This is a genomic window from Amycolatopsis sp. NPDC005232 (assembly GCF_040607795.1).
Lineage (GTDB): Bacteria > Actinomycetota > Actinomycetes > Mycobacteriales > Pseudonocardiaceae > Amycolatopsis.
The window spans coordinates 56,763-278,875 of record NZ_JBEXHL010000006.1; the positions used below are offsets into that span (position 1 = coordinate 56,763).

General features: G+C 70.0%; 226 protein-coding genes, 7 tRNA genes and 6 pseudogenes (2 of these 239 cut by a window edge). 127 read left to right on the plus strand and 112 right to left on the minus strand.

Features of this window, described 5'->3' with window-relative positions:
• A protein-coding gene (locus ABZU76_RS13520) for a zinc-dependent alcohol dehydrogenase family protein (RefSeq protein WP_354868569.1) crosses the window boundary here: on the minus strand, window positions 1-762 show its 5' portion. The gene continues 246 nt to the left of window position 1, outside the view; 762 of the gene's 1,008 nt are visible here — the first part of the coding sequence; its start codon is at window positions 760-762; its stop codon lies off the left edge, out of view.
• Between the two features lie 189 nt (window positions 763-951).
• Between ABZU76_RS13520 and ABZU76_RS13525 the strand changes: the two genes are divergently transcribed.
• From ABZU76_RS13525 to ABZU76_RS13580, 12 genes are all read left to right on the plus strand, one after another.
• Complete coding sequence (locus tag ABZU76_RS13525) at window positions 952-1,539, plus strand: TetR family transcriptional regulator (RefSeq protein ID WP_354868571.1); 588 nt, start codon at window positions 952-954, stop codon at window positions 1,537-1,539.
• Between the two features lie 266 nt (window positions 1,540-1,805).
• Window positions 1,806-2,573, plus strand: coding sequence for an SDR family oxidoreductase (locus tag ABZU76_RS13530; RefSeq protein WP_354868573.1), 768 nt, complete (start codon window positions 1,806-1,808; stop codon window positions 2,571-2,573).
• Between the two features lie 55 nt (window positions 2,574-2,628).
• On the plus strand, window positions 2,629-3,537 hold the full coding sequence (locus tag ABZU76_RS13535; RefSeq protein WP_354868575.1) for an MBL fold metallo-hydrolase: 909 nt from the start codon (window positions 2,629-2,631) through the stop codon (window positions 3,535-3,537).
• Between the two features lie 89 nt (window positions 3,538-3,626).
• Window positions 3,627-4,394: an SDR family oxidoreductase gene (locus ABZU76_RS13540; protein WP_354868578.1), complete on the plus strand. Its 768-nt coding sequence runs from the start codon at window positions 3,627-3,629 to the stop codon at window positions 4,392-4,394.
• Between the two features lie 191 nt (window positions 4,395-4,585).
• Window positions 4,586-5,491 carry an NmrA family NAD(P)-binding protein gene (locus ABZU76_RS13545; RefSeq protein ID WP_354868581.1) on the plus strand — a complete coding sequence of 302 codons (906 nt, stop codon included), beginning with the start codon at window positions 4,586-4,588 and terminating at the stop codon, window positions 5,489-5,491.
• A 27-nt stretch (window positions 5,492-5,518) separates the two neighbouring features.
• Window positions 5,519-6,484, plus strand: coding sequence for an alpha/beta hydrolase fold domain-containing protein (locus tag ABZU76_RS13550; protein WP_354868584.1), 966 nt, complete (start codon window positions 5,519-5,521; stop codon window positions 6,482-6,484).
• Window positions 6,481-7,071 (plus strand): CGNR zinc finger domain-containing protein, encoded by a 591-nt coding sequence (locus tag ABZU76_RS13555; RefSeq protein WP_354868587.1) that lies wholly within the window; start codon window positions 6,481-6,483, stop codon window positions 7,069-7,071. Before ABZU76_RS13550 ends, ABZU76_RS13555 begins: the two co-directional genes overlap by 4 nt.
• A gap of 205 nt (window positions 7,072-7,276) precedes the next feature.
• Window positions 7,277-8,134, plus strand: coding sequence for an alpha/beta hydrolase (locus tag ABZU76_RS13560; RefSeq protein ID WP_354868590.1), 858 nt, complete (start codon window positions 7,277-7,279; stop codon window positions 8,132-8,134).
• A gap of 130 nt (window positions 8,135-8,264) precedes the next feature.
• The gene (locus ABZU76_RS13565) at window positions 8,265-8,846 is read left to right on the plus strand and encodes a TetR/AcrR family transcriptional regulator (RefSeq protein ID WP_354868593.1); all 582 of its coding nucleotides are present in this window, start codon (window positions 8,265-8,267) and stop codon (window positions 8,844-8,846) included.
• Between the two features lie 98 nt (window positions 8,847-8,944).
• A complete protein-coding gene (locus tag ABZU76_RS13570) occupies window positions 8,945-10,378 on the plus strand; it encodes an MFS transporter (RefSeq protein ID WP_354869292.1) in 1,434 nt (477 codons plus the stop codon).
• A 279-nt stretch (window positions 10,379-10,657) separates the two neighbouring features.
• Window positions 10,658-12,931, plus strand: coding sequence for a M4 family metallopeptidase (locus tag ABZU76_RS13575; protein ID WP_354868595.1), 2,274 nt, complete (start codon window positions 10,658-10,660; stop codon window positions 12,929-12,931).
• Window positions 12,932-13,021: 90 nt separating this feature from the next.
• Window positions 13,022-13,531 (plus strand): OsmC family protein, encoded by a 510-nt coding sequence (locus ABZU76_RS13580; protein WP_354868598.1) that lies wholly within the window; start codon window positions 13,022-13,024, stop codon window positions 13,529-13,531.
• 34 nt (window positions 13,532-13,565) lie between these two features.
• Here ABZU76_RS13580 and ABZU76_RS13585 read toward each other — a convergent pair whose 3' ends face one another.
• The gene (locus tag ABZU76_RS13585) at window positions 13,566-14,594 is read right to left on the minus strand and encodes an LLM class F420-dependent oxidoreductase (protein WP_354868601.1); all 1,029 of its coding nucleotides are present in this window, start codon (window positions 14,592-14,594) and stop codon (window positions 13,566-13,568) included.
• Between the two features lie 273 nt (window positions 14,595-14,867).
• On the opposite strand from ABZU76_RS13585, the gene ABZU76_RS13590 reads away from it, so the two are divergent.
• From ABZU76_RS13590 to ABZU76_RS13660, 15 genes are all read left to right on the plus strand, one after another.
• Window positions 14,868-15,866 carry an LLM class flavin-dependent oxidoreductase gene (locus ABZU76_RS13590; RefSeq protein WP_220242679.1) on the plus strand — a complete coding sequence of 333 codons (999 nt, stop codon included), beginning with the start codon at window positions 14,868-14,870 and terminating at the stop codon, window positions 15,864-15,866.
• A gap of 30 nt (window positions 15,867-15,896) precedes the next feature.
• The gene (npdG, locus tag ABZU76_RS13595; RefSeq protein WP_354868604.1) at window positions 15,897-16,595 is read left to right on the plus strand and encodes an NADPH-dependent F420 reductase; all 699 of its coding nucleotides are present in this window, start codon (window positions 15,897-15,899) and stop codon (window positions 16,593-16,595) included.
• 94 nt (window positions 16,596-16,689) lie between these two features.
• Window positions 16,690-18,381, plus strand: coding sequence for a long-chain-fatty-acid--CoA ligase (locus ABZU76_RS13600; protein ID WP_354868606.1), 1,692 nt, complete (start codon window positions 16,690-16,692; stop codon window positions 18,379-18,381).
• Window positions 18,378-19,778 carry an MFS transporter gene (locus tag ABZU76_RS13605; protein WP_354868609.1) on the plus strand — a complete coding sequence of 467 codons (1,401 nt, stop codon included), beginning with the start codon at window positions 18,378-18,380 and terminating at the stop codon, window positions 19,776-19,778. Before ABZU76_RS13600 ends, ABZU76_RS13605 begins: the two co-directional genes overlap by 4 nt.
• 170 nt (window positions 19,779-19,948) lie before the next feature.
• Window positions 19,949-20,431: a helix-turn-helix domain-containing protein gene (locus ABZU76_RS13610; RefSeq protein ID WP_354868611.1), complete on the plus strand. Its 483-nt coding sequence runs from the start codon at window positions 19,949-19,951 to the stop codon at window positions 20,429-20,431.
• Between the two features lie 192 nt (window positions 20,432-20,623).
• Window positions 20,624-21,124 (plus strand): SRPBCC family protein, encoded by a 501-nt coding sequence (locus ABZU76_RS13615; RefSeq protein WP_354868614.1) that lies wholly within the window; start codon window positions 20,624-20,626, stop codon window positions 21,122-21,124.
• A complete protein-coding gene (locus ABZU76_RS13620; protein WP_354868617.1) occupies window positions 21,124-22,167 on the plus strand; it encodes an LLM class flavin-dependent oxidoreductase in 1,044 nt (347 codons plus the stop codon). The genes ABZU76_RS13615 and ABZU76_RS13620 overlap by 1 nt, the downstream gene beginning before the upstream one ends.
• Window positions 22,164-22,934: a hypothetical protein gene (locus ABZU76_RS13625; protein WP_354868620.1), complete on the plus strand. Its 771-nt coding sequence runs from the start codon at window positions 22,164-22,166 to the stop codon at window positions 22,932-22,934. Before ABZU76_RS13620 ends, ABZU76_RS13625 begins: the two co-directional genes overlap by 4 nt.
• Before the next feature lie 179 nt (window positions 22,935-23,113).
• Window positions 23,114-23,338: a hypothetical protein gene (locus ABZU76_RS13630; protein ID WP_354868623.1), complete on the plus strand. Its 225-nt coding sequence runs from the start codon at window positions 23,114-23,116 to the stop codon at window positions 23,336-23,338.
• Between the two features lie 202 nt (window positions 23,339-23,540).
• Window positions 23,541-23,867 (plus strand): 2Fe-2S iron-sulfur cluster-binding protein, encoded by a 327-nt coding sequence (locus ABZU76_RS13635; protein ID WP_354868626.1) that lies wholly within the window; start codon window positions 23,541-23,543, stop codon window positions 23,865-23,867.
• A gap of 95 nt (window positions 23,868-23,962) precedes the next feature.
• Window positions 23,963-25,246: a Rieske 2Fe-2S domain-containing protein gene (locus ABZU76_RS13640; protein ID WP_220242667.1), complete on the plus strand. Its 1,284-nt coding sequence runs from the start codon at window positions 23,963-23,965 to the stop codon at window positions 25,244-25,246.
• Between the two features lie 16 nt (window positions 25,247-25,262).
• Window positions 25,263-25,742 (plus strand): hypothetical protein, encoded by a 480-nt coding sequence (locus tag ABZU76_RS13645; protein ID WP_354868629.1) that lies wholly within the window; start codon window positions 25,263-25,265, stop codon window positions 25,740-25,742.
• Window positions 25,739-26,581 (plus strand): 3-methyl-2-oxobutanoate hydroxymethyltransferase, encoded by an 843-nt coding sequence (locus ABZU76_RS13650; protein WP_354868632.1) that lies wholly within the window; start codon window positions 25,739-25,741, stop codon window positions 26,579-26,581. The genes ABZU76_RS13645 and ABZU76_RS13650 overlap by 4 nt, the downstream gene beginning before the upstream one ends.
• A gap of 11 nt (window positions 26,582-26,592) precedes the next feature.
• Window positions 26,593-27,447: an alpha/beta hydrolase gene (locus ABZU76_RS13655; RefSeq protein ID WP_354868634.1), complete on the plus strand. Its 855-nt coding sequence runs from the start codon at window positions 26,593-26,595 to the stop codon at window positions 27,445-27,447.
• Window positions 27,444-28,025: a 2,3-bisphosphoglycerate-dependent phosphoglycerate mutase gene (locus tag ABZU76_RS13660; RefSeq protein WP_354868637.1), complete on the plus strand. Its 582-nt coding sequence runs from the start codon at window positions 27,444-27,446 to the stop codon at window positions 28,023-28,025. The genes ABZU76_RS13655 and ABZU76_RS13660 overlap by 4 nt, the downstream gene beginning before the upstream one ends.
• Here ABZU76_RS13660 and ABZU76_RS13665 read toward each other — a convergent pair.
• Window positions 28,006-28,446: an RpiB/LacA/LacB family sugar-phosphate isomerase gene (locus tag ABZU76_RS13665; protein WP_354868640.1), complete on the minus strand. Its 441-nt coding sequence runs from the start codon at window positions 28,444-28,446 to the stop codon at window positions 28,006-28,008. The genes ABZU76_RS13660 and ABZU76_RS13665 overlap by 20 nt on opposite strands.
• 3 nt (window positions 28,447-28,449) lie before the next feature.
• Complete coding sequence (locus ABZU76_RS13670; RefSeq protein ID WP_354868643.1) at window positions 28,450-29,391, minus strand: hypothetical protein; 942 nt, start codon at window positions 29,389-29,391, stop codon at window positions 28,450-28,452.
• A gap of 78 nt (window positions 29,392-29,469) precedes the next feature.
• Between ABZU76_RS13670 and ABZU76_RS13675 the strand changes: the two genes are divergently transcribed.
• From ABZU76_RS13675 to ABZU76_RS13690, 4 genes are read left to right on the plus strand one after another with little or no spacing between them, the layout of a single operon-like run.
• Window positions 29,470-30,615: an alcohol dehydrogenase catalytic domain-containing protein gene (locus ABZU76_RS13675; protein ID WP_354868646.1), complete on the plus strand. Its 1,146-nt coding sequence runs from the start codon at window positions 29,470-29,472 to the stop codon at window positions 30,613-30,615.
• Entirely contained in the window at window positions 30,612-31,322 is a 711-nt protein-coding gene (locus ABZU76_RS13680; RefSeq protein WP_354868649.1) for a 4-carboxy-4-hydroxy-2-oxoadipate aldolase/oxaloacetate decarboxylase, read from the plus strand. Before ABZU76_RS13675 ends, ABZU76_RS13680 begins: the two co-directional genes overlap by 4 nt.
• A complete protein-coding gene (locus ABZU76_RS13685) occupies window positions 31,319-32,317 on the plus strand; it encodes an amidohydrolase family protein (RefSeq protein WP_354868652.1) in 999 nt (332 codons plus the stop codon). Before ABZU76_RS13680 ends, ABZU76_RS13685 begins: the two co-directional genes overlap by 4 nt.
• A 4-nt stretch (window positions 32,318-32,321) precedes the next feature.
• Window positions 32,322-33,308: an ABC transporter substrate-binding protein gene (locus ABZU76_RS13690; RefSeq protein ID WP_354868654.1), complete on the plus strand. Its 987-nt coding sequence runs from the start codon at window positions 32,322-32,324 to the stop codon at window positions 33,306-33,308.
• 4 nt (window positions 33,309-33,312) lie between these two features.
• Here the strand turns inward: ABZU76_RS13690 and ABZU76_RS13695 are convergent, their stop codons facing one another.
• Window positions 33,313-34,557: an FAD-dependent oxidoreductase gene (locus tag ABZU76_RS13695; protein ID WP_354868657.1), complete on the minus strand. Its 1,245-nt coding sequence runs from the start codon at window positions 34,555-34,557 to the stop codon at window positions 33,313-33,315.
• A 91-nt stretch (window positions 34,558-34,648) separates the two neighbouring features.
• Window positions 34,649-35,383, minus strand: coding sequence for a FadR/GntR family transcriptional regulator (locus ABZU76_RS13700; RefSeq protein WP_354868659.1), 735 nt, complete (start codon window positions 35,381-35,383; stop codon window positions 34,649-34,651).
• A 178-nt stretch (window positions 35,384-35,561) separates the two neighbouring features.
• Here ABZU76_RS13700 and ABZU76_RS13705 point away from each other — a divergent pair, with 178 nt between their 5' ends.
• From ABZU76_RS13705 to ABZU76_RS13715, 3 genes are read left to right on the plus strand one after another with little or no spacing between them, the layout of a single operon-like run.
• The gene (locus tag ABZU76_RS13705; protein WP_354868662.1) at window positions 35,562-36,434 is read left to right on the plus strand and encodes an ABC transporter ATP-binding protein; all 873 of its coding nucleotides are present in this window, start codon (window positions 35,562-35,564) and stop codon (window positions 36,432-36,434) included.
• On the plus strand, window positions 36,431-37,291 hold the full coding sequence (locus ABZU76_RS13710; RefSeq protein ID WP_354868665.1) for an ABC transporter permease: 861 nt from the start codon (window positions 36,431-36,433) through the stop codon (window positions 37,289-37,291). Before ABZU76_RS13705 ends, ABZU76_RS13710 begins: the two co-directional genes overlap by 4 nt.
• 38 nt (window positions 37,292-37,329) lie before the next feature.
• Window positions 37,330-38,310 carry an ABC transporter substrate-binding protein gene (locus ABZU76_RS13715; RefSeq protein ID WP_354868668.1) on the plus strand — a complete coding sequence of 327 codons (981 nt, stop codon included), beginning with the start codon at window positions 37,330-37,332 and terminating at the stop codon, window positions 38,308-38,310.
• Between the two features lie 72 nt (window positions 38,311-38,382).
• Here the strand turns inward: ABZU76_RS13715 and ABZU76_RS13720 are convergent, their stop codons facing one another.
• Together ABZU76_RS13720 and ABZU76_RS13725 are read right to left on the minus strand one after the other, a co-directional pair.
• Window positions 38,383-39,261: an AAA family ATPase gene (locus ABZU76_RS13720; RefSeq protein WP_354868671.1), complete on the minus strand. Its 879-nt coding sequence runs from the start codon at window positions 39,259-39,261 to the stop codon at window positions 38,383-38,385.
• Window positions 39,258-40,328, minus strand: coding sequence for a cupin domain-containing protein (locus ABZU76_RS13725; protein WP_354868674.1), 1,071 nt, complete (start codon window positions 40,326-40,328; stop codon window positions 39,258-39,260). Before ABZU76_RS13725 ends, ABZU76_RS13720 begins: the two co-directional genes overlap by 4 nt.
• A 97-nt stretch (window positions 40,329-40,425) precedes the next feature.
• Between ABZU76_RS13725 and ABZU76_RS13730 the strand changes: the two genes are divergently transcribed.
• Window positions 40,426-41,670, plus strand: coding sequence for an MFS transporter (locus tag ABZU76_RS13730; RefSeq protein WP_354868677.1), 1,245 nt, complete (start codon window positions 40,426-40,428; stop codon window positions 41,668-41,670).
• Between the two features lie 99 nt (window positions 41,671-41,769).
• Complete coding sequence (locus tag ABZU76_RS13735; protein WP_354868680.1) at window positions 41,770-44,091, plus strand: protein kinase; 2,322 nt, start codon at window positions 41,770-41,772, stop codon at window positions 44,089-44,091.
• A 9-nt stretch (window positions 44,092-44,100) separates the two neighbouring features.
• On the opposite strand, the gene ABZU76_RS13740 is transcribed toward ABZU76_RS13735, so the two are convergent.
• The 7 genes from ABZU76_RS13740 to ABZU76_RS13770 form a co-directional block, all read right to left on the minus strand.
• A complete protein-coding gene (locus ABZU76_RS13740) occupies window positions 44,101-46,089 on the minus strand; it encodes a VWA domain-containing protein (RefSeq protein ID WP_354868683.1) in 1,989 nt (662 codons plus the stop codon).
• A complete protein-coding gene (locus ABZU76_RS13745; protein ID WP_354868686.1) occupies window positions 46,086-46,892 on the minus strand; it encodes a CbbQ/NirQ/NorQ/GpvN family protein in 807 nt (268 codons plus the stop codon). Before ABZU76_RS13745 ends, ABZU76_RS13740 begins: the two co-directional genes overlap by 4 nt.
• Window positions 46,889-48,358, minus strand: coding sequence for a hypothetical protein (locus tag ABZU76_RS13750; RefSeq protein ID WP_354868688.1), 1,470 nt, complete (start codon window positions 48,356-48,358; stop codon window positions 46,889-46,891). The genes ABZU76_RS13745 and ABZU76_RS13750 overlap by 4 nt, the downstream gene beginning before the upstream one ends.
• 22 nt (window positions 48,359-48,380) lie before the next feature.
• Window positions 48,381-49,472, minus strand: coding sequence for an ABC transporter ATP-binding protein (locus ABZU76_RS13755; protein ID WP_220242644.1), 1,092 nt, complete (start codon window positions 49,470-49,472; stop codon window positions 48,381-48,383).
• 42 nt (window positions 49,473-49,514) lie between these two features.
• Window positions 49,515-51,296 (minus strand): iron ABC transporter permease, encoded by a 1,782-nt coding sequence (locus ABZU76_RS13760; RefSeq protein WP_354868691.1) that lies wholly within the window; start codon window positions 51,294-51,296, stop codon window positions 49,515-49,517.
• 44 nt (window positions 51,297-51,340) lie between these two features.
• On the minus strand, window positions 51,341-52,432 hold the full coding sequence (locus ABZU76_RS13765) for an extracellular solute-binding protein (RefSeq protein WP_354868693.1): 1,092 nt from the start codon (window positions 52,430-52,432) through the stop codon (window positions 51,341-51,343).
• 349 nt (window positions 52,433-52,781) lie between these two features.
• Window positions 52,782-53,771, minus strand: coding sequence for a hypothetical protein (locus tag ABZU76_RS13770; RefSeq protein WP_220242641.1), 990 nt, complete (start codon window positions 53,769-53,771; stop codon window positions 52,782-52,784).
• A 139-nt stretch (window positions 53,772-53,910) separates the two neighbouring features.
• On the opposite strand from ABZU76_RS13770, the gene ABZU76_RS13775 reads away from it, so the two are divergent.
• Window positions 53,911-54,936: a cupin domain-containing protein gene (locus tag ABZU76_RS13775; RefSeq protein WP_220242640.1), complete on the plus strand. Its 1,026-nt coding sequence runs from the start codon at window positions 53,911-53,913 to the stop codon at window positions 54,934-54,936.
• A gap of 105 nt (window positions 54,937-55,041) precedes the next feature.
• Complete coding sequence (locus ABZU76_RS13780) at window positions 55,042-55,860, plus strand: NAD(P)-dependent oxidoreductase (RefSeq protein WP_354868696.1); 819 nt, start codon at window positions 55,042-55,044, stop codon at window positions 55,858-55,860.
• A gap of 97 nt (window positions 55,861-55,957) precedes the next feature.
• On the opposite strand, the gene ABZU76_RS13785 is transcribed toward ABZU76_RS13780, so the two are convergent.
• From ABZU76_RS13785 to ABZU76_RS13800, 4 genes are all read right to left on the minus strand, one after another.
• Window positions 55,958-56,995, minus strand: coding sequence for a HoxN/HupN/NixA family nickel/cobalt transporter (locus ABZU76_RS13785; protein WP_354869294.1), 1,038 nt, complete (start codon window positions 56,993-56,995; stop codon window positions 55,958-55,960).
• Between the two features lie 67 nt (window positions 56,996-57,062).
• A complete protein-coding gene (locus ABZU76_RS13790) occupies window positions 57,063-57,734 on the minus strand; it encodes a class I SAM-dependent methyltransferase (protein WP_354868698.1) in 672 nt (223 codons plus the stop codon).
• Window positions 57,735-57,815: 81 nt separating this feature from the next.
• Window positions 57,816-58,391 (minus strand): cupin domain-containing protein, encoded by a 576-nt coding sequence (locus tag ABZU76_RS13795; RefSeq protein WP_220242637.1) that lies wholly within the window; start codon window positions 58,389-58,391, stop codon window positions 57,816-57,818.
• 32 nt (window positions 58,392-58,423) lie between these two features.
• Window positions 58,424-59,131 carry a class II aldolase/adducin family protein gene (locus ABZU76_RS13800; protein ID WP_354868701.1) on the minus strand — a complete coding sequence of 236 codons (708 nt, stop codon included), beginning with the start codon at window positions 59,129-59,131 and terminating at the stop codon, window positions 58,424-58,426.
• Window positions 59,132-59,276: 145 nt separating this feature from the next.
• Here ABZU76_RS13800 and ABZU76_RS13805 point away from each other — a divergent pair, with 145 nt between their 5' ends.
• A complete protein-coding gene (locus ABZU76_RS13805) occupies window positions 59,277-60,056 on the plus strand; it encodes a FadR/GntR family transcriptional regulator (RefSeq protein WP_220242635.1) in 780 nt (259 codons plus the stop codon).
• 19 nt (window positions 60,057-60,075) lie between these two features.
• Here ABZU76_RS13805 and ABZU76_RS13810 read toward each other — a convergent pair whose 3' ends face one another.
• Window positions 60,076-60,552: a dihydrofolate reductase family protein gene (locus ABZU76_RS13810; protein WP_354868704.1), complete on the minus strand. Its 477-nt coding sequence runs from the start codon at window positions 60,550-60,552 to the stop codon at window positions 60,076-60,078.
• Between the two features lies 1 nt (window position 60,553).
• Between ABZU76_RS13810 and ABZU76_RS13815 the strand changes: the two genes are divergently transcribed.
• Entirely contained in the window at window positions 60,554-60,760 is a 207-nt protein-coding gene (locus ABZU76_RS13815; protein ID WP_354868706.1) for a hypothetical protein, read from the plus strand.
• 119 nt (window positions 60,761-60,879) lie between these two features.
• On the opposite strand, the gene ABZU76_RS13820 is transcribed toward ABZU76_RS13815, so the two are convergent.
• Window positions 60,880-61,317 (minus strand): VOC family protein, encoded by a 438-nt coding sequence (locus ABZU76_RS13820; RefSeq protein WP_354868708.1) that lies wholly within the window; start codon window positions 61,315-61,317, stop codon window positions 60,880-60,882.
• 236 nt (window positions 61,318-61,553) lie between these two features.
• Complete coding sequence (locus tag ABZU76_RS13825; protein ID WP_354868710.1) at window positions 61,554-62,774, minus strand: phosphodiester glycosidase family protein; 1,221 nt, start codon at window positions 62,772-62,774, stop codon at window positions 61,554-61,556.
• A 246-nt stretch (window positions 62,775-63,020) separates the two neighbouring features.
• Between ABZU76_RS13825 and ABZU76_RS13830 the strand changes: the two genes are divergently transcribed.
• Window positions 63,021-63,227 (plus strand): hypothetical protein, encoded by a 207-nt coding sequence (locus tag ABZU76_RS13830; RefSeq protein WP_354868713.1) that lies wholly within the window; start codon window positions 63,021-63,023, stop codon window positions 63,225-63,227.
• 360 nt (window positions 63,228-63,587) lie between these two features.
• On the opposite strand, the gene ABZU76_RS13835 is transcribed toward ABZU76_RS13830, so the two are convergent.
• The gene (locus ABZU76_RS13835) at window positions 63,588-65,240 is read right to left on the minus strand and encodes a CotH kinase family protein (protein WP_354868715.1); all 1,653 of its coding nucleotides are present in this window, start codon (window positions 65,238-65,240) and stop codon (window positions 63,588-63,590) included.
• A gap of 82 nt (window positions 65,241-65,322) precedes the next feature.
• Here ABZU76_RS13835 and ABZU76_RS13840 point away from each other — a divergent pair, with 82 nt between their 5' ends.
• From ABZU76_RS13840 to ABZU76_RS13850, 3 genes are all read left to right on the plus strand, one after another.
• On the plus strand, window positions 65,323-66,615 hold the full coding sequence (locus ABZU76_RS13840; RefSeq protein WP_354868717.1) for a hypothetical protein: 1,293 nt from the start codon (window positions 65,323-65,325) through the stop codon (window positions 66,613-66,615).
• 78 nt (window positions 66,616-66,693) lie between these two features.
• Entirely contained in the window at window positions 66,694-67,212 is a 519-nt protein-coding gene (locus ABZU76_RS13845; protein ID WP_354868720.1) for a DUF1269 domain-containing protein, read from the plus strand.
• 178 nt (window positions 67,213-67,390) lie between these two features.
• Complete coding sequence (locus tag ABZU76_RS13850; protein WP_354868722.1) at window positions 67,391-68,107, plus strand: SDR family NAD(P)-dependent oxidoreductase; 717 nt, start codon at window positions 67,391-67,393, stop codon at window positions 68,105-68,107.
• Window positions 68,108-68,301: 194 nt separating this feature from the next.
• Here the strand turns inward: ABZU76_RS13850 and ABZU76_RS13855 are convergent, their stop codons facing one another.
• Complete coding sequence (locus tag ABZU76_RS13855) at window positions 68,302-68,694, minus strand: SgcJ/EcaC family oxidoreductase (protein WP_354868724.1); 393 nt, start codon at window positions 68,692-68,694, stop codon at window positions 68,302-68,304.
• 158 nt (window positions 68,695-68,852) lie between these two features.
• Here ABZU76_RS13855 and ABZU76_RS13860 point away from each other — a divergent pair, with 158 nt between their 5' ends.
• Complete coding sequence (locus tag ABZU76_RS13860) at window positions 68,853-69,461, plus strand: TetR/AcrR family transcriptional regulator (protein ID WP_354868727.1); 609 nt, start codon at window positions 68,853-68,855, stop codon at window positions 69,459-69,461.
• A gap of 60 nt (window positions 69,462-69,521) precedes the next feature.
• Here ABZU76_RS13860 and ABZU76_RS13865 read toward each other — a convergent pair whose 3' ends face one another.
• Entirely contained in the window at window positions 69,522-69,740 is a 219-nt protein-coding gene (locus tag ABZU76_RS13865; RefSeq protein WP_354868729.1) for a hypothetical protein, read from the minus strand.
• Between the two features lie 141 nt (window positions 69,741-69,881).
• Window positions 69,882-70,151: pseudogene (locus ABZU76_RS13870) on the minus strand (cupin); the annotation flags it as partial.
• On the opposite strand from ABZU76_RS13870, the gene ABZU76_RS13875 reads away from it, so the two are divergent.
• Window positions 70,129-70,530: a hypothetical protein gene (locus ABZU76_RS13875; RefSeq protein WP_354868731.1), complete on the plus strand. Its 402-nt coding sequence runs from the start codon at window positions 70,129-70,131 to the stop codon at window positions 70,528-70,530. The pseudogene ABZU76_RS13870 and the gene ABZU76_RS13875 overlap by 23 nt on opposite strands.
• A 363-nt stretch (window positions 70,531-70,893) precedes the next feature.
• Window positions 70,894-71,289: a flavin reductase family protein gene (locus ABZU76_RS13880; RefSeq protein ID WP_354868734.1), complete on the plus strand. Its 396-nt coding sequence runs from the start codon at window positions 70,894-70,896 to the stop codon at window positions 71,287-71,289.
• Between the two features lie 38 nt (window positions 71,290-71,327).
• On the opposite strand, the gene ABZU76_RS13885 is transcribed toward ABZU76_RS13880, so the two are convergent.
• From ABZU76_RS13885 to ABZU76_RS13940, 12 genes are all read right to left on the minus strand, one after another.
• Window positions 71,328-72,098, minus strand: a complete 771-nt coding sequence (locus ABZU76_RS13885; RefSeq protein WP_220242617.1) for a GntR family transcriptional regulator — start codon at window positions 72,096-72,098, stop codon at window positions 71,328-71,330.
• A gap of 145 nt (window positions 72,099-72,243) precedes the next feature.
• Window positions 72,244-73,296 carry an amidohydrolase family protein gene (locus tag ABZU76_RS13890; RefSeq protein WP_354868738.1) on the minus strand — a complete coding sequence of 351 codons (1,053 nt, stop codon included), beginning with the start codon at window positions 73,294-73,296 and terminating at the stop codon, window positions 72,244-72,246.
• Window positions 73,293-74,114, minus strand: coding sequence for an ABC transporter ATP-binding protein (locus ABZU76_RS13895; protein WP_354868741.1), 822 nt, complete (start codon window positions 74,112-74,114; stop codon window positions 73,293-73,295). Before ABZU76_RS13895 ends, ABZU76_RS13890 begins: the two co-directional genes overlap by 4 nt.
• Before the next feature lie 14 nt (window positions 74,115-74,128).
• The gene (locus ABZU76_RS13900; protein ID WP_354868743.1) at window positions 74,129-75,109 is read right to left on the minus strand and encodes a PhnD/SsuA/transferrin family substrate-binding protein; all 981 of its coding nucleotides are present in this window, start codon (window positions 75,107-75,109) and stop codon (window positions 74,129-74,131) included.
• A gap of 38 nt (window positions 75,110-75,147) precedes the next feature.
• Window positions 75,148-75,993 carry an ABC transporter permease gene (locus ABZU76_RS13905; RefSeq protein ID WP_220242613.1) on the minus strand — a complete coding sequence of 282 codons (846 nt, stop codon included), beginning with the start codon at window positions 75,991-75,993 and terminating at the stop codon, window positions 75,148-75,150.
• Between the two features lie 213 nt (window positions 75,994-76,206).
• A complete protein-coding gene (locus ABZU76_RS13910) occupies window positions 76,207-76,374 on the minus strand; it encodes a hypothetical protein (protein WP_354868745.1) in 168 nt (55 codons plus the stop codon).
• 245 nt (window positions 76,375-76,619) lie between these two features.
• Window positions 76,620-76,687, minus strand: a tRNA-Ser gene (locus tag ABZU76_RS13915).
• A 212-nt stretch (window positions 76,688-76,899) separates the two neighbouring features.
• Window positions 76,900-76,973 (minus strand) — tRNA-Lys (locus tag ABZU76_RS13920).
• A 35-nt stretch (window positions 76,974-77,008) separates the two neighbouring features.
• Window positions 77,009-77,080, minus strand: a tRNA-Lys gene (locus tag ABZU76_RS13925).
• A gap of 63 nt (window positions 77,081-77,143) precedes the next feature.
• Window positions 77,144-77,215, minus strand: a tRNA-Thr gene (locus tag ABZU76_RS13930).
• A 14-nt stretch (window positions 77,216-77,229) separates the two neighbouring features.
• Window positions 77,230-77,302: transfer RNA gene (locus tag ABZU76_RS13935), tRNA-Gly, on the minus strand.
• A 100-nt stretch (window positions 77,303-77,402) separates the two neighbouring features.
• Window positions 77,403-77,475 (minus strand) — tRNA-Trp (locus tag ABZU76_RS13940).
• Window positions 77,476-77,886: 411 nt separating this feature from the next.
• On the opposite strand from ABZU76_RS13940, the gene ABZU76_RS13945 reads away from it, so the two are divergent.
• A complete protein-coding gene (locus tag ABZU76_RS13945; RefSeq protein WP_354868747.1) occupies window positions 77,887-78,138 on the plus strand; it encodes a hypothetical protein in 252 nt (83 codons plus the stop codon).
• A gap of 140 nt (window positions 78,139-78,278) precedes the next feature.
• On the opposite strand, the gene ABZU76_RS13950 is transcribed toward ABZU76_RS13945, so the two are convergent.
• The 3 genes from ABZU76_RS13950 to ABZU76_RS13960 form a co-directional block, all read right to left on the minus strand.
• Window positions 78,279-78,554: a LysR family transcriptional regulator gene (locus ABZU76_RS13950; protein ID WP_354868749.1), complete on the minus strand. Its 276-nt coding sequence runs from the start codon at window positions 78,552-78,554 to the stop codon at window positions 78,279-78,281.
• A 35-nt stretch (window positions 78,555-78,589) separates the two neighbouring features.
• Entirely contained in the window at window positions 78,590-79,996 is a 1,407-nt protein-coding gene (locus ABZU76_RS13955; protein ID WP_354868752.1) for an amidohydrolase family protein, read from the minus strand.
• A gap of 115 nt (window positions 79,997-80,111) precedes the next feature.
• Window positions 80,112-81,056 (minus strand): LysR substrate-binding domain-containing protein, encoded by a 945-nt coding sequence (locus tag ABZU76_RS13960; protein WP_354868755.1) that lies wholly within the window; start codon window positions 81,054-81,056, stop codon window positions 80,112-80,114.
• Window positions 81,057-81,172: 116 nt separating this feature from the next.
• Here ABZU76_RS13960 and ABZU76_RS13965 point away from each other — a divergent pair, with 116 nt between their 5' ends.
• The 3 genes from ABZU76_RS13965 to ABZU76_RS13975 all read left to right on the plus strand — a co-directional run bounded on the left by ABZU76_RS13965 (window position 81,173) and on the right by ABZU76_RS13975 (window position 84,579).
• Window positions 81,173-81,973 (plus strand): cyclase family protein, encoded by an 801-nt coding sequence (locus ABZU76_RS13965; protein WP_354868758.1) that lies wholly within the window; start codon window positions 81,173-81,175, stop codon window positions 81,971-81,973.
• A 2-nt stretch (window positions 81,974-81,975) separates the two neighbouring features.
• Window positions 81,976-83,619, plus strand: a complete 1,644-nt coding sequence (locus ABZU76_RS13970) for a thiamine pyrophosphate-binding protein (protein WP_354869296.1) — start codon at window positions 81,976-81,978, stop codon at window positions 83,617-83,619.
• A 126-nt stretch (window positions 83,620-83,745) separates the two neighbouring features.
• Window positions 83,746-84,579, plus strand: a complete 834-nt coding sequence (locus tag ABZU76_RS13975) for a LuxR C-terminal-related transcriptional regulator (protein WP_354868761.1) — start codon at window positions 83,746-83,748, stop codon at window positions 84,577-84,579.
• A 58-nt stretch (window positions 84,580-84,637) separates the two neighbouring features.
• Here ABZU76_RS13975 and ABZU76_RS13980 read toward each other — a convergent pair whose 3' ends face one another.
• The gene (locus ABZU76_RS13980; protein ID WP_354868764.1) at window positions 84,638-85,867 is read right to left on the minus strand and encodes an LLM class flavin-dependent oxidoreductase; all 1,230 of its coding nucleotides are present in this window, start codon (window positions 85,865-85,867) and stop codon (window positions 84,638-84,640) included.
• A gap of 162 nt (window positions 85,868-86,029) precedes the next feature.
• Between ABZU76_RS13980 and ABZU76_RS13985 the strand changes: the two genes are divergently transcribed.
• The 3 genes from ABZU76_RS13985 to ABZU76_RS13995 all read left to right on the plus strand — a co-directional run bounded on the left by ABZU76_RS13985 (window position 86,030) and on the right by ABZU76_RS13995 (window position 87,798).
• On the plus strand, window positions 86,030-86,548 hold the full coding sequence (locus tag ABZU76_RS13985) for an NAD(P)H-dependent oxidoreductase (RefSeq protein WP_354868767.1): 519 nt from the start codon (window positions 86,030-86,032) through the stop codon (window positions 86,546-86,548).
• Window positions 86,545-87,066 (plus strand): flavin reductase family protein, encoded by a 522-nt coding sequence (locus ABZU76_RS13990; RefSeq protein ID WP_354868769.1) that lies wholly within the window; start codon window positions 86,545-86,547, stop codon window positions 87,064-87,066. The genes ABZU76_RS13985 and ABZU76_RS13990 overlap by 4 nt, the downstream gene beginning before the upstream one ends.
• Before the next feature lie 66 nt (window positions 87,067-87,132).
• Window positions 87,133-87,798 (plus strand): 3,4-dihydroxy-2-butanone-4-phosphate synthase, encoded by a 666-nt coding sequence (locus tag ABZU76_RS13995; RefSeq protein ID WP_354868772.1) that lies wholly within the window; start codon window positions 87,133-87,135, stop codon window positions 87,796-87,798.
• A gap of 18 nt (window positions 87,799-87,816) precedes the next feature.
• Here the strand turns inward: ABZU76_RS13995 and ABZU76_RS14000 are convergent, their stop codons facing one another.
• The gene (locus tag ABZU76_RS14000; RefSeq protein WP_354868775.1) at window positions 87,817-88,071 is read right to left on the minus strand and encodes a hypothetical protein; all 255 of its coding nucleotides are present in this window, start codon (window positions 88,069-88,071) and stop codon (window positions 87,817-87,819) included.
• A gap of 12 nt (window positions 88,072-88,083) precedes the next feature.
• On the minus strand, window positions 88,084-88,491 hold the full coding sequence (locus ABZU76_RS14005; protein WP_354868778.1) for a hypothetical protein: 408 nt from the start codon (window positions 88,489-88,491) through the stop codon (window positions 88,084-88,086).
• Between the two features lie 230 nt (window positions 88,492-88,721).
• On the opposite strand from ABZU76_RS14005, the gene ABZU76_RS14010 reads away from it, so the two are divergent.
• Window positions 88,722-89,339 (plus strand): TetR/AcrR family transcriptional regulator, encoded by a 618-nt coding sequence (locus ABZU76_RS14010; RefSeq protein WP_354868781.1) that lies wholly within the window; start codon window positions 88,722-88,724, stop codon window positions 89,337-89,339.
• A gap of 129 nt (window positions 89,340-89,468) precedes the next feature.
• Complete coding sequence (sulP, locus tag ABZU76_RS14015) at window positions 89,469-91,205, plus strand: sulfate permease (RefSeq protein ID WP_354868784.1); 1,737 nt, start codon at window positions 89,469-89,471, stop codon at window positions 91,203-91,205.
• Here the strand turns inward: sulP and ABZU76_RS14020 are convergent.
• The 8 genes from ABZU76_RS14020 to ABZU76_RS14055 form a co-directional block, all read right to left on the minus strand.
• Window positions 91,162-91,662, minus strand: coding sequence for a hypothetical protein (locus tag ABZU76_RS14020; protein WP_354868786.1), 501 nt, complete (start codon window positions 91,660-91,662; stop codon window positions 91,162-91,164). The two genes, sulP and ABZU76_RS14020, sit on opposite strands and share 44 nt — an antisense overlap.
• Window positions 91,663-91,778: 116 nt before the next feature.
• Window positions 91,779-92,186 carry an SHOCT domain-containing protein gene (locus tag ABZU76_RS14025; protein WP_354868788.1) on the minus strand — a complete coding sequence of 136 codons (408 nt, stop codon included), beginning with the start codon at window positions 92,184-92,186 and terminating at the stop codon, window positions 91,779-91,781.
• Window positions 92,187-92,421: 235 nt separating this feature from the next.
• On the minus strand, window positions 92,422-92,868 hold the full coding sequence (locus tag ABZU76_RS14030; RefSeq protein WP_354868790.1) for a DUF6069 family protein: 447 nt from the start codon (window positions 92,866-92,868) through the stop codon (window positions 92,422-92,424).
• A 178-nt stretch (window positions 92,869-93,046) separates the two neighbouring features.
• Window positions 93,047-93,607 (minus strand): TetR family transcriptional regulator, encoded by a 561-nt coding sequence (locus ABZU76_RS14035; protein WP_354868792.1) that lies wholly within the window; start codon window positions 93,605-93,607, stop codon window positions 93,047-93,049.
• Between the two features lie 4 nt (window positions 93,608-93,611).
• Window positions 93,612-95,000, minus strand: a complete 1,389-nt coding sequence (locus tag ABZU76_RS14040; protein ID WP_354868795.1) for an alpha/beta hydrolase fold domain-containing protein — start codon at window positions 94,998-95,000, stop codon at window positions 93,612-93,614.
• Window positions 95,001-95,022: 22 nt separating this feature from the next.
• Window positions 95,023-95,442 (minus strand): hypothetical protein, encoded by a 420-nt coding sequence (locus tag ABZU76_RS14045; RefSeq protein ID WP_354868798.1) that lies wholly within the window; start codon window positions 95,440-95,442, stop codon window positions 95,023-95,025.
• A 24-nt stretch (window positions 95,443-95,466) separates the two neighbouring features.
• The gene (locus tag ABZU76_RS14050) at window positions 95,467-95,949 is read right to left on the minus strand and encodes an SDR family NAD(P)-dependent oxidoreductase (protein WP_354868801.1); all 483 of its coding nucleotides are present in this window, start codon (window positions 95,947-95,949) and stop codon (window positions 95,467-95,469) included.
• Between the two features lie 153 nt (window positions 95,950-96,102).
• Window positions 96,103-96,696: a TetR/AcrR family transcriptional regulator gene (locus ABZU76_RS14055; RefSeq protein ID WP_354868803.1), complete on the minus strand. Its 594-nt coding sequence runs from the start codon at window positions 96,694-96,696 to the stop codon at window positions 96,103-96,105.
• Window positions 96,697-96,841: 145 nt separating this feature from the next.
• Here ABZU76_RS14055 and ABZU76_RS14060 point away from each other — a divergent pair, with 145 nt between their 5' ends.
• Window positions 96,842-97,408, plus strand: coding sequence for a hypothetical protein (locus tag ABZU76_RS14060; protein ID WP_354868806.1), 567 nt, complete (start codon window positions 96,842-96,844; stop codon window positions 97,406-97,408).
• Between the two features lie 106 nt (window positions 97,409-97,514).
• Entirely contained in the window at window positions 97,515-100,619 is a 3,105-nt protein-coding gene (locus ABZU76_RS14065; protein ID WP_354868809.1) for a discoidin domain-containing protein, read from the plus strand.
• Window positions 100,620-100,720: 101 nt separating this feature from the next.
• Here ABZU76_RS14065 and ABZU76_RS14070 read toward each other — a convergent pair whose 3' ends face one another.
• On the minus strand, window positions 100,721-101,545 hold the full coding sequence (locus tag ABZU76_RS14070) for an alpha/beta hydrolase (RefSeq protein ID WP_354868811.1): 825 nt from the start codon (window positions 101,543-101,545) through the stop codon (window positions 100,721-100,723).
• Between the two features lie 210 nt (window positions 101,546-101,755).
• On the opposite strand from ABZU76_RS14070, the gene ABZU76_RS14075 reads away from it, so the two are divergent.
• On the plus strand, window positions 101,756-102,655 hold the full coding sequence (locus ABZU76_RS14075; RefSeq protein WP_354868813.1) for an AraC family transcriptional regulator: 900 nt from the start codon (window positions 101,756-101,758) through the stop codon (window positions 102,653-102,655).
• Window positions 102,656-102,712: 57 nt separating this feature from the next.
• Here the strand turns inward: ABZU76_RS14075 and ABZU76_RS14080 are convergent, their stop codons facing one another.
• Entirely contained in the window at window positions 102,713-103,468 is a 756-nt protein-coding gene (locus ABZU76_RS14080) for a GntR family transcriptional regulator (RefSeq protein WP_354868815.1), read from the minus strand.
• A 140-nt stretch (window positions 103,469-103,608) separates the two neighbouring features.
• Between ABZU76_RS14080 and ABZU76_RS14085 the strand changes: the two genes are divergently transcribed.
• Window positions 103,609-104,673, plus strand: coding sequence for a putative sulfate exporter family transporter (locus ABZU76_RS14085; protein ID WP_354868818.1), 1,065 nt, complete (start codon window positions 103,609-103,611; stop codon window positions 104,671-104,673).
• Between the two features lie 27 nt (window positions 104,674-104,700).
• Here the strand turns inward: ABZU76_RS14085 and ABZU76_RS14090 are convergent, their stop codons facing one another.
• The 4 genes from ABZU76_RS14090 to sigJ (ABZU76_RS14105) all read right to left on the minus strand — a co-directional run bounded on the left by ABZU76_RS14090 (window position 104,701) and on the right by sigJ (ABZU76_RS14105) (window position 107,656).
• Window positions 104,701-105,267, minus strand: coding sequence for a hypothetical protein (locus ABZU76_RS14090; RefSeq protein WP_354868820.1), 567 nt, complete (start codon window positions 105,265-105,267; stop codon window positions 104,701-104,703).
• 70 nt (window positions 105,268-105,337) lie between these two features.
• Window positions 105,338-105,952: an NAD(P)H-dependent oxidoreductase gene (locus ABZU76_RS14095; RefSeq protein WP_354868822.1), complete on the minus strand. Its 615-nt coding sequence runs from the start codon at window positions 105,950-105,952 to the stop codon at window positions 105,338-105,340.
• 257 nt (window positions 105,953-106,209) lie between these two features.
• On the minus strand, window positions 106,210-106,668 hold the full coding sequence (locus tag ABZU76_RS14100; protein WP_354868825.1) for a carboxymuconolactone decarboxylase family protein: 459 nt from the start codon (window positions 106,666-106,668) through the stop codon (window positions 106,210-106,212).
• Window positions 106,669-106,765: 97 nt separating this feature from the next.
• A complete protein-coding gene (sigJ, locus tag ABZU76_RS14105) occupies window positions 106,766-107,656 on the minus strand; it encodes an RNA polymerase sigma factor SigJ (RefSeq protein WP_354868827.1) in 891 nt (296 codons plus the stop codon).
• Window positions 107,657-107,811: 155 nt separating this feature from the next.
• Between sigJ (ABZU76_RS14105) and ABZU76_RS14110 the strand changes: the two genes are divergently transcribed.
• Window positions 107,812-108,435 (plus strand): maleylpyruvate isomerase family mycothiol-dependent enzyme, encoded by a 624-nt coding sequence (locus ABZU76_RS14110; RefSeq protein ID WP_354868830.1) that lies wholly within the window; start codon window positions 107,812-107,814, stop codon window positions 108,433-108,435.
• Window position 108,436: 1 nt separating this feature from the next.
• Here ABZU76_RS14110 and ABZU76_RS14115 read toward each other — a convergent pair whose 3' ends face one another.
• The 3 genes from ABZU76_RS14115 to ABZU76_RS14125 all read right to left on the minus strand — a co-directional run bounded on the left by ABZU76_RS14115 (window position 108,437) and on the right by ABZU76_RS14125 (window position 111,508).
• Window positions 108,437-108,682, minus strand: a complete 246-nt coding sequence (locus ABZU76_RS14115) for a hypothetical protein (protein WP_354868832.1) — start codon at window positions 108,680-108,682, stop codon at window positions 108,437-108,439.
• Window positions 108,683-108,740: 58 nt separating this feature from the next.
• Entirely contained in the window at window positions 108,741-110,519 is a 1,779-nt protein-coding gene (locus ABZU76_RS14120; RefSeq protein WP_354868835.1) for a serine/threonine-protein kinase, read from the minus strand.
• Between the two features lie 134 nt (window positions 110,520-110,653).
• On the minus strand, window positions 110,654-111,508 hold the full coding sequence (locus ABZU76_RS14125; RefSeq protein WP_354868838.1) for an alpha/beta hydrolase: 855 nt from the start codon (window positions 111,506-111,508) through the stop codon (window positions 110,654-110,656).
• A gap of 178 nt (window positions 111,509-111,686) precedes the next feature.
• Here ABZU76_RS14125 and ABZU76_RS14130 point away from each other — a divergent pair, with 178 nt between their 5' ends.
• A complete protein-coding gene (locus ABZU76_RS14130; RefSeq protein WP_354868841.1) occupies window positions 111,687-112,268 on the plus strand; it encodes a TetR/AcrR family transcriptional regulator in 582 nt (193 codons plus the stop codon).
• A gap of 42 nt (window positions 112,269-112,310) precedes the next feature.
• Here ABZU76_RS14130 and ABZU76_RS14135 read toward each other — a convergent pair whose 3' ends face one another.
• The 3 genes from ABZU76_RS14135 to ABZU76_RS14145 are packed head-to-tail and all read right to left on the minus strand — an operon-like array spanning window position 112,311 to window position 114,190.
• Window positions 112,311-113,228 (minus strand): alcohol dehydrogenase catalytic domain-containing protein, encoded by a 918-nt coding sequence (locus ABZU76_RS14135; RefSeq protein WP_354868844.1) that lies wholly within the window; start codon window positions 113,226-113,228, stop codon window positions 112,311-112,313.
• Window positions 113,228-113,692: a pyridoxamine 5'-phosphate oxidase family protein gene (locus ABZU76_RS14140; RefSeq protein ID WP_220242578.1), complete on the minus strand. Its 465-nt coding sequence runs from the start codon at window positions 113,690-113,692 to the stop codon at window positions 113,228-113,230. Before ABZU76_RS14140 ends, ABZU76_RS14135 begins: the two co-directional genes overlap by 1 nt.
• Window positions 113,693-113,695: 3 nt before the next feature.
• The gene (locus ABZU76_RS14145; protein WP_354868848.1) at window positions 113,696-114,190 is read right to left on the minus strand and encodes a hypothetical protein; all 495 of its coding nucleotides are present in this window, start codon (window positions 114,188-114,190) and stop codon (window positions 113,696-113,698) included.
• 127 nt (window positions 114,191-114,317) lie between these two features.
• Between ABZU76_RS14145 and ABZU76_RS14150 the strand changes: the two genes are divergently transcribed.
• Window positions 114,318-115,214 carry a LysR substrate-binding domain-containing protein gene (locus tag ABZU76_RS14150; protein ID WP_354868850.1) on the plus strand — a complete coding sequence of 299 codons (897 nt, stop codon included), beginning with the start codon at window positions 114,318-114,320 and terminating at the stop codon, window positions 115,212-115,214.
• Between the two features lie 2 nt (window positions 115,215-115,216).
• On the opposite strand, the gene ABZU76_RS14155 is transcribed toward ABZU76_RS14150, so the two are convergent.
• From ABZU76_RS14155 to ABZU76_RS14165, 3 genes are read right to left on the minus strand one after another with little or no spacing between them, the layout of a single operon-like run.
• Window positions 115,217-115,984 (minus strand): glucose 1-dehydrogenase, encoded by a 768-nt coding sequence (locus tag ABZU76_RS14155; protein ID WP_354868853.1) that lies wholly within the window; start codon window positions 115,982-115,984, stop codon window positions 115,217-115,219.
• Window positions 115,985-115,986: 2 nt separating this feature from the next.
• Window positions 115,987-117,015 carry a phosphotransferase family protein gene (locus tag ABZU76_RS14160; protein WP_354868856.1) on the minus strand — a complete coding sequence of 343 codons (1,029 nt, stop codon included), beginning with the start codon at window positions 117,013-117,015 and terminating at the stop codon, window positions 115,987-115,989.
• On the minus strand, window positions 117,012-118,202 hold the full coding sequence (locus tag ABZU76_RS14165; protein ID WP_354868859.1) for an acyl-CoA dehydrogenase family protein: 1,191 nt from the start codon (window positions 118,200-118,202) through the stop codon (window positions 117,012-117,014). Before ABZU76_RS14165 ends, ABZU76_RS14160 begins: the two co-directional genes overlap by 4 nt.
• A gap of 133 nt (window positions 118,203-118,335) precedes the next feature.
• Here ABZU76_RS14165 and ABZU76_RS14170 point away from each other — a divergent pair, with 133 nt between their 5' ends.
• Together ABZU76_RS14170 and ABZU76_RS14175 are read left to right on the plus strand one after the other, a co-directional pair.
• Entirely contained in the window at window positions 118,336-118,905 is a 570-nt protein-coding gene (locus ABZU76_RS14170; RefSeq protein WP_354868862.1) for a TetR/AcrR family transcriptional regulator, read from the plus strand.
• A 195-nt stretch (window positions 118,906-119,100) separates the two neighbouring features.
• A pseudogene (locus ABZU76_RS14175) lies at window positions 119,101-119,223 on the plus strand (acyl-CoA dehydrogenase family protein); the annotation flags it as partial.
• Window positions 119,224-119,287: 64 nt separating this feature from the next.
• On the opposite strand, the gene ABZU76_RS14180 reads toward ABZU76_RS14175, so the two are convergent.
• Window positions 119,288-119,680, minus strand: a complete 393-nt coding sequence (locus tag ABZU76_RS14180; RefSeq protein WP_255638244.1) for a DUF4345 family protein — start codon at window positions 119,678-119,680, stop codon at window positions 119,288-119,290.
• Between the two features lie 70 nt (window positions 119,681-119,750).
• Entirely contained in the window at window positions 119,751-120,203 is a 453-nt protein-coding gene (locus ABZU76_RS14185) for an Lrp/AsnC family transcriptional regulator (RefSeq protein WP_354868865.1), read from the minus strand.
• A 109-nt stretch (window positions 120,204-120,312) separates the two neighbouring features.
• Here ABZU76_RS14185 and ABZU76_RS14190 point away from each other — a divergent pair, with 109 nt between their 5' ends.
• Both ABZU76_RS14190 and ABZU76_RS14195 read left to right on the plus strand, forming a co-directional pair.
• Complete coding sequence (locus tag ABZU76_RS14190) at window positions 120,313-120,930, plus strand: LysE family transporter (RefSeq protein ID WP_354868868.1); 618 nt, start codon at window positions 120,313-120,315, stop codon at window positions 120,928-120,930.
• Window positions 120,931-121,047: 117 nt separating this feature from the next.
• A complete protein-coding gene (locus tag ABZU76_RS14195; protein WP_354868871.1) occupies window positions 121,048-121,884 on the plus strand; it encodes an amidohydrolase family protein in 837 nt (278 codons plus the stop codon).
• Between the two features lie 40 nt (window positions 121,885-121,924).
• On the opposite strand, the gene ABZU76_RS14200 is transcribed toward ABZU76_RS14195, so the two are convergent.
• Window positions 121,925-122,230 carry a hypothetical protein gene (locus ABZU76_RS14200; RefSeq protein ID WP_354868873.1) on the minus strand — a complete coding sequence of 102 codons (306 nt, stop codon included), beginning with the start codon at window positions 122,228-122,230 and terminating at the stop codon, window positions 121,925-121,927.
• A 42-nt stretch (window positions 122,231-122,272) separates the two neighbouring features.
• Window positions 122,273-122,707, minus strand: a complete 435-nt coding sequence (locus ABZU76_RS14205) for a hypothetical protein (protein ID WP_354868876.1) — start codon at window positions 122,705-122,707, stop codon at window positions 122,273-122,275.
• A gap of 237 nt (window positions 122,708-122,944) precedes the next feature.
• Between ABZU76_RS14205 and ABZU76_RS14210 the strand changes: the two genes are divergently transcribed.
• Both ABZU76_RS14210 and ABZU76_RS14215 read left to right on the plus strand, forming a co-directional pair.
• Window positions 122,945-123,325 carry a nuclear transport factor 2 family protein gene (locus ABZU76_RS14210; RefSeq protein ID WP_354868879.1) on the plus strand — a complete coding sequence of 127 codons (381 nt, stop codon included), beginning with the start codon at window positions 122,945-122,947 and terminating at the stop codon, window positions 123,323-123,325.
• A 117-nt stretch (window positions 123,326-123,442) separates the two neighbouring features.
• Window positions 123,443-124,282 carry an alpha/beta hydrolase gene (locus tag ABZU76_RS14215; RefSeq protein ID WP_354869298.1) on the plus strand — a complete coding sequence of 280 codons (840 nt, stop codon included), beginning with the start codon at window positions 123,443-123,445 and terminating at the stop codon, window positions 124,280-124,282.
• A gap of 46 nt (window positions 124,283-124,328) precedes the next feature.
• Here ABZU76_RS14215 and ABZU76_RS14220 read toward each other — a convergent pair whose 3' ends face one another.
• Window positions 124,329-124,778: a DUF6130 family protein gene (locus tag ABZU76_RS14220; protein WP_354868881.1), complete on the minus strand. Its 450-nt coding sequence runs from the start codon at window positions 124,776-124,778 to the stop codon at window positions 124,329-124,331.
• 162 nt (window positions 124,779-124,940) lie between these two features.
• Window positions 124,941-125,894 carry a helix-turn-helix domain-containing protein gene (locus ABZU76_RS14225; RefSeq protein WP_354868883.1) on the minus strand — a complete coding sequence of 318 codons (954 nt, stop codon included), beginning with the start codon at window positions 125,892-125,894 and terminating at the stop codon, window positions 124,941-124,943.
• 300 nt (window positions 125,895-126,194) lie between these two features.
• On the opposite strand from ABZU76_RS14225, the gene ABZU76_RS14230 reads away from it, so the two are divergent.
• Window positions 126,195-127,217 carry a methyltransferase gene (locus ABZU76_RS14230; protein WP_354868885.1) on the plus strand — a complete coding sequence of 341 codons (1,023 nt, stop codon included), beginning with the start codon at window positions 126,195-126,197 and terminating at the stop codon, window positions 127,215-127,217.
• A 159-nt stretch (window positions 127,218-127,376) separates the two neighbouring features.
• Window positions 127,377-128,579, plus strand: a complete 1,203-nt coding sequence (locus ABZU76_RS14235; protein ID WP_354868887.1) for a cytochrome P450 — start codon at window positions 127,377-127,379, stop codon at window positions 128,577-128,579.
• A 4-nt stretch (window positions 128,580-128,583) separates the two neighbouring features.
• Here the strand turns inward: ABZU76_RS14235 and ABZU76_RS14240 are convergent, their stop codons facing one another.
• Window positions 128,584-129,477, minus strand: coding sequence for an SMP-30/gluconolactonase/LRE family protein (locus ABZU76_RS14240; protein WP_354868889.1), 894 nt, complete (start codon window positions 129,475-129,477; stop codon window positions 128,584-128,586).
• Window positions 129,478-129,506: 29 nt separating this feature from the next.
• On the minus strand, window positions 129,507-130,496 hold the full coding sequence (locus ABZU76_RS14245) for an LLM class flavin-dependent oxidoreductase (RefSeq protein ID WP_354868892.1): 990 nt from the start codon (window positions 130,494-130,496) through the stop codon (window positions 129,507-129,509).
• A 163-nt stretch (window positions 130,497-130,659) separates the two neighbouring features.
• Here ABZU76_RS14245 and ABZU76_RS14250 point away from each other — a divergent pair, with 163 nt between their 5' ends.
• Window positions 130,660-131,310: a TetR/AcrR family transcriptional regulator gene (locus ABZU76_RS14250; protein ID WP_354868895.1), complete on the plus strand. Its 651-nt coding sequence runs from the start codon at window positions 130,660-130,662 to the stop codon at window positions 131,308-131,310.
• Between the two features lie 374 nt (window positions 131,311-131,684).
• The gene (locus ABZU76_RS14255; protein ID WP_354868898.1) at window positions 131,685-132,869 is read left to right on the plus strand and encodes a glycosyltransferase 87 family protein; all 1,185 of its coding nucleotides are present in this window, start codon (window positions 131,685-131,687) and stop codon (window positions 132,867-132,869) included.
• A gap of 3 nt (window positions 132,870-132,872) precedes the next feature.
• Here the strand turns inward: ABZU76_RS14255 and ABZU76_RS14260 are convergent, their stop codons facing one another.
• The gene (locus ABZU76_RS14260) at window positions 132,873-133,118 is read right to left on the minus strand and encodes a hypothetical protein (RefSeq protein WP_354869315.1); all 246 of its coding nucleotides are present in this window, start codon (window positions 133,116-133,118) and stop codon (window positions 132,873-132,875) included.
• A 61-nt stretch (window positions 133,119-133,179) separates the two neighbouring features.
• A pseudogene (locus ABZU76_RS14265) lies at window positions 133,180-133,701 on the minus strand (SDR family NAD(P)-dependent oxidoreductase); the annotation flags it as partial.
• Between the two features lie 100 nt (window positions 133,702-133,801).
• On the opposite strand from ABZU76_RS14265, the gene ABZU76_RS14270 reads away from it, so the two are divergent.
• Window positions 133,802-134,458: a TetR family transcriptional regulator gene (locus ABZU76_RS14270; RefSeq protein WP_354868901.1), complete on the plus strand. Its 657-nt coding sequence runs from the start codon at window positions 133,802-133,804 to the stop codon at window positions 134,456-134,458.
• A gap of 9 nt (window positions 134,459-134,467) precedes the next feature.
• Window positions 134,468-134,689, plus strand: a complete 222-nt coding sequence (locus ABZU76_RS14275) for a hypothetical protein (protein ID WP_354868903.1) — start codon at window positions 134,468-134,470, stop codon at window positions 134,687-134,689.
• On the opposite strand, the gene ABZU76_RS14280 is transcribed toward ABZU76_RS14275, so the two are convergent.
• On the minus strand, window positions 134,650-136,248 hold the full coding sequence (locus ABZU76_RS14280; RefSeq protein WP_354868905.1) for an FAD-dependent monooxygenase: 1,599 nt from the start codon (window positions 136,246-136,248) through the stop codon (window positions 134,650-134,652). The genes ABZU76_RS14275 and ABZU76_RS14280 overlap by 40 nt on opposite strands.
• A gap of 211 nt (window positions 136,249-136,459) precedes the next feature.
• On the opposite strand from ABZU76_RS14280, the gene ABZU76_RS14285 reads away from it, so the two are divergent.
• Both ABZU76_RS14285 and ABZU76_RS14290 read left to right on the plus strand, forming a co-directional pair.
• A complete protein-coding gene (locus ABZU76_RS14285) occupies window positions 136,460-136,885 on the plus strand; it encodes a pyridoxamine 5'-phosphate oxidase family protein (protein ID WP_354869301.1) in 426 nt (141 codons plus the stop codon).
• A gap of 597 nt (window positions 136,886-137,482) precedes the next feature.
• Window positions 137,483-137,872, plus strand: a complete 390-nt coding sequence (locus tag ABZU76_RS14290) for a hypothetical protein (RefSeq protein ID WP_354868908.1) — start codon at window positions 137,483-137,485, stop codon at window positions 137,870-137,872.
• On the opposite strand, the gene ABZU76_RS14295 is transcribed toward ABZU76_RS14290, so the two are convergent.
• Window positions 137,859-138,272, minus strand: coding sequence for a hypothetical protein (locus ABZU76_RS14295; RefSeq protein WP_354868910.1), 414 nt, complete (start codon window positions 138,270-138,272; stop codon window positions 137,859-137,861). The genes ABZU76_RS14290 and ABZU76_RS14295 overlap by 14 nt on opposite strands.
• Before the next feature lie 10 nt (window positions 138,273-138,282).
• A complete protein-coding gene (locus ABZU76_RS14300) occupies window positions 138,283-139,035 on the minus strand; it encodes an NAD(P)H-binding protein (protein WP_354868913.1) in 753 nt (250 codons plus the stop codon).
• A gap of 208 nt (window positions 139,036-139,243) precedes the next feature.
• Here ABZU76_RS14300 and ABZU76_RS14305 point away from each other — a divergent pair, with 208 nt between their 5' ends.
• On the plus strand, window positions 139,244-140,095 hold the full coding sequence (locus ABZU76_RS14305) for an NAD(P)-dependent oxidoreductase (protein ID WP_354868916.1): 852 nt from the start codon (window positions 139,244-139,246) through the stop codon (window positions 140,093-140,095).
• 499 nt (window positions 140,096-140,594) lie between these two features.
• On the opposite strand, the gene ABZU76_RS14310 is transcribed toward ABZU76_RS14305, so the two are convergent.
• Both ABZU76_RS14310 and sigJ (ABZU76_RS14315) read right to left on the minus strand, forming a co-directional pair.
• Window positions 140,595-141,980 (minus strand): PLP-dependent aminotransferase family protein, encoded by a 1,386-nt coding sequence (locus tag ABZU76_RS14310; RefSeq protein ID WP_354868918.1) that lies wholly within the window; start codon window positions 141,978-141,980, stop codon window positions 140,595-140,597.
• Entirely contained in the window at window positions 141,977-142,870 is an 894-nt protein-coding gene (sigJ, locus tag ABZU76_RS14315; protein ID WP_354868920.1) for an RNA polymerase sigma factor SigJ, read from the minus strand. The genes ABZU76_RS14310 and sigJ (ABZU76_RS14315) overlap by 4 nt, the downstream gene beginning before the upstream one ends.
• A gap of 114 nt (window positions 142,871-142,984) precedes the next feature.
• On the opposite strand from sigJ (ABZU76_RS14315), the gene ABZU76_RS14320 reads away from it, so the two are divergent.
• Window positions 142,985-143,461 (plus strand): Rrf2 family transcriptional regulator, encoded by a 477-nt coding sequence (locus ABZU76_RS14320; RefSeq protein WP_354869303.1) that lies wholly within the window; start codon window positions 142,985-142,987, stop codon window positions 143,459-143,461.
• Window positions 143,462-143,511: 50 nt separating this feature from the next.
• Here the strand turns inward: ABZU76_RS14320 and ABZU76_RS14325 are convergent, their stop codons facing one another.
• The 3 genes from ABZU76_RS14325 to ABZU76_RS14335 form a co-directional block, all read right to left on the minus strand.
• Entirely contained in the window at window positions 143,512-143,925 is a 414-nt protein-coding gene (locus tag ABZU76_RS14325) for a cupin domain-containing protein (protein ID WP_354868923.1), read from the minus strand.
• Window positions 143,926-144,066: 141 nt separating this feature from the next.
• Window positions 144,067-145,635, minus strand: a complete 1,569-nt coding sequence (locus ABZU76_RS14330) for a TROVE domain-containing protein (RefSeq protein ID WP_354868926.1) — start codon at window positions 145,633-145,635, stop codon at window positions 144,067-144,069.
• Between the two features lie 391 nt (window positions 145,636-146,026).
• Window positions 146,027-146,359, minus strand: coding sequence for a nuclear transport factor 2 family protein (locus ABZU76_RS14335; RefSeq protein WP_354868928.1), 333 nt, complete (start codon window positions 146,357-146,359; stop codon window positions 146,027-146,029).
• 113 nt (window positions 146,360-146,472) lie between these two features.
• Here ABZU76_RS14335 and ABZU76_RS14340 point away from each other — a divergent pair, with 113 nt between their 5' ends.
• Window positions 146,473-147,285, plus strand: coding sequence for a MerR family transcriptional regulator (locus tag ABZU76_RS14340; protein WP_354868930.1), 813 nt, complete (start codon window positions 146,473-146,475; stop codon window positions 147,283-147,285).
• A gap of 35 nt (window positions 147,286-147,320) precedes the next feature.
• Window positions 147,321-149,984: an AAA family ATPase gene (locus ABZU76_RS14345; RefSeq protein ID WP_354868932.1), complete on the plus strand. Its 2,664-nt coding sequence runs from the start codon at window positions 147,321-147,323 to the stop codon at window positions 149,982-149,984.
• A 51-nt stretch (window positions 149,985-150,035) separates the two neighbouring features.
• Here ABZU76_RS14345 and ABZU76_RS14350 read toward each other — a convergent pair whose 3' ends face one another.
• Window positions 150,036-151,613 (minus strand): tannase/feruloyl esterase family alpha/beta hydrolase, encoded by a 1,578-nt coding sequence (locus tag ABZU76_RS14350; RefSeq protein WP_354868935.1) that lies wholly within the window; start codon window positions 151,611-151,613, stop codon window positions 150,036-150,038.
• A 151-nt stretch (window positions 151,614-151,764) separates the two neighbouring features.
• Between ABZU76_RS14350 and ABZU76_RS14355 the strand changes: the two genes are divergently transcribed.
• From ABZU76_RS14355 to ABZU76_RS14365, 3 genes are all read left to right on the plus strand, one after another.
• A complete protein-coding gene (locus ABZU76_RS14355; protein ID WP_354868938.1) occupies window positions 151,765-152,187 on the plus strand; it encodes a hypothetical protein in 423 nt (140 codons plus the stop codon).
• A 118-nt stretch (window positions 152,188-152,305) separates the two neighbouring features.
• Window positions 152,306-152,809, plus strand: coding sequence for a carboxymuconolactone decarboxylase family protein (locus ABZU76_RS14360; RefSeq protein ID WP_354868941.1), 504 nt, complete (start codon window positions 152,306-152,308; stop codon window positions 152,807-152,809).
• Window positions 152,806-153,699 (plus strand): amidohydrolase family protein, encoded by an 894-nt coding sequence (locus tag ABZU76_RS14365; RefSeq protein WP_354868943.1) that lies wholly within the window; start codon window positions 152,806-152,808, stop codon window positions 153,697-153,699. The genes ABZU76_RS14360 and ABZU76_RS14365 overlap by 4 nt, the downstream gene beginning before the upstream one ends.
• On the opposite strand, the gene ABZU76_RS14370 is transcribed toward ABZU76_RS14365, so the two are convergent.
• The gene (locus ABZU76_RS14370) at window positions 153,696-154,466 is read right to left on the minus strand and encodes an IclR family transcriptional regulator C-terminal domain-containing protein (RefSeq protein WP_354868945.1); all 771 of its coding nucleotides are present in this window, start codon (window positions 154,464-154,466) and stop codon (window positions 153,696-153,698) included. The two genes, ABZU76_RS14365 and ABZU76_RS14370, sit on opposite strands and share 4 nt — an antisense overlap.
• A gap of 65 nt (window positions 154,467-154,531) precedes the next feature.
• Here ABZU76_RS14370 and ABZU76_RS14375 point away from each other — a divergent pair, with 65 nt between their 5' ends.
• The gene (locus ABZU76_RS14375; RefSeq protein ID WP_354868947.1) at window positions 154,532-155,149 is read left to right on the plus strand and encodes a hypothetical protein; all 618 of its coding nucleotides are present in this window, start codon (window positions 154,532-154,534) and stop codon (window positions 155,147-155,149) included.
• Between the two features lie 4 nt (window positions 155,150-155,153).
• Here ABZU76_RS14375 and ABZU76_RS14380 read toward each other — a convergent pair whose 3' ends face one another.
• Both ABZU76_RS14380 and ABZU76_RS14385 read right to left on the minus strand, forming a co-directional pair.
• Window positions 155,154-155,579 carry a nuclear transport factor 2 family protein gene (locus ABZU76_RS14380; RefSeq protein ID WP_354868950.1) on the minus strand — a complete coding sequence of 142 codons (426 nt, stop codon included), beginning with the start codon at window positions 155,577-155,579 and terminating at the stop codon, window positions 155,154-155,156.
• Window positions 155,576-156,865: an MFS transporter gene (locus ABZU76_RS14385; protein WP_354868953.1), complete on the minus strand. Its 1,290-nt coding sequence runs from the start codon at window positions 156,863-156,865 to the stop codon at window positions 155,576-155,578. Before ABZU76_RS14385 ends, ABZU76_RS14380 begins: the two co-directional genes overlap by 4 nt.
• 289 nt (window positions 156,866-157,154) lie before the next feature.
• Between ABZU76_RS14385 and ABZU76_RS14390 the strand changes: the two genes are divergently transcribed.
• From ABZU76_RS14390 to ABZU76_RS14415, 6 genes and pseudogenes are all read left to right on the plus strand, one after another.
• Window positions 157,155-158,762, plus strand: coding sequence for an MFS transporter (locus tag ABZU76_RS14390; protein ID WP_354868955.1), 1,608 nt, complete (start codon window positions 157,155-157,157; stop codon window positions 158,760-158,762).
• A 76-nt stretch (window positions 158,763-158,838) separates the two neighbouring features.
• The gene (locus ABZU76_RS14395) at window positions 158,839-159,627 is read left to right on the plus strand and encodes an IclR family transcriptional regulator (RefSeq protein ID WP_354868958.1); all 789 of its coding nucleotides are present in this window, start codon (window positions 158,839-158,841) and stop codon (window positions 159,625-159,627) included.
• Window positions 159,628-159,819: 192 nt separating this feature from the next.
• The gene (locus ABZU76_RS14400; RefSeq protein WP_220242534.1) at window positions 159,820-160,017 is read left to right on the plus strand and encodes a ferredoxin; all 198 of its coding nucleotides are present in this window, start codon (window positions 159,820-159,822) and stop codon (window positions 160,015-160,017) included.
• Window positions 160,014-160,850, plus strand: a pseudogene (locus tag ABZU76_RS14405) (NAD(P)/FAD-dependent oxidoreductase); the annotation flags it as partial. The gene ABZU76_RS14400 and the pseudogene ABZU76_RS14405, both read left to right, overlap by 4 nt.
• Window positions 160,851-161,229: 379 nt before the next feature.
• Window positions 161,230-161,616: a cupin domain-containing protein gene (locus tag ABZU76_RS14410; RefSeq protein WP_354868961.1), complete on the plus strand. Its 387-nt coding sequence runs from the start codon at window positions 161,230-161,232 to the stop codon at window positions 161,614-161,616.
• 82 nt (window positions 161,617-161,698) lie between these two features.
• On the plus strand, window positions 161,699-163,018 hold the full coding sequence (locus tag ABZU76_RS14415) for an MFS transporter (RefSeq protein WP_354868963.1): 1,320 nt from the start codon (window positions 161,699-161,701) through the stop codon (window positions 163,016-163,018).
• On the opposite strand, the gene ABZU76_RS14420 is transcribed toward ABZU76_RS14415, so the two are convergent.
• The 3 genes from ABZU76_RS14420 to ABZU76_RS14430 are packed head-to-tail and all read right to left on the minus strand — an operon-like array spanning window position 162,959 to window position 166,800.
• Window positions 162,959-164,002: a carbon-nitrogen hydrolase family protein gene (locus ABZU76_RS14420; protein ID WP_354868966.1), complete on the minus strand. Its 1,044-nt coding sequence runs from the start codon at window positions 164,000-164,002 to the stop codon at window positions 162,959-162,961. The genes ABZU76_RS14415 and ABZU76_RS14420 overlap by 60 nt on opposite strands.
• A 3-nt stretch (window positions 164,003-164,005) precedes the next feature.
• On the minus strand, window positions 164,006-166,369 hold the full coding sequence (locus ABZU76_RS14425) for an FAD-dependent monooxygenase (protein WP_354868969.1): 2,364 nt from the start codon (window positions 166,367-166,369) through the stop codon (window positions 164,006-164,008).
• Window positions 166,369-166,800: a thioesterase family protein gene (locus tag ABZU76_RS14430; protein WP_354868971.1), complete on the minus strand. Its 432-nt coding sequence runs from the start codon at window positions 166,798-166,800 to the stop codon at window positions 166,369-166,371. The genes ABZU76_RS14425 and ABZU76_RS14430 overlap by 1 nt, the downstream gene beginning before the upstream one ends.
• Window positions 166,801-166,890: 90 nt before the next feature.
• On the opposite strand from ABZU76_RS14430, the gene ABZU76_RS14435 reads away from it, so the two are divergent.
• From ABZU76_RS14435 to ABZU76_RS14450, 4 genes are read left to right on the plus strand one after another with little or no spacing between them, the layout of a single operon-like run.
• A complete protein-coding gene (locus ABZU76_RS14435; protein WP_354868974.1) occupies window positions 166,891-168,009 on the plus strand; it encodes a cupin domain-containing protein in 1,119 nt (372 codons plus the stop codon).
• Between the two features lie 31 nt (window positions 168,010-168,040).
• A complete protein-coding gene (locus ABZU76_RS14440) occupies window positions 168,041-168,916 on the plus strand; it encodes a fumarylacetoacetate hydrolase family protein (RefSeq protein ID WP_354868976.1) in 876 nt (291 codons plus the stop codon).
• Window positions 168,913-169,704 (plus strand): Asp/Glu racemase, encoded by a 792-nt coding sequence (locus ABZU76_RS14445; RefSeq protein ID WP_354868978.1) that lies wholly within the window; start codon window positions 168,913-168,915, stop codon window positions 169,702-169,704. Before ABZU76_RS14440 ends, ABZU76_RS14445 begins: the two co-directional genes overlap by 4 nt.
• A gap of 22 nt (window positions 169,705-169,726) precedes the next feature.
• A complete protein-coding gene (locus tag ABZU76_RS14450) occupies window positions 169,727-171,334 on the plus strand; it encodes an AMP-binding protein (protein ID WP_354868980.1) in 1,608 nt (535 codons plus the stop codon).
• A gap of 102 nt (window positions 171,335-171,436) precedes the next feature.
• On the opposite strand, the gene ABZU76_RS14455 is transcribed toward ABZU76_RS14450, so the two are convergent.
• A complete protein-coding gene (locus tag ABZU76_RS14455) occupies window positions 171,437-172,939 on the minus strand; it encodes a GMC family oxidoreductase N-terminal domain-containing protein (protein ID WP_354868982.1) in 1,503 nt (500 codons plus the stop codon).
• A gap of 219 nt (window positions 172,940-173,158) precedes the next feature.
• Here ABZU76_RS14455 and ABZU76_RS14460 point away from each other — a divergent pair, with 219 nt between their 5' ends.
• The 3 genes from ABZU76_RS14460 (at window position 173,159) to ABZU76_RS14470 (ending at window position 176,136) form a co-directional block, all read left to right on the plus strand.
• Window positions 173,159-173,992, plus strand: coding sequence for a helix-turn-helix transcriptional regulator (locus tag ABZU76_RS14460; protein WP_354868984.1), 834 nt, complete (start codon window positions 173,159-173,161; stop codon window positions 173,990-173,992).
• A gap of 122 nt (window positions 173,993-174,114) precedes the next feature.
• Window positions 174,115-174,597, plus strand: coding sequence for an ATP-binding protein (locus tag ABZU76_RS14465; protein ID WP_354868986.1), 483 nt, complete (start codon window positions 174,115-174,117; stop codon window positions 174,595-174,597).
• A gap of 309 nt (window positions 174,598-174,906) precedes the next feature.
• A complete protein-coding gene (locus ABZU76_RS14470) occupies window positions 174,907-176,136 on the plus strand; it encodes an AI-2E family transporter (RefSeq protein WP_354868989.1) in 1,230 nt (409 codons plus the stop codon).
• Between the two features lie 8 nt (window positions 176,137-176,144).
• On the opposite strand, the gene ABZU76_RS14475 is transcribed toward ABZU76_RS14470, so the two are convergent.
• From ABZU76_RS14475 to ABZU76_RS14485, 3 genes are all read right to left on the minus strand, one after another.
• Window positions 176,145-176,606, minus strand: a complete 462-nt coding sequence (locus tag ABZU76_RS14475) for a hypothetical protein (protein ID WP_354868991.1) — start codon at window positions 176,604-176,606, stop codon at window positions 176,145-176,147.
• Window positions 176,607-176,708: 102 nt separating this feature from the next.
• Entirely contained in the window at window positions 176,709-179,117 is a 2,409-nt protein-coding gene (locus ABZU76_RS14480; RefSeq protein WP_354868994.1) for a LuxR C-terminal-related transcriptional regulator, read from the minus strand.
• Between the two features lie 111 nt (window positions 179,118-179,228).
• Complete coding sequence (locus tag ABZU76_RS14485; protein ID WP_354868998.1) at window positions 179,229-181,790, minus strand: LuxR C-terminal-related transcriptional regulator; 2,562 nt, start codon at window positions 181,788-181,790, stop codon at window positions 179,229-179,231.
• 146 nt (window positions 181,791-181,936) lie between these two features.
• Here ABZU76_RS14485 and ABZU76_RS14490 point away from each other — a divergent pair, with 146 nt between their 5' ends.
• The 3 genes from ABZU76_RS14490 to ABZU76_RS14500 all read left to right on the plus strand — a co-directional run bounded on the left by ABZU76_RS14490 (window position 181,937) and on the right by ABZU76_RS14500 (window position 183,388).
• Window positions 181,937-182,149, plus strand: coding sequence for a hypothetical protein (locus ABZU76_RS14490; RefSeq protein ID WP_220242519.1), 213 nt, complete (start codon window positions 181,937-181,939; stop codon window positions 182,147-182,149).
• A 716-nt stretch (window positions 182,150-182,865) separates the two neighbouring features.
• Window positions 182,866-182,939, plus strand: a tRNA-Ile gene (locus ABZU76_RS14495).
• A 134-nt stretch (window positions 182,940-183,073) separates the two neighbouring features.
• Window positions 183,074-183,388 (plus strand): hypothetical protein, encoded by a 315-nt coding sequence (locus ABZU76_RS14500; protein ID WP_354869001.1) that lies wholly within the window; start codon window positions 183,074-183,076, stop codon window positions 183,386-183,388.
• Window positions 183,389-183,527: 139 nt separating this feature from the next.
• Here ABZU76_RS14500 and ABZU76_RS14505 read toward each other — a convergent pair whose 3' ends face one another.
• The 3 genes from ABZU76_RS14505 to ABZU76_RS14515 all read right to left on the minus strand — a co-directional run bounded on the left by ABZU76_RS14505 (window position 183,528) and on the right by ABZU76_RS14515 (window position 186,827).
• A complete protein-coding gene (locus ABZU76_RS14505) occupies window positions 183,528-184,181 on the minus strand; it encodes an isochorismatase family cysteine hydrolase (protein WP_354869003.1) in 654 nt (217 codons plus the stop codon).
• Window positions 184,182-184,959: 778 nt separating this feature from the next.
• Window positions 184,960-185,742: a maleylpyruvate isomerase family mycothiol-dependent enzyme gene (locus ABZU76_RS14510; RefSeq protein WP_354869006.1), complete on the minus strand. Its 783-nt coding sequence runs from the start codon at window positions 185,740-185,742 to the stop codon at window positions 184,960-184,962.
• Between the two features lie 146 nt (window positions 185,743-185,888).
• Window positions 185,889-186,827: a LysR family transcriptional regulator gene (locus tag ABZU76_RS14515; RefSeq protein WP_354869008.1), complete on the minus strand. Its 939-nt coding sequence runs from the start codon at window positions 186,825-186,827 to the stop codon at window positions 185,889-185,891.
• A gap of 386 nt (window positions 186,828-187,213) precedes the next feature.
• Here ABZU76_RS14515 and ABZU76_RS14520 point away from each other — a divergent pair.
• The 3 genes and pseudogenes from ABZU76_RS14520 to ABZU76_RS14530 form a co-directional block, all read left to right on the plus strand.
• Window positions 187,214-187,567, plus strand: a pseudogene (locus tag ABZU76_RS14520) (ATP-binding protein); the annotation flags it as partial.
• Window positions 187,568-189,620: 2,053 nt separating this feature from the next.
• Window positions 189,621-189,869, plus strand: coding sequence for a helix-turn-helix transcriptional regulator (locus tag ABZU76_RS14525; RefSeq protein ID WP_354869305.1), 249 nt, complete (start codon window positions 189,621-189,623; stop codon window positions 189,867-189,869).
• A complete protein-coding gene (locus tag ABZU76_RS14530; RefSeq protein WP_354869307.1) occupies window positions 189,806-190,735 on the plus strand; it encodes a TetR/AcrR family transcriptional regulator in 930 nt (309 codons plus the stop codon). Before ABZU76_RS14525 ends, ABZU76_RS14530 begins: the two co-directional genes overlap by 64 nt.
• A gap of 33 nt (window positions 190,736-190,768) precedes the next feature.
• Here the strand turns inward: ABZU76_RS14530 and ABZU76_RS14535 are convergent, their stop codons facing one another.
• Both ABZU76_RS14535 and ABZU76_RS14540 read right to left on the minus strand, forming a co-directional pair.
• The gene (locus ABZU76_RS14535) at window positions 190,769-192,172 is read right to left on the minus strand and encodes a UbiD family decarboxylase (RefSeq protein ID WP_354869011.1); all 1,404 of its coding nucleotides are present in this window, start codon (window positions 192,170-192,172) and stop codon (window positions 190,769-190,771) included.
• A gap of 5 nt (window positions 192,173-192,177) precedes the next feature.
• Complete coding sequence (locus ABZU76_RS14540; RefSeq protein ID WP_354869014.1) at window positions 192,178-192,345, minus strand: hypothetical protein; 168 nt, start codon at window positions 192,343-192,345, stop codon at window positions 192,178-192,180.
• A gap of 561 nt (window positions 192,346-192,906) precedes the next feature.
• On the opposite strand from ABZU76_RS14540, the gene ABZU76_RS14545 reads away from it, so the two are divergent.
• On the plus strand, window positions 192,907-193,464 hold the full coding sequence (locus ABZU76_RS14545; RefSeq protein WP_354869016.1) for a MarR family transcriptional regulator: 558 nt from the start codon (window positions 192,907-192,909) through the stop codon (window positions 193,462-193,464).
• Window positions 193,465-193,476: 12 nt separating this feature from the next.
• Here ABZU76_RS14545 and ABZU76_RS14550 read toward each other — a convergent pair whose 3' ends face one another.
• A complete protein-coding gene (locus ABZU76_RS14550; RefSeq protein WP_354869019.1) occupies window positions 193,477-194,400 on the minus strand; it encodes an ABC transporter substrate-binding protein in 924 nt (307 codons plus the stop codon).
• Window positions 194,401-194,939: 539 nt separating this feature from the next.
• Here ABZU76_RS14550 and ABZU76_RS14555 point away from each other — a divergent pair.
• The 4 genes from ABZU76_RS14555 (at window position 194,940) to ABZU76_RS14570 (ending at window position 198,068) form a co-directional block, all read left to right on the plus strand.
• Window positions 194,940-196,307: an MFS transporter gene (locus tag ABZU76_RS14555; protein WP_354869021.1), complete on the plus strand. Its 1,368-nt coding sequence runs from the start codon at window positions 194,940-194,942 to the stop codon at window positions 196,305-196,307.
• Between the two features lie 81 nt (window positions 196,308-196,388).
• On the plus strand, window positions 196,389-197,105 hold the full coding sequence (locus tag ABZU76_RS14560) for a hypothetical protein (protein WP_354869024.1): 717 nt from the start codon (window positions 196,389-196,391) through the stop codon (window positions 197,103-197,105).
• A gap of 383 nt (window positions 197,106-197,488) precedes the next feature.
• Window positions 197,489-197,788, plus strand: coding sequence for a hypothetical protein (locus ABZU76_RS14565; protein WP_354869027.1), 300 nt, complete (start codon window positions 197,489-197,491; stop codon window positions 197,786-197,788).
• A 1-nt stretch (window position 197,789) separates the two neighbouring features.
• On the plus strand, window positions 197,790-198,068 hold the full coding sequence (locus ABZU76_RS14570) for a hypothetical protein (protein WP_354869030.1): 279 nt from the start codon (window positions 197,790-197,792) through the stop codon (window positions 198,066-198,068).
• A 279-nt stretch (window positions 198,069-198,347) separates the two neighbouring features.
• Here ABZU76_RS14570 and ABZU76_RS14575 read toward each other — a convergent pair whose 3' ends face one another.
• Window positions 198,348-199,883 carry an AMP-binding protein gene (locus tag ABZU76_RS14575; RefSeq protein ID WP_354869032.1) on the minus strand — a complete coding sequence of 512 codons (1,536 nt, stop codon included), beginning with the start codon at window positions 199,881-199,883 and terminating at the stop codon, window positions 198,348-198,350.
• Between the two features lie 302 nt (window positions 199,884-200,185).
• Between ABZU76_RS14575 and ABZU76_RS14580 the strand changes: the two genes are divergently transcribed.
• From ABZU76_RS14580 to ABZU76_RS14595, 4 genes are all read left to right on the plus strand, one after another.
• Window positions 200,186-201,286: a cytochrome P450 gene (locus tag ABZU76_RS14580; RefSeq protein WP_354869035.1), complete on the plus strand. Its 1,101-nt coding sequence runs from the start codon at window positions 200,186-200,188 to the stop codon at window positions 201,284-201,286.
• Window positions 201,287-201,306: 20 nt separating this feature from the next.
• The gene (locus ABZU76_RS14585; RefSeq protein WP_354869037.1) at window positions 201,307-201,495 is read left to right on the plus strand and encodes a ferredoxin; all 189 of its coding nucleotides are present in this window, start codon (window positions 201,307-201,309) and stop codon (window positions 201,493-201,495) included.
• An 84-nt stretch (window positions 201,496-201,579) separates the two neighbouring features.
• On the plus strand, window positions 201,580-202,275 hold the full coding sequence (locus ABZU76_RS14590) for an alpha/beta fold hydrolase (RefSeq protein WP_354869308.1): 696 nt from the start codon (window positions 201,580-201,582) through the stop codon (window positions 202,273-202,275).
• 481 nt (window positions 202,276-202,756) lie between these two features.
• A complete protein-coding gene (locus tag ABZU76_RS14595; RefSeq protein ID WP_354869310.1) occupies window positions 202,757-202,960 on the plus strand; it encodes a winged helix-turn-helix transcriptional regulator in 204 nt (67 codons plus the stop codon).
• A gap of 49 nt (window positions 202,961-203,009) precedes the next feature.
• On the opposite strand, the gene ABZU76_RS14600 is transcribed toward ABZU76_RS14595, so the two are convergent.
• Both ABZU76_RS14600 and ABZU76_RS14605 read right to left on the minus strand, forming a co-directional pair.
• Complete coding sequence (locus ABZU76_RS14600) at window positions 203,010-203,441, minus strand: hypothetical protein (protein ID WP_354869040.1); 432 nt, start codon at window positions 203,439-203,441, stop codon at window positions 203,010-203,012.
• Window positions 203,424-203,550 (minus strand): annotated as a pseudogene (locus tag ABZU76_RS14605) (LysR family transcriptional regulator); the annotation flags it as partial. The gene ABZU76_RS14600 and the pseudogene ABZU76_RS14605, both read right to left, overlap by 18 nt.
• Before the next feature lie 63 nt (window positions 203,551-203,613).
• Between ABZU76_RS14605 and ABZU76_RS14610 the strand changes: the two are divergent.
• Both ABZU76_RS14610 and ABZU76_RS14615 read left to right on the plus strand, forming a co-directional pair.
• A complete protein-coding gene (locus tag ABZU76_RS14610; protein ID WP_354869042.1) occupies window positions 203,614-204,138 on the plus strand; it encodes a nuclear transport factor 2 family protein in 525 nt (174 codons plus the stop codon).
• Window positions 204,135-205,037, plus strand: a complete 903-nt coding sequence (locus ABZU76_RS14615; protein WP_354869044.1) for an NADP-dependent oxidoreductase — start codon at window positions 204,135-204,137, stop codon at window positions 205,035-205,037. The genes ABZU76_RS14610 and ABZU76_RS14615 overlap by 4 nt, the downstream gene beginning before the upstream one ends.
• 102 nt (window positions 205,038-205,139) lie before the next feature.
• Here ABZU76_RS14615 and ABZU76_RS14620 read toward each other — a convergent pair whose 3' ends face one another.
• The 5 genes from ABZU76_RS14620 to ABZU76_RS14640 form a co-directional block, all read right to left on the minus strand.
• Window positions 205,140-206,258: a maleylacetate reductase gene (locus ABZU76_RS14620; RefSeq protein ID WP_354869047.1), complete on the minus strand. Its 1,119-nt coding sequence runs from the start codon at window positions 206,256-206,258 to the stop codon at window positions 205,140-205,142.
• 72 nt (window positions 206,259-206,330) lie between these two features.
• A complete protein-coding gene (locus ABZU76_RS14625; protein ID WP_354869049.1) occupies window positions 206,331-207,089 on the minus strand; it encodes a dienelactone hydrolase family protein in 759 nt (252 codons plus the stop codon).
• Between the two features lie 12 nt (window positions 207,090-207,101).
• Window positions 207,102-207,875 (minus strand): dioxygenase, encoded by a 774-nt coding sequence (locus tag ABZU76_RS14630; RefSeq protein WP_354869052.1) that lies wholly within the window; start codon window positions 207,873-207,875, stop codon window positions 207,102-207,104.
• A gap of 180 nt (window positions 207,876-208,055) precedes the next feature.
• On the minus strand, window positions 208,056-208,946 hold the full coding sequence (locus tag ABZU76_RS14635; RefSeq protein WP_354869055.1) for a LysR family transcriptional regulator: 891 nt from the start codon (window positions 208,944-208,946) through the stop codon (window positions 208,056-208,058).
• A gap of 68 nt (window positions 208,947-209,014) precedes the next feature.
• Entirely contained in the window at window positions 209,015-209,419 is a 405-nt protein-coding gene (locus ABZU76_RS14640; protein ID WP_354869058.1) for a hypothetical protein, read from the minus strand.
• Between the two features lie 189 nt (window positions 209,420-209,608).
• Here ABZU76_RS14640 and ABZU76_RS14645 point away from each other — a divergent pair, with 189 nt between their 5' ends.
• The 5 genes from ABZU76_RS14645 to ABZU76_RS14665 are packed head-to-tail and all read left to right on the plus strand — an operon-like array spanning window position 209,609 to window position 214,476.
• Complete coding sequence (locus tag ABZU76_RS14645) at window positions 209,609-210,862, plus strand: Rieske 2Fe-2S domain-containing protein (protein WP_354869060.1); 1,254 nt, start codon at window positions 209,609-209,611, stop codon at window positions 210,860-210,862.
• Complete coding sequence (locus ABZU76_RS14650) at window positions 210,859-211,350, plus strand: nuclear transport factor 2 family protein (RefSeq protein WP_354869063.1); 492 nt, start codon at window positions 210,859-210,861, stop codon at window positions 211,348-211,350. The genes ABZU76_RS14645 and ABZU76_RS14650 overlap by 4 nt, the downstream gene beginning before the upstream one ends.
• Before the next feature lie 45 nt (window positions 211,351-211,395).
• Window positions 211,396-212,526, plus strand: coding sequence for a muconate cycloisomerase family protein (locus ABZU76_RS14655; protein ID WP_354869066.1), 1,131 nt, complete (start codon window positions 211,396-211,398; stop codon window positions 212,524-212,526).
• Between the two features lie 34 nt (window positions 212,527-212,560).
• Entirely contained in the window at window positions 212,561-213,511 is a 951-nt protein-coding gene (locus tag ABZU76_RS14660) for a PDR/VanB family oxidoreductase (protein ID WP_354869069.1), read from the plus strand.
• Between the two features lie 17 nt (window positions 213,512-213,528).
• Window positions 213,529-214,476, plus strand: coding sequence for a helix-turn-helix transcriptional regulator (locus tag ABZU76_RS14665; RefSeq protein ID WP_354869071.1), 948 nt, complete (start codon window positions 213,529-213,531; stop codon window positions 214,474-214,476).
• A gap of 7 nt (window positions 214,477-214,483) precedes the next feature.
• On the opposite strand, the gene ABZU76_RS14670 is transcribed toward ABZU76_RS14665, so the two are convergent.
• Both ABZU76_RS14670 and ABZU76_RS14675 read right to left on the minus strand, forming a co-directional pair.
• Window positions 214,484-215,959, minus strand: a complete 1,476-nt coding sequence (locus ABZU76_RS14670) for an aldehyde dehydrogenase family protein (protein WP_354869074.1) — start codon at window positions 215,957-215,959, stop codon at window positions 214,484-214,486.
• A 109-nt stretch (window positions 215,960-216,068) separates the two neighbouring features.
• Window positions 216,069-216,356: a muconolactone Delta-isomerase family protein gene (locus ABZU76_RS14675; protein ID WP_354869077.1), complete on the minus strand. Its 288-nt coding sequence runs from the start codon at window positions 216,354-216,356 to the stop codon at window positions 216,069-216,071.
• A 231-nt stretch (window positions 216,357-216,587) separates the two neighbouring features.
• On the opposite strand from ABZU76_RS14675, the gene ABZU76_RS14680 reads away from it, so the two are divergent.
• The 7 genes from ABZU76_RS14680 to ABZU76_RS14710 form a co-directional block, all read left to right on the plus strand.
• Window positions 216,588-218,246, plus strand: coding sequence for a thiamine pyrophosphate-binding protein (locus tag ABZU76_RS14680; protein ID WP_354869080.1), 1,659 nt, complete (start codon window positions 216,588-216,590; stop codon window positions 218,244-218,246).
• A 31-nt stretch (window positions 218,247-218,277) separates the two neighbouring features.
• Window positions 218,278-219,042, plus strand: a complete 765-nt coding sequence (locus tag ABZU76_RS14685) for an alpha/beta hydrolase (protein WP_354869083.1) — start codon at window positions 218,278-218,280, stop codon at window positions 219,040-219,042.
• A gap of 101 nt (window positions 219,043-219,143) precedes the next feature.
• The gene (locus ABZU76_RS14690; RefSeq protein WP_354869086.1) at window positions 219,144-219,491 is read left to right on the plus strand and encodes a DoxX family protein; all 348 of its coding nucleotides are present in this window, start codon (window positions 219,144-219,146) and stop codon (window positions 219,489-219,491) included.
• A gap of 52 nt (window positions 219,492-219,543) precedes the next feature.
• A complete protein-coding gene (locus ABZU76_RS14695) occupies window positions 219,544-220,143 on the plus strand; it encodes a VOC family protein (RefSeq protein WP_354869089.1) in 600 nt (199 codons plus the stop codon).
• Window positions 220,140-220,589: a nuclear transport factor 2 family protein gene (locus tag ABZU76_RS14700; protein WP_354869092.1), complete on the plus strand. Its 450-nt coding sequence runs from the start codon at window positions 220,140-220,142 to the stop codon at window positions 220,587-220,589. Before ABZU76_RS14695 ends, ABZU76_RS14700 begins: the two co-directional genes overlap by 4 nt.
• On the plus strand, window positions 220,576-221,451 hold the full coding sequence (locus tag ABZU76_RS14705) for a fumarylacetoacetate hydrolase family protein (protein WP_354869094.1): 876 nt from the start codon (window positions 220,576-220,578) through the stop codon (window positions 221,449-221,451). Before ABZU76_RS14700 ends, ABZU76_RS14705 begins: the two co-directional genes overlap by 14 nt.
• Before the next feature lie 143 nt (window positions 221,452-221,594).
• On the plus strand, window positions 221,595-222,113 hold the 5' portion of the coding sequence (locus ABZU76_RS14710) for a TetR/AcrR family transcriptional regulator (protein WP_354869096.1). It continues 114 nt past the right edge of the window; the window shows 519 of its 633 coding nt (coding positions 1-519); its start codon is at window positions 221,595-221,597; its stop codon lies beyond the right edge, outside the window.

Genomic DNA, 222,113 nt, shown 5'->3' on the forward strand with positions numbered 1-222,113 from the left:
GTTCACGGTTGCCGGGGCGAAGTCGAGCACGCCGTAGATGACGAGGACCGCATCCTGGGCGGCGGCCTCGATCAAGGTCGCGAGGGTGGCGCCGCCGACCGGGTCGAAGATGACCCTCGCGCCCCGCTCTTCGGTCAGCTCTCGAATTCGCGCGACGACGTCCTCCTCGGCGGTGGCGATCACCACGTCGGCTCCGGCGTCCAGCAGTTGTTGCCGCTTTGCGCCGGTACGGGTCAGCGCAACGGCTTTCGCGCCCGCCCGCCGGGCGATCTGAATCGCCGCGAGACCGACGCTGCTGGACGCGGCTGAGATCACCACGGTGTCCCCGGGCCGAGTGTTCGCGATCTCCACCAGGCCGCCGTAGGCGGTGATGTACTGCATCCACGTCGAGGCCGCCTGCTCGAAGGAGAGCTCTTCGGGGTGGGCCACGACGGCGTGGACGGGTGCGAGAACCGCTTCACCGTGCATCGGGTAGTCGAGCAGGTTGAAGCCGGGCAATACGCTGACGGCTTGGCCGACGTGAAACTCGCCGACCCCGTCGCCGACGGCCGCGATCAGCCCTGCGACCTCGAAACCGAGGCCGGCCGGGACGACCGGGGCAACACTGTAAAGTCCCTGGCGGAACAGCGAATCCGCTCGGTTGAGCCCCCAAGCGCGGGCGTGGATCAGGACCTCGCCGGCACCCGGCTTCGGCTCGGGCACGTCTTCGATCCGCAGTACTTCAGGACCGCCGATCTGGTGGAAGCGGACGGCACGGCTCATGGTGTGACTCCTCGTGAAACTGGGCTGATTCGGGTTTGACTGGCCGACGCGAGTGCAGTCCGGAGGATGGCGAGCGACGGCTCCGGAGGGGATCGCCTGTGGGCGGCGCCGGGTTATGTCGACCGGCATAACACTGAGAGCGACTATATATGTCGGGCGTCATACAGGCAACCGCGGTACACTCGCGGCATGGTCAGACGGTCAGACACCAAGCGGCGCATGATCGGGGCCGCCCGACAGCTCATCCGCGAACACGGCTACCACAACATGGCCCTGTCTGATGTGGTCGAGCGCAGCGCGTCCCCCCGCGGATCGGTCTACTACCACTTTCCCCAAGGCAAAGTTCAGATGGCCGCCGAAGCGGCCGAGGCGCACACCCGCGAGCAGGTCGACCTGATCAACCAGCTCGCCGGCGAGGCTTCGTCTGCCGAGGACTTGGTTCGGGCGTACGTCGAGCTGGCTCGTGAAGGCATGCTGACCAGCGGTTATGGGCGCGGTTGCACCATCGCACCACTGGTGCTCGAGGTCGGGGAGACCTCGGAAGAACTCGGCGCCGCCAGCCGGCGGGCCTTCGTCCTCATGACCGAGACCCTCGCGCTCCAGCTTGTGGTGCTCGGCGCTGAGGCTGCCGACGCCCGGGAGCTGTCGCACGCGACTGTGGCGGGTGTCGAGGGAGCGATGGTGACCTCGCGCGCACTGCGCAGCCCCGAGCCGTTCAACGCGATCCGCGACACCGTGGTCGCCCGAGCCCGCGCTCTCGCCGCAGTCCGCGACTGACACCGCGAGTTAAGTGAATCACCCGAACGAGGCGCTTCAATTATGTCGGTCGGTATATATACGTGCTAGCCTCGCTGGTGTTGGCGCACGCCGCCATCGGAGGACCGGAGGGGTGTCTCGCCGGTCCGGCCCAGTCCACGTCGGACCGGTGAGACGTAGCTGGCTGCCTGACGTGGATGGGTCCCGGTCGAACGGCGTACTCGCTGCGACGTGTCGTCCACCACCGCAAACCTCATCAGCCCTTCAGTGAACTGGAGATTCCAGACATGTCTTCGATCCTCATCACCGGCGCTTCGCAGGGAATCGGTCGCGCCATGACGCTGGAGCTCGCAAAGCGTGGTCACCGTGTCATCGGCACGGCCCGCAATCCGGACAGCCTGGCCGACCTGCCGACCGCCCAGCGCCTCCGGCTGGACGTGACCGATCAGTCCAGTGTGGACGCTGCGATCGCCGCTGCGGGCGAGATCGACGTCGTGATCAACAACGCCGGCGAGACCATGCGGGCCCCGTTGGAGAGCGTCCCGGTGGCCGAGGTCGCCCGGCTGTTCGACCTGAACACGCTGGGAGCGCTGCGCGTCGTCCAGGCCGCGCTGCCCGGCATGCGCGAACGTGGCTCCGGCCACCTGGTGTTCCTGTCCAGCATCCAGGGCCGGATGGTGCTGCCGATCATCGGCCCGTACGGGATGAGCAAGTGGGCGGTGGAGGCCATGGCCGAGGTGCTGGCCATCGAAACCGGGCACTTCGGAGTGAAGGTCAGCGTCGTCCAGCCAGGCGTGGTGGCGACGAATGGTGGCGCGAAGGCCAAGGTCTTCCGGGCCGATGACGACCCGTACGGCCCGCTGTTCGACGAGCTGGTCAAGACCCGCGGTGACGTTGTGACGCCTGAGGAAGTAGCCACGGTCGTGGCCGACACGATCGAGCAGGACAACCCGCCGCTGCGCGTGCCGGCCGGTGCGACCGCGACCAAGGTCCTGGCCGCCCGCAAGACCGCGCCCGAGGACGAGGTTTTCTTCCCCTACGACATCAACTGGTGAAGCGTCGGCTGGTCCGGCCCGCGTCCGTCCACCATCACAGCGGGAAGGAAATCTCATGACCGACGAGACCACCTCGGCCGCCTTCGGCGACGTCGAAGTCACCCGCGTCTCCGAGTGGAGCGATCACTTGTTCTCCCGGCCGGAGCTCCTGCCGGACTCCGGGCGCGAGGAGTGGGAGGCGGAGAAGGGCTGGCTCGAGCCGGTCTTCTGGTCCGCAGAGTCCGAGGACGCGTGGCTGTGCTCACAGAGCTTCCTCGTGCGCAGCGGCGGCCGGACCATTCTGGTCGACACCGGGATCGGCAACGGGAAGCCACGCCCGGGCGTACCGCCGTTCGACCGTCTCGACACCGGCTACCTCGCCAACCTCGCCGCGCTCGGCGTGCGGCCGGAGGACGTGGACGCGGTGGTGTGCACTCACCTGCACCCCGACCACATCGGGTGGAACACCACGCTGGAGAGCGGGGAGTGGCGCCCGACCTTTCCCAACGCGACGCACCTTCTGCCGAAAGCCGACTTCGACCTGTTGTCGGGCATGGCGAAGAGCGGGGACGCGCCGGACCCGCTCGGGTATGTGTCCGCGTTCCTCGACAGCGTCGCGCCCGTCGTGGAGCACGCCGAAACGCAGTTGTGGGACGGCGAAGAACACGTGATCGACGATGCCCTCCGGCTCGTCGCCGTTCCGGGGCACTCGCCGGGCGCGGCCGCCGTCACGATCTCTTCGGGCGGTGACCACGCGCTGCTCGCCGGCGATCTCGTGCACCATCCCATGCAGATCCTCGACCCGAAGCAGCGCAACGCGCTCGATGCCGATGCCGAGACTGCCGCGCAGTCGCGGATCCGGATGCTCGGCTGGGCGGTGGAGCACTCCGCACCCGTGTTCGGCGGTCATTTCCCCGGCGGCCGGGGCGCGCGGATCAGTGCCGCCGGCGGCGCGTTCCGGATCGACTCCTGGACGACCGTCTGAGGGCCGGTGCCGTTCCGGCCGCCTCACCCTCGCGTCCACTGTGGTCACACTCGCACGGCGAACAGCATTCAGGAACAAGGAGAATCACGATGTCGTCCGTCCTCATCACCGGTGCCTCCAGGGGCATCGGCCGTGCCATCGCGATCGAGCTGGCCGGTCGCGGCCACCGCGTGATCGCCACCGCGCGTCGTCCGGAGGCGCTCGCCGACCTGCCGGTGGACCAGCGGCTGCGCCTCGACGTCACCGATCAGGACAGCGTCGACGCGGCGATCCGCGACGCCGGTGAGGTCGACGTCCTGGTGAGCAATGCCGGCGCGACCGTTCGCGTGCCGCTGGAGAGCGTTCCGCTCGACGACGTGGAGCGGCTCTTCCAGCTCAACACCCTCGGGGCGCTGCGCGTGGCGCAGGGAGTTCTGCCGGCCATGCGAGCGCGGGGAGCGGGGCGGCTCGTGTTCGTCTCGAGCATCCAGGGGCGCATGGTGCTGCCGTTGGTCGGTCCGTACGGTGCGACGAAGTGGGCGCTGGAGGCGCTTGCCGAAACCCTGGCGATCGAGACCGGTCACTTCGGGATCAAGGTGAGCATCGTACAGCCCGGCGTGGTTTCCTCGGGCAGCGGCGAGCCGGCCAAGGTGTCCCTGCCGGACGGTGATCCGTACACGCCGCTGCTGGGGGCGCTGGCCGTTCTCCGCGGTGAGGCCGTCACCCTGGAGGCGGTGGCGGTCACTGTCGCCGACACGATCGAGCAAGCCGAACCCGCGCTTCGCGTGCCGGCCGGCGCGCCGGCCAAGCAAGTCCTTGAAGCGCGCAAGTCGGCGCCGGAGGACAAGCCCTTCCTGATGCGCGAGATCGACTGGTGACTGTCCGCCTGAGCGGCGCGCCCGCCCGGCGCTTGTCCCTGTCGGTGAGCACGTACTCGATTGTTTCGGAGTTCCTGTCGTCGTGGCTGAGCATGCCCTCGCGACTGAGGCGCCGCGTTCGCCGTGCCGGCGCAGGCTGAGTACCGCACTTCTCCCAGATCACGATTTTCGGCTCTACGAAAGGTGTTCACGTGTCCGACGACAGGCTGTTCCTGGTGACCGGGGCGACCGGCAGGACGGGAGGAGGGGCGATCAAGCTGCTCCTCGAGCGCGGCCATCGCGCCCGCGCGATGGTGCACCGGGAGGACGACCGCTCTCGTGCGCTGGCGGAGGCCGGTGCCGAGGTGGTCGTGGCCGACCTGCACGACCTCGACGGCATGACCACGGCGTTGCAGGGGGTGACCGGCGCGTACTTGTGTCACCCGATCCTGCCGGGCCTGGTGGAGTCGACGGTGATCTTCGCCCAAGCGGCGACCGAGGCCGGCGTCCGCTCGGTGGTCAACATGTCGCAGCTCCCCGCCCGGCGCGAGGCCGCCAGCAACGCGGCCCGCCAGCACTGGCTGTGCGAGCGCCTGCTGGACCGGACCGATCTGCTCACCACGCACATCCGGCCGACGTTCTTCGCCGAGTGGCTCACGGTGTCGTGGGAGATGCGCGACGGCGAGGGTTACCTGCGCCTGCCGTTCGGCGAGGGCCGGCACGCGCCGATCGCCTCGGCCGACCAGTCCCGGGTGATCGCGGCTCTCCTGGTCGAACCCGAGCAGCACGACCGCGCGATCTACTCGTTGCACGGCCCGGTCGAGATGAACCACCGCGACATCGCCGAGGCCATGGCCCGCGAGCTCGGCCACCCGGTGCACTACGAGCCCATCGGCGTCGAGGAGTTCTCCGCGTCGATGCTGGAGCGCGGTCACGACCCGCACCTCGTCCAGCACCTGCGCAGTGTCGCGCTCGACTACCTCAACGGCGTGTTCTCCGGGACGAACGACGTCATCGAGAAGATCGGCGGCCGGCCCCCACTTTCCGTCGAAGATTTCGTCCGTGCGAAGCGCGCCGACTTCCAGACCAGCGGACCGCGCTTCGTCCCCGCCGCCTGACGCGCGGGCCCAACCGAGGAGTTTTCCTTGTCCTACGCGGTGGATCCGGAGCTGGCGCCCTGGTTGTCGGGGATCCCGGAGATCGACCTCGGCGATCCCCGGAAGGCGCGTGAGACCGAGCGTTCCCTGTCGGCGCAGTGCCCGGAACCGGATCTGGCCGGGCTGACCGTCGAAGATCGCGAAGTCCCCGGCCGCCACGGCGCGCCGTCGGTGCCGGTCCGCGTGTACCGGCCGCGGCAGAAGAGCGGGCGCCTGCCGGCGGTTCTACTGATGCACTCCGGTGGCTTCGTCTTCGGTGGTCTGCACACCGAACACGCCGGCGCGGCGGCGATCGCCGAGTCGGTGGGCGCGGTGGTCGTCTCCGTCGGCTACCGGCTCGCGCCTGAGCATCCGCATCCCGCCGCGCTCGTCGACTGCTACGCGGCGCTGCTGTGGCTGGCGGAAACGGCCGAAGACCTGGGGGTGGACCCGGCGTGGATCGCCGTGTCCGGGCAGAACGCAGGCGGCGGGCTCGCGGCAGCCGTGGCGCTGCTGGCCCGCGACTGCGGCGGCCCGGCACTGGCGTTCCAGGCGCTCGGCACCCCGGAGCTCGACGACCGGCTCGCCACCGAGTCGATGTGGACCTTTGTGGACACTCCGGTCTGGCACCGCGGCAACGCCAAGCAGAGCTGGGCCGCCTACCTGGGCGACGAGGCCGGCGGTCCGCGCGTGTCGTCGTACGCCGCACCCGCGCGTGCCACCGACCTGACCCGGCTGCCGCCGGCGTACGTCACGGCGAGCCAGTTCGACCCGTTTCGGGACGAGGCGCTGGACTACGCGCGCCGGCTCGCGCAGGCGAACGTGCCGGTGGAACTGCACTTGTACCCGGGCACGTTCCACGGATCGACGTTCGTCGCCGGCGCCGCGGTGTCCCGCCGAACGACAGCCGATCTGGTCGACGCGCTGCGGCGAGCGTCGGCCGTGGCACTGCCGGCTTCTGGGCGGCTGCCATGACGTGGCGCGGGAACGAGCGCTACGGTCTTGCGCCGGCGCCGGGCGGGCTCGCCCTCGTCCAGGATCTGCTCAACACCCGTCGCAGCCCGCAGGGGACCTCCGGTGACCTCTTGTCGTCGGTCCGCTCGGCTCAGGAGTGGGCGAATGCGGCGATCGCGGAGTGGGCGAGCGCCGGTGGTGGCCGCAGCCGTGGCGTTCGGCTCAGGGCCGCCGACGTCGAGGAGCTCCGGGCGCTCCGTGACCAGCTCGTGGCTGTGGCCGGGGCCGGGGGCGAACCGTTGCCGGCCGAGCTGCGCGTCGTCGCCGGATGGGAAGCCGGCGGCCGGCTGGTGCTCGAGCCTGCGGGCACCGGGTGGCGGGTCGTCGCGGGTGCGGTGCTGCTGGAGGTCCACCGGGCGCAGCTGCTGGACGAGTGGCGGCGGGTGAAGACCTGTCGCAGCCCGATCTGCCTGGCCGTGTTCTACGACCGGTCGCGCAACAACAGCGCGGTCTGGCACGACGTCCGCGCCTGCGGCAACGCCATCAACCTGCGCGCCTCCCGGGCGCGCGCCGCCGCCCGGGCCGCCGTTGCGCGGCCACGCCGGTGACCGAGGTGCTCACGGCGGGGTTTCCGACCACAGTGGACACTGGCGTCGCCACGGGTTCACGACACCATTCAGAGCCATGCTGAAACCAGCGAAGAACTTTTTCGGACACGCCCTGACGTTTTCTTCGCCGCCCTCGAAAAACCATTCCACGGTGACAATTCCCACCCTTGTCATCGGTCGACCGTCTCCCGTAACGTCTAACCCCATGAGCCGGTTAGAATCTTCGATGGCCAAGGTCGGCGACCTGCGAATGCACTACCAGCGTGGCGGCGACGGTCCGCCCATTTTCCTGCTGCACGGCTGGCCGCAGACGTCTCACTGCTGGCACCGCGTGGCGGGGCCGCTCGCCGAAACCCACACCGTGATCGCGCCTGACCTGCGCGGATACGGGCGCACCGACAAACCCCGTGGCGGCTACGACAAGCGCACGATGGCCGCCGACCTCGCGCAGCTGGCCGAGCAGCTCGGCTTCGATCGGGTGGCCGTCGTCGGCCACGACCGCGGCGGCCGGGTCGGGCACCGCTGGGCTTTGGATCGCCCGGACCAGGTCGAGCGCCTGGCCGTGCTCGACATCGCGCCGACGCGGGAAATGTGGCGGCGGATGGATTCCGTCATCGCGAAGGAGGGCTACTGGCACTGGTTCTTCCATCTGCAGCCCGACCTGCCGGAACTGCTGGCGGGCAGTAACATCGCCGCGTATCTCGGCTACTTCTACGAACGCTGGACGTTCCAGCGCCAGGGTCTTGCTGCAGAAGACGTCGACGAGTACGTGCGCGCGTTCTCCGCCCCGGGGGCCCTGCGCGCAGGTTTCGACGACTGCCGCGCGGCCTTCCCGGACGACGCCGACCTCGACGACGCCGATTACGCGGCGGGCAAGCGCGTGACGCAGCCCGTACTTGCCCTGTGGGGCTTGGCCGGCCTCCTCGGCAAATTCCCGACGCTCGACATCTGGCGCGACTACGCGGACAACGTCACCGGCGCCGGCCTCGAGAACTGCGGCCACTTCCTGCCGGAGGAACAGCCTGAAGAGGTGGTGGCACACCTGCGCAAGTTCCTCGGTTGAGCCTTGATCAGCTCGAGGCCTCGGCTCGCACGAGGGAGGGGCCTGCCTTGACACTGTGGTTGCCGACGGGCACTCTGCGGAGAGAGATTATGTCGGTCAGCATACATGCCTGAGTTGGGGGAATGGCGTCGTGAGACAGGGGCCCGGCACCAGGCAGCGGATGATCGGCGCCGCTCGGGAGATCATCCGGGAGCGGGGCTACCGCGCCATGTCGCTCGCCGAGGTGGTGCAGCGCAGTGCCGCACCGCGGGGTTCGCTGTATTACCACTTTCCCCAGGGCAAGCAGCAGATCGTTGCCGAGACCGCCGGGGTGCACGCGGGCGAGCAGCTTGCGGAAATCCGTCGGCTGGCCGGCGCCGCGACCTCGGCCGCCGATCTGGTCGGCGGGTACGTGGATCGGGCGCGCGACGGCATGATCGCCGGCGGGTACGGGCGTGGTTGCGCCATCGCGCCGCTGGTGACCGAGGTCGGCGAGGCTTCCGAGGAGCTCGGTGAGGCGTGCCGTCTCGGGTTCACCGAGATCGTCGAGGCGATCGCGGTCCAGTTCGTGGTGTTCGGCCTGGGTGACACGGCTGCGGTGGGGCTCGCCCATGCCGTGATCGCGGCGGTGCAGGGTGCGCAGATCACCTCCGGGGCGCTGCGCAGCCCGGAGTCGTTCGACGCCGTCCGGAGTGTGCTCGTCGAGCGGGCCGTCGCCGCAGGCGCGCCCTAGCGTTCGCGGCCGTTGTGACGGCAGGCGTTCTCGGGGCGCGACAGGGGCGCCGAGCAAATCTGACGAGCGACATATTTCGGACCGAGGGCGGGAGAACAGTGGACGTCGAGAAGCACGCGGCGCCGCGGGTAGCGGCTGCGGCGCCCCGGAAACGGCCTCGGGCGGAGGGGCCGACGGTCGCGTTGGCGTGCGTTGCCACCGTGTTGGCGATGGTCATGTTCACGTTGCCCATGAGCACGTTGGTGACACTGGCGAACACCATGGGCGCGAGCGTGATGGGGCGCACGTGGATGCTCAGCGCCGCGAGCATCGGACTCGGTGCGGGCCTGCTCGTCGGCGGTGCGCTGGCCGACCGGCTGGGACGCCGGACCGTCTTCGTCATCGGAGCCGCGGTCCAAGCACTCTTCCTGTTCGCCGGGGCCGGTGTGCCCAGCCCGACCCTGTTCACCATCGCTCGCATCGGTCAGGGACTCGGCGCCGCGGCCCTGGTGGCGACGAGCCTGGGACTGATCGCCCAAGTCACTGCCCCCGGACACCGGCGCACGCGAGCCACCGGCCTCTGGGGAGCAAGCCTCGGTGTCGGCATCCTCATCGGGCCCCTGCTCGCAGCGTTCCTGGAACCGGCGGCCGGCTGGCGCAGCCCTTATCTCCTCGTCGGCCTGCTCAGCGCCGGCTTGATCGTCTTCTTCCGGGCCCTGCCGGCCAACCCCTCCGGCCCCGCCGCGGCCGGCGGACGAATCGACTGTGTCGGTGCGGCGGCCCTGATCGCCGGCCCGAGCGCTCTGCTGGCCGAACTGGTCCTCGGCCGAACCGGCTGGCTGCAACCGACGGTCCTCGCGTTCCTGGCCGCGGGGGTGCTCATCGTGGCCGCCTTCGTCTTTCACGAACGCCGCACGGAATTCCCCTTGGTGGACATCCGGCTGTTCACCAACTGGCAGTTCGTCACGGTCACCGTCGCCGCGTTCACCGCGGGAATCGGCGTGATCTCCCTGACCTCCTACACTCCGACCCTGGTCGAGCAAGGACTGCACGGCTCCTCGCTGGCCGGCTCCGTTCCGCTGGTGATCTGGTCCGGTCTGAGCGTGCTCGTCTCGCTGGTCGCGCGGCACCTTCGCGGGCGCGTCACGCCGGAAACCCAACTCGCCGCGGGGCTGATCATCATCGGCGCCGGCCTGGCGACTCTCGCACCTCTGCACGACCACGCCACGCTGCTGCGCCTGGCGCCCGGTTTCGCGATCGCCGGCATCGGAACCGGTCTGCTCAACGCCTCGCTCGGCGCCCAGGCGGTCGCCACCGTCCCCGCTCACCACGCGAGTATGGGCAGCGGCGTCAACAACACCGCCCGCTACCTCGGCTCCGGCCTCGGCGTCGCGGTCGTGACCTCGACAGTCGACCCGTCGTCACCACAAGCACTTCTGCACTCATGGGCGACCCCCGTCACCATCTGCGCCGCCATCTCCCTTGTCGTCGGCATCGCGATCCCGATCTACGCTCGGGTTTCCCGGAGAACCGGCACACGCTCGGCGACCTGATCGCCGGCTTCCGGAACGCGCCGGGGCTGGGGTCAACCGGCGAACGGGTGCCACTCGGATCGGGTGTCCTCGGTGGACTGAGCGAGCCCGAAATGTAATCTTAATTATTTGTGTCCGCTATGGGCAACAGGGTGAAGTATCAGTAAGACCGTACGTTAGTAGCTTGTTCGCGAGGCTAGGGCGCCGGATTCTGTTTTCCGTTGCGCAGCGCCACTTCCCGTTCCCCTGACCACGGCCCGGCCTCGAACCCGGGCCTGGTTCACCCTGCCCGGAGGAATTATGGAACTGAGACGTTATGCCGTCTTGGCCACGACCGGCGTACTTGTCGGCGCGTTGTGTATCCCCGGTACAGCGCAGGCGCAAACCACCCCGAACGCGGTACCCAACGCCCAAGCCATGGCGGTGAACGCCGCCGCCGGTCTCGTCGCGAGCCGTCCGGCCGCGTTGCACGCCAGCGCGGCCGATGTTTTCGTGCAGCAGAAGGCAATCTCCTCGACCAACGGACTGCAGTACATCCCGTACGAGCGCACCTACAAGGGCCTGCCGGTGGTGGGTGGTGACTTCGTCGTCGCGACCGATTCGACGGGCCAGGTGCTGGCCACCTCGGTCGCTCAGGACCAGACCATCGACGTCGCGACGTCCGTTCCGGCCGTCACCAAGACCGCGGCCGAGGCGACTGCCCGGCAGCAGCTGTCCTCCGTGGACAGTGTGAGCCCGGCCCAGCAAGTCGTGTACGCGCTCGGCTCGCCGAAGCTGGCGTGGAAGAGCACGGCCGTCGGACGCGACGCCGAGGGCCCGAGCCGGCTCGACGTCATCGTCGACGCGGCCACCGGGAAGGTGCTCCACACGCAGGAGCACGTCATGAACGGTGACGGCACCAGCGCGTGGAACGGCCCGAACCCGGTGCACCTCGACACCACGCACTCGGGCAGCACTTACACGATGAAGGACCCGGCCATCACCAACACGTCCTGCCAGGACGCGGCCTCCAACACCACCTTCAGCGGTCCGGACGACACCTGGGGCACCGGCACCGGCACCAGCCGCGAGACCGGCTGCGTCGACGCGCTGTTCGCCGCCCAGACCGAGAACAAGATGCTCTCGCAGTGGCTGGGCCGCAACGGCTTCGACGGCAACGGCGGCGGCTGGCCGATCCGCGTCGGCCTGAACGACGAGCAAGCCTACTACGACGGCACGCAGGTCCAGGTCGGCCACAACACGCAGAACCAGTGGATCGGCTCGATCGACGTCGTCGCGCACGAGCACGGCCACGGCATCGACGACCACACACCGGGCGGGATCTCGGGCGCGGGCACCCAGGAGTTCGTCGCGGACGTCTTCGGTGCTTCGACCGAGTGGTTCGCGAACGAGCCGGCGCCGTACGACAAACCGGACTTCCTCGTCGGCGAGCAGGTGAACCTGGTCGGCTCCGGCCCGATCCGCAACATGTACAACCCGTCGGCGCTGGGCGACAAGAACTGTTACGACAGCTCGGTTCCGGGCGGCGAGGTGCACGCGGCCGCCGGCCCGGGCAACCACTGGTTCTACCTGCTGGCCGAAGGCACCAACCCGACCAACGGGCAACCGACCAGCACGACGTGCAACAACTCGACGGTCACCGGTCTCGGTGTCCAGTCCGCGGTGAAGATCTTCTACAACGCGATGCTGCTCAAGACCTCGGGTAGCTCGTACTTGAAGTACCGCACCTGGACTCTGACCGCGGCGAAGAACCTGTTCCCGGGCAGCTGCGCGGAGTTCAACACCGTCAAGGCGGCGTGGGACGCGATCTCCGTGCCGGCGCAGTCGGCCGACCCGACGTGTTCGGCGACCGGCACCGTCACCGTGTCCAGCCCCGGCAACCAGTCGACCACAACCGGCTCCGCGGTGAACCTGCCGCTGTCGGCCTCGGGCGGCGCCGCTCCGTACACCTGGTCGGCCACCGGCCTGCCGGCCGGCCTGTCGATCAGCACCTCCACCGGCACGATCTCGGGCACCGCGACCACCGCGGGCACCTCGAACGTCACGGTGACGGCGAGGGATTCGGCCGGGAGGACCGGCACGGCGTCGTTCACCTGGACCGTCGGCGCCACCGGCGGCTGCTCCGGCCAGAAGCTCCTCAACGGCGGCTTCGAGTCGGGCAGCGCGAACTGGACCGGCACCACCGGCACCATCGGCCAGTGGGCGTCCTCGGGTGAGCCGGCGCACGGCGGCACCTACAGCGCCTACCTCGACGGCTACGGCTCGACGCACACCGAGTCCGTCGCGCAGTCGGTGAGCATCCCGGCCGGCTGCCACGCCACCCTCACGTTCTACCTGCACATCGACTCCGCGGAGACGACCACGACGACCGCCTACGACAAGCTGACCGTCACCAACGGCAGCGCGACGCTGGGCAGCTTCTCCAACCTGAACAAGGCCTCGGGGTACATCCTCCGGACGATCGACGTCTCGTCGGCCGCCGGCGGCACCCTGGCGCTGAAGTTCACCGGCACCGAGGACAGCTCGCTGCAGACGTCGTTCGTGATCGACGACGCCGCGGTGACGCTGAGCTGACGCACCTGAATCCGCACTGAGAAGGCGGGGAGACCGGAGTCCGGCTCCCCGCCTTTTCGCTTTCCGGCAAACGCAGGCACAATCGAGCGCATGGACTCCGAAGCGCTGCGCGCGACCCAGGCCCCGTTGAAGGACAAGTACCGCGACGAACCGGAGAGCGCGCTCGTCACTCTGCACGCCGACGCCGAGCTGGACGGCCTCGGCATCTCCTGCAAGGTCGAGACCGGCCGCGCGATCGTCGAGGCCGGGCTGCACCCGGCGACCGGCGGCGACGGCACCCTCGCCTGCTCCGGTGACATGCTGCTCGAAGCGCTCGTCGCCTGCGCCGGGGTGACACTGCGGGCGGTGGCGACGTCGCTGGGCCTCGAAGTGCGCGGCGGCCGCGTCCGGGCCGAGGGCGACCTCGACTTCCGCGGCACGCTGGCCGTCGCGAAGGACGCCCCGGTCGGCTTCCGCGCGATCCGGCTGTCGTTCGACCTCGACACCGACGCCGACCCCGACCAGCTCGCGACGCTGAAGAAGCTGACCGAACGCTACTGCGTCGTGTTCCAGTCGCTGCGCACACCGCCGGAGTTCGCCGTGACGCTCGCGGCGAACTGAACCGTCCTAATGCGACAGTTGTCCGGCTCCGGGATCAGGCCATCAGCTCGGCGAGAGTCCGCAGCGTCGCCGGGTCCGCCATGTTCGCGCTGATGACGTCGACGACGGTCGTCTCCCAGGCCTGGAGGTCGTGGCGGATCTTGTGCGGGGGGCCGATCAAGGCGACTTCCTCGACCATCCGGGTGCTGACCGCGGCGATCGCCTCAGCCCGGTGGCCGTCCAGGTACAGCTGGGTGATCTTCTCGCACTCGGCCTCGTAGCCCAGCCGCGTGAACATGTTGCGGTGGAAGTTCACCTCGGCCGCGCCCATGCCGCCGATGTAGAGCGCCAACAGCGGGCGCAGGCTGTCCGCCGCGCGCTCCACGTCGTCGTCGACGCGCACGTTGACGTTGGCGACGACGGTGAACGATTCGGCGGTGTGGCGCGCGCCCGGACGGCTGAAGCCCTCGCCGAGTGCCGCGCGGTAGTACGCGTCGAGCTTGGGGCCGAAGAACATCGAGAGCCAGCCGTCCGCGATCTCGGCGGCGAGGGTGACGTTCTTCGGGCCCTGGGCACCGAGGAAGATCGGGATCTCGGGCCGTCGGGGCCGGATGTTGGCCCGCAGCGGCTTCCCGAAACCGGTGCCGCCCGCCGCGGGAATCGTGAAGTGCTCCCCGTGGAACTCGACCGGGCCTTCCCGCGCGATCACCTTCCGCACGATCTCGACGTACTCTCTGGTCATCTGCAACGGCCTGCGGTACTGCTGCCCGTACCAGCCCTCGACCACCTGCGGCCCGCTTGACCCGAGCCCGAGAATGAAGCGGCCATCGGACAGGTGATCCATGGTCATCGCGGCCATCGCGGTCGCGGTGGGCGTACGCGCCGCCATTTGTGTGCACGCGGTACCCAGCGCCGGTCTGGTCGTTCGCGAACCCACCCACGCCAGTGGCGTCAGGCTGTCCGAGCCGTAGGACTCGGCGGCCCAGATCGAATGCAGGCCCAGCCGTTCGGCTTCCCGTGAGCTTTCGTCGAGGAACGGATGCGGTGCCGAACTCCAATAGCCCATGTCCCAACCCAGGCGCACGCCATCCTCCTCGACGGTAATTGATCATTTTCGGCCAATTGCGGCGAACCTTCACCAGCAAAGGCCTCAAAGCGTTGCTTGATGAAACCACAGAGCGTTCGATGACGGAACCCTGTGACCTGCAAGATCAAGTGAAAAATCCTCGCTCGGCGATGCTTGCTTCCGCGCGCTGGCTGAGGTTAAAGTTCTATGACGAAACGCACTCCATCCTCATGCGTGAGCCCATTCCCCTCGCGCCGGAGGGCACCGCCGCCCCCACCGGAAGGAACGTGAATGAAGCTCGGAACTTCACTTCGCTTCATCTTCGCCGCGTCCGATGAATCCCTGCGCAAGTACCACGAAATCGTCGTCGACCGCGGCGAGTTCAGCGACATCCCGCTGGGCGTCACCGACGTCAGGCTCCAGGCCCGGCAACTGCTCGAGATCGCGAAGACCGCCGCCGAGTGGAACTTCGGCTTCCTGATGGTCGGCGACAGCCACGCCTCGTCGTACGCGAACGCTTTCGCGCCCACCCCCACGCTCGCGCGCATGCTCGCTGTCACCGGCGACATGCCCGTCGGCCTGCTCTACCTCGCGCCCTTCCACCACCCCGTGCTGGCCGCGGAGCAGGTGGGCACGCTCGCGGCGTTCGCGCCGGAACCGCTGACGCTGATCGTCGGCAACGGCGACGTGAGCGAGCAGTTCGACGGGTTCAAGATCGCCAAGGGTTCCCGCGGCCGTCGCAGCGAAGAGTTCATCACTGTCGTCCGCCGGCTCCTGGCCGGGGAGCGGTTCAGCCACGACGGCGAGTTCTTCCAGTTCGACGACCTGCAGATCAACCCGATCCCCAGTACTCCGGCGGAAATCTGGGTGGCGGCCATGGCGGGCAAGGCCGTCGAACGGGCGGGACGGCTCGGCGACGCCTGGGAAACGGCCCCCGGAACGCCGCCGGAGGAACTGGAGAAACAGCTCGAGCTCTACAGCCGGCTCTGTTCGGAACACGGCCGCGTGCCCAAGGCGGTCCTGCGCCGGGACATCTTCGTCGCGGAAACGGACGAGAAGGCGTGGGAGGCGGTCGAACCGGTCGTGGCGGCCGGATATCGCGGATTCGGCCGCGAACGGGACACCTCGCTCGTCGGGTCGGCGGAAACCGTCGTGAAACGACTGGGGTTCTACCGCAAGATCGGATTCGAAACGGTACTGGTTCGCCACATCGTCGGTGACCACGGGCTGATTCTCGATTCCATGCGCCGGATCGGCGACAGCGTCATCCCCGCGATCGCAGATCTGTGATCGCCGGTTCAGAGCCAACAGGAGGAACGGGTGGAAGAAGAGCGCATCGCCATCATCGGTGGCACCGGGCCGCAGGGCAGAGGACTCGCCTACCGGCTGGCGCGGTCGGGTCGCCGGGTGGTGATCGGTTCGCGTGACGTGGCGCGCGCCGAGCAGGGCGCCCGGGCGGTCAACGAGCGGGTCTCGGGCACGGAACCCGTTACCTGGGCGGAAAACCGGGAAGCGGCGGCGGGTTCGCAGGTCGTCATCCTCGCCGTCCCGTACCGCGGTCACGGCGACCTGGTGCGGTCGCTCGCCGGTTCCCTGGCCGGCAAAGTCATCGTCAGCTGCTGCAACCCGCTCGGGTTCGATCGGCGCGGCCCGTTCGGGCTGGACGTACCGGACGGCAGCGCCGCGGAGGAGCTGCAGCTGCTTGTACCGGCGGCCCGGGTGGTGGGCGCGTTCCACCACCTGTCCGCGGTGACGCTGTGGAGCGCCAAGGAGGACCTCGCGGACGAGGACGTGCTGATGGTCGGCGACGACGAGCACGCGCTCGGCATCGCGGGCGAACTGTGCGCCGCCGTCACGGGCAAGCCCGGCGTCGTCGCCGGCCCGCTGCGGCTGGCCCGTCAGCTCGAACCCCTCACCGCCACGTTGATCAGCGTCAACAAGCGGTACCGCACCCAGGCGGGTGTACGGCTGGTCGGGGTCAACCTCCCCGAGATGGACCAGGACGTGGACATCGCCTGAGCCGGCCGCGCCGGCACGCCAGGACAACTCGGCTGCGGCGCCGGTGGCACAGCCGAACCCCAACCTCGCACAACGAAGTGGAGGTACTCGGGCCATGAGCGAGCTCATGAGCACGATGCAGGATTTCCCGCTGACCATGGCGGCCATGCTGCGTCACGGCAATGACGTACACCCCGACAGCCCGGTCGTCAGCGGCTCCGCGGGGCGGGTGGTCCGGAAAACGGACTTCAGCACCGTCGCCGCGAACGCGGCCCGGCTGGCAACCGCTCTGCGTGGCCTCGGCGTTCGGCCCGGCGACCGGGTCGGCACCTTCTGCTGCAACCACCAGCCCCATCTCGAAGCCTTCTACGGCGTACCGGCGATGGGCGCCGTCCTGCACCTGATCAACTCGCGCCTTTCGGACGAGCAGCTCGTCTACGTGATCGGCGACGCCGAGGACGGCGTGATCATCGTGGACGACGATCTGTTGCCCCGTCTCACCGCGTTGCTCCCGCAGATTCCGTCGGTGCACACGCTGGTCGTGGTCGGCGAGGATCGGGGAGAACACGTGGGCTACAGCGAACTGCTCGCGAGCGTCACGGCCCCCGACAGCTGGCCCGAGCTGGACGAGCGCGCGCCGGCCGCGGTCTGCTACACGACCGGGACGACGGGACTGCCGAAGGGCGTCGTCTACAGCCACCGCTCGATCTGGCTGCACGCGCTCGCCATCAGCTCCGGCGCCGCGTTCGCACTTTCCGACCGGGACCGGATCCTGCAGATCACCCCGATGTTCCACGTCAACGGCTGGGGCTTGCCTCACGCGGCCCTGCTCACCGGCGCGGGGATCGTGCTCCCGGGGCGGGACGTGAGCCCCGCGGCGATCACGGCGCTGACCGCCGCGGCGAAGCCGACACTGGCGGTTTCGATTCCGCTCATCTGGGCACAGGTCAAGGTCTACGCGGAAGCGCACCCGGTGGACCTGTCCTCTTTGGACTCCATCGTGTGCGCCGGCTCGTCGGTGGCTCCCGCTCTCATCGACTACTACGAGCGGGTGCACGGCACGCATCTCTTCCAGGGCTGGGGGATGACCGAGGTCAGCCCGTGGGGCGGGATTTCGCTCCCGGCGGCGCGTGACCTGGCCGATCCGGCGAAGCCTTGGCGCGGCTGGTCCGGCCGGTTGCTGCCCGGCGTCGAGATGCGCGCCGTGGACGAGTTCGGCAACGTCCTCCCTCGCGACGGCGAGTCCGTCGGCGAACTGGAGATGCGCGGGCCGTGGGTCACCGGTTCGTACGTCGGAGGCACGAGTGAGGACCGCTTCAGCGCCGACGGCTGGCTGCGCACCGGCGACCTCGGTGCGCTTGATCGCCGCGGGTATTTCCGGATCACCGACCGGTCGAAGGACGTCGTCAAGTCCGGAGGCGAGTGGATTTCCTCGGTGGCGCTGGAGAACCAGCTCGACGCGCATCCGGACGTGGTCGAGTCCGCGGTGATCGGCGTGCCCGACCCGCGCTGGGAGGAACGTCCGCTGGCGGTGGTCGTCCTGAACGACACGGCCACCGCGTCGATGGCCGATCTGTGGGGCCACCTGGCGGCGTCGGTGCCCCGTTGGTGGTTGCCCGAACGGTGGGTGCTGGCGGAAACGCTGCCCCGCACCAGCGTCGGCAAGATCGACAAGAAGCGACTTCGCGCAGTCGCGGCATCGGGGGAGTTGCGGATCGAGCACGTGCCGGGCCCCGCCCCGGCGCCGTTCCGGGGCACCGAACAGATCGCGACCGCGCGTCAACAAACAACCGGAGGCCTGTCATGAACTCGAACAACGCCCGCTTTCCCTCGGGCTCCCCGCCGGACGAACCGGCGATCAGTCCCGCCGAGCTGAGACGAGTGCGGATCGCGACTCTGCTCGGCCAATCGACCGAGTGGTACGACTTCTTCCTGTACACCACTGCGGCGGCGCTCGTCTTCCCGCGGGTCTTCTTCAGCGCGTCGTTCAGCCCGCTGGCGGCGACGCTGTCCTCGTTCGCGACGATCGCGGTGGGGTTCGTGGCGCGCCCGGTGGGCGGCGCACTGTTCGGCCACCTCGGCGACCGGCACGGCCGCAAGAAGGCGCTGGTCATCGCGCTGGCGCTGATGGCGGCGGCGACCTTAGCCATCGGCTTGCTCCCCGGGTTCGCCGCGATCGGCATCGCCGCGCCGGCGGCCCTGCTCGTCCTGCGGATCTGCCAGGGGCTGGCGCTCGGCGGCCAATGGGGTGGCGCGGTCCTGCTCGCCACCGAGTACGCACCACGCGGAAAGCGCGGCGCCTACGGAGCATGGGCCCAGCTCGGGCTGCCGCTCGGGCTGATCGTGTCCAGCGCCGCGTTCTTCGTGGCCGCGGGTGCCACCAGCGCGGACTCCTTTTTCGCCTGGGGCTGGCGGGTTCCCTTCCTCCTCGGCGGCGCGCTCGTCGTCGTGGCGCTGCTGGTGCAGATGAGGATCGACGACACGCCCGCCTTCCGCCGTGCGGCGAAGCGACGCGGTGAATCGCACCGGTCACCGGTGCTGCAGGTGATCAGGGAACATCCCCGGCGCATCGTCGTCACCATCGGCGTTTTCCTGGTCGTGGGCGGGTCGTTCTACGTCTACACGACCGGCACGCTGGCCTACGCCACGCAGGTTCTGAAGATCTCCCGGAACACGATGCTGGTGTCGATCATGATCGGCGCCGCCGCGATGGCCGTGTCGATCGTGATCGCGTCGAGGCTGAGCGACCGGGTGGGCCGGCGCCCGGTGTTCCTCGTCGGCGCGGTCGGGACGATCCTCTGGGCTTTCCCCTATTTCGCGCTGCTCGACTCCGCCTCGCCGCCGGTCGTGGGTGTCGCGATCGCTGTCGCGATGTTCATCAACGGCGTGATGTACGGACCGACCGCGGCGCTGTTCTCGGAACTGTTCCCGGTGGCGGTGCGTTACAGCGGCGCTTCGCTCGGGTACCAGTTGTCGAACGTCGTCGGCGGCGGGTTCGCACCACTCGTCATGACCTCGCTGCTGGCGTCCACCGGGACCTCGGCTTCGGTGGCCGGCTACGTGATCGTGATGGGCTTCATCACGATCGGGGCGTTGCTCGCCCTGCGGCCTTCGTGGTCGGGGCAGGGTGATGCTCGGACCACAAAAGCCGGTGACCCGGGCCGGGAGGTCTCGGCACCGTCGGCGGGCTACGGCACGGGCTGATCATGAATTCCCGCGAAAGCTCGGGAGCGACAGTTCTTTGATCGAATGCTCATCCGTGAGCACCTGTGGGCCACGGGCGGAGGAAGCGCTGACAGTGCACGCATTCACGCCCCAAGCACAGCGATTTTTACACCCTTCAGTACCGGTCTCGTCCGAGGTATAGTTGCATCATGCGCAGGAAGAGCTTTGCTGATTTCGACTGTTCGATCGCCCAGACGCTCGAGGTCGTCGGCGAGTGGTGGACCTTGCTCATCGTCCGCGACCTGTTCGGGTTCAAAGGGCACAACCGGTTCGAGGAGCTGCAGGAAGATCTGGGCATCTCCCGGAACATCCTCACCGAGCGCCTCGAAGGACTGATCCGCAACGGCGTGGTCGAGAAGCGGGCGTACCAGGAGAACCCGCCTCGGTACGAGTACCACCTCACCCGCAAGGGCAAGGACCTGTTCCCGATCATCATGGCGCTGCTGAACTGGGGCGATGCGTGGGCGTCCGGGCCCGACGGGCCCCCGGTGCTGCTGCACCACACCACGTGCGGCCACGACGCCCACGCGGTCGAGACGTGCTCGCACTGCGGCGAGCCGTTCACCGGGCGGACCGTCGAAGGGCGCGATGCCCCGTACGTCCAGCAGAAGGGGAGGCGATTCGCCTCCTGATCCGGGCTCACCACGAACCCCGGCCCGGGGCCCGCCATCGCGACGACGCGATGGCGGGCCCTTTTTGCGGAGCGGATTGGTACGAGCGATGGGAAGTCGCAGAAACTCGGCGGGTTTCACTGCATTGTGGACACAGCTCGTAAGTTCTATAATAGAACTCATTGACAATTCGATCAAGGAGCGGCTCCGATGATGTATGCCGATCTTCCGACCGCCCGGGCCACTGTCCAAATCAGCGCCACCCCCGAAGCGGTCTGGGCTCTTGTCAGCGACATCCACCTGATGGTGAAACTCAGCGAAGAGCTGCTGGAAGTGACCTGGCTCGACGGTGCGGGCGAACCCGACGTCGGCACGAGGTTCCGCGGGCGCAGCTTCCACGAAGCGCTGGGCGAGTGGGAATCGACTTCGACGGTGATCGAGTTCAAGCCGAACTCCGCGTTCACGTGGGAGGTCAACGCCGGCCAGGACGTGCGACCGTCGTCGGTCTGGGGCTTCTCCGTCGAACCGTGCGCGGTGGGCACCGAGCTGAGCCAGTGGGGGCAGATGGGCCCGGGCCGATCCGGCCTCAACCATGCGATCGATCGTCTGCCGCACAAGGAGGAGAAGATCGTCGCCAACCGGATCGGGGAATTCCAGGCCGGGCTGGAGTCGAACCTGCGCCTCATCAAGGAACTGGCGGAGGGGGCGCGCTGATGCGCACGGCGACGACGATCGAAGCGCTGGTCGGTTCGTGGCAGGACAACGTCACGCTGGCCGTGGAGGCGGAAAAGCTCGGCCTCGACGTCTGCTGGATCTCGGAGGCCTGGGGTTCGGACGCGCCCTCGCCGCTCGGGTACCTGGCGGCGCGGACCAACCGCATGACCCTCGGCAGCGGCACGATCCAGCTGGCGACGCGCACCCCGACGCTCATCGCGATGACGGCGATGACGCTCGCGGACCTGTCCGGCGGCCGGTTCGCGCTCGGCCTGGGAAGCTCGGGCCCGCAGGTCGTGGAGGGCATGCACGGGGTGCCGTTCGACCGGCCGCTGCGCCGGATGCGGGAAACGATCGACATCGTCCGGCAGGTGTTCGCCGGCGCCAAGATCAAGCACAGCGGAGAGGTCTTCTCCGTGCCGCGTGCCGGCGGCGAGGGCGTCCCGATGCGCACCTCGCTGCCGGCGAACCCGGACATCCCGATCTACATCGCGGCGTTGATGCCGAAGATGCTGGAGCTGGCCGGTGAGATCGCGGACGGCTGGCTGGGCAGCAGCTTCGTGCCCGAAGGTGCTTCCGCCTACCTCGACGCGCTGAGCGCCGGAGCCGCGCGCGGAGGGCGGACGCTCGCCGAAATCGATCTCTGCCAGGGAGCCGAGGTGCACTTCGTCGAGGACGAAGGACAGCTCGCCGCAGTCGCCGCGACGCGCAAGAAGGATCTCGCCTTCAGCCTCGGCGGCATGGGCTCGGCCACCACGAACTTCTACAACAGCGCCTACAGCCGTCAAGGCTGGTCGGAAATCGCAGCCGAGGTCCGGGAGCTCTGGCAGGCGGGGCGGCACGCGGATGCCACCGCCCTGATCACCGACGACATGATCTTCTCCACCACGCTGATCGGCACCGAGCACATGGTGCGGGAGCGGCTCACCGCCTGGCGGGACCGCGGCATCACGACTGTGCGGTTCTATCCGGCGGGCGCGACCATTGCGGAGAAGCTGGACAATCTCGGCCGGGCCATCGATCTCGCCCGCAACCTCTCGTGACCCCGAGCTCACCGGCCGGCCTCGTCGACCTGCTCGGCCGCGCGCGGATGACCGTCGGCACGACCACGTCCCTGACCGGTGACACGTTGAGCAGTTCCGGTGTGGCGGTGTGGTCGGGCGAGGCGAGCGTGACGATCGCGTCGGCGGACCGGGCCGATGCCGATGCGGCGTTCCTGTCGGAGTTCCGCGCGGCCGACGGCAGCGTGACGGGCACGTTCTTCGAAGCAGGCGGCCTCCTCGTCGACCTCCAGAACGCGGACGACGTCGTCGGCGAACTGGGCTCCCACCGCGGCTTCACCGCGTTCGGCGTGCTCTTCGGCGAGCCGGACGGTTCAGGGTACGGCCGGCTCTCCGAAACGCTCGACGGGTCGATCACGGCGTCGGGCAGCCACGTCGTCCTCATCGGACACGTGGTGCTCGCGCCGGCGTGGCGCGGTTCCGGCGGCGTCGGCAGGCTCCTCACGAGCCGGCTGCTGCAGTGGCTGTGTGCCGAGCCCTGCCTGATCGCCGTGGCGCCGTCCGTGAACATCCGCGGCCGGGTGCCCTGCCGCGCCCGCAGAATCTGGGCCTCCCTCGGCTTCCACCCCTACGACAACGACATCTGGATCCTCGACCCGGCGACGTCCGACCATGACGACGCCGTCTTCGACCTGGAGACCCGGTTGCCGGGCCGGGTCACCTCCGGCGGGCAGTGCGAATGTGCGGCCGGAATCACCGAGTGCGGAGGGGCTCAAGCAAACGGTGCGCCTCGGAGAGCGCTTCGCTGACGAAGTCGTCGGCGTGATCGTCGTAGCCGGGGCCGGGAAGGACGACGAGGTCGGCTGGGGCGGCCGCACGCCGTGCACGACCGGCGCCTACGCCCGGCAACGCCACTGGTGCACCATTCGCGCGGTGTCGTCGAAGAACACCACCTTCGACCAGAACAACACGCGGAACCCCGGACGGCGTGCAGATCCCGCTTCTGCACGTGTTCACCGAGGACGTGGACGGCATGCACCACCGGTGGACGAGCGAGCAGGTCTTCGCCCGCGGGGATTCCAGCGCCATGGACGCGCTCCGGCCGATCTTCGGTGCGCTCGACCTGACTCCGCAAGGCCGTGGGGACCTGGCCGTCTACCCTTCGCTGCCGTACTGGACTGGTCGCCCTTGGGGATCTAAAACCGGCTTCTAGTCCCATTGGCGGCTTCGGCAGGTCAGTGGTTCACAGCTCCTCCGAGATCAGCGCCGCCGCGGTGGCGCTGATCTCGACGTGTTCGGCCGCCGAGCGCTGATTCAGCCGTCGCCGAGTGCCACGATGCAGGCTCTTGGCGTCTTGCGCCCTCGCGATCAACCGGTATATTGGTAAGTCCATTAGTCAGCGGCTAGGAGTGGACATGCCGAAGGTCGTGTACGTCGACGACGCCGGCGAGGAGCGGGCGGTCGACGCCTCCGTGGGGGAGAGCGTCATGAGCGCGGCCGTGCGCGCGGGGGTGCCGGGGATCATCGGCGAGTGCGGGGGCTGCCTTTCGTGCGGCACCTGCCACGTGTGGGTGCGCGAGGAGTATCTGGATCAGGTCGGCGAAGTCGGTGACATGGAGGACGACCTCCTCGACCTCGCGATCGGCGACCGGCGGGCCGGGAGCCGCCTCTCGTGCCAGATCGAGGTGACGACGCGGCTCGACGGGCTCACCGTGGACGTGCCCGGAGAGCAGGTCGTCTGACCTCGGCGCGGAGAACTCGCCATTGCCAGTGGTTCAATGGTCTGATATTCAATCCTATAACGGCTTCGCGATCGCCGGTGCGAAAGGACTTCAGCGTGCTCCGAACAGAGATCAACGAACTGCTGACGCAGACCGGGCCGGGCACCAAGATGGGCGCCCTGTTCCGGCGCTTCTGGCAGCCCGTTCTGCTGGCCGAGGAGCTGCCCGCCGACGACTGCCCGCCGGTGCGGGTCAAGATCCTTTCGGAGCGGCTGATCGCCTTCCGTGACTCGGAGGGTCGCTACGGCCTGATGGACGAGTTCTGCGCGCACCGCGGCGTCTCGCTCTGGTTCGGCCGCAACGAGGCCGGCGGCCTGCGCTGCCCGTACCACGGCTGGAAGTACGACTACACCGGTCAGGCGATCGAGGTCCCGAGCGAGCCCGAGACCAGCAACTTCTGCGCCAACGTCAAGCTCAAGTCCTACCCGATGGTCAAGCGCGGCGACGTGCTGTGGGCCTACTTCGGTGACCCGGAGACGCAGCCGCCGCTGCCGGAGTGGGAGTTCGTGACCGTTCCCGAGGGGCAGGCCTTCACCTCGAAGCGCTTTCAGGAGTGCAACTGGCTGCAGGCGCTCGAAGGCGGCATCGACTCCAGCCACGTCACCTTCCTGCACTCGGGCAGCCTCGACAGCGACCCGCTCTTCAAGGGCTCTAAGGGAAACGCTTACAACCGCGCGGACCTGAAGCCGTTCTTCGAGGTCGTCGACTACGAGGGCGGCCTGCTCATCGCCGCTCGCCGCAGCGCGGAGGAGGGGCACTACTACTGGCGCGTGACGCCGTGGGTGCTGCCGAACTTCACCATGGTCCCGCCGCGCGCCGACCACCCGATGCACGGCCACTTCTGGGTGCCGATCGACGACGAGAACTGCTGGGCCTGGAGCTTCGACTACCACCCGACCCGCCAGCTCGACAGCGAAGAGGTGTCGGCCATGCGGGCCGGTCTGGGCGTGCACAGCGCGAACGACGAGAACTACCGGCCGCTCGCGAACAAGGACAACGACTACCTCATGGACCGCGACGCGCAGCGGCGCGGCGAGACCTACTCCGGCATCAAGGGCATCGCGCTGCAGGACTCGTCGCTTCAGGAGTCGATGGGGCCGATCGTCGACCGGACCAAGGAGCGGCTCGTCGCGACCGACGCGGGCATCATCAAGGCGCGCCAGAAGCTGCGCAAGGCCGCGCTCGCGCTGGCCGAGGACGGGGTCGAGCCGGCAGGCAACCGGGCCCAGGATCAGAAGGTGCGCTCGGTCGCGGTCGTGCTGCCCGCCGACCAGTCCTTTGTGGACGGCATCGGCGAGGCGATGGTCGCCAAGCCGGGCGTGCGGCAGACCACGGTCTGAGACGGCGAGGAACGCAGTGTTGCAACGTGGCTCGGTCAGCAGTTGTGCCCGCGCGGCGACCGCCGAGGAAGCGGCTTTCCGGATCGACTACCCGTTGTCCGCCGCCCGCAACACGCGGGTGGTGGCGCTGGACGAAGCGGCGAAGGACATCGTCGGGCGAGCGGCCGCCGAGGAGTGGGCGCAGGCGCGGTTCTACTCGGCTTCCGGCGCCGGTGACGAGCTGGTCACCATGACCGGCGACCGGGTGGCGCTCACCGATGAGCTGCGCGACAGCAACACCGTCGTGCTGGTTTCGACCACCGGCGCGAACGCGGAGGCGGCGGCCACCATCGGTGCGGCCTGCACGGTGCGCGGGATCATGACGGCCGGCCTGGTCGTGACCTCGGACGGGGTCGCGAACGAGGCACTGTTCTCGCTGCGTCCGCACGCCCGGATCCTCTTGGTGCCCGCCGAAGAGGACGATCTGTTGGAACTGCTGAAAGCGACGCGCGCATGAGCCCCCAGAGTGATCCGGCCGGCAAGGTCACCATCCCGGCTCTGCAGGCGATGAAGGCGCGTGGTGAGAAGAGCGTCTGTTTCGTCGCCTGGGATTACCAGATGGCGCGCATCGCCGACCGGGTCGGCGTGGACCTCGTGTCGGTCGGCGACACCGTCGGAGTCAACCTCTGGGGGCAGCCGCATCCGCTCGAGATCACCTTCGACGAGGTGCTCGTCGTCGCGAAGGCGGCTCGGCGTGGAGTCCGGCGAGCGCTGCTCAGCTGCGACTTCCCGTTCGGCCCGCTGCAGCAGGGCGCGGCCAGTGCGGTCGACGCGGCGATCAGGCTGGTCAAGGAGGCGGGCGTCGACCTGGTGAAGCTCGACGGTGCCGCCGACTTCCCGGAAGCGGTCGAGGCCGTGACCAGGGCGGGCATTCCGGTCTTCGCGCAGTTCGGGATCACGCCGCAGACGGCCCTGAAGTACGGCATCGAATACTCGGCGGCCAGCGTCGCCCAGGTGCCCGACGGGATGCTCGACGAGCTGGTCGCGGAGGCCAAGCGGCTCGAGTCGGCGGGAGCCGTCGCGCTCAACTTCACCAACTCCGGCCCGGTGGTGGGGCCGGCGGTGGTGGACGCGGTGTCGATCCCCGTGCTCGGTGGGTTCGGCGGCGGGCCGTGGCTCGACGGGCGCATCCGCATGGCCACCGCGGCCATCGGCTACAACGCCGCCAACGTCGACAAAGAGATCGACACCTACGCCAACGTCGCGCGGATCACGTTCGACGCGCTGACCGAATGCGCCGCGGACATCCGCGGCGGCCGGCAGATCCGCGGTGGCATCAAGGTGCCGCAGAGCTGAGGAGTACGAGCATGCCCGTGGCCGTGCTGGACGGGATCGCTACGCGTTACGAGACCGTCGGTGACGGCCCGCCGCTGCTGATGTTCAGTCCGGGCGGCTTCGATTCCAGTTTGGACAATTGGACCAGCTTCGGGCGCTACCGCGAACTCGGCTTCGTCGACGCCTTCGCTCCCGAATACACCTGCGTCGTCTTCGACCGACGTGAATCGGGGCGCTCGCGTGGCCGCATCGAGCGGCTGGAGTGGCCGGTCTACGTCCGCCAGGCGCTCGGGCTGCTCGACCACCTCGGGATCGACGCGGCGCACACCATGGGCGGCTGCGTCGGCTGCTCGACCGCCGCGGCGCTCGCCGTCGCGGCACCGGAACGTGTGCGCAGCATGGTCCTGTTCTCGCCGGCCGGTGGGCCTCGCTACCGGATGGCGCAGCACCGCCGGTTCGTGCGGCACCTCGCCTACGTCGCCGAGCACGGGCTGCCGGCGGTCGTCGACCTGGCCCGGTCGACGACCGCCGGGTTCAGCACCGACCCGCGGGTGGGTCCGTGGGCCGCGCCGCTGCGCAGCGACGAACCCTTCGCGAAGGCGTACGCGGCCTTCGACCCGTCTCGCTACGACCTGCTCGTGACCGGCTCTGTGCGGGGCCTGTTCGACCGCGACACCGTTCCGGGCGTGGAGCCGGAGGACCTGATGACCTGCGACGTGCCCTCGTTGATCGTGCCGGGGCAGGACAGCTCGCACGCCCCTTCGGCCGCGCGCTACCTCCAGGAGTGCCTGCCGGTGCGCGAATACTGGGACGTTCCGGTTTCCGAGCAGACGGCCGAGACCGCGCCCGCGCGAGTTCTGGAGTTCCTCCGCGGACACGACCGGTGACTCCGCTCGTCCTGCTGCGCCACGGTGAGAGCACCGCCAACGCCGGGGACCTGTTCGCCGGGCACCTCGACGTCCCGCTGACGCCGGCCGGCGTCCTCGAAGCGCGAGCCGCCGCGGAAGGACTGGCCGGCTGGGTCCCGGACATCGTCCACTGCTCACCGCTGGCCCGCGCCGCCGACACCGCCGCGATCGTCAGGAGCCGGCTCGCGCCGACCGTCGCTGCCGAGTACCACCCGGCCCTCATCGAGCGGCATTACGGTGTCCTGCAAGGGGTCGGGCGGGCTGACGCGCGGGCGCGGTTCGGCGCCGAAGCGGTCGCCTGCTGGCGGCGGTCGCCGGCCGGCGTGCCGCCCGGCGGCGAGAGCCTCGAGATGCTCCACGACCGGTTGCGGCCGTATTGGCTCGAAGAGTTGCTGCCGCTGCTGGAATCGGGCCGGTCAGTGCTCGTGGTCGCGCACGGCAACTCGCTGCGCATGCTGCTGGCCCACGTGAGCGGCCTGGCCGTGGCCGACGCGATCGGCGCCGAGATGCCGACCGCCGTCCCGCTCCGGCCGGAAATCAGGCTTCCAGCGCGGTGATCTGGTCGATCCGGTCCTGGTGCCGGCCGCCCTTGAACGGAGTCGACAGCCACAGCGCGAGCAGCCGTTCCGCTTCGTCGTCCGAGATGACCTTCGTGCCGATCACGAGCACGTTGGCGTTGTTGTTGCCGCGCGAGATCTCCACCATGAACGTGGTGTGCCCGAGTCCCGCGCGCACGCCGCGGATTTTGTTGCAGGCGATGACTTCGCCCTGTCCGCTGCCGCCGAGCACGAGGCCGGCTTCGGCGCGGCCGTCGGCGACCCGCCGGCTCACGTCGGCGCACAGCGGCGGGTAGTCGACGGTGTCCGTCGCGCTGTGCGAGCCGCGGTCGTCCACCTCGTGACCGTGGTCGGTGAGCCAGGTGGTGAGGCGTTGCTTGAGGTTCACGCCGTGGTGGTCGGCGGCGATCGCGATGCGCATGGCTCAGCCCACCAGTTCGCGCGTCGCGGGCGCGAACATCGACTCGACGTCCACGGGTTTCGTCAGGATGTGTTGTGCCGCCGCCTGTTCGGCCAGGAGTTCGAGGATCGCGCGGTTGGGTTCGATGCCGTAGGGGAGCGGGTCGGTGGTGCCGGTCTCGGCCATCACCCGTGCGTACATCCGGTCGTCGGCGGTTTCGACGATCCCGGCCCGCAGCCGCTCGACGTAGCGGCGCTTGGACTCGGCGAACGCGTCGAACACAGCCTCCGCGACCTCCGGGTGCGCCTCGAGGACCTCGTCCTTGACGACGACGAGGTGGTTGATGGGGTAGAAGCCGCGTTCGCGCAGCGCGGCGAACCCTGCCTCGACCGGCTCGGTGATCAGGGGTACGACCTCGGGCGAGTCCACTTTGGCATTGACGACGGCGTCCAGTTCCCCGGCCAGCAGCATGTCCCCGAGCTTCTTCCCGGGCCCGGCCGGCTCGACGTTCGCGGGCGGACGGTAGGACTCGACGTGCTCGTCACCGCTGAGGACCCAGGTCACCGAGTCGAGGTCGAGGCCGTGTTCGAGCGCCATGATCGCGCGCGCCCAGACGCCGGTGGTCACCGTGTAGCCGCGGCCGACGCCCACGCGTTTTCCGGCCAGCTGCCCAGGCTCGGTGATGCCGGAGTCTTTCCGTACGAGGATCGCGCCGTGGTGGAACCCGCGGACCAGGAAGACGGGGAGCGCGGTGAAGCGCACGCCGTGCTCACGCGCGGTGAGGTAGGTCGTCAGCGCCATCTCGCAGACGTCGTAAGCGAGCTCTCGGACCATCCGCCGAAACCCGTTGACGAGCACTGGTTCTTCCTTGAACGCCAAGGGAAACCCGGCAGGGGCGACCTCGCCGTCGGTCAGCGCGCGGTTGTTGCCCTGGGTACGCGTCACGGTCAGCAGGTGCTCGGCCATGCGGCTCCTCGCTTCGTCTGGTGGTCTACCCCGCTGATGGTATATTGGGCTGTCCATTCTGCCAACGAGGGAGATTCGATGGTCCAGACTGTGCAGGCGGCCGTCCGCGTCGCGGCGAGCACGACGGAGATGCAGGAGTTCCCGCTCCCGTCGATCGACGAGGACTCCGCCCTGCTGCAGGTGGAGGTCGCGGGGATCTGCGGGACGGACGTGAAGATGTACGCCAACCCGCCCGCGGTGATCCAGGGCCGGGTGATCATGGGCCACGAGAACGTCGGCGTCATCGCGCAGGCCGGGGCTCGGTTCAAGCGACGCCACGGCCTTTCCGAAGGCGACCGAGTTTTCGTCGAGCACTACGTCGGCTGCTTCAACTGCGACTGGTGCCGCCTCGGCGAGTACCGCCACTGCGAGGCGACGGACTGGCGCACCAACCCCGACGGCCGGCGGTTCGGCTACACCTCCGCGGAAAACCCCGGCACGCTGTGGGGCGGGTTCAGCGAATTCATGTACCTGCCGTGGAACTCCGTGCTGCACAAGGTCCCCGACACGGTCACGCCCGAGCTCGCCGGCATGGTCATGCCGCTGTCCAACGGCATCGAGTGGGCGCTGCTCACCGCCGGCGTCGGATACGCCGACACCGTGCTGATCCAGGGCCCGGGCCAGCAGGGCCTCGCGCAGCTGGTCGCGGCCAAGACCGCAGGTGCCGCCCAGATCTTGGTGTCGGGCACCACGCGCGACAAGCACCGCTTCGACCTGGCCAAGGAACTCGGCGCCGACGAGGTCATCGACGTGCTCACCGAGGACCCCCGCGAGAAGGTCATGGACCTCACCGGCGGCCGCGGCGTCGACATAGTGCTCGACTGCACTTCGCGCGCCGGCACCGCGCCGGTCCTGCTCGGCGTCGACGTCCTCAAGCGCCGCGAAGGCACGCTCCTCATCCAGGGCGAGCTGGCCGCGTTCCCGGACTTCCCGGTCAAGAAGGTCACCGAGAAGGCGATCACGATCAAGTCCGCGCGCGGGCACTCGTTCCGCGCTTGCGAGCTCGCCGTGGACCAGCTCGCCTCGCGCCGCTTCCCGCTGGAGAAGCTGGCGACCCACCGCTACGGCATCGACCAGGTCGACCACGCCATCCGCGTGCTGGCCGGCGAGACCGAAGAGGACGCGATCCACATCTCGCTGATGCCCTCGCTGGTCGGCCAGGCCGGTGGGGCGGTCGTCCGATGAGCGGGGTCGTCGTCACGAACCCGCCCCGAACCGGCGCGGAGACACGCGACGGCCTGGGCCGGTTCGGGGTCGCCACCATTCACGAAGCCCAGGGCCGCACCGGGCTGATGGCGTCCACGTTGAACCCGATCTACCCGGGTGCGCACGTGTCGGGCACGGCGGTGACGGTGAGCGTGGCGCCGTGCGACAACTGGATGATCCACGTGGCCGTGGAGCAGTGTCAGTCCGGCGACGTGCTGGTCGTCGCGCCGACCTCGCCGTCGGACGCGGGCTACTTCGGCGAGCTGCTGGCGACCTCGCTCAAGGCGCGCGGGGTGCGGGGCCTGGTCATCGACGCCGGCTGCCGCGACATCGCCGAGCTGCGTGAGCTGCCGTTCCCCGTCTGGTCCCGGGCCGTGTCCGCCGAGGGCACGGTCAAGGAAACCCTCGGCTCGGTGAACATCCCGGTCGTCTGCGGTGGCCGGCTGGTCGAGCCGGGTGACGTGATCGTCGCCGACGACGACGGTGTGGTGGTCGTGCGCCGCGCCGACGCGGACGAGATCCTCGCGGCCTCGGCCGCGCGGGAGGACAAGGAAGCGCGCCTGCGGGCCCGCTACGCCGCGGGAGAGCTGGGTCTCGACGTCAACTCGATGCGCGAGCGCCTCGCCCGCAAGGGCCTGCGGTACGTGGAGCACGACGCGTACCTCAAGGAGGTGCGCGACCGGTGATCATCGACATCCACGGTCACTACACGACAGCCCCGCCGGCGTTGAAACAGTTCCGCGACGCCCAGCTGGACGGTGAGCGGGCGGCACTGGCGCCGGTGACCGACGACGAGCTGCGCGAGAGCGTCGAGGGTAACCAGCTGCGTGTGCTGCGGGAGCGTGGCGGCGACCTGATGTTGTTCTCTCCCAAGGCGTCCGGTATGGAACACCACGTGCCCGACGCCGGCGTGGCGAACGCCTGGGCGCGCGCGTCCAACGACCTCGTCCACCGCGTCGCCGAGCTCTACCCCGCGCACTTCGCCCCGGTCGCGCAGCTTCCGCAGACGCCTGAAGGCAATCTCGGCGGCGTCACGGCCGAGATCCGCCGGACCGTCGGCGAACTCGGTTTCGTGGGCGTCAACCTGAACCCGGACCCGTCCGGCACCTGGGCGGGCAAGCCGATCACCGACGAGTCGTGGTTCGGCGTCTACGAGGTCCTGACCGAGCTGGACGTGCCCGCCATGGTGCACGTCTCGACGGCGTGCAACGCGAACCACCACACGCTCGGCGCGCACTACCTCAACGCCGACACCAGCGTCTTCACCCAGCTGCTCGAGTCGAAGCTCTTCGACCGGTTTCCCGGTCTGCGACTGGTGATCCCGCACGGCGGGGGAGCGGTGCCCTACCACTGGGGACGCTACCGGGGCCTGGCGATGCGCAACGGCTGGCGCGACCCGGCCGAGCTCCTGCCGAACGTCTTCTTCGACACGTGCGTCTACCACCAGCCCGGCATCGACCTGCTGCTCGATGTCCTGCCCGCGAAGAACGTGCTCTTCGCGTCCGAGATGCTCGGCGCGGTGCGCGGGGCGGACCCGGAAACCGGCATCGCCTGGGACGACACGTTGCAGTACGTCGGCCGCGCCGGGCTCGCCGGCGAGGACCTGGCGGCGGTGTACGAGGACAACGCTCGCCGGGTCTACCCCCGGCTCGACCGGCGGCTCGCCGCCGCAGGAAGGTGACCCGATGAGCCGACTGGACCTGACATTCGCGTGCGGCGACTACGACCGCACGCGCGCCCTCGAAGACGGGTCGATCCGGCCCGACGGCATCGACCTGACGTACCTGCGGCTCCCGGTCGAGGAGACGTTCTTCCGCATGCTGCGCCACGGCGAGTTCGACGCTTCGGAGATGTCGCTGTCGACCTACGTCGCCTCGCTCGACCGCGACCCGGCGCCGTTCGTCGCGCTGCCGGTGTTCACGTCGAGGATGTTCCGCCACGGCGGCGTCTTCATCAACACCGCGGCGGGCATCGAGAAACCGGCCGACCTCGTCGGCAAACGCATCGGCACGCCCGAGTTCCAGCTCACCGCGGGCGTCTGGGTCCGCGGCATCCTCGCCGACGCGTACGACGTGCCACTCGACTCGGTCACCTACCTCACCGGTGGCCAGGAAACGCCGGGACGGATCGAAAAGGGTGCCGTCTCGACCCGCTTCGACGTCCAGTCGATCCCGGCGGGCCGGACGCTTTCGGACATGCTGGCCACCGGCGAGATCGACGCGCTGCAGAGCCCGCGGATCCCGAGCTCGTACGTCGCCGGCGACGGTCGCGTCGCCCGGCTCTTCCCCGACACCGTCGCGGCGGAGAAGGAGTACTACGCGGAGACCGGGATTTTCCCGATCATGCACGTGGTCGCCCTGCGCCGCGAGGTCTACGAGCGGCACCCGTGGGTCGCGCAGTCCCTGACGAAAGCGTTCACAGCGGCCAAGAACGAGGCGTACGCGCGGATCTACGACGCCTCGGCACTGCGGTTCATGGAGCCGTGGCTCAACCAGCACCTGGAGGACGCGCGGAGCCTGCTCGGCCCCGACTACTGGTCCTACGGGCTGGACGCCAACCGGCACGTGCTCGACGTGTTCCTCCGCTACCACCACGAGCAGGGGCTCTCGGCTCGCCTGCGCACCGCGGAAGAACTGTTCGCGCCGGAGTCGACGGAGTCCTTCGTCATCTGACTCGTCAAGCCGCGCGCAGGAATTCCTTCAGCGCCACCTCGGTGTCGGCCGCGACGTGCTGCGGGACGGTGCGGCCGGCCTCGAGCAGTTTGCGCACGGCCATGTAGTCGCGGGGTGCGTTGACGGCGTCGATCGCGATGAGGCGGCCGCCGCGGTAGTAGAAGAGCGAGAACCGTTCACTGCCGGGGTCGCCCCGCAGCACGGTCTCGTCGTAGCCGCTGCTGATCCCGGCGATCTGCAGTTTCAGATCGGCCTGGTCGGACCAGAACCACGGGATCCCGGGCGCGGGAGCGGCCAGGCCGAGCAGGCTCGCGGCCGCCGTCTTCGCCTGCGCGATGGCGTTGGGTACGGACTCGAGGCGGAGGGCGCCGTGGTCGGGGTGCGCGACGATCGTGCAGTCGCCCGCGGCGACCACGCTGGGTGTGCTGGTCCGGGCGGACTCGTCGACCAGGATCCCGCCGGCGCAGGCGAGCCCGATCTGCTCCGCGAGCTCGGTGTGGGGCACCAGGCCGATCCCGACGACCACGACGTCGGCGGGAATGGTGCGGCCGTCGGAGAGCCCGACACCCGTCACCCGGTCGCGGCCGAGGAGTTCGGTCACCCCGGTCGACAGCACGACTTCGGTGCCGCGCCGCCGGTGCGCGGCGAGGTAGAAGCCCGACATCTGCGGCGCGACGGCGCGGGCGAGCAACCGGTCGGCCGCTTCGACCACGGTGACGTTCCGGCCGGCGGCGGTGGCGGCCGCGGCGGCTTCGAGCCCCACGAAGCCCCCACCGATGACCACGACGTCGCGGGCGGCCGCGAGGTCGTGCCGCAGCGCCATCGCGTCGTCGACATCGCGCAGGTAGTGGACGCCGGCGAGCTCACTCCCGGGGATCCGGAGGCGGCGTGGCGTGCCTCCGGTCGCCAGGGCGAGCCGATCGAACTCCACTGTCCGACCGGACCGCGTGACCGCGAAGCCGTCACCGAGCTCGGGATCGGTGAGGGTGATCTCGTCGATCCATTCACCTCGGACGAGCTCGATCCGCTGAGCCTCGTAGAAGTCCTGGCCACGCAGTGCCAGCCGCTCCTCGGGCAGTTCCCCCTTGAGGAACGCCTTGGAGAGCGGGGGCCGCTGGTAGGGCAGCCGGGTTTCCCCGCCGAGCAACGTAATCGGTCCCGAAGCACCGAGCTTGCGCAGCGAGGCGGCCAGCTCCACTCCCGCTTGGCTCGCGCCCACCACGAGGGTGCTGCTTCCCTTCACCGCCATTACTCCTCCATTGGCTAGTCCATTGGACCTTAGCGGAAGACGGCGTCCGGTGCGAGGGGTGTTTCCGAGGGTGGTGCGGGTTTTCCCGGTGCTACTCGGCCTCGTGCGACACGCGTTGCGCGGTCCGGGCGATGTGCTCGCTCATGACCCGCTGCGCGGCGGCGAGATCGCGGTCGCGGATGGCCTCGGCGAGCTCCCGGTGTTCGCCGGTCCCGCGCGCGCCCATGATGGGGGCCTGCTCGCGGGCCTCCCGCAAGGACATCAGGAGCGGGCCGTGGAAGCTCTGGATCAGCATCGTCAGCGCGGTGTTGTGGGCGCATTCGGCGAGCCGGATGTGGAACCGCGCCGAGATGTCCACCGCGTGCACGCCCTCGTCGACGGCGGTCTGCCCCTCCTCGACGAGCTTGAACAGCGCGTCGATGTCCTCGTCGGTCGCCCGCTCGACGATCAGGGGGAGGGCGCCGATCTCGACGATCTTGCGCGCCTCGGTCACCTCGCCGGCGGTGAGCACGGACATCGAAAGGAGATCGGCCAGGCCCTCGCCGACGCGGTCCGTGCTGGGTGCGGTCAGGAAGGCGCCGCCGTGGGCGCCGACCCGGATGGTGACGAGTCCGGTGGCTTCCAGCACGCGAAGTGCCTCACGCACGGTCACCCGGCTCACGCCGAAGCGCTGGCACAGATCGCGCTCACTCGGCAGCCGGTCGCCGGGGATGAGAGAACCGTCGCGGATCAGGACCTTGATCTGGTCCACGATGACCTGCGACACCCGCGAGGTGCTCACGCGGCTGAAGAGGTCGTCCTTCGCACCGCGCCCTGTTGCAGCCATGTCTCCACCTCGTCATGGTCGATGCCGGAAATGCACCGTAGTTTAACAGTCAATGGTCTGACCTTACGGCACTAGCCCTGGTCAGGGACGGCCGCGCCGCTCCGGCCGGTCACGACCTGGCCAGAAAACTCAGTTGGACCATTGCTTTGGACTGACAATTAGTCCTACGCTCCCCTCCATGCTGAGCCGAGACAAGCCGGCACTGTCCAGAACGGCAGGCCGTGATGCTGCGCACATCGATGTGGGGGCCACGGGCGGGATCGCACACCTCGAGGCCCGAGGTGTCGCCATCGACTACGCCAAGCCTGGGTCGAAAGAGGTGACGACGGCCGTCGAGCAGTGCGACCTGACCTTGGCGCGGGGGGATTTCGTCTGCCTCGTCGGGCCTTCCGGCTGCGGCAAGACCACATTGCTCAACGCGGTCGCCGGGTTCGTCCAGCTCGCCGAGGGCGATCTGGAGCTCGACGGGCGGCCGATCCCCGGTCCGGGGCCCGACCGGGCGATGGTGTTCCAGCACGCCAATTTGCTGCCGTGGCGGACCGTTCAGGCGAACGTCAGCTACGGCCTCGAGCTCACGAAGAAGGTCAAGAAGCCGGCGGCCAAGCAGCGCGCCGACGAGCTGCTGGAGCTGGTCGGACTCGCCGGCGTGGGGCAGCAGTACCCGGCGCAGCTCTCCGGTGGCATGCAGGCCAGGGTCAACCTCGCCCGCGCGCTCGCGGTCGAGCCGGAGATCCTCTTGCTCGACGAGCCGTTCGCCGCGATCGACGCTCAGACCCGCGAGGTGCTCCAGGTCGAACTGCTCCGGGTTTGCGCCGCACGCGACGTGACGGCGCTGTTCGTCACCCACGACATCACCGAGGCCGCGTTCCTCGCGGACCGGGTGTGCGTGTTCAGCCCGCGGCCCGGTCGCATCGTCAAGGAGATCACGGTGCCGTGGGCTCGCCCGCGGTCGCACGAGATCCGGCGGACGCGGGAGTTCGCGCAGCTGCGGGACGAGATCGCCGATGTGCTCTACGGCGCCAAAGGCGGCGCCGGGGAGGGAGCCCGATGAGCGTCACCTCTTCGCCAAGGCCGGCCTCGCGAATCGAGTCCCGCCCGGCGCGCCGGAGCCCCCGCGCGGGCCAGGCGGCCCGGCGCCGGCTGCCGTCGTGGCTCAGCGAGCAACGCCTGTTCGGCATCGGCGCCGTCGTCGTGGTGCTTCTCGCGTGGGAGGTCGTCGCGCTCCTGCGGATCCAGCCGCAGCTGATCCTGCCCGGACCGGTCGACGTCATCAACGCCTTCGGGGCGATGATCCAAGGCGGGCAGATCTGGATCGACCTGTGGACCAGCGCCCAGGAACTGCTCGCCGGCCTCGCACTCGCGGTGGTGATCGGCCTGCCGGTGGGGCTGTTGATCGGCTGGTACAAGCGCATCGCCTGGGCGCTCAACCCCTTCGTCAACTTCCTCTACGCCACACCGCGCATCGCGCTGACGCCCCTGCTGATCATCTGGCTCGGCATCGGCAGTTCCTCGAAGATCGCGATCGTTTTCCTGATGGCCCTGTTCCCGGTGCTCATCAACACCGCGCAGGGCGTCCAATCGCTCGAACAAGGAACCGTCCGCGTGGCGCGGTGTTTCGGGGCGAGCGACCTCCAGCTGTTCCGCACCGTGGCCCTGCCCGGCACCGTCCCCTTCATCGCCAGCGGGATGCGGCTCGCGGTGGGCCAGGCGCTGATCGGTGTCTTCGTGGCCGAGCTCAGCGGCGCGCAGCACGGTGTCGGCATGACGATGAACACCGCCGGCCAGCAGTTCCAGACCGCCACGGTCTTCGCCGGCCTGTTCATCTTCGCCGCGGCCGGGGTGATTCTCACTGCGCTGCTGCGCCGGGTCGAGAACCACTACGCGGCCTGGCGCCTGAGCAACGACTGACGTTTCCCGTCCCCGCCCATTCCCAGAAGGACAGAACAATGAAGTTCAAGTCTGGCGCCTTCGGCGTCGCCTTTTCCGTGGCGCTCGCGACGGCGACTCTGACCGCTTGTGGCGGTTCGTCGGACGCCGGAGCCGGCGGTGTCATCACCGTCAGCTACAGCGAAGAGGTCGCTGACCAGCTGCCCCTGTGGATCGCTTCGGAAGCCGGCTACTTCAAGGAGCAAGGGCTCGACGTCAAGCTCATCAAGCTCGACAGCAACCAGGGGTACCCGGCGCTCATCGCCGGCCAGACGCAGCTCGCTTCGATGGGGGGTTCCCAGATCGTGGCCGGCACCGCGGCGGGCGGTGACGTGAAGGTGCTGGCCGCGCTCACCCCGGTGCTCCCGTACCAGATCTACGCGAACGTGCCGACCGCTGCAGAGCTGAAGGGTAAGAAGATCGGCTACACCACGAAGAGCGGCTCGCAGTACATCGGCACCCTGCAGGCGCTGAAGAAGCTGGGCATCAACCCGACCGACGTGAACCTGGTGCCGCTGGGTTCGGTGACGAACGTCAACAACGCGCTGCTGGCCAAGACCATCGACGCCTCCGCCACGCACCCGCCGGCGAGCCTCAAGTTCGAGGACGCCGGGCTGCACATGGTGATCGACATGGCCAAGGAGAAGATCCCCAACATCAACGTGGGCATCTCCAGCACGTCCGAGTACCTCAAGGATCACCCGGACGTCGTCGGGAAGTTCATGGCCGGCCTCAAGAAGGGGTTCGATCGCGAGCGCTCCGACGAGGCGTATTCGACGAAGATCCTGGGCGCCCACCTCGGGGTCACCGACCAGCGCGCGCTCGACGCGACCTGGAAGTACTACGCCGGCGAGGTCCTCACCGACCCGCCGTTGGCAACGGTGGACCAGCTCAAGTCGTCCCAGCAGTCGCTGGAGGGCTCGGTGAACGGGGTCGACAAGGTCGACCTCGCGTCGCTGATCGACTCGTCCTTTGTGGACAAGGCGTTCGGGAGCAAGTAGACAGCGCACGGGAAACGCGCGGTGCCAGGTCGGTCGTCGACCCGGCACCGCGCGTTCGTCCGTCGCAGGACCTCAGCCGTCGAGCTGCGTCGCGTGGCGCAGGTCGTCGGCGGTGAGCAGGTTCGGGTCGAGCGCGACCTCGGTGCGCACCGTGAGCGCCGCGAGGATCGACTTGCGGACCCGCCGGCCGTCGAGACCCCGCAGGCCTTTGGCCAGCTCCGCGCGGAGATCGGCGTCCCGGGCGAGCGGCGTCAGCCCGGTCCACTGCTCGGCCAGCTCGGCCAGCGACGACGCCACGATCTGCTCGATGACCTCGTCGTCGGGCAGCGTGGTGTTCATGACCAGATCGGCCCGCGAGAGCACCGCCTCGTCGACCGCGTCGACGAAGTTGGTCGTGGCCACGAGAACCAGGTGCGGGCACTGGGCGCGAAGCTGGTCGAGACCGGACAGCACGGCGTCCGTCGCGCGGTGCACGTCGACCGGATTGGTCTCGAACGACGCCGAACTCCGGCGTACGGCCAGAGCTTCGACCTCGTCGATCAGCACCACGGTGTGGGGTCGCCGCGCGGCGATCTCGGGCAGGGTGTCGAGGAACAGCCGCGAGACGGCCCGCTGGCTTTCGCCGAGCATGTCGCTCGGGAACGCGTGCGGGTCGACCTCGACCAGCGTCGTGGCGCCACGCGGGGCCATTTTCCGTGCGGCGGCCTGCGCGAGCCCCTGCGCGAGAGTCGTCTTTCCCGTGCCCGGCGGGCCGGCCAGCACGATCAGGCCGTGCGGCGCGCCGGAGAGCCCGCTCAGCAACCGGCCCTGCCGCAGGACGAGCAGCGCGGTGCCGAGCAGCCTCTCCTTGGTGCCCGCCGGCACGATCATCGAGTCCCACGGCCCGTCGTGGTGGTCCGAGGGGAGCGCGTGCAGTCCGACGACTCCGGGCGGGAGCGTCCGCTCGCTCACGGCCAGGACGGCCGGTCGAGGGCAGGCCACACGACCGTGTTGACGTCGCCGGCCTGGGCATCGCGGATGTGGTCCGGCGGCTCTTCGAAGAGCACCGCGGGATCCATCAGCGCCCGCATCGTCTCGAGCAGGCTGTCGAACATGTGGATGCGCACGACCCGCGCGGTGTTCTCCGCGGAGTCGTTGAAGTGCTGGTGCCACAGGAAGTGGTCGACCACGATCAGGTCGCCCTTCTTCCACGGGTGGTTCTCCCCGCCCTCGGGTTCGGTGCCGAGGTAGGAGTGGCCCTCGCCTTCGAGCACGTACAGCCAGGCCTCGCCGGCGTGCCGGTGCATCGACTGCCGGCGGCCCTGGCCGATCTCGAACATCGCCATCGTGATGCCGGAAGCCTGGTACCCGATGGCGCGGTCGAGGAGGAAGGTCGTGCGGGTGCCGCGCGGGGTGTTGAGCATCTCGAGCTCGTCCCAGTCGGTGTGGAGCCGACCGCTGCGGCGCTTCTGCTGCTCCTTGCCGAGACGGCGCAGACGACGGGCGTACGCGTCGTCTCCCTGCACGTCGGGAGCACTGAACTCGGGCCGGCCCGGGAGGCTCTCGAACGGCTCGTGACCGCGGTCGTCGAGGACCGACATGCCCATCGTGGCGAGCAGCGGCTCGCTGGAGAACGTGAGGTAGCGGAACGTCTCGTCGCCGTCGTTGCCCGAGCGGTGCCACGCCCACGCCGGGATGTGGGCCGAGTCGCCGGGGGCGACGGTCACCCGCTCGCCGTCGACCTCGATCCAGCCCCGGCCGCCGACGCCGAGCACCATGGCGTCCCAGGAGTGCCGGTGGATCGTGGTGACGACGCCGTGGTCGACCTCGTGCACGAGGGCGTCGATGGAGCGGGTCGGATTGTCGCCGTCCTCACCCATGTAGACGCCGGTGCGCATGCCCCGCGCGGTCTGCTCGAGTTTGACGTCCTCACCGCGGATGACCGTGCGGTGGTTGTCGCGCCAGTCTTCGAGGAACTTCGCCCGCCGGGCTTTCTGCTGGTGATAGTGGGTGGTCTTCGTCGTGGTCTTCGTCGACACCGAGCCTCCAGATTGGCCGGACCATTTTACCTTTCGCATTGTGGTCCGCCGGGCGCCCTGCGGCAAGCGTGGACTTTTGGTCATACCATCAGGCATTATGGCGGGCATGAAGGTCGCCGAGGTCCTGCGCAACCGCGACTTCGATTTCTACTGGGGCGGCGTCGTCCTCTCGCAGATCGGCAGCCGGGGAACGATCGCGGCCAACCTTTACCAGGTCTACGAGCTCTCCGGTTCGGTGGCGCAAACCGGGCTGGTGGGAGCCGCGCAGGTCGTGGCGCTGGTGGTGCTCAGTCCCCTGGCCGGCGTCTACGCGGACCGGGTGGACCGGCGCAAGCTCCTCCAGTGGTCGCAGGCCGTGGCCATGGTCGTGGCGCTCGCGCTCGCGGCGACGAGCTTCGCCGGCCACGTCGACGTCGTGCAGGTCGTCGGCTCGGTCGTGCTCACCACCGCGGCGGCCAGTTTCGACCAGCCCGCCCGCCAAGCCCTGATCCCGGCCCTGGTCCCGCGGGCGCAGCTGCCGCAGGCCTTCGCGTTGCTCAACCCGTCCCGGGAGCTCGCCGTGCTCCTCGGCCCCGCGCTCTCCGGTGTGCTCATCGCCGTCAGCGGGCCAGGCCTGATGTACGCCGTCGACGCGGTGACCTACCTCCTCCTGATGGTCACCCTGGCGCTGCTCCGGATCCCGCACCTGCCGGGGTCGGGCGAGCACATCACGCTGCGCGAGCAGTTCGTGGAGGGCGTCCGGTTCGTCCTGCGGAGACGGATCGTGTGGCAAATGGTGCTGCTCGACCTGGTGGCGACGGTCTTCGCGGCCTACCGGGTCCTCCTGCCCACGCTGGCGATCGACCGGTTCCACCTGGGCGCCACGGCGTACGGGCTGCTCTCGGCAGCACCGTCGGCGGGAGCACTCATCGCGACGTACACGGTTTTCCGGGTGGTCGCCCGCAGCAAGCGGCTCGGCAAGGTCCTCCTCGCTTCGACGATCGCGTACGGCCTGAGTGCCGTCCTGCTCGCCTGGGCCGCCGGGCTCGTCGTCGCGCTGGTCGCCTGCCTGCTGCTCGGTGCGTTCGACGCGATGGCCACGACGATCCGGCAGGCGGCGGTGCAGCTCGAGACGCCGGATTCGTTGCGCGGGCGGGTTTCCGCGATCTACCAGATGGCCTCACGCGGCGGCCCCGCCCTGGGCGACACCGTGATCGGTGGCGTCGCCGCGGCGGCCGGTCCCGTGCTCGCGCTGATGATCGGAGGGCTCGCGACTGCGGCCTTCGCCATCGGTCACTTCGGCCGGGCCAACCCGGTTCGCAACTACGCCGCGGCACGGGCGGAGGAACCTGAGCCCGCGTGACCCGCGAGTGTGACGGTTTTGCACTGAATGCCACATTCCGGTAGTGCGGATCTCCCGGCCGTGGTCTGATGACCTCCGCGATTCGCGGAGGGGGCGGGGATGAGCGACACCTGGCGCGTGCCTGGGTTCACCGAGGTGGACGTGCTCGGCATCGGCGGCTTCGGGCGGGTCGTGCTGGCCAAGCACGAGGCCTCGGGCCGGATGGCGGCGATCAAGTACCTGCGCGCGGAGTACCTCGCCGACGCGGGGATCGCGGACGGGTTCCGGCGCGAGGCATGGCTGTTGTCGGGCGTGCGGAGCCCGCACGTGGTCCGGCTCTTCGACTTCGTGGAGACGCCGGACGGCGCCGCCCTGGTCATGGAGGCCGTGCCCGGTGTGTCGCTGCGCGCGCTGCTGGCGACGGAGAACGTGCTCGCCCCCGAGTCGGCGCTGGCCATTCTGAAGGGCTCGCTGCTCGGCCTCGCCGACGCCCACGCGGCCGGGGTGGTCCACCGGGACTACAAACCGGGAAACGTACTGGTGTCCCGGGAAGGCGAGTCGAAGCTGGTCGACTTCGGACTCGCCACTTTGGACGGCCACAACGGGCTGACGGCCGGTTCACCCTCGTACATGGCGCCGGAGCAGTGGTCCGGGCAGCCCGGGGTGCCCGCCACCGACGTGTACGCGGCGACCTGCGTGTTCTACCAGTGCGTCACCGGACAGGTGCCGTTCCGGGCGGACACGACCGAAGGGCTGCGCTCGCTGCACCAAGCGGCGCCGGTGCCCGTGGAGGCGGTGCCCGAGGCGCTGCGCCCCTTGGTCGCGCGAGGGATGGCGAAGGATCCGGCGTGGCGACCGGCCACAGCGGACGCCTTCGTGACCGAGCTGGAAATCGTCGCCCGCAAGGCCTACGGGAAGAACTGGGAGAAACGCGGCTGGAAGCGCCTGGCCGCGTCGGCCGCCGCGCTGACGGCGCTGACGCCCTTGGCGCTCCTGGCCACCGCCGGCACGGCCGCCGCACCGGTCGGTGCCGGTGCCGTGGCGGCCGGGGTTGGGGGTGGGGTCGGGGGCGGGGTTCCGGCCACGGGGACCGGGGTGGGCGCGACCGCGGTGATCGCCGGCAAGATCGCCGCCGCGGTGCTGATTGTCGGCGCGCTGGTCGCCGGGGGAGTGGCGATTTTCGGCAACCACGACGATCCGCCCGCGCAAGCGGTTGCGCTCACCGTCAGCCTGCAGACCACGTCGGGGCGGGATCAGGCCATGCCGGTCACCTACGACCTCCAGTTCCCGCAGGTGTCCGGCGGCCCCGATCCCGCGGTCCGGCAACGGATCAACGAGGCGTTGCGCGCCCCGGTCGACAAGCGGCTGAAGGCGATTCGTGACGGGGTGGCCGGCAATCGCGACCGGTTCCAGGAGGCCGGCGACACGGCCGCGGCGCACACGACGGCGCGGATCCTGCTGCAGACGCCGAGCCTGCTTTCCGTGCGGTACCAGCATGATCTCGACTCGGCCGTGCTGTCGCACCCGACCTGGCGGTTCCCCGAGACGACGACCGTCGACCTCGGCACGGGGCAGATCCTCGGCCCCCGGGAGGTATTCCGGCCCGAAGTGCTGACCGCGGCCGGGATGAAGACGCTCACCCAGCGGCTCGAACCGCACACCCAGTACGGGTTCCGCCGCGAGCCGGGGGTCGGCGAGGAGGGCCGGAAGGTGGACATCGACGCCGCGAACAGCACCGCGGGCGGCGACCACGTGCCGGGCGCCGACTTCGGGTTCACCGAGGCCGGGGTCCAGTTCGAGATCCTGTGGTACGAACTCGGCGCCAGCACGGCGGACGGGCAGGAGACCGTGACCTTGCCGTACGCCGAGGTCGGCGACCTGATGCAGCCGAAGTTCCTGACGATGCTCGGCAAGTCGGCGCCCGCCTCGCCGCCGCCTTCGACCTCGCTCTCCCCGACGCCGTCGACGTCCTCTGTGCCCTCTACGTCCTCTATGCCCTCGACGGGACAGTCCGCGGAGGGGCCCACGTACACGAACCCCCGGTTCGGTTTCACCGCGCTGATCTCCGAGAGTTACCTCGCGACCCCGTACGCCCCGCCGAACGGGGACGGGATGACGTTCACCAACTCCGATGTCGACGCGACGCTGACGGTGTGGGGCGCCAACTCGAACCAGTCCTCGACCCAGGCGCTCGCCGGCGCGGTCGCCGAGGTGGAAGCGGGCGGCGGACGAGTGACCTACCAGAAGGTCGAGGGCGACCGGTACTCGGTTTCCGGCTACCAGGGCGACGGCAAGATCTTCTACGAACGCGGGTTCACGGGATCCGCTTCGATGGCCGCGTTGCGCTGGGTCTACCCGCGTGAGGACAAGGACCAGTTCGACGGGCTCGTGAGCTCGACGCTGGAAGGTTTCCGGCCCGGCGACCTCTCCCGGCCGCACTGACTCCCGGCTCTACGTCACGGACCAGGCGCGCCGGGCGGTGACGTACAGCCGGGCGAGCGCGACCGGCAGGTCACGCGGATCGGCGATCACGTGGTACTCGTCGGGGTCGCACATCGTCCGCAGGTAGTCGCCGCCGGCCGGGTCGACGGTGATGAGGTACGGGCGGACGCCGGCGAGCCGGGCTTCGGCGAGCGCGCGCGTGGTGTCGGCGAGCGCGTAGTCGAGCACGGCGTCCTCGCCGTACCGCTGCCCGTAGTCGAGGTCGAACGGACGACCGTCGGAAACCAGCACGAGCAGCTTCGAGGGAGCGCCGTGCGTGGCGAGCCGGCGGGTGAGGTGGCGGATGGCCGGGCCCATCCGGGTGGTGTGCTGCGGCACGAGCCCGTCGAGCCGCCGCAGGGTTGCCGGCGTGCGCCGCTCGTCGAGGGACTTCACGACCGAAACCACGACGTCCTCGCGGCCGGTGCCGGAGAACCCGTAGATGCCGTAGCTGTCGCCGATCCGCTCCACCGCCTCGAGGAGCAACGCGACCGATTCCCGCTCCAGGTCGAGGATCCGGCGGATCCCGTCGTCGCGCTCGGGCAGGCGTTCGGCCGTCGACGAGCTCAGGTCCAGCGCGAACGCGACGGCCACCTCGCGGGCCACGGGTTCGAGCGCGCTGTACACGGCCTCGCCCGGCGTCCGTCCGGTCCGCAAGTCGGCCATGGCTTCGACGCAGGCGTCGAGGTCGAGGTCGTCGCCGTGGCGCAGCCGAGTGCGCCGGCGGCGCCCGAGCGGAGCCATGCGTTCCAGCTGCGCGGTCAGCGCGGGCAGCAGTGCGCGGTTGCGCTTGAGCGCGTCGCGGTGCGCGCGGCCGCCGCGCCCCGAACGGGGCCGCTTCTCGCGGACCAGGCACCAGTCGGCCAGGTACTCCCCGGCGCGGTGGTCCCACTCCGGGTAGGCGAACTCGTGCCGTCCGTTCGCGTGGACGGGCCCGGTTTCCCCGTGGTGGTGGTCTTCCAGGTCAGGCCCGTGGTCGTGCGGCAGCGGCTCCGGCGGGCGCTGGACCGTCGTGACGTCGACCTGTCCGCTCTCGGCTGCCAGCGAGCGTTCGGTGAACTCGTCGGCCGCCTGGCTTTCCTCGCCGGTCATCCGCAGGATCGCCTCGGTGAGCGGCATGCCGGAAGCCGACAAACCGAGATACCGGGGACCGGGCACGTCGCGGTAGTGCACGGGCGCGAACCGGACGTCGAACACCTCGTCGCCTTCGAGCCGGAACTCGTGACCCGGCAGCGTGAACCCGTCGTCCACATCGGACTCGGTGAACGCGACCTCTTCGTCCGGACCCGCCGCGGACGTAAGGTTGGGCAGCCGCGACAGCACGCCGTAGCACCGGATTGCCGCCTCGGCCGTCGATTCCACCGTGGACTCCCGGTCGGCCAGAACCTTGGCCACGGCGGCGATCCGGGTGACTGCCGGATGCAGTGGCGGCGGCAGCCGGATCGAGGTGGCGCCGAGACTCAGCCGGACGAGCGCCTCGGCCGCGGCGGAGCGGGCCGGCAGCTCGGCGAGGTCCGGCCTCGTCGCCAGCTCGTCGGCGCGCACCCGCTCGTAGGCCGGTGCCAGACCGGGGAACAGGCGCAGGGCCGCGGTGTCCACGCGCAGGTCTTCGAGCGCGGTGAACACCTCGACCGCGAGCGCCGTCCGGCCGAACAGGCCGGCGAAGCGGTCGAGCCCGCCACTCAGGCCGGCCGGGCGCAGCCGCCGGAAGAACGGCTCCGGCCGGTCGAGGGCGAGCTCGAAAGTGCCGAGTTCGTGGTGCAGCGCCCGGTGCGTCAGCGCCACCTGGTACCACGACGGTCCCGAGTGCACGTGCGACGGGAGCCGCACGGTCGTCGCGGTGTCGGGCCGCTGGCGCAGTTCGGCATCGTCGTCGTGGGGCACGAGTTCGCAGCCGCGCCCGCACAACGCCCGGTAGTACAGCGAGAGCGAGCCGGTCAGCGGCGCGAGCGCCGTCATGCCGCGAACACGGCGTGCGTCACCTGCCGGACGGCGTCCTGCACATCCCGGTCGTCGCTGGTGGCCAGCACCAGCGCGAGATCGCACGCGCGCCGCGGTGCGACCCCGCGACCGATGAGCGCGCCGGCGTGGACGAGCAGGCGGGTGCTCGGGCCGTCGACGAGATCGGCGGCGTCGAGGTTGCGGATCCGGGCGCCGAGCGCGGCCAGCGCCTCGGCCACGTCCGCGGGCACGCCCGCTTCGTGCGCGATGATCTCGGCCTCCAGATCGGCGTCCGGGTAGCCGAACTCGATGGCGAGGAACCGCTGCCGGGTACTCGGCTTGAGGTCCTTGCTCGTGACCTGGTAGCCCGGGTTGTACGACACCACGAGCAGGAAGTCCGGGTGCGCCGCCACGGTGGTGCCGAGCCGTTCCAGCGGCAGCGTCCGCCGGTGGTCGGTCAGCGAGTGCAGCACCACGGTCGTGTCCTTGCGGGCTTCGACCACCTCGTCGAGGTAGCAGATCGCACCCGTGCGCGCGGCCCGCGTCAACGGCCCGTCGAGCCACGTCGTGCCCTCGGCCGAGAGCAGGTACCGGCCGACGAGGTCGGCCGCGGTGAGGTCGTCGTGACAGGTGATCGTCACCAGCGGCTCGTCCGGCGGCGCCCCGGTGCGCTGTTTCGCGATCTCCCACGCCATGTATTCGACGAACCGGGTCTTGCCGCACCCGGTGGGTCCCTTGAGCAGCACGGGGATGCGTTGGTCGTAGGCCGCGCGGAAGAGGTCGACCTCGTCGCCGGCGGGCAGGTAGAACGGCGCGGTCACCGGGCGAACTCCCCGTTCTGCTCGCGGCGGATCCACGAGACCGGATCGGGTGCGTAGTCCCGGTGGTAGTCCCCGGGGTAGTTGATGCCCGGCACCGCGGGAATCCAGTCGTACTCCAGGTGGTGCGTGCCGCCGAGGCTGCTGGCGAGGCGTACCACGCGCTCGGAGTCGAGTGCCGTGATGCGGCCCTTGTCGATCAGCTTGACCCACTCGCCGGTGCTGCGCTGCCGGATCTCGTAGGTGGCGAACAGGTTGTGCACGTGGGGGAAGTGCATCGTCGGCAACTTGTTCTCCTTGGCGTAGGAGAGGAAGGTCTGGTCCCAGTGCTCGGCGCCGAAGCCGAAGTGGATCACGCCGGCCTGCGCGCGCTCGGGCAGGTTCGTCCAGGAGTCGTTGTAGTTCCACAGGGTTTCGATCTGGCGGTAGCTCTTCGGGTTGGTGCCGATCGACGCGTCGTTGAAGTACGCCCAGCCCGGATAGGGGAAGCCGGGGTAGCTCGTGTCCCGGTAGCGTTCCACGACCTCGCGCCACAGCTCGCCGTAGCGGCCGCCGCCCTCGATCTTCGTGATCATCCCCGACTCGATGGTCACCGACGCGTGCGGGAAGTACCCGGTGTGGTTGCTCGTCCCGCCGATCAAGCCGTTGAGCGTGGGCATCAACGTCTTCGCTTCGCGCAGGAAGGTCTCCGCCGGGTGGCCGAACCGGATGCCCTGGATCGTCGAGCCGAGGATGTGCCCCGAGATGTAGGCACCCTTGGGCCACAGCTCCGCCTGCTGCGGCGTCACCTGCCACCCGAGGTCCGTCCCTTCGGGACTCGTGATGCGGACCTCGGCGGCGTCGCGGAACGCGTCCACCACCATGAGGTCCACGGTCCGCCAGATCTCGTCGGGGATCCCGTTGGCGCGGGAGATGAAGTCCTCGTAGGTCGAGTACACCCAGTTGTTCCGGATCCGCTTGCCGGCGGCGCGTTTCCAGTGCGAGCGCCCGGCTTCACCCGCGTAGACGCCGGTGTAGCCGGGGCGATCGTCGAGGTAGCGCTTCAGCGCCGCCGCCGCGACGTTGAACTCGATGCCCTCTTCGATCATCGGCGGCAGCCGGTCGGTGATCTCCCGCCACCCCTCGGCCGCGCTGTAGGATTTCACTTCCATGCCTAGGTCGGTGACGTCGATCCGGTCGACCTTCGCGACGCCGATCTCCAGCAGCGCCTCGCGGATCGCCTGGAACACGAGCTCGTGCTGGTGCGGGAACGTGACGATTAGCAGCTCGTCGCCGGGCCGGACGTCGCCGAGCGCGGACCGGCCGTAGCGGCGCCGCACGTGCGCCCGCGCGAGCGGCATCAGCTCCTCGAGGTCGTCGGTGCGCTCCTGCAGGAGGTAACCCGGGAACCGCGGCGCCGGGTAGTCGAACCCGGGCAGCGGAGCGGGGACACCGGGAGCCTCTGCGGACAGGGGGTACGGGGCGGTCATCGGCGACCGTGCTCCTCTCGGGTCAGTGCGCGGGCAGGACGATCGCGTCCTCGGGCTCGGGCTGCAGGAAGATCGGGTCGCCGTGGGCGAGGCCGACCTTCTCCTTGTAAACGCGGACCTTCAGCACGTCGTCGCCGAGCCGGACGTAGTAGTCCCAGCAGTCGCCGTGGTAGATGCTGAACTCCACGGTGCCCTTCCAGGCTTCGGCGTCGTGCTGCTTACGGGAGAACCCGAAGCTCTCGGGCCGCATGAACACGCTGACGGCGTCGCCCGCGCTCAGCTCGGAACTGGTGCTGCAGACCAGCCGGCCGGGCCCGACCTGCACGCACACGCCGGTCTCCAGCACCTCGGTGACGACGCCGGTGAGCGTGTTGGAGACTCCGAGGAAGCGCGCGGTGAACTCCTGCTGTGGCCGGGCGTAGATCTCCTGCGGCCGGCCGCGTTCGACGATCGAGCCGCTGTTCATCACGACCACGTCGTCGGAGACCGCGAGGGCCTCGTCCTGGTCGTGGGTGACGAACACCGTGGTGATGCCGAGCCGCTGCTGCACGGCGCGGATCTCGTCGCGCATCCGGTCCCGCAGCCCGGCGTCGAGGTTGCTCAGCGGCTCGTCGAGCAGCAGCACCTTCGGCTCGCGCACCAGGGCGCGGGCCAGCGCGACCCGCTGCTGCTGGCCACCGGACAGCGCCGGGGCCGGGCGTTCGGCGAAGTCGGCCAGGCCCACGAGATCGAGCGCGTCGAGCGCCTTCTTGCGCGCGGCCGCGGCGCGGATCCGGGGTTTGTTGACCCGCAGAGGAAACATCACGTTCTGCACCACCGACATGTGCGGCCAGATCGCGTACGACTGGAACACGATCCCGATCGGCCGGCGGTGCGCGCCGGCGAACACCCCGTTGCGGGGATCGGAAACGACCTTGCCGTCGAGCTCGATCGAGCCGGCGTCGGCGCGTTCCAGCCCGGCGATGAGCCGCAGCGTGGTGGTTTTCCCGCAGCCGCTGGGGCCCAGCAGGGTCACCAGCTTGCCCTCGGCGATCTCCAGGTCGATCCCGTCGACCGCGTTGGCGGCCACGGTCCGGCCCGGGAATCGTTTCGTCAGTCCGGTCAGCCTGATCATCTTCGGATCCCACTCTCCCGCGGGGGTTGTTGTCGGGTGTGCTCAGCTCTGATTCGCGCCCTGGATTCCGAAGCGGCGCCCGAGCAGCCGGACACCGGCGACGAGGATCGTCAGGAACAGCACCATCACCACGCCGAGCGCGGCGACCACCGGGTACGAGCCGTTGGAATAGAGGTCGTAGATGCTCACGGACACGACCTCCGACCCGGAGGAGTACAGGAAGATCGCCGCGGAGATCTCGCGGAACGCGACGATCATCGTGTACAGGAACGCGGCCAGCAGTGAGGGCATGAGAAGCGGGATGAACACCCGCCGGAACGTCTGGGCCCAGGAAGCGCCGCTCGCGGTCGCCGCCTCTTCGAGCTCGTCCTTGATCTGCGACATGCCGGGCACGAGGTAGCGCATCGCGTACGGCAGGCTGATCGTCACGAACGCGACGACGAGGATGGTGAGCGTGCCGTAGAGGTGCACGGGCAGCGGCGCGGCGAGGTACCAGTAGAGGATGCCGACGCCCATCACGATGCTGGGCACGGCGATCGGCACCGTCGCGAGCCCGTCGAGCAGCCCGCGGCCGAACACCTTCGTCTTCACCGTGATGTAGGCGACCACGGCGCTGAGCGCGGTGACGATCACCGCCGAGCTCACCGCCGTGACGACGCTGTTGCGCACCGACTCGATCAGGGCCGGCTGCCGGAAGATCTGGGCGTAGTTGCCGAATCCCAGGTCTCCCAGCGCTTTCAGCGAAGGCGGTTCGTAGCCGGGCAGCAATGACGACCAGATCAGCATCGCCAGCGGCAGCACGACCGCGATGACGAAGAACAGGATGAACACGGCCAGTCCGGCCCAGCGCCACTTGCCCAGGTCCTGCACCGTCGAGCGGAACCCCTTGCCGGTGATCGTCTGCGTGGCCGAACGCCGGCTCAGCCGTTGCGACAGAATCAGCCCGATCGACGCGATCACCAGCACGAACACCCCGATCACCCCGACCGTGCCGTAGTCCGCAGGGAACGCCTGCAGCGCGCTGTAGATCCGGCTGACGAACACGTACGTGTGGCCCGGCACGCCGATCAGCTGCGGTACCTCGAACGTCGAGATGGTCTGGATGAACATCAGCAGTGCGGCCGACAGGATCGCCGGCCGGGCCATCCGCAGCGTGATCACGCGAAAGGTGCGCACGGGGGAGGCGCCCGAGGCTAGCGAGGCCTCCTCCAGCGACGAGTCCATCGAGCTGAACGCCGCCGTGCCCATGAGGAACGCGACCGGCGCGACGTGGATGGACTGCACGAACACCATGCCGGCGATCGAGTAGATGTTGAACGCCGGGAGTCCCACCGACCGCAGGACACCGTTGAGCGGCCCGCGTTCGGGGGAGAGCAGCAGCGCCCACGCGACCGTGTTGAGGATCCCCGGCACGATCAGCGGCACGAGCGCCGCCAGCTGCGCGAACGTCTTGCACGGGGTGTTGGTCCGGCTGACCAGCCACGCGAGCCCGAACCCGATCACCGTGCAGACGATCGCGGTGAGCCCGGCGTAGAGGAACGAGTTGAGCACCAGCGTGCCGAACCCGTCGGACGCGAAGGTCGTGGCGTAGTTGTGCAGTGTCCACATCGAACCGCCGGTGCCGAGGAACGACGTCTGCAGGCTGGCGTAGATCATCGTGCCGACCGGGACCAGCGCGAGGTAGGCCACCGCGATCGCCGCGATGGCGAGCGTGAGGTAGCGCGGCTGCAGCAGGGATCGCCAGGACCGGTGGCGCGAGGTCTTCGCGGACCGGCCGGTCTCGGTGGGTGCCGGGTCGCCGGGTCGGGTGTCCAGCAGGGTCATCGTGGGTCCTTTCGCCGGCGGGGTCCGCCACGGCCGTCAGGGGGTCACGGCGCTTTGAGTGCCGACTTCATTTCCGCGAGCTCGTTGTTGTAGTCCGCCTGCGAGAGGTTCGGGTGCCCCCACGCGGCCGGCCACTTCGTCTCGTCCCACACCTTCGCGTCGTTGGTGACGTCCGGGCGGACCGACGTGTGGTTGGTGACGTCGACGATCTCCTGCTGCCCGGCCTTGGAGACCATCCAGTCGTCGAAGAGGCGGGCGGCGTTGGGGTGCGGCGAGTTCTTCACGACGTCGATGAGGTTCAGCGACGCCGGCAGCGGTGTGCCGTTGACGAAGTCCAGGGTGTTCGGCGTCTTCTTCTTGAGGCTGGAGGCTTTGTAGCCGTACGCGGTCGCGGCGGCGAGCGGCTCGCCGGCTTGCACGTTGGTCAGCGACTGGGTGTGGCTCTCGACGAACACCGGCGCGTTGTCGCCGAGCCCCTTCAGCAACGCCAGTGCCTTGTCGTGGCCCATCGCCGCGATCAGGCTGTCGTACCAGTTGACCGCGCCGGGGTCGATCGAGAACTGCCCGCGCCACTGGGGCTTCGTGAGGTCCTCCCAGGATTTCGGTGCGGTCAGGCCTTTCTGCGTGAGCACCTGGGGGTTCCAGGAGAGTACGGTGGTGACGGCGTACACGACGCCCTGGTAGCCCTCGGGCAGGCTGAGCCCGGCGGGCAGCGGCGCGGCGTCGACCGGTTTGTAGGGCTGCAGCGCGCCCGCCTGCAGGAGCTGGGCGATCTGCGGCGAGTCACCGGAGACCACGTCGGCGTTGTACTTGCCGCCGCGCTGCTCGGTGATGACGCGGGGCGGGATCTTGTCGGCGCTCAGCCGCAGGGCGTTGACCTTGATCTTCGGGTAGACCTTGTTGAACGACGCGATGATCGGCGCGACGTCGGTGTCGGCGAACGTGGTGTACCAGACCACCTGGCCTTCCCTCGCCGCCACCTCGGCGAGCTGCTGGGGGTTGCGCTGGTCGGCCGTCGTCTGGGCCTCGTCGGTAGAGCTGGCCGCGCCGGAGCCGCACGCGGCGGCCATCGTCAACGCCAGGCCGCCGGCGAGGACGGCCGAGACGGTCCGTCGGGTGCTTCGCCTCTTGTGCATTGCGGTTCCCTTCGGTGAGCGGACCGCCGCCGGGAACAAGGCGGGCTCACCACGATGTGAGTGCGGAACTGTCGCGGAGCTTCGGGTGCCGAGGGTCCGGTGCCTGAGGCCATGGGCCGTTCGGTTCGAGCAGTATGGACCTATGGTATGACCATTTGTCAACCGTTGATGCCGATGCTGGTCCCGATCGAAATCCTCGGCCCACGGATCCACTTCGGACGGTGAGCGCAGCGCGGGACGGCCCGTGCGCGGTGAGTGCGGGCGGGCGCGTCCCTGCGTCGAAGTGGCAGCCATTCTGCCAAAGCCCGGCGGAAACCGTAGGGCCGAATGGCGGATTACCGCACCGGGTTCACACCACCACCTCGGTCATGATCCCGGCCGGGAAGATCTCGTCGGCGGTGGCGAGCCGGTGCGCGATGCCCTGCTGGGCTGCGTAGGTGAGCAGCTGTTCCCACGTGGCGCGGTTGGGTTCGATGCCGAACGGGAACGGGTCACCGGCGAACAGGTCGCGCATCTCGCGGCCGTAGGTGGCGAGCCAGGGGAGCGGGTAGCGCGAGACGGCGGGGTCGAGAAGCCGTTCGACGCTGCGCTGTTTCGACTCCAGGAAGGCGTTGTAAAGGTTGCGAGCGGCCCACGGGTGCTCGTCGAGGACCTGGCGGCGCATCGCGATCAGGTGCATGATCGGCCAGATGCCGGTGTCCCCGAAGTACTCCTGTTCCTTTTCCCGGTAGTCCGGGAAGAGCCGCACGACGTCGGGGTGGCCTTCGAGGAAGCACGTCGGCGGCCGGGCGATGATCGCGCAGTCGATGTCGCCCGCGGCGAGCAGGTCCGACAGCGACCGGTCGGCAACGCGGGTGAGCCGCACGCCGGGCGGCAGGTTCAGCTCCACCTTCTCGACGCGGCCCGGGGCGTTCGCGCCGGCCTGGTACCACTCGATCTCGTCGAGTTTGACGCCCATGTCGTTGTGCAGCCAGCCCCGCATGTACACCGCGGCCGAGTGAGCCCACTCGGGCGAGCCGACCTTCTTGCCGCGCAGGTCTTCGACGGAGCGGATGCCGCTGCGGCGGTTGACGTAGAACGAGCCGAACCGGAACAGCCGCGAGCAGACGACCGGCAGCCCCACGATGTCCGGCTCGTCGCGGGTGATCTGGGCGCTGAACTTGGCGAAGGACAACTCGGCCACGTCCCACTCACGGTTGGCGGTGAACCGCGCGAAGATCTCGTGGTGGCTCAGCATCGACCAGGTGTGGTCGATGCCCTGGGCGCGCACGGCGCCGGTGCGGAAGTCGCGGAAATGGTCGTAGTCGGTGGTCGCGATGCTCAGGTGGACGTCGCTCAAGGAAGCCTCCCGGAAGGTCGGGCTCTGGATTGGTAGGACAGTTAGGCCTATACTTCGGAGCGTACCCGGGCGGGGCGCCCGGGAGGAACATCTTCTGCCTCCGTCGAAAAGCGCCAAGGCGCGGGAAAGTGAGGAACGCATGGGCAAGAAGGGACGCGTGTTCGTACGTGGCTTGACTTCTGAGACCTACGGGCTCGGTCAGTTCCGTCAGGCCCAGCTGGCCGCCGAACGAGTCCGCGACGACTCGGTGGTGGTCGACGACGCGAAGGTCGGCCACTCCGGCGACTCGGAGAAGTCCCGCACGTGGTGGCGGATCGGGCCGGGGGACGAGGACTTCCTGACCCAGACGTTGCAGGTGCATTTCGTCGAACTGCCGCCGCACAGCTCCAACCGGGGACACGGACACCAGAACGAGGCGTCCTTCTACATCCTCGAAGGTGCCGGCTACGAGATCCACGACGACCAGCGTTACGACTGGAAGGCCGGGGAACTGGTCTTCGTGCACACCGACTCGGTGCACCGGCACTACAACCCCTACGACGAAAAAGCCGTCGCGCTGGTGATGAAGGCCAAGTGCACGTGGATGTTCCTGGGCCTGCTGCAGCAGGGCCGCGGCGGTCCGATCGAGCGGCCGGACGAGTTCGGTGAGCGCGAGGACTGGTCGCGGATCTGGACCGACGGTGTGCTGGAGCGCAAGAAGGTGGTGCGGCAGGAGGACACGGTCTGGGAAACGACCCCGATGGGCCGCGTCCGCGTGCTCAACAGTCCCGAGCGGACGGACCTGCGCCAGTTCTCCGTCGACGTCTTCGAGCTCGACATCCCGGCCGGCAGCCGCTCGGGCAAGCACTGGAAGATGGCCGACGAGGTCCTCTACGTGCTCGATGGCTCCGGCTATTCGCTGCACTGGGAGGTCCAGGAGGAAATCGCGGAGAAGTACTACGCGCGAGTCGCGAAGACGCCGACCCGGCACGAGATCACGAAGGGCGACACGCTCTACGTTCCGCAGAACACGATCGCCGTGCACTACGCCGCAGACGGCACTCCGCTGCGCTTGCTGTCCGCGCAGAACCGCATGTTCAAGCACATCGGCTACGACAAGGTGCACTACTTCGAAAACGCTCCGGAGTACACCGGCGAACTGGCCGAAGCCGCCAGCGCCGTCTGAGGCGTCCGTGAAGAAGGGGCCTGTCTCGTGGATTCACCGCGAGGCAGGCCCCTTTCGCTTCGACTGCCGCGGGGTACGGCCCCGTCGGCGGGGAGGAAGGTACTGATGTCGGATCACGGAAGCGTCGGCGTGGCCGGGTTGGGTGCGATGGGCGCGCCGATCGCGCGGCACCTAGCCGGCGCCGGCTGGGACACAGTTGTATTCGACCGCAATCGCTCCACAGTGGACGAAGTGGTCGGCGCGGGCACGAGGGCGGCCGGGTCCGCCGCAGAGCTCGGCGGGTGCGACGTGGTGCTCGTGATCGTTCCGTCCGATGAGGACGTGCTCGAGGTGTCGGCAGCCGTGCTGACCACGGCGAAGCGTGGCTCCGCGTTGCTGATCTGCAGTTCGGTGACGCCCGAGACCTCGCGCCGTGTCGAGGCCGAGGCCGAAGGCGCGGGAGTGGCCGTGCTGGACGCGGCCCTCACCGGTGGGGTCCGCGGGGCGGAGAACGGCGAGATCGTCCTGCTGGTCGGTGGCGAAGAAGCTGTGCTGGACCGGGTGCGCCCGGCGCTGCAGCCGTGGACGAAAGCGGTGCACCACCTCGGTCCGCTCGGCTCCGGCCAGGTCGGCAAGACGGTGAACAACCTGTGTCACTGGGGTCAGATCACGGCGATCGTCGAGGCGATGCGGCTCGGTCGCAGCCTCGGCGTCGAGCCGGCGAAGCTGCGCCGGGCCCTGCTCGACGGAGTGGCCGCGAGCGCCACGCTCGCGCAGCTCGAACTGATGCGCTTCACCTGGTACCGCAAGGATCTGGCCAACGCGTTCCGCATGGCCGACGGCGTGGGCCAGGATCTGCCGGTGGCGCACACCGCCCGCGAGGTGATGGAGGGCATCACCGTCGCGGGCGTGGCGGAGCTGTTCGAAGGGCCGGCCTCTTACTAATCCGGCCAAAAGTAGGCCGACTCCCGCGCGGCACGTAACCGTTGCTACGAAAGCCATTCGGCCGTGACTGTGGTCGGATTAGTAACGATCGGCACGCCTAACGGTCGGGGTCGACGGAGAGGTGGGCCGACCACTTCTCCTCGATCCGGCCGACCCGCCAGACGAGCACGGCGACGAGCCAGGTCGCGACGAACAACCCGGCGATCGCGAAGCCGACGTTGTTCAGGTCGAGGTCGGCGATCGCGGCCAGCGGGCCCGAGACGATCCCGAGCCGGTCGGCGAGGATCGACAGCAACTCGATCGTCCCGATGACGAGCGCGACAGCCACCGAAAGCGCGGTCACGGTGAGGTTGTAGAAGACCTTGCGCACTGGCTTCGCGAACGCCCACCCGTAGGCGAAGTTCATGAAGCAGCCGTCGGCGGTGTCGAACAGCGTCATCCCCGCCGCGAAGAGCACCGGCAGCACGAGGATCGCGTACCAGGGCAGGGCGAAAGTGGCCGCGCCCGCCGCCAGCACGAGCAGGCCCACCTCGGTGGCGGTGTCGAACCCGAGTCCGAAGAGGACACCCACCGGATAGATGTGCCAGGGCTTGCGGACCGCCTTCGTGAGGCCGGACAGCAGCCGGTTCATTACGCCGCGCCGCGCGAGGTGCTCCTCGAGCTCGGCTTCGCTGAACCGGCCGTGGCGCATCTCGCGAAACACTCGCAGGATGCCGAACAGCACGACCAGGTTGACGATCCCGATGATGTAGAGGAACACCCCCGATACCGACGTGCCGATCAGGCCCGTCACCCGGTGCAGCGCCGACGAGTCGTCCGTGACCGATCCGGCGAGCGCGCGCACACCGATCGAGAGCAGCAGGCACAGTCCGAACACGACGGTCGAATGACCGAGCGAGAACCAGAACCCGACCGACAGCGGCCGGCCCCCCTCGGCCATCAGCTTGCGGGTGGTGTTGTCGATGGCGGCGATGTGGTCGGCGTCGAACGCGTGGCGCAGGCCCAGCGTGAACGCCGTGACGCCGAGCCCGACGCCGAAGAACCCGCCGCCGGCCAGCGCGTGGTGCTCCGGGGCCACCACGAGGCCGAGCACCCCCCAGCCGACGAGGTTCAGCAGCAGGACGACCGTGGCCATGCCGCCCAGCGACGCCCACTCGCGGCCGCTGAGTGCGACGCGGACGCGGGCGAGCCGGTGGGATCCGTCAACCGTCACGACGAGCCGCCAGCAGGCAGGTGTACAGGCCGCGCCAGGGCATTTCGACGTCGGTGAACCCGGCCTTCGCGAGCCCTTCGAGGTGGTCGTTGACCGAGGGCAGGGCGTCGTTGTGCTTGTGGGCACCGGCCTTGTCGGAAGGTGGGATGAGCTGCTTGCGGGCCGCGCGCAGCCGCGCGTCCCACACCGGCCCGGGCCCGATGTGGTCGAGGTTCAGCAGCCAGCCGCCGGGCGCCAAGTGCTCGGCCGCCTCGGTGTAGAACCGCGCCAGCTGCGCCGGGTTCAGGTGGTGGCTGGCCCGCGAGGTCATCACCACGTCGAGGTCACCGGGCAGTTCCGCGAGATCCGTCATGTCGGTGAGCTGGTAGGAAACGCGGTCGGAGAAGCGGGCGAGCCGCGCGCGGGCGGCGTCTTCCATCACGGTGGAGACGTCGGTCCAGATGCCGTGCGCGCCGGGGAAGAGATCGAGCAGGACCTCCAGGAAGTCACCGGGGCCGCTGCCGATGTCGGCCACCAGTTTCGTCCGCGGCCGGTCGCCCGCCACCAGCGTGGCAGCGATTCGCCGGGGCAGCACGAGGAATCCGACGAGGCTGTCCTGTTCCAGCCACGACGTCGCGACGGTCGGGTCGAGCCATTCGGACACGGGTGTTCCTTCGGGCACGGGCACTCCTCACAGGTCGGATGGGTTCGTGGCTCGGCCGTGCTCCCGCCTCGGGTGCGGAAGCACGGCCGAGGGAATCGCTTACTTGCGGGCGCCGTGCGTGGTGCCGGCCTCGACGGCCGCGTCGAGGAGCTGCTTGCCCTCGTCGGGGGAGAGCTGCACGCCGTGGCGCTCGATGTTGTGCAGGCGCATCGTGCGCAGCAGTCCCGTGTCCTGGATCGCGAGGTAGCGCGCGGTGTCATTGCCGTCGAGGTTGAAGTGCTGGTGCCACGCCCACCGAGGCGGCGCGAACAACGTGCCCTCTTGCCATTCGACGACCTCGATCGGCTCGTCGTCGTAGTTGACGAGCGAGAAACCGTGTCCCTTGACCACGTAGAGGTAGGCCTCGGTGGTGTGGCGGTGGCGGACGGAGTTGTTGCCCGGCTTGAGTTCCGAGATGTGCGCGCTCAGCACCTCGTAGTCGGCGAGGTCGAAGTAGTGGCCTCGGTTGTTGCGCCACGGCCGGGCCGGCAGCTCCATCTTCCGCAGGTCGTCCTCCACGACCAGGCCCTTGTTCGGCGGGTGCTGCCGGTTGAACTCGTCGCGGGCCGCGATCTCCGAGGAATCGAGGTTCTTCTTCTCGCTGGCCAGGACGCCCTTCAGGTACTCGTCACGCACTGCTGCTCTCCTTGTCGTACTCGCGGGGGACTTCAGGGGTTTTCGGTGCGGCGCACCACGTGCCGCCACATGGTCGTGACGTTGAACGCCCCGCCCAGATCGGGCAGGAGCGCGAGGTCCTCGTCGGGGATCGGCACCGGCTTCCCCCCGGCGTGGGCGACGGCGAGGGTGTGCCGGGCGAGCGTGTCGACGGCGATGGCCTGCAACACGGCCTGGGCCACCGCGGTCTCGGGGTCGCCGCCGGCGACGCTGACGAGCCCGTGTCCACTGAGGACCAGGACCGGCCGGTCGCCGAGCGCGTCGGCCATCTGCCCGGCGAGGTCGTGGTCGTTCACCAGCACCGAGCGCGGCCACACGGGGATTCCGTCGGCGGCCAGCCGCGCTGCCGGGATGTCGTAGGCGCCGAACAGCGGCAGCCACGGCAGCCCGGCGAGCGCCATGGTGACCACGGCGGGCGGATGCGCGTGGACCACGGCCGTCGCCTCGGGGTGGCGCCGCAGAACCTCGGTGTGGATCGGGAGCTCGTTGGGCACGCTCCACTCGCCGGTCTCGGGCCTGCCGTGCAGCGGCACCGGCCGGATGTCCTCCGCCGTCGTGCAGCGGAGGCCGGCTTCCTCCGGGCCACGGCAGCGCACCAGCAGTTCGTCCGGCGACGTGCGGACGCTGATGTGGCCGAGCACGTGCTCGACGAGGCCGGTCGCGGCGAGCACCCGGCAGGCGAGCGCGACGGACTTCCTCACGGCGCCTCCTGTTTGTTCCGAAGGTCTGGTCTATTGGTTAGTCCGAACGACGATATGACCATAAGGCGCCCTCCATCGGCGGGTCAACCCTTGGGCGGGCGCCGCGAGAGCGGGGGTTTCGGTGTTCCTGTGAGAGGATCGGCGCATGGAACCAGCAGGGCGGGGTGGATCCGCGGCTGCTCCGCGGGCGGACAGCGGACTGTTCGACGTCGTGTCGTCGAGCCGGATGTCGGAAGTCATCGTCGAGCAGATCCGCTCGCTCATCCGCGCCGACAAACTGCGTCCCGGCGATCGCCTGCCGAGCGAGCGCGCCCTGTGCGAGCAGATGGGCGTCAGCCGGGTCACCGTCCGCGAGGCGCTACGCGTGCTGGAAGCCGCCGGCCTGGTCGCGATCCGGGTCGGCGCGCGCGGCGGGGCGTTCGTCACGACGCCCTCGTCGACGAAGCTCAGTGCGAACCTCGCCGACCTCGTGAACCTCTCGCCGATGACAGCGCCGGAAGTCATCGAGGCCCGGCAGGTGGTGGAGCTCGGCATCATCGACGCGGTGATCGAGCGGGCGACCGAAAAGGACGTCGAGGACCTACGCGAGTTGACCCGCGAGCACCAAGCCGCTCTGAAACGCGGCGAATACAGCATGGAGATGTCGGCCGCGTTTCACGTCCGCGTGGCGCAGTGCACCCACAACGCCGCCATCGAGATGCTGGTGCACTCGTTCCACGGTCCGCTGCTGATGTCCCTGCGCGAGGCCCAGGTGGCCGCGCCGCTGATGGGCCACCGGGGCACCAGCGAACACCGCGAGTTCGTGGAGGCCATCGCCGCGCGGGACGCGGAAAAGGCGCGCGAGATCATGGCCAAGCACCTCCGCCGGACTTCCCAGCGGATCGCGCGCGTGCAGGCTTCGCGGGAAAAGGGCAAGGAAGTGTAGGTTCGCCGAGACCCTCGCCTTACTTGTCGGCCGGCACGTAACACAGTTCGAGGACCCCGGACGGAAACGCCGTGCTTTTCACCAGGCACAGTTTCACGGCCTCGCCCAATTCCGGGAACAGCGCGGCGCCCTTGCCCGTGACGGCGGGGAGCACCCACAGGCGGTATTCGTCGACGACCCCGAGCTTGATCAGCGAGTGCAGGAACTCGGTGCCTCCGGCGGCGACGAGATCCTTGCCGGGCTCGGCCTTGAGCTTGGCGATCTCTTCCGCCGTGTCACCGTCGGCGATGCGGGTCTCGGGCCAGTCGTCGGCGGTCTTGAGGGTGCGGGAGAACACGACCTTGGGGATCTCGTTCATGGCCTCGGCGGACGGGTGGTCGGAAGTGGGCCAGTATCCGGCCATGGCCTCGTAGGTGTTGCGGCCCATGACGAACGCCCCGGCTTCCCACAGCCGGCTGACGAAGTATTCCTCCTGTTCGGTGTCGTCGATTCCCATCATGACGTCCCGGATTCCGTTGTCGGTGTCCGGCTCCGTGCCGCTGCGCGAGGGCCGGCCCTTCGGCGTCACGGTCCGGGCGGAGGAACGGCGGCTCGTGCTGGGGTACGAACCCGCCACCTTTCACGCCGATCGCACCGGTCACGTCGAGGTGCGGTTCAAGACCGCTGAGGCGCCGAGGATCGCGGCGCTGCTCGGTGCGCGCTGAGCCGCGCGAGGGAGAGGGATGCGTTCGCGCCCCATGGTTTCGGGCTGTGCAACGAATCCGGCAACACCCCCCGCAGCTTCAGCGGCAACACCGGCTTGCGCTCGCGGAATCGTGGTGCGTCAGCCGAGCTCCTCGACCAGCCCGATGATCACGCCCGCGGGACCGCGGACGTAGCAGTACCGGCAATAGTCCTCATACCGCGCGACCTCGCCCACGAGCTCGGCGCCGTGGGCGCGCAGGCGGTCGAGGGTGTCGTCGACGGAGTCGATGACGAAGGTGAGGCGAGGGATACCCGGGACGTTCACCGGCGCGCTCGGCGCGGGGGCGGTCGACACCGGTGAGCGGAACGCCGACAGCTCGATCCGGCCGTGGCCGTCCGGGGGCCGCAGGAAGGCGAGGTCCGCGCGGACGTCGTCCAGCCCGACGAGCTGGTTCACCCATTCGCCCTCGACCTTGGTCTCGCCCTCCAGCTCCATCCCCAGTTCGACGAAGAACGCGACCGCGGCCGCGAGGTCCTCGACCACGAAGCCGGTGTGGTCGAATCGGCGGATCGTCATGGTTGCCTCCCGTGTCGCGCGGCCCTCCTGGCCGCTCGTGTCCCTGGGACGGGGCCGGTGCCGCGATTCCGACATCGGTGGCTGTGCTCGTCGTCACAATCCTCGCCCCGTGTGACGCGCGCAGCTCGAGAACCCACAGATCGGCGAAGCGTGGGCAGCTCGTCGCCGTGGAAGGCGGAGGAGCCGGCTTCCACGGCGACGACGTCAGGACGGGACCGGCCACGTCCTGGCGGTCCTCAGCGGACGAAGACCCCGATCCCGTTGGCGACCGAGCGCTCGCCCGCGGCGTCGGTCGGGTGGTTGCGCACCGTGACGGTGTGAGCGCCGGGGTCGCGGGCCACGAGTGAGGTCGAGCCGCCGCCGTCGAGGTTCACGGCGTTGGCGGCGCCGGCCTGCTGCAGGAGCTGGGCGACCTCGGGGGTGGTCATGCCGCCGCTGGTGCCGGGTTTCGCCTGCACCGCGACGAGGTACAGGGTGTGGCCGTCGGCGCTGAAGCCCGCGCCGGTGCGGACCGCGGCGGTCTTGGCGTCCTGGCCGGGGACCACGGTGCCGTCGCGGAGGATCGGGAAGCCGCCGATCGCGAAGCGGAACGGGATGCCGCGCCCGGTCGACAGGGTGTAATGCACGTTGACGTGCTGGCCGACCTTGAGTGTCCGCAGCGCGTCCGCGCCGGCTTCGCGCCCGACCAGCACCGTCTCGTCCCCCGCGATGGCGCCGGCGCCTGCGGTGTCGCCGACCGAGACGACCCGGTCGTGATCGAGCGTCACCTCGGTGGTGTCCGTGCTGCACGCGGCGCCCCGGTTGGTGTCGGTGCCGCAGACCGAGCGGGCGCGGGACGTCGCGCCCCACGCGCTGGTGTAGGCGCCGATGCCGCCGACGGGGATCGCGTACTGGTTCAGCCCGCCGAGCGAGTACGTGGCCGACTTGATGCGGACGCTGCCCTCGAGGTGCGCCGAGCCCAGCCGCGCCACCCGGTCGACGCCGACGCCGAGCACGGCCTCCGTCGTGACTCCGGGCGGCATCCCGGGCCCGAACCGCTGCCCGTTCGGGACGGCGGCCTTGAGGACGCGCCGATCGGCGATCTCGGGGCCGTCGGAGGAGTCGGTGAAGGCGACGCCGGGGTGCTGGGCCTCGGTGTTGTTGAAGAAGTCGCCGTTGACGCCGGCCACCGCTCCCTGGGCGTTCGCCATCTGCGACACCGTCGCGGCCTGCGCCACCGACTGCGGGTGCAGCAGGTCCACCGAGACGCGCGGGTTGCGCAGGTCGACGGTCAGCAGCTCACCCTGGATGGTCGCGGCACTCGCCGAAGCGGTCGTGAAGGTCTCGAGGCGAACGCCGGGAGCGACCTGTTCGCTGCCGGTCACGTCGAGGGCCGTGTCCGCGAACGCCGACGTCGGCAGCGCCGTCGTGGCAGCGGCGGTCAGCGTCAGCGCCACCAGCGATCTGCGCAGTCTCATGGGCGGGTCCTTTCTTGCCGGAACAGAGCCCGCCCACTCTTGCGGCCGGTGGTGACCCCGTCCGGCCGTGGTCGTGAACCCGGCATGAACACCAGGAGGGCTCCTGGTTCGAGTCCGGCGGCAGGCAAGAAGCCCAGGCCGACGGGCCTGGGCTTCTTCGCTGACGCTGACCGCGAAACTCAGCCGGCCGGTGTCGCGGTCCGGTGACCGAGTGCCGCCAGGGTGTGCGGGTGGTCCGCCGGGACGATGCCCGAGTACAGGGCCGTCCAGCACGACGGGCAGCAGTACCGGCGGAACACCACGCGGGGCCTCGACGTAGTCGGCGGCGTCCGCGATGATCCGCGGCCCGGCGTCCGACGGTGGTCCTTCGTGGACGGCATCTGGCCGGAAGCGAGGAGCGACGCGACCGGGCACTGCCTCGCCACGAGGTCGAGGCCGCTGTTGCCGGGGTGACCGCAGGCGAGCCCGTTTTCCGGGTGACCGCCTTGCCCGCGGACGCCAAGACCAGCACGGGGTAGAGGAACTCGGTCATCTCGACGTCGGGGAGACCCGTCCCGTCGGGATGCGGAACAGCACGCCGGTGTCGATGCCGTCGGCGTCCGGGCGCACGCCGTAGCCGCTGGCCGTCGGTTCCATGCTGATGTTGAGGAACGGCGCGGGAGCCTCCGGCAGCTGGGCACGACCCCTGGCATGGAACGATCTCGCCGGAAAATGACTCAACAGCCGGCTTACGCGTCGTGGTGGATGCCGCCGGCGGGGGATGAACCACGCGCGCACCAAGTGTCTGAAGGCTGGTCAGTCGTGAAGCCCCGCTCAGGTGAAGTACAACCTCGACGGTGCCGGATCCTGGTACACCCTCGGACTCCCGCCCGGCGTCGGATCGGCGCCGAAGGTCACGCCCTGGCCGGTGCGGACGCCGGTGAGCGTGAAGAAGCCGCTGAAGCTGGTCGGGTTGGCGACCGGGTCGATCGGGGTGAGGGTGAACTCGTCGGCGTGGTTGGAGTTGTCGGCGGCGCACGTGTAGAGCAGCTGGTGGCCCAGAGGCGTGGTCGTGGCGCTCGCGTGGAGGAGGCGGCCGGTGGCTTTGGCGGCCAGCGAGGTGCCGGCGCCGAGGGGGCCGAAGGACCACAGGTCGGCGTCTTCGACGTCGGCCGGGCGGGGGCGGTGGACGACCTCGAAGTTCGGTGGCGCGCCGGGCGCGGCGGGGATGGGTTCGGTGCTCGCGTGGAGGCACTCGTTGGTCGTGTCTTCGCGGACGTAGGCGCCGTCGGGGCCGGGCAGGCCCGCGCAGAGGTAGCCGGCGGAGGTGGCGAGGCGCAGTTGCTTGCGGACGGTGATGAGCTGGGCCGGCATGTCGGGCACGCCCAGGCTCGTCAGGACGGCACCCATGCGTTCGAGGAGCGGGGTCAGCGCTTCCTGCTGGGTTTTGCGACCGAAGACCGTGTCGCGGTAGGTGCGGATCTGGTCCATCAGCTGGGCTCGGCGGCCGGCGTCGTTGTGGACGAGCTTGGCCAGCAGCCCGCTGGTGCGGACCGTGAAGTGCCGCGCGGGCTGGAAGGTCTGGTCGACGCCCCACGGGATGAGCTTGAACTTCACGTTGCCCAGACCGGGTGCGGCGACGGCCTCGACGTCGTTGTAGGCGTAGGTGTTGTTCGTGTTGCCCGTGTAGCCGTCCCAGTGCTTGAGGAAGAACTCCATCGCGTAGAGCTTGACGAACTGGTCGAGGTCGAACACCTCGGCGGCCCCGCTCAGCCCGTGGGCGGCGAGGTGGTCGATGGCCAGGCGCAGGTCGGCTTTGTTGTCGAACTCCGAAAGGTTCTCCACGCCGATGAAGTCGAACCGCGCGTCGGTGAAGTCGTCCTTGTGTTCCAGCTCGTAGAGATTCCCTTTCATGTTCCCGAAATTGCGCTCGATGTAGCGGGGCATGATCGGTTCGGCGTTCACGAAGACGCCGGGGCCGAGGGCGCCGGTTCCCTGGCCGACGAGGGTGCCGTTCACGCGGACGCGCGCGAAATTGCAGCGGGAATGCGGCAGCCCGGCGAGCTCGAACAGCTTGTAGTCGAGCGGCTGCCGCACGAAAGCGGAATCCTGAACGGAGTTGTTGAGCGTCAGGTACCGGGACCCGATGAGGGCGGTGATCAGGGGCTTGTTGGCGTCGCGGAACTTCCCGAAGTCGATGTGCAGACACGGTTTGTCGTTGCTGAACGAACCGCAGAACGACTTCTTCTTGACGCCGACGTCGGGAAATGACGTCCGGGCGGGGAATTTCGTGCCGGAAATTTCGACCGAGGTGGCCTTTCGCCAGGTGAATCGGCTGCCGCCGGTCCAGTCGAAGTTGCAGCGGCCGCCGGCCGGCTCTTCGGTGGGCACGGCGTCCCAGTCGGCTTGGGGCATCACGATGTCGATCGTGAGGACATTGTCGATCTCGTAGAGGGAATCCAGTGCCTGCTGTTCCTGTGCGCTCATCGTCCCACCTCCGCGATCGGTCCAGTGTACGGCTGGAAAAGCGCCTCTGTACTGCGCTGTTCGCCGCTCCTACGATTGGGGTATGGCAGCGGTCGACGATCTCGTGGAGCTGGTCCAGCGCGCGGCGGCGGCCGAGAAGAACGCGATGGCCGCGAAGTGGAAGGGCGAGGACGACGTGCGCCGCATGATCGGCAAGGCGTGCGCGGCCTCGGAAGAGCAGCGGCGGGAGATGCACCGCGACGTCGATCCCGCCCGGCTGTCGCCGGAATGGGCGCGGCTGCGGCAGACCCACGTCGACGCCGAGCCGCAGGAAGACCGCGCGGAGGCCGTGGCGTACCAGACCGTGACACACGAGACTGTGACACACGAAGACGCGGCGCAGGCCGAGCGCGACGGGGTGGCCGCGGTCGCGATCGCGCGGATGGCGTTGACCGACGCGGCGCGGGCCGTGCTGGAGGCGCGGCTGGCGCGCATCCGGGCGGGGGAGGACGAGCCGGGTGCGGTGGCCGTCGACGGGCACGTGCCGCTGCACGGCAGCAACGCCGTGAGCCGCCACGGCCCGGCGCTCGCGCACGGGCTCGCCGGGGAGATCCGGTACGTACTCACCCGCAAGCCGCGCAAATCCGTCAAGGCGCTGGGGGTCGCGTTCGGCCTGGGCCTGCTGTACCTGGGGTACCTGCGGCTGTTCCGGTGGGACCAGGACCAGAAATGGCTGCCGTACCTGGGGTTGTGGACGATCTCGTACGTGATGGGCGGTGCCGTCTGCGTCAACGCGATGAGCTTCGACGCCATGCGCGTGCGGGCGGCGCTGGACACCGGGTCGCGCCTGTGGCACTTGCTGGTGATCAAGAATCTGGCGCTCGTGTGCATCGTCGCGCCGGTCGGCTTCGCACTCAGCGCCCTGCTGGCCTGGCGCGCCGGGGAGTTCTCGGCGTTCGCGCGCGCGTGCGGGCTGGTGGTGTGTTTCATCCTGCTGTGGCTCGGCGTGGGCAATGTGCTCTCGATCGCGCTGCCGAACCGCGACGAACCTCTGTTGAAGCGGCGCAAAACGGGCACTCTCAAGCAGTTCCTGATCGCGCTCGGCGTGGCGTCCGCGGTCGGGTACCTCGTCAACTTCATGCTGCTCTGGCGCGTGCTCGCCGCGCGGGCGCTGACGGAGCGGCTGGGCGCGGTCGTGCTGCCGGCGATCGCGATCGTGCTGAGCTGCGTCGCGATCTGGGTGCTGCTGACCGTCTTCGCGATCGCGCTGGCGCAGCAGCCCGCGGTGCGCCGGCGGCTGCAACGCGAGACCGCCGACTACCGCGCGAACGCCGAAGCCGAGGCCTACGCCGCCGAAGAAGGGGAGGCGAAACCGGTTTCGCCGGCGCCCTCCTGACCCCACCCGGCGCGGGTGAGGTGCCGGGCCGCCGGGTGACGGCATGCTCGCGCCGAGACGCTCGGGAGGAGACCGGCCATGGCCTCGAACAAGGACGCGCCCGTCGACCTGTACATCGCCGCCTATTCGGACCCCGACGCGGCCCGCGGTGACTGGGCCGCGATCAAACAGCTGGCCCACGAGGACGTGATCAAGGTCAAGGGCCTGATCCTCGTCAGCCGCCGCGGCGACGGCAAGATCCACGTTGACGACGACTTCCACACCACCCGCAAGGGCGCCACGTGGGGCGCCGTCGGCGGCGCAGTCGTCGGCCTGATCTTCCCGCCGTCCCTGCTCGCCGGTGCGCTCGTGGGCGCCGGGCTCGGCGGTGGCGTCGGCGGGCTGCTGTCGCACGCGGAGAAGAAGGCGATCAAGGCCGAGGTGGAGGACACGCTGCCACCGGACAGCTCGGGCATCGTCGCGCTGTTCGAGGAACGCTGGGTCATCGAGGTCGACAAGGCCCTGCTGCACGCCGCGAAGGTCACGAAGGAGACGGTCGACGGCGACAGCGCCGAGCAGGTGACGGCGGCGGCCTCCGCGGCGAAGGGCAAGGAGTAACGACCGTCCACACGGGCCGGCCACCCGGACTGGGTCCGGGTCGCCGGCCGGCTGCTGCGCTCCTTCTGCGGTGGGAGTTTCCGTCTTGGTGGTGGGTGGTTTTGTCTTCTAGCAGCGCCTGCCCGGGCGGCGTAGTCCTGGTTGTAGACAACCGGTCTACTACGTGAGGACGGAAACGATGAGCAGCAACAGCGGGCAGAAGGTGGCCGTGGTCACCGGCGCTTCGCAGGGGTTCGGCGCGGGGATCGTGGAGGGGTACCGCAAGCTGGGTTATGCGGTGGTCGCCACGGCGCGCTCGGTCGAGGAGTCCGGTGACGCCGGCGTGGTGTCGGTGGCGGGTGACATCACCGACCCGGCGACGTCGGACCGGGTGGTGGCCGCGGCGATCGAACGGTTCGGCCGGATCGACACCCTGATCAACAACGCGGGCGTGTTCGCGGCGAAGCCGTTCACCGAGTTCACCGCCGAGGATTTCCAGTGGCTCGTGTCGGTGAACCTGGCCGGCTGGTTCAATATCACCAGCAAGGTGCTGCCGCACATGCTCGACCAGGGTAGCGGGCACATCGTGCAGATCACGACCAGTTTCGTGGATCACCCGGTGTCGGTGGTGCCGGCGTCGGTGTCGATGCTGACGAAGGGCGGCCTGCAGGCGGCGACGAAGTCGCTGGCCGTGGAATACGCCGGGCGCGGGATCCGCGTCAACGCGGTCGCCCCGGGGATCCACAAGACCGCGCTGAACCCGCCCGAGACCTACGCCGAGCGCGCCGGCCTGCACCCGCTGGGCCGCATGGGCGAGGTCAGCGACATCGTCGAAGGCGTGCTGTACCTGGAAAACGCCACGTTCGTCACCGGCGAGATCCTCAACGTCAACGGCGGCCAGAGCGCCGGCCACTGACTCACCCCGCCCCGGGGCCGCGGACACCCACCGTCCGCGGCCCCGGGGCGGCGCCGTCCACTTCGGACCGAATCCACAGGGGACTGATCCGAGGCACCGGCCTGCGGACCGCGGAACCAGACGTATTTCCGAGAAGCCACAGCGGCCCCGGTGTCTTTCGACGCCGGGGCCGCTGGATGTCAGACGGAGATCGCTCATTCCACGATCTTGGACACGTGATAGTGGCTGATCAACCAGTCGCCTTCGCCCTGCTGGAGCAGGATCACGGTCAAGTGAAATCGAAGCTCCGTGCCGTCCGGGCGGGTGAACACCGGATCGACGTAGGCGGAAAGCACGTCCTGGGCGAGGGGCCGGATTTCCCTGATCTCATAACGAACCGTCAATCCGACGGGCTGTTCCGCGTAGTACTCCTCGACACCTTTCCGGCCGAGGGAATAGCCAGGGTGCGCACCCTGGAACAGGGCGTCTTCGGTGAAGTAGCTCGCGACTCGATCGGGCCGGTGCGAGTCGACGCCGTCCTTCCAGGCGTCGAGAACCCGGGTGATGACCGCTTGGTAGTCCATCTTGACCTCGGCAGATTCGCTCAAGTAGTAGACCGGTTGTCCACCTTCAGGAATACCCCGACGGCGGCTTCATCGCCAGGAGGTAAAACCACTCACCACCTAGGCGCAGACTCCCACGGCGAATTCGTGGCCCACGGAACGGTTTCCTGGCTCCGGAAGTCTTGGCAGCGTAGGCTTTTCTCATGGGACGGACCAGTGATGCCAGGGAGAAGATCCTGGCTTCCGCTCAGGCGCTGCTCGAATCGCGCGGCTACGCGGGAATGGGCGTCGCCGACGTGTGCAAGGCCGCGGGTGTGGTGAAAGGCAGCTTCTACTACTTCTTCGGGTCCAAAGAGGCCCTCGCCCTCGCCGTTGTCGAGCAGCAGTGGGCCGGGCAGCTCGCGGTCTGGTCGGAGATCCTGGTGACCAAGGACGCTCCGCTCGACCGGCTGCACCGCCTCTTCGAGGCGACCGGGAACACCCTGCAGGCCGACCAGCGCAGCTGCGGCACAGTCTCGGGTTGTCTCTTCGGCAATCTCACGTTGGAGCTGAGCAACCAGACCGAAGCGATTCGCCTGCGGCTGCAGGAGATCTTCGAGGCGCAGGTGGATCTGGTCCACGAAGTCGTCGCCGAGGCGCAACAACGCGGTGACACGCACGTCGCAGACACCCGGGAGGCCGCGCGGTCGATCGTCGCGCAGCTCGAGGGGCAGATCATGTTCGTCAAGCTCTACAACGACCTCCGGCGCCTGGACGCGATGTGGGCCAACTGCCTGGCACTCCTCGGCGCGCGGGGGGAGCTGGCTGCTTGACCGGAAGCCGGTGAAACGTGGTGTGCCGCCGGCCTCTTGGTGGTGGTCAGTACCTCTTCGTCAGCGGCCCCTGAGCTGCGGCTTCACCAGGCCTGCCACCGCGAAGCTGATCAGCGCCGCCCCCACGACCGACACGATGATCTCCAGCACGGGGACCCGCGAGTCGTCCGTGGCGAGCGTGAGGATGCTGGAGCCGAGCAGAAGAACCCCGGCGACCATGGTGAGCCAGCAGAGCGCGGCGGTGCGCGGGATGACGTGCCAGTGGGTGTTCCCGGTCATCGGGCCTCCTCGGTCGATCGTGCCAGGACAATGCCCGGAAACCGCGCTGGTCAAACCGATTGAGGGGGCACCTCGGCACGCTGCGCCGTCGCCTCGAGTCGTGGCTCGAGGGCGCGGATGAACACTGAACTGTTCGCGCTGTCAGTGTGGTTCTCCGACGCGGACCTGTGACCAGTCGAGCTCGTCGAGGTTCACCACGATCGCCTCCTGGGTCGTCCGGGCGATCACCACGACGGCTTCGTTCTCGGGATCCGGGTTCTCCTCCCGATGCGGCACAAACGGCGGCACGAAGACGTAGTCACCCGGCCCGGTCTCGATGGGCCGTTCCACGGGCTCGTCCACGTCGACATCCAGGAACACGAACGTCGGATTTCCCGACACGAGGTAAATGGCGGTCTCCGACGCGCCGTGGGCCTGGCGCGAGCCGCGCACCCCGCGCATCGGGTTGTCGCGCCTGGTGTTCCCCGCGTCCGACCGGCGGACCGCGCTGGCGCAGATCGGCGACGACGTCCACCGCGCGGCCCTGCGGTTCGGCTCGCGCGGGGTTTTCCCGGCGGGCGTGGGACTCGAGGAGTCGTTGCGGCGGTTCCACGCGTTCTACGGCCATCCCGACGAGATCGTCGCGGCGTTCGAGCGGGAGCGGGTGCTGCCCGTGGCGACCGATCTGAGCACGCAGTTCAACCCCGCGATCCCGGACCACGACACGGCGGTCCGGGCGCTCGAGACCATCGCCACCGAGATCGCGCCCGCGCTCGGCTGGCAGCGCCAACTGGAAGGAGCCGGCCGGTGAGCCTGTATCGAGAATTCCCCGCCCGGGCGGAGCTGCGCACGAGGGGCACCGTGCTCGTCGTGCCCGGCCGCGGCGAAACGCGCGCCGCATACACGCGCTTCGGCACGCGGCTGGCCGCCGACGACTACCGCGTCCGGATCGTCGACGCTGTGGACTTCGACGCTGTGGACCTGGATCTGGCCCGCTTCGCCGACCAACTCACCGCTGCGACGGCCGACCTCACCGACCGTCCGCTGGTGCTGGCCGGCGCGGACTCCGGCGCCGTGGCCCTGGCCGCGCTGGCCGGGTCGGGAGCCGGTACGGAACCGTGGTGGCCCGACGCGCTCGTCCTCGCCGGGCTGCCCGGCCCAGCGGGGGCGACCGGTGGCTGGGACGACGAACTCGACTTCCGCACGAGCTGCCCGGCCCACCGCGGGGTGCTCTCGGCCCAGTCGATCGACGAGCGCGGCGCCTTGGCCACCCCCGTGCCCGAAGCGCGCGCCCCACCTGGGTGTCACCGTCCTCCCCGGCCACCACGGCACCGTCGCACGACAGCTCGCCGGCCCGGCCGACAGCCGCTTCACCGGCCTCCCCCTCACCACCACCGCCCACGGCGCCATCACCCTCGACGACGGCATCGCCTGGTTCGACACCACCATCGAACGCGCGCTCGAGGCCGGCGACCACACCCTCGTCCTGCTGCGCCTGCACTCGGCGGCTCACGCCGGGAACGCCGCACCGCTGGTGTTCCACCGCAGTTGTTTCCGGCAAGCGGTGTGACCGACGGTCCCGAGGCCTCCTTGCGTAAGCGCCGGGGCTCACTGGTCGAGATACGTCCGGATCACCGAAAACCGCAGGTAGTCGTCGTTGACGTGCACCACCGTGACCGCCACCGGGAGCTCGTCGGCCCGGATGTGGGTGTGGCGCAGGCGAAGGACGGGGCGGGTGCGGGGGAGGCCGAGGGCCGTGGCGATCGCGGTGGGCGGGAGGACGGGGCGGATCTCGGCGACGGAGTAGCAGACGGGCGTGCCGGTGTCGGTTTCGACGAACTCGAAGGTGGAGCGGCGCGGGTCGCTGTCTTCGGGGTGTTCGCCGAGCAAGGTGGCGGGGACGTGGTCGACGCTGTGGACCGCGGGTTTGCCGTCGGCGTCGAAGACACGTTCGATGCGCAGCGCGCGCTCGCCGGCGGGGAGTTCCAGGGAGGTGGCTAGCTCGTCGTCGAGAGCGATGAGGCGCTGGTCGAGCGTGCGGACGGCGGGGCGGTAGCCGGCCTGCGTGAGCAGGTCGACGAAGGGGCTGGCCTCGGCGAGATTGGCGGCGATGCCGATCGTGTGGCGGTTGATGAAGGTGCCGCTGCCGTGCAGGCGCCGGATGCGGCCTTCCTTCTGCAGCGACTGCAGCACCGAGCGCAGCGTCGCGCGGCTGACCCCGAGCGCGGTGCTGAGCTCTTCCTCCGACGGCAGGCGGTATCGGCCCTCGGCGGCGTAGCGCGTGATGGCCTCACGCATCCGCTCCTTGGCCTGCCGATACGAGTCCGCGGCGACCGTCTGGATGGAGACGGGTGTCAGCTCCGGCTCACGCATGACCATCGGTTGTCCTCCCCGGGGCGGCCTCACGGCCCGTCGTACGGCAACGCTGCCGACACGCACAGTCGATCGGCACCCTCCGAGCGTAATGACCTCGCGCCGGGTCCTGAACCCACCCTGGGCCAGGCAGACGGGTGATCACGAGCTGTCACGAGTCGCGCCACCGAGGTTCCCACGCCTCCAGCTGCTCCAGCGTCTCCTGCTCGCTCCAGTCGGTCAGCCCGGCGAAGCGCGCCCAGTTCCCGCCCACCATGTTCGCCACGTCCAGGCGCGAGATCGGTGCGCCGGGGTCGGCGACGTCGTTGACGAGCGTGAGCTTCGGCAGCAGGACGGCCGGTTTGCCGCCGCCGGGATAATCGGTGCCCCAGCAGATCCGCGACAGCGGGCAGCCCAGCTGCTGCGCGCGCAGGAGGAACTCATAGAGCTGGCGCTGAGTGGACTTGGTGGCGAACATGCTGATGTCGAGGTAGGTGTTGTCGTGGCGGGCCACCATGGCGAGGCACTCGTCGACCCAGGGGAACCCGGCGTGGCACACGAGCAGCGGCAGGTCGGGGAAGTGCCGGGCGACCTCGTCGAGCGCGCCGGGGCGGCCGTAGTCGAGCACGGTGTCCTTGGCCGAGGACGTTCCCATGTGGACCATCACGCCGATGCCGAGCTCGACCGCGCGTTCGTAGATCGGGAAGGCGAGGTCGCGATCGGCGGGGGCGTAGTGGTCGTACATGGGGTAGAGCTTCAGCCCTTGCAGGCCCAGCTCGCCGACGGCGCGGGTCAGCTCGTCGCGCGCCCACTCGACGCCGCGGAACTTCGGGTTCACGGCGCTCATGCCGATGAGCTCGGGGTGGCGCCGGGTGAGCGAGGCGATGTAGTCGTTGCTCTTGGCCACTTCCAGCGGACCGTCCACATCGGTCACGCGGCCGAGGTCGATGGTCCCGCGTTCGCCGTAGGTGGTGTACGTCGAGGGCGCGACGGCCAGCACGGTCGCGCGGTCCACGCCCGCGCTCACGTGGTCGTCGACGAGCGTGCCCGGGTCGATCGGGTCCAGGTCGCCTTCCAGGCCGACCCAGTCCTCGTCGGTGGCCGGCCGGTAGGCGGGCAGCCGGCCCGCCCGCCGGTGCCCGGGCGCCCGCATCTCGCGCACGAACCGGTCGTGGCCGGGTGGCAGTGCGGTGGCCAGCACGTGGTTGTGGCAGTCGATGATCACGCGTCGAACTCCTCGGCCAGGCTTCGCCAGATCGCCCGCTGCAGGCGCTGGAACTCGGGTTCGAACCGGACTTCCTGGAAGTGCCGCGGCCGGTCCAGGGAGATGCGGAACTCCTCCTTGATCGTGCCGGGACCGCGGCTCATCACGAGTACGCGGTCGGCCATCGCCACGGCCTCCTCGACGTCGTGGGTCACGAAGACCACGCTTTTGCCGAGGTTCTCCCAGATGGAGAGGAACTCGCCGCCGAGGCGGATCCGCATCTGCGCGTCCAGCGGCCCGAACGGTTCGTCCATGAGGTAGACGTCCGGGTCGTACGCCAGCGCGCGGGCGATGCCGACGCGCTTGCGCATGCCGCCGGAGAGCTGGTTGGGGTAGCTCTGCTCGAACGACGTGAGCCCGACCAGCTCGACCAGCCGGCGCACCTCGGCCCGTTGCTCTTCGGCGGGGACTCCCTTCAACGCCAAGGGGAAGCGGATGTTGTCCGCGACGGTCCGCCACGGGAACAGCGCGTCGGACTGGAAAACCAGGCCCACGCCTTCCGGCACGCCTTCGGGCACTGGTGCGCCGTCGAGCCGGATCTCGCCCGTCGTGGTGGGCAGCAGGCCCGCGATCAGCTTGAGCAGCGTGGATTTCCCGCAGCCGCTGGGCCCGACGAGCGCCACGAACTCACCGGGGGCGAGGTCGAGGGTCACGTCGTCGAGCGCGACGAACCGGCCCTTCGGGGTGCGGTAGCTGAGCCCGACCTCGCGCAGGCTGAGCTTCGGGGTCGACGTGGCGGACCCGGCCGAGGGCGCCAGGGCCTCGGGTTTCGCGGTCATCGTGGTCCTCCCGGCTACTTCGCGGGCAGCAGGCTGTAGTCGAAGATGTCCTGAGTGGACGGAACCGGGTCGGTGAGGAACCCGGTGCGCACCAACAGATCCGTCGAGGACTTGACGACCGCGTCCTCGGCCTTGAGACCGTCGGGCACGCTCTTGATGGCCTCGGTGACGATCGTCTTGAGGTCGGCGTCGCTGATCTTGTAGCCCTGCTTCTTCATCCAGGTCGTGGCCTGGTCCGGGTTGGCCTTGGCCTGCGCCGACGCCTCGTCCATCGCGGCGAGGAAAGTCTTCATGAGGTCCTGGTGCCCGGAAACCCAGTCCTGGTCGGCCATCGCCACGATGTCGACGTAGTGGTAGTCCGGCTCCTGCCACAGGACCTTGAACTTTCCGGTCCGCAGCAGCTGCAGCGTGTCGGGCTGGCTCGTCATCCCGGCCACGACCTGGCCGCCGTTGAGCTCGGCCTGCATCGTCGCGCCGGCCCCGCCGCTGACGACGGTCAGGTCCTTCTTCGGGTTCAGCCCGGCGTCCAGCGCCGCCTTCTGCATTTCCGTGTCCGACAGCGTGCCCGGCGCGGTCACGGCCACCTTCTTGCCGGCGAGGTCCTTGACCGAGGCGATGTCGTTGCGGGCGACCATGAGGTAGGAGAAGCGGTCGTTGGCCACGGCGTAGGCGCGCATCTTCACGCCCTTCTTCTGCGCCAGCACGACGTGCCCGATGTCGCCCATGAACACGTCGGCGCTGCCGCCGATGAGCGCGTTGGTGGCCGTGGAGCCGCTGGTGACGCACATGGGCTTGATGGTGATGCCGTTGCGCGCCGCGATCCCGCTGTTCTGCGCGAGCTCGGCGGCGATGGGCGCCAGACCGCTACAGAACAGCTCGACCCGGATCGTCTTGGAGTCGCCGCCGCTGCCGGCCGACGAGCTGCCGCACGCGGTGGCGGTCGCGGCCAGTGCGAGCGCGGCCACGGTGGCCGTGATGCGGGAGAGGGTGGTCATCGGTGGTGTCCTCATCTGTGACGTGGTCGGAGGGGACCTCAGCGGGTGGCGCGGTGACGCAGGACCCGTCGCTCGACGAGCGCGACGAGCTGTTCGGCGAGCATGGCGATCACGGTGATGATCACCAGGCCCGCGAAGACTCCGGTGGTGTCGAGCACGTTGGCGGCGTAACCCATGTAGTAGCCCAGCCCCTGGCTCGCGCCGACGAGCTCGGCGATCACCGCGCCGATCAGCGCCAGCGCGATCGACAGCCGCAGGCTGGTCAGGATCCAGGGCGCGATCGAGGGGAGGATCGCCCACCGCAGCCGGGCCGTCCACGGCGCGCGGAAGCTGCGCGTCATCTCGAGCAGGTCGGGCTCGATGCCGCGCATGCCCTGGTAGGTGTTGTAGAAGGCGACGAACACGACCATGGTCACGACCATGAAGATCTTCGACTCGAGGCCGATCCCGAACCACACGATGAACAGCGGCGCGAGCGCCACGCGCGGCAGGCTGTAGAGCGCCATGATGTACGGGTAGAACCAGCGTCCGACGGTTTTCGACGGCGCGATCAGCACGCCCAGCGCCACGCCGATCACCATGCCGATCGCCAGCCCGGCAAAGGTCTCCGCCAGCGTGGTCCCGAGGTCCGGCCACAGCGTGCCCCCGCTGACCAGCTCGACGATGCGCTGCACGATCAGCCACGGGCTGCTCACCGTGAACGCCCCGAACACCTCTCCGGCCAGCTGCCACAGCACGATGATCAGCACGCCGACGCCCCACTGCCCGCCGCGGACCACCCACCGGTGCCGCCGGTCCGCCCGCCGGTCGCGGTCGTCCTGGGAGTCCACCGGTCCGTCACGCTCGGTTCGTCCGGCCGGGCCGTCGACACGGTTCGCCACCATCCGCTGCCTCCTCAGACGTCAGACGTCTGACGGACCATAGGAGCCGGTCCGGGCGGGCACAAGGGTTCTCAGGGGATGGGACCAGGGCTTGCTTTTGTTCGGTTGTGTGCTGGTCAGGGCGGTTGTCTGATGTGGACATTCAGGGTCGCGGCCGGGAGGCGTCCTGGCCGGGTGCGTAACCCGAGGTCCTATCCCTTTGCTGCCGAGTGGCATTCACAGTGAGAGGGGTCTTGACTGCGCGACCACGGCGGTGCGAGCACCGCGGCCGTCGCGGAGGTGCCGGGCGACGAGGTAGTCGGCCGCGTTGAACGTGGTGGGTGTGACGGAGTCCGTCGGCATCGCGCCAGCCTTGGGTGAGGTGGACGTGGTCGAGTCGCTCACCTGGGTAGATTCTATGAGTATCCCGCCAATCGTCAAGTTTTTGTAGAACGTTGTGTCGGGACGGGTGCGGGTTCGACGCCGCAGGCACTGAACGTCGACAAAGCGGCAAAGCTGGTGTGGTTTGTGAAGTCCGCTGGTTGCCGGACTGCGCGCGGTGCCGTCGAGAAGGTCACGGGCGAGGTGGGCCGGCTGGACTCGCGCCCCGTCCTCCGGCGCCTCTAACCAAGGGCTCGTGTCCTTCGGTGTCGTTCCGCCGGGGGTCGAACCCGGACCCTTCTCGGGTCCGGCGGGCGCTCTTCCTCTGAGCTACACGCCCGGGCCGGGCGGATCGTGCTGAGTGGAAGACGTGGGTGTCGAACCCACCGCGGCGATCTTGCAAGGATCGTCTGCGCTCCGGCGCGTCTCCCATCGGGTCGTGCCCGGGTCCACAGGGAACCTCGGGCACGACCAGCTCCCCCGCCAGGACTCGAACCTGGTACCTCCCAACAGTCGGGTGCGCAGCCTGTTGCGCCTCAGGGGGAAGAGTGGGCCGCCAGGGAGTCGAACCCTGAACCCGCCGAGTAAAAGTCGGCTGCTCTGCGCGGTTGAGCTAGCGGCCCTCGCGCCGCGGGTCGTACGGGCCCGTGGCGCGAAGTGGATCGCCGGGGAGTCGAACCCCGAACCCGCCGAGTAAGAGTCGGCTGCTCTGCCGTTGAGCCAGCGATCCGGTAAAGGGAGGGAATCCCGCGAGGTTCATCCCCCTGCGCGGCAACGGGTGCCGCGCGACACGAGCCTCTTCCGGGACTCGAACCCGGTCCTTCCGTTTACGAGACGGGTGCTCTGCCTGGTGAGCTGAAGAGGCGTACTACTGCTGCGAGCGGCCGGAGGGCATCGAACCCTCTGCTTCGGTTTGGAAGACCGACGTGTCCGCCGAGTTCACCACGACCGCGCGACGCCGCGAGCCTGCGGCGTGAAAAGTGTTGCTCCGCTGTGTAATTGTCAAAGAGTGCACATTTCAAAGAACACGCCACCGGAAAGGCGGCGCGAAGCACCGGTGGAAGGAGCCGAACCTTCGGCGAACGGTTTTGGAGACCGCCGCGCTCTCTCCGGAAGCTCACCGGTAAATCGACTGCGCGAAACAGAGAAAGCCGCCCGGATCGGTTTCCCGATGGGCGGCTCCCTCGACCTGGCGACGTGCTGCGTCAGGGTGGGGAGCCGACAGTAATGCCGTTGACGGTCCAGGTAAAGGGTTTCCGGCCGGACGAGCGCACGGCGACGATCGCGGCGGCCGGATTCCGGCGTTGCGTCCCTCGCTTTCGCGTGTTCGTCATGACCTTGCCCCTTCGTTCGCTGGTGTGCACCCATCTTCTCCGGCGGGCCCGCGGACGTCAACCTTGTTTTTTCGCGCCGGCGGCCGCGGATATGCCCGGCGCGTATGCCGCGAGCGCGAACGGGTATCGGACAGGAAACCGTGCCGGGACGAGCATTGTGAGAAGGATGCTGTGGCCCAGAACCGTCGTGGAAAGAAATCTCGTGACCGATCTCGAGCCGAACCCGCCGCACGTGAAGGGCCTCACGCCGGAGGTCGTCGACTTCCCGGCCTGGCTGGAGGCGAACGAGGAGTCCCTGCGGCCGCCGGTGAACAAAAAGGTGTTCCTGCTGCCGCGCAACGTGCGGCACTCGCCGCAGCGACCGCCGGGCACCCTGGGTCTCGTCGTCGAGCACGTGCGCCCGGAAGGCCTGCGGAGAAGGGCGAGTGGTACTGCCGCAACTGCGACGACCTGATCCACGAGCGGAGTTCACGGTCACGCAGCTGGACCAGGATTTCGAGGCCGGCCTCAAGGCCTTCGCCGAATCTCGGGAAGCGCGGACCTGCACGCGCTGCGGTGAGGTCTACGAGCTGCCCTCCTGAACCGGGGGATCGGTCAGCGCACGCAGCTCGGCCGCCACCTCGTGCAGATGGAGCGGGCGTGTTCGGTGAACGACAGCCCGTAGACCGTGGGCGTGACCCCGCGTGGTCCTCGCTCGTACAGCTCGACGCCGACGATGGTCTCCGGCTCCCGCAGCGCCCGGGTGACCGACGGCTGGGCGACGTGCAGCCGCGCCGCCGCGGCCATCACGCTGCCCTCCGCCGTCAGCACGTCGACGAGGACGAGGTGCCGCATCTTCAACCGGCCGTCGAACATCCGTCGGCTGTCCATAGTGGAATGATGCGCCGACCCCCCGCCCGGAGACGTCAGCCGATCGGCCAGGCCGGCGCCTGGCGCCCGCCCAGCTTGTCGAGAGCCGGACCGGCGGCCTCGTCGACCGCCCGCGCCACCTCGGCGACGTCCACGGTCGTGAGCACCCGGTCGCGCATGACGACGACACCGTCGATCACCACGGTCGTCGCGTCGGCGCCGCTGCCCGCGTAGACGAGGTCGGCGACCGGGTTGCCGAACCGGAACGGCCGGTAAGCCAGGCCGGCCAAGGAAAACAGGGCGAGGTCCGCGGTTTTGCCGGCCTCGACCGACCCCAGCCGGTCCGCCGCGCGCAGGGCCTTCGCCGCGTTCACCGTCCCCATCTCGAACACCGACGTGACCGGCATGAGCGAGTGGTCGCGGTGCGCGTCCTTGTGGCACACCGCCGCCAGGTACATCACCCGCACCAGGTCGAGGAAACGGCTGATCGCGGCGGCGTCGGTGCCGAGCACCAGCTCGGTCCCCGCCGCCGCCAGGTCCGGGATCACGCCGTGGGCGACCCAGCCCTGCCCGCCCAGCAAACTGGTCGACGGGCAGTGGGCGACGAACGCCGGCGACGCCCCGAGCCGCTTCACGTCATCCTCCGGCAGCCACCCGACGTGCGCGAGCACCGGCGCCAGCTCCAGCACGCCGAACCGCTCGTAGCGTTCGAGCTGGGGGTTCCGCTCGGGCTGCGAAGTGCCCGCCGCGGGTGGCATCCCGATGAAGTGGCCGGACACGCCCGTGTCGCGGTCACCGGCGTGTTTGACGATGCCCCGGATCAGCTCGTCGCTGACCGACGTCGGGTCGTCGAGCCCGTACCAGACCTGGATGCGGCCGCCGGCCGAACCGTGGAAGCGGTCGTAGACCTCGTCCGCGTGGTCGAGTACCGAGTGGATGGTCTCGGGGTCCCGGCCGAGCATGCCGGGCAGGTCGCTCGTGCGGGGCACGATCACGCCGCGAATGCCGATCTCCTCGGCCGCCTTCACGGTTTCCGCCGACTGCGGGCTGCCCGCGTCGATGAAGGTGGTGGTTCCGTGGCGGATGAGCTCGGCGTACGTCGCGAGCGAGCCGGCGTAAGCCTCTTGCGGGGTCAGCATTTTCTCGTGCGGAGCCATGACACCCGCCAGCCTTCGCGCGGGCGGCAGCTCGTCGATGAAGCCGCCGCCGATGAGGAATCCGCTCGCCGGGTGCTGGTGGGCGTCGACGAGCCCGGGGGTCAGCAGGCTGTCGGGTTCGTCGATCAGCGTGTCCGGGCGGTAGCGCGCGAGGATGGTCTCCCGCTTGCCGACCGCGACGATCCGGGTACCGCGGATCGCGACAGCGCCGTCGAGCAGGATCTGCCGCCGCGCGTCCATCGTGGCGATCGCGCCCGCGGCGATCACGAGGTCGACGGGCTGCTGCGCGGTCTCGGCCCCGGTCACCGCGCCACCGCCAGAGAACGTGCCGTTTCGTTCGCTTGCACTGAGCTGTCCTCCCCGTCGGGTCTTTCGGGTGAGGATCGTCGGTTCGCGCCGCCGCGGCCATAACCCCTGGGTGTTATCCGAAGTCGAGCCGGGCGATCTCCGCGGAGATCCGCTGCGCCTCGGCGACGAGATGGCCGATCAGGAGCTGGGCGCTCTTCGACGGTGTGCGACCGGCCAGCGTGGTGATGCCGATGGCACGGGGCACGGTCTCCAGCCGGATCGGCAGGTAGCCAAGAGCGTCGTCGTCGGCGCCGATGAGCAGGGGCAGGGGCGTGATCGCGTCGGTGTGCAGCAGGATCGAGCGCATGGTCAGGATCGTCGAGCACTCGATGACGTTGCGGGGCAAGGGAACTTCGTGGCGCGCGAACAGCTCGTCGAGCTCGTCGCGCAGCGCGGTGGGCCGGCCCGGCAGGATCCAGGGGAACTCTTGCAACTCGGCCAGGGAACGCAGTCCTGATCGGATGGCCGGGTGGTCGCGGCGCGCGACGAGGCCCACGGGTTCCTCGTACAGCGGCGCGTGGTGAAACCGGGTCGCGACGGCAGGCGGGCGGCCGACCAGGAGGTCGACCTCGCCGTGGGCGAGCCGGACGTCGAGATCGGCTCCCAGGCCCTCGATCACGGTCGCCGTCAGGGTCGGGTGCTCGGCCTTGAGCCGGACGAGTGCCGAGGGGAGCAGCACGTAGGCACCGGCGAGGTTGGTGCCGACGCGCACGGGTTCCGCCCCGTCCCGCAACAGCCCGTCGATGCGGTCCTGCGCGGAGGTCATCGTGCTCACCACCGCCCGCGCGTGGTCGAGCAGGATGTCCCCGGACGCAGTCGGGCGCACCCCGCGCGGGCCACGCACGAACAGCTCCACCCCGACGATCGACTCCGTCTCGCGCAGCGCGCGGGTGACCGCCGGCTGCGTCACGTGCAGATCCTTGGCGGCGCCGAGCAGGGAGCCGTTTTCGGCGATCGCGATCACCAGCACGAGGTGCCGGATCTTGAGACGGCCGTCGAGGAAACGTTGCCGGTCCACTGGCCTCACCCTTTCCGTGGCGAGGTATAGCAGACCCGCTCCGGTATAACCATGAAGGCATAACCAGGCCTGGATAGGCATTGGTGCGCCGGCGCCGGCGCGCACACGATGCATTCATGTCTTCTTCGCCTGAGACCATCGGATCCGTCTCCGTGCTGGTCGGCGCCCTCGCCCGCGGTGACGTGTCGATCATCGAGCTCACGGCGCCGCTCTCGTCCGACACCCCCGTGCTCGACCTTCCGCCGGACATGGCGCCGATTCCCCGGTTCCGCTTGGAGGAGCTGGCGAAATACGACGAGCGCGGCCGCACGTCGTACCAGAACGGCATCCACACCGGCGAGCACGTCGGCACCCACTTCGACGCGCCGCGGCACTGGGTCACCGGCGCCGAGCTGGAGGATGTCGCGTCCGTGCCGCCTGCCCGCCTGGTCGCGCCGGCCGTCGTGATCGACAAGACGCGCGAGGCCGCCGCCGACCCGGACTACGTGCTGCGCCGCGACGACGTCGAGGAATGGCAGCGCGAACACGGCCCCCTGCCGCAGGGCTGGCTGCTGTTCCGCACCGGCTGGGCCGCGCGCTCGCACGACCAGAAGACCTTCCTCAACGCCGACGACGACGGGCCGCACACCCCCGGCGTCGATCCCGACTGCGCGCGCTGGCTGGCGCAAGAGACGCCGATCCTCGGGTTCGGCGTCGAGACGGTCGGTACCGACGCCGGGCAGGCGTTCCGCTTCGATCCCGAGTTCCCCGTCCACTCGTACCTGCTCGGCGCCGGCAAGTACGGCATCACCCAGCTGCAGAACCTGCACTTGCTGCCCACGACCGGCGCGCTGCTGATCGTGGCGCCGCTGCGGATCGTCGGCGGCTCCGGGAGCCCGACCCGCGTGCTGGCTCTCGTCGAGAACGGAGCGAAGTGACCATGCTCGTGCACGAGGCCATCGGCCGGTACCTGACCGAGCACGGTGTGCGTGCCGCGTTCGGGGTGGTCGGCAGCGGCAACTTCCACTTCACCCAGGCGCTGGTGGCCGGGGGAGCGCGGTTCGTGGCGGCGCGCCACGAAGGCGGCGCGGCGACGATGGCCGACGCGTACGCGCGCATGTCCGGCGAGGTCGCGGTGCTGTCGCTGCACCAGGGCTGCGGCTACACGAACGCGCTCACCGGGATCACCGAGGCGGCCAAGAGCCGAACCCCGCTGCTCGTGCTGACGGCCGAGGCCACCGACCCGGCGTCCAACTTCTTCATCGACCAGCCCGGCCTCGCCGCCGGTGTCGGTGCCGTGCCGCTGCGGGTGGGCTCGGCCCGGACGGCCCTGCGGGACGTGGCCCGTGCGCTGGCCATCTGCGCGCAGCAGCGGCGGACCGTGGTGCTCAACGTCCCGATCGACGTCCAGGAGCTGGAGCTGCCGGAGCAGGAGCCCGGCACGGTCCCGGCCGCGATCGCTGCGCCCCAGCCGGCGCCTGAGCCGCTGGCGGAGTTCGCCCGGTTGCTGAGCGAGGCGTCCCGGCCGGTGTTCATCGTCGGCCGCGGTGGCCGTTCGCCGGGCGCGGGCGAGGCGGTCCGGGAGCTCGGGAACCAGGCGGGCGCACTGCTGGCCACGTCGGCGGTGAGCCGCGGGCTGTTCCACGACGACCCGTGGAGCATCGACGTCTCGGGCGGGTTCGCCTCCCCGCTGACGGTCGAGCTGGTTTCGCAGGCCGACCTGGTCGTGGCGTTCGGGTGCGCACTGAACATGTGGACGACGCGGCACGGCGCGCTGATCGGGGCCGGCACCCGCGTGGTGCAGGTCGATCTGGACCCGGCGGCGATCGGCCGGCACCGCGGCGTCGACCTCGGACTGTGGGGCGGGGTCGCGGAAACTGCCCGCGCGGCCACCGCCCTGCTCCGCTCCGGTGGCGCGCCGCCGCGGACGGGCTACCGGCGTCCGGAGCTCGGCGAGCGCCTCCGCACGGGCCTGTGCTGGAACCAGCTCCCGTTCGACGACGCCTCCACCGAGGACCGCATCGACCCGCGCACGCTGTCGGCGAAGCTCAACGAGCTGCTGCCGGCCGAGCGGACCGTGTCGGTGGACTCCGGCAACTTCCTCGGCTACCCGAGCATGTACCTCGACGTGCCGGACGAGTACGGGTTCTGCTTCACCCAGGCGTTCCAGTCGGTCGGGCTGGGGCTGGCGAGCGCGATCGGCACCGCGCTGGCGCGGCCGGACCGCGTCCCCGTCGCGGCGCTGGGCGACGGCGGGTTCCTGATGGGGCTCTCGGAGCTGGAAACGGCCGTGCGCCTGGGGATTCCGCTGCTGGTCGTCGTGTACAACGACGCGATGTACGGCGCGGAAGTGCACCACTTCGGCGCCGGGACCGCGGGCCTGGACAACGTCACCTTCCCCGACGGCGACCTCGCCGCGCTGGCCAGGGGCCACGGCTGCGAGGGCCTGACCGTGCGCTCGGCCGACGACCTCGCCGCGGTCAAGGACTGGCTGTCGTCGGCGCCCCGGCGACCGCTGGTGCTCGATGCCAAGATCACCTCCGACGGCGGGGCCTGGTGGCTGCACGAGGCCTTCGGTCACTGAGCGCGGCGGCGGCCCTTTCGGCTGACACGATCGTGGTCGCGAAAGGGTCGCCGCCGCTGCCGAGTCCGTAATATCTCGAGGCGGGGCGGCGCCGAGGCAGCCGCCGGCCGGCGGGAGGAGCACACGATGACCGGTCTCGACTGGCAGGAGGTGGCCCGGTTCGGAGAGCTCGCCTGCGGTTCACTACGTCCGGTCACGGTGCAACAACGGACCCTGCCGGAACTGGTGCGCCTCCTGCAGTGCGATTCGGGCGCGATCCACCTGCTCGACCGCCGCTACCGGGGACAGGTGGCGTCCTTGACGGGCGCACCGGTGAAGATGCTCCTCGAGTTCGTGCCCATCGCCGGGCCGGCGAACCCGTACTTCAAGCGCTCGACCGCGTCGCGGTTCCCGGTCCACGACGCGGTGCTGCACGGCCGCCGCACTGACCACCTGCGCTCACCGGTGGGACAGCTCCTGGCCGACTACGGGTTCGAGCACTGCCTCTACGCGTTGCTCGTCGCCGAGGGCCGCCCCGTCGGCACGGCGACCTTCGCCCGCCGGACCGGCCGTCCGGCGTTCACCACCTGGGAGCAGGAGCTGGCGCACCGGCTGTCGAAGTTCCTCGCGATCGGCCTGGCCAACGCCGCGGCCTACGAGCGGCGCGCACCCGGGGCACCGCTCGAGGGACCCGCCGCGGCGAACCTCGACATCGACACGATCGACCTGTCCGAGCCTTCGGGGACACCCCAGGCCGGCACCTCGCCGTCCGCGGGAGCCGACGGAGGACTGACCGAGCGGGAGCGCGAGGTGCTCGCGCTGGCCACGAGCGGGCTGAGCAACGCGGAGATCGCCGCCGAGCTCGGGATCGCGCTCAACACCGTCAAGCAGCACATGAAGCACAGCTTCCACAAGCTCGGCGTGCGCTCCCGGCTCGAAGCCCTGCGGTACCTGCAGGAGAACAATCTCGCAATGTCCTGAAACCCCGGCGGAACACAAAACCGCCGGGATCGCTCGCAAGCGGTCCCGGCGGCGTTGATCACCCGGCGGTGGCGGGCCGGCGCAAACCGGCTTCTTCGAGCCGCGGCAGCACCTCGCCGGCGAGCTTCTCCAGCCCTTGTTCGTAGTCCAGCCAGATCAGCATCAGGCCGTCGACGCCGGCCTCGGAGAGCTCCTTCATGCGCTGCGCGATGTCGCTTGCCGTCCCCACCAACGGGTAGGCACCGTAGCCGGCTTTGAACTCGTACGACATTTCCGCCATCTTCTCCGGCGGCATCGTCTTGGCGTTCGGGATGTTCGCCTCGATCAGGTCCGCGACCGCGATGTCGTCGCCTCGCGTCACGATGTAGTCCTGGGCGTAGGCCTCGGCTTCGGCGGTAGTGTCCTTTTGCACGACGTACGCGGAAAGCCAGATCTGGATCTCCTTGCCGAACTTCTTGCGCGCTTCTTCGCGGTATTCCGCGACCCGCGCCTTCACGGCCTGGGGATCGGGATCGTCGGGAATGGTGAAGGCAACTTCGGCGTGCTGCGCGGCGAACTCGCGGCCACGCGGCGAGCCGCCGGCGTTGAGGAGAACGGGGCGCGACTGCAGCGGACGCGGCTGCGACATGGCGTTCTTGACGTCGAAGTATTCGTTCTTCAGATCGAAGCCCTCGTCCGAGGACCAGAGCTTGTCGAACACCTCCATCCACTTGTCGGCGTAACCGTAGCGGTCGTTGTGCTCCTGCATCGGAACGCCGAACAACTCGAACTCGGGCGGGAACCAGCCGCAGACCAGGTTCATCCCCGCACGGCCGCCGGAGATCAGATCGACCGTCGCCTCGGCTTTGGCGACGAACGCCGGGTTGATCAGTGACATGGGGAACGTGCTGATGATGCTGATCCGCTCGGTGATCGCGGCGATCGCGCCGGCCCAGGCGAAGGTTTCCATCACGTCGCCCGAGTAGTGCCCGTCGCCACCGAACGCGCGCCAGCGCGACGCGGAGACGAAGCCTTCGATGCCCAGCTGATCGGCCCGTTTGGCCAGCCGGCTGATCTCGTCCCAATCGCCGGAGAACCGGTCGGGGTGATGGGTGAAGGCAGCGCCTTTGCCGTTCACGCCGAAAATGCTCAGCTTGAGCTTGTTGGCCGAGTCTCGAATGGGATTCGGCTTGACCATGCTGTCGTCCACGGTGACCACATTTCTCGTCGAGAAGATTTGATCGACAGTTTCTGCTCGCGAACGCCGGCGTGGCCATAACCCCTGGGTGTTATTGTGCCGGCTCCGCACTCCGCGCTAACGTGATCGTCACTCCGCGCCAAGACGCGGCCCGTGACATGAGCTGTCGCGGGGCTGTACGGGCCACAAGATCTCGTACCAGCTGCAGGAAGTTCGTCAGCGTCCCACTGTCGTGACGAAGCCCGAGGCCTCGCGGGGCCGAACGGAGCAGCTATGAAAACCACCATTGTCGTCGGAAATCCGAAGCCCGCTTCGCGGACGAGGAAAGTCGCCGAAGCCTTGCTCGACCGGCTGGTGAAGGACGATGCGGATCGGCAGGTCATCGACCTCGCCGACCATTTCGCCGAGATCTTCGCGTGGCCGTCGGAGGTCATGTCGGCGTTGACCGAGCGCGTCGCCGGCAGTGATCTCGTGGTGATCGCTAGCCCGACCTACAAAGCCACCTACACCGGGTTGGTCAAGGCCTTCCTGGACCGCTACGCAGCGGGCGCGCTGGCCGGGGTGACGGCGATCCCCGTGATGACCGGGGGGAGCCCCGCCCACTCGATGGGCGTCGACAGCCACTTCGCCCCGCTGCTGACCGAGCTCGGCGCCGTGGTTCCGGGAGCCGGGTGGTACTTCGAGACCTCGTCGATGGACGCGCTGGACGCCCTCGCCGACGAGGCGGCCGCGCGCTACGCCCGCACGATCGGGCAGCTCGCCCGCCTGGCCGAGGGGGTGCGGATCCCGTGACGCGACAGTTGACGAGCGTCAGTGATTCCCGCGCGTACCGCGACGCCGTGGGGCGTTACGCCTCCGGTGTCGTGGTGGTCGGGGCGACCGCGGACGACGGGCAGCGTCTCGGGTTCACGTGCCAGTCGTTCCACAGCGTTTCCCTGGACCCGCCGCTGATCCTGATCGGCGTCGCCCGGACTTCGAGCACGTATCCGCTGATCCGGGATGTCGGCCGGTTCGCCGTGTCCGTGCTGGGCCACGGCCACCGGGAGGTCGCCTCCGCGTTCGCCCGCAAGGGCGTCGACCGGTGGAGCGGGGTCGCGCACACCGAAACCGCGACCGGGAACCCCGTCCTCGCCGGGAGTCTCGTGTGGCTCGACTGCGAGATCGACGCCGAGCACGACGCGGGCGACCACCACCTCGTCCTCGGCCGGGTGTTGGAGATGAGCTCGCCGGACGCGCAGGACGGCGCCGAGCCGCTGCTGTTCTACCGCGGTGGTTTCCACCGCATCGCCTCGAAGCCCGCCGCCGGCTGAGCGACCCGGGTCCGGCGGTGGAGGGGGCCGTCTCTCCACCGCCGGACCCCACGAAGGAAGACGACGATGACGCAGCAGCTTTCCTCCGCAGGCAGCCGGTTCGACACGGTGAGCGTCGAGCAGGCCGCGGCCGCGATCGCGGCCGGCCGGCCGGTGGTGGTGGCGGGCACGCACGGCGACCTCGTGTTCGCCGCGCAGGACGCCACGCCGCACCTGGTGTCGGTGTCCGTGCGCTACACCGACGGGTTCGTCTGCGTCGCCCTGCCGGACGAGGACTGCGACCGCCTCGGGCTCCCGCTGATGTACCCCGGGTCGCCGGCGTGCGGAGGAGAAGCCTTCGCCGTCACGGTCGACGCCCGCGCCGGCGGGACGACCGGCATCTCCGCGGCCGACCGCGCCCGCACCATCCGGCTGCTGGCCGATCCCGCCGCGACTCCGGCCGACTTCACCCGGCCCGGCCACGTCGTGCCCATCCGGACGGCCCGCGAACGCACCCCGCACCGCGCCGGGCGCGGCGAGGCCGCCCTCGCCCTGGTGCGGCTCGCAGGCAAGCGGGAAGCCGCGGTGCTCAGCAGCATCGTGTCGCAACGGGAGGCAGGTGACCTGGCCGGTCCGGAAGAACTGGCGTCGTTCGCCGCCGAGCACGGCCTGCTCGTCGTGTCGGCGGCCGACGTGCTGGCCCCCGGCTTGGCGGCTCAGCCGGCGTGCCCCCACTGCGGGCACGCGGTGTGAGTCAGTCGTGCGCGCCCGTCAAGCGGTTGCGGCGCCGACCATCCCGGCGTCGCGAGGTGCGGCAGCCAGGCGCCGGAGCGAGACGACGTGCAGCGCGATGGCCAGCGGCACGGCCGTCGTCGGGATCAGCGCCTGCGGCAGCAAGTCCGACGACCCGGCCGGCTCACCGAGGACGAACCCGCTCACCAGACGCAGGGCGAACGCGAAGGCGAGGTCGACGATGCCCAGCACGTTGAACCAGAACGCCCACCGACAGCCGGTGCCGCGGGCCATCGCGCGCGCCACCTACGGCGCGGCCAGGCCGATCGCCAGATCGCCGAGGCCCGGCGTCAGGGCGGCCAGCGGCGTCAGGTTGCCGGTGAACATGAGGATCCGGCGCGCCGGTGGTCGTCGCCGGGTGAATCGGCCCCGGCGGGTGGGCATCTGTCCGATGTGGACGGGAAACGTCGTCGACGTCGGAGGTGCGATCACATCCACTTCCAGCTGCCCCCGCGCGACGCCGTCGAGTGCGATCCTGGCGACCTCGGCCGTGTCCGCCTTCTCGACGTCGTCGAGGTCGGCGATCAGGTCGGTGTCCAGGTAGCCGACGTGCAGGCTGCTCACCTGGGTGCCCTGCCCGGCCGGCTCCACGCGCAGGGAGTTGGTGACCGGCCACTGGGCGGCCTTGGCTCTTCGTGACGGTGCGCGGGTCACGGGCCGCCGCGTACACCTTGCTCGCGCCGGCGTCGAGTAGTGCGCGGACGAACTGGGCGCCGAGGCCGCGGTTGCCGCCGGTCACGAAGGCGACGGATCCGTTGACAGTCATGGTCGGGCTTTTTCCTTGTCGGGCACGCGAAGATCAGAAACCGATTGGTTCCTCAGCGCAATGCCAACGTAAACCGGTCGGTTTCTCGCGTCCACCCTTGCGAGGTAACCTGGACGCCGTGAGCACCGAAACCGCCGCACTCGACGCGAAGGCCGGGTCCTCGGGCAACGCCGTCCGGGAGTCCCAGCGCGAGCGGCTCCTGCGTGCCGCCATCGAGCTCTTCTACCGCGACGGCGTCGCCGTCGGCGCCAATGCGCTGTGCCGGCAGGCGGGAATCTCCAAGAAGTCGATGTACGAGCTGTTCGACAGCAAGGACGCCCTGCTTGAAGCCGCGCTGCAACGCCGCATCGACGACGACGCGGCCTTCCTGTTGCCCCCGACCGGTTTCAGCTCCAGCCCCCGCGCGCGGCTGCTGCACGTCTTCGGGCAGCTGGAAGCCTTCGCGAAGTCACCCGACTACCGGGGTTGCGCTTACCTCGCGACGCAGCTCGAACTGAAAGACCCCGCCCACCCGGCGAGCGTCGCGGCCGCCCGTCTCAAGAAGGAGCACCTGGAAGCCTTCTTCCGGGCCGAAGCCGAGCGGGGCAACGCCACCGACGCCGACTTCCTCACCCGCCAGCTCGCCGTCCTCTACGACGGGGCCGGCAGCCGCGCCGGCGTCGGCGCCGACGACCTGCGCGGCCTGGCCGTCGCCACCGCGCGAACCCTGCTGGACGCAGCCGGCGTCACCGACTGACGGTCGTCGGCGGACGATCTCCACAGTGGACGGAATCCGTGCACTGGCTCCTCCTTCTGAGGCGAGGACCGGTACCCGTGGCTTGGTTACCATCGCAGGCACCGGCTGTCGGCAGAAGGGATCGGCGCCATGGTCCAGTGGATCCCCGGTCTGCGGGTGGTGCGGACCTACCGGCGCCAGTGGCTGGTCAAGGACGTAGTGGCGGGTGTCGTCCTCACGACGCTCCTGGTGCCGCAAGGCATGGCGTACGCGGAGCTCGCCGGGTTGCCAGCGATCACCGGTCTGTACACGTCGATCCTGTGCCTGCTGGGTTACGCGGTGTTCGGGCCGTCGCGGATCCTCGTGCTGGGACCCGACTCTTCGCTCGGGCCGATGATCGCCGCGACCGTTCTGCCGCTCGTGGCGGCGGACGGCGACCCGGCGCGGGCCGTCGCGCTGGCGTCGATGCTGGCGATCATGGTCGCGGTGATCATGATCGTCGCCTCGGTCGCGAAGCTCGGGTTCATCGCCGACCTCATCTCGAAGCCCACGATGATCGGGTATCTCAACGGGCTGGCTCTGACCATCGTGGTGGGCCAGCTGCCCAAGCTGTGCGGGTTCAGCGTCGACGCGGAGGGGCTGATCGCCGAAATCGGCGCGGTGGCCCGGGCGATCGCGGGCGGCGAGGTGGTCGCCGCGGCCGCGGCGGTGGGCCTCGGCGCGCTCGCGGTGATCTTGGTGCTCCAGCGCTGGGTGCGCAAAGTCCCTGCGGTCCTGGTCGTCGTCGTGCGCGCGCTCATCGTGGTCCCCGTGTTCGACCTGGCCGAGCACGGCGTGCCGGTGGTCGGCGTTCTTCCGGCCGGGTTTCCTCCCCTGACGCTCCCGCACGTGGGGTTCGCCGATCTCGCGCCGCTGTTCGCCGGCGCGGTGGGCATCGCCTTGGTGTCGCTGGCGGACACGATCTCCACGGCTTCGGCCTTCGCCGCCCGCACCGGGCAGGAGGTCCACGGCAACCAGGAGATGGCGGGCATTGGGGTGGCGAACCTGGCGGCAGGGCTCTTCCAAGGGTTTCCGGTCAGCACCAGTGGATCGCGGACCGCGGTCGCGCAGCAGGCGGGGGCGCGCACCCAGCTGACGGGGGTCGTCGGCGCCGTGCTGATCACGGTGATGATCGTGGCGGTGCCGGGGCTGTTCCGGAACCTGCCACAGCCGGTACTGGCCGCGATCGTCATCACCGCCGCGCTGTCGCTGTCCGACGTGCCCGGGACGGTGCGGCTGTGGCGGCAGCGCAAGACTGAGTTCCTCCTCTCGGCCGCCGCGCTGGCCGGCGTCGCCCTGCTCGGCGTGCTGCCCGGCATCGCGATCGCCGTGGGACTGTCGATCCTGAACGTGTTCCGGCACGCGTGGCTGCCCTACCACACGATTCTCGGGCAGGTCGAGGGTCTGCGCGGCTTCCACGACGTCCGGTCCTACCCGCACGCACTGCGGCTTCCGGGCTTGGTGATCTTCCGGTTCGACGCGCCGCTGATGTTCGCCAACGCCCGGACCTTCCGCACCGAGATCCGCCGGCTGGCTTCGGCGAGTCCCGCCCCCAGCTGGATTCTGGTGGCCGCCGAGCCGGTGACCGATGTGGACACGACCGCGGCCGACATGCTTCGCGAACTCGACGACGAGCTCAACGCCCGCGATATCCACCTGGTCATGGCCGAAGTCAAGGACCCGGTGCGGCGCAAGATCGACCGGTACGAGCTGACCCGCACCATGGACCCCACTCATTTCTACCCCACTGTCGGCGCCGCCGTGGCGGCGTTCCGTGAGGAGACGGGCGCCGACTGGGTGCCGTTCAATGCAGGTGGACGAGAATCAGGTTCTTCAACAGGATCATGACGACGCCGAGCAGCCCCGCCGCGCAGGTCGTCACGATCAGCGCCATGCCGCGCAGGTGGGCCACCCGCGCCGCGGACCACGCGTGGTAGGTCAGGACCACCACGGCCACCGCCAGTCCGGTGTTGGCCGCGGCGACGGGGGAGGCGCCGGCGAGCCGGGCCAGCAGCAGCGCGGCGATCGGGCCGAAAGAGGCCGTCACCATGGGCCATGTGGCCCGCAGCTCCGCGGCGACCTGCGCCCGGCTCGGCAGTTTGCCGTCTTCGACTTCTTCGCCCAGCAGCTCCGCGTATTCCTCGGCCGTCCAGTAGACCAGCAGCGTGACCACGACCGCGACGGCCAGCGACAGGGTGGAGAGCTGTCCGCCCACGGCGGTCAGGATGGCCGCGGTGACGATCACCCCGTAGATGCCCGCCGCCCGGCGCCGCCCGGCGCTTCGGTCAACCACCTGCTCGGCCACGCCCACCTCCGCCTGCGCCTTGTCGGAAACCGGCCCGCCCGGTCATCCGGTCGCGGCGGAGAGCAGGAGCGGCCCCGCCGGCCTCGGCCTGCCGGCGGGGCCTGGCCGGCCCGCGCTCACCGAGCGAGTGCCTTGGCCTTCAGGGATTCGTACTCCTCCGCGCTGATGGCGCCGGTGTCGAGAAGCTTCTTCGCTTCGGCGATCTGGCCGGCGGCGCCCTTGTCGCCGTTGCCGGCGACCGAGCGGACGTAGTCGTCGAACTGCTTCTGGTTGGACGCCGCCTCGGACTGGCGGCGTTCGCCCATGTGCTTGCCCTGCGCGATGAGGTAGATCAGCACGCCGACGAACGGCAGCACCAGGACGAGCACGGTCCAGCCCGCCTTGCCCCAGCCGGAGACGTCCGAGCGGTGGAAGAGGTCGCCGAAGATCACGATGAGCATCCAGAACCAGACCACCCAGCCGAAGAACACCAGCATGGTCCAGATCACGTCCAGGAACGGGTAGTCCGATTGAGCCAGTGCCATCACGCCTCCGATGCTCGAGACCCGCATGACCGGGAGGTCCGTCCACAACGGATCGGTTGCCAGGGTCGAGCGGCTTCCGGCCGTGTCCCCCGGCCTGCCCCGGACGCGGGTTCTGCCCGCGAGAACTGACGTACGCGGTCACCGGCAGCGTTCCCATCGACCGCCCCGCGCGACATCACCCGGCGGAGGTGAATTCCGGCGCCGGGATCGGTTCCCCGGTGCCCCGGGGCGGAGCTCACCGCACCGGCCGGCGCGCCCGGACCGCCGCGCCGGCGACGCCGGACAGCGTGCTCGTGATCACGAGTCCGATGAGGAGGTTCCCGGCGGCCGTCGCGATCCGGGCGCCGCGGTCCGCGTCGAGGCCCAGGGGGATGACGACGGCGATCGCGGTGACGAGCAGCATGATCGAGACGAAGAACGACTTCGCGCGTGGCGTGCTGATCAAGAGCAGGTGGAGCAGTCCCGTCGCCGCGAGGGCGACGACGGCGGCGCCGACCGCGTAGGCCACCGTGCCGACACCGCCCCAAGCACCCTTGCCTTCCGGGGCCAGCACGGGCACGTCGAACAGACCGCGCGCGATGAGCACCACCACGATGGCGGCCAGCGCCGCGACCAGTGCCGTCGCGCCGCCGCCGGCCCACAGCCTGCCCGCGACGACCCGGGGCTGCGTGTCTCCGGTCATGAGCCCTCCGCGGTCCCGCGCCCGCCCCCGGGCGATCGCCGTCACCGAATCACGTCCGGGGCCCGCGGTACTCCTCCGATTCGGGTGAAGCGGTGCCCGCGTGCCGTCACGGCCGTGTGCGGCGCGGATTCCGCTCCACAGTGGATGGACAGCGGGATGGACAGCGGACGGACCGCCGTCAGTGTGCCGGGTCCACCAGCCGCCGGACGGTGTCGGTGACGAGACGGCGGCGTTCGGGTTCGGGGACGAGGCCGCGGACGTCTTCGCCCTGGTTCTGCCACATGTTCGCGATGGTCAGTACGAGGGCGAGCAGCTCGCCGGGCGTCCGCCGATCGGTCACGGTGCCGCGGCGCTGCGCGTCCTCGATCGCCGCCGTTTTATCGGTCATGGACTTGGCGACGACGGGCCGGACGCCGCCGCGTTCGAGCTGGTACCAGGTGATGAAGCGCATCACGTCCGGGTACCGCAGTCCCGCGTCGTAGAGCTGTCCCGCGTATTCGGGCAGGTCGTCCGCGTCGATCGGGATCCCGGAGACGACCTGCTCGACGATGGCGTCGTAGACCGCCTCGTACAGCCCTTCTTTGCCGTCGTAGAAGGAATACACGAGCCCGGCGCTGACCCCGGCGCGGGTGGCGATGCGCTCCACGCGGGCGCCGCCGATGCCGTGCTCGGCGAACTCGGTGAGCGCGCCGTCCAGCAGCTGCCGCCGCTTGCTCTCGGGGTCTCGGGTCCGTGCCATGCCGTCATCCTAATGAATGTTCATTCTCGCTGAGCTGCCGCAGCAGGCCGAGCATGTCCTCGCCGAACCACGCCTCGGCGATCTTGCCCGCCCGCACGGTGTAGATGCCGATGCCGAACCAGCTCGCGTGACGGCCGGTGGCGGTGACACCGAGGAATGGCCCGGTGTGGGTGCCGCTGTTGGTGAACCGGAGTACGACCGTGTCGCCGTCGACGAGGGTGTCGTGCACGGTCAGGTGCATGCCGGTGAAGGCACCGCCGATCGCGGCGCGTAGGGACGCCTTGTAGGCCTCGAGGCCGTGGAGGTCGCCGGCGCTGCCGGCGTGCCACGCGAGGTCGTCGTGCCAGAGCTCGTCGACGACGTTGAGGTCGCCGCCGTTGACGACCTCGGTGACGAACCGGTGCACGAGGGCCGCGGGGTCGGGCGCCGTGCGCGGTGGCTCGAGGAGGTCGTTGATCCACGCGATGGCGCTGTCGAGGGCGACGTTTCCGAGCGGGGTGGCCATGTTGGTGAACGCGTGCGGGGCTTCGGGCCAGATCTCCAGCCGCGCGTCGCGGCCGGCGAGACGCAGGCGGGCGGCGAGCAGGATCGCGTCGTCGCGCAGTGGGTCGAGGTCGCCGACGGTCAGCAGGGTGGGCGGGAAACCGGTGAGGTCGGCCAGCGCCGGGGACAGCTGCGGGGCGCGGCGTTGCTCGGGCGTGTGGTGGGGGAGGGCGAGGTCGGGCAGGCCGTCGATCCAGGACCGGGTGAGCACGAGGCTGTCTTCGGTGGCCGCGGCGGCGCTGGGGGACAGGCCCAGGTCGTAGATGCCGCAGTCGAGGTACGCGCCCGCGAACGCGCCGAACGCGGGGTCACCGGCGTCGCGCAGGGCCAGCAGCGTCGCCGCGGCGAGGTGCGCGCCGGCGGAGATGCCGCCGATCAGCAGCCGGCCGGTGCCGAACTCCGCGGCCGCGTGCCGGGCGAGCCAGCGGGCGACGGCGACGGTCTCCTCGATCTGCTCGGGGACGGTGACCTCGGGCGCCAGCCGGTACTCCGGGCTGATGACGATCGCGCCGGTCGCGCGGGCGAGGCGGTCGTTGACGAGGTCGTCGTCCTCCGGTGCTCCGGCGGCCCAGCCACCGCCGTGGATGCGGTAGAGGACCGCGCGTGGCTCGGGCGGCGTGAACACGCGCAGCCGCAGCGGGCCGGCGGGGCCGTCGACGTGGCGTTCGGTGGGGCTCAGGTCCGTCACACCGGGGTTGTGGGCGGTGCCGGCGCGCAGGGCGGCGAGCCCTTCGGGGGTTCGGACGTCCGGGTGAGGCATCTTCGCGAGCACGGCGTTCACCTCGCGCTGGGCCTCGAGGAGCGCGGGGTCGACGTCCTGCCGGCGGAGGTCGAAGGTCGGGTCGGTCATGGGATCAGGTCCTTTCGGGAGGTCAGAGGGCGAAGGTGACGCCGGTGAGGCGTTCGCTTTCGGCCCAGAGGCGGGCGCCTTCGGCCGGGTCGTCCGCGCCGCGGGGGAGCTTGACCGGCTTCGGAGTGCCGGAGGTCTGGTCGCGGCCGGCCGGGCCGTAGAAGGCGCCGCTGATCACTTCGGGGCTGGTCGCGACGTACAGAGACGGCCAGGCCGCGCCCTCCGGGGAGCCCATGGCCACGTTGCGGAGCAACGCGATCATCGCCCGGGAGACCACGCCTTCGGAGTGGCGCTGCAGGTTGGTCACGGCCGAGCCGGGGTGCACGGACACCGCGCGCAGGGCGGTACCGGCCAGTCGCCGCGAAAGCTCCTGGGTGAAGACGACGTTGGCGCGCTTGGACTTCGCGTACGCGCTCATCCCGCCGTAGCGCTGCCTGCTCATCAGGTCGTCGAGCCGGCCGGAGCGTCAGGTCGCGGCGATCGCGCTGACGGTGACCACTCGGGCGGCCTCGGCGCGGCGCAGCGCGGGCAGCAGTCCGGCGGTGAGGGCGAAGTGCCCGAGGTGGTTGGTGCCGACGGTCAGCTCGAACCCGTCCGAGGTCGTGCGGCGCTGCGGCACGTTCATGACGCCGGCGTTGTTGAAGAGCAGGTCGATCGTCTCGGTGGCCGCCAGCCGCCCGGACGTCTCGGCGATCGAGCCCAGAGAGCCCAGGTCCAGCACGACGGTGTCCAGCCGCGCGGTGGGCTGGTCGTTGCGCAGGGTGGCGACGGCTTCGTCGAGCTTCTCCTGGCTGCGGCCGGCCAGGAGGACGCGAGCGCCGTGGCGGGTCAGCACGCGGGCGGTCTCGAGGCCGATGCCGCTGTTGCCGCCGGTCACGAGCGCGACACGGTCGCGCAGGTCGCCGATCCGGTCGGGGGTCCAGTGGGCCGGGGCGAGGGTGCTGGTCATGGCTACCTCCACTAATGAATGTTCATTTAATACGACGATGACACGGGTGCGTCCGGGCGTCAATGAATGTTCATTCAATAGTGGCGGCGCTCACCGCCGGCGCGCGCAGGCCGATCGAGGGTGGCGGCCCGCGCGTCGCGACGAGGCCCGGACTTACGAGGCCCGGCCGGTCTTCTTCGGGGCCACGACCGGAGTGTCCCGGTACTTCAGGATTCCCTCGACGCCGAGGCGGAAGGTTTCGCAGACCGGTGCCGGATCGGTGAGGCAGCCGGCCGCCATGGCGCCGTCCCGCAGCATGACGAAGTGCCTCGCGGCCGGCTCGGGCGGCGTCTCGCCGGCCTGCGCGAGCAGCTCGGTGATGACCTCCAGGAACCACTGCCGGTGGGCGAGAACGGTCCGGTGGACGGGGTGCGCGGGATCGGGGTACTCCGCGACGGCGTTGAGGAACGCGCAGCCGCGGAATCCCGGCGTGCGGATGCCATCGGCGATCGACTCGGCGACCGCGCGGACGGCGTCGGCCCCGGAGGGCTTGCCGGCGCGGGCGGTCTCGACGTCGGCACGGATCGCCTGGTCGGCCGCCGTCAGGTACGCGACCAGCAGGTCGTCCTTGCTCGGGAAGTGCCGGTAGAGCGTGGCGCGGGTGACGCCCGCGTCGGCGATGACCCGGTCGATGCCGACCGAGTGGAGACCCTCCGAATAGAACAGCCGCGTCGCCGAAGCGAGCAGCCGGGCTCGTGCTTCGGACACTTCGCCGTCCACCTCTCGTCGCTGGTTCCACGGTAGCAGATAGAACGGTCGGTCTTGACGACTCGGCTTCGCGGCTGCCATAGTCCTCATCACAAGATAGAACGATCTGTCTACCTCGCACGGCCCCACGACGAAGGAGCACTCCATGACCACCAGCACCGTTCCGGCCACTGCGAGTATCGCGAAACCCTTGCGGCGCCTGTACTTCATCCGCTTCGCGTTCGCCGTGGTCTGGGCCGCGCTCCTGTTCGTGACCGGGTCGAGCCTCGGTCCGGTCAGCACCACACTGCTCGTGCTCTACCCGCTGTTCGACGTGGCCGCGGCCGTCGTCGACGCCCGTTCAGCGAAGGGAAGCAAGCCGGTCGCGGGCCTGTACGTGAACGTGGTGATCAGCCTGCTCGCCGCCGTGGGCCTGGCCGTCGCGGCCTCGTCGGGCATCCCCGCCGTCCTCGGCGTGTGGGGCGCCTGGGCGATCGTGGCAGGCCTCGTGCAGCTCGCCGTCGGCCTCCTGCGCCGCACCCTGGGCGGCCAGTGGCCCGTGATTCTCAGCGGCGGCATCTCGGTCGTGGCCGGCGCTTCGTTCGTCCTGCAGGCCACAAAGGACAGTGCGTCCCTCACGACCCTCGCCGGCTACGCCACCCTGGGCGGCATCTTCTTCCTCGTTTCCGCTCTGCGGCTGGGACGCACCGCGAACGGGTCCGACGCCGGTTGAGTTGTCCTGAATCGGACGGGTTTCCCGTCCGGCGTTGCCCGCCGGCCGCCTCGGCAAGCAGAATCGGCGCCGACGCGATGACAAGGTTGTCAACGAGGGGGCGGACATGGCGCTGAGGCGGCGCGCGGTGCTTCAGGGACTCGGAGCGAGCGGGCTCGCGCTGGTGAGCGCGGGCCTGGTGACTCCGGCGGCGCGGGCCGACGCCCCGGCCCCGGCCCGCAGCGGGGGAGCGCCCGACGACGTCGCCGCGACGTACCTGCGCGTCCTGCTACGTCACACCCGGTGGGCCGAGCAGCAGTTCGACCCCGTGGCCGGTATCTATCCGGCGAAGGACTTCACGTTCGCCGTGGTTCTGGGCAACGCCGTCCTGCTCACGCGAGACGGGTACGACGCGGCGGTCACGGGCGTCGAGCGCGAGGTGCTGCACCGGCACACCGTCGACACCATCCGGCACTTCGCGGCAAGCAATCTCATCACCGGCGGCACCGAGTGGGGCCGCCGGCTGTTCTTCGACACCACGTTCCAGTCCTATTTCCAGCTGGCCGGTCGGTTGCTGTGGCCCGACCTCGACGCCGCCACGCGCGCGAACCTGGACGAGATCGCGACCGGGCAGGCCGCGTACACCGCCGGGCTCGGTACCGGCAACGACCCGCTGTCCGGCGACTGGACGCCGAACGGGCTGGCCGGCGGGCACGTCGGCGACACCAAGCTGGAGGAGATGGGCGTGTACGCCCAGGCCCTCGCCCCGGGGATGGCCTGGGCCGCAACGGATCCCCGCGCCGCGGTGTGGCGCGAGTGGTTCGGGCGGTGGAGCCGCAACGAGACCGCGCTGCCCGCCGCTGACCTGGCCAACCCGCGCGTGGTGGACGGTGTGCCCATCTCGGCCAACACGGCGGAGAACCTCTACGACACCTTCCTGGTGGAGAACCACGGTTCCTTCGGTCCGCACTACCAGGAGGAGCTCTGGCGGACCTCCGGCCGCAACGCGATGCACTTCCTGCTGGCCGGGCGGCCGCTGCCGGAGGTGCTCACCGCACAGCCCAACGGCGAGCTGCTGTGGCGCACGATGCTGCTGATGGCCAGCGACGCGGGCGAACCCCTGATGCCGATGGTCGCCGACCGCGAGCACCTGTACGGCCGCGACGTCATCCCGCTGGCGTTTCGCGCGCAGGTGCTCGGCGACCGCTACGCCGCGCGTGCCGAGGCGCAGCTGGCCGAACGGCTGGAGCCGTACCAGGCCTACGCGCCCGCTGATCGCGTCACGAAGTTCTCGGGCGAGCCCAAGTACGAGCCGGAGGCACGCGCGGAGATCGCGATCAGCTACCTGCTGCACGAATGGCGCGCGAACCACGGTGGCCCGGTGCGTCCGGTGAGCCAGGCGGAGTTCGACGCGCACGCCGCGGGCGTCGCGGATTTCGGTGACGGGCCCGGCCTGCTCGCGCACCGCAGCCCGGCCGCGTGGGCCGCGGCGGTGAGCAAACCGGGGTTCACGAAGTTCGCGTGGCAGCCGCACCACGACGACTGGCTGTTCAGCGTCAGCGGTGCCACGCCGATGCTGCTGCCCTCCACCGCGCTGGCCGTGCGGGAACGGCACGCGACGACGTGGGCGAAGGTCCGCGACGGATTCGACGCGAGTGCCGCGGTGTGGAAATTCGACAACGGCTACGCCGGTTTCGCGACCCTGCCGACGGGCGTGGCGGTCTACTCCAGCACTGGTCTGGGCGCCGGCGAGGGTGTGGTGTCGGTGTACAACCTCGCCATGCCAGGCGTACCGGGCCTGACCGGCGAGCGGACCTACCGCACCGCCGAAGGCGTGGTGACCGTCCCCGTCGCGCCGGCGCCGCCGTCCGGCGGTGGGCGCACCGACGACGTGACTTTCTCCGCGGTGACGGCCCGGTACGTGCGGATCCTTGGCGTGCAGCCGGATCCGGCGTACGGATATTCGGTGTGGTCGTTCGAAGTCCGCGACGGGGCGCCGAGCCCGGACCTCGCTCGCGCAGCCACGGCTTCGGCGTCTTCGGCTTCGCCGGGCAAGGAGGCGAAGTACGTGAACGACGGCGACGCGACCACGCGCTGGGCCGTCTCCACCGCCGACCGCCCGCGGGCTGACAGCTGGCTCGCCCTCGATTTCGGTGCGCCACAACGGTTCGACCGCGTTCGCGTGGCCTGGGAGGCCGCCGCCGGCCGTCGCTATCGCGTGGAAACCTCGGCCGACGGCACCACGTGGACCGCGGCCGGCACCTACCCGCTGCCCGCCGTCAGCACGACCGGCGGCTGGCTCGACGTCGACGGTCGCGCCGGGTTCGTCGTATCCGGCTCACCACACCCGGCCACCGTCACCGGCGACCGGATCATCCTGTCCGACGGCGATTCCGCGCCCCTGCACGTCGAATGCCATCCGGACCCGCGCGACCTGGCCGCCGCGGTGCGCGCGCCCCGCCCGACGGCGAGTTCCGCGGCACTGCGGGTTTCCGTGCTCGACGGGCACCTCGTGCTGTTCAACCTCTCCGCCGCGACGACGTCGGGAACCCTCACCCTGCCCGCCTTGGACGGAGCCGCGGCGCTGTACCAGGGCTCGCAGGTCGTCACCGCGACCGGCACTTCGTTGTCGGTGTCGGCGTCGCCCGCCGAAGCCCGCGTCGAACCGGCGCGGTTCACCGTGCGCGGCGCGGGCCACGCCCTGCCCGCCGGCGTGCGCGCAACCGTCGTCGACGCCGCCACCCTCCGGCTGACCGCCGACCGCACCGTGGTTCTTTCCGTGCAGCCGGCGGGCGAACCGTGGCGGCCCGTGGTCCTCCCCGCCCGGCACCCGGTGACGGTCACGGCCCACCGAACCCGCCCGTACCCCTTGCCGGACTTGGCTTTGGGCGCGGTCACCTTCCCCGCCGAACCCCTCCCGCCGGGCATGACCACCCCTGCCGCCGCCGTCGACGACGACCCGCGCACCTCGTGGCGCCCGGGCCCGAACGGCCGCCTCGTCCTCGACCTCGGCGCGGCCCACGACGTCACCACCGCCGAACTGACCTGGACCGGCGGCCGCCTACCCGCCTTCACGGTGGAGACGAGCGTCGACGGCCGCACCTACACCGCGGCGCGAACCCCGGCTGTGCGCCGCGCCGCCACGGTTCCCCTCACCGGCAAGGCGCGCTACGTCGCCGTTCACGTGACCGGGAACCCGACGGCAAGCCTCACGCGGCTCACTGTGCGCTGACCAGGCGAGCGGCCGACGGACTGTCCACACAGGAAACGACAATGCGGACGCCCTGCTCTACCTCGCCCACAACGGGGGCGAGGTAGAGCGGAGCGCGCCGGTCAGGAGCGGAAGAACTCCAGGAGATCCGCGTTGATCGTGTCGGCCTTGGTGGTCGGCATGCCGTGCGGGAAGCCCGGGTAAATTTTCAACGTGGCGTTCTGCAGGAGCTTCGACGACAGCAAGGCGGCGTCGGCGTAGGGGACGATCTGGTCGTCGTCACCGTGGCCGACGAAGACGGGGACGCTGATCTTCTTCAGGTCTTCGGTCTGGTCGGTCTGGGAGAACGCGACGATGCCGTCGTAGTGGGCTAGCGCGCCGCCCATCATGCCCTGGCGCCACCAGTTCTGGATGATCGCCTCGTCGGGTTCGGCGCCGGACCGGTTGAAGCCGTAGAACGGGCCCGAGGCCACCGCGCGGTAGAACGCCGAACGGTTGGCCAACAGTTGCGCCTGCAGGTCGTCGAAGGCGCTCTTGGGCAGGCCGCCCGGGTTCGCGTCGGTCTGCAGCATCAGCGGCGGGATGGCGGACAGGATCGCGGCCTTGGCGACGCGGGCCTCGCCGTGGCGGGCGAGATAGCGCACGACCTCGCCGCCGCCGGTGGAGTGTCCGACGTGGATCGCGTCGTGCAAGTCGAGGTGGGCGGTGACGGCGGCGAGGTCGTCGGCGTAGTGGTCGAGGTCGTGTCCGTCGGCGACCTGCGACGAGCGGCCGTGACCGCGACGGTCGTGGGCGATGACGCGATAGCCCTGCTGCAGGAAGAACAACATCTGGTTGTCCCAGTCGTCCGCCGACAGCGGCCAACCGTGGCTGAACACGATCGGCTGGCCGGTGCCCCAGTCCTTGAAGAAGATCTCGACACCGTCGTCGGTGGTGATCGTCGGCATGGCTTTGCCTCCGTTTCTCGCGACGTTCCCGAATACCTCGTGAATCTGTTGCGTGTGGACACTGGTCGAAGCGCGTCGAACCTGCGCTTCGCAGACTACGCTTGCGCGACGACTGGTCCGGTGGCGTTCACGCTCGAGGCCCTTGGATGATTGCCTGCACCGGAGGAGGGGACCACGCGTGAACGGCTCACGTTTCACCGGAATCGGCTCATGGACGCGCTGAGCCGGCTCATCCGGCTCGTGCACCCGGAGAGCAGCATCGACGTGCGGTGCCTGATGGCCGGCCGGTTCTCTGTGGACCACGAAGCGGCGGCGCCCGGGCAGGTGCCGTTCTACGTCGCGCTCGAGGGCAGGTGCACCGTGACCACGGCGGCGGCTGCCGTCGACCTCGCCCCCGGGGATCTACTCGTCCTCCCGCACGGCGACGCCCACCACGTGAGAGTGACCTCAGGGCGGAAGCTGCCGTTCGAAGACGAGCAGGGCGCCGCGTTCACCACTCGCCGCACCGTCGGCGCCGAGCCCGACCACGACCTGTTCTGCGGCCACTTCCACTTCGACACGGCCGCGGGAATGCTGCTGTTCCGCCTGCTGCCGCCGCTCCTGCACGTCACGCTCAACGCTTCGGCGCTCGCCCTGGCCGAGGTCCTGCGCGCGGAAGCCGCCTTCGACGGCCCGGGAACGAGCGCCATCGTCTCCTCGGTGTGCGGCGCGTTGCTCGCGATGGCGCTGCGCAGCCGCCCCGAGCAACGTCTCGGGACGCCCGCGCTGTGGACCGCGATGGGTGACGACGTGCTGGGTGAAGTGATCGCCGGGGTCGTCGAACGGCCCGGTGAACCGTGGACCATCGAGCGCATGGCCGCGGCGGCCTCGATGTCGCGTGCCACCTTCGTGCGGCGGTTCACCGCGCGCACCGGGGGCACCGTGGCGACGCTGCTCACCACCGTCCGCATGATGGTCGCCGCCGACCTGCTGGCGAACTCCGACCGGTCCGTGGTGCGCATCGCGGGGGAGGTCGGCTACCGATCCGAATCGGCGTTCGTGGAGGCGTTCCGCGCCGCGGTGGGCACGTCGCCCGCGCGGTTCCGGAAGAACTCGATGACCGGTGGGTGACGCCCGAGTGAGCGCGAGTGATCTCCGACTTGGTGCGGTTCGCGGCCGCGTGGCGCCTCAGGACTGGCTGACCAGCCGGTACCCGGCGGCGGAGAACTCGGCCGTCAATGCGTAGCGGTCGCCTCGGACGAGGGTGTGGCGCCACTCCATCGGGCGGCCCTGCGAGTGGCTCAGGCGGTTGATGGCGAAGGCCGCGACGTCGTGGGCGCAGGCGAGCTGGGTGCGTTCGGCGGCGGTGGGGATGACGGCGTGCACCTCTTCGCGGCCGTGGTCGAGGCGGATCCCGGTGCGGCGGGCGAGTTCGCCGTAGAGGCTGGTGTGCGTGAAGTCGGCCTGCAGCAACGGCTTCGCGATGTCGGCGGGCAGCCACACGCGGTCCATCGCGAGCGGCTCGTCGCCCGCCAGGCGGAGGCGCTCCAGGTAGACCAGCGGCGTCGAGGCTTCGAGGTCGAGGCGCTCGGCGACGAGTGCGTCGGCGCGGACGTCGAACGTGCGGACGATGCTGTGCTGCGCGAGGCCGGCCGCCTCGACGGACGTGAACAAGCTGTACAGCGCGCCCAGCGGCTGCGCGATCTCGGCCGGCGGGGCGACCCGCGGCTGACGGCCGCGCTCGGCGACGACCACCCCGTCGGCGCGCAGCTGGCGCAGGGCCTGGCGCACCGTGTGGCGGCTGACACCGTACTCCTCGGCCAGCGCGAGCTCGCCCGGGAACTGTTCGGTGAACTCACCGGCATCGAGCCTGGTCAGCAGCTCGCGCTGGAGCTGGCGCCAGAGCGGTTCGGAGCCGGAGCGGCTCAGCGTTCGTGGGGCCATGGCCTCCTCCGGGCTGTCTCGCCCGACACTACCGGTAGCCAAATGTGCGGACATAATCTACGTTGAATGTACGTACATTTTGGCACGGGCGGACTCGGGAGGGGAGTGTCGATGGGGACACGCGAACGAGCGGGCGCCCGGTGACCGCCACCCAGGACCGGGTCGCCGACCGGCACCCGGCGCGGAACCGCGTCGCCGAAGCCGTTCCGGGACTGCTGGTGGCGCTTCTCGTCGCCGGGGTCGCGACCGCGCTGGGCTCGCTGGTCCCGATCGTCGGCGGGCCCGTGTTCGGCATCCTGCTCGGCGCGCTGGCCGCGGCGGTCGTGCCCGGGCTGCGCGAGCAGCGGTGGGCGCCGGGCTACGGCGTGGCCTCGAAACCCGTGCTCCAGTTGTCGATCGTCGTGCTCGGGACCGGGCTGTCGCTGCAGGAAGTGGTCCGCGTCGGGGTGCAGTCTCTGCCCGTCATGCTCGGCACGCTCACCGTTGCCCTCGGCGGTGCCTGGCTGCTGGGCCGCCGGCTCGGCATCGATCGCGACACGCGCACCCTGATCGGTGTGGGCACGGGCATCTGCGGCGCGTCCGCGATCGCCGCCACCACCGCCGTCATCAAGCCGAAGCAGACGGACGTCGCCTACGCCATCGGCACGATCTTCACCTTCAACATCGCCGCCGTGCTGCTGTTCCCGCCGCTGGGCCACCTGCTCGGCATGAGCTCGCACAGCTTCGGCCTGTGGGCGGGCACGGCCATCAACGACACCTCCTCGGTCGTCGCGGCCTCCTTCGCCTACGGCGGCGACGCCGGCTCGTACGGCATCGTCGTCAAGCTGACCCGCACGCTCACGCTCATCCCCATCGTGATCGTGCTCGCGTTCCTCACCGCCCGCCGCGAAGCCCGCCAGAACGCGGGCGGGGCCGGGTTCAGCATCCGCACCATGCCGTGGCGGCGCATCGTCCCGCTGTTCCTGGTGGGCTTCATCGCCGCCGCGGCGCTCGACAGCCTTGGCGTCGTGCCTGCGTCCTGGCACCCTGCACTGTCCACATTGGGCACGTTCCTCATCACCACCGCACTGGCGGGCATCGGCCTTTCCCTGCGCCTGGCGGACATGCGCCGCGCCGGCCCCCGCCCGCTCCTGCTCGGCGGCGTCCTGTGGATCGCCGTCGCGGCCACGAGTCTCGGCCTGCAAGCGGCGACTGGCTCTCTCTGAAACCGGGGCCCCGCGAGCAGGAGTCCCCTACCCGATGTGGCCGCCGCGGTCGGGGGACGGCACGTAGCGAACGTCCGCGGGGGCTTCGTGCGTGTGGATGAGGCTCGTGTCCCATCGGTGCGGCACCGACGCCGCGACCCGTTCCACCAGGTGGCTGCAGAACACCGGAGCGCTCAGCCGCACCAGCCGTGTGTCGCCGGTGTCCAGTGCGAACGCGTCGGTCTCGCCGGTCACCTCCACGCGCCGGTGCCGCACGTCGGCCGGACGGGGCAGGCCGTAGCCGTGCAGCAGCGAGTTGCGGATGATCCACAGCACCACGGCGTCGTCGTGGTCCACGCCGTGTTCGATCAGCAGCCGCTTGAATCGCTGCCCCGCCGGCGCGGACGTCCCCGACAACGTGTCGAGCACGATCATGCCCAGGCAGACCCCGACCCACGACCGCGTGCCCGGCCCGTCGCCCGTCTCGGGGTCCCTCCCGTGCGCCGCTCGCATGTCGCGCAGGGCGAGCTCGATGGGCAGGTACTCCCGCCCCGGGTGCGGCGCGCAGTGCAGCCGCCTGAGCGGCGCACCGCCGCGATCGTCGAGCGTGGTCACCGCCGCACGGTACCTGGCCGGCCCGGTGTGGCTCAGCACTCGCCGGCTCGGACGTCATCGTCGGCGCGGCTCAGGCGAAGCGGGCCGCCAGCTCCTTGGCCTTGGTGATGGCGTCCTCGTGTGCTTGGGCCCGAGACGCTTCGTACCGGCGAACAGGTTCCGGCCCCCATGCCCGCTTCACGGCGGAGGTGAGCTCGGGGATGATGAACTCGACTTCGGTGATGCCGAAGTAGGTGGCGAAGAGAGTGGTCAGGTAGGGCACGACGAAATCCCTGCCGTCGCGCGGGGTGCCGGGCCGGTACGTGCTGCCCCGGCTGGAGACGATCACAACCGGGGTGCCCGCGGCGGACGGCTGCTCGCCGATGACGCGACCGGGGACCATCACCTGGTCGATCCAGGCCTTGAGCGTACTGGGGACCGTGAGGTTGTACATCGGGGCGGCGATCAGGACGACGTCGGCCTGTTCGAGCTCGCCGGCCAGTGTGGCACGCAGGGGGTCCTCGTTCCCGGCGGTGAACACGTCGTCGGTGAGGTGGGGCAGCGGGTCGGCGGCCAGATCGCGGTGGATCACCGTCCCGAGGGGGTGCTGGGCCTCCCACTCTCCGCGAAAGGTGGCCGTCACGTCACGCGAGGTGGACGTGCCGGTGGGCCAGATCGAGCTGTCGAGGTGCAGGAGCGTGGGCATGTTCTGGTGACTTTCGTTGCGTCGGCCGGGGACGTTCCGGATCCCGTGGCTCGCCGAAATGTCCACTGTGGACCCCGGTGGCGTAGCGGTGGGCGCGGCCCAGGGTCGGGCTGAGGCCGCCGCCCAAGGTGTAACCGGAGGATTTCGCAGCCGCCCAAGGAATGTCGGCCCGCGGAAGTGGTGGCACGCGAAAGCCGGGGGCGGGGACGGCCGAGGCCGCCAGTCCGCCGGCGCCCGGCAGACTGGCGTGGGCGAGATCAGCCGGCGACCTGGTAGCGGCTGGTGATGGCGACGCGGTTGAAGGCGTTCATCACCGTGACCAGCCAGGAGACGGCCGAGATCTGGTCTTCGGTGAGGTCGGCCGCGGCGTCGGCGTAGTCCTCGTCGCTGACGTGGCCGTCCGGCACGCGGGTGATCGCCTCGGTCAGGCGGAGGGCGGCGCGGTCCGTCGCCGAGAAGTACTCGGTCTCTTCCCATGCGGGCAGCACGGCGATCCGGTCGGGGTTTTCGCCCTTCTTGAGGGAGTCACGGCTGTGCATGCGCAGGCAGAACGCGCAGCCGTTGATCTGGGAGGTGCGGATCCTCACCAATTCGACCAGGAGCGGGTCGAGCCCGGCCGCGACGGCGCCGTTGTCCGCCTCCGCCGACAGGGCGATGAGGGCCTTGTAGGCGGCCGGGTGCTGCTTGTCGATGCGGACGCGCTGCGTGTTCGTCACAGTTCCTTCGATTCCTTCGTGTGGTCCGAGCCGCGCCGTCCGGGCGCGTCGTGCGTTCTCGGCAGGGAGACGAGGCAGCCCCCGCGGGTGTGACAGCTCAGACCCGGGAAAGTTTGTCCGGGTTCATGACCCTGCGGTACGCGGTGATCAGACCGTCGGTGATCTGCACCGTGTCGACGGAGAAAACGCGGCCCTGGCGGCGGAACACGAGGGCGGGTTCGCCGCCGACCTCGGCGAAGTCGATGTGGTCCGGACGCCACTGGCGACCCACTCGCACCATCACCTCGGCGATGCGCTCACCACCGTGGATGAGCTTGCGTGCCGCGGAGATCTTGCCGCCGCCGTCGGTGACGTAGACGGCGTCCGGGTGCAGGAGCCGCACGAGGCCGGCCAGGTCGCCGGATTCGTAGGCGGCGCGGAAGGTCGCCAGCACCCGTTCGCGCTCCGCTTTCGGCGCGGGCGAAGGGGACTGCTTCGCTTTGGCCACCCGGCGTCGCGCCCGGGAGGCGAGCTGCCGGGCCGCCGGCACGGAGACGTCGAGCACTTCCGCGATCCGGGCGAACTCGAAACCGAAGACATCGTGCAGGACGAAGGCGACGCGCTCCGGTGGGCTCAGCTCCTCCATGATCAGCAGCATCGCTGCACCGACGGACTCGTCCACGAGCACCGGCTCCGAGGCGTCCGGCCCGGTCAGCAGTGGTTCCGGCAGCCACGGCCCCACATAGGATTCCCGGCGCGAGCGAGCGCTCTTCAAGATGTCGTACGACCGTCGTGCGGCGACCGTGACCAACCAGGCCCGCAGGTCGTCAACCTCGTGCAGATCGGATCCGGCCGCGCGCAGCCACACGTCGTGGGCCACGTCCTCGGCATCGGCCACACTCCCCAGCAGCCGGTAGGCCACGCCGAAGACCGCCGGCCGGTGCGTCTCCCACTCGGCGCCGAGCCTGTCCTCCTGCTCGGACCGTCCGGGCGCATGCCCATCACCCATGCAGACCGCAACCTCCTCCGGCACGTGGATCCAGCGTACCCATCAGAATCCGGACGCTCGCACCGATGATCGCCGGACAGTCCTCGCCGCCCCCGGACGGACAGCGCGTGTCGCAGGGGCCTCGCGGTGCGGGTGCGGCGGCTATGGTCACTGGCGTGAACGACCTGCCGGAGTTCCAGGCGCGTGAGCTGGCCGCGCTCGTCGAAGACCTGAGCGCGCTCGAGCCGCAGCAGTGGCGGGCGCAGACGCTGTGCGCCGAGTGGGATGTCGAGGAGGTCGTCGCCCACCTCGGGGCGGCGGCGACGCTGTCGCGGTGGGCCTGGTTTCGCAGCATGATCGGGGCCCGGTTCGACGGGGATGTGCACAACCGGCGGCGGCTCGAAGAGTTCCGGGGGAGTACCCCGCAGGAGACGCTTGAGCGGTTTCGCCGCGTCGGTCCGATCGCGACGCCGGTGAAGCCGTCTCCGGCGGGGTTGGGCGAGGTCATCGTTCACGCGGAGGACATTCGCCGGCCGCTGGGGTTGAAGCACGCGCCGGACGCCGAAGGGCTGCTCGCGGTCGCCCGGTTCTTCGCGACCAAGAATTTCGCGGTGAACAGCAAGACCGTGGCCGCGGGGCTGACTGTGCGGGCCACGGACGCCGACTTCGCCGAAGGTGCCGGGCCGGAGGTCGCCGGGCCGTTGCTGTCGCTGGTGATGGTGATGGCGGGCCGTGCGGCGTTCCTCCCCGATCTCAGTGGTGACGGCGTGGCGGAGTTGACCACCCGGCTGGGCTCCTGAGCTACGCGCGTACCGCCGGTTCGAGCAGCGACAGCGTCCGCTGCCCAGCGTCGAGAGCGACGCGAAGGCCGACCGGCATCGGCAGGTTCGGGCCGGCGTGCCCGAACTCGACGTTGCCCAGGACCGGGATGTGGCGATCGCCGAGGACGTCGAGGACGATCTCGGGCAGCGGCCCGGACAGCGAGGCGATGACGACGAGATCTCCGGGCCTCAGGGCGCGGGGTCGTAGCAGCGCGGAATCGGTCACCGCCGGAGTATCCGCGGCCCCCGCGGCACCTTGCGACGCATTTCCTGACCGCGCGGCCTCACGCTGACGGCAGCCGCGCGGCGACCACCGCGGCGATCGACTTCGCGGTGGCGCAGATGACGTCGAGCTTCCCCTTGTTGGCCTCGTCCGTGAGCTCGACGAGGACGACTTCGTCGCGTTGGGCCGGCGTGCCCTTCACCGTCGGCAGGGCCGGGGTGTAGGTGCGGTAGACGACGGTGACGTCGCAAACGTCGCCGTCGTCGTCGTGTGGATCGACATACGCGGGGCGTCCGCCGACGGTCGTGGGGGTCTGGCCGTCGGGCGGGTCGGTGGCCAGGGGCCATTGACGGTCGTAGTACAGGTCCACGGATTCCGCGTCCTCGCCCCAGGAACACGCCCAGTTCGCGAAGTAGCGGTCGGTCGGGTAATCGGGGCCGGCGACGCGGCGGAGGGTCGCGTCGTCGACGAGGGTGCAGGCGTCGACGCGCGCCAGGGATGCCGGCGGGAACGGCTGGGCGCGGCGGGCGATGGGGCCGCGGACCACGCGTGCGTAGGCGTCGCCGACCACGGCGTCGGACATGGCGCACAGCTGAGGGGAGGCGCCGCCGTCGGCGCGGACGGTGCTGACGGTGACGAGCCGCAGGTCGGGCAGGACGAAGTAGCGGCGGCACTGGCCCGGGTCGGCGTTCGGGCGCTGGATGTCGCCGAGGCGGCCGCGGACCGGCGGCACCTGCGGGTACTCCTCCGGCGCGGTCAGCTCCAGGCTGGTGACGATCGTGCTGCCGTCGGCCAGGGTGGTGTCGAGGTCGCAGCGCGAGAACGTGCCGAGGTTGGGTTCGAGGAACACTTTGCCGTACGGGGCCAGCGAGTTCACCGTCAGCAGCGAGCACGGGTCGGCGGTGCGGGGGTCGCCGACGAGGTCGGACGTCGCGTTCGCGGGCGGCGCGTCGCTGCGCGTGAAGACGAGGAAACCGGCCACCAGAAGGACGACGGCGCCGAGCACGCCGGCGGCGACGAGCTTCAGCCGTCGCGGACGGCGTCGGCGGGGCAGCTGTGCGGTCGGGGCGCCGCTGAGGAGGGCCTCGACCTCGGCGGCGGTGGGCCGGTTCGCGGGCTGCCGGTCGAGCATCACCGCCAGCGTGAGGGCGAGCGAGCCGGCGTTGCGCGCGGTCTCCACCTTGCCTTCAGCCGCACGCCGCAGCTGCCCGAACGGCCCGTTTTCGCCGCTGCCCCAAGGGGAAACGCCTTCGACGGCGGCGAACAGGGTCGCGCCGAGCGAGAAGACGTCCGCGGCGGGGCCGGCGGCGTACCCGTTCGCCACCTCCGGCGCGAGGTACCCCGCGGTGCCGCCGACGCTGGCGCTGCCGGTGAGCGTGACCTCGTCCCAGCGGGAGATGCCGAGGTCGGCGAGCTTGGCCGTGCCGTCTTCGGTGACCAGGACGTTGCCGGGCGTGATGTCGCGGTGCACCATGTCACGCGCGTGCATCGCGACGAGCGCGGACGCGATCTGCGCCCCGACGGCCGCGGCCCGCTCCGGTTCCAGGACGCCGTCGGCGCGGACGACCTCTTCCAGGCTTCGGGCCGCTAGATACTCCATCACGAGCCACCGGTCGTCCCCGTCGACGACGGAGTCGAACACCGCCACGACGTGCTGGTGGTGCAGCGAGGCGCCCAATCGCGCCTCACGCCGGATCTGCCCGCCGTCGCCGTCGAGCGACCGCTTGAGCGCGACCGTCCGCCGCAATTCGAGATCCGTCGCCCGCCAGACGACACCCATCCCGCCGGCGCCGAGGCGCTCCTCCAGCCGATAACGCCCGGCGACCACCTGCGCAGACACGCGCACAGTGTAGGGGCTGGGCGGCCGCCCGTTCACGGTATTCCGGTGCTCGCCGTCACAGCCGAGACGAGCGCGACCGCCGTGGGGCGCCAGGGGTCCGGACCGGACGGTGACGGTCCGGTCCGGACCGCGGCTCAGCTGAACACGACCTCCGCGTCGAGGAACTGGCGCAGGTGAGCCAGGAACGCCTTCGGGTACTGGAACTGCGACGCGTGGCCCGAGTCCGGGTAGATGATCAGCTGCGAGTTGGGGATGTGCTTCGCCAGGAGGTGCGAGTTGACCGTCGGCAGCATGATGTCGTGGTCGCCGTTGGCGACCAGGGTGGGCTGCGTGATGGCCTGCAGGGCGGCGTCGCGGTCGGCTTCGGACCACTGGGCCCAGCTCACCACGGCCTGCTGCTGGCGCTCGCCGACGGCGGGGGTGGCCTCCGGGTCGTAGTCGGTGGTGCGCTGGTGGCGGCGCTGCCAGAACTCGCGGCCGGCCTGCTTGGCGGCGGCGCTGCGGCCGAAGAACAGGTAGAGGTAGTCGTCCAGAGTCAGGTCGGGGTGCATGACGACGTCGAGCACCTTCGCTTCGGCCTCGCTCATGTCGCCGGCCGGCGGGATGGTGCCGAGCAGCACCAGGCGGCGCACGAGTTCGGGGTGCCGGAACGTCAAGGCCTGGGCCACGGCGCCGCCGATGGAGAAGCCGACCACGTCGACCAGCGCCAGGCCGAGGACGCGCACGAAGTCCGCGGCGAAGTCGGCCATGGCCTCGAAGGTCACCGGGACTTCGCCGGCCGAGCCGGAGACGCCGACGCTGTCCAGCAGGATCACGGGGCGGTCGGCGGCCAGGCCGTCGGTCAGCAGCGGGTCCCAGTTGTCGAGACCGCCGCGGAAGTGCTGCAGCAAAAGGACCGGTGTGCCGGTGGCGGTGCCGAAGCGGCGGTACGCGATGCGGTCGCCGTTGACGGTGACGTGCTGGGTCGGGGCGGTGGTGTGCGTGGTCATGGAGGTCTTCCTTCTGCGGTCGAGTGCTGACTTTCAATCAACAAGCTAGCCGGAGAGAAAACCGATCGGTACCCGTTGAACCTATGGCTAGAATCACGCCACCAGAACATCAAAACCGGCGAGAACGAGGAATATGCTGAGCCTGAGGTACTGATCGGTACCCTGAGAGGGTGGTGACATGACACAGGAGGCGATCAGCCCGCGATCGCGGATCCTGGCGGCGGCGACCGACCTGTTCTACCGCCAGGGCATCAACACCACCGGCATCGCCGAGGTGGCCGACCGCGCCGGCGTGTCCAAGCGGACGCTCTACCAGCTGTTCCCGGGCAAGGACCTGCTCGTGGCCGCCTACCTCGACGGCATCACCGCCACCACCGAGCGCGACACCGGCGACGGCAACAACGAGTACAAGCTCTTCGACACCGCCCTGAGCCCCCACGAACGGCTGGTCGGGCTCTTCGACCGCCCCGGCCTCGTCGCCCGCTATCGCGGCTGCCCCTTCCACGATGCCGCCGTGGAGCTGGCCGAACCCGACCACCCCGGGCTGCCGCTGGTCATCGAGCACAAGCACCGGATCCTGCGTCAGATCATCGACACCGCCCGCCAGGCCGGCGCCCCGGACCCGGATCTGCTGGGCCGCCAGCTCGCGGTCCTGTTCGAAGGCGCCATGGCACTGTCCACTTCGCTCAACAGCACCGAAGCGTTCGACTTCGCGCGCTCCGCCGCCGAGGCCCTCCTGGACGGCGCCCTGCCGGCGTAGCTGTTACGACCCGTAACCCCGCACCTGTCCGCCTGGACAACCTCAACCGAAGGTCAGGACGACAGCGCTTCCGTGCGTACCGCGGCGGACCTGGGCCAGCGCTTCCGCCGCGTCGGGCAGGGAAAAGCGCGCCCCGACGTCCAGGGGCAGGGTGCCCGCGGCGAGCAGGCGCAGCAGGGCGGCCAGCCGCGGGCCGTCGGGGGCGACGTAGACCTCGGTGGGGCGAATGCCGCGTGCCGGGGCGGGCGGGTCGGAGGTGATGGTGGCGAGGTGGCCGCCGTCGCGGACCGTGGTGAGGGCGAGAGCGGCTTGGCCGGGGACGGCGTTGACCGCGCAGTCGATGCCGAGCTCGCGGGCGGTCTCCGGCCACGAAGAGTCCGAATAGGACAGCACCTGAGCGGCCCCCGCGGCGGTCAGGGCTTCGGCGCCCGACGGGCTGCCGGTGGCGATCACGAGGGCGCCGTAGTGCGCGCCCAGCGCGACGAGCAGGCGGCCGGTCACGCCGCCGGCGCCGTGCACGAGCAGAGTCTGGCCGTCCTCGAGCTCGACGGCGTCGCGCAGCGCCTGGTCGGCGGTGAGGGAAGGGACGGCGAACGCGGCGGCCGTGGCGAAATCCACCTCGTCGGGCAGCGCGGCGACCTCCGCGGCCCCCGCCAGGAACCGCTCGGCCCACGCACCCTGCGCCCGCAGCGGCGCCGAGTGGACGGCGACGCGGTCTCCCACGGCGAAGTCCCGGACCGTGCCACCCACCTCGGCCACGAAGCCGGCGGCTTCCACGCCGAGGGCCATCGGCGGCTGTGACCCGAGGTCCCAGCCGCCGGTCCGGGCGATGTCGTCCCAGTTCCCGACGCCGGCGGCGCGCACGGCGACCACGACCTCGTCCGGCCCCGGGCTCGCGGGCGCGTCGAAGTCGAGGGGGCGGACGTCGCCGCCGAAGCGGTCGATCCCGGCTGCCCGCATCACTCGGGGTACGCGGCGTTGTAGCGGGCTTTCCACTCCGGGACCAGCGCCTCCTCGGTCGCACCGCCGAAGGTGTAGGCGGGGGAGAGGACCTGGTGGACCTCGTCGACGTGGATGAGCACCGCGTGGTGGAACGGGTAACCCGGGCCGTTGGCCGCCAGCAGCCAGTCGGCGAGCCACTTGTGCACGGGGTCGCCCGGCGGGAGGATCTCGGCGGTGCCCCGGAAGCGGTAGCCGCGGCGGCGGAAGAAGTCGATCGAGTTCACCTCGACCCGCGGATCGTGCCGCAGGTTCTCGATGGTGCCCGGCGAGGCCATGTCCATGAACGCCAGGTGCTCGTCGTCGTACACGCTCACGGAACCCTTGGGCGAGAGGTTCGGCGCGCCGTCGGGGCGGACGGTGGCCACAAAGGACAGCTTCGCGTCGGCTACCACCCGGCGCATGTCGTCGTCGAGGAGAGTCACGGGTTACCTCTTTTCGGATGTGGTCGCGAAGAGCCGGTCGAGGCTGAACGCGAACGTGCGGACGGGCGCGAGAGCCAGGAGCAGAGCCGCGGCGCAAGCGCTGAAAACCGAGGCGCTCAGCGGCGCTTCCCAGCCGAGGAACACCATCATGGACAACGCGAACACGAGCTGCAGGGCCGTCGCCGCCCAGGCCGACCACCGCACGGCGACCCCGGCGAGCAGCGTGAGGCCCAAAGTGAGCTCCGCGACGGTCGCCGCCCATGCGGCGACACCGGCCAGGCTGTTGGGCAGGTAGGGCACGAGCTGGTGCGTGTACGCCGTGAAGGCAGCGAAGCCACCCCACGCCACGTTGCCGGTGTGCAGCGCGCCCCAGAGACCGAAGCGGTCGGCCACCGCGGAGAGAAAACCGGCGGCCAGCGCCAGGCGCGCGAACACGGTCGCGACCGGCCACGCGCGCAACGGCACGGTGGTGGTCTCCACCTCGTCCGACACCGACATCGGGCCTCCTCCTCCGGCGAGGGCCGACCGTTCGGGTCCGTCCTCCCCTCGCGAACACCTTCGAGGCTAAGTCCCCGAACGCCCTGAGGGGAAAGACCGGCCGCGGCGGATTGAGTACTTTCGAGTTATGGATCTTGAAGCCCGGCACCTGCGCTACGTGGTCGCGGTGGCGGACATGCTCAACTTCTCCCGCGCCGCGGAGCACCTGCACGTGTCGCAACCGGCGTTGTCCGCGCGGGTCAAGGCCATCGAGCGGCACCTCGGCGTCGCGTTGTTCCGCCGGACCACCCGCTCGGTCGCGTGCACGGACGCCGGGGCGCGGTTCGTCGAGCACGCCCGCGAGATCCTGGGGCTCCTGGGCGAAGCGGAACGCGAGGCCCGGGAGTCGGCGTACGGGCGGGTGCTGCCGGTCGGCTTCTACGGCGTCGCGGCCGGCGAGCTGACCGCCGAGATCATCGACCGCTTCCGGGAGCACAGCCCCGGCGTCGAGGTCGAGCTCAAGCGCCACGGCTGGGAGGACCCCTCGGCCGGGCTGCGCGACCGCACGACGTCGCTCGCGTTCGTACGCCCGCCCTTCCGTTCCCACGGGCTGCGCCTGCTGGTCCTGGGCACTGAACTCCGCGTCGCCGGGCTGCCGTCGCGGCACCGGCTCGCCGGGCGCGACAGCGTGGACGTGACCGAGTTGCTCGGCGACCCCGTCGCGGTCCGGCGCACGGCCGACCCGGTGTGGGCCGAGTTCTGGTCCGGTGGAGGCGTCCGGCCGGCCGCGCTCAAACCACGGCTGGTCGAGGTCGGCGACGTCGACGAAGAGCTGCAAGCGGTCGCCGCCGGTCGCGCGATCACGCTGACCGCGGCGGTGGCCGAGACCTACTTCCCGCGAGCGGGCGTCACCTACGTGCCCCTGACCGGGCTGCCGCCCAGCCGCCTCGCCCTGGCCTGGCACGCCGACGAAACCGATCCCGCCTGCCACGCCTTCGTCGCCGCCACCCGTGACGTTCTCGCCGGGCGGCGGGCCGCCAACTGAGCTCAGTGGCCGGACATGCCCCCGTCCACCGCGAGGGTCGTGCCGGTGATGTACGAGGACGCGTCGCTGGCCAGGAACACCACGGCGGCGTCCAGCTCGTGCTGCTTGCCCAGTCGACCGAGCGGGCTGTGCTGCTTCACGAACGGCAGGAGCACGTCTTCGGGGATGTCCTCGGTCATCTCGCTGGCGAAGTATCCCGGCGCGATGGCGTTGACGCGGATGCCGCGGCGGCCCGACCACTGCTGCGCGAGGTCGCGGGTCAGCCCGAGGACGCCGGCCTTGCTCGCCGAGTAGGCCGCCTGCGGCGCGTAGGACTTGATGAGCGCGAGCACGCTGCTGATGTTCACGATGCTCGACCCGGCCGCCATCACGCGCCCGCATGCCTGTGCGGCCCAGTAGACGCCGTTGAGGTTCACGTCGACGACCCGGCGGAACTCCTCGGGTGTCTCGCGCAGAGCCGGGACGGCGGTGCCGACGCCGGCGTTGTTCACGAGCACGTCGATGTGCCCGAACTCGGCGAGCGCGGCCTGCACCAGGGCGTCGCAGGCAGCGGGGTCGGCGACGTCGGCGGCCACCACGGCAGCCCGGCGGCCCAGGTCGCGGACGCTTTCGGCGACCTCGGCCAGGCGGTCGGTGCGGCGGGCGGCGAGGACGACGTCGGCGCCGGCTTCGGCAAGCGCGCGGGCGAACCCCGCGCCCAGCCCCGAGCTGGCGCCGGTGACGAGGGCGACCTTGCCGTCGAGGAGGAACAGGTCGAGCACTCCGGTCACGGTCACACCCGCCCGATCCGCGCGGCGGCGCGCAACCCGGCGGCGGCCAGCGGGGCGACCGCGCCGCCGACGGACTCGAAGCCCGAGCCGCGCGTGAGCCCCTGCTGGTAGCGCGCGTGGATGCCTTCGGCGATCACGGCGATCTTGAAGTAGCCCAGCGCGAGGTAGAAGTCGAGCCGGCCCAGGTCGCGGCCGCTGATCTCGGCGTAGCGCTGCGCGAGGTCACCGACTGCGGGCAACCGATCGCTCGTCGACGCGGCGGCACCGGCGAGCACGGGCGCGAACGCGGGGTCCGAGTACACCAGGTGCAGGCCGAGGTCCGCGAGCGGATCGCCCAGCGTCGCCATCTCCCAGTCCACGACCGCGCGGGCCGTCGCCGGGTCGTCCGGGGCGAGGATGATGTTGTCGATGCGGTAGTCGCCGTGCACGATCGACGCGCCGCTCTCGGCCGGGCAGGTCTCTTCCAGGCGCGCGTGCAGCGCCTCGATGTCGGGCAACGGGCGGGTCCGGACCCGTGACCACTGGTCGTGCCAGCGGCGGACCTGCCGGCCCAGGTAGCCCTCGGGCCGGCCGAAGTCGCCGAGCCCCACGGCGTGGGGGTCGACGGCGTGCAGGCGGGCCAGCACGTCGACGAGGCCTTCCGCGCAGCGCCGGATGTCGTCGTCGGCCAGCTTGTTCAGCTGTTCCGTGGTCCGGATGACGACGCCGTCGACGTGCTCCACCACCGAGAACGGCACGCCGAGCACGTCTTCGCCGCCCAGCACCACCGCGCGGGCGACGGGCACGTCGCTGTCGCGCAGCGCCGCCACGACGCGGTATTCGCGGCCCATGTCGTGGGCCGAGGGCGTCAGGCCGCCCAGCGGCGGCCGGCGCAGCACCCAGCGGCTGCGGCCGTCGGTGAGCACGTAGGTGAGGTTGGATCGCCCGCCCTGCAGCATTTCCGCACTGAGCTGCCCGCCGAAGCCGGGGACCTCGGCAGCGAAGAACGCCTCGAGTGCCTTCAGGTCCAGGCCGTCCACTGCGGACGTCATCGCACGGCCTTCGACTGGCGGCGCAGCACGCGGCGCGCGATGGCCCAACGGTGCGTTTCCGACGGGCCGTCGTAGATGCGGAACGGGCGGACCTCCCGCAGGAACCGGCCCAGCAGCACGTCGCCGGAGATGCCGAGCGAGCCGCAGATCTGCACCGCGCGGTCGACCACGCGCCAGATCGCCTCGGCGCAGAACGTCTTCGCGATCGCCGTCTCCTGCGATGCGTGCCCGCCGCGGTCGAGCTCCCAGCACGCTTGCAGGATGAGGCCGCGCGAGGCCGCGATGTCGATCTCGTTGTCGGCGATCATCTGCTGCACCATGCCCAGGTCACCGAGCCGGGAGCCGAACAGCTCGCGCTCGGCCGCGCGCGCGACGGCGATGTCCTGTGCGCGTCGGGCGATGCCGAGCCAGCGCATGCAGTGGGTCATCCGCGCCGGACCGAGGCGGACCTGCGCGTAGCGGAAGCCTTCGTCGACCTCGCCGAGCACCGCGTCCTCGGGCACGACGCAGCCGTCGAAGTCGAGCTCGATGTGGCCGCCGAAGAGGCTCTCGTCGAGCGTGTCGATGTGCCGGACCACCTTCATACCGGGGGTGTCCGCGTCGACGAGGAACATCGTCGCGCCGCCGGTGTGGCCGGGTTCGCCGGACGTGCGGGCCATGCAGATCGTGAACCCGGCGCCCTCGGCCCCGGTGATGAACCACTTGCGGCCGGTGATGCGCCAGCCGTCCTCGACGCGTTCTGCCAGCGTCGCCAGGGCGCCCGGGTCGGACCCGGCACCAGGGGCGGGCTCCGTCATCGCGAAGCAGGAGCGGATCTCGCCGGTCACGAGCGGCCGCAGGTAGCGCTCCTTCTGCTCGTCGCTCGCGATCGCCTCGAGCATGTGCATGTTGCCCTCGTCGGGCGCGGCGATGTTCAGCGCGAGCGGGCCGAGCAGCGAGTAGCCGGCCTCCTCGAACACGGCGGCGCGGCCACGCATGTCGAGACCGTGGCCGCCGTACTCGGCGCTCACGTGCGGAGCGAAGACGCCCGCGTCCTTGGCGGCCTGCTGCAGCTGCCGGCGCACGTCCTCGGAATGCACCACGCCCTTGTGCTCTTCTTCGACGGGGATCACCACGTCGCGGACGAACTTCGCGGTGCGCTCGGCGAGGTCGGCGACCTCCGGCCCGGGCGCGAGGTCGACGGCCACGGCGCTCTCCTATCGGCTAATGACTATTAGCCGCTGACTATAGGCGGGTTCCTGTGCTGTGTCACAGTGCGGTGGCACCAGTCACCCTGGTGGCGGCGCGTGGGCTATCCTGCGTTAGCCGAAGGGAGGTCGCATGGACCGGTCCGGCCACATCCGTGAGGCCGCGCTCGAGCTGTTCACCCGCAAGGGGTTCGAGAGCACCACCATGGGTGACATCGGGGCGGCCGTGGGGATCCGCGGTCCCAGCCTGTACAAGCACGTCGCCGCCAAGCAGGACCTGCTGGTGGCGATCATGGTCACGACCATGGAGGACCTGCTCACCGCGCACCGCGCCGCGGTGGGAGGTGTCACCGACCCCGTCGAACGCCTCCGCCGCGCCACCGAGGCCCACGTCCGCTACCACGCCCGGCACCGGCTGGAAGCCTTCGTCGGTACCCGCGAGATCCGCAGCCTCGCCGAGCCGCACCTCACCCGCGTGCTCGCCCTGCGCGCCGAGTACGAGGCTTGCTTCCGCGAGGTCGTCCAGTCCGGTGTGGACGCGGGCGCGTTCCAGGTGGACTCCGTTCGCCTGGCCTCGTACGCGGTCCTCGACCTGGGCATGGGCGTCGCGGTCTGGTACCGCGCCGACGGCGAACAGTCCGAGGACGCACTGGTGTGGCAGTACAGCCGGTTCGCGCTCCGGCTGGTGGGGGTCACGGGTTAGTTCTGTGCACGACGTCGTCGAGGCAGGCCTGGATTTCCTTCAACGAGGGTCAGGAGTTTCCGGGCCAGTACGGTGACGGGCAGGCGCAACACCGCCGAAGTTCCGAACACCACCTCGAACGCGCCGCCGAAGCAGGCCGTCCTGAAGGCGCCGAACCCGCAGATGTAGGGCACCGAGCGGCTCGTCAGCCGGCTGCTGACCCCGGTCGCGAAGTTCTGGAACTGCCGCCGCGTGTCGAGCGTGACCGAGGAGGTCCCCCAGTCGATCGGCGGAAACGCCTACATCGAGGAACATCCCTGCCCGCGTTACTACCGCGAGGCGCCGCTCAACGCGAACCGGGCTACGGAACCCGGCGCGGGCTCGACTTCGAGGCGATCATCGACTACGCCCGGCTCGGCTGACCCGCGTTCTGGCGCCGGGCCCGCCGGCGCGAGCGGGCGGACAGCAGCGCGAGGGAACCGAGCCCGACCTCCAGACCGAGGAACGCCCAGTAACTCGCGTCGGTCTTCGGCCGGTCGAGGGCGAGCGAGCCGAGCCGGACGGCGGCGGCGCCCAGCCAGGTGGCGCCGACGGCGACGTCCGCGGCCGGCTGCTTGCTGGCGAGCGCCCAGCCGCCGAGAGCCGCGTAGGTGCCGCCGAGCCCGGCGCGGATTTCCGTGGTGCCGCGCGGGTCCGCGGCGGTGATCCGAAGGGTGTCGGCGACGTTGCCCGGAGCGACGACACTCGCGACGCCCGAGAGAAGCAGACCCAAGCTGCTGATTTGTCCACTGTGCACAGTGCGAGAATACCGGAGCCGACGGGGCTCGGGTGTCCACTGTGCCCGTTCGTCCGCCGTCGTGGCCCGTTCACAGCGGCAGCGGCCGGTCCTCCACGACGTTCTTCATCACCAGCGTCGAGCTGATGCGCTGAACGCCGGGCAGTGTCGCGAGCCGCTTGTCGTAGAGCTGCTGGAACGCGGGCAGGTCGCGGGCGACCACGCGCAGCAGGTAGTCCGGGTCGCCGAAAAGCCGTTGCGCCTGAACGACGTTCTCGACCTCGGCGACGGCCTCTTCGAACGCGGCCACGGTGGCGCCGTCGGATTCGCGCATCGTCACGAACACCAGGCAGTCGAAGCCGAGCCCCAGTGCCTGGGCGTTCACGTACGCGCGATACCCGGCGATGGTGCCGGATTTCTCCAGGGCGCGGACCCGGCGGTGGCAGGGCGAGAGGCTGAGCTGCAGCCGCTCGGCCAGCTCGGTGATGGTCTGCCGGCCGTCGCGCTGCAGCTCGGCAAGAATCTTCCGGTCCAAGGCGTCCATGGCCGAAATTCTCCCTCATGAGCGACGGATCCGGGGAACTTTGGAATCATCTTCCGGACGTTGCGCCATAGCCTTTCCCCAGGTGGGGGATCTGGCGAAAGGAACATCGATGGCGATCGGCGGCATCTTCGCGTTCTGGGGCGTGTCGTTCCTGCTGGTGCTCACACCCGGCGCGGACTGGGCCTACCTGATCAACGCGGGCCTGCGAAAACGCTCGATCCCGCTCGCGGTGGGCGGACTGCTCGTCGGCTACCTGGCCTTGACCGCCGTGGTCGCGGCGGGTGTCGCCGCGCTGGTGGCGGGCTCGCCCGTTGTGCTGACGGTGCTCACCGCCGTGGGCGCGGTGTACCTGATCTGGCTGGGAGTGTCGGCGCTGCTCCGCCCGGCAACGCCCGGGTCTGCGACGGACAGCGAGGCCGGTTCGTGGGTGCGGCAGGTCGCGAAAGGCGCAGGCATCAGCGGCCTGAACCCCAAGGCGCTGCTGCTTTTCCTCGCGTTGCTGCCGCAGTTCACCGACCCGTGGGCGACGTGGCCGGTGGCCGGGCAGATCCTCGTGCTCGGCCTGGTGCACACCCTCAGTTGCGGGCTCGTCTACGCCGGAGTCGGGCTGGGCGCCCGGGTGGTGCTGTCGACGCGGCCCGGCTGGGCCCGTGGTGTGTCCCGCTTCTCCGGCGGGGCCATGATCGCGATCGGCACGACGCTGCTGGTCCAGCAGCTCGCGGCTTGATCATCGAGGACGGTGCTCCTTGACCGGCCGGGGTGACGACGTGGTCGCGATCCCGGGCACTTCCCGTGGTAGAACCAGCTGACCGTTCACCGGAACTCGACTGGCAGGATCGCGCGGATGATCGTCGACGCTCACGTGCACCTGGCGCGGCTCCCGACCTTGAAGCTCGGCTGGGACACCTGGCTCAGCCCGGCCTCCGACCGGGCGGAGGTGGAGTCCGTGTACGGGCCCGACGGCGCGATCATCCCGGAGCGGATCGACGCGCTGTTCGCCGACGGCGGGGTGGATCGCGCGCTGCTGTTCACCGAGCACAGCGCGCGGGTCACGGGCATCCAGCCGGCCGAGGACCTGCTCCCGGTCCTCGAGTACAACCCGACGCGGTTCCGTCTGGTCGCCAACGTCAACCCGCACCTGCACTACCCGGTCGCGACCGAGCTGCGCCGGCAGCTGGACCTGGGCGCGGTCGCCCTGAAGATCCACCCGGTCCACGGGAACTTCGCGCCGAACGACCGGGAGCTCTACCCCGCGTACGCCGAGTGCGAGCAACGCGGGATCCCGGTGATCACGCACACCGGCCCCAGCTCGTTCCCCGGCGCGAGCGGCCGCCGCGGCGACCCGGTGCTGATGGACGACGTGCTGCGGGACTTCCCGGACCTCACCGTCGTGCTCGCGCACGGCGGCCGCGGCTGGAGCTACGAGGTCGCCGGCTTCATGGCGCTGGCCAGGCCGAACGTCTGGCTCGACATCGCCGGACTGCCGCCGCGCAAGCTGCCGCAGTACTACGACCGGTTCGACCTCGACCGCATCGCGGCGAGGTGGATCTTCGGCACGGACTGGCCCGCGTCGCCCGGCATCGGCGTCAACCTCAAGGCCGTGGCCGGCCTCGGGCTCGAGCCGGGCGTGCTCGACGCGGTGCTCGGCGGCAACGCCGAACGCGTCTACCGGCTGGAGTGACCGGCCGGCCCCTCCGGCGGGGGTGGCACGCTGACGATCGTCAGACGTTGAGCTCGGCGGCGTCGCGTCTAACGGGTGCCGGTGCGGCGTCCCGTGTGCGCAGGCCGTGGATCCAGGTCCGGCAGGTCGCGCACATCGCCGCTTCGCTGCCACGCGCGTGGCCGATCACGTCGTCGCCGGACCAGAGGATGGCCGCCACCACGCCGGAGTCGACGGGGGTCAGGCCGACCAGCCACGGTCCCGACGCCCACTCCGCCGTGAGCCACTGCCCGTGCGTCGGGCTGCGCGTGACCGACCACGCGGGGTCGGCGTCCAGGTCGTCCACGGATCGCCACTGGTCGTCCATGTCGCTCACCCTCCCACCCGCCCCGCTGAACCGGGATAACGATCAGGCGCGGACGAGGCTGTCGCGCAGGTACGCGGCCAGCCGGATCCGCAGCCCGCGCAGGTCGGCCAATGCGATGGTGAAGCTGTAGACGGGGCGGTAGCCGACGACCTCGGACGTCTCGCCGCACGGCCCGCTCAGGTACACGAACCCGTCCTCGTCGTCCCGGTGCGGCTTGGCCCACAGCTGCTCCGGGACGCGAGCGGTGCCGCGGTAGGCCCGCCAGAACAGCGGCGTCTTCATGATCTCGCCCAGTGCCGCGGCGAACCCCGCGACGTCGTGCTCCGGCAGGCCGAGCCCGCGCCCGTCCCAGGTCCGAGGCAGCGCGCGCGCCGCCGTGTGGTCCTCGACCAGCGGTGTGCACGCGAACACCGCAACTTCCTCGCACAGCCGGACCGTCCACCGCCGCATGTCCGCGGTCACCGGAATCTGGAACATCCCTCGCCCACCCTCCTCCCCCAGGAGAATCGTCCATCGTAGACCGACGCCGCCCGCGGAGAAAAGCCTTCCATCAGGCGACAATCGGGATGATCCGTGATCCGGCGCACGTCGGCCGGGAAGACCCGGTCGTCATGATTATTTACCGACCGGTCACGCCTGCCGCGCGGTTTGATTGACACGTCCCCTAAATTCGTGCTTCTCTGGATCTCGGACCCATGGACGAGGAGAACGCGGATGGAAGACGTCGACCAGCTGGTCGAGGGGCACCTGGCTGCCTGGATGATCGCTGACACCCCAGAGCGGGGGGCGGCGCTCGGCCGCGTGTACACCGAGGACGTGACGGTGGTCGAGCCGGATCGGGTGCTGCGCGGCCGGGAGGCGCTGAACGAGCGGATCACCGAGCTGCACCGGCTCTTCGGCGGGCTGGAGTTCACGGTCCTGGGATCGATCCAGCGCAACCAGGACTACGCGCTCTACCAGTGGAGCCAACCCGTGCCCGGGCGAACCGAGCCCATCACCGGGTGGGACGTGCTGACGTTCGAGGGCGAGCTCATCACCCACGTCGTGATGTTCATCCCCGGGTTCGACGACCTCGAAATCCCCGAGCCGGCCTGAGGTCCACCCTGGAATGGGGGTAGGCGTGTTGAAGGCCGCGCGGTGTTCTGTGACGATGGCGGCACCGGCATGATCCACAAAGGACTGTCGGCACCGTCGAGCACCGAGGAGGCCGGCATGCTCGGCACCGGCAAGAGCGTGGCCCTGCCCGGCGGCCGGGTCGCGTACTCCGAGCGTGGGTCGGGTCCGGCGGTGGTGTTCGTACACGGGCTGCTCGTCAACGCGAACCTGTGGCGCAAGGTCGTGCCGGCCGTCGCTGACGCGGGGTTTCGATGTCTCGCCCCGGATTGGCCGCTCGGTGCGCACCGCGTGCCCCTGGCGGCGGACGCGGACCTGACACCGCCCGGCGTCGCCCGGCTGATCGGGGAGTTCCTCGACGCGCTCGATCTCACTGACGTGACCGTGGTCGCCAACGACACCGGCGGGGCACTGACCCAGATCCTCATGACGGAAAGCCCGGGCCGGATCGGCCGGGTCGTGCTCACGCCGTGTGACGCGTTCGAGGAGTTCTTCCCCGCACCGTTCGACGCGCTGCCGCGGCTGATGCGCCTGCCCGGTGCGGCCTGGATCGGCAGCCGGCTGTTGCGGCTGCCGATCGTGCAGCGGCAGTCGTCGGCGTTCGGCGCGTTGGCCAAGCGCGGGATCCCCGCCGAGGTGCTGGACTCCTACCTGCGCCCGGCCTACGACAGCGGCGAGATCCGCCGGGACCTGCGCCGCTTTCTCCTCAGCGTGCACCCCCGGTACACGCTGGCCGCCGCCGAGGCACTGCCCGGTTTCGGCAAGCCCGTGCTGCTGGTCCGCGCGGCCGACGACCGGATCTTCCCCGCTTCGCTCTTCGACCGTCTCGCGGCTGTCCTGCGCGACGCCCGGCTGGTCACGGTCGCCGATTCTGGCGCCTTCGTGCCGGAGGACCAGCCGGATGAGCTGGCGCGGCTGATCGTGGAGTTCGCCGCCTGAGCCCGGCGTGCGGGCTGTCGGCTGAGCCCGGCGTGCGGGCCGTCGGCTAGTGGCCGCCGGCGTGGGGTGGGATGGTGAAGGCGACCGTCTTGCTGTCGAGGATCTTGTGCGTCGGGTCCGCCAGCCCGATCCACACCTTGTGCGGCCCCGGCGGCAGGCTCTGGAGGATCAGCGGCTCGCCGCTCGCGTCGGCCCAGTGCCACGGCGCGTCGTCCACGGTCACGTGGATGTGGCCGATCCGCGGCGACACGTCGAGCGCGGCGGGTCCGTACGCGGGCACGATCCGCAGGTTCTCCGCGCGGTAGCGGATCACCACCAGCCCCATGGCGAGCTGGTCGGGCAGGGGACTGTCCACGACCAGCGCCGGCGGCGGCTGCGAGGCGAGCGGCACCACGGGTGCCGGTGACCAGCTGGTCGCGGCCGCGGCGGGCGCCGGCCGGGGTGGTGGGCTCGGGGTGGCGGCGGTCGGCGTGGTGGGCGTTGAACACGCAGTCACAACGCCCACTGCAAGAGCGGCGAGCATGATCGCGATCGCACGCGTTGTGTTCGGAAACGGACGTCGGCTGTGGGGATCATTCACAAGATCAAGTTAGATTTCGACAGCCACTCACCGCGCCCGTCGGATGACGCTGTGGTTGTACGTCATCGCTGAGCTTTGTTACTCGGCGAGCACGCTGTCGCGGCGGTATTCGCGCGGAGAACGGCCATAAGTACTGCGGAACAGGCGCGAGAAGTGCGCGGCATCCGAGAACCCCCACCGCCGCCCGATGGCGGCGATCGGCACGTGCCGGTGCTGGGGCGCGGTGAGGTCGTGCCGGCAGCGTTCCAGCCGCCGGGTGCGAATCCGCGCGGCGACGGACGTGCCTTGGGACTCGAACAACTTCTGAAGGTGGCGAGTGGACACGAAATGCGCGTCCGCGATCAGCTGCGTGGACAGGTCCGGATCGTGCAGGTGTTCGTCGATGAACTTCGTGGCACCGGCGAGCAGCGCCTGCTGGGACGCGGACGACTCGCCGTCGACGGAACGCTGCATCAGCTGGGCGAAGGCCGCGGTCGTCAGGTCCACGACGGCGTCGCCGAGGTGGTTCGCGGTGAACGTCGTCGCCGGGCCGACGTCCCGCCCCAGCCCCGCCAGCAGGGGCGCGACGAGCGAGAACATGCCCGTGCTGCCGGGAAACCGGACTGCGGTGGCCTCGGCCAGGTCGGCGCGGGGGAGCTGCACCAGCTCACGCGAGAAGATCGCCACCGTCATCCGGAAGTCCTCGGCGAGCGAGATCCGGTACGGCCGCGACGTGTCGTAGATCGCCAGGTCACCCGGCTTCAGGAAGGCCTGGCGGCCGTCCTGTTCGAGCACGCACGTCCCGCCGACCTGCAGCCCGAACTTGTACACGGCGACGTCGTCGGACCGGATCTGCCGGCGCGTGCGCTCGACGAACCCCTCCGAGGCGGACACGGTCGTGAGCAGCACCGAGCCGAGCGTCGTCGACTCGACGGTGCCGGCGAAGGCCGCGGTGTCGTCGGCGCACCCGGCTTTCAGCGGCACGAGCCGGCAGACCTGGTCGTGCCAGTCTTCGAACTCGAGCGCCGAAGGCGTTGCCGTCGGAGCCCCCATGCGACCTCCTCGCGGGAAACGTGCTGATCACGGCAGCGTAGGGCGCCGAACCACCCTCCGCCCGCATCGGCGCCGCACTCTGCGCGGTCCGGCAGACGGGGGTGGCCGACCGGACATCGCGTTCGCAGCCGATCAAGTTCTGTTCGCGATCGGACAAGTCCGGACTGCGTGTCGATGGTTGCCTTCGAGCCGACAGCAGGCCGGACGATCCGGGGAAGCGTTCTTCGTCCGCCTGCTGAAGCCGGCGAGGCGACGCCGGCCGCCCCCAGCCCGAACGAACCCGATCCGAGAAGGGGCAGCATGCCCGCGAACACCCCGTCACCCACGGCCGAGGACTTCTCGACCATGCTCGGCATGGTCACCGGAGGCTTCGTCACCCAGATCACCGCGACGTTCGCCGAGTTGAACATCGCCCGGCACCTGGCCGAAGCGTCGCGGACGGCCGGCTATGTGGCCGAGCAGGAGAACGCCGACGCGGCCGCCACCTACCGGCTCCTGCGGGCCGGCGTCACGCTCGGCCTGGTCACCCACGCCGCCGGCGGTTTCGCCGCGACGCCGTTGCTGGCGACCCTGCTGCCCGGCGCGCCGAACTCGCTGGGTCACCTCGCCCGCGCGTGGGCCGCGCCCGGGCACTGGCAGCCGTGGGGCGCGTTCACCGAGGTCGTGCGCACTGGTTCATCGCGGGTCGAGTCGGCCCTGGGGTGCAGCATCTTCGAGTACTTCACCAAGAACTCCGAGGAAGGCGCCCTGTTCTCGAAGGCGGTGACGGACCTGTCGACCCCGGTGATCGCCGAGGCGGTGCCGGTGCTCGACGTCAGCGCTACGAAGACCGTGGCCGACCTCGGCGGCGCGAACGGCGCGTTCGTGCTCTCCCTGATGGCGGAGCACCCGCACTTGCACGGTTCCGTGGTGGAATTGGCCCACGCGGTGCCGGACGCGCGCTCGGAAGCGGACCTGCGTGGGCTGGCGGACCGGTTTTCCGTGGTGGAGGGCGATTTCTTCGAGGCGGTGCCGGCGGCCGACCTCTACCTGCTCAAGTTCATCCTCCACGACTGGAGCGACGAGGAGAACGTGCGGCTCCTGCGCAACTGCCGCGAGTCGCTCGCGCCCGGCGGGCGCCTCGCGATCGTCGAGATCGTGTTGGGCGAGGCCGCCGACCCGGGTATCGGCGCGTTGATGGACCTGAACATGCTGACCATGCTGCCCGGCCGTGAACGGTCGCTGGCCGAGTTCGACGCGCTCCTGAGCGGGGCGGGGTTGCGCCGCACCAAGCTCACGCACCTGCAGGCGCCCTACGCGGTGATCGAAGCACAGGCGGTGTGAGAACTTCACCGGCCGGACGCGATTCCGGCGTCCGGCCGGTGTGCGCGGGCGCGCAAAGGCGGTGCGCAATCGAACAACTCCTGGTCGCCGTGCCGCGAAAAATGTGCGTCAGTGATCCGGCCCTGTTCGATCCGGCCCTGTTCCGAAGGAAGTCTTCCGATGACCGCAGTTCCGCAGACATGTCCCTTCGACCTCACCGGCCGGTCCGTCCACGAGGACGCCGACCGGCTTCGGGAGGAAGGGCCGGCAGTGCGAGTGGACCTGGCCGGCGGGATCACCGCGTGGTCGGTCACCCGGTACGACCTCGTGAAGAGCCTGGCCGCCGACGACCGGGTGTCCCGCGACGCGCGGCAGCACTGGCCCGGGCTCGCCGCGGTGCCTGCGGACTGGCCGCTGGCCCCGTTCCTGATCGCGCCGACCGTGCTCAACGCGTACGGCGCCGACCACCGGCGGCTGCGCACGATCATGGCGGCCGCGTTCGGGCCGCAGCGGTCGCGGCCGCTGGAGGCGCGCCTGCGTGAGCGCGTCGAGCACCTCCTCGGCGAGCTCGCGGCGGCCGGGGAGGTCGTCGATGTCCGGGCTGATTACGCGTACGTCGTCGCGTGCGAGACCTTGAGTGATCTGTTCGGCGTCGCCCCCGCCGCGTGGGCCGAGATGGCCGCCGTCATCGGCCGGCTGCTGACACCGTCGGAAGACCCGGAGGAAGCGGCGGCCGGCGTGGCCGAAGTGATGCGGTTCCTGGGCGCACTGCTCGCGAGCAAACGCGACACTCCCGGCGACGATCTGGCCACCACCCTGGTCGAAGCGGCCGATCTCACCGAAGAGGAACGCGTCCTCGCCCTCGCCGTGACCATCGCCGGCGGCATCCCGTCGACGACCGGCCTGATCACCAACGCGATCTTCGACCTCGCCACTCACCCGGACCAGCGAGCGTCGGTCCTCAGCGGACAGACGCCGTGGCCGGAAGCCCTCGACGAGACGTTGCGCGCCGACGCTCCCGTGCAGCACATGCCGTTGCGCTACGCCGTCGAGGACATCGATCTCGGCGAAGGCGTCCTCGTCCGCCGCGGCGAGGCCATCCTCCTGGGCTTCGGCGCGGCCGGGCGCGACCCTCGCCGACACGGCGAAACGCCCGAGGCCTTCGACGTCCACCGCCCGGACAAAGACCACCTCGCCTTCGGCCACGGCGCGCACCGCTGCATCGCCGGGGCACTCGGCCTCACCGAGGCGACGGTCGCCGTGTCCGCGCTCTTCGACCGCTTCCCCGCCCTCGAGCTCGCCGAACCGGGGGAGACGCTGGAACCGTTGCCCACCATCGTGTTCTCCGGCAAGGCGCGGCTGCCGGTGCAGCTGGAACCCTGACGGGTCAGGGAAGCCCGGCGTGGGGCACGTCCACCCGGGCCGCGGCGAGGCGGCCTTCGCGGGCGTTCTTGCGGGCGTTCTCGTCGAAGTCGGGGGCGGTGCACAGGTAGAGGGTGCGGCCGTCGGCGCCGCCGAGCATGCAGGCGAACACCCCGGTGCCCGTGGTGATCTCGTCGGTGATCTCGCCGCCCTCGCGCACGCGGATCACCCGGGCCCCCACGGCGTCGGCGATCCAGAGCGCGCCCTCGGCGTCGAGGCAGCAGCCGTCGGGGCCGACGACCAGCTGCGCAAGCGCGGCCGGGAGATCGGCGCCGGTCGGCAGGTCACCGAACTGCGCCCAGATCCGGCGGTTGGCCAAGGACCCGTCGTCGGTGACGTCGAACGCCGTGACGCGGTTGCCGAAGGTCTCGTTGACCAGGAGCACGCCGTCGTCGGTGAGCACGCTTCCGTTGGGGAACCACAGGTCCCGCGCGACGGTGGTGACGGTGCCGTCCGGGTCGGCGCGCAGCAGCGACGCGGATTCGAGCGGCGCGCCGCCCATGAGGTCGAAGCCGAACTCGCCGACGAAGGCACGGCCGCGGGCGTCGACGACCATGTCGTTGGGGTGGCCCTTGACGTGGCCGGTGAGGTCCGCGTGGGGCACGAGCGTGCCGTCCGGCTCGCGGCGCAGCAGCAGGCGGTCGCGCATCGACACGACCAGGAGCCGCCCGTCGGGCAGCCAGCCGAGGCCCGACGGCTGGTGCGGAACCTGGGCTTCTGTGCGCAGGTCGGTGCCGTCTTCGGCGGCCGAACACACGCGGTAGGTGTAGAAATCGGCGAACCAGATGCGGTTTTCGTGCCAGCGCGGGCACTCCAGGTAGGACAGTCCTTCTAGGACGGTAGTCGTTTCGCGGCTCATGATTCCCCTGTGGACGAAGTGGGTTCGGGTCAGCCGGCGGCGGCGTCGAGGAAACGCTCGAGCTCGCCCTGGATGTCGGGCCCGCATGGCTGGAAGACGATCTCGGTGACGCCGCGCGAGGCGTAGTCGTCGATCTTGCGGCGGACCTCGTCGCGGGTTCCGCTCAGCGTCACCTCGCGCAGCGTGGAGTTGCCGCCGGCCTGCCAGGCGGCGCCGTCGGCTTCGTTGAGGTCGACGCAGTGTCCTGAGTGGATGGTGAGGTGCCGGTGTTCCTCCGGTGCTTTTTCCACCACCTCGAGCCATTCCGCCCCGCCGGGCAGGGTGCGCACCGCGTCGGGGCCGCCGAACTCGTAGGCGCCGTGGAAGGACAGTGCCCAGCCCGGGCCGGCGGCCGAGCGTGCGTGGGCGGAGTCGGTGGGTTCACCCTCGTCGAGCACCGTGCCCCATTCGAGGAACGCGACCCAGGGGTGGTCCTTCATGAACTCGGGCGTCTGCAACGTGGCGAACAGGCCGTCGCCGAGCTCGGTCGCGACCTTGTTGCCCTTGGGGCCGAGCGCGCCGACGAGGATCGGCACGTCGACCGGCCGCGCCGGAGCGTGGCCGTCGGGGTGCAGCATCCGCATCCGCGCGCCTTCCCACTCCACGGTTTCGCCGCGCAGCAGGCCGCGGTACGCGCGGAGGTAGGACTCCATGAACGCCCAGCGCACGGCGCCGTACCCCATCGCGCGACGACCGGAGAAGCCGGTGCCGAACGCGACCGCCACGCGGCCGGGGGCGAGCGCGTCGAGGGTGGCAGTGGCCGCGGCGTTGACCATGGGATGGCGCAGGCTGGGCACGAGCACGCCCGGGCCGAGGCCGATGCGCTCGGTGCGGTCGGCGGCGAGGGCGAGGGTCATCCACACGTCGGGGCTTTGCTGGGGTGTGTCGTACACCCACGCCCGGTGGTAGCCGAGTCGCTCGGCCAGTGCGATTTGGTCCGGAGAGTCCAGGGCGGTGGGGAACGCGCAGGACACGTCCACGGTGTCCTCCTCCCGATCGACGGCGGATCGCGGCAGAACATCTACCTGGCACACATCTACCTGGGATAATGACTAAGCGCATAGTCATAATCGCTGGTGGTGTGCGACGATACACACAGCCGTGGGGCGGAGCAAGGGCCCCTTCCGGCGGAAAGGACCCCCGATGAGCGCCCAGCGATCCGCGCTCCCCGACCTGGCGGACGACTCACCCGACCTGTGGGACGCCGGCTTCGGCAAAGCCGCGCGCGGCCTGCTCACCGGTGGCGTGCGTTGCTTCGCCGCCCAGGGTTTCCACGCCACCACGACCAGGGACATCACCGCCGCGGCCGGCCTCTCGCCCGCCGCGCTGTACGTGCACTTCAGCTCCAAGGAGGAAGTGCTGTTCGAGATCACCCGCGCCGGGCACAAAAGTTCACTCGACGTGCTGAACCGCGTCCCGCCCGACGCCGACCCCGTCGCGCACCTGCGCGCCCTCGTCGCCGCCTTCGTCTCGTGGCACGCCCGCCACCACGTCGCCGCGCGCGTCAGCCAGTACGAACTGGGCGCCTTGACGCCCGCGCACTACGACGTGATCGTCGACCTGCGCCGCCGGTCCACCTCGGTTTTCCACGACGCCCTCACCCACGGCACCACCACCGGCGCCTTCCCCGACGTCGACGCCCACCGGGTCGTGCGCGCGATCCTCTCGCTGGGCGTCGACCTGGTCCGGTGGTACCGGCTGGACGGGGCGGATTCGCCTGAGGAGCTGGGGGAGTACTACGCGGATCTGGCGCTGGGGATGGTGTCGGCGGCCGCTGCGCGCCGGAGCCGCTGACCCGGAGTGGTCCGGACCTGGAGCCCGCGAGCAGCGCCGGGCTCGTGCGGCCACGCGGTGATTACCGGCGCCGAGTGACGCTGATGCCGGCGGGCGTGTGCATTGCCGACGCGGCCGGGGTGTGTCGGGCGCAGCCGTGGGCTCGTGGCGTGGTCCGGACCGAAGAGCCGATTTGCCCGGGCGGCCCCTGATTCCGGCGCCGATCGGGTCCCGGCCTGGTGCCCGCCACCGCCTGGGCGAGTGCGCGGCGGGCCCGCCCAAGCCGCTTCAGCGCGTGACGAACAGCCCCCGACTCGGTGAAACGATCACGCGCCCTGGATGATCACGGGGTGATCACGTTCCGAGGCCCTGGGGGGCACGCGACACCGGCCGGAGTGCTGAAACACCTGTTTGACGAGGCGGCCGCTCGCCGGGGGGTCGTGGTGGCGTTGGTGGCGGCGGCGGTCGTCTTCGTGGCGGGCGTGCTCGCGGTCGTGTGCACGCTGTGGCCGGTGGACCTGGAGGTCTACCGGCTCGGCGCACAGGCGTTGGCGCACGGCCGCGACCTCTACGGCCCGCTGCCGCCGACGCGGTCGGGCATGACGTTGCCGTTCATCTACCCGCCGTTCGCCGCCGTCCTGTTCCTCGTGCCGGCCGCGGTGCCCACGCCGGTGGCCGCCGTCCTGATGCTGGCGATTTCGCTGACCGCACTGGGCGCGACGGTCTACGTCGTCGTGCGGCCGCGCGCCGAAAGGCACACCGCGGTGCTGGCCGCGGTCGTGGTCGGGGCGGCGTCGCTGGCGTTCGAGCCGGTGCGCGAGACGCTGTGGTTCGGACAGGTCAACCTCGTGCTGATGGCGCTGGTCGTGATCGACTGCCTGGGGCCGAAAACCCGCCTGCCGCGCGGGGTGCTGGTGGGCCTGGCCGCGGCCGTGAAGATCACGCCCGCCGGATTTCTGCTGTTCTTCTTGCTGAGGAGGGACTTCCGCGCGCTCGCCACCGCCCTCGTCACGTTCGCCGCCGCCGGCGCGGTCGGTTTCGTGGTGGCGCCCCAGGCTTCCGCGGCCTATTGGCTCGGCGGCGGGCTGACCGGCGCGTCGGGCATGAGCGGTTCGATCTTCGCCACCAACCAGACCATCCAGGGCGCCGTCCACCGCTTCGGCCTCCCCGCGACGCCCACGCTCGTCCTGGTCGCCGTGGGGACCCTGGCCGCCTTGCTCCTCGCCGCGGCGGCCATGCGCCGCGCCGACGAACCGGTCGCCTTCCTGCTCAACGCCGCCGCGATCCTCGTGTGCTCACCCATCTCGTGGTCGCACCACTGGGTGTGGATCGTCCCCGCGACGATCGTGCTGGCCGCCCGCGCCACGACCGGCCGCGCGGTGGCCGGCCTGGCGGCCGTGATCGCGATCTTCATCATCGCGCCGCATTCGCTGTTGCCCAACAACGACTTCCGCGAGCTGTCCTGGGGGCCGCTGGAGCACGTGATCGGCAACAGCTACCTGTTGCTGGCACTGGGTTTCCTCGGCTGGCAGTTCGTCACGCGCCACCGCCGGGCGCTCACCCCGCCGCTGCTGCAATAAGTACTAACCGGCGAGGCCGATGTACGCCTCCGAAGCCTCGTAGACCTTCTTGCCGTCGAGGTCCGCGGACAGCTTCGGCGCGACGAAGTCCCGGGCCCACTGCGCGGTCTGGAAGCGCAGCGGCGGGTTGTCCCGGCCGAGCAGGTCGAGGATCTGCGGGCCGACCTCCTCGACCGCCTGCACGCCGCCGGTGTTGCCGATGACCCGGGACAGGAAGTCCCACGGCTCGGGGTACGGGCTGTTCTCCACCGCGTCGTGGGGCCATCACGTCGGTGGCCACCGGCCCGGGTTCCACGATGGTGGTCCGCACGCCGTAGCGCGCGACGACCGGAGCGAGCGACTCGACAGCTCCTTCGAGCGCGAACTTCGAAGCCGCGTACGCGTCGTTGTACGGCGCGCCGACCAGCCCGTTGGCGCTGGTCGTGACGATCAGCCGGCCCTTGCTCGCGCGCAAGTGTGGCAGCGCGGCCTTGATGACGGCGAGGTTGCCGAAGAAGTTCGTCTCGAGGACGAAGCGGAAGCCGTCCATCGTGATCTGCTCCGCCGTGCCGAGGGCGAAGATGCCGCCGGCTTGCGAGACCACGGCGTCGAGGTGGCCGTGCGTCCGGGCCGCGTCGTCGATCAGGGCGTAGACGGCGGGGTGGTCGGTGATCTCGAGGAACCGGATGTCGAGCTCGACCCCGCGGGCCTTCGCCTCCTCGGCGAGTTCGGCCATGCGCTGCTCGTCGCGCCCGGTGGCCACGACCGTGTACCCGGCCGCGGCGGCGTCGAGCGCGATCGTGCGGCCCATCCCGGACGTGGTGCCGGTGACGAGGAGAACCTTGCTGGTCATGGAAGCCTCCCGCTGATTGCGCACACCTTGTGCGTTAATCAGACGCTATTCTCGCCGCGCTCGTCCTGTCAACGCACACGTCGTGCGTTATTCTGGGCGGGTGACTTCCTTCCAGCGCGCGCGTTCGCCCGAGAGCAAGCGTCAGCGTGCTGAAGCCCTGGTGGACGCGGCGCGAACGCTCGCGCGGGAGCGGGGCGTCGCGTCGGTCACGCTCACGGCGATCGCCGACCAGGTGGGCGTGCACCATTCCGCGATGCGCCGCTACTTCCCCTCGCACAAGCACGTGCTGTTGCGGCTCGCGGCGGACGGCTGGGCGAGCTGGGCGAACGCCGTCGCCGAAGAGCTTCGCGGCCGCACGGTCTCGCCGGCGGAGCTGGCGGAGGTGCTCGTCGCTTGCCTGGCCGCCGATCCGTTGCTGTGCGACTTGTTCGCCAACGTCCCGCTGCACCTGGAACACGACGTCGATGTCGACCACGTCGTGGAGTTCAAGCGCGGCAGCCGCCAGGCGATCGACGTCCTGACCGCGGCCATCGGAGCTGCGACGCCTTCCCTTGCCGCCACGGCGATCGACGTCGTCACCGCGGCCAACGCCCTCGCCGCCACGCTGTGGCAGGTCACCCATCCCGGGGCCGAGCTCGCCGCTGCGTACCGGGCCGACGCGTCGCTGTCGATCGTCGGCCCCGGTGACTTCACCCCGACGCTGACCCGCCTGCTGGCCGCGACGTGCGCCGGGCTCGCCGCCGCGCCTCTACGCTGACAGTCCCTCGTGACCTTCGCGGCGCAGTGCAGCGTCTCGCCGCCGCGGTTCACGCGGGATGCGGCGGAGCTCGCCCGGCTGTTCGGCTCCCGCAGCGGCTTCGACGTCGACAAGTTCTCCTTGCGCGGCTGGCATTCCGGGCCGCGCGGTCTGCCGTTGCCCGCGACGAGTGGCGGCCCGCAACTCGGGTTTCAGGATGTGCGGGACCTACCACTGGGCACCGCAGCCTGAGCGCCGTGCATCAGGAGTTGTGCGTATCCGGACAGCTTTGCGGGAGTTCCCTCACGGGTGATGAGGCCGAGGTAACCGTCGGGGCGGATGAGGGCGAGGCCGTGGCCGCCGGTGCCGTAGAGGTCGGTGAACGAGCCGTCCGGGTCCTGGAGGCCGCCGGGGCCGACGGGTACGACCGTGCCGAGCCCGGCCAGGGCCGCGCGGAACTCGTCGAGGACCGCCGTGTCCCGGACGCTCGTGAGGAGCAGGTGGCCGGGCCGGCGCAGCAGCTCGTCGAGTGAGGTCGGCGTGCCGTTTGCGGAGCGCAGGCCGGGCAGGTCGGGCGCGTGGTCGCCCGGGTGTGGGTGCCGCCGCGAGGTCGCGCGGCCGGTGACGATGGGGCTGGCGCGGTAGTGGATGTCGACCTCGGCGATGCCGGAGATCAGCTCCTCGCGCACGGGCGGGAGGTGTCCGACCAGGAACAGCGCGAGGTTGCGCAGCCCGCGTTCGGCACCGTTGACCGTCATGACGTCGGTCATGCGCGTGGTCTGCTTGACCACGGACGCGCCGACCCGGTGGCGTTCGGCGTGGTAGGAATCGAGCAGCCCAGGATCGGCGCCGCCGGTGGTGACCAGGGCGAGCTTCCACGCGAGGTTGACCGCGTCGTGGATGCCGGTGTTCATGCCCTGACCGCCTGCGGGGCTGTGGACGTGCGCGGCGTCGCCGGCCAGCAGCACGCGGCCGTGCCGGTAGCGCGGCACCTGGCCGTGGTGGATCTCGAAGTACGTGAGCCAGTGGGCGTCCGTCACGCGCCAGGCGCCGCCCGCGCGCTGGTCGACGAGCTGTTGCGTCTCGGCGATCGTCGGGACCGCGCCGGCCGCCGGGGGTCCGACTTCGAACAACAGCCGTGTGCGGCCCTCGGGCATCGGGAACACGCCGGCGATACCGTCGGGGTGCGCGAACATTCGCACGGTGTCGGGTGAGCGTTCGGACTCGGCGGCGACGTCGGCGAACAAAAAATGTTGACCTTCGAACACGCCCTCGATCCGCGTGCCGACGGCCGTGCGGGTGGTGCTGTGCCCGCCGTCGGCGCCGACCACCCAGCCGTAGCGGGACCGGTCGCGCCCGGCCGCGGAGGTGAAGGTTGCCGTGACGCCCGTCGAGTCCTGTTCGAGGCTCTCCAGCGTCACGCCGCGTTCGACCCGCACGCCCAGGTCGGCCGCGTGTTCGGCGAGCAGCGCCTCGGTCCGCGGCTGGGCCAGGTCGAGGATGCGGCGGTAGCGGGTGGCGAGGTGCTCGGTGTCCAGCCGCACGGTGGGCTGCTTCGGGTCGCGGCCCGCGTACATCTCCAGCGCGGTCATCGCGGACGCCTCGCGCTCCATCCGCGCGAGCACGCCCATGGCGGCCAGGTGCTCCTGCGTGCGCGGGTGCACGACGACCGCGCGGGACTGCGTGGTGGGCTCGGCCAGCTGCTCGACCACCCGCACGCGCGCGCCCTGGCGCACCAGCTCGGCGGCGGCGGTCAAGCCCACCGGTCCGGCCCCCACGACCAGCACGGTGTCCTGCCCGGACGCGGTCACGGCGCGGGCGTCAGATCGCGGTCATCTGTTTTGGCGAGTGTCATTTTCCCCGTTCCTCTCGGTCTCGCGAAAGGGTTACCCCAGTTCAATCGAGGAGGATTTCATGAGCGTTACAGGGTTGACTCGATCGGACTGAATTTATTCGTCCACAGTGGACTTCTCGGCCATGTGCGACGGTTCTTGTCGGATCCCCGGCGTAGCCTGCGCTGTCATGGTGTTGACAGCGGAAATACGCGAACAGTTCCTGGCCGAGCCGCAGGTCGGCGCGTTGTCGGTGGTCGAACGCCCCGACCGCGCCCCGCTCGTCGTGCCCATCTGGTACCAGTACACCCCGGGCGGTGACCTGTGGATCCGCACGCCCCCGGGCGCGCGCAAAGCCCGCGCGATCGAGGTGGCGGGGCGTTTCACCCTGATGGTGCAACGGATCTCGCCCACCGTTCGGTACGTCTCGGTGGAGGGACCGGTCACCGGTACCGGCCCCAGCACCAACGAGCAAACGCAGGAAATGGTGTCGCGGTACCTGCCGCCGGAGAAAGTCGCGCCCTTCCTGGACTTCGAGCGCACCCACCTCGGAGAGCACATCGTGATTTCGATGCGTCCGGAACACTGGCTGTCCTCGGATCTGGGGCCGGTCTGATTTCGCGCTGACCCTCTGTAGCGCGGGCGTTTTCCACTATGGTGAACGCGCTCGCGCAAACGACAGGGGGCGGCGGATGACGACGTCGGACAACGACGGACCTACGGATCCCGACGCTCCCGACGAGGACTCGCCGCGGTTCGGTGATCCGGACGCGCCGACGCCACCGTCGGGGATTCCGCGTGGCGACGCCCGGTCCATTTCGCTCGGCGGCGTTGGCTTCGATGTCGAACCCCTCGGGCCGGGGAAAGCTGACGGTCCACCGTGGCCGGGTGGTCAACAGGGTGTCCAGCCACCGGGTCCGGCTTTCCTCGACGAGGACCCACCTTGTGGCGGCCGGCCGGGGAGCAGGCGTTCGCGCCGCAGCCCACGTCGGGCCGGCCGCAGCCGTCGTGCGGTGGGCCGCCGTTCGAGCCTGAGGTGTACGACGCGGCGCCGGAAGGCAGGGGGCGGGCGGCCGAGCGTGCCGGGGCCCTACGACGACGTGCGCGAGTCGGCCTGGCGGAGGTTGGCGTGCCGGCTGCGGGGGCGCGGGTAGAGCATGACCGGGATTCTTCAGGGTGCCCTCGGTGCTGCCGGGCGTTGCTGGTCGGGTGGATGCTGCCGAGCCTGATCAACGTCGTGGTGTTGCTCGACGAGCGGCAGGTCGCGGCCACGCGGCTCGGCAACGCGATCCGGCGGTTCGAGGAGCACGGCCACCACCGCTACCGGCTCGATTCGCAGGTGCTGTGGCACGAGCTCAACGCCGTGGTCCCCGAGCCCGTCCGCAAGCAGGTGGAGGACGGGCGCACGAACGTCGACTTCTTCGTCAGCCTGCTCTGCGGCCACGTGCTTGTCGCGGTGGCCGCTGCCGTCGACCTCATCGCCGGGCGGTTGACGCTGCCCGTGCGGCTGGCGGTCGAACGCGAGATGTTGCGGGCGACCGGCGACTTCGTCGGCAAGGGGCCGACCGACGCGCTCGACCCGTACCGGGCTAAGCCGCAGTAGCCTCGCGCCGGTCGCGCAGCACGGCCAGGAGGATCGCGGCCAGGCCGAGGAGCGCCACGAGGGCATTGGCGGTGGTGAGCACGACGGCCTGCCACCTCACCGGCGGGTGGGTGTCGAACAGGTGGAAGAAGAAGTGCGGCACGGCGAAGAGCGAGAACGCCGCCGCGGCGGGCACGACGTAGTGTGTCTTCGGTTTGACCAGCGCGATGCCGAGCACCAGCGCGATGGCCAGCGTCGCGCCGCCGAAGTCGCGGGCGAAGTGCTCGCTGAACGGCGGGTTCAGGTCCACCGTGGGAAACGTCGTGTAGAAGCTTTCGGGGAACAGCTGGTTCCAGCCGCCGACGACCACTTCGTCGAGGAACGGGATCACCAGGGCGGCCCGGATGGCGAGGGTGTTCATGGCAGACCTTTCAGGACAGTCGGTTCGCGACGCGGCGCAGGTACTCGGCGAACGTGCGCTCGCCCCGGGCGTAGTCTTCGCGCGGGAGCAGCGCGCCGCCGGTCATGGCCTTGCCGACCGCGCCCGGCAGGCGCACCGGCAGCACGATCTTGCGGGATCCGCGGGCCTTGACCAGCCGGCGGGCCATGTCGGCCATCTGGAGCTGCTCGGGTCCGGCGAGCGGCCGCACGTAGCCGCCCGGCTCCCGCCCGACCTGCGCGGCCAGCGCGCTCGCGACCTCGTCCGCCGAAACCGGCTGGGACAGCTCCTGGGGCACCACCACGAACGGCCCGCGGGAACCGTCCACAAGGGGCTCCGGGAACTCGTGGAACTGCGTGGCCCGCAGGATCGTCCACGGCAGCGGGCCGTTGCGCACGAGCTCCTCCTGCTTGCGCTTGCCGAAGTAGTAGCCGAGGTCGACGTCGTCCACGCCGACGATCGAGAGCGTGATCACGTGCCGCGCCCCGGCCGTCGCGGCGGCGTCCAGGAGGTTGCTCGTGGCGGAAGCGAAGAACCCGACCGCGGGCTTCCTGCGCACGGACATGACGTTGGTGACGTCGACGACTTCTTCGCAGCCGTCGAGCTGCCCGCCGAGCCCGGCGCCGGTCGTCAGGTCGACGCCGCGCGAACGCGCCAGCACCACCGGCTCGTGCCCGGCCGCGGTCAGCTTCCGCACCACCAGCGCGCCGATCAGCCCGGTCCCGCCGGCGACAGCCACTCGCATCGGTCTTGCCTCATTTCGTCTCTGGGTGTGGATCACTGCCCAGACCGCGCAGGTCCGGCGAACGTGACAGGACGGTGTGTGATCCACACCTCCGGGCGCCGGGAACCGGTCCAACGGCGCGGGGGCGAAGTGGACTACCGGTCCGGCGTGGGCGCGGGTTGACTGGATCTCGCCGGGTTGTCCACACGAGATCGTTTGAGAGGGAAAGATGCGGATCTTCCTCGCCGGTGCGTCCGGCGTTGTCGGGCGCCGGGTGGTGCCGGCGCTGCTCGGGGAGGGCCACGAGGTGGTCGGCCTGGCGCGCGGCCACGGGTCGGCCGACCGGATCACCGCGCTCGGCGCCACGGCCGTGCTCGGCGATGTGTACGACGCGCCCGGGCTGGCCGATGTCGTCGGCGCCGCCGCACCGGACGTCGTGATGCACCAGCTGACGGACCTCGGCTCGGGCGATCGCACCGCGAACGCCCAGGTGCGCAAGGTCGGCACGCGCAACCTCGTAGACGCGGCGAAGGCCGCCGGAGTGCGGCGGATCGTCGCGCAGAGCATCTCGTGGGCCTACGAACCCGGCGCCGCGCCCGCGACGGAAGACACGCCGCTCGACCTGGCCGGCGCCCCCGACCGGCTCGGCTCGGTGTCGGGCGTCGCCAGCCTGGAGACGGCGGTGGCTGAGCTGCCCGAATGGGTCGTCCTGCGCTACGGGACGCTCTACGGCCCGGACACCTGGTACACCGCCGGCGGCCTCATGGCCCAGCTCGCCGCGGCCGGCACCCTCGCCGCCACCGCGGACGTCACCAGCTTCCTCCACATCGACGACGCCGCCTCGGCCGCGCTCGCCGCCCTCACCTGGCCCACCGGCCCGGTCAACGTCTGCGACGACGAACCCGCGGCGGGCTACGAGTGGGTCCCGGCGTTCTGCGCTTCCGTCGGGGCGCCGCCTCCCGCCCGGGCCGACGGCGAGCGCACGCCGTGGGCTCGGGGAGCGGACAACACCCACGCTCGGAAGGACCTGGGCTGGCTGCCGAGCCGGCCTTCGTGGCGGGAGGGGTTCGAGCTGGGCTGACCGCGGCCTCAGCGCACTGCGCGGCCCGGTTGGCTCGGCTCTGGTGTGGAGCAGGGCGCACTGGCGTGGCCTGGCGTTCCGGCCGCCGTGAGCCGGCGTGCCCGGAGGGCTGCACCCTGGGCCGGGGTCGTCGGGGCGGCGCAGGGCGTGGCCTGTTTCGCTCGGCTCCGGTTGGGAGCAGGGTCCGCAGGCGTGACCTGACGGCCCGGCGGTTGTGCCGGAGGGTTGCACCCTGGGCGGGGGTCGTCGGGGCGGCGCAGGGCGTGGCCTGTTTCGCTCGGCTCCGGCTTGGAGCAGGGGCCGCCGGCGCCGCCTGACGGCCCAGTGGCAAGGGCTGTGCGGGACCCGCGGCCGGAAGGTTTCAAGCTGTGCCGACGGCCGCGGCGGCGCACCGGTGTGGTCCGGGTGCCCGGCGGCAGCGGCCACGGGCGGGGCTCGGCATGAGGTGCCAGGCCGAATGCCCAAGCCGACCGAATGCCCAAGCCGACAAACAGCCGGGTCACCAAGTGGCGATCTCCGCGCCCTCCAGCAGCTGCGCCAGCGTGTCCAGCGCCGGGTGCCACGAGTGTTGCGGTGGGGTGGCGTAGCCGAGGACCAGGCCGGCGCGGTTGTCGCTGCCGTGCCAGTAGCCCGAGGTGTGCAGGCCCAGCAGGCGGAGGCCCGCGTGGAGGCCGGCGTCGACGAGGCGCTTTTCCTCGTGGCGTGACGCCAGGGGGAGCAGGGCGTGGAGGCCGGCGGGGACGCCGTCGAGGGGGACGTCGGTGAGGGTGGCGAGGCGGGTGGCCAGCTCGGTGCGCCGCTTCTGGTAGGTCTGGCGGGCGCGGCGGACGTGGCGGTCGTAGTCGCCGCGCTGGAGCAGGTCGGCGAGGGCGAGCTGGTCAGGGGCGCCGACGGACGCGCCGGTGACGGCGAGCGCGTCGAGCACGGGGATGCGCAGCCGCGGCGGCAGCACGAGCCAGCCGAGGCGCAGGCCGGGCGCCAGGGACTTGCTGGTGCTGCCCGCGAAGACCACGCGCGACGGGTCCAGCGCCTGCAGCGCGCCCACGGGCTGTTTGTCGTAGCGGAACTCGCCGTCGTAGTCGTCCTCGATGACGAAGCCGTCGCGGGCGCGGGCCCAGTCGAGGAAGGCCGTGCGCAGATCGGGGCTCAGCACGACGCCGCGCGGGTGCTGGTGCGCGGGCGTGAGCAGGACCGCGCGGACGTCCCGGTCCAGAACAGCGGGATCCGCGCCCTCCGGACCCACGGGCAGCGGTGCGGTCGCGAGACCCGCGCCGTGGATGAGGCGCCGGTGGTGGACGAGGCCGGGGTCCTCCGTGCCGATCACGGACATCCCCGACTCCCGCAGCGCTCGCGCCAGCAAGGCGAGGCCGTGGGTGAAGCCGCTCGTGATCACGACCGCCTCGGCCTCGGCGCGGACACCTCGCGTCCGCGACACATAGGTGGCGACCGCTTCGCGCAGAAGACGCGAGCCGGCCGGGTCGCCGTAGTCCAAACTGGACGGTCCCGCCGCCGCCAGCGTGCGTTTCACACTGGCGGACCACAACGTGTGCGGGAACAGGCTCAGATCGGGCCGTCCGGGCCGCAGGTCGAGCAGGCGCGGCTCGACCTCCGACATCGCTTTCGCCACGGGGAGCCGGGTTTCGGCGACGCGGGTGCCCGACCCGGTCGTGCTCACCAGCCAGCCCTCGGCCACGAGCTGCGCGTAGGCCTCCACGACGGTGCCGCGCGCGATCCCCAGGTCGTCGGCCAGGCTGCGGGTGCCGGGCAGGCGCGTACCGGCCGGCAGCCGCCCGGACGTCACCGCCTCGCGCAGCGCGGCCTCGATCGAGCGCGCCCGCGGTTCGCCGCCGGCCTCGAGGTGCAGGTCGATCCCGAGCGAGCTCACCCCGCGACCGCCGCGGCCAGCCGGGCGAGCTTCGCCGGGTTCACGACGAAGCAGACCTGGTCGATGCCCAGCGGCGACGCGTCCACCCAGCACGCCGCCAGCGGTTCACCAGCGCGGGAGACGAGGACCACGTGCTGCCCGTTCGCCGCCACGACGGAAGTGTCGACCTGCTGCCCGTGGATCCCGACCGTTCGCACCAGGTACTGCGCCACGCGATCGCGGCCGCAGATCGGTTTGCGGGCTGCCGTGACGACGCCGCCACCGTCCGAGTAGGCCACGGCGTGCTCGGCCAGCAGGCTCTGCAGGCCTTCGAGGTCACCTCGCTGCGCGGCTGCCAGAAACGCTTGCAGTAGCCGGTCGCGCTCGGCCGGGCTCACGCGCGCGCCGCGTTCGCGGGTCACGTGGCCCCGAGCCCGGTGGCCCAGCTGGCGCGCGTGCTGCTCGTTGATGTCGAGGAACCCGGCGATGTCGCGATACGGGTAGTCGAAGGCCTCCTTGAGGACGTACACCGCGCGCTCCTGCGGCGTCAGCCGTTCGAGCAGCACCAGCACGGCGAGCTCGAGTGCCTCGCCGCGCTCCACTGTGACGTCGGTGCCGTCGGCGGTCGGGATCGGCTCGGGCAGCCACGGGCCGACGTAGAGCTCGCGGCGCGCGCGGGCCGAGGTCGCGGCGGTCAGCGCCAGGCGGCTCGCGGCGGTGACGAGGAAGGCCTCGGGGTTGCGCACCGCATCGCGATCCGTGCCCTGCCAGCGGATCCACGTGTCCTGCACTACGTCTTCCGCGTCGGCCGCCGTGCCCAGCAGCCGGTAGGCGATGCCAAAAAGGCGCGGGCGCATGGCTTCGAACGCCGCCACCGCGTCGGTCAGTCCGCCACCGGCCACTTCGGTCACTTCGCCGCTCCTCGTGCGCTGCAGGGGATTCCGATGGTGGCAGGTGCGCTCCCGTGCCCGCAACCGGAACCTTGACTTCCAGGGTCCAGATTGTCTAGGGTGACGGCCGTGCGGATGAACCAGGGTGTCGAGTGGTCCGTTCACGTCCTGCTGTCGCTCGCGTGGCTCGACGACGACGAACCGGTGTCCACCGCGTCCCTCGCGGCCAGCTACGAGCTTCCGGTGGCGTACCTGAACAAGCAGCTGCAGGCGCTCGTGCGCGCGGGGCTGCTGCGTTCGCTCCCGGGCGCGCGCGGCGGGTTCGTGCTCGCGCGCCGGCCCGAGGACATCACGCTGATGGACGTGGTCGCCGCCATCGAGGGCCGGGACCACGCGTTCCAGTGCACCGAGATCCGGCAGCACGGGATGGGCCAGGAGGCGCCGCAGAGCGCGTTTCGCCGCAAGTGCGCGGTCGACTCGGCCATGCAGCACGCCGAGCTCCAGTGGCGCAAAGCCCTGGCGGTCAAGACGATCGCCGACATCCGGGCGGAAGCCGACAGCCACGCTCCTTCAGCCGCCCGGCTGGCCCGCAAGGCCTACGGCCGCAGCTGACGAGAACGGCCTGCCGCCTCCACGCCGGAGACAGCAGGCCGGACAGACTTTCAGGCCGAGCGACGGGCCTTCGGATGGCGCAGGTGGTCGCGCTCGCGAATCTCGTCCTCGTCGAGGAACGTGAGCATCGGCACGTCGGGCGCGCAGACCATGCAGACCACGAACTTGCTCGCGATGTCCTCGCGCAGGTTGCCGGCCTGGTAGTGCACGACCTCGCCGCCGGGCTCCCAGAACGCCTCCCCGGCTTTGATCGGGTAGGGCTCCTCGCCTTCGAGTTCGAAGAGGATCTCGCCCTCGAGCACGTAGCCGAACACAGGACCGGAGTGCCGGTGCGGGCCGCTGCCCGGGTCGCCCGGTGGGATCGAGACGGTGCCGACCATGAAGTGCGAGCCCTCGGGGACGAACGGCGGCGTGCGGGTGAGCAGGTTGTCGTAGGTGCTGGCTGAACCGGGTGAAAGGATCATACGGCCAGGCTAGGTCCGCGCCCGCGCGTGTGACCGGTCCAATCGGAGCCGGATTTCCTGTACCGGTTGGCAAAGGTTCCCGGCAGGCACACTGTCGCGATCGGACGGTGGTCAACCGGGACCACCGTCCGATCGCGACAGTCAGAACGGCCAGTCTGCGTTGCGCCCGGCCTCCAGCAGCGGGATCATCCGGAAGGCCTGGTCGGTCAGGCCGCCGAACGTGTGCCGGTTGCGGCCGCCGCTGGGCGCGTGGCCCCGCTCGTACCCGGCGAGGTTCCACGTGTACAGCGGCGTGGCCGCGGGCACGGACTTCCCGACATCGCCGGGCGCGGCCTGCTCGTCGGTGATGATCACGACGCGGTCGTGGCCGCGCTCGTGCTTCCCGACGGCGAGGTGCGTGTCGGTGCCGTTGCCGAGGAAGTACCCGTCGGCGGTCCAGCGGTCCACCGACTTCAGCAGCGATTCCCGCTGCCGCAGCGGGAACTCGCGGGTGTCGTCGGAGAACGACACGACGTCGGCCTTTTCGCACCGCTGCCCGAGCGCGAGCCCGAACACCGCGGCCGCGTCCCACCGCTTCAGCGTGCCGTCCTTCGAGAACCGCGAGGTCATCGACCACGAGGTGTCCACCAGGATCAATGTGCGGCCCGGCAGCACCGGGACGTTGGCGAGCGAGTGCGTGATCGCCTGTTCCAGCGCCCACGCCCACCGCAGCGACGGCGCCGCCCGGTAGGCCGAGAGGAACCGCATCGGCAGCTGCCGCGACCGCGCGACCTGCTCCGGGTCGGCGAGCCGCGTGGCGACGGTTTGCGCCACCTCGTCGGAAACCCCGGCCTGGTCGAAGTTGCGCAGGTTGCGCAGCAGCGCCATGTAACCCATCGCCGGGATCATCGACTCCCACGCGGCCGCGGTCAGCGGCCCCTGGAGCCACCCGGCGAGCGACTCCCACGTCATCCCGGCGCGGCGCAGCGCCTCGGGCGCCGTGGCGGACTCGACCAGCTCGCGCCGGCGCTCGACCGGCCAGGCCATCAGCTCCCGGTGCGCGCCGAGAGTCCGCAGTGCGGCGGGGATCTCGCGGTCGGCGTGGAAGCGGACGTCGAGGACGTGCTCGAACAGCGCGTCCTGCCAGTCGACACGCGGGCCGGGGTGCGTCAGCCCGAGGACGTCGGCGAACCGGAACCCGCGCGCGTCGGAGTCCCACTTGAGGTAGGAGCTCTCGGTGTAGAGGCGCTGGGCGGCGTCGGCCACACCGCGCTTCACCGGCTTGGGCAGGGTGCGGCCGTGGACGCTCGTCCAGTAGGCCAGCAGCTCACCCGGCTCGTCCGCCCGCTGCAGCACGCTGTTCACGACCTGGCGCGAGAGGCCTTCGAGGCCGGCTTCCCGCCGCGCCGCGGCGAACTCGGCCGCGCCGACGAGCGCCGCGGTGCGCAGGTTCGCCTCCCGGCGCAGCCACGCGAGGAAGCGCACCGTCCACTCGGGATCGGCCAGCGTCGCCGCGCGCACGAGTTCGGCGTAGCGGGTGTCGCGCTGCTCGGCGCTCTCGTAGAACGTGTGCTCGCCGACCAGGTTGGTCACGGCGAGCAGGAACAGCTCGCTCCTGGCATCGCGCGCGTAGCCGGCCCCGCCTTCGTACGTGCGCCCGCTCGCGACGGCCTCGCTGGAGATCGACGAGCGGGCCGCCCGCAGTGCGCCGAGGATGTTGAACTTGGCCATGGGTCGACCCCCTCTGTTTGTGTGTTCGGTCGTGGGAGGGAGCAACAGTTTCAGGTGTGCCCGAGAAAAAGTCGGCCACGGTACGTTTAGCTGCTCTGCCGGATTGAGCTACACCCCGATGAGTCGGGGTGACGGGATTCGAACCCGCAACATGCCCGTTGATAGCGGAAGTAACCGTCACCTGCGCACCGGGCACACCTGAAACTGTTGCTCCTGAAGAAGCTTTCGGTCCGGTTCGGGTGCGCCCGAGAAAGATCGGCGACGGTGTACAGGAATCGAACCTGTGGCACCAGTGAAGTAACCGTTGCCTGCGCACCGGGCTCACCTGAACCTTGACGGTTACTCTAGCCGCGCGGATCCCGTGGTGTCGCGGGGTTTTCCGCGAGCGGGTTCAGGGTTCGATGACCAGCCGCGAGATCAGCCCGTTGGCGAGCGTGAAGCGGAAGTGCAGGTCGACGTGACCGCCGGGGAAGTCGCCTTCCAGGTGGTGCGTGGCGACGTAGTGTTCGTCGTCGACGCGCTCGGTGGCGATGAGCGTGCTGGTGTAGGTGTATTCGCTCGCGGCGGCCTCGAGCCAGGCGCGGATCTCTGCAGGGCCGTGGTAGGTGTGGCCGTCGTCGGCGACGGTGGCGTCGCGTGTGAGGTGCGGCAGCGCGCGGTCGGCGTCGCGGGTTTCGTGCGCGGCGAGGTAGCCGGTGACGGTCTGGGGCAGCGCGGTGGTCATGCGGGGCTCTCCTGGGTTCGACTCGGGATGACGACCCCACCGTCGGCCCTCTCCCGGGGAGAGAGTCAAACCCGAGTTGACCCTCTCCCCGGGAGAGGGTGCACAGTGGCCCCATGCGGTCAGGTCTGACTATCGGCGAGTTCGCCCAGCTCACGCGCTTGAGCGTGCGCACGCTGCGCCGCTACCACGAGGCGGGGCTGCTGGCGCCCGCGTCGGTCGACGACGCCACGGGCTACCGCTACTACGCGCGCGAGCAGATCCCGAACGCCCAGGTGATCCACCGACTGCGCGAGCTCGACGTGCCGCTCGCGGAGGTGAAGCACATTCTGGCCACGAGTGATCCGCGAACGCGCGCCGACCTCATCGCCGGCCACCTGCAACGGCTGGAGGACCGGCTGGACCGCACGCGCGCGGCGGTCACGTCGTTGCGGCAGCTGCTGAAGCCGGACGTCCAGGAGCTCGCCGTCGAGCTGCGCTCGGTGCCCGCGCGGACCGTCGCGGCGATCGAGGCCACAGTGGACCTCGACGACGTGCTGGAGTGGTACGACGCCGCGATGTCCGAACTGGACGCCGCCGTGGCCGGACGCGAAGGCTTCGCGCCGCCGGGTGGGCTGTACGACAACGAGATGTTCACCGCCGGGCGCGGCACGGCCCTGGTCTACCGGCCGGTGCCCGACGCGCCGGCTGTCGGTCGCGTTGTGCCGCACACACTTCCGGCCACGGACCTCGCCGTGACAGTGCACGCCGGTGAGCACGACGACATCGACGTCACCTACGGCCGGCTGGGCAATTGGGTGGTGGAGCACGCGCTCGCCGTGGCCGGCCCCGTGCACGAGACTTACTTGTGCGGCCCGCGTGACGACCCGGATCCGCGGTCGTGGCGCACGGAGATCGGCTGGCCGGTGTTCCGCGTTTCGCCGGCCTGAGAACACGCGTGTAGCGTCCGCCGGGGGAGGTGGCCGTGGACGGGGTTCTTCGGGGACGCGAGCGGGAATGCGGTGCGCTCGAGGAGCTGCTGCGTGACGTGCGCGCGGGGCGCAGCCGGGTGCTCGTGGTGCGCGGCGAGGCGGGCGTCGGGAAGACGGCGCTGCTCGATCACCTCGCGGGGCAGGCGCCGCCGTGCCGGGTCGTGCGGACGGTCGGGGTGCAGTCGGAGTCGGAGCTGTCCTTCTCGGGGCTGCAACGGCTGTGCGCGCCGCTGCTCGGGCTGCTCGACCGGCTGCCGGGACCTCAGCGCGACGCGCTCGCGACGGCGTTCGGACTCGCGGCCGGGAGCCCGCCGGAGGGGTTGCTGATCGGGCTCGCGGTGCTGGGCCTGTTCGCCGAGGCGGCCGCGGAAAAGCCGCTGGTGTGCGTGGTGGACGACGTGCAGTGGCTCGACCGCATGTCCGAGGTGATCTTGACGTTCGTGGCGCGGCGGCTCGACGCGGAGTCGGTCGCGCTCGTCTTCGGGGCGCGCCTGGACGACGCCGTGCTGGAGGGGTTGCCCCAGCTGCGGGTCGACGGACTCGCCGACGCGGACGCGCGGGCGCTGCTCGACCGGACGCTCGCCGGGAGGGTCGACGAGCGCGTGCGGGACCGGATCGTCGCCGAGACGCGCGGGAACCCGTTGGCGTTGATGGAGCTTTGCCGGGACCGGACGCCCGAGGAGCTCGCGTTCGGGTTCGGGACGCGGGGCGCTCAGCCGGTGGTGAACCGGCTGGAGGAGGAGTTTTCGCGGCGGATTTCGGCGTTGCCTTCGGACACGCGGCGGCTGCTGCTGGCCGCGGCCGTGGAGCCGGTGGGGGATGTGACGTTGCTGTGGCGGGCGCTCGAACATCTTGGTGTCCAACCCGGTGCGGCAGCGCCCGCGGAGGTTGCGGGGCTGGTCGAGCTCGGCGCGCGGGTGCGATTCCGGCACCCACTGGTGCGCTCGGCCGCGTGGCGTTCGGCCGACGCGGCGGAGCTGCGGGACGTGCACTGCGCGCTGGCCGAGGCCACCGACCCGGAGCAGCACCCCGACCGGCGGGCGTGGCACCGGGCGCACGCGACGGTGGGGCCGGACGAGACGGTCGCCGCCGAGCTGGAGCAGTCCGCCGACCGGGCGCTGGCCCGGGGCGGGCCGGCGGGGGCGGCGGCGTTTTTCGAGCGGGCCGCCGAGCTGACGCCGGACCCCAAGACGCGCGCGACGCGGGCGTTGGAGGCGGCGCGGGCTCGGTTCGCGTCGGGTGCGCCCATGCAGGTGCCGGAGTTGCTGTCGGCTGCCGAGCTGGGGCCGTTGGATCCGTTGCACCGCGCGGGGGTGGAGCGGTTGCGGGCGCAGGTGGCGTTCGCGGTGAACCGCGGGCGGGCGGCGGGGCCGCCGTTGCTGGCGGCCGCGCGCCGGCTCGAGGAGCTGGACCTCGCGGCGGCGCGGGAGACGTACTTGCTGGCGGCGGGTGCGGCAATGCACGCGGGGCGGCTGGGCGCAGAGTTCGGTGATCCGGCCGTGGCCGGCGGAAACGAACCGGCCGGTCTGTTTCTGGCCGGGCTTTCGGCGTGGCGTTCGGAGGGCTGCGCCGCGGCGCCCATGCTGCGGGTCGCGCTGGCCGCGGCTGATCCGGGTCTGGTGTGGCTCGCGGTGCCGGTCGCGATCGAGCTGTGGGACGACGTCGCTTGGGACAGCCTGACCTCGCGCGCGCTCGGATTCGCGCGTGAGACCGGGTCGCTTGCTCTGTTGCCGTCCGCTTTGGTCCTTCGTGCCGCGGCGCTGTTGCGGGCGGGGCTCTTTTCCGAGGCGGCCGGCCTCGTCGCGGAAGCCGAAGCGTTCGCGGAAGCCACGGGTCTTCTCGCGGCTCCGTCGGTGGCGCTAGACCTGGCCGCACACCGCGGCCGCGAGTTGCCGGCGCTGGAGCACATCGCGGCGACGGAGAAGGAGGCCGAGGTGAGCGGGGAGGGCCGGCTGCTCGCGGAGGCCTGGCACGCGAAAGCCGTGCTGTACAACGGACTCGGCCAGTATTCGGCCGCGCTGGAGGCCGCGCGACGCGTGGTCGAGTACGACGATCTCGGCGTGCACAACCGGGCGCTCGTGGAGCTGGTGGAGGCGGCCGCACACGCCGGTGACGCTGGTGTGGCTGCCTCGGCTCGGGAACGTCTCACCCCGTTGACCGCCGCGGCGGACACGGCTTGGGCCCACGGCGCGCAGTCCCTCGCCGAGGCCCTGGCCGGGCCGCGCCGGCAGGCCGAAAACCACTACCGTGCCGCCGTCGAGCACCTGTCGACCGGCCGCCTCGACGTCCCCCTCGCCCGCGCCCGCCTCCTCCACGGCGAATGGCTGCGCCGCGAAAACCGGCGCAGCGAAGCCCGCGTCCCCCTGCGCGCCGCGCACGACGCCTTCACCGCCATGGGCGCCGAGGCCTTCGCCGCCCGCGCCGGCCGCGAACTGTCCGCCACCGGCGAGACGGTCCGCAAACGCACCTCGGGCTCGTGGGACGAACTCACCTCCCAGGAGACGCAGATCGCCCGCCTCGCCCTGGCCGGCCGCACGAACCCCGAGATCGCGGCCGCCCTGTTCCTCAGCCCGCGCACGGTGGAGTGGCACTTGCGGAAGGTGTTCACGAAGCTGGGCATCACGTCGCGGCGTGAGCTGGGTGGGGTGTTGAAGTGACAGCGGCCCCGGCCCTCCGAGGAGAGCCGGGACCGAGGGGAAGAAAACCCGTCAGCTACAACGGTAATTCGTAGCCGAGGCGGGGTTGCCGTGGCCGGTGTAGTGGGAGAGTTTCGGGTAGCGGCACAGGTTGCGGGTCGCGAGGGTGGTGCCTTCCGTGGTCTTGACGGCGGCGGCCAGGGTATCCGGGGCCTGACCGTGCTCGACCCACTTCACCAGGGCGCCCAGGGCGTCCGTGGGCTGCGCGCCGGGGCCGCCGCCGCAGTGGGTGACGCCGGGGGCGAGGAAGAGGCGGTAGAACTGGTCGACGCGGGAGTTGCCGCCCATGAGCCGGTTGACGCGTTCGCGGTAGTCGGCCGTGCCCTGGGTGGGGACGAGCTCGTCGGACTGGCCTTGCCAGCTCAGCAGCTTGCCGCCGGCGTGGGCGAAGGCCGAGAGGTCCGGGTCGTCGCTGCCGATGACGTCGTGGAACTTCTGCTGGGACTCGCGGAACAGCTGCGCGAAGGAGCTGTACGTGAGCTTCGTGGTGTCGAACGTCGGGTCCTGCTTCACGAAGTACTTGACCCAGCTGTCGGCGACGAAGAAGGGCATGCCGGCCTGCGAGTGTCCGCTGAAGGGTGCGCCCTTGTTGGATTCGTACCAGAGCTGCTGCCCGGACGGCGAGACCGGCCCGGCCCAGATCTTGCGCACGACCTCGGCCGTCGCGGCGGAGATGGTGAGCTCCTTGCCCTCGCACAGCACCTTCGTGCCGATCAGCTTGCGCGGGTCCCAGTGGCAGGCCTGCGGGTTGCCGATCACGCCGTCCTTGACGCCGTCGAGCGTGTCGCACGCCGCGACCGCCGCGGTGTTGAACGCCTCCAGCTCGCACTGCGTCGGCTGCGTCTTCTCCTCGTTGAACACGACCTGGGGCCACAGCGAGGCCACGGCGAAGCGGTCCCAGTTGATGGCCGGCGCGTCGGCGAGGATGCCCTGGAAGTCCTTCGGGTAGTCCTGGGCCTCGACGTACCCCTGCCGGCCACCGGTCGAGCAGCCGTTCCAGTACGCGTAGCTCACGGGCTTGCCGTAGAAGCGGTTCGCCACGTCCTTGCCGACCACGGCCAGGTCGTGCAGCGAGCGCGACGAGAAGTCCTCCAGCAGCGCCGGCGTCTCCGGCTTCAGGGCCCAGCCGCTGACGTCGAGCGGGTCGGAACCCACGCCGGCGTCGGTCGCGGCGGCGACGTAGCCGTCCTTGACGGCGGCGACCAGGGGGCTGCCGAAGTCTCCGGCGAGGTACGCGCTGCCGCCGGTGGCCTGGAACCGGCCCGACCACTTCGCGCGGTCGCTGGGCAGCGAGATCTTCACGGCAACGTGGTCACCGGCGCCCGGGTGAGTGAGGGTGACGGTGACGTCGCACCAGGCCGGCACGTCCGTGAGCGTCGTCGGCGCGAGGTGCAGCGGGGGAGCGGCGGGGAACGTGACGGTGCCGCCCTCGTGGGCGGTCGCGGTCACCGCCTCGACCTGGGCGCCGGGTGGCGCGGACACGGGCATGGCCGCACACGTGGTGGCCGGGGCACCGGGAGCGGCACTGGCGGCCGGCACCAGCACGGCCGCGAGCGGCAGCACGGCCGCCAGCAGGATCAGTCGTCTCATGCCGTTCACCCTCGCGTGACCCGGCCGGCGGTGGAGCCAGGGAGACACCCTGGGGTGCACCCTGGCCCGGGTGCCGACCCGTGTCTCACCCTGGGGTGACGAGGCCGGTTCCGCGGCGACGATGACGCCACCACTTCCGAAGGGAAACGCCGTGCCCGTCATACGCTTCCACCTCGACTCCGCCCTCACCCCGGCCGCCGCGCTCGCCGTGCTCACCGACTTCGGCCCCGCCCGCGCCGAGCACTGGCCCTCGATCGACGCCGAGCACTTCGAGGTCCACGCCCTCGGCGCCACCTGGGCCGAAGTGACGGAAGGGACCAGCGCGGCGTGGGAACGCGCGCGCTACGAATGGGACGCCGCGAGCGTCACCGCCACCACACTCGACTCCAAGCTCTTCGGCCCCGGCGGCGGCTGGGTCTTCCGGCTGCAGCCGGCCGGCGAAGGCACCCGCGTCGACGTCGAACTCACCCGCACCCCGTCGACACCGAAGGGCAAGATCCTCGCGACGCTCCTGCGGGTTGTCGGGCCGCCGAGCCTGCGCAAATCGTTCAGTGGACCGCTCCAGGCGCGGTGAACGTGGCGTCGATCTCGTCCCGGTGCGGCCTTCGCGGGTTGACCGGTCCCCTCGGCACTGGCCATACTCGTTCGTCAGACGTTCAAGTGTACGTCTGACGAACACAAGGAGATCGCACATGGCCAGGCTGGACTACGCGGACGAGAGCGGCGAAGTCGCCGACCGCATCCGCGCGCGCCGTGGGGGGCGCCTGACCCCGCTCGATCGCATGCTGTTGCACAGCCCGCCTTTCGCCGACGGCTGGAACAGCCTGCTCGGCGCGATCCGCAAACAGGGCGTCCTCCCCGCGACGGTGCGGGAGCTGGCGATCCTGCGGGTCGCCGAGCTCAACGGCGCCGAGTACGAGTGGACCGCCCACGCCCTCGTCGCCGCGGAGGCCGGTCTGCCGGCCGAGGAGATCGAGGCTTTGCGCGAGGGCGCCGACCCGAGCCTCCTGGACGAGCGGCAGCTGGCCGTGGTGGCCTACACCGACGCGATGACGAAGCAGGTCGCCGTGCCGGACGAGGTGTTCCTGGCTCTGCAGAAGCACTTCGCGGAGCAGGAGATCGTCGAGCTGACGGTGACCGTGGGCGCGTACAACCTCGTGTCGCGGTTCCTGGTCGCGCTGGAGGTCGGCCAGTGACGGACCCGCACAACCCGGGCCCGCACCCTCACCCGCACGCGCCGCGGATCCCGTTGCCAGCCAACAGTTGTGACGCGCACTGCCACGTCTTCGGCCCGACGGCGAAGTTCCCGTACGCCGAGGGCCGGTCCTACACGCCGCCGGAGTCGCCGAAGGAAGACCTGCGGGCGCTGCACCGGCTGCTCGGGATCGACCGCGCGGTGCTCGTGCAGCCCGCGTGCCACGGCACCGACCACGCCGCGCTGCTCGACGCGCTGGAGACCTCCGGCGGCCGCTACCGCGGTGTGGCGCTGATCCGGCCGGACACGTCCGTAGCGGAGGTGAAGCGGCTGCACGAGGCGGGGGTCCGCGGCGCGCGCCTGAACTTCACCCCGCACCTCGGCCCGGCACCGGCGCGCGACGAGATCGATCGCGTTCTCGAGCTCGTCGGGCCCCACGGCTGGCACCTCGCGTTGCACGTGGCCGGTGCCGGCATCGCCGAGCACGCGGACCTGGTGCGGTCGCTGGGGGTGCGGGTGGTGATCGACCACCTCGCGCGGGTCGACCTGCGCGAGGGTCTCGACAGCGCGGCTGTGCGGGCATTGCTGGACCTGCTGGCGACCGGGACCGTGTGGGTCAAGCTGAGCGGCACGGACCGCATCGCGACCGCGCCGCCGAGCCTCGCGGATTCCGCCGCACTGGCCCGGCTCCTGGCCACGCGGGCGCCGGACCGCGTCGTGTGGGGCACGGACTTCCCGCACCCCAACACCACCGGCTTCGTTCCCGACGACGGCGATCTCGTCGACCTGATCGCCGAGATCGCGCCGGACGCGGCCGCCCGCGAACGGCTGCTCGTGACGAATCCCGCGGAGTGCTTCGACTTCCCGGACGCCGGCTCGCCGGAGGTCTAGTGCAGGCCCTCGATGTCCTTGGTGATCGCGTCGGCCGTTTCCAGCAGCCGGGGCACGAACCGCTTGCGCAGCTCGGCCTGCGACACGCGGGCCGCGTTGACCGACACGTTGAGCGCGGCCAGCGTCCGTCCGCCCGCTCCGCGCACGGGCGCGGCCGCCGAGCGCACGCCTTCTTCCCGTTCCCCGTCGACCACGGCGAAACCGGCTTCGGCGACCTCGTGCAGCTCGGCCCGCAGCCGCGCGGGGTCGGTGATGGTGTGGCGCGTGAGTTTTTCCAGGTGCACATTGTCCAGATAGGACCGCAGGTCCGCCTCGGGCAGTGCCGCGAGCAGGACCCGGCCCATCGACGTGGGGTAGGCGGGCAGGCGCGAGCCGACATTGAGCGTGATGGACATCGACCGCGACGCCGGGACCCGGGCCACGTACACGATTTCGGGACCGTCCAAGGTGGCCATCGAGCACGACTCCCGCAGCTCGTCGGCCAGCGCGCGCATGTGCGGCTGGGCGTGCTCCCAGAACGGCAGGGCGGCGAGGTAGCCGTAGCCCAGGCGCAGTACCCGGGCGGTGAGGCGGAAGTGGCGGTCGTCGGCCTCGGCGAACCCCAGGCGCTCCAGCGTGAGCAGGATGCGGCGGGCCGTGGCGCGGGTGAACCCCGTGGCCGCGGCGGCGTCGCTGACGGTCATCGCGGCGCGCTCGGCGGAAAAGACCTGCAGCAACCGGAACGCCTTCTCCACCGAGTCGATGACGTCGGGGTCTTCTCTCGACACTGCCGTCCCTTTCCCTGGTTGCTGCCTGACGAGAACGGTACCCGAGCGAGGGCGAGGAGTGACGGATGACGGACGGGCTGCTCTACGTGCTTTCCGAACCGGGTGCGGTCGGCGAGGACGAGTTCCACGACTGGTACGACGGTGAGCACGCGCCGGCGCGGGTCGCCGTGCCCGGTGTCCGCAGCGGCTACCGGTACCGGGCGATCGACGGCGCCACGCCGTCATGGCTGGCGTGGTACGAGCTCGACCTCGCCGCGCTGGCGACCCCGGAGTACGCCGCCGTGCGCCGGCGCAGCGCGCGCGAGCAGTCGGTGGTCGAACGCCTCGAGACGCTCGACCGGCGCGTGTACGAGCTGACCGCCGAGTACGGCGAACGGACCGGCCCGGCACCGGTGCTCGTCGCGGTCGCGCTGACCGGCGACGAGGCGGCGCTGGCCGAGTGGTACCGCGAAGAGCACGTGCCACTGCTGCTGGAGCTGCCGGGCTGGCACCGTATCCGGCGCTATCGGCGCGTCGAGGGAGCGGGGCCGGATCTGCTGGCGCTGCACGAGATCTCCGGCGTGGAGCTGTTCGACGAGCCGGGGTACCGGCATGCGACCGGTACCCCGTGGCGCGACCGCGTGATGGCGACGGTGACGGCGCGGGAGCGGCGGGTCTTCCGTTACCACAACACCGCCCGCTGACCGGTCACGTCGGATTCAGGCCGGACTCGCCGGTGATGTCGTGCGCGAGCTTCCGGTGTTCGAACAGCCAGCCGGCTCCGGTCCTGACCACGCGGTCGGTGTAGGTGCCGGCCACCGCGATCGCCGGGCCCGCGCTCGTGTCGCGCACGACGAGGAAGTTCGACCGCACCGCGGCGCGATCGTCGCCGTCGAACCGGATGACGATGTTCGTCGTGAGGTGTTTGCGCCGCGTGCCGGGTCCGGGCGGCGGCACGAGGGCGCTCATGAGCTCTTCGACGGCGGCGGGCCCGGTGGCCGTGCCGTTGCGCGACTCCCAGGTGCCGGTTTCGGTGAACAGGCGGGAGAACTCCGCGAGTTCGTAGCCGTCGAGCAGGAAGCAGTAGGTGGCCAGCAGTTCGCGGATGTCGTCCTTGGCCGTCGCGTCGGTCATGGGGCCACCAGCTCGTTCGTGACGGCCCGGCGGGCCGCGATCGGGGTGCGCGTCATCGTCATGGTCAGCACGGCGCCGACGACGAGGAGCACGCCGGCGACGACGAACGCCGTGCCGTAGCCGCCGGACCACGCGATCACGTAGCCGGTCGCGATGGGCGCGAGCACGCCGAACCCGTTGCCGCCGACCATGAGGATCCCGTTGGCTCGCCCGGTGTCCGCCGGGTCGGCGAGCAAGTCGTTGAGCAGCGCGATGTTGAGGCCCACGGCGCTGCCGATGCTGGTGAGCGACAAGGAGAACAGCGCCAGGATCACCGCGGCGTTGGTGACGAACGGCGTGAGCAGGATGCACGAGGAGACCAGCATCGTCACGGTGACCATCACGCGGCGGCGGCCCGAACCGGCGGGACGGCCGCGCAGCAGGCGGTCGCTGAGCCAGCCGACGAACATGGTCCCGGGCACGGCCACGGCGTAGGGCACGGCGGTGTAGAGGCCGGACTTCAGGACGGTGAGCCCGTGGGTCGCCTGCAGGTAGCTCGGCAGCCAGGTCAGGAACATGTAGACGGTGTACACGGCGCAGCCCTGCGCCACGAACATCCCCCACATCGTGCGCGAGCGCAGCAACGTGCGGAGGGACGAACCGCCGTGACCGGGCCGGTCCGGGTCGCCGCGTTCGGTGAGGATCTTCGTGCGCTCGGCCTCGCCGATGAAGCGGGCCTGCTCGGGTCGCTTGTAGACGAAGATCCACGCCAGCAGCACGAGCACGCCGAGGATCGCGCCGAAGTAGAACCCGCTTCGCCAGCCGAACTGGCCGACCAGGAACCCGACGACGACCGAGCCGATCGCGGGGCCGGCGTACCCGCCGGCGTTGAACACGGTGGTGGCCAGCCCGCGCTCGCGGGTCGGGATCCACTCGCGGATGGCGGCCGCGCCGGCCGGGTACGTCGACGCCTCGCCCACGCCCATGACGAGCCGGAAGGCGAACAGCGACCCGAACCCGCCCGACACCCCGGTCAGGAGCGTCGCGACCGTCCACAGTGCCAGCCCGGAAACCGTCGACGGTTTGGTGCCGATCTTGTCGGTGAGGATTCCCCACGGCAGCACGAAGACCAGGTAGCTCCACAGGAAAGCCGAAAGCAGCAGGCCCAGTTCCGGCGCCGAGAGCCCGAGCTCTTGTGAGATGGGCTTCGCGGCCACGGAGAGGATGACGCGGTCGACGTAGTTGACCGTGACCGCACCCAGAAGCAGCAGGTAGACGAGCACGCGCCCGGTTCTCAGAGTTCTCAAGGTGGGTTCCCTTCCGCGCTGACGGGACCACGGCCGGCGTCTCCGGCCACGGGGAGAGGTGCTGCGGACCGAAGAGTGTGCGACCGACGAACACATGGACGTCTGACGAACATTGTGTCCGACGAAGAGATAGTGGGACACGGTCACCGTGATGTCAATCCCGGAACGCGAGCCGGCCCCGTCGCCGGTTCTCACGACCACGGCGGACGGCCGCCGTGCCGGGGCCGGCGCCGTAGGATCACCCCGCGCACAGACATCCGGTCCGCGCGCCCGGCTCGAGGAGTCGCCGTTGTCGGCCGCACCGTCTGCCTCCGCGTCCTCCTCGTGGGCGCCGCTGCGCCGGCACGTGTTCCGTGCGCTGTGGTTCGCGCAGCTGGGCTCGAACGTCGGCAGCTGGATGCAGTCGGTCGGTGCGCAGTGGACGGTCGTGCACCAGCCCGACGCCGCCACGCTGACCTCGATCGTGCAAGCCGCGAGCTTGATCCCCGTGCTGTTCGTGTCGTTGCCGGCGGGCGTGCTGGCCGACGTGCTCGACCGGCGGCGGATCATCGCAGTGCTCACGGCGGTGATGGTCGTGATCACGGGGATCCTGGCGGTGCTGAGCAGCCAGGGCCTCGTGACACCGGCGACGCTGATCACGATCACGCTGCTGCTCGGCGAGTGCCAGGCGCTGATGAGCCCGGCCTGGCAGGCGATCCAGCCCGAACTGGTGCCGCGCGAGGAACTGCCGTCGGCGGCGGCGCTGGGCAGTCTCAACGTCAACATCGCGCGCGCGATCGGGCCGGCGCTCGCCGGGTTCGTGCTGGCGCTGACGGGGCCGGCGGTGGTGTTCGGCATCAACGCCGTGTCGGACCTGCTGATCCTGGCGGCGGTGCTGATGTGGCGGCGCACCACCACTGAGTCGCCCGGCCCGGCGGAACCGCTGGTGCCCGCCTTGCGCGCGGGAATCCGGTATGTGCGGTACGCGCCCGGTGTCCGCCGGATCCTGGTGCGCGCCTTGGTGTTCGTGCTGCCCGCGTCGGCGTTGTGGGGGCTGCTGCCGGTCGTGGCCGCTGACCGGCTCGGTCTCGGTTCCGGCGGCTACGGCGTACTGCTCGGCGCCCTCGGCCTCGGGGCGGTGGGCGGCGCCGTGCTGATGCGACCGATGCGCGCGAGGTTCGGCCGCAACACGCTGCTGGGGGCCGCCACCATCGCGTACGCGGTCGGGGTGTTCGCCGCCGCGCTGCTGCCGAGCGCGGTGGTGGTCGCGGTCCTGCTCGTGCCGGGCGGCGCCGGCTGGCTGGCTGGACTGTCCACTTTGAACACCACGCTGCAGCTCGCGCTGCCCGGCTGGGTCCGCGCGCGGGCGCTGGCGGTGTACCTGATGATCTTCCTGGGCGGTCAGGGTGTCGGCGCCCTCATCTGGGGGCTGGTCGCCGCCGCGGCGGGCGCGGCGACGACGCTGGCCATCTCCGGCGTGCTGCTCGTGCTGGGCGCGGCGTCGCTGTTCGTGCTCCCGATCCACGCGCGCACCGGCGAGCTGGACCGCACGATCGTCACGCCGTGGCCGGAACCCGAGATCGCCGTGCTCACCGGTGACGAGGAAGCCCTCGACGCCACGGCGGGGCCGGTGCTGGTCGAGGTCTCCTACCACGTCCCGGTCGAACGCTCGGCCGAATTCCTGGCCTCGCTCGCGCGCGTCGGGGTCTCGCGGCAGCGCACGGGCGCGCGCCGGTGGAGCGCCTATCGCGATCTCAGCGTGCCGGACCGCTACGTCGAGGTCTTCGAGGTCGCGACCTGGGCCGAACACCTGCGCCAGCACCACGAACGCATCACCGGCCAGGACGCCGGTCTCTACCGCGAGGCCGCGGAGCTCTCGCTGGAACCGCCGTCGACCCGGCACCTGCTGGCGAGCTGACGTCCGGAGAGTCCTTCGACACCCGGACAACCGGGAGATTCGCGGCGCCCGCGCCGAGCGGAATACAGTCCTCCGCATGAGCAGAAGCGAGGGCGTGGCGGGCGTCAACCCGCCGCAGTACCCGATCGAATCCGTCGACAACGCGCTCAAGCTGCTGCTGCTGTTCGGCGAGCGGTCGGAGGTGCGGCTGGCGGAGGTGAGCGAGTACCTCGGCGTCGCCTCGTCCACGGCGCACCGGCTGATGGCGATGCTGCTCTACCGCGGGTTCGTGCGGCAGAACCCGGCCACGAAGGCCTACGAGCCGGGTACGGCGCTGACCGGCGTGGCGTTCTCGATCCTCGAGCGGTTCGACTTCCGCCAGGTGCTGCGGCCCTACCTCGAACGGCTCAACGCCGAGCTGCGCGAGACCGTGCACCTCGGCGTGCTCGACGGCACGAGCGTGCGGTTCGTCGACGCGATCGAGAGCCCGCAAGCGGTCCGGGTCGCGTCGCGGCTGGGCAGCTCGCTGCCGGCGAGCTCGACGTCGTCGGGCAAGGCGATGCTGGCCGGCCTCAGCACCGACCAGCTGCGGGTGCTCTACCCGGACGAGCGGATCAGCGGGCTCACCGACCGCAGCATCCGCACCCGTGGTGACCTCGAAGCCGAGCTCGGGCGGGTGCGCGAGCTCGGCTACGCCACCAGCGCCGAGGAGAGCGAGGCCGGGGTGTCGTCGGTGGCGGTCGCCTTCCCGGTGACGGTGGGGGCCGGTCGGATCTCGTTCAACGTCGCCGTGCCCGCGAGCCGCATGCCCGAGTCGCAGCAGCTCGTCGTCGCGACGGCGCTCCAGGCGATCGTGCGGGAGGCGACGCCGCTCCTGCACAGCTGAGCCCCGTCTTTCCGAACGGCGGTGACCTGGGTGAAATGCCCAGGTCGCCGCCGTTTTTTCGCGCCCTGGGCGCGGCCGGCAGGCCTCACCTGACCGAGGGAGGGCCGACGTCGGGTGTTGTCATTCTGCTGTGCAGAAGACTACTCTTTCTATTGCGGTCGTCACGGAGGCGACATAGAAGAGGAGGACGGGATGGCCATTGTTCACGCGGATCGGGGGAAGTGCCGGGGCTGGGCCAACTGCGTGGCCGGCGCCGACGACGTGTTCGACATCGACGACGACGGCGTCGTCACCCTGCTGCGCGAGGCCATCGGGCCGGACGAGGTCGGGCGCGTCGGCGAGGTCGCGCGCCGGTGCCCAGAGGCGGCGCTGGCGGTGGACGGGGCATGAGGCCGCGCACGGTCGTCGTCGGTGGGTCCGTCGCCGGGGTGCGCGTGGCCCAGGCGCTGCGGTCGCACGGCTACGAGGGCCGCGTCGTGCTGGTCGGCCGGGAAAACGAGCTCCCGTACGACAAACCGCCGCTGTCCAAGGGGGTGCTCGCCGGCTTGGCCGAGCTCGACGACGTCCGGCTGCTCACCGAACGCGAAGCGGCTGACGCGGAGATCGAGCTCGAGCTCGGTCAGGCCGCGACCCGGCTCGACCTGCCCGGTGCCCGCGTGCACCTGGCCGACGGGTCGGCCCTCGGCTTCGACGACCTGGTGATCGCCACCGGCGCGAGCGCGCGGCCCACCGGCTGGGAGCACCTCGAAGGCGTCCACTCGCTGCGCACGGCCGCAGACGCCCGGGCGCTGCGGGAAGGCCTCGGCCGCGGCGGCCCGGTGGTCGTGATCGGTGGCGGCTTCATCGGCTCGGAGGTCGCGGCCACCGCGAACCGGCTCGGCCTTTCCGACGTGACCGTGCTCGACGCCACCCCGGCGTTGCTGTCCCGCGCGGTGCCGGAAGTGTTCGGCGACCGGCTCGCGGACCTGCACCGGCGGCACGGAGTGCGGGTGCGGCTCGGCGCCCGCGTCGCGACTGTGGAGCGGATACGCGGCCGGTTGCGGATCCGGCTCGACGACGGGTCCGAAGTGGACGCCGCCACCGTGGTCGTCGGCATCGGCGCCGTGCCGGACGACGCGTGGGTGACCGGCACCGGGCTGAAGGTCGACGACGGCGTCGTCTGCGACCCGTTCGGCAGCGCCGCGCCGCACGTGTTCGCGGTCGGCGACGTCTCCCGCTGGCAGACCGCCCGCCACGGCCGCGCGGTGCGGTTCGAGCACTGGACCAACGCGGTCGAACAGGCCGCGTGCGTCGCGCACACCCTCGTGCACCCTGGTGATCCCCGCGCGCACGAACCCGGCGAATACGTCTGGACCGACCAGTACGACTGGAAGGTTCAGCTCGTCGGCGATCCCCGGGCCGGTACCGAAACCCGGCTGTTCGAACGCTCCGGCGACGCGTTCGCGATCGTTTTCGGCGCCGTCGGCCGGCCGGCGCCGTGGTCGTCAACTGGCCGAAAGCACTCGTCGGCTGCCGGCGCGCCCTGGCGGCCGGGAAGCCATTCGCCGAACTCTGTGAAGAACTCCAGCACCTGTCTGCGAAGACCCAGTGAAAGGAGCCGCCGTGAACTACGTCCTCAACCCGAGCGACATCGCCTGGCACCGCCTCGAGAAGCCCGGGTTCCCCGGCATCGGGTTCCAGTTCAGCGAAAGCGTGGTCGACGACGACTACACGTCCGTCTACAGTGTCCAGCTCTCGAAGATCGGGCCGGGCGGGAAGTCGAAACTGCACCGCGACCCGTACAACCACGCCTTCTACGTCACCGCCGGCACCGGTTCGGTCCGCATCGGCAAGGACAGCTGGGATGTGGAACCGGGCAGCGTGGTGAAGATCCCCGCCGGGCTACCGCACGGGTTCTCCAACACCGGCGACGTGGACCTCGAGTTCGTCGTGATCTACGACCCGCCCTACGTCGCCGGCACCGAGCCGGTCAAGGAGCTCGAAAGCTGATTCGCGACCGGGCACCCGGCCTCGGCCGGGTGCCCCTCGTTTCCCCGTCCCCGTTGCGCCCATGCGACCCACCGGAGTGTCCATGTCCCGCACCGCCGCGGCTTCCACGCTGCGCAGATCCGTCCTCGTCAGCCTCGCCGGCTCCGCCATCGAGTGGTACGACTTCTTCGTCTACGCCTCGGCGACCGCGCTCGTGTTCGGCAAACTGTTCTTCCCGGCGAGTGATCCGCTCGCCGGCACCCTCCTCGCGTTCAGCACCTTCGCGGTCGGCTTCGTCGTCCGGCCCGTGGGCGCCGCGCTGTTCGGCCACTTCGGCGACCGCGTCGGCCGCAAACCCGCTCTCGTCACGGCGATGCTCATCATGGGGCTCGCCACCACCGCGGTCGGGCTCGTGCCGCCGTACGCGTCGATCGGCGCGGCCGCACCGGTTCTTCTCGTGGTGCTCCGGCTGGTGCAGGGCCTCGCGCTCGGCGGTCAGTGGGGCGGCGCCGTGCTGCTCGTGACCGAGAACGCGCCGCCGGGCCGGCGCGGGTTCTACGGCAGTTTCGCGCAGCTCGGTGTGCCGATCGCGTTGATCCTCGCGAACGTCGTGTTCCTCGTGGCCTCCACGGCGTTGCCCGAGGACGCCTTCCTCACCTGGGGCTGGCGGATTCCCTTCCTGCTCAGCGTTCTCCTCGTCGGGGTCGCGTTGTACGCGCAGAGCCGGGTCGCGGAGCACGCGCCCGCCGCACCCCGCGGCGGCGGCCGCGCGCCACTGGTCGAGCTCCTGCGCCGCTACCCGCGCCAGATCGTGCTCGCGGCCGGCGCGACGATGGTCGGTGGCACCAGCTACTACCTGCTGGCGGTGTACCTCGTCTCCTACGCCACCGACCACCTGCACCAGCCGCGCGGCACCGTTCTCATCGCGGTGCTGGTCTCGGCCGTCGTGTGCGTGGTCGCGATGCCGGCGTTGGTGGCGTGGTCCGACGTGGTCGGCCGGCGGCGGATCTTCCTGGCCGGCGCGGTTCTCTTCGCGCTGTGGGCGTTCCCGCTCATCCGGCTCGTCGAGACGGGCTCACCCGTGCTCGTCGGGGTCGGGCTCGTGGTCGGCCAGGTGTTCTTCGCGATGACCTACGGCCCGGCGCCCGCCCTGTTCGCCGAGCTGTTCGGCGAACGCGTCCGCTACACCGGCATCTCACTCGGCTACCAGATCGGCTCCGTGCTCGGCGGTGCGTTCGCCCCGATCATCGCGACCGCTCTGCTGGCCGGCACGAACTGGTCGGGCTCCATCGCGCTGTACGCGATCGCCGTCTGCGGGATCTCCTTCGTCGCGGTGTGGTTCGCGCCGGACCGGCCGGCCGGCTCACGCGCTGCGCGCCGCGCTCTCGTCCGGGTCCCAGGGGCCGAGGACGGGTCCCGCTGAGGCGAACCCCTCGCCGCCCGGCCGGTCTCCGAACACGACCGGCCGGCGCGGCGTGGTGTCGTGGTGCAGCTGGAAGACGTCGAAGCGGTTGTAGGAACCGACGATGTCGTGCATCTGCTTGGGCTGGATGCAGCGAGCCAGGTCGATTTCGGCGTAGACGATGCCCTCTTCGTCGATGAGTGGTTCGACGACGGGGTTGCCGTCGGGGCCGAAGATGCCGGAGAGCGCGCTGTTCGGGCGGCGCATGAGCTCGGCGATGCCCGCGTCGTCGCCGGCGGCGATCTCGATCATCTCGTCGGTGATGGTGGAGCAGGCGACCACGGAGAACAGCTTGCCTTCGAAGGCGTGCGCGGCGCTGCGGACGGCGATCGCCTGGGCCATGTCGTAGTCCGCGGGCGCGACGGGCAGGGAGATGTAGCTGGCGACGTGGACCAGTTCCCCTTGCGCCAGCAGGGAGAACCGCGCGAGCGTGTTCGTGTTCTCGCCGCACGCCAGCGCGCCGAGCGGGCCGACGGCGGAGTCGAGCACGCGCACGGTGCTGCCGTCGCCGCCGCCCCAGGTGAGTTTCTCGGCCCACGTCGGCACGAGCTTGCGGTGGACGTTGAGGACCGAACCGTCGGGGCCGATGGTGACGACGCTGTTGTAGATCAGCCCGAGGCTGTGGCGGCTGCGTTCGTTGACGCCGATGACCACCGTGGTCTTCGTCGCTGCGGCGGCCGCGCGCAGGGCGTCGAGGTGCGGGCCGGGGATGTCGATGGCGGTGCGGTAGAGGCGCTCGTACCACGGCGAACCCTGCACCGGGTTCATCGTCCAGTTCCAGTACGGGTAGCCGGGCACGAAGACCTCGGGGAACGCGATGAGGGAGGCGCCGTGCGAAGCGGCTTCGGTGATGAGCGAGACGGCCTTGGCGACCGTCGCGGCGGTGTCGAGGTACACGGGCGCGGCCTGCACGGCGGCGGCGGTGAAGCGGGGGAAGTCTTCCACGGCTCAGAGGCTCCTGTTCGGGGTTCCGGCGGGTACGGGGGTCCAGCGCGAACGGGCCGGCGAGGGTTCGTCCGCGCGGAGGGTGAGCAATGGCCGGGCGCGGCCACCGGTGGGCGGTTTGGCCTCGCCGCCGGCCTGGATGGGCGGCCAATACGCGCCGGGCCCGGAGTAACCGAGCTCGGCCGCCGCGTGCAGCGCCCACGACGGGTCGTGCAGCTGCGCCCGGCCGATCCCGATGAGGTCCGCGCGGCCGGCGAGCACGATCGAGTTCGCGTCGTCGCAGGTGGAGATGCCGCCGACGGCGATCGTCGGGACGCCGACGTCGGCGCGGATCCGTTCGGCGAACGGCGTCTGGTAGCTGCGGCCGTACGCCGGCTGTTCGTGTGCGACGACCTCGCCGCTCGACACGTCGATCGCGTCCACCCCGCGTTCGGCCAGCGCGGCGGCGATCCGCACGCTGTCCTCGATCGTCGTGCCGCCCTCGGCCCAGTCGACGGCCGAGAGCCGCACGAGCAGCGGCTTGTAGTGCGGCCAGACGGCGCGCACCGCGGCCACGACGGCGAGCGGGAAGCGCAGGCGGTTCTCCAGGGTCCCGCCGTAGCCGTCGGTGCGGTGGTTCGTGAGCGGCGACAGGAACGTCGAGAGCAGGAACCCGTGTCCGGCCTGCAGTTCGAGGACGTCGAAGCCCGCCTCGTCGGCCCGGCGCGCGGCCGCGGCGAAGTCCTCGATCAACGCCTGCAGCTCGGCTTCCGTGAGCTCGTGCGGCACGGACAGGTCGCCGTACGCGAGGGCCGAGGGGGCGACGGTCCGCCAGCCGTTGGCGGCCAGCGCTGGGCCCAGAGGTGCCGCGTCGGGCACGGTCGTGGAGCCCTTGCGCCCGGAGTGGCTGAGCTGCACGCCGATCAGGGCGCCGGTGTGCGCGTGCACGGCGTTGGTGATGCGGCGCCATGCCGTGGCCTGCTCGTCGGTGTACAGGCCGGGGCACGCGGGGGTGACGCGGCCGTGCGCGGTCACGGCGGTCATCCCGGTGAGCACCAGCCCGGCGCCGCCGAGGGCTTTGCCCGAAAGATGCAGTAGTTCGGCTTCGCCGGGGATCCCGTCGACCGCGCTGTACGTCGCGATCGGCGCGGCGACGATGCGGTTGCGCAGGTGCCGGCCCGCCAGGACGAGCGGCTGGAACAGTGGGGGCGTGCCGTCGTCGCGGCCGCCGGGGCTGTAGGTGCTGAACCAGCGGTCGACGGAGCGGATGTAGGCGGGGTCGCGCAGGCTCAGGTTGTCGTAGGTGACACGGCGGCTGCGCGTGAGGAGGTTGAACGCGAACTGCTGCGGCTCCTGGCCCACGACGTGGTCGATCGTCTCGAACCACTCGAGGCTTGCCTGCGCCGCGCGCTGCGTGGACTCGACGACGGGTCGCCGTTCGGTCTCGTAGTGCTCCAGCGCCGCGGTGAGGTCGCCGGGCGTGGCCTCCAGCGCGGCGGCGAGGGCCAGCGCGTCCTCCATGGCCAGCTTGGTGCCCGAGCCGATGGAGAAGTGCGCGGTGTGGGCGGCGTCGCCGAGCAGCACGACGTTGCCGTGGCGCCACGTCTCGTTGCGCACGGTGCTGAAGCGCAGCCACTTCGAGTTGTTGGTGAGCAGTTCCGCGTCGCCGAGGAAACCGCGCAGCAGCTCGCGGCAGCGCTCGACGCTCGCTGTGTCGCTGACGCCCGGGCCGAAGGTGCCGTCGGTGAACCCGGCGGCGCGCCAGGTCTGGTCGTTCAGCTCGACGATGAACGTGCTGCGGTCGGCGCTGAAGGGGTAGGCGTGCACCTGCACCGGGCCGAACTCGGTCTCCTCGACCAGGAACGTGAACGCCTCCAGCACGCGGTCGGTGGCCAGCCACATGTAGTGGCACTGGCGCACGTCGAGCGAGGGGCGGAAGACCTGCTCGAAGCGTTTGCGGATGGCGGAGTTCACGCCGTCGGCCGCGATCACGAGGTCGTACTCGGCGGTGAGCTGCTCGACGTCGGGTGCCTTGGTGCGGAACCGGACGTCGACGCCGAGGTCGTGGCAGCGCCGCTGCAGGATCTCCAGCAAGCGTTTGCGCGCGATGGCGGCGAAGCCGTGGCCGCTCGAAGTCTGCGTGGTGCCGCGGTACTGCACGTCGATGTCACTCCACCGGGCGAACTCCCGCTCCATCGAGGAGAACACGGTGGGGTCGGCGTTGGTGATGCCTTCGAGTGTCTCGTCGGAGAAGACGACGCCGAAGCCGAACGTGTCGTCGGCGGCGTTGCGTTCCCAGACGGTGACCTCGCGGCTCGGGTCGAGCTGCTTGGCGAGCGCGGCGAAGTAGAGCCCGCCGGGCCCACCGCCCACGATGGCGATCCTCATCACGCCGGCACCTCCTTCTCGAGCGCGGTCCGCGCGGCGTCGGGCCACGGCGTGGCGGCCGGCTTGTCGGGTTCGGCGTGGACCACGACGACGGAACCGTCGGCGGCGATCCCGTTCGGGCCGTGGACCTCGAAGGCGAACGTGAGTGACGTACGCCCGAGTTGCACAACGCGGAACGTGATGCGCACCGGGTCGCCGAACCACAGCCGGCCCCGGTAGTTCACCTCGTGGCGTACGCGGGGGGTGCGGCCGAACAGCCACGCGAGGTCCTTTCCCCGCAACAGGTCTGCTTCGGCCTCTTCGGCCCAGCGCAGGACCACGGAGTTGTGCTGATGGCCCGACGCATCGGTGTCGTGCCATTCGACCCGCCGCTCGATCGCGGTCTCGAGACCGGCGAGCGGGGGAGAACCCGCGGAAGGGGATGTCGGCATGAGTTTTCCTCCTGGCGCCCTTGACATCACGAACGGTATAGCTGAACTATGACTGTCGTCAAGAAAACGACATACGGACGGGAAGGCGCGATGACCACACACAGCGATGACCAGCTGGGCCGCGCACGGGTGACGGACAACGAAGATCTGCGGGCGTACTACGAGAAGCTGGAGCAACTCGACGCCGGTGCACTGTGGACGATCGCGAACAAGATCGAGCCGTGGTACCCGCAGCCGCAGTCCGTGCCGATCAAGTGGAGCTACGAGCAGCTGCGCCCGCTGGTGCTGGAAGCGCTCAACCTGGTCAGTGGTGACGACGCCGGCCGCCGCGTGGTGGCGCTCTACAACCCGCTGCGGCGCGACATCGCGGCCACGGTGGGACTCCTCTATACCGGCCTGCAGGTGATGGGTCCTGGCGAGTCGATGACGGCGCACCGGCACCAGGCCGCCGCGCTGCGGTTCGTGCTGGAGGGCACCGGCGCGTGGACGGTCGTCGACGGGCAGAAGCTCAAGGTCGGCCCGCGCGACTTCGCCATCACGCCGAACTGGACCTGGCACGAGCACGGCAACGAGGGCCTCGAAGGCGTCGACGGCCCGGTCATCTGGCAGGACGGCCTCGACATCCCGCTGGTCAACGCGCTCGACGCGCCGTTCTACGAGGTGCACCCGGACGTCTACCAGAAGCAGGACGGGATCGTGAACTCCTCACTGCTGACCTACGGTGCCGGGCAGCTGCGTCCCTTCGGTGACACGTGGCACAAGAACCACTCACCGCTGCTGGCCTACCCGTGGGAACAGACGTACGAAGCGCTGCTCAACGCGGCGAAGGCGAGCGACGGTTCGCCGTACGACGGCATCATCATGGAGTACAGCAACCCGCTCACCGGCGGTTCGGTGATGCCGACCATGAGCGCGCACATGCAGCTGCTGCGCGCCGGCGAGTCCACACTTGCCCACCGCCAGGTCGGGTCGAAGATCTACACCGCGGCCAAGGGCAGCGGCACCTCGATCGTCGCGGGCAAGCGGATCGACTGGTCCGAAGGCGACATCTTCTGCGTCCCGTCGTGGGCGTGGCACGAGCACGCCAACGCCAGCCGCTCCGACGACGCGTGCCTGTTCTCGTTCAACGACTTCCCGGTGATGCGTTCGCTCGGCTTCTTCCGCGAAGAAGCCTATTCGGACAACGACGGTCACCAGTCGCTCGCCTGAGCTCACTGTCCACTTCGAACGGAGTTCTTCCATGCTGCTCGTCACGTTCGCCGGTCCCGACGGCCAGGACCGGCTCGGGATTCAGGACGGCACCGACATCGTCGACGTCCGGGCCGCGGCGACCGACCGCGGAACCACCGCCCCCGCGTCGATGCTCGACGTGATCCACGCCGGCACGGCGGCGCTGGAGTCCCTCGTGGATTCCCCCGTGCGGAGTCCACTGGAGACGGTGACCCTGTGCGCGCCCCTGCGGCCGGGCAAGATCGTGGGCGTCGGCCTCAATTACACCGAGCACGTCGCGGAGTCCGCGCGGACACTCGACACCGACAAAGAGCTGCCACAGCGCCCGGTGCTGTTCAGCAAGCCGGCCACCGCCGTCGTCGGTCCGGGGGAGCCCATCCGGCACGACGGTGACCTCACCGCGCAGCTGGACTGGGAGTGCGAGCTCGCCGTCGTGATCGGGAAAACGGCGAAGCGCGTGTCGAAAGAGGATGCGATGGACCACGTCTTCGGCTACAGCATCGTCAACGACATCAGCGCGCGCGACCAGCGGCGTTCGGGGCAGTGGTTCTTCTCCAAGGGCCAGGACTCCTACGCGCCGTTCGGCCCGGCGATCCGGACCGCGGACGACGTGGCCGACCCCTATGCGCTGGAGCTGTCGCTGCGCGTGAACGGGGACGTGAAACAGAAGTCGAGCACGAAGTACATGCTGTTCCGCATCGCCGAGCTGATCGCCGACATCAGTTCCGGCATGACGCTGGAGCCGGGCGACGTGATCGCGACCGGTTCCCCGGCGGGGGTGGGCGCGAGCTTCACCCCGCAGCAGTTCCTCGAGCCCGGCGACGTCGTGGAAGCGTCTATTCAGGACATCGGCACGCTGCGCAACCCCGTGGTGGACGCCCGATGACCGCGCGGACCTACCGCATCGGCCAGATCGTGCCGAGCTCCAACGTCACGATGGAGACCGAGATCCCGGCGATCTTCCGCGCGCGCGAAACCGTCGCGCCGGAGCGGTTCACGTTCCACTCCAGCCGCATGCGGATGAAACACGTGCGCAAGGAAGAGCTCGCGGCGATGGACGCCGACTCCGGCCGGTGCGCGGCCGAGCTTTCGGACGCGCACGTCGATGTGCTCGGGTACGCGTGTCTCGTCGCCATCATGAGCCTGGGCCACGGTTACCACCGCACGTCGGAGTCGACGCTCGCGCGGATCACCGTGGAGAACGACGCGCCGGCCCCGGTCGTCACGAGCGCGGGGGCTCTGGTGAACGCGCTCGACGTGCTGGGCGCGAAGTCGATCGCCGTGATCTGCCCGTACCTCAAGCCATTGACCGAGACCGTCGTGGACTACATCCGCTACGAGGGCGTCGAGGTGACCGACTACACCGCGCTGGAGATCCCCGACAACCTCGAGGTCGCCGCCCACGACCCGCGCAAGCTCGTGTCGCTGGCGCGCGATCTCGAGCACGAAGGCGCCGACGCCGTGGTGCTGTCCGCGTGCGTGCAGATGCCCTCACTCGCGTCGATCGACATCGTCGAGAACGAGCTCGGCAAACCCGTGCTCTCGGCGTCGATCGCCACCGCCCACCAGATGATGCGCGCGCTCGGCCTGCCCGCCGTCGCGCCCGGTGCCGGCGCGTTGCTGTCCGGCCGCTACGCCGAATCCCCTTATCCCGTCCCGCCCGCCGTCGGCTGACGGACTCCCAGGAAGGCCGCAGATGGAGCTCACCCCATCGGCCCACGTCGACTCGTTCTGCCGCGACAACCTCCCCGCTCCGGCGGACCAGCCCGAGTTCCGGTTCACGCTGCCGGAGCTCGCCTACCTGCCGAGGCTGAACTGCGCCGTCGAGCTCCTGCACGGGAGCATCGACCGCTTCGGCCCGGACCGGCCGTGCCTGCGCACGGACACGGAGACCTGGAGTTACGCCGACCTCGACCGGCGCAGCGACCAGGTCGCCCACGTGCTCGTGCGGGACTTCGGGGTGGTGCCCGGCAATCGCGTGCTGCTGCGCGGGCCGAACAACCCGTGGCTGGTCGCGGCGTGGTTCGCGGTGCTGAAGGCGGGCGCGGTGCCCGTCACGACGATGCCGCTGCTGCGGGCCCGTGAGATCGACGACCTCGTGGAGCTCACGCGGCCTCGCCTGATCGTCACCGACCACCGCTTCGCCGCCGATCTCGCGGACGTCTCCCTGCCGGTGCTCACTTACGGTGCCGACGGTCCTGGCGATCTGCTGGCTCGGGCGAGCGGCGTGCGGGAAGCGTTCACTGCCGTGGACACTGCTGCCGACGACGTAGCCCTGCTCGCCCCGACGTCCGGCACCACCGGCAAACCCAAAGCCACCATGCACTTCCACCGCGACGTCCTGGCCGCCACGGACACCTTCGCCCGGCACGTCCTCAAGCCCGTCCCGGACGACGTTTTCACCGGCACCCCGCCGATCGGCTTCACCTTCGGCCTCGGCGGCCTGGTCCTGTTCCCCCTCCGCTTCGGCGCGTCGACGCTGCTGCTGGAAAAAGCGTCCCCGGACGAACTCGCCGACGCGGTCGAACGCCACCACGTCACGGTGCTCTTCACCGCCCCCACCGCGTACAAGGCCCTGCTGTCTTCGGGCAAAGCGGCGGCGCTGTCAAAACTCCGACGCTGCGTGTCCGCGGGCGAACACCTGCCCGTGTCCACGTGGGAGGATTTTCACGCCGCCACTGGAATCAAGATCATCAACGGCATCGGCGGCACGGAGATGCTCCACATCTTCGTGTCGGCGGCTGACGACGACATCCGCCCGGGCTCCACGGGCCGCGCCGTCCCCGGCTTCGAAGCCACCGTCCTGGACGACGCCGGCCGGCCCGTCCCCGACGGCACGCCCGGCCGCCTCGCCGTGAAAGGGCCCACCGGCTGCCGCTACCTCGCCGACAGCCGCCAGAAGAACTATGTCGACAACGGCTGGAACCTCACCGGCGACACGTACCTCCGCGACACCGACGGCTACTTTTGGTACCAGGCCCGCAACGACGACATGATCGTCTCCTCCGGCTACAACGTCGCGGGCCCCGAGGTGGAACAGGCCCTGCTGTCCCACCCGGACGTGCTGGAGGCCGCCGTGGTCGCCGCCCCGGACCCTGCCCGCGGCACCATCGTGCACGCCTTCGTCCACTTGCGACCCGGCGCCGCCGAGGACGCCGCCGCTCTGCAGGCTTTCGTCAAACAGGCGATCGCACCGTACAAGTACCCGCGCGCGATCGACTTCGTGACGGAGCTGCCGAAAACCCCGAGCGGGAAGATCCAGCACTACCGGCTCAGGGAGCTGGTGGCGGCCCGGAACCGGTAGCGGCGGCTCGTGGACATGGCCGGCAGCGCGGCCGGTCCGCGAGCTGGCCCCCCCGCTCGGTGATCACCGACGCTGGCAGTCACCGAGCGAGGGGGCCGGGTATTACCGCGCAGGGTCCCGGCCCAGCAGCACATCCGCCGCCCGTTCGGCCACCGCCAGCACCGTCGCGTTGGTGTTCGCGCCGATCAGGGCGGGGAGGACGGACGCGTCGGCGATGCGGAGGCCGGTGACGCCGTGGACGTTCAGCGCGGGGTCCACCACAGTGCCCAGTGCGCAGGTACCGCAGGCGTGGAAGTAGCTGCCAGTGCTCTGGCGCAGGAAGTCCTCTTCCGCAGCGGGGTTCATGGCGGCCGGGCCGGGCAGGACTTCCTTGTCGCGCCAAGAATCCAACGCCGGGGCGGTGCCGACGTGCCGGGCGAGGCGCAGGCCGGCCAGCATGCCGGCGAGGTCGCGCGGGTCGTCCAGCAGCGCGGGGTCCACGACGGGCGCGACGGCAGGGTCGGCCGACGCGAGCGTGACCGAGCCGCGGGAATGCGGGTACAGGTAGCTGAAGCCGATGGTGAACCCGGTCGCCGGGCCGGACAAGGGCGGCCGGAAGTACGGGATGTCCAGGAACAGCAGCTGCACGTCGGGCGCTTCGAGGTCGGCGCTGCTGCGCACGGCGGCGACGAGGTCGCTGTGGTTGTTGGCGCCGTCGGGCAGGGGGCGGGCGTTCGAGTACACGATGCCGGTCAGCGGGTGGTCCTGCAGGTTCCGGCCGACGCCCGGCAGCGCGACCCGCGGCGTGACCCCGGCCTGCTCCAGCGTGGCCGGGTCGCCGATGCCCGAGAGCATCAGCAGGTGCGGCGACCCGATCGCGCCGGCGGCCAGCACCACGGACCGCTCGGCCTCGGCGGAGGCCGGGGAGTCGCCGACGCGGTACTCGACGCCGGTGCAGTGGCTGCCCGCGAGCACGAGCCGGGTCACGAGCGCGCCGGCCACCACGGTCAGGTTCGGCCGGTTCAGCACCGGGCGCAGGTAGGCGTCGGCGGCCGACTGGCGCGCGCCGTCGACGATGTTCATCTCCAGCCAGGTCGCGCCCTCCGGCTCGGCGCCGTTGAGGTCGGGCGACTCGGGGAACCCGCGCTCCCGCACGGCGGCCAGCGCGGCGCGGGCCAGCGGGTGCCGGACGGGCGGCGGCCCGACCCGCATGAGGCCGTCGGTGCCGCGGTACTTCGGGTCGCTGCCGGGCCGCGCGGTCTCGCTGCGGCGGAAGTAGGGCAGCAGGTCGTCGTAGCGCCAGCCGTCGACGCCCCAGGCGTCGTAGCCGGCGCGGTGGCCGCGAAGGTGCGCCATGGCGTTGATCGAGCTCGACCCGCCGAGCGTGCGCCCGCGCGGGTACGGCAGCTCCACGCCGTGCAGGCCCGGCTGCGGGGCGGTGTGGAAGTTCCAGTCGACTGAGCTGCCCAGCAGCGCCGGCCACGCGGGCGGCACCCCCATCACGTCCGGCCCGGTCGCGGGACCGGCCTCCAGCAGCAGGACGGTCGTCGCCGCGTCTTCGCTCAGCCGCGCGGCGAGGACCGAACCGGCCGTGCCCCCGCCCACGACCACGTAGTCGTACTTCATCTGTTGGGTGTCCCTCCTCGACGGACACCTCCGGGTGCCCACGGCCCATGAAGCCAGACCCAGGCGGGTGAATGAGGGCTCAGCCAGGACTTGCCGTTCCTAGGATCGGCGTCACACGAGCGACCGGCCGGGGCAGCTCCGCGTGTACGGCCGGTCCACGACCGACGGCCCCGCGCCGCGGCCGACGTAGGCTGTGACCAGGCGAAAGGACGGGCCGCGATGAGGAGCTCCGAGCTCGGTGAGTTCCTGAGGTCGAGGCGCGCCCGCGTCGACGTCGCCCAGGTCGGCCTGCCGCCGACGGCCCGCCGCCGCGTGCCCGGGCTGCGCCGCGAGGAGGTCGCGGCGCTGGCCGGGCTCAGCGCCGACTACTACGCGCGCCTGGAGCAGGGCCGCCAGCTCACGGCCTCGCACGAAGTCCTCGACGCCCTGGCGCGCGTGTTCAGCCTCGACGAGGCCGAACACTCCCACCTGCGCCGCCTGTCCGCGCGCCGCAGCGGTCCGCCGGACGAGGTCGCGCGCGGTGTCGGGCCCGGCATGCGCGGCCTGCTCGACGAGCTGGGCCGCGTGCCCGCGATCCTGCTCGGCCGCTACACCGAGGTGCTCGCCGCGAACCGGATCGCGCGGCTGGTGTTCGCGGACTTCCCCGGCATGCCCGCGCGCGACCGCGTGGTCGTGCGGTGGCTGCTGTGCGACGAGTCCGCCCGTGCCCTCCACGACGACTGGGAGGGCATCGTCGAGGAGATGATCGGCATGCTGCGCCTCGCGGTCGGCCGCGACCCCGAGGACCTGCGTGCCCGGCGCCTGGTGGCCGAACTGTCGGCGACCAGCCCGCTGTTCCGCCGCGTGTGGGCCGACCACCGCGTGGAGGCGACCCCACGTTCGACGAAGCGGATGTTCCACCCGGTCGCGGGCGAGCTGAACTTCTACGTCGAGCACCTGGCCTCCCAAGGCGCCGGCGGACAGAACCTTTTCACCTTCGTTCCCCGCCCTGGAACGGGTACCGCGGAGGCAGTCGACGAGCTCCTGGCCAGGGAAAACGTGCCGGCGAGCTGAGCTTCGGGTCCACTGTGGACCGGGGTCGGACCGTGACCGGGCCACTTCCGGTGATTCATTCGTGACCCGATCGGGTAAGTCGACAGGAAGTGCGCTTACCGCGGATCGGGGAGGTGGTGGCGTTGACCGGAGTCCGAAGTGCCGGCCGTCCGGGCACGTGGGTGCTGCCGCTGCACGGCACCACGGCGGCGACGGTGCGGACGATGCGCAGATGGGTGTCGGAGCACCTGAGCACGCTGGGTGACGAGCACCGCGACGACGTGCTCCTCGTCGCCACCGAACTGCTGGCCAACGCCCACGACCACGGCGACGGACCGCGCCACCTGCAGCTGTGGCACAGCCTGCGCCCGTGCACCGTGCGAATCGAGGTGGCCGACCGCAACCTCGTGCAGCCGACGATGGGCTTGTCCCGCCTGCCCGGCCCGCGCGGCCGCGGGCTCCTGCTCGTCGACCGCCTGTCGGTGACGTGGGGCGTGCTGCCCGAGACCGAGTTCGGGCGCAAGACGGTGTGGGCGCAGATCCCGTGCCTCGGCCGGTGCCCCCGGCCCGGGCTGACGGGTGACCAGACCACCGACGGCGGCGGATCCGGCGAGCTGGCCGGCTGAGGTCCGCGTCTGTCCCCTGTGGACTGACTCGCCCGCCGGGGTGACGTCGCGTCCACGGCCCGCCCCGCGCGTCGCGGCCCCGCGAACCCGCCCGCGCAAGCCCGTCGCCGCCGCTCCCGCCACGCCAGCTCAGGTCTCATCCGGCACGGGTGAAGCGCGAGCCGTGTGCGCACGGTGACCGTATCCCCGGGACCCACCGGCCGGAGCCGCCGCGCAGGTCCGGCCACACCGGAGTGACATCGGGGGCGTCGCCCGTCGACGCGGGGCACCGCCGCAGCACCCCAACCCGGACGAGGGTGAGGTGGTCTCGTGAAGCTGCGCGGACGAACCGGTGCCACGAAGCGCAAGCGATCCGCCCCTGGGCCCGTCGCGCCGACTTTCCCGCCCGGAAGCATGCTGCCGCGGGTGCTCGTGATCATGGTCGGCGCCGCGTCGGTGGTCATCACGCTCGCCGGCCTGCGGGCGATCGCGTTCATCGTCGGGCCCGTGTTCCTGGCGATGGTCATCGTCGTCACCGCGAGCCCCGTGCAGACCTGGCTGCGGCGCAAGGGCTGGCCGCGGTGGCTCACGACGGTCGTGCTCGTCACGGTGGTCTACCTGGTGATCGTGAGCCTGGTGTTCGTGGTGATCGTGTCGCTGGCGCAGCTCGCGACGTTGCTGCCGACCTACGCGTCGAAGGCCAGCGAGCTCCTGCAGTCCGCCACCGACAAGCTCGCCCAGTTCGGCGTGGGACCGCAGCAGCTGCGGGAAATGGTCTCTTCACTGGATCTCGGCAAACTCGCGAACGTCGTCGGCTCTCTGCTCTCCGGCATCGGCGGCGTGCTCACCAACCTCGTGTTCCTGCTGGCCCTGCTGCTGTTCCTCAGCACCGAGGCCACCTGGGCCGACAAGCGGCTGGACGCCATCGACACCGACCGGCCGTGGCTCACCGCCGCGTTCCACCGCTTCGCCGCGGGCACCCGCAACTACATCCTCGTGACCACAGTGTTCGGCTTCATCGTGGCGGTGCTCGACGGGGCCGCGCTGGCGATCATCGGCATCCCCGTGCCGATCCTGTGGGCGCTGCTGGCCTTCGTCACCAACTACATCCCCAACGTGGGGTTCGTGGTCGGCGTGATCCCGCCGGCGCTGCTGGGCCTGCTCGACGGCGGCTGGGAGAAGATGGTCGTCGTCGTCGCGGTCTACTGCGCGCTGAACTTCGTGGTGCAGTCGCTCATCCAGCCACGCTTCGTGGGCGGTTCGGTCGGGCTGTCGACGCTGGTGACCGTGCTCTCCCTGGTGTTCTGGACGTGGCTGCTCGGCCCGCTGGGCGCGATCCTCGCCGTGCCGGCGACACTGCTGATCAAGGCGCTGTTCGTGGACATCGACCCCACGGCAGGCTCGGCCGACGCGCTCATCCGCATGGTCGCCAGGGGCCCCGACGGTCCGGCGCCTGGCGAAGAGGCGGCCGAGGAGACCGAAGCATCGGGGAAAACCCGAGTGGAGACCGGCGCGGACACCGGCGCGGACCCCGGGGAACCGGGGCCCGCACCGGCCTGACCGCCCCGTCAGATGCTCTTCATCTCCTTGCCGTGCACCGCGAGCGCGTAGATCACGAGCACGTCGACGGCGATGATGATGATCGACCACAGCGGGTACGCCGGCAGGAACGCGAGGTTGACGATCGCGCTCAGGCCCGCGAGGACGATGCCGGTGATCTGCGCCGCGCGGTTGCCCATGAACACGCCGACGCCGACGAGGATGAGCAGCGCGCCGAGCGCGAGGTGCACCCAGCCCCACGTGGTGTAGTTGACCGAGACGACGAGGCCCGTCTCGTCGACCACGAAGTAGCGGGTGTTGAGCAGTGCGACGAGCCCTTCGATCACCTGGAACGCGCCCAGCAGCATCATCATGGTCGCGGCGAAGGCGACCCAGCCGGCCCAGCCGGTCGCCGTCGGCCGGGCGTCCGTGTGGCGGCCGGTGGTTCCGCCGGCCTCGGTGTGCGGCGCTCGTGCTCCCGTGTCGGTCATGGTGAGAGTCCTCTCGTGTCCGCGGGATCCGTGCCCGTGCCGGGCTTGCGGAAAGCGTCGGACTCCGGCGCGGGCACGGCCTCATCTGTCGCGGATGAAGCCTCACGCGAGACCGTGCTCGCGGGCGACGAGGACGGCGTCGCGGCGGTTGGTCACGCCGAGCTTCACGTAGATCGCCCGCACATGGGTCTTGACAGTGTTCACGGACACGGTCAGGTCCGCCGCGATCTCGTCGAGTGACCGTTGCGACGGCAGCCGCTGCAGCACGACCTGCTCGCGCTCGGTGAGGCGGTCGTCCACGGGCGCGGGGTCGAAGCGGCGCAGACGGTCGCGGACCGACGCCGCGAAGCCGTCGAGCCGGCCGAAGCCGCCCGAGTGGTCCACGAGCAGGTGCTGCACGGCCGGGTCGGCCAGCGCGAACGGCCGTGCGAAATCACCGCCCACTGCCAGGCCCAGCGCGTGTTCCAGCGTCCGCAGCGCCTCGGTGCGGCGCCCGGCGCGCAGGGCGAGCGCGGCTTCGGTGAGCTCGGCGTCGACCGGGGTGGTCGGCAGCAGTGCCGCGCGGCGGGTGCGCACCGCGGCCGCGGCGTCGTCGAGCCGGCCGGCGGCGAGGTGGGTCCACGCCTGCATGAGGTCCAGCTCGCGCGTGTGGGGGAGGTGGTCGCGGGCCCACAGCAGCACTTCGTTGGCGTGCAAGGGTTCCCCGAGGAACACGGCCGCGTGGTGCTCCAGCACGGCGACGAGCGCGGCCGGGCCTGCGGCGAGCTCGCCGAGGTTGTGGCGGGCGCGGCGCATGGTCTCGAGGCCGTCGCGGCGGTCCTCGCCGTCGAACTGCGCCGCGCCGTCGAGGAACGCCCCTAGCGGCGTGGCCGCGTCGCGCGCTTCGCGAGCGGCGGCGGCCGGATCGAGCCGCAGCAGGTGGTCGCACGCGAGCACGAGCCGGCAGACGGCCAGCCACGGCGACCGCGGCCAGCCGTGCCGGATGGCGAGTTCGACGGCTTCCTGGCAGGCCGCGCGGGCCGCGTCCTGGCTGCCGCCGAAGGCGCCGGCCACGGCGAGCGCGGCCAGGCCGTGGAGCACGAGGTAGTCCTGGCCGTCGCCGCGTGCGGTGTCGAGGGCGTCGCGGACGCGCGTGGTGGCGTCGCGCCACGCGCCGCGGTAGAGCGAGGACCACGCACGGTCGAGGTCCGCCCAGGTGCCCGGCTCGGTCGGCGCGGGCCCGTCCGGACGGTGGCCCTCGGCCAGCGCGTGGTGGCGGGCGAGCAGGAGGTCGTCGGACGGTTCGGCCGGGTCGCCGCTCTGGACGGCGGCGAGCGTGCGGGCCGCGCGCAGGCCGGGATCGACGTCGTCACCCAGGTGCGCCAGGGTTTCGCGGACGGCGTCGTCGTCGCCGGCCAGCAGGCACGGGACGGCGTGGGCGTGGAGGAGCTCGACGATGCCGTCGCGGTCGAGGCCGGCGACGGCGTGTTCGAGGGCTTCGCCGATGTGGTCCTCGTTCGCGAACCAGCGTGCGGCCGTCGCGTGCAGCTCGCTCGCGAGGCCGGGGTAGCGCAGATCGAGGTCGGCGCGCAGGTAGGAGCGCAGCAGCGGCTGCACGCGGTAGGAGGCGCTGGGGTCGTCGATGCGCGCGACCAGGAACGTGTGCCGCTCCAGCTCGGCGAGCACCGCGCCCGCGTCTTCGCGCGCGGCCAGCTCGCGGGCCAGCGCGGCCGGCACGGAGTCGCACACGCTGATGCGGCGCAGCAGCTCGGGCGCGCCTTCCGGCAGGCGGGCGAGCACCTCGTCGGCCAGGAACCCGGCCACGGAGCGGTCGTCGCCGTCGAGCTGGGTGAGGAAGGCGTCGACGTCGGCCACGGTCCGCAGCGACACCGCGGCCCAGTGCACGGCGGCGGTCCAACCCGCCGTGCGCTCGACCAGCCGGCGGACGTCGTCCTCGCCGCAGCGCACGCCCGTGACCCGCAGTAGCTGCGCAGTCTCCGCGGTGGTGAAGCGGAGGTCGTCCGCGCTGACGCGGGCGAGGTCGCCCTGCACCCGCAGGCGAGCGAGCTGCAGCCGGGGATCGGCGCGCGCCGAGAGCGTGAGGCGCAGCCCGGCGGGCGGGGTGCGGATGAGCCTGGTCATGTCGTGCAGTGGGCCGGCGTCCACGATCTCCTGGAAGTCGTCGAGCACCAGGCGCACCGGGGCGGGCAAGGCGTCGAGGGCGTCGACGAGCTCGGCGAGGAAATCGGCGCGGCTCTCGCCTTCCGGCGCCGCGACGCTGTGCACCCGGCTGCCGGCGGGCACGGTTTTGTCGAGCGCGCTGAGGATCGCGGACCAGAAGAGGCGCGGGTCGTTGTCCTCCGCGTCGAGCGAGACCCACGCGACGGGACGGGTCGTGGCCCATTCGGCCAGCAGCGCGGTCTTGCCGAAGCCGGCGGGCGCGCAGACGGCTGTGACGGAGCTGCCGGCGGCCGCGTCGAGGGCGTCGAGCAGTCGTGGGCGCGTCACGAAATCCGGTGGCAGCAAGGGCATTGTCACCTTCGCGCCCGGTACCCGCCACCGGTTGGTCCCCGACCGGCCGGCTCCACCCACGCCTTCGACCGTAGGTCGTCGCTGTGCCCAGGTAAGGGCCGAACGTCCCAACTAACTGTCCACGAGACCGCGCCGGACGGCCGAACGCACGGCCTCCCGTCGCGAGCCGACGCCGAGCTTCCGGTACAGAGCTCGCACGTGTGTTTTGACGGTGTTGGGCGACACCATGAGGTCTCCGGCGATTTCGTCGAGTGAGCGGACTGTCGGCAGGAGGCGCAGCACGGTCCGCTCACGCTCGGTGAGCGCGACGGCGTCGGGCTGCCGTCCGCGGACGGCGCGCGCCTGGCGCAGGTCGGTGGTGAAGCAGCGGCCGCCGGGCACGTCGAGCAGCGCCAGGTCGAGTACCTCCGGAGCGGCGGTGACGAGCGGGCGCAGCACGCCGAGCCGTTCGGCCGGGCCGAGCGCCTTCGCGACGGCGCGCCGCGCGCGGGCGTCCTCGCCGCAGCGCAGGGCGATTTCCGCTTCGAGCAGCCAGGCCGTGACCGGCGTCCACGCCAGCACCGGGTCGATCGCGCCGTCGAGCAGCGGGCGCAGCAGGTTGCGCGCGTGGCCGTCGCGGCCGAGCACGACCTGCGTGCTCGCGCGGACCAGGAGGATCTCGGCGGCCGAGGGGATCCGTTCGCGCGCCCAGGCCAGCACGTCACGGGCGGTTTCGCCGCGGCCGAGGCGCGTGGCGGCGTCGTGCTCGCACACTGCGGCGAGGGCGACGATGCCGTCGGGCAGGGGAGCGGGGCCTTCGGCGATGCGGGCGTCGGTCATGCGGCGCAGCCCGGCCGAGCGCTGCCCGCCGTCGAAGCGCGCGGTCCCTTCGAGCGTCGCGGTCAGCAACGTGAGGCCGCCGTGGCCGAGGCTTTCGGCGGTGGCGAGCACGCCCGAGACGCGGTCGACCTGGGCCAGGCAGGCGGAGGCGTCGGCGCGCAGCAGCGCTCCGCAGGCCAGGATCAGCGAGGTTTTCGCGCCGGCCACGGTGTCGCGCCAGCCGTGGGTTTCGGCGAGTTCGTCGGCGGCGCGGGCGAGGGCGGCCATGGCGCGGAAGTCACCCGTGGCCGCGGCGACGCCGGCCAGCACGGTGAGGCACTGCTGCTCCAAGTGCCCGTGGCCGTGTGCGCGGGCGAAGGCCAGCGCCGACGCCACGGGCAGGCGGGCCTCGACGGCGCGGCCCGCGGCGAGCAGCGCCTGGCCGGACTCCAGCAGCGTCATGGCGCTCAGCGCGGAACCCTGCTCGGCGAGGGCGTCGATGTCGCCTTCGAGGGAGCCCGCCCCGTGGGCGAAGCGGGAGTCGACGAGCCCGCGCAACGCGCGAAGTTCGGGCGAAGGCTCGCGGGGCCACGCGCGTTCGGCGAGCGTGACCTGGGCGCGCGCGGCGCCGGGGCGGGCGGCGTCGAGATGCTCGAGGGCGCCGGTGAGGGCGAGCCACGGGTCGTCGCCGACCACGTCGTCGCTGAGCGCGGCGCGGGCCCGGCGCAGCACGTCGTGTTCGCCGGCGAGCAGCAGGTCGAGCGCGTGGCGGCGCAGGAGGTCCGCGACGAGTGCCGCGTCGCCGGCCTCCAGCGCGTGCGAGACGGCGTCGCCGGCCTGGTGGCGCGCGCGCAGCCACTCGGCGGCGCGGCGGTGCAGCGCGGGCACCCGGCGGGGGGTGCGCAGCATGAGGTCGGTGAGCAAGTGGGCGCGCAACAGCGTGTGCAGGCGGTAGATCCGGCGGCCGGCACCGGCGCGGAACAGCATCGCCGTGCGGTGTTCCAGCCGGGCCAGCAGCTCGCCGGCGTCGGCGCGACCGGAGAGCGCGGTGGCGAGCGAGGCGGAAACTCTTTCACAGACGCTGATCTCGCGCAGGAACTGACGCTCCTCTTCGGACAGTGGTGCGAGAACCTCGTCGACGAGGTAGGCGCTCACCGTCGGGTCGGTGCCGGTGAACTCCGCGCCACCCTTGAGGGATTCGGCCGCCAGGCGCAGCCCGCTCGCCCAGCCTTCCGTGCGCGTGACGAGCCGGTCGACCTGTTCCGGACTGATGGCGACGCCTTCGGAAGCCAGCAGTGCCGCGGCTTCGTCCGGGCGGAATTGCAGGTGGTCGGAGCGCAGGTCGACGAGCCGGCCGGACAACCGCAGGCGCGCGAGGGGGAGCGGTGGGTCCCAGCGCGTCGACAGCACGAGCCGCAACCCGCGTGGGCGCAGGCGAAGCAGCTGTTCCACGTCGCGCAACGGTTCCGTCGCCACGAGCTCGTGCACGTCGTCGAGGACGAGACGCAGCGGCGTGGGCAGGGTGTCGAGGGCGTCGACGAGGTCGGCCAGGAAACTCGGGCTGCCCGCGTCGAAATCGTGCAGTCCGGGCGCCGCCGGGGTGAGCGCGTCGAGGAGACCGGAGCGGAACCGGTGCTCGTCGTTGTCGGCGGCGTCGAGCGAAAGCCAGGCCGCGGAACCGAGTCCGCCGCCCCGCAGCCATTCCGCGAGGACCAAAGTCTTGCCCGACCCCGCGGGCGCGCACACCATCGTTGCGGCTTCCGGCGCCGCGCGATCGAGCGCTTTCAGCAGCCGTGGCCGGGACACGAACCCGTGCGGCAGTTCGGGCACACTCCTCTTGCGCCGCGGCACACGCGGCATTTCCTTGTGGGACACCCTCTTCTCCCTCCGACCCCGCCGTCACCCACTGTCGCACGCCCACCGCCCGAACACGAGCTCATCCGGCACGGGCGAGGACGCCCACCTGCGCACGCGCGACCGTGGCGGCGAGGGGCGCTCGAAGGGCCAGACGGGAGGCTCAGGTGTCGCAGTCCAGCTACGTGTTCCGCGTCTCCGGCCGCCTGTCCGACCGCGCCGCCCACGCCGTCGTCGACTTCGGCGAGCTGGAAGTCGCCGCCGCCCCACCGGAAACGATCATCTACTGCCACGTCACCGACGAGGAACGCCTGCACCGCTTGCTGAGCCTGTTCCGCGTCCTGGGCCTCGACGTGGTTTCCATGCACCAAGTCCCGTGATTTTCCCGGGGGCACGGCTTTTTCACGCGAGACGGCGTTCGGGTGAGCTTCGCGTTCCCGGCTGACAGCCCGTGGTGGAGTGGCGACATACCGGTTCACTCCTCGCGAAGGGAAATTCGCCAGATCAGGCAGGAAATCGCGGTAGGCCTGTCGCCGGCCCCGCTCGGGCAAGCCGCCGAAGCCCAGTGCGTCACGGACGGTAACGAGGTTTGCGCGGTCACCATCGCGGGTGGCGGCAGCTGACCTGTCTGCTTCAGCTCGGCTGCGCACTCAGCGCGGTCGAGGCGACGGCCTCCTCGGCAGCTCGTCCACGAGAATCGCGTCCACTCGCCCTGAAGCCCTCCTCGGGTTCCGCGCCACCAGCCGCACCAGAACCCCCCGCGGCAACGACCAGCACACCGAGACTGATCACTCCAGCGTGCTCGACCAGAGCGTCCCGGTAGTGCCGCCCCAGAAACCCGACGGCGCTCTCGACGGCCAACGCGTCCACCAGGGCCAGCCGAACCATCCACGGCCTCGGCGGACGGCGGCGGCACCCATTGCTCAACCCTCCAGGGCGAGGTCGTGGCGGCGACGTCCCCGCAACCTGGCCGACGCGTCCCACTCCATGGCACAACCACAACCTGTTCGGCGTACTCCGCCGGCTCACCCGGGGCCCTGTGATATTTTGGAGCGAACTGGGGCTCATGTGCTAATGCAAACTGGGTGTCAGCGAGGGGCCGGTAGCTCAGTTGGTTAGAGCAGGGGACTCATAATCCCTTGGCCGTCGGTTCGAGCCCGACCCGGCCCACTTTTCCATCTCGCATTGCGGCTATGACCTGCGAAGATGCCCTCAATAGTTGATCTTGAATGCTCTGTTGGCGACTGGTCAACAACTAGCACAGCGCTTGGAACCCAAGGGATTATCCGGGTACGACTGATCACATGACCGTCGCTGAGGCACCGGAGGAGGTGCTGGACCCCGAGGACATCAGAGCGCTCGTCGGGGACTGGAGAACGCATCTGAGGGCCAAGAACCGGGCCGACTCGACGATCGATGCGTACCTCGACAGCGTTGCGATGCTGGTGAATTTCCTCGACGACGAGAGCATGTCGATGCTGGCCCTGGAGGTTGGCTGTCGGGAACTAAAACGTTATTTCGAGCACCTCCGGGAACGCCCTCATTTGTGTGCCGGTGAGTTTACCTCTTCCTGCGGAACTTTATTTGGCCGCGGCGCGCTTCTCAGTCATATACTGTGAAATTTGATTTTCATCATCAATCTTCTGATTGGTATGGTCAAGCGCAATATTTGCAATGCGGATTTACCATCTGACGGCCGTCATAGGTTTTCAGTTCTTCTGTGCAGCCGGAGGCGCTGAACCTAGGATCGGCAATAGATCAGCGGTCCACTGTGGCGCCGGAACTGACTAGTGTGCGAAACGCAGTCGACGTCATTACGTCAGCGGTTGAGAAGGCGAGTACGGATAGTGTCAGGCGATGTACGTCATCGGCGGAGAAGCCGCCCTGGCCGAGGTCGGGGTAGTCGAATGTTCCGGTGAGGTCTGACAAAAATGCAACTTTGTAACTTCGGAATAGCGCATCTCTGGCTGTCGCATGGCAGCAGTTCTCTGTGGTAGCTCCCGCTATGGCGACGGTGTCGATTTTCCACTCTCGGAGAATAAGGTCAAGGTCGGTCGCGTAGAAGCCGCTGTAGCGGTGTTTCTCGATCACATGCTCACCATCGTGGGGCTCCAGGCGGGAAATAATCTGTGCCCCCGTGCTGCCGGCGATCAAGGCGTTTCGGTTGGCGATCGGTGGAAAAAGGTCGTCATACAGCCCCATGTCAGATCCATCGCTGCGATGTACATGGGCTGTGTAGATGACCTTGACTCCTTTTGTGCGGCAGAAGTCCAGCATCTCAACAAGCCTGTCAACCATCGCGAGTGCCTGCTTGGACTGCAGGTGTGACCCATCGGCGACGAAGTCATTCTGCATGTCGACGACGATCATCGCAGTGCGAGCAGGATCGATGTGTTCGACCTTGTATGGCATAAACTACTCCTCGGTGGGCGGCAGCGCTGACGTGCGCCGATCTGTACCACTTTTGAGCTGACAGGCTAGAACTCACCCCGCCTGCAGTGCCAATACCGGTTGCTGCCTGCCTGATGCGCCGATCCGGTATTGCGCTACCGTCGTGCAGAACGAGCATCGATACAGATTTGGCGAACCGCGCCCGACGACTGGTGGGACTCCAGCCTGAGGCAGCAGTTTTCCGCTCGACACGTCGTGAGTGACAACTGTGAGCTACAGCTCGGCGAACTGACCATGCCGGCCAGGCGATGTACCTCGCCGCGCACGCGTGCTATGAGGCGGGCGCGATCATCGCTCGACGCCACTTGTGGCGGTGATAGTGCGTCCCCCGTGTCGACGTTCCCGGGCGGGGAGTGTCCGTATTAGTCGTTTTGGCCGAAGACCTCGGGGTCGTGCAGATGCGAACCATCACTCGCAGGCACGCGCCAGCAGATGCGGCAGCGCCGAGCCGGGCGCGATCAGATGCTGTCCTCGAGCTGGTGAGGGCGCGCGCGGTGTTACCTGTCAGCCCGTAACGAGCGTAGACCGAGTTCAAGCTGGTGCCGAGTTGTGGTAGGTGTCCGGTTGTCGAAGACGCGATGGTCTTCGACAACCGGCGCGCGCGGGAAGGGGCTGAGGCGTCGATTCCATGTTTTCTGCTCGCGCCACGGTGGCTCGTCGGGGATGTCCTCAGACTGCGTTCGCTCACCGACGTGACGGGACAAGTCACCCTTCCCGGGTCGATTTCTGTCCGACGGGTTCAGAAACCGGGGAACAGCTCCTGCAGATCAGCGAGCGTGACCTGACCGCGCACCGTCACGTCATCTTGGGCGCGATACCGGCCGTAGACGAGCCGGAGGAGGGCATCGGCGGGACCCGAGATTGTGCCGTCCGGCAGGGCGGGTGCACTCTCGGAGAGGTGCAGCTCGGTGCCGACGCTAAGTCCGTGTGTGCGGCCCCGGTCCGTCAGTTCGACGGTGAGCTCCTTGGGCGCCAGCCGTGCCAGTGTGTCGGCGTTGCGGAACCGCGTGACGACGAGGTCCAACCGTTGCCACAGCAGGTCGGTCTCGCCCCTGGGCAGACCGGCCGACGGGTCGAGAGCGACCTCGATGTCCCAGGCATGGAGGACGTGCTCGGACAGCCGGTAACCGGCGTATTCGGCGACGCTGAGCAAGCCCGCGAAATAGGGCACTCGCGTCGAGTCCAGCTGCTGCGCATCCAGCGACAGCAGCAGGTCACGGTGGCGCCGGTCGGCTTCGAGCCACGCCTCGCGCTGCGTGGTGGATGGCATCGCGTTCCAGCGCTGCCAGACCGGCTGCACGTCTTCGGCGCTCGGCCCGTTGGTGTCTCCGCCGATTCCGCGCTGGACCAGCTTGGTGCAGATCTCCGCCGCGCTTCCCAGGTGGGACAGCACCTGGGAGATGCTCCAGCCACCGGCGAACGACGGCCGGTCGAGGGTGTCCGTGGGAAGGTCGATCACCGTCTTGCGCAACCGCTCCGAGCTTGTGTCCAGCGCGGCGATCCAGGCTTGAGTGGAAGTCATGCCACCAGATAAGCCCCTCGGAGCCAGGAATCGTCCTCATCGGCCATTTGAGTCGATGAGAGCGCCCATAAGCGAAAGCGGGAGCCCGGAAACCTGCTCTGGCGTGCATGGGAGCAACCAGGTGAGGTCAGCGTTGCCGACGTAGTCTAAAGTGCCTCCAGCGCGGCTACGAGATGCCCGAGGTCGCGCCGGTGTGACGACGCTGGCCAGACTGCCCATGTTCGGCGCACGATCGGCGCGCCGACCAGCGGGCACCAGCGGACTTGCTCGGGCACAGGGTGGTTCCAGTTCGTCGGCGCAAGTGCGAAAGCGCCACCTGCGCTCACCGCGGCGAACTTGAGTTCGGCGATCAGCACCGGGCTCGTGACCGGTTCTGCATCGATTTCGAGACCGTGCGAGCGCAAGATCGCGACGATCTCGTCGTACCAGGCCGGGCTGCCCTCGCGCGGGAAGCCGATCCAGGTGAGCCCCGTCAGGGACTCGAGTCGTACGCCGCCGGGTCCGGTGAGCTTGGCGGCGTCTGATTGTGACAGCAGGACGCCCAGCTTCTCCTCCAACACTGGCATCGCGTCGAGTTCCAGGCCGGCAGGGTGCTCGCGGAGCAACCCGAGGTCCAGCTCGCCCGCCCGCAGCAAGTCGAGCTGGCCGGTCGTTGTCGCATGCACGACCTGCACTCGGGTGCCAGGAAATGCGCCGCCTAGGTCGGCGAGCCCTCGCGACAGCAGATCCGATGGCAGCTCCAGTGGTATGCCGATCCGGAGCAGGCTGCTGCCGGAAACCTCACGGGCGAGGGCTGCCATCGCTTGATCATGCTGCGCGAGCACGGTACGGGCCTCGGTCAGCAGCGTCCGGCCCGCCTCAGTGGGCTTCACGCCCGAGTTGCTACGGACGAGCAGCTGCACACCGAATTGGCGCTCCAGTGTCTGGACGGTCTGTGAGACCGCAGGCTGGCTCAAATGCAGTCGCCGGGCGGCCGCGGAGAGGCCGCCCTCTTCGACGACCGCTACGAACGCGCGCATCTCCCTGATTTCCACGTTCCTCTTCGCACTGCCAAGGGCCAAAACGCGCCCGACGATCAGGTTCAAGTCGTGTGGAAGTTCGTCTAGATCGCCAAGTCGTCACCGCACTCTATGCGTTGTCGCCGAGAGCCTACCCGCCGCACTGCGTGAATCATACCCAGGATCGCTGCTGCTGCGTGGTTTCACCACTGGTGTTGACTGGCTACGCAGAGATCTCCATGTACTCTTGACTCGCTCATGACGCTCAGCGTGCCCTGCGGAGCCGGGTGCCGAGGTTGGCCACGCCCGAGCCGTGAGCGAACGGGACGGGTGCAGTGGCGGGCCGGGTCCGGGGGTTTTCCTCCGGGCGGGAGCTGGTCGCCGCGGCCGGCGCGGACAGTGAGCGGGGGAGTGAAGGTCGCGTGCTGGACCGGCGTGAGGAACGCCAGATCCTGGACCGGCTGCTGGATGCGGTGCAAGCGGGCCGGAGCCGTGCGCTGGTGCTCCACGGTGAGGCGGGCGTCGGCAAGACTGTGCTGCTGGAGTACCTCGTCGAGCGTGCACTGGGCATGCGTGTGATTCGTGCGAACGGCGTGCCGTCAGAGATAGCGCTGGCTTTCGCGGCGTTGCACCAGGTGTGTGCGCCGCTGCTCGACTTGGTCGACGTTCTGAGTGGCCCGCAGCGGGACGCTCTGCGCACGGCGTTCGGGCTGCAGTCGGGCAGCCGTCCCGACCGGTTCCTGGTCGGCCTGGCGGTGCTCGGTCTCTTGGCCGAGGCCGCAGCTGACCGGCCGTTGGTGTGTGTCGTCGACGACTCGCAGTGGCTCGACGCCGCTTCGGCCCAGATCCTGGGGTTCGTGGCCCGCCGGCTGGGCACGGAGTCTGTCGGGCTGGTGTTCGCCGCGCGGGAGGCGGCCGGGGCAGGGGAGTTCGCCGGTCTCACGTCGGTCGTCGTCGAAGGCCTGCCGCACGCGGCCGCCCGGGAACTGCTCGACTCGGTCCTTCGGTTGCCGATGGACGATCGGGTTCGCGACCGGATCGTCGCCGAGACGCGCGGTAACCCGCTGGCCCTGCTGGAGCTGCCGAAGGGGCTGAGTCCCAAGGACCTGGCCGAGGGATTCACCCTTGCCGGGGCGACCACGATCCCGGGCCGGATCGAGCAGCGTTATCGGGAGCGGCTCACCGATCTGGCCGAGGACACGACCGATCTGCTGCTCATCGCGGCGGTCGAACCGCAGGGCGATCCGGTCTTGCTGTGGCGGGCAGCCGCTGTGCTGGGGATCGGTGCCGAGTCGGTGCAGCCGGCGGTCGAGGCCGGGCTGATCGAGGTCGGCGGTCACGTCCGGTTCCGTCATCCGTTGGTCCGCTCGGCGATCTATCAGGCGGCGAGCACGGCTCAACGGCGTCGTGCTCATTCGGCGCTTGCCCGCGCCCTCAGCCCCGACGACGACCCGGACGGCCGCGTTTGGCACGCTGCCCAGGCGGCCGTGGGCGCAGACAAGGCGGTGGCAGACGAACTCGAACTCCTCGCGTGCCGCACGCAGTCCCGGGGCGGGATGGCGTCGGCCGCGGCCATGCTGGAACGCTCAGCCGAGCTCACCGGGGACCCGGAGGTCCGCACGGAACGCGCGCTCAACGCGGCACTGGTCACGCATGTGGCGGGGGTGCCTGAGGACGCGCTGCGGCTCGTGGCGATCGCAGAAGCCGGTCCGCTCGACAAACGGGCCCGCGCGCGGGTGGACCTCCTGCGCGGGCAGATCTCGCTGACCGTGAATCGCGGCCGGGAAGCGCTGCAATTGTTGTTCGCCGCCGCGCGGCAGCTCGAGGGACTGGACGTGCAACTGGCGCGGGAGACCTACCTCGACGCTTTGCTCGCTGCGATGTTCGCCGGCGACCTGGCCACGACCGGCAGCCTGCGTGGGGTCGCCGAGGCGGTGCGTGCCGCGCCGCCGTCACCGCAACCGCCGGGTCTGGCCGACCTCCTGCTTGACGGCCTCGCGATCCGGTTCACCCAGGGCTACGTGGCGGCCCTGCCGGCCCTGCGGCGGGCGCTCGATGCGTCGCGCGGGCCGGTGGTCTCGCCCCAGCAGCAGCACTGCTTGTGGCTGGTGCACATCATGGCGGGCCACATGTGGGACGAACAGACGCTCGACACGCTCCGGCACGTGCAGCTGGCGTGGGAGGAAGGCGCGCTGAACACGTTGCCGCTGGCACTCACCTCCCAGATCGGCGCCCACGTGTACTCCGGCGACCTGACGCGAGCCGCGGCCCTGTGCGGTGAGCTGGCCGAGCTCACCGACGCTATGCGACTCCCGACCGCCCCGTACGGAGCACTGCAGCTGGCGGCGTGGCGAGGGCGCGAGGTCGAGGCCCTCGATCTGATCCGCACGACCGAGGCTGAAGCACTGCGGCGCGGAGAAGGATTCGGGCTCCTCGTCCTGGGGACCGCGCGGGCGGTGCTGTTCAACAGCCTGAGCCGCTACCCCGAAGCGCTGAGCGCGGCCGAGCAGGCACGGCGCCAGCCGGCCGTTATGGGGGTCGAGCCGTGGCTGCTTCTGGGGGAACTGATCGAGGCCAGCGTCCGGAGCGGCGCGAACAGGGACTCGGCGACCGACGCCTTCGACCGGCTCGCCGAGACGACCCAGGCGGCCGGCAGCGACTGGGGTCTGGGCATGGAGGCGTGCCCGCGCCTTGCTGAGCACGGACGAGCGAGCCGAAGCCGCGTACCGGGAAGCCGTGGAACGGTTGTCACGCACCCGGATGCGCGGCGAGGCCGCTCGCTCCCGCCTGCTCTACGGCGAATGGTTGCGCCGCGAGCGCCGCCGCACCGATGCGCGCGAGCAGCTGCGCACCGCCAACGAGATGTTCACCGATATGGGGATGGAAGCGTTCGCCGAACGCGCGGCCCGCGAGCTCCGCGCCGCCGGCGGCACGCTACGCCGCCACCCACCCGACCACGGCAGCGGCCTGACCGCACACGAGACCCAGATCGTCCGCCTGGCCGGAGAAGGTCTGTCGAACTCCCAGATCGGTGCCCGCCTGTTCATCAGCCCACGCACCGTCGAATGGCATCTGGGCCGGATCTACGAAAAACTCAACGTCACCTCCCGACGGCAGCTTCGCTTCTGAACCGGCCAGATATCGGCGATGGGAGGCCAGACACGTTCGCCCTACTCAAGACGGCCACTACGCTCCGTCGAGAGGTGCCGGCGCAAGCGTTGATAGCATGCACGGCCGAGAGCGGTCGGCGACGTAGGGAGTGGTTCGTGAGTGGCATTGGCCATCGGCGCTCGCATGCGCGGCGAGAGTCCGGCCCGGGCTATCACGAGCGGCGCCTGCGCTTGCTGTCGGGGGCGGCCGAGGTGTTCAAAGAGAAGGGCTTCCAGGCCGCGAGCGTCAACGACATTGCCGCGCGCTTCGGTGGCGACCGCGCCAGTGTCTACTACTATTATGGCAGCAAACACGAGATTTTCATCGACCTCATCCAGTCGGCGGTGACCGAGGTCGTCGAGGCGGCCGAAGAAGTCGCCGGCTCCGGCGAGTCGGCGGCAGCGCGGCTGGAACGGCTCCTGGCGACCACGATGGACTTGTACGAACAGCACTACCCGTACATGTACGTGTATATCCAGGAGGATATGCGCAAGGTTCCCGGGGACGGTACGCCGGCCGGCAAAGAGCTGAAGCGCCTCAGCGACCGGTTCGAGAGCGCACTGCACCGGATCGTGGACGACGGATTCACCGAGGGTGCGTTCCGCGAGGGCCTGGACCCCGCGATGCTGATCTTCGCGCTCGCCGGAGCGGTGAACTGGACCCACCGGTGGTTCTCGCCCGGTGGCCGGCTGACCGGCCACGAAGTGGGTGCGGCAATGGCCGAGATCTTCCTATCCGGAGTGCGAGCCGGGCCCCGTACCCGCCGGCCGGCCAAGGCGGCGCCCGGGGGCCAGGCGAACGCGGCCACGGGTAAGAAGGGCAAGCCGCGCAAGACGGGTTCGTAGCGTGCGCTTCCTGGCCGGCCAAGGCGCATCGCGTCAGTCCCGGAGATAGTCGGACAACTTCACCTCGTCCGTGTGTGCCGGCCAGGCCCGGTCGAACAGCGCCCGAGCCGCGGCTCGGTACGGCACGGGTTTAGTGGCGTCGATGGCCCATTTTCCGACGGTGGAAGGAAATCGGGTCTCGGCGGCGTCCGCACCGGCATCGAGGACTGGTGTAGCGGTGGGGTCGAACGGGGTGGCACGGGCGCCCGGAATGATCAGGACGTCTCGTGCCGGGTCGACGCGGCTGGCGATGGCGTAGTGGACGTCCGCTTCGTTGTAGATGTCGATGTCGGGGTCGACGGCCACGACCATCTTCATATTGAGCCAGGGTGCGCCGAGGGCGCACAGAAGCGCATCGGTGACTTGACCATCCATTGTGGGCTCCACCTGGAGCAAGCAGCTGAAGTGCCCGCCCGCCGGTGGGAAGTGGACGTCGCGGACGCCGATGCCCATAGCTCGCAGTCGTTCGAACAGGATGGCTTCGTGGAACAATCGTGGCATTTCCTGGTGATCGGTCTGCGGTGTCATGAGGTGGTTGCGGTAGACGGGATCGCGCCGCATCGTGATGGCGGTGACCTCGAAAACCGGCTGCTGCGACGCGTGGGGTGTGTAGAGCATGTTGGGCCCGGGGGAGGGGCCGTCGGTTGCCCTCCGGTGCGGGTCGACCCAGCCTTCGATCACCACCGACGCATCGGCGGGCACGGCCAGCGGCACGGTGACACAAGATGCGAGGTCGCCGCGGTGACCGGTGATGGACTCGAACAGTTCGAGCTCGCACCAGTCGTCGTGTGGTGCCGAGTAGCAGCCGGCGAGTTCCCAGCCGGGATGTGCCCCGATGACCACGGCCTGGGGCATCTTGGTGCCCAGCGCGCGGTGCCGAGCGAGGAACCGGTTGGCGGTGCTGGTGACGAACGAGGTCACCATCTCAGCGCGGCCGAGTACACCGCAGCGGGGAAACATCTGATTGCCCTGGCCGCTGTCGGGGTTGCGGTGTACTGCGAAGCTCGTCGTGTACGGATAGGGGTCGCGGGCGGTGTGGGTGACGATCGGCAGCAGGGACAGATCGATGTCGTCTCCGGTGAGCACGGTCTCCTGGCATGCTGCCTCGCCGGGTGGCAGGTGGTGCAGCGGCCGTGGACCCCGGCGCAGAACTTGTACCAGTGCACGCACGACCGATGTGGGGTCGCCGGGATCGCTTCCGAGCACACGGGCTTGCGCCTCGCGCGTCACGAACAACTGGTCGGCGAGGCGCCAGCCGGGGTGTTCGGCGAGGTTGTCAAAGAGGATCGGCGTACGGGCCTGCGCCGTCAGGGCGCCGACCAGGTCCAGCGGAACGCAGCCCCGGACCCGGGTGACGATCTCGTCGTTCTCGGCGAGGAATTCGGACAGGCTCGGCACGGCGGTCAGCTCCGTTCGGTCGGCGGCGCCACCTGGGTCACCCAGTGCGCGAAGTTCGCGACGGCATCCTTTAGCAGAGCGGCCATCGCGGAATGCATGGTGTTGTACATCTTCCAGAAGCCCGTGACGAGCACGATCTCCATGACCTGTGCGGGCGTGAAATGCTCGGACACAAGGGTCCGGGCTTCATCGGCGACACTGGTCGGGTCGAGACTCGCCTGATGCACGAAGCCGAACGCGGCAGCTTCTCGTTCGTCCTGCGGTGCTTCGAGCCGCAGGACATTCGTGAGGTCGTCCTCGTCGTAACTCCAGCAAAGTTGCAGTGTGCACGCGTGGTGTGCTGTGCAGTACCGGCATTCGTTGTACCGACTGGCGATCAGGGCCAGCCGGTATTTGAAATGCTCACTCAGCCCGATCCGTTCGTCTCGCGTGATGGAGTTGTTGAGCCGGAGCGCCGGATAGATCGGGTCCGAGATGGGGATAGGGAAGGAAAGCGGTGGAACCTCCCTTACTGGCGACGGGACGGATGGGCCCCGGCGAATCGAAACGCGATTCAGTAATCATGAGGGCACCTCGCAGGGATGTGGGGCGCGCTGTACTGAGCGGTGCTGCCGGGAACCGGAACGCTGTCGATTGTCACCTGCCGTCCGGGGCCGGGCGGCAGAGCTGCTAGGCTTGAATTTAGCTTGGCCACTTAGCTAAGTCAACAAGGTAGATCGAGGAAGGGGACATCGATGCGCGACGGTCCGGCGGGCTATACGCCGCCTCCTTCGGTTGGCCGCAGCGACCTCCTGAATGCAGGCGGAGACAACGACTTCCGTCAGATGATCTCCGACATCTCGGCGCTCGCGGCCAACCTGACGACGATCCGTACGCACCTGGCCGCGTTGCTGGACCTCACGCCGCCCCAATACCACGTCCTGATGACCGTTGCGCAGCACCAGGGCGCCGACGGCATCAGCATCGGCGCCCTGGCGCGCTACCTGCACCTCAGCGGCGCGTTCGTCACGACCGAAGCCGGGGCGCTGGTCCGCCGGGGCCTGCTGGTCAAGCAAGCCAATCCGAATGATCGTCGCAGCGTCCTGCTCCGCCTGACGAGGAAGGGGGAGCAGGACGTCGAGCGGATTTCACCCCATCTCGTCGAGATCAACGATCGCGTCTTCGAGCCACTCGGACGGCGCGGCTTCCGGGACTTGTGCCAAAACGTGCAACAGCTCGTCGCGACTTCGGAAGCCGCGTGTAGCCGGCTGTCGGACACGCCGGTGGCCGATCTCGGCTCTCCTGGGACCTGAGCGTTCGGCGGGTCAGAATCCGGGCGCCACCACCTGGCAGTCTTCGCTGTCGAGAATGCCGGCACGGCGGGCGAAGGCGATCAATGAGCGTTCCGTGGCACGGTCGATCTCCGGTTCGTAAAAAGGCGCGTCGCGGCGGATCAGTTCGGCGATCATTGTCGCCTCCAGTTCGGGAAAGAGTCGATTGCCCACGACCGTGGCCTGTTCGGGATCTTCACGCAGCCGTTGCTGGGTCCGGCGGATCGCCCGAGTCATCGCCGCGAGATTTTCGGGTTGCCGCTTGATGGATTCTTCGGTCACCGCGACCCCCGGAAAGGTGTAGCCGGCCAGACCTGTGGGACGGCCGTCGCGGCGGGCGTCGACGACGATGGTGCCGACACCTTCGCGGACCGCCACGGCCGTCCCCATTCCGTTCGCCCAGAACCCGTCGATTTTCCCGTCGGCCAGGGCCTTGGCTGCGACCACGCCGAATGAGGTCCCCGGTCCGTCGGTGCCCGGCACGGCGACGACCTCGATGTTCTCCGTCTCCGTGTCGACGTCGGCCTCCGCGAGCATCGCCCGGAACGCGAGATCAGGACCCAAGGCTGCGCCGATGCGTACATTGTGCAGGGCCGCGAGGTCGCCACGGGCGATCCCTAGATCAGTGCGCATCACCAGGAACCAGTAGGTGTTCCGCGACAGCGCCATGACGAGTTTTGCGCCTCGCCAGCCGGGAAACGCGTGCAGGGCGGAGTGGGCGGGCCCGGCGAGTAGGTCGATCTTGCCGTCGCGCAGCGCTTCGGCGGCATCGCTGGGCGGGTACATGAGGTCGAGCCGGGCATGGATTCCTTCCTCTCGTGCGAATCCCAGCTCGACCGCGGCAATCGCCGGAAAGTACGAGGGTGAGACGAGGTCTGGCACGGCGACGACCACAGGTCGCCCGCTGGTGTTGATCATTGGCCTGATGCCTCCTTGGAGTGTGCTGTTCGGTCACCGGCCGCGAATGGGCTCCCCGGCGGCGTCTCGACGTCTCGGCTCGGACGGCCGGAGTGGATCGAACGGCGCCAAATCGGGATAAGTTTCGAGAGCCGCATCGGGCAGCTCCGGTTGACGAGTAAGCGATTCCGGCGTGGATCGCCGCTGCCGCCGGCGCGAGCGGCGGATCCGGCGACGGAGAGCGCCGTCCCGTCCACGCCGACCGAGCATGGCATCAAAGTTTTCTAAACTCAAGTACTTCAGTACCGTACTTTTCATAGCCAGTCGGCCGGCAAGGGTCATCACCTGGCGCTGCGATCACGCAGTCGATCAACTGGTGTGACTGCTTTGATCTGCCGATGGTGAGGAATGGGGTTCGTGGCGTTGACACTCGGCGACGAGCGTGCCTACCATCTTCCACGCTTCGCATTATGTATCAAAAGTCAGTAATTTTAGTACGTCATTCCTGACGGCGTCGCGTTCGCGACGGTCCTGTCCTTCTGGGTGCCCGAGGAGTGCGCATGCCCGCACCAACGTTTGACTGGAGCCTGAGTCACACAACGATTCCTCGCCGGGTCATGGCGATTGTCGCCATCGCGTGTCTTGCGGTCGTCTTCGACGGCTACGACCTGCAGGCGCTGGCCTATTCGCTGCCGACGATCGTGAAGGAGTGGGGAATCGCGCCCGTCCAGGCTGGTCTGCTCGGTTCTTACGCTTTCGTCGGACTAGCGATCGGCGCGGTGGGTCTCGGCGCCATCGGTGACCGCTGGGGCCGCAAGCGCGCCTTGGTCGCTGGCATCCTGATCTTCGGCTTGTTCATGGGGACTGCCGGCTTCGCCCGCAGCTACCCGGAGTTGGCCGTGCTGCGTTTCGTGGCCAGCATCGGCATGGGCGGTGTGCTGCCCGGGAGCATCGCCATGCTCAGCGAGTACGTTGCCCCGCATAGACGGGCGCGCATGATCGCGGTGACGACGGGATGTTTCACCATCGGGTTCGCGGCGGCCGCCGTGGCGGCGTCCGCGATCGTCCCGCACCACGGCTGGCGTCCACTGTTCCATGTGTCGTATGTGGCCGTTGCCGTCGCGGCGGCGATGCTCGCGTGGGTGCCCGAATCCCCGGCGTACCTTGTCGGCCGGGGCCGGGGACAGCAGGCGCTGGCCGTGGTCGAGCGCCTCTACCCGACGATGATCGAGGCTCGCTCAGCCGATCCGGAGACCTTCTTCCCCCGCAAGCCCACCGGAGCCACGCGAGCGCCGTTCACCACGCTGTGGCGCCGCGAGTATCTCGCACGGACGGTGGCGATCACGTTCCTCTACCTGTTCGTCCAGTTCGTGATCTACGCGGTCGGGTTCTGGCTGGTCTCGCTGCTGGTCATGCACGGGTTTCCCTTGGTGAGCAGCTACTCATACGCCATCGACCAGGCTCTCGCGGCGACCGTCGGGGGTATTGTGCTGGGTTGGGTGCTGGACCGCTCCGACAAGTACGTGACACTGATGATCGCCTTCTGTCTCGGCAGCGCCTGCCTGATCCTGTTCTCGTTGTCGTCCTCGCTGGTCGTGCTCTACGTGCTCAGCACCCTGGTCGGGTTTCTCGTCCTGGGTGGGCAGAACACAGTGCACATCCTCGTGACCGATGCGTACCGGCCGGATGTCCGCGCGACCGCACTGGGCTGGGCACTGGGAATCGGCAGGCTGGGTGGTCTGCTCGGGCCTTTGGTCGGTGGCTACCTGCTCTCGCTTCGCCTTCCGTACCCGGTGTACTTCGTTGCCTTCGCAGTGCCCGCGGTTCTGGCCTCGATCGTGATCGCGGTGCTGCGCGTCCTTGATCGCCGACGGCTGGCAGCGGGGGCCGTCGCCACACCAGTCGATAGCACGCGAGATGTCCGCTAGACGCCGAAGTCTCAGGACGTCAGGATCGCTACCGGGACGACAGGGGTGCCGGCCCTGCCGACGAGGGGGAAGGGAATGAGGATGAACAAAGAGGTGGGCCTCGTCGGCGTCCGCGATTGGAACTGGAAATTTTGCTGTCCCAACGGGAATCGAGGACTTCAATGTCCATGTCGGACCGATCGCACCGGCCCGGGTGACCTGTTCATGCCGAACTGGCTCGCGGGCGGCATCAACATCCTGCAGCACCGGTTCGTTCCGCGGCGGGTACTGGATCTGCTCAGCGAACCCGGCGGATACATCTTCTGGGTGCCGACCAGGTTGAGCGATCTGATCAAAGCCGTCGACACCGGCGAAGCCACAGTGCGGTCGCTGCCCGGCCTCAGAGGTTTCTTCCTCCGGGGGCGCCGATCGACCCGGCCACCGCACCGCGGGCGAAGGAACTTCTTGACGGCAGGCTCTACCAGATGTTCGGGCAGACCGAATACGAGCCGGGTACGTGACTCACCCCGGAAGAGTGGGTTCAGCGATGTCGAGGGGGCCGCCCCCGCTCGTCTCGCCGGCCGGGGGCTGCCCTGCACGGAGGTCGAAGTCCGCCATCGCGACACCAAGCTGCTGCCGATCGGTGAGACCGGGCGAGATCGCGCTGCGTGGCGACGGGCAAATGATGTGCATGTGGGGGAACCGGACCTGACCGCGCAGCGGCTCGTCGACGGCTGGCTGCTCACGGGGGGCTTGGGCACTTCGACCGCAACGGGTTCCTGTGCATCGCCGATCGCAGGGACGACCGGCTGGCCCTGATCGGTGTCGACCCGCCGGGCGTAGTCATCCAGGATGACGTCCTCGAACGTGCCGCGCAAAAGCCTCGGCTCGCACAACAAGCCACTGCCGCGCACGCCACCTTCGCTTGTGCACTAATCGAAAGTCGTTGGAGTGCTTTGCCGATGACATCTGCGGGGCGACGCACGGTGGTAGCCGAGCATGCCTGCGACGACGGCTACCTCCGTGACATTCTGCCGCTCACCTGGGAGTTCAGGTCCCTCGCCGGCCGAGCGAGATCGAAACCGTGCTTGCCGCAGCTCTGCCGGGGACGTGGCAGGGGAACTTCGAAACGATGCTCGTCCTGGGTGGGTTCGGCGTTCGTCCCGCCGCAGATGGCGACGACACGGGTGAAGGGCCCTCGCATGTGGACGTTGCTGACGGTGCTTCGCGGGTTCGAGGAACGCATTCTTGACCGCCGACCCGAGGGAACCGAGTTCTCCTATCAGTTCGCCGGCGACAACTGGCTCGACACCCGGATGCGGCAAGTGGAGTTCGCCGACCGCGAGCCGGAAGTCCTCATTCTCGATGCCGAGCAGGCAGGGCTATCCCTCGATGCCTGGCGAGCCGGGTCGGCGTCAAGAAATTCATCGCCGATGCCAACGAGCGGGGACATCGACCTGGTCACCGAGTCGATCCCGTCCCCGCTCCCGGCTCGAAGTTGACATGGGTCAGGACGCCACCGGCTTCCATGTGAAGTACTTGCCCACCGGCAGTGGCTACTACAGCGACGTCGGCTGCTCGGAAATGCTCGTGTGCCACGAGATCGGCCTCGCCCACGCCCGAGCCATGGACCGGTTCGTGCCCGAGGGTGTGCGCTGCAAGGACGTCACTGTGATCCCGGTGGCTGTGGTCGTGCTGGGCACGGGTTTCGGGACGCCGGTGGCGACGATCCGCCGACTGGGTCGGCGCGCTTTGGGGGTTCCGACGATGACGGATTCATGAAGAGCGTGTAGCGGCCCCCAGACAGGAAGGTTAGTGCGTCACGGCGGTGCGCTCGCCGAGTGCCGGTTGCGGTCGGCTTACCTCGCCTTGCGGATCAAGGCCGATCTGGAGGGGCTGCGCCCGGCCTGGGAACCGGGCTGGGTCTGAGACCCCGGCTGCCAGCGCCCGCCCGCACGGCGTGGCAGCCCAGCCTCGTCGTGGACGCTTGAGCGCGGACAGCGGCAGCCGAGCATTGGTGGCGGGTTGACCTGCCCGGCGCAGACGCGGTGGGGTACCGGGTCAGGCTCCGGAGACCCGGCGTTCCTGACCGGCCCAATACGGTTCGCGGATGACCTTGCGCTGGAGCTTGCCAACCGGGCTACGGGGAAAGGGCTCGGTGCGGAATACGACCTGGCGGGGCTGTTTGTAGGCCCCGAGCCGCGCGCGACAGGCATCGACGATCTGCTGTTCGTCGATCGCCGGGCCATCTTCGCGGATGACTTCGGCGACGGGCGCCTCACCCCAGCGCTCGTGCGGTGCCCCGAAGACGACGACCTCCTGGACCCCGGGCAAGGCGGAGATGACCCGTTCCAGTTCGGCGGGCCAGATGTTGAACCCACCCGAGACAATCATGTCGTCCACCCGGTCGATCACGTACAGGTAACCATTCTCGTCGATCTTGCCGACATCGCCGGTGAGAACCCAGCCGTCCACCAGCCGGCGGGCAGTCTGGTCGGGGTCGGCCCACAAGCCGGTCATCTGACCCTCGCACCGGATCGCGATCTCGCCTTCCTGGCCTGGCGGTAGCGGTTCATTGTCGGCGGAGCGGATCTCACACTCGGCGAACGGCATTACCCGCCCCGCCGACACCAGCGGAGCCGATCCCGGAAGATCGCGGAACCACTCGTCCGGTCCCATGAACGACACCGGCACCGCTTCGGTCTGGCCGTACATCTGGTACAGCGTGTCGCCGAAGACCGTATGCGCCGCCGTGGCGGTCTTGGCGCTGATCGGTGCGGCTGAGACCATCACGACCTTGAGCCTCGGGAAGTCCTGGCGGGTGCCGCCGACCCGGCTGATCAGGTCGGCCAGCATTGTTGGTACGGCGAAGAAGTAGCCGGCTCCTTCGCGCAGCAGCTGAAGCACGCGTTCGGGATCGAACGACGGTTCCAGGATGTTGCACCCGCCGGCGAGCCAGATGGGCAGGAACAGGTAGCCGGATCCGTGCGAGATCGGGGCGACGTGCAGCATCGAGTCCCCGATGGACACCGGGGGCAGCTGATAGAACCAATCGCGCGTCGCGCTCATCCAGGCACGGTGGGTATAGGAGACGCCTTTGGACTGTCCGCTCGTGCCGGCCGAGTGGCGAACGATGAACAGATCGTCGAGACCGATTTCCGGGTCGGGGTCGTCCGCCGGGAACGACGCCAGCCACGTTTCGTAGTTCTCGTCGCGGACCACGATCCGCAGTCCCTCGATCTTCTGGTCGAACCCGGCGAGCTCGTGCGCGTGGGCTCCGGAAACGACCGCAATCCGGCAGTCGGTGTGGCGCAGCATGTATTCGTGGGCGTCCGTCGAGTTGCGCCGGTACAGCGGGACGCGGACCAGGTTCGCGATGGCGGTGGCGAGGTAGAAATCGGCCGCTTCGATGGAGTTGTCTTCCAACACGGCGACCCGGTCGCCGGGCCGGGCGCCCAGCGATCTGAGTGCATTGGCCAGTCGGAGCCCGCGGTCCCAGGCTTCGGCATAGGTCAGTTGCCTGCCTTCGCTCTGCACGGCGATCTGGCCGGCGTGGAAGCGGGCCGAGCGGCGCATGGCGGTTCGGACGTCGAGCACTGTGACCTCCATTGGTCTGCGCAAACGACGGGATGATTGAGGTAGTGAGACGGTAGAAGCCGACGGTGGGGTAGTCAACACGTCTGTGGAAAGTTGACCTAAGTGAGTCAACGTATGTGTTGACAACGATGGGATGGGAGCGTGACGATGGTCCGATGACGAGCATCGCCACGGGGGAAGCGGCCGCACCTGATCTCGACGACCTGTTGAGTGAGGAGGCGATCAACGACCCGGACACCTACTTCCGCCGGTTGCGAGAGGACGCACCGGTCCGGTGGAACGAACGGTGGCACGGGTGGGTCGTGACGGGCTACGCCGATGTCGTGGCCGGTTTCCGAGACCATCGTCGGCTCTCGTCGGACAGGTTCCGTGGTCCGTTCGCGCGTGATATCGGTCAGTCGACCACGCGGTATGAGGAACTCGTCGAGTTCATGAGGAAGTGGATGTTCTCGACGGACCGGCCCACTCACACCCGGTTGCGCTCGCTGGTCAACACGGCGTTCACGCCACGCAGCGTGGAGCAGCTGCGGCCGCGGATCCGGGAATTGGTCCGCTCGCTCGGCGAGCCCCTGCGCGGCGGGCACGTGGTGGACTTCATGACCGAGTTCGCCTTCACTCTGCCGATCGTTGTGATCAGCGAATACCTTGGGCTGCCGCCGGAGTCGCGCCACGAGGTGCGCCGGTTGTCGGAGGACCTGGGCGCGCTGATCTTCGTGCAGGGCAACACTGCTGACCGCTTCGCGAACGGCGAGCGTGCGATGAACGGCCTGGTCGAACTGATCCGGCCGGTCGTGCGGGCACGAGCCCGGGAACCGCGCGATGACTTGATCTCCGGGATGGTCCACAGTGACGTGGATGGCGAGTCCTTCACCGAGGAGGAGGTGATCTCCAACGCGGCGCTGATGGTCTTCGCGGGGCACGAGACGACGATGAACCTCCTCGCCAACGGTATTCTCGCGTTCGATCGCTCGCCGGAGCAATGGCGGCTGTTGCAGGCCGACCCGGCGCTTGCGCGTACGGCGACTGAGGAAGTACTGCGCCTCGCTGGGCCGATCAAGGCCCTCGCGCGTTGGGTGCGCGAACCGTTCGAGCTGGGCGGCCGGCAGCTGAAGAAGGGCGACCGGGTGCTGCTCGTCCAGCATGCGGCCAACCACGACCCCGCGGCATTTGCAGATCCCGAGCGGTTCGACATCAGGCGGTGGCCCAACAAACACGTCGCTTTCGGCTCGGGCATCCACACCTGCCTCGGTGCGCCACTGTCTCGGTTGGAGGCACAGGAGGCATTCACCTACCTCGCTGCGGAATTCCGTTCGATCGAGGTCGTGAGCTCCGACCCGCGGTACGTCCCGACTGTGGTGTCGCACGGGCTGCGCGAACTTTCCGTCAGGTTCCACGCGCGATGACCGGAGGAAAAGTGCGTGCCGTGGTCGACCACGATCTGTGCGCGGGTGTGGCCCAGTGCGTGCAGAGTGCTCCGGATGCCTTCCGGCTCGACGACGACCTGCTTTCGGTTTTCGTGCCGTCGGGACCGTGGACGGCCCGCGACCTCGAAGCGGCGCGGGACAACTGCCCGATGTCGGCTATCCGTATTGAGAACGCGGATGGCACCTGAGTGAACGTCGGCGTCTCTGTCGGTAACGGTTTTGTCCTATCCCCTTCGCGCACAACGAGGTGACCTGTGAAGACGGCAATATTGGTGCACGGTGGTTTCCACGGTGGCTGGTGCTGGCGGAAAGTCGCGGATCTGCTCACGATCGAGGGCTGGCGGGTGCACGCGCCGAGCCTGACCGGCATGGGCGACCGGGCCCACCTGCTTTCGCCTGAGGTCACGTTGGAGACCCACGTCCGCGACATCGTCGGTCTGATCGAAGAGGAAGAGCTCCAGGACGTGGTCCTCTGCGGACACAGCGCGGCCGGAATCGTGGTGTCGGTGGTAGCTGATCGAGTACCGGACCGCATTGGTCACCTCATCGGCCTGGATGCCACCATCCCGAACGACGGTGAATCGCTCATGACCGTACTGGGCGACGGGCAGGGCGTGCCGGATATCTACCGCAGGCAGGCCGCCGAATCCGGTGAAGGTTTCCGGATTCCCCCGTCTCTGTTCTCGGCGGCTGATTTCGGCGTGACCGATCCCGATGACGCGGCGTGGGTGAACCGCCGGATGTGTGATCATCCACTGCGGGCGTTCGAGGACCGGGCCCGGCTCACCGGTGGCCTCGACCGGGTCGCGCGCAAGACGTTCGTGCGCTGCGACAAGTTCCCGGTGGATTACGGCCCCCGGATGGTGGAGACGCTGCCGGCGCTCGGCTGGCAGATCGAGCGATGGGACGAGGTCCACGACGCGATGGTGACCGCCCCCGAGCGGGTTCGTGACGTGCTCGTCAGCTGACCGGGCGAGTCCCAGGAACTCGTCGCCTCGCTGGGCTTCGAACGATGAGACCGGCGTTGCCGCTGGGCCGGCGATCGTCACTCGGTCGCCGGCCCAGCGCTGGAGCACACCGCCGGGATCGAAACGGTCGCGAAGTTGAAGCACACGGTCGCCGGTTCGGCCGGGAAAGGTTTCGCGAGACCTGTCTGTGTGCAGCCGGGCTCTCGAAACTGCGGCAGCAACGTCAGCACACGGAACCAGTGACTTCGTGAGGACGTCGAGCTCCGCGCGGGCGGTCCGCGGGAACTGCGTGACGATCACGAGAACCTCCTGGTGCCCATGGGCACAAGTGTGTCTCCTGCGCGGCGCGCCACCCGCCCCCAGTCCTCGGTCCTCGACGAGGAGGAGTGTTCGGGTTCCAGTCCGCGATCGAGATCATCGGCTGACGGTGGAGCGGGGCAATCCTCCTCGCGTTCGCACAGGGTAGTGACCGCTCCGGGCGATTCTCCGAGCGGTCGACGGTCTGTCCTACCGGTTGCTGTCCCAGCGGCTCAAGGAACTCGACGCCGAATGCCGTATCAGCCGGACCGTCGTGCCGGGCACGCCGGTGCGAATCGGGTACGCGCCGGCCAGCGGGGCCGCGACCTCATCGTCGCGCTGCAACAGCTGGTGCGGTGGGGAATTGGTTCCGCGCAGCAAGCGCTGACCCGTCCGCCACTCCGGTTTCCGTTTCCGCTGTGGAGTTCCTCTCGTGGCTAGTGCGTCGACGGGTTAGCGCCTCGTATGTTCGGGCTGAGCCGGAACCGGTTTCGCCGAGCCGTTTGACCCGCGCCGGCAACTACCCAGCCCTGGTCGTCGCCGTCGTGGTGATCGTTTCGGCGGCGACCAGCTGCAGCCGACGACGTGCGGTGCTGTTCGCAGCTCGCATGAACGATCTCACCTCGATACTCTCGGTGCCTTCGAGGTGGCTCTCCGCCACGGTCATCGGTGTCACCCCAGCGGGCCACGGCGCCGTCGCCGACCACGGTCACGAGGTTGCCGAGGGTCACCCGGTCGACGATCGCGTCCAGCGGTAGTGCTGCTGGGCACGGAAGGTAGACGTCGTCCTGGCGCACGTCGTCGATCGAGATCTTCTGGCGGATGGTCAATGGGCGTGGCCGGCACACCCGGGCGTCGGTCAGCGACACGCGCCGGATCGTCCGGTCGAACAGCCGGACGCCGATGCGCCGCTCCGGGCGCCCGGGACAGCGGCGGAGCCGCGACGCCCAGCCGGTCCGCCGCTCGGGCGAAATGCAGCTTCTCGGCTACGACGACGTACCCGAGCTCCCGGGTTCACAGTCGATCCATACCTTCAGGGTAATGATCGGGCCGCTGACGTGCATTGATCGGCCTTGCACGCGCGGGTTCACTAGGCAGGGAATCGAGCAGAGAGGCCCACCCGTGAATGACGAACGCGCGGTCCAGGAGGTTCTGGCCCGCTATGTCCGCGAGACGGACCGGCGTGACGGCGCCGCCCAAGGTGCCTTGTTCACCGACGACGCCGTGGTCCAGATCTTCGCCCGCGCCGGGGAAGGCTACGAAAAGATGGGCGAACCGTTGATCGGTGGCGCCGGCGTGCAATACGCCGTGGAGAACTTCATGGGCCCCCATCCCGAAGGGGGCACCAGTCACCACGTTACGACTGACCACATCATCGACGTGGACGGCGATTCCGCTCACCTCAACGCGCAGTATGTGATGTTCGAAATCCGCACCACGCCGGAGCCGTCGATCCGGCCCGCGGAATCCGGTTACTACGACACTGATCTGCGACGGATCGACGGTGTGTGGAAGATCGTCCGCCACCACGTACTGGGCGACCTGCCGCTGGGCGCTCGGCCATGAAAGCTGTTGTGCACCAGCGGTTCGGCGGTCCCGAGGTACTGGCGGTCGCGGAGCTTCCCGAGCCCAAGATGAATGTCGACCAGGTCGTGGTCAGTGTCCGAGCGGCGGGCCTGAATCCCGCAGACCTCGCCGTCCGGGCGGGCGCACTGCGGGACGTCGTGGAGACCTACTTCCCGGTGGTGCCCGGTTGGGACATCGCAGGTGTGGTGGAACGGGCCGGCATCGCTGCACCCGAGTTCGCGCCCGGGGACGAGGTCATCGGTTATCTGCGCGGGCCCGTTGCCCACCGCAACGGGGGCTACGCGGCCAAAACCGTCGCCGAGGTCGGCATGCTGGCCCGCAAGCCGGCCACGATGTCCTGGGCCGAAGCGGCCGGCCTGCCGCTGGCTGGGCTGACGGCGTTGCAGGCTGTCCGCGCACTCGATCTCAGGGCGGGTGAAACTCTGCTGGTGCACGCTGCCGCGGGTGGAGTCGGTTCCCTCGCGGTGCAGCTGGCCGCCGCCCGCGGTGTCCGGGTCATCGGCACCGCCTCGGCAGCGAACCATGACTACGTTCGTTCGCTGGGCGCCGAACCGGTGCGCTACGGCGACGGCCTCGGCGAACGGGTCTCGGCGATCGGCGACGTGAGCGCCGTGCTCGACGCGGCGGGCCGGGGCGCCCTTGCCACCGCTCCCGGGCTTGGCTCCCGCGCGGTCACCATCGCCGACCGCGCGGACCAGGGCGTGCAGCAGGTCTTCGCGCGGCTCGACACAGCCGACCTCGAGTACCTCGTCGCAGAGGCCGACGCCGGCCGCCTTTCAGTGCGGGTGGCACGTACGTTTCCGCTCGAGGAAGCGGCGCGGGCGCAGCAGGCACTCGCCGGCGGAGGCGTGTCGGGAAAGGTTGTGCTCCTGCCGTAACGGCATGTCCGGCCGGGCAATCGGGGTTCCGCGCTCAGGCGCTCTGTTGCCGCGGATGCTTTGCCGTCGAGGCGTCCGTCCGGAGTCGTGACCGGTGCGCTGTTACCCAGTGACCGGTCGGTCTCCCGTGACGGCGGTGCGCAGCAGATGCTCGAGATCGCCAGGAGAAGCCGGGCGTGGGGGGAAGGGACCGCCGGCCAGTGCGGCGACCGAGCGGGTGATCGCGAGGTCCAGGTCGGTCATGCGCAAGCCGATGTCGGCGAGTGAGGCGGGAACGCCGAGTTTGCGGTGCAGATCCCAGATCAGCCCACCGGCGTCGATGGTCGAGCCGGGGAGTCCCAGGCTGTCGAGCAGGAGCCGTGTGCGGTCCGGGGCGGCGGGTGCGAGATGCGTGACGACGTAGGGCAGCAGAACGGTGTGCAGCGGGCTGTGGGGGAGGTCGAACAGGCCGCCGAGGACATGGCACAGCTTGTGGTGCAGACCGGTCGACGAGACTTCTAGTGCCCAGCCCGAAAGCCACGCCCCGCGCAGCGCGAGGCCGCGGGCTTCGAGGTTTCGCGGCTCGGCGAGCAGGACTGGGAGTGCGCCGGACATCGACCGGATCCCTTCGGCGGCCGTCAGGCGCCCCAGCGGCGAGGAGTCCGCTGCATACAACGCTTCGACGCAGTGCGCGATCGCGTTGATGCCGCTGGTGAGAGAAATCGCCGTGGGCAAGCCAAGGGTGAGCTCGGGGTCGTAGACCACGGTGCGCGGCCGCACGATCTCGGCGCGCCCGGTGGTCTTGAGGCCGTTTTCGGTCAGGCCCCAGATCGAGGTCATCTCGCTGCCGGCGTAGGTGGTCGGGACGGCGACCACTGGCAGGGCGAGCTCGCGCGCGATCCCTTTGGCCAGGCCGGTCGCAGAGCCACCGCCGACGCAGACGATCACCTCCGCTCGTGCGCTCCGGACGGCGGAGACCGCGGCGGCGACCGTGCCGGCGGGAACGTGCTGGACCACTTCGGGGACGCGCAGGACGGCCGAGCTGCCCAGCTCGGCCGTGATCCGGTCGGCGGGGGCCCCCGCAACTCGGTCGTTGATCACCACGACCCGGTCACCGTGGCGGGCGACTTCCGCCGCCACCGCGGCGATCCGGCCCGGCCCGAAGACGACCCGGGAAGCAGGCCACTCGTGGATGAACTGCATCGGTTCTTCCGGCACGGCGGCTGAGTTGGGTGCGGGCATGTGGGGTTCTCCTCGAGGAGTGTCGGGGCTTCGGTGGGGCTGTGTCGGATCCGGCACAGCCCCACCCGAAGCTCATGCGGCGGGTACCGGGTTCAGCCGGGTGCTGAAGAACCGCAACGTGCGCTGCCACGAGTCGGCCGCGGAGCGGGCGGCCGGATGACCCGGCTCGGTGAGGCCCGCGAGGAAGCTGTGACCGGCCTCGTCGTACCACCGCACCTCGGTCTCACCCGGTGCGCTGTCCAGTGTGGTCGCCAGCAGATCCACTTCGCCCGCGTCGATGTAGTCCTGCCTGCCCCAGTGACCGAGGACCGGGCCGGCGATCGATCCGGCGACCTGAAGCGGTTCCGTCACTGCCACCTTGGCGCCCGGCGCTCCCTTGGGGAACGCGTAGTAGGTCGCCGTCGCCTGGTTGTCGTGCGTGGCCGCGGTCAGCAGGGCGAAGCTGCCACCGAGGCAGAACCCGAGTACCCCGAACGGCCGCTTGCTGTCGGTCGTGTGCTCGATAACGCGCTCGACATCGTCGACGGCAAGCTTGTCGTCCAGCAGGCCGCGGCGGGCGAGCGCGCCGTCGCGGCCGGGCTCTGCGGCGCCGACGCGGTGGAACATGTCGGGCATCACCACCTCGTAGCCCTCTGCGGTCAGCAGCGCGGACAGGTACCGGTAGAACGGGTTCACCCCGAAGATGTCGGTGAGCAGCACGATCACGCCACCGCCAGTTCCTGCGGCACCGGTGAACCGCAGGTAGAGCACGGGGTCGGTGCCCGAGGTCAGGCAATCCCGGACGGCAACGTCGTCCGGCGGCTCGGGGGCGGCCGAATGGTTGTGGCACATGGGCGGCGCTCCTCAGTTGGGCTGGAGCACGAAGGTGTACTCGGCCTGCTTCCAGCGCTCGCCGTCAGCGCTCTTGTCACTGACCGGAAGCACCAGTTCGTCCTTGACGCCGGAGCAGGAGTCGCTGTCGAGGTACGGGTCGCCCTGGAAGTAGAGTTGGGTGATCAGCGTGCGGTGCGTCGGCGACTCAACGCGGAAGTGCAGGTGCGCCGGGCGCCAGGAATGGCGGCCCAGCACGGAGTTCATCAGCACACCGGTGGGGCCGTCCTTGGGGATTTCGTACGGCACCGGGCGGATGCTGCGGAACTCGAACCGGCCGTCGTCGGCGGTGGGCACTTTGCCCCGCATGAGGTACTCCTCGGGCAGGGCCGGTGAAAAGAAGCTGTAGCTGCCGTCGTTGGTCGAGTGCCAGACGTCGATGACCGCGTCGGTCACGGGGGCACCAGTCGTGTCGCGAACGGTCCCGAGGAATCGCATCGGGTCACCCGGCTCGTCCGGGCGCATCGGAAGGACGGCGGGCCGCTCGGTCAGGAGCGGTGCGCCTTCCTTGAAATACGGTCCTTCGATGGTGCTCGAGGTCCAGTCACCGGTGCCGTAGTCCACAGTGTCTACTGTGGATTCGAAGAAGGCGTCGAGCCACAGCGGCCATTCTCCGGCTTCACCGACGCTGATCACGTAGTTCATCACCGCCGCGTAGTCGTCGCGGTCGATCCGGTTTCGCGTGATGAAGTCACGGATCAGTTCGGCGAATTCGTCGAACAGCTTGGTTGCTCGTGCGTTGGCCATGTTCAGCTCCGTCGGTGGTCGCTGGCAGTGGTTCGGTTCAGATCGCGGTGTTCGCGAGCCGGAGAAGGACGGCGGTGCCGCGCCCGGTCCGGTGAACCGAGCGTAACCAGACCCGGCGCATCGGAGCCAATACCGAGACGGCACCGTGGGTCTTCCTGGACGGGTATCGTCGGTGTGACATCAGAGCTCGCCGGCGGTGTCCAGGTGGTCGAGGAACGCCCGGACCAGCGTCGGCGTCTCGGTGGCACGGTAGATGCAGCTGAGGGACTCGGCCGGCGCGTCGGACAGCGGCACGTAGACCACGCCCGGCATGGCGACGTTGGTTGCCGAGCGCGGGACTACAGCGCACATCTGGGCGGTCGCCACGTAGGCGAGCGCGGTGACGATGTCGCTGGCTTCGGCGTCGACCCGCGACGGTCCGCCGGTTCGCATCAGCAGCTGCACGATCTCGTCGGCGAATCCCGGGCGAGGCGAGGACGGGAACAGGACGAGGCGCTCGGCCTGGATGTCGGCCAGCCGGACCTCGGGTTTGCTCAGGAGCGGGTGGTCGTCGGGCATCGCGACGTAGAGAGGCTCGGCGACGAGGTTGCGCACGGCCAGGTCTGGCTCGGGAGGGTACTGGCGGCTGAAACCGAGGTGCATGCGCCCGTCCCGGATGGCTTCGGCCTGGACGTCCTTCGTCACGCGTTCGATCACCACGCGGACCTCAGGCCGGGTCCTGAGGAACGCGCGGAGCACTTGGGGTACGAGGCCGAAGATCATCGAGCCGAAATAGCCCACCGAGAGCGCGCCGGCCTCACCGGCGTGGGCCAGCCGGGTCCGTTCGACCGCGTTCTCGGCCAGCGCGACGATTCGGTAGCCCTGTTCGAGCAGCACGAGACCTGCCGCGGTGAGCTCGACGCCGGTGACGGTGCGGAGGAACAGCTGCGCGCCGATCTCCCGCTCGAGGCGCGAGATCCGGCGGGTCAGCGGCGGCTGGGTCATGTGCAGCCGGGCGGCGGCCCGGCCCACATGCCGTTCCTCCGCGACCGCTATGAAGCATTCGAGCTGGCGTACGTCGACAGGGACCATGCGGTGGATAGTAAGCACATTCGGCGCATTCGTGGCCGGAACCGGCTCCGGTTCCGGCCACGGCCCGATCAGTTGCGCAGCAGCTCGCCGCGCACGCGGCGCAGCAAGGAGGGCAGATCTTCGATCGCTTCTACCGAACCGGCGATCCGACCGTTCGGGTGAACCACGGCGGCCTGCCGACGGTTGGCGGCGAGAACGGCGGTGAAGGCGAAGTCGAGATCGCAGTAGCCACCGATACCGGATTCGTCGGGCGGCAGAATTCGCACGAACCGGCACGGCAGCTGGTCGAGGAACGCCCGGTCGGTGGCGTCGAACGCCGTTTCCGTGTCGACGCCGATGCTGATCAGGGCGTGGTCATCGCCGATCAGCTCGGCCAGTGTGCCGTGCTCCCCGCGGTGGTAGACGGGGTAGGAAAACCGGCCGGGCAGCGCACGGCCGGCGAGGGGGTCGGAGCCACCGTCGCGGAAAGTCATACCTCGAAGTGAAACACGCCGATATCGGCGTGACGAGGATTTCGACGATACCGAGAGCGCTCGAACCCCGGTCCTTCTTGGTATTGGCTTCGTGATCCGGCGGGGATCTACCGTCGATGTGTGGCCGTGGCCGACCGTAACCGGTCCGCCGACCGGCTTCCCCTTCGTCGCCGACTGGAGAGCAGCACGATGACCGAGACCGACAACGGGGTGGTCCAGGATTCCCGGATCCACACCAGCACGCCGTACCGATGGTTCACCGACCCGGACATCTACGCCCGCGAGCAGGAACGGATTTTCCGCGGTGCGACGTGGAGCTTTCTCGGCATGGCCGTGGAGATCCCGAACACCGGCGACTACAAGTCCACGTTCGTGGGTGACACCCCGGTGGTGATGACGCGGACGAAGTCCGGCGAGGTCGTCGCGTGGGTCAACCGGTGCGCGCACCGAGGTGCGACAGTGTGCCGGTTCAGCCGCGGCAACGCGACCAAGCACACGTGCATCTACCACCAGTGGTCCTACGACGCAGCCGGGCAGCTGCGGGGTGTGCCGTTCCGGCGCGGCTATCAGGAACATACCGGGATGCCAGAGGGGTTCGACCCGAAGCAGCACAGCTTGCAGCGGCTGCGGGTCGAGGTCTACCACGGTCTGGTCTTCGCCACTTTCGACCACTCGATGCAGTCGCTCCCGGACTACATCGGGCCTCAGATGCGGCCGTGGCTGGACCGGTTGGTCGCCGGTCGTGAGCTGGTCTACCTCGGATGCACGCGCCAGTACTCGAAATCGAACTGGAAACTCTACTACGAGAACGTCAAAGATCTTTACCACGCCAGTCTTCTGCACTTGTTCCACACCACGTTCAACATCATGCGGGTGAGCATGGAATCGCGGACGATCCCCGATGCGCGCGACGGACTGCACTCGGTCATCACCACGACCAGGCAGGACGACGACGCGGGTGCGGACGAGTACCGCAAGGACGGGCTGCGGTCCTTCAACGAGGACATCCGGCTGCACGACATGGAGGTGCTGCGCTCGCGTGACGAGTTCGACGAGCCGATCACCAACCACATCCAGACGATCTTCCCCAGCCTGGTGGTGCAGCAGATCCACAACACCATGGCCCTCCGCCAGCTCCTCCCGAAAGGGCCTGGGGAGTTCGAACTCGTCTTCCACTACTTCGGTTACTCCGACGACGACGAGGAACTTCGTGCGATGCGGGTGCTCCAGGCCAATCTGGTCGGGCCCGCCGGCTATATCTCGATGGAGGACACCGAAGCGACCGAGCTGATCCAGCGCGCCGCGCAGGCGGCTCAGGACAGGGGCTCGACCATGCTGCTAGGACTTGACGATCCGGTGCCGGACGAGCGTTCCAACATCAGCGAACACGTGCTGCGCTCTTTCTGGGCGGGCTACCGCGACCTGATGGGACTGAAGTCATGAGCGCCCCGACGACCGCGACCGACCTCGCCCTGGTGCGGCTTCGCGTCGAAGACCTGCTGTGCCGCTATGAGCGGGCGATCGACGACGACGATCTCGAGAGCTGGCCGGACTTCTTCACCGACGACTGCGAATACGGGATCTGGCCCAGGGAAAACGACGAGGCCGGCCTGCCGATGCCGCTGATGTTGTGCCGAGGCACCGGAATGCTGCGTGACCGGGTGCTCGCCCATCGCGAGGCGAACATCTTCGCTCCGCACGTCTACCGTCACTTCCACAGTGGACTGGTGGTAGACCTCGACGGATCGCGGATCCAAACGGTCTCCAACTACGTGGTGATCCGTACGCTCCAGGACGGGGAGAGCCACATCTATCAGACCGGGTGTGCGACCGACACCGTCGTGGAGCAGGACGGCAAGCTCCTGTTCTCCGGGCGCAGGATCGTCTACGACACGCTGCGTGTGCAAACCCTCCTGGTCACGCCGATCTGACCGCCGTCAGTCGCCGAACACGAAAAACGAGAGTGGGACAACTCAATGCCGAACCTCACGGTGAGCGGAGTCCGGACGACGATCGTCGACTTGCCGATTGTCCGTCCGCACCGGTTCGCTCACCACAGCATCGACACGCAGAGCTACCTGCTCGTCGAAGTCGTCACCGACGCGGGCATCACTGGGGTCGGTGAAGGCGTTTCGCCGGGGGGACCTTGGTGGAGCGGCGAAAGCATCGAAGGCCAGAAGGACATCATCGACCGCTACCTCGCACCCGCCCTCGTCGGCGGCGACGCGGAGGACCTCACCGGGTTGCGCCGGCAGTGGGACAAGATCGCGTTCGGGAACCTGTTTGCCAAGGCCGCTTTGGAAACGGCGCTGCTCGACGCCGTCGGGCAGGTCTACGGCGTCTCGCTCGCGACCCTGCTGGGCGGTGCGACTCGGGCAACGCTACCGGTCCGGTGGCCGCTGAGCGGGGCCGGTACCGCTCAGGCTCTCGAAGAAGCCGTGGACCGGGTGGCCTTGGGACACAAGTCAATCAAGTTCAAGATGGGCGCGCTCGCTCCGGCGGACGATCTCCGTCGCGTCGCAGAACTGGCCGAGAAGGTCGGTTCCGACGTCGACTACCTCGGTGACCCCAACGGGACCTGGGATCTGCGCACCGCGTCGTGGGCGATTCGTGAGCTCGAGGCGATCGGCTTCAGCGCGGTGGAACAGCCCGTCCCGCGACGTGATCTTCGAGGCCTCGGTGAGCTGCGAGAGGCAGCCAACCGGATCGACATCATGGCGGACGAGTCGGTGTGCGTGCCGGCCGACGCCCTGGACGCCGTCGGGCGGCGGGCGTGCGATTCCGTCGCGGTCAAACCAGGGAAGGCGGGTGGGCTGCGGGCGGCCCGGCTCGTCACGGACGTGCTCGACACAGCTGGAATCGGCACCTACGGCGGCACAGCGATCGAGGGGCCGATCGGCACCGCGGCTTCGGCTCAGCTGTTCGCCACCTTCCCACGGCTCGCGCACGGTTGCGAACTCGTCGGGCCGCTCCTGCTCTCCGACACAGTGACGGCCGAGCCGCTCTCGTATGCCGACGGTGAGCTCATCGTCCCCACCGGCCCAGGTGTGGGCGTGCGCCTGGACCAGGACAAGGTGGGCCGCTACCGCAGGCGGGACCGAGGGTGAGCCGCCGTCTTCTCGTGAAAGGAGTGTGATCACGATGCCCGGTGCCGACCTCAACCGTGAGCTCGTTGTCTCCGCCAGGAACCCCGTAGCCGACGACGTAGTCGAACTCGTCCTGGCGAGTGCCGACGGTCTCGCGCTGCCCGCGTGGGAACCCGGTGCGCACGTCACGCTGTCCCTGCCGGAAGGCCTGCTGCGGGAGTATTCCCTGTGCGGTCCGGATACCTCGGACGGCACGTGGACGATCGCCGTGCACCGCGCTCCAGACTCGCGAGGTGGCAGCCGGTTCGTCCACGACCACCTGACCGTCGGCACCAATGTGACGGTTTCCGGCCCTGCCAACAATTTCCCCTTGGCGGCTGATGAGCGCCAGGTGCTGGTCGCCGGAGGCATCGGGATCACGCCGATCCTCACCATGGCCCGCGCGATCCGGGCGAGGGGTGCGACGGTGACCATGCTCTACTGTGGACGGTCGCGATCGCTTATGGCCTATCGCGATGAAATCGCGGCCTGGGGCGAGCCGGGTGTGGTGCTCCACGCGGACGACGAACGGGGTGGCCCGCCGGACCTCAGCGCGTTCCTGGACGAACACGCGGGCGCGACCGTGTACTGCTGCGGGCCCGAACCGCTGATCGCGGCTGTCGAGAAGAAGGCGCCCGCCGGCTCGCCCGTGCAGGTCGAGCGGTTCCGCGGCGTGGCAGCCGATACCTCGGAGGACGAGGAGTTCGATGTCGTGGTTTCCGGCGCGGATCAACGGGTTCGCGTCCACGTCGGCGAGTCCATCCTGGACGCACTTGCCCGAGCCGGCTTTGACGTGCCGTCCTCATGCCGGGAAGGAATCTGCGGCACCTGTGAGACGGCCGTGGTGCGAGGTGTGCCCGATCACCGCGACACCGTGCTAGGCGAGGAGGAACGCGCTGATGGTGAGCTGATCATGCCGTGCGTATCGCGGTCGCGTACGCCGGAGATCGAGCTCGATCTGTTCTGAAGGGGCGGGTGGTTGCCATGCCGGTGCTCGAAACCAGCGAACCTGACGAAGCCGTCGATCTGCTCACCGGCGTGTACTGCCCGCACCGTATGCTCCTCGGTGCGGGCGCTCCGGGCTTCCACATGCGCCAGGAGGAAAGGCTGGTCCGCGGAATCCGGATGATGAAACTGACCTACGGCGACGAGGACGTGGGCGTGGAGCCCGTTCCGTTCGACGATTTCGTCCTCGTGATGCGCCCGCTGGCCGGCCGCCTCTCCGCAAGCCGCCAAGGCGACGTCCCAGTACAGACCCGCCGCCACGCGCTCGCTTTCGACGGCCGCTCACGGTATCGGTTGCGCTGGCACGAACGGTGCCAGGTAGGCAATGTCGTGATCGACCTCCCGCACTTCGAGCGAGCCGTCGCAGACCTGCACGGAACGCCGGACGTGCGGTCGGTTCGCATCGACATCGCCGAGCCGGCGTCGGACATCGCGGCGGAGCGGTGGACGGCGGTGGAAGCGTTGCTGTGGCGTGAGCTCGGGCGGGTGGAACCGCCGCCTCCGCTTGTACACGGCCAGCTGGTGCGGCTCGCGGTCGCGAGCATCCTGGAAAACTTCGCCACGACCTTCACTCTCGACGACGGACGCCTGCACGCCACCGGATCCCAGGCCGCGGTCCGGCGAGCAGTGGCCTTCATCGAGAACTCGGCCGCCGAAGACGTCGGGCTCACGCGGATCGCCGAGGCCGCGGGGCTGAGCGCCCGTGGCCTGCAGCAGGCTTTCCGCCGCCACCTCGACACGACGCCGCTCGCGTACCTACGGCGGGTCCGACTCGACCACGCTCATCGGGAACTGCTCGCGTCCTCGCCTGCGGCGACGACGGTGAGCCGCATTGCCACCCGCTGGGGTTTCGCCAACCCCGGGCGGTTCGCTGCCGAACACCGGCGGGAGTTCGGCAGCGAACCGAAGGACGTGCTCCGGAGTTGAATCCGGCTCACATCATGGGCGGCGGCACCTGCGTGCTGAGCATGATCGTCTTAAGCGTGGAGTACATATCCAGTGTCTCTTTGCAGTTTTCCCGGCCGAGGCCGCTCTCCTTGTAGCCGCCGAAGGGTGCGCCCGGGTTCAGGTTCACGTAGGCGTTGACCCACACAGAGCCGGCTTCGAGCGCGTCCGCGGTCCTCATCGCGTTCGCGAGGTTCGACGTGTACAGACCGGCGGCCAGCCCGTATGCCGTGTCGTTCGCCTGCGCGATCATGTCATCCCAGTCGCGCCACCGGATGACCGACAGGACCGGCCCGAAGATCTCCTCACGGGCGATGCGGGTGTCATTGGTCGTCTCGAACAGCGTGGGCTGGATGAACACCCCGTTTTCGCCACCGGCCACCTCCGCGCGCTCGCCGCCGGTGATCAGGTTGGCGGTTTCCTTGCCCGAGCTGATGTAGTCCAGCACCTGCTCACCCTGTTTGGCCGAGACCAGGGGACCCAGCCGGGTGGCCGGATCGAGCGGTGAACCGAGGCGGACGCCGTCGAAGGCGTTCTTGAGCAAGGGGATGGCTTCGTCGTAGACGGCGTCGTGCACGAACAGCCGCGTGCCGGCCAGACAGGACTGGCCGTTGCAGAAGATGGCGCCGAACGTGGCATTGGCGATCACGAGGTCCAGATCGTCGACGTCGGGGAACACGATGTTGGGGCTCTTGCCGCCCAGCTCGAGCGACACCGGGATCAGCCGCTCGGCGCCCGCGGCAGCGATGAGCCGGCCGACCTCCGCCGACCCGGTGAACGCCAGCTTGGCGACCCCGGGGTGCGCGGTCAGCGCGGCACCGGCCTCCTCGCCCATGCCGGGCACCACGTTGACCACGCCGGGCGGGAAGATCTCGGCCAGCGCCGTGCACAGGTGCAGAGTGGACAGTGAGGCATTCTCGTCGGGCTTCAGCACGACTGTGTTGCCCGCGGCCAGCGCCGGGGCGATCTTGAACGCCACCATGATGGCCGGTACGTTCCACGGGATGATTTGGCCGACCACGCCGAGCGGCTCCCGCTTCGCCACCATCCACCCGGCCGCCGACGACGAGTTCCAGCCGTCGTGCGCGGCGATCGCCGAAGCGAAGAAGCGGTACTGACCGCCCGCCAGGTAGTAGTCGTAGGGCAGCTCGTGGACGGTGCGGCCGATGTCGATCGCGTCGAGGTGGATCAGCTGCGCGACGTTCGCGTCGATCCAGTCCGCAAGCTTGAACAACATCGCGGCCCGCTCGCCCGCGGGCCGCCCGCTCCACCCCGGAAACGCGGCGCGTGCGGCCGCGACGGCCCGGTCGATTTCGGCGGCACCGCAGCGCGGAATCGTGGCGAGCAGTTCGCCGGTCGTGGGATTGATCGCGTCGAACGTGTCGACGGCGGGCTCGACGAATTCACCGCCGATCAACGGAAGCCGATTCCCCAGAACCTCGTTCTGGGTCAGCGTTCGGGTCATCACACACTCCTTTGGGCCGGGATGGTCTGGCTGCCGACATTAGGAGCAAGATCACCCCGTTCCGAGCCGTCGAACGCACGGCTCGGGACACGGAACGCACGACCCGGCGCTACGGGCTCACCGCCGCCAGCGACGGGTGCTCGACCAACGGCGTGACCTCGATGATGAGGAACGGGAAAAGCGGCAGGTGCCATAGGAGCTCGTGGAGTTCCTCGGTCGATTCGACGTCGAAGACGCTGATGTTCCCGCGCCGCCCGGCGATCCGCCACAAGTGAACCCACTTTCCGGATCGGTGCAGGGCGGTGAAGTAGTTCAGTTCCTCGGCGAGCAATTCTTCGCGATGGTGCTCGTCGAGATCGTGGGGCAGCGACACAGTCATGTGGGCGCAGAAAAGCACGGAGAACCTCCTCGATAGGGATGAGCGGACGGTAGCCGCGGCGCCCCGGACCGGGCCAATACCGATCCCGACCGGGCGACGGGCCGGCTCGGTATCGGGACGGCTGAGGGCTGTGACAGGCCACACCTTCGAACTTGACATGAAGTCAAGTCAGGAGGATGTTTGAAATCAGGGAGGCGCGGAGCGGGTCAAGCGGTGGAGCCCGGGCGCGGCACGAGAAAGGGGATCCGCATGAAGCAAGACGCGGGGTCACGGAGCATCGGTGACCTGCTGCTCGACCGGCTGGCCGGGATGGGCATCACGCACGTCTTCGGTGTCCCGGGTGACTACAACCTGGGGTTTCTGGACCTGATCGAGGCGCGGGAGGACCTCGAATGGGTCGGCAACGTCAATGAGCTGAACGCCGCCTACGCGGCCGACGGGTACGCCCGGATCCGCGGCTACGCGGCGCTCGTGACGACATACGGGGTCGGGGAGCTCTCGGCTCTCAACGGGGTCGCCGGCAGTTTCGCCGAATCGGTCCCGGTCCTCCAGATCACGGGCATGCCGGCCACCCAGGCGCAGGCGGACGGATTGCCGGTGCACCACGGCCTGGTCGACGGCGACGCCGGTCACTTCCGCCGCATCTACGACGAGGTGACCGGCGCGTCGGCGACGCTGACCGCGGACCACGCAGCCGACGAAATCGACCGCGTCATCACTGCCGTCGTCGAGCAGAAGCGTCCTGGCTACCTGGGGCTGCCCGCCGATCTGGTCTCGGCGCCCGCTCGGCCGGGCACGACGACTGTGGCACCGGCGACGGAACCGGAGCTTTCGTCGTTCGCGGTGCGGGCGAAGGAGATGCTGAGCGACGCCACCGATGTCGTCGTGCTCGTCGACCACCTCGCGGACCGGTTCGGGGCGCTCGACCGAGTGCGGGCGCTCATCGGCGAGGGGAAGCTCTCGTCGGCCGTCGTGGCGGGTGGCAAAGGACTGATCGACGAGGACACGCCCGGATTCCTGGGGCTCTACATCGGTGCCCTCAGTGACCCGGACGTCCGCGACGCGGTCGAGACCGCCGATGTGGTCGTCGGTGTCGGGCTGAAACTCGTGGACCTCAGCAGTGGCGGCTTCACTGCCCGGCTCGACCCGCGGCGCCTGATCGACGTGCAGCCCGGCCATGTCGTGGCGGGAGGGCGGCGCTTCGACACCGCGCCGATGGCGGCCGTTCTGGACGTAGTGCGGTCGGCGGCGGCCGAGCGAGGGCCGGCGAGTCCACCGCCGGTCCGGAAGCCGCCCGCTGCCGGCGAGTTCACGCCCGGCGCCGAGCTGACCCAGGACGTGTTCTGGGTGCTGGTGGAACGCTTCCTCAAAGCCGGGGACCTCGTCGCCGCGGACCAGGGCACCTCGTACTACGGAATGCTCGGCACCCGTCTGCCGCCCGGCGTGACCCTGATCGGTCAGCCGATCTGGGCGTCGATCGGCTACACGCTGCCTGCGATGCTCGGCGCGCAGCTCGCGGCCGAGCGGCACCGGCGTGCGCTGCTGTTCATCGGCGACGGCGCGGCCGGGCTCACGGTGCAGGAGCTCGGCACGATCGTCCGTCAGGGGCTGGCACCGATCGTCTTCCTGCTCGACAACGACGGCTACACCTGTGAGCGCCCGATCGGCGGCTGGTCCGCCGGGTACAACGACGTCGCGAAGTGGAACTGGACGGCGCTCCCGGCCGCGTTCGGTGCACACGACCCGCTGGTCCGCAGCGCCGGCGCGGTCGGGGAATTGCTGGACGTCCTACGGGAAGCCGAATCGTCGCCCGGACGGCTCACCTTCGTCGAGGTGCGCCTCGGCCGGCACGACCTGCCGGAACTGCTCGCCGAGATCGGCAAAACCCTCGTCCATCGCAACGACTGATCATCGTCTCCGGTACTGAGAGGAAGGGCCAATGGTTACCGAACCCTTCGCGCCCCCGGCCGCGGTTTTGGCGGGCTTTCCCGTCGACCGCACGACTTTCGAGTCCTGGCCGGTGTTCACGCTGTCGCCTCCGGGAGGCGGCTCGCGCGGCACGATCTTCTATCTCCACGGCGGCGGGCACGCAACCGAGCTCTCGCCCCTGCACTGGAGCTTCCTGGTGAAGCTCGTGACGGCGACGGGATGGTCGGCGGTGGTGCCGGTGTTCCCGCTCGCGCCGACCGCGACCCACCGCGACGTTCAGCCGGTGCTCAAGCGGCTGTATGAGAAGCAGCCGGAAGGCCGCGTCGCGATCGTCGGTGATTCGTCGGGCGGGGGTCTCGCGCTCGCGCTCGCGCAGGCTCTCGCGAAAGACCGGCGGCCCGAGCAGCTGATCCTGTTGTCACCGTGGCTCGACGCGACAATGGAGAACCCGGAAATCGCCGTGCTCGAGCCGGTGGACCCGTTCTCCACCAAGGCGGGCATGGTGCGGTTCGCCCGGCAGTTCGCAGGCGCGGATCCGCTGTCGTCGCCGTCGCTGAGCCCCGTTCGCGGTCCACTCGAGGACCTCGGCCGGATCACGGTGTTCGCCGGCTCAGTGGACATCCTCACCCCGGACGCGCGAGTGCTGCGTGATCAAGCCGGGCCGGGCACGACCGTCGATCTCAGGGAGTACCCGGGCAAGACCCACATGTGGATGCTCCTGTCCGAACCCGATGGCGCCGCGATCGTGGAGGAGATCCACCGGGCCCTGGCCTGAGGGCGCGCCGGGGGCCCGGTTGATCAGGCCTCGTCCGAGGCCGCGAAATTCGTTCACCGCCACCCAGCGCAGTTTTCTTGCGCTTGATCCGAGGAACTGTCATGTACATCGCCACAATCATCGTTTCGGCCGTGCTCGCCCTCCTGCTGGTGCTTTCGGGGAGAGGGAAGCTGGTCAAGGACGAAATGCAGATGGCCACGATGAGCAAGGTGGGATTTCCCGCTGACAAGCTGTGGCTGCTCGCCGCCGCCGAGTTCGCCGGTGCCGCTGGGCTGATCGCCGGCCTGTTCTGGTGGCCGATCGGTGTCGCTGCCGCGATCGGCGTCGTGCTCTACTTCGTCAGTGCCGCGGGTGCGCACCTGCTCAAGCGGGACTGGAACATCACCGCACCCCTCGCACTTCTTCTGCTTTCCGTCGCGGCACTCGTGCTGCGCATCCTGTCCGTCTGACTCCTTCCAAGACGGCACTACCGAGATACACAATTCAGGAAAGGTGAGAAAAATGGCGTCTCCCGCCAAACTGGCGCACGTCGTGTTGTGGACCAAGCAGCTGCCCGAGATGAAGCAGTGGTACGGGAAGGTTCTTGGTGCCCACGTCGTGCACGAGAACCCGTTCGCGGCATTCATGACCTACGACGAGGAGCACCACCGGGTCGCGCTCGTCGATCCGGAGAGCATCGTCGCGGCGCAGGCCCAGATGGGCGAGCTGCCCGCCGGGCTCCCGGGCCACGACCGGCCGGCCGGTGGCCTCACGGCCACGCAGGTCAAGGAACTGCCCTCCCACGGCCTGTCCCATGTCGCGTTCACGTTCACCACGCTGAAGGAGCTGCTCGAGAACTACGAGGAGCTCAAGAAGGATTCGGTGGTGCCGTCCGTGACGATCAACCACGGCACGACCACCTCGATGTACTACTCCGACCCCGATGGCAACTCGGTCGAGCTGCAGGTCGACAACTTCGACACCATCGAGGAAGGAACGGCCTTCATGGAGTCCGAGACCTTCGCTCGCAACCCGGTCGGGGTTTTGTTCGACGCCGACGACCTGCTCAAGCGGCTGCGCGCGGGTGAGTCCGAGGCCGAGCTGAAGAAGCCGACGTGGTGAGCGCGGCAGCGGGCACCCGGGTGGTCGGCCGGGAACCGGAGCTCGGCGCGGCGCTGGCCCGGATCGCGTGTGTCGACGTGATCAACGCGACGATGCGGTTCGTGGACGAGAAGAGGGCCACGGACACGCTCGCGCTCTACACGGACGACGCCGTCATGCAGTTCGGAGACAAGGAGCTGGACCGCGAGGCGCTGGCCGAGTCCATGCGGATCCGCGAGACCGATGACGTCCGGCGCGTGCATGTGCCGGGTCAGACGGATTTCTGGCTCGAAGGGCCAGGAAAGGCCCGCGCCGTGACTCTGCTGCAGCTGTTCAACCTCGGCCCGGACGGTTCCGTGGTACCGCCGCTGCAGGCGATCACGCGGCTCGAAGACGAACTGGTCCGATCCGCGGACGGCATCTGGCGGATCGCCCGCCGGGTGGTCCGGCCGCTTGCTGGAGCGTGAGCGGGTCATGCGCATATATCGCACGCACAAGGGGCTCGCACGGCAAGAGGGGGGCGAGCTGCTCCTGCTCGACCTCCCTCACTCCGACGTGAAGGCCTTGCTGGAAGACGACGTGTCGCTGGCCTCGTCCGCGCGGGTCACCGAGCGGCTCCCGCTCGCGGGAACCGAGGTCCTCAGCCCGGTGGCGAAACCGGGTCAGATCGTGATCGCGGGAGCCAACTACCGCGACCACGTGATCGAGGCCGGGATGCCGATCCCCGAGGCGGCGCTGTTCACCTTGGTCCCGGGTGAGCTGGTCACCGACGGGCTCGTGGTCGGCCCGTCGGCGCCGCTGGTGTTGCCGGCGGAGGCACCCGACCAGGTCGACTACGAGGCCGAGGTGGCGGTGATCGTAGGCAAAGGCGGCCGGAACATCGCCGTCGCCGACGGCTGGGATCACGTGGGCGGCCTGACGGTCGCCAACGACGTGTCGGCCCGGGACGTGCAGCTCAAGGGCTTCACCAACGGCATCATCACCGACAACGACCAGGTCCGGAAGGGGAAGATCTTCCCCTCGTTCAAGACGCTCGGCCCCGCGCTCGTGACCGTCGACGAGCTGGAGCTCCCTCTCGACCTGGCGGTGACCACGCGGGTCAACGGCGAGCTGCGGCAGAACAGCCGGACCAGTGAGATGCTGTTCCCGATACCCGAGGTCCTCGCGACGGTATCGGCCGAGGTGCGGCTCGAACCCGGCGACATCGTGCTCACCGGCACGCCCGCGGGCGCGGCCGTCGGTTCTGGTCGCTACCTCAGGGCGGGTGAGCTGGTCGAGATCGAGATCGAAGGACTGGGCCGGATCCGAAGTGAGGTCGTGCGGGGGTGACTTGAGACCGCGCGCCGTGCCGACCCGCGGGCCGATCCGGTGATCGCCTGGTCCGGTGACCAGGGGCGTACGTTCACGGTCGAGCCCGCGGTCGGCGCGGCGGCCGGTCGATCCGGCCGGCAACGGTTCGAGTGGAGGACACGATGAACACGAAGCGGCAGGGGCGAAGTGGTCGCCGGGAGGCGGTGGTCACCGCTGCGATGGACCTGTTCTCCCGCAAGCGGTACGACGATGTCTACATCAGTGAGATCGCCGAAACGGCGGGCGTGGCGCACGGCCTGCTGTTCTACCACTTCAAGGACAAACGCGGCCTGTACCTGGAAGTACTGCGGCGCATGCTCGACGAGCTCGTCGACCTGCAGCGGCGCCGCGAAGACGAGCTGACCGGGCAGCAGTGGTTGCGCGGGGTGACGCTCCGCCAGGTCGAGTACCGGCGCGAGCACGCCCAGACGATGCTCGTGATGATGCGCCCCGGCGGGCACGACGAGGATGTCGACGCGGTGGTCGAGCAGAGCCGCCGGGCGGGGGTCCGGTTCCTCGCGGATCTCGTTGGGCTAACCGGGGAGCTGCCGCCGCGAGTCCGGATCACGATGCGAGCCGCGATGGGCGCGGCCGACGGGATGATCACGGACTGGCTGACTCACGGCTGCGACCTGGAAGTC

Coding starts and splice junctions, on each gene's coding strand:
- ABZU76_RS14635 (WP_354869055.1), bottom strand. CDS start 208,946: ATGGTCCCTGTCGACGTACGCCAGCTCGAATGCTTCATAGCGGTCGCG.
- ABZU76_RS13555 (WP_354868587.1), top strand. CDS start 6,481: ATGACGTGGCGCGGGAACGAGCGCTACGGTCTTGCGCCGGCGCCGGGC.
- ABZU76_RS14070 (WP_354868811.1), bottom strand. CDS start 101,545: ATGCCGACGATCACCACCGACGACGGTGTCGAGATCTTCTTCAAGGAC.
- ABZU76_RS14685 (WP_354869083.1), top strand. CDS start 218,278: ATGGTTACCGAACCCTTCGCGCCCCCGGCCGCGGTTTTGGCGGGCTTT.
- ABZU76_RS14395 (WP_354868958.1), top strand. CDS start 158,839: ATGAGCAGAAGCGAGGGCGTGGCGGGCGTCAACCCGCCGCAGTACCCG.
- ABZU76_RS14620 (WP_354869047.1), bottom strand. CDS start 206,258: ATGCCCGCACCCAACTCAGCCGCCGTGCCGGAAGAACCGATGCAGTTC.
- ABZU76_RS14205 (WP_354868876.1), bottom strand. CDS start 122,707: ATGTTCCAGATTCCGGTGACCGCGGACATGCGGCGGTGGACGGTCCGG.
- ABZU76_RS13705 (WP_354868662.1), top strand. CDS start 35,562: ATGCTGAGCCGAGACAAGCCGGCACTGTCCAGAACGGCAGGCCGTGAT.
- ABZU76_RS13775 (WP_220242640.1), top strand. CDS start 53,911: ATGGGCAAGAAGGGACGCGTGTTCGTACGTGGCTTGACTTCTGAGACC.
- ABZU76_RS13680 (WP_354868649.1), top strand. CDS start 30,612: ATGAGCGGGGTCGTCGTCACGAACCCGCCCCGAACCGGCGCGGAGACA.
- ABZU76_RS14525 (WP_354869305.1), top strand. CDS start 189,621: ATGGAAGCGTTCGCCGAACGCGCGGCCCGCGAGCTCCGCGCCGCCGGC.
- ABZU76_RS13965 (WP_354868758.1), top strand. CDS start 81,173: ATGTCTTCTTCGCCTGAGACCATCGGATCCGTCTCCGTGCTGGTCGGC.
- ABZU76_RS14215 (WP_354869298.1), top strand. CDS start 123,443: ATGCTCGGCACCGGCAAGAGCGTGGCCCTGCCCGGCGGCCGGGTCGCG.
- ABZU76_RS14320 (WP_354869303.1), top strand. CDS start 142,985: ATGAACCAGGGTGTCGAGTGGTCCGTTCACGTCCTGCTGTCGCTCGCG.
- ABZU76_RS13900 (WP_354868743.1), bottom strand. CDS start 75,109: ATGACCACCCTCTCCCGCATCACGGCCACCGTGGCCGCGCTCGCACTG.
- ABZU76_RS14065 (WP_354868809.1), top strand. CDS start 97,515: ATGGCGCTGAGGCGGCGCGCGGTGCTTCAGGGACTCGGAGCGAGCGGG.
- ABZU76_RS14475 (WP_354868991.1), bottom strand. CDS start 176,606: ATGACCGACACGGGAGCACGAGCGCCGCACACCGAGGCCGGCGGAACC.
- ABZU76_RS14230 (WP_354868885.1), top strand. CDS start 126,195: ATGCCCGCGAACACCCCGTCACCCACGGCCGAGGACTTCTCGACCATG.
- ABZU76_RS14200 (WP_354868873.1), bottom strand. CDS start 122,230: ATGGACGACCAGTGGCGATCCGTGGACGACCTGGACGCCGACCCCGCG.
- ABZU76_RS14170 (WP_354868862.1), top strand. CDS start 118,336: ATGGACCGGTCCGGCCACATCCGTGAGGCCGCGCTCGAGCTGTTCACC.
- ABZU76_RS14560 (WP_354869024.1), top strand. CDS start 196,389: ATGAACAAAGAGGTGGGCCTCGTCGGCGTCCGCGATTGGAACTGGAAA.
- ABZU76_RS13535 (WP_354868575.1), top strand. CDS start 2,629: ATGACCGACGAGACCACCTCGGCCGCCTTCGGCGACGTCGAAGTCACC.
- ABZU76_RS13610 (WP_354868611.1), top strand. CDS start 19,949: ATGCGCAGGAAGAGCTTTGCTGATTTCGACTGTTCGATCGCCCAGACG.
- ABZU76_RS13840 (WP_354868717.1), top strand. CDS start 65,323: ATGGCAGCGGTCGACGATCTCGTGGAGCTGGTCCAGCGCGCGGCGGCG.
- ABZU76_RS13655 (WP_354868634.1), top strand. CDS start 26,593: ATGCCCGTGGCCGTGCTGGACGGGATCGCTACGCGTTACGAGACCGTC.
- ABZU76_RS13650 (WP_354868632.1), top strand. CDS start 25,739: ATGAGCCCCCAGAGTGATCCGGCCGGCAAGGTCACCATCCCGGCTCTG.
- ABZU76_RS13740 (WP_354868683.1), bottom strand. CDS start 46,089: ATGACGGCGCTCGCGCCGCTGACCGGCTCGCTCTCGCTGTACTACCGG.
- ABZU76_RS14080 (WP_354868815.1), bottom strand. CDS start 103,468: ATGGCCCCACGAACGCTGAGCCGCTCCGGCTCCGAACCGCTCTGGCGC.
- ABZU76_RS13830 (WP_354868713.1), top strand. CDS start 63,021: ATGCCCGAGTACAGGGCCGTCCAGCACGACGGGCAGCAGTACCGGCGG.
- ABZU76_RS13675 (WP_354868646.1), top strand. CDS start 29,470: ATGGTCCAGACTGTGCAGGCGGCCGTCCGCGTCGCGGCGAGCACGACG.
- sigJ (WP_354868827.1), bottom strand. CDS start 107,656: ATGGGTGATGGGCATGCGCCCGGACGGTCCGAGCAGGAGGACAGGCTC.
- ABZU76_RS14295 (WP_354868910.1), bottom strand. CDS start 138,272: ATGAACACCCTCGCCATCCGGGCCGCCCTGGTGATCCCGTTCCTCGAC.
- ABZU76_RS14550 (WP_354869019.1), bottom strand. CDS start 194,400: ATGATCAACACCAGCGGGCGACCTGTGGTCGTCGCCGTGCCAGACCTC.
- ABZU76_RS13885 (WP_220242617.1), bottom strand. CDS start 72,098: ATGGTCATGCGTGAGCCGGAGCTGACACCCGTCTCCATCCAGACGGTC.
- ABZU76_RS13665 (WP_354868640.1), bottom strand. CDS start 28,446: ATGCGCATCGCGATCGCCGCCGACCACCACGGCGTGAACCTCAAGCAA.
- ABZU76_RS14570 (WP_354869030.1), top strand. CDS start 197,790: ATGGGTCAGGACGCCACCGGCTTCCATGTGAAGTACTTGCCCACCGGC.
- ABZU76_RS13970 (WP_354869296.1), top strand. CDS start 81,976: ATGCTCGTGCACGAGGCCATCGGCCGGTACCTGACCGAGCACGGTGTG.
- ABZU76_RS14130 (WP_354868841.1), top strand. CDS start 111,687: ATGACACAGGAGGCGATCAGCCCGCGATCGCGGATCCTGGCGGCGGCG.
- ABZU76_RS13755 (WP_220242644.1), bottom strand. CDS start 49,472: ATGATCAGGCTGACCGGACTGACGAAACGATTCCCGGGCCGGACCGTG.
- ABZU76_RS14555 (WP_354869021.1), top strand. CDS start 194,940: ATGCCCGCACCAACGTTTGACTGGAGCCTGAGTCACACAACGATTCCT.
- ABZU76_RS13590 (WP_220242679.1), top strand. CDS start 14,868: ATGAAGCTCGGAACTTCACTTCGCTTCATCTTCGCCGCGTCCGATGAA.
- ABZU76_RS14625 (WP_354869049.1), bottom strand. CDS start 207,089: ATGTGCCACAACCATTCGGCCGCCCCCGAGCCGCCGGACGACGTTGCC.
- ABZU76_RS14210 (WP_354868879.1), top strand. CDS start 122,945: ATGGAAGACGTCGACCAGCTGGTCGAGGGGCACCTGGCTGCCTGGATG.
- ABZU76_RS14670 (WP_354869074.1), bottom strand. CDS start 215,959: ATGACCCGAACGCTGACCCAGAACGAGGTTCTGGGGAATCGGCTTCCG.
- ABZU76_RS14425 (WP_354868969.1), bottom strand. CDS start 166,369: ATGAGGATCGCCATCGTGGGCGGTGGGCCCGGCGGGCTCTACTTCGCC.
- ABZU76_RS13995 (WP_354868772.1), top strand. CDS start 87,133: ATGACGCAGCAGCTTTCCTCCGCAGGCAGCCGGTTCGACACGGTGAGC.
- ABZU76_RS14145 (WP_354868848.1), bottom strand. CDS start 114,190: ATGTCGGTGTCGGACGAGGTGGAGACCACCACCGTGCCGTTGCGCGCG.
- ABZU76_RS14300 (WP_354868913.1), bottom strand. CDS start 139,035: ATGCGAGTGGCTGTCGCCGGCGGGACCGGGCTGATCGGCGCGCTGGTG.
- ABZU76_RS14335 (WP_354868928.1), bottom strand. CDS start 146,359: ATGACCACCGCGCTGCCCCAGACCGTCACCGGCTACCTCGCCGCGCAC.
- ABZU76_RS14030 (WP_354868790.1), bottom strand. CDS start 92,868: ATGACCGGAGACACGCAGCCCCGGGTCGTCGCGGGCAGGCTGTGGGCC.
- ABZU76_RS13750 (WP_354868688.1), bottom strand. CDS start 48,358: ATGACCGCCCCGTACCCCCTGTCCGCAGAGGCTCCCGGTGTCCCCGCT.
- ABZU76_RS13975 (WP_354868761.1), top strand. CDS start 83,746: ATGACCGGTCTCGACTGGCAGGAGGTGGCCCGGTTCGGAGAGCTCGCC.
- ABZU76_RS13695 (WP_354868657.1), bottom strand. CDS start 34,557: ATGGCGGTGAAGGGAAGCAGCACCCTCGTGGTGGGCGCGAGCCAAGCG.
- ABZU76_RS13875 (WP_354868731.1), top strand. CDS start 70,129: ATGGCGGTCTCCGACGCGCCGTGGGCCTGGCGCGAGCCGCGCACCCCG.
- ABZU76_RS14455 (WP_354868982.1), bottom strand. CDS start 172,939: ATGAAGTACGACTACGTGGTCGTGGGCGGGGGCACGGCCGGTTCGGTC.
- ABZU76_RS14160 (WP_354868856.1), bottom strand. CDS start 117,015: ATGACGTCCGCAGTGGACGGCCTGGACCTGAAGGCACTCGAGGCGTTC.
- ABZU76_RS14045 (WP_354868798.1), bottom strand. CDS start 95,442: ATGAGCAGGCAGCGCTACGGCGGGATGAGCGCGTACGCGAAGTCCAAG.
- ABZU76_RS13950 (WP_354868749.1), bottom strand. CDS start 78,554: ATGGACAGCCGACGGATGTTCGACGGCCGGTTGAAGATGCGGCACCTC.
- ABZU76_RS14640 (WP_354869058.1), bottom strand. CDS start 209,419: ATGACTTTCCGCGACGGTGGCTCCGACCCCCTCGCCGGCCGTGCGCTG.
- ABZU76_RS13835 (WP_354868715.1), bottom strand. CDS start 65,240: ATGAGCGCACAGGAACAGCAGGCACTGGATTCCCTCTACGAGATCGAC.
- ABZU76_RS14400 (WP_220242534.1), top strand. CDS start 159,820: ATGGCCATTGTTCACGCGGATCGGGGGAAGTGCCGGGGCTGGGCCAAC.
- ABZU76_RS14650 (WP_354869063.1), top strand. CDS start 210,859: ATGAGCGCCCCGACGACCGCGACCGACCTCGCCCTGGTGCGGCTTCGC.
- ABZU76_RS14195 (WP_354868871.1), top strand. CDS start 121,048: ATGATCGTCGACGCTCACGTGCACCTGGCGCGGCTCCCGACCTTGAAG.
- ABZU76_RS13780 (WP_354868696.1), top strand. CDS start 55,042: ATGTCGGATCACGGAAGCGTCGGCGTGGCCGGGTTGGGTGCGATGGGC.
- ABZU76_RS13600 (WP_354868606.1), top strand. CDS start 16,690: ATGAGCGAGCTCATGAGCACGATGCAGGATTTCCCGCTGACCATGGCG.
- ABZU76_RS14510 (WP_354869006.1), bottom strand. CDS start 185,742: ATGACTTCCACTCAAGCCTGGATCGCCGCGCTGGACACAAGCTCGGAG.
- ABZU76_RS13580 (WP_354868598.1), top strand. CDS start 13,022: ATGGACTCCGAAGCGCTGCGCGCGACCCAGGCCCCGTTGAAGGACAAG.
- ABZU76_RS14690 (WP_354869086.1), top strand. CDS start 219,144: ATGTACATCGCCACAATCATCGTTTCGGCCGTGCTCGCCCTCCTGCTG.
- ABZU76_RS14325 (WP_354868923.1), bottom strand. CDS start 143,925: ATGATCCTTTCACCCGGTTCAGCCAGCACCTACGACAACCTGCTCACC.
- ABZU76_RS14530 (WP_354869307.1), top strand. CDS start 189,806: ATGGCATCTGGGCCGGATCTACGAAAAACTCAACGTCACCTCCCGACG.
- ABZU76_RS13615 (WP_354868614.1), top strand. CDS start 20,624: ATGTATGCCGATCTTCCGACCGCCCGGGCCACTGTCCAAATCAGCGCC.
- ABZU76_RS14380 (WP_354868950.1), bottom strand. CDS start 155,579: ATGACCGACGCGACGGCCAAGGACGACATCCGCGAACTGCTGGCCACC.
- ABZU76_RS14415 (WP_354868963.1), top strand. CDS start 161,699: ATGTCCCGCACCGCCGCGGCTTCCACGCTGCGCAGATCCGTCCTCGTC.
- ABZU76_RS14505 (WP_354869003.1), bottom strand. CDS start 184,181: ATGCCATACAAGGTCGAACACATCGATCCTGCTCGCACTGCGATGATC.
- ABZU76_RS14040 (WP_354868795.1), bottom strand. CDS start 95,000: ATGACCGACCCGACCTTCGACCTCCGCCGGCAGGACGTCGACCCCGCG.
- ABZU76_RS14250 (WP_354868895.1), top strand. CDS start 130,660: ATGAGCGCCCAGCGATCCGCGCTCCCCGACCTGGCGGACGACTCACCC.
- ABZU76_RS14450 (WP_354868980.1), top strand. CDS start 169,727: ATGGAGCTCACCCCATCGGCCCACGTCGACTCGTTCTGCCGCGACAAC.
- ABZU76_RS13860 (WP_354868727.1), top strand. CDS start 68,853: ATGGGACGGACCAGTGATGCCAGGGAGAAGATCCTGGCTTCCGCTCAG.
- ABZU76_RS14235 (WP_354868887.1), top strand. CDS start 127,377: ATGACCGCAGTTCCGCAGACATGTCCCTTCGACCTCACCGGCCGGTCC.
- ABZU76_RS14330 (WP_354868926.1), bottom strand. CDS start 145,635: ATGGCCAAGTTCAACATCCTCGGCGCACTGCGGGCGGCCCGCTCGTCG.
- ABZU76_RS13710 (WP_354868665.1), top strand. CDS start 36,431: ATGAGCGTCACCTCTTCGCCAAGGCCGGCCTCGCGAATCGAGTCCCGC.
- ABZU76_RS13620 (WP_354868617.1), top strand. CDS start 21,124: ATGCGCACGGCGACGACGATCGAAGCGCTGGTCGGTTCGTGGCAGGAC.
- ABZU76_RS14430 (WP_354868971.1), bottom strand. CDS start 166,800: ATGCCGACATCCCCTTCCGCGGGTTCTCCCCCGCTCGCCGGTCTCGAG.
- ABZU76_RS13530 (WP_354868573.1), top strand. CDS start 1,806: ATGTCTTCGATCCTCATCACCGGCGCTTCGCAGGGAATCGGTCGCGCC.
- ABZU76_RS14305 (WP_354868916.1), top strand. CDS start 139,244: ATGCGGATCTTCCTCGCCGGTGCGTCCGGCGTTGTCGGGCGCCGGGTG.
- ABZU76_RS14445 (WP_354868978.1), top strand. CDS start 168,913: ATGACCGCGCGGACCTACCGCATCGGCCAGATCGTGCCGAGCTCCAAC.
- ABZU76_RS14025 (WP_354868788.1), bottom strand. CDS start 92,186: ATGGCACTGGCTCAATCGGACTACCCGTTCCTGGACGTGATCTGGACC.
- ABZU76_RS14340 (WP_354868930.1), top strand. CDS start 146,473: ATGCGGTCAGGTCTGACTATCGGCGAGTTCGCCCAGCTCACGCGCTTG.
- ABZU76_RS13700 (WP_354868659.1), bottom strand. CDS start 35,383: ATGGCTGCAACAGGGCGCGGTGCGAAGGACGACCTCTTCAGCCGCGTG.
- ABZU76_RS14240 (WP_354868889.1), bottom strand. CDS start 129,477: ATGAGCCGCGAAACGACTACCGTCCTAGAAGGACTGTCCTACCTGGAG.
- ABZU76_RS14500 (WP_354869001.1), top strand. CDS start 183,074: ATGACCGTCGCTGAGGCACCGGAGGAGGTGCTGGACCCCGAGGACATC.
- ABZU76_RS13540 (WP_354868578.1), top strand. CDS start 3,627: ATGTCGTCCGTCCTCATCACCGGTGCCTCCAGGGGCATCGGCCGTGCC.
- ABZU76_RS14630 (WP_354869052.1), bottom strand. CDS start 207,875: ATGGCCAACGCACGAGCAACCAAGCTGTTCGACGAATTCGCCGAACTG.
- ABZU76_RS13865 (WP_354868729.1), bottom strand. CDS start 69,740: ATGACCGGGAACACCCACTGGCACGTCATCCCGCGCACCGCCGCGCTC.
- ABZU76_RS14610 (WP_354869042.1), top strand. CDS start 203,614: ATGATCGGGCCGCTGACGTGCATTGATCGGCCTTGCACGCGCGGGTTC.
- ABZU76_RS14150 (WP_354868850.1), top strand. CDS start 114,318: ATGGATCTTGAAGCCCGGCACCTGCGCTACGTGGTCGCGGTGGCGGAC.
- ABZU76_RS14440 (WP_354868976.1), top strand. CDS start 168,041: ATGCTGCTCGTCACGTTCGCCGGTCCCGACGGCCAGGACCGGCTCGGG.
- ABZU76_RS13815 (WP_354868706.1), top strand. CDS start 60,554: ATGACGTCCCGGATTCCGTTGTCGGTGTCCGGCTCCGTGCCGCTGCGC.
- ABZU76_RS14190 (WP_354868868.1), top strand. CDS start 120,313: ATGGCGATCGGCGGCATCTTCGCGTTCTGGGGCGTGTCGTTCCTGCTG.
- ABZU76_RS13765 (WP_354868693.1), bottom strand. CDS start 52,432: ATGCACAAGAGGCGAAGCACCCGACGGACCGTCTCGGCCGTCCTCGCC.
- ABZU76_RS13730 (WP_354868677.1), top strand. CDS start 40,426: ATGGCGGGCATGAAGGTCGCCGAGGTCCTGCGCAACCGCGACTTCGAT.
- ABZU76_RS13805 (WP_220242635.1), top strand. CDS start 59,277: ATGGAACCAGCAGGGCGGGGTGGATCCGCGGCTGCTCCGCGGGCGGAC.
- ABZU76_RS13760 (WP_354868691.1), bottom strand. CDS start 51,296: ATGACCCTGCTGGACACCCGACCCGGCGACCCGGCACCCACCGAGACC.
- ABZU76_RS14695 (WP_354869089.1), top strand. CDS start 219,544: ATGGCGTCTCCCGCCAAACTGGCGCACGTCGTGTTGTGGACCAAGCAG.
- ABZU76_RS14680 (WP_354869080.1), top strand. CDS start 216,588: ATGAAGCAAGACGCGGGGTCACGGAGCATCGGTGACCTGCTGCTCGAC.
- ABZU76_RS13905 (WP_220242613.1), bottom strand. CDS start 75,993: ATGGTGGCGAACCGTGTCGACGGCCCGGCCGGACGAACCGAGCGTGAC.
- ABZU76_RS14615 (WP_354869044.1), top strand. CDS start 204,135: ATGAAAGCTGTTGTGCACCAGCGGTTCGGCGGTCCCGAGGTACTGGCG.
- ABZU76_RS14075 (WP_354868813.1), top strand. CDS start 101,756: ATGGACGCGCTGAGCCGGCTCATCCGGCTCGTGCACCCGGAGAGCAGC.
- ABZU76_RS13690 (WP_354868654.1), top strand. CDS start 32,322: ATGAGCCGACTGGACCTGACATTCGCGTGCGGCGACTACGACCGCACG.
- ABZU76_RS13735 (WP_354868680.1), top strand. CDS start 41,770: ATGAGCGACACCTGGCGCGTGCCTGGGTTCACCGAGGTGGACGTGCTC.
- ABZU76_RS13560 (WP_354868590.1), top strand. CDS start 7,277: ATGAGCCGGTTAGAATCTTCGATGGCCAAGGTCGGCGACCTGCGAATG.
- ABZU76_RS14645 (WP_354869060.1), top strand. CDS start 209,609: ATGACCGAGACCGACAACGGGGTGGTCCAGGATTCCCGGATCCACACC.
- ABZU76_RS13825 (WP_354868710.1), bottom strand. CDS start 62,774: ATGAGACTGCGCAGATCGCTGGTGGCGCTGACGCTGACCGCCGCTGCC.
- sulP (WP_354868784.1), top strand. CDS start 89,469: ATGGTCCAGTGGATCCCCGGTCTGCGGGTGGTGCGGACCTACCGGCGC.
- ABZU76_RS13850 (WP_354868722.1), top strand. CDS start 67,391: ATGAGCAGCAACAGCGGGCAGAAGGTGGCCGTGGTCACCGGCGCTTCG.
- ABZU76_RS14060 (WP_354868806.1), top strand. CDS start 96,842: ATGACCACCAGCACCGTTCCGGCCACTGCGAGTATCGCGAAACCCTTG.
- ABZU76_RS13785 (WP_354869294.1), bottom strand. CDS start 56,995: ATGGCCACGGTCGTCCTGCTGCTGAACCTCGTCGGCTGGGGGGTGCTC.
- ABZU76_RS13985 (WP_354868767.1), top strand. CDS start 86,030: ATGAAAACCACCATTGTCGTCGGAAATCCGAAGCCCGCTTCGCGGACG.
- ABZU76_RS14290 (WP_354868908.1), top strand. CDS start 137,483: ATGCTGCCGAGCCTGATCAACGTCGTGGTGTTGCTCGACGAGCGGCAG.
- ABZU76_RS14545 (WP_354869016.1), top strand. CDS start 192,907: ATGCGCGACGGTCCGGCGGGCTATACGCCGCCTCCTTCGGTTGGCCGC.
- ABZU76_RS14050 (WP_354868801.1), bottom strand. CDS start 95,949: ATGACCAGCACCCTCGCCCCGGCCCACTGGACCCCCGACCGGATCGGC.
- ABZU76_RS13525 (WP_354868571.1), top strand. CDS start 952: ATGGTCAGACGGTCAGACACCAAGCGGCGCATGATCGGGGCCGCCCGA.
- ABZU76_RS14360 (WP_354868941.1), top strand. CDS start 152,306: ATGGCCAGGCTGGACTACGCGGACGAGAGCGGCGAAGTCGCCGACCGC.
- ABZU76_RS14655 (WP_354869066.1), top strand. CDS start 211,396: ATGCCGAACCTCACGGTGAGCGGAGTCCGGACGACGATCGTCGACTTG.
- ABZU76_RS14660 (WP_354869069.1), top strand. CDS start 212,561: ATGCCCGGTGCCGACCTCAACCGTGAGCTCGTTGTCTCCGCCAGGAAC.
- ABZU76_RS14225 (WP_354868883.1), bottom strand. CDS start 125,894: ATGGGGGCTCCGACGGCAACGCCTTCGGCGCTCGAGTTCGAAGACTGG.
- ABZU76_RS14185 (WP_354868865.1), bottom strand. CDS start 120,203: ATGGACGCCTTGGACCGGAAGATTCTTGCCGAGCTGCAGCGCGACGGC.
- ABZU76_RS14285 (WP_354869301.1), top strand. CDS start 136,460: ATGGTGTTGACAGCGGAAATACGCGAACAGTTCCTGGCCGAGCCGCAG.
- ABZU76_RS13635 (WP_354868626.1), top strand. CDS start 23,541: ATGCCGAAGGTCGTGTACGTCGACGACGCCGGCGAGGAGCGGGCGGTC.
- ABZU76_RS14665 (WP_354869071.1), top strand. CDS start 213,529: ATGCCGGTGCTCGAAACCAGCGAACCTGACGAAGCCGTCGATCTGCTC.
- ABZU76_RS13715 (WP_354868668.1), top strand. CDS start 37,330: ATGAAGTTCAAGTCTGGCGCCTTCGGCGTCGCCTTTTCCGTGGCGCTC.
- ABZU76_RS13895 (WP_354868741.1), bottom strand. CDS start 74,114: ATGACCGCGAAACCCGAGGCCCTGGCGCCCTCGGCCGGGTCCGCCACG.
- ABZU76_RS14375 (WP_354868947.1), top strand. CDS start 154,532: ATGACGGACGGGCTGCTCTACGTGCTTTCCGAACCGGGTGCGGTCGGC.
- ABZU76_RS14565 (WP_354869027.1), top strand. CDS start 197,489: ATGTGGACGTTGCTGACGGTGCTTCGCGGGTTCGAGGAACGCATTCTT.
- ABZU76_RS14460 (WP_354868984.1), top strand. CDS start 173,159: ATGAGGAGCTCCGAGCTCGGTGAGTTCCTGAGGTCGAGGCGCGCCCGC.
- ABZU76_RS13810 (WP_354868704.1), bottom strand. CDS start 60,552: ATGGGAATCGACGACACCGAACAGGAGGAATACTTCGTCAGCCGGCTG.
- ABZU76_RS14035 (WP_354868792.1), bottom strand. CDS start 93,607: ATGGCACGGACCCGAGACCCCGAGAGCAAGCGGCGGCAGCTGCTGGAC.
- ABZU76_RS13605 (WP_354868609.1), top strand. CDS start 18,378: ATGAACTCGAACAACGCCCGCTTTCCCTCGGGCTCCCCGCCGGACGAA.
- ABZU76_RS14435 (WP_354868974.1), top strand. CDS start 166,891: ATGACCACACACAGCGATGACCAGCTGGGCCGCGCACGGGTGACGGAC.
- ABZU76_RS13670 (WP_354868643.1), bottom strand. CDS start 29,391: ATGGCCGAGCACCTGCTGACCGTGACGCGTACCCAGGGCAACAACCGC.
- ABZU76_RS14480 (WP_354868994.1), bottom strand. CDS start 179,117: ATGCCCTTGCTGCCACCGGATTTCGTGACGCGCCCACGACTGCTCGAC.
- ABZU76_RS14095 (WP_354868822.1), bottom strand. CDS start 105,952: ATGCCCACGCTCCTGCACCTCGACAGCTCGATCTGGCCCACCGGCACG.
- ABZU76_RS13820 (WP_354868708.1), bottom strand. CDS start 61,317: ATGACGATCCGCCGATTCGACCACACCGGCTTCGTGGTCGAGGACCTC.
- ABZU76_RS14000 (WP_354868775.1), bottom strand. CDS start 88,071: ATGGCCCGCGGCACCGGCTGTCGGTGGGCGTTCTGGTTCAACGTGCTG.
- ABZU76_RS14350 (WP_354868935.1), bottom strand. CDS start 151,613: ATGAGACGACTGATCCTGCTGGCGGCCGTGCTGCCGCTCGCGGCCGTG.
- ABZU76_RS14125 (WP_354868838.1), bottom strand. CDS start 111,508: ATGACCACGCACACCACCGCCCCGACCCAGCACGTCACCGTCAACGGC.
- ABZU76_RS13845 (WP_354868720.1), top strand. CDS start 66,694: ATGGCCTCGAACAAGGACGCGCCCGTCGACCTGTACATCGCCGCCTAT.
- ABZU76_RS14135 (WP_354868844.1), bottom strand. CDS start 113,228: ATGCGGGCAGCCGGGATCGACCGCTTCGGCGGCGACGTCCGCCCCCTC.
- ABZU76_RS13575 (WP_354868595.1), top strand. CDS start 10,658: ATGGAACTGAGACGTTATGCCGTCTTGGCCACGACCGGCGTACTTGTC.